Here is a 230,686-nt window from a genome sequence, read left to right on the forward strand (position 1 = left end):
CATTAAAAACCGGCGGTCTTTATTATGGCCCCACCAGCCTTCAAAACGCGGAATATCTTTTTTGTTATGATATTTTTCATTTACAAAACAACCCGAAACATTTCCCGGTCCGCTATTCATGTATTTATAACTACACCATGCTGCAAAATCTACATTCCAATCATGCAATGCTAATTTTATATTTCCGGCGGCATGCGCTAAATCCCATCCAACAAAAGCACCAATTTTATGCCCTGCTTCGGTAATGGTTTTCATATTAAAAACCTGCCCGGTATAATAATTTACGCCTCCAATTAAAATCAAAGCACACTCCTCTCCTACTTCTTCAATTTTCGCAAGAATATCTTCTGTTCTAAAATTATGTTCACCATCCCGCTTTTTTAGTTCAACAATAGCATCCTCAGGATTTAAACCATGGAAACGAACCTGACTCGCAATCATATATTGATCGCTAGGGAAGGCCTTTTCTTCACAAATGATTTTATAACGCTTTGTTGTTGGACGATAAAAAGACACCATCATTAAGTGCAAGTTTACCGTAAGCGTATTCATCACTGTAATTTCTGTTGGCTTTGCGCCTACCACTTTGGATAATTGATTTGCAAAACGCTCATGATAATCCCACCAGGGCTTTTTGGCTCGAAAATGTCCTTCTACAGCCAGATTACCCCAATCGTTCATTATTTCATTTACATAACTTTGTGCCAATTTTGGCTGTAACCCTAAAGAATTGCCGGTAAAATAGATCGCATTTTTATTATTGATCTGCGGAAAAATAAATTCATTGCGATATTTTGCTAAAGGATCTTTAGTATCTAATTGCTGAGCAAATAAACGGGAATTTTCAAATTGCATGTGGATTGTAATTTTTGCTAAAATACAACTTAGGCTTTAGAATGCCAGTATGAGATAAGTGAAGCTTTTCTAAAGATCTGAAATCAAAATTTGATAAAATACCAAGCCGTTTATTTTAGTATTTTTGCTGAAAAATTTTTTATGGACTTTTTACCTCAGGATATTATTGAGTATTGTGAAAATCATTCTGAAAAAGAACCTGAATATTTAGCAAAACTAAATAGGGAAACACATCAAAAAATTTTACAACCACGGATGCTAAGCGGGCATTACCAGGGTAGATTATTAAGTTTAATCTCAAAACTGGTAAATCCGAAGTATATTCTTGAGATTGGCACCTACACTGGATATTCTGCACTTTGTCTTGCAGAAGGGCTTCAACCTAAAGGACAACTTCATACCATTGATATCAACGAGGAGCTTTTCGATTTTCAGCAAAAGTATTTTAAGGAATCTGCATTTAAAGATCAGATCATTCAGCATTTGGGGGATGCCACTCAAATAATCCCGCAATTGGATATGAAATTTGACCTTGTTTTTATCGATGCCGATAAGCCAAATTATCCTACCTATTTTGAGATCATTATCGAAAAAATGAATCCCGGCGGATTAATATTATCCGACAATGTTTTATGGAGTGGCAAAGTTCTGGAAGAAGTAAAAAAAGAAGATATTTCTACTAATGCGCTTGTAAAATACAACAAAATGCTTGCTGAAGATGAGCGAATTGAAACGGTGATTTTACCACTTCGTGACGGATTAACATTAAGCAGGGTCAAAAATCAGTAAAACCGACTTTCGTATTTAAGATAGATTTTATAGAAAATCCAGGCCATTAATACACCTACCAATCCTCCCACAAAGAGATCACTTGGGTAATGAACACCTACGAATATACGGCTTAGGGACAGCATAAAAGCCCAAATATAAAGCACCCAGATCCATTTATAGGTTTTACGAAGAACCAACACTACAAAGGTGACCAAAACAAATGCTGAGGAGGTGTGTCCTGAGAAAAAACTAAAGTTTGTGGGTTCCTGAAGAATTCTTATGATTTCGTTGATTTCCGGATTATTATTAGGTCTTAACCTATCTACTATATTTTTTGTCCAAAATGTAAGGCCAAAAGTTACTGCCCAGGAAACTAATAAAAATATAGACGCATAAATCGCTTTCTTTTTGCGAAAAGCGAGAAAAAATAAAACAAAGAAGAGAATATAAAGCGGTATCCAATGCCGAATCTGAGTAAACCAAATCCAAAAATTATCGTAATCTTCGATACCTAAACCATTGAGATACACAAAAAGTTCCCTATCCCACTGCTTCAGTTGTTCGAACATTCAGAAATTAAAATTTAAAATTTACGTTTTACAGAACCGGTAATTTCATCGATATCTTCTTTTACCTTATCAATTTCACCTTTTACATCTTTAGTGATGCTTTTGGTATCGATACCTTGTTTATCTGCGCTTTTAGTGATCTCATTTTTAATATCATCTGAGGCATTTCTAAGCATTCTCATGCCTTTACCCATCCCACGTGCGATTTCCGGAATCTTATCTGCTCCAAAAACCATCACTAAGATAAAGATGATAAAACCAATCTCTGCGCCACTAATAAAAAACGGAAGTGTAGTCACCATAATAATAACAAATATAGATACAAATATCAGCATAAAAAAAGCCGACCCGTTAAAGTCGGCTTAAAAATTTATCAACTTTTTTAGACTATCCGTCCGTATTGTTTTTAAATTGTTCAAACTCATTAGGAGTTTCTTCTTTTGGCCAGCTGTTATTACTTAAATCAACATCTGCTGTTTCTAAATCGGGATCTACCACTACCTTCGTGATTTCTTTATTAGAAGCAATAGTTTTAGTTACGGTATTATCGTTCTTCATCCAAACCTGTACAGGATATTTTTTCATTTCAGTAGAACCATCATCATAAGTAAATTCTACAATCAAAGGCATTACTAATCCACCTGGTTTATTAAATGTTACCTGATAAAAGTATTTAGGCACTTTTAAGTTATTTCTTTCTTCAGAAGAAAAATTATCCATTACATACTCGTTGAGTTTTTTAGAATTTTCAAGTATAGATTTTCCTTTCATACTTTTTTCAAATTCTTTATCACCTTCTTCTACAACATAAATAGCGTCTACTTCATCTGGATTTGCGCCATAACGTTCTAAAAGTTCACGGCCTTTTTCAGTTTGTTTATCGGTTACGTAATATTTTTTCACATCTTCTACACCTATATCTGTATAATCTGTAGTGTAAAACCAACCTCTCCAAAACCAATCTAAATCTACTGCAGAAGCATCTTCCATTGTTCTAAAGAAGTCCTCTGGAGTTGGGTGTTTAAACATCCATCGTTGTGCATAGGTATGGAATGCATGATCAAAAAGCTCACGCCCCATTACCGTTTCCCTTAGGATATTAAGAGCTGTTGCCGGCTTACCATAGGCATTATTCCCTAATTGATAAACTTCCTCTGGATTTGCCATAATCGGAGCAATAAAATCTTGATTTCCCCTCATGTAAGGAACTATATTTGCTGGGATACCACGACGTGAAGGATAAGTATCGTAACCTTCTATAGCTTCTGGATAGCGTTCTCCAAATTCCTGCTCGGCAAGATATTGTACAAAAGTATTAATCCCTTCGTCCATCCATCCCCATTGGCGTTCGTCACTATTAACGATCATAGGAAAAAAGTTGTGACCAACCTCATGTATGATTACTCCCATCATTCCAAATTTCACACGATCACTATATTCTCCATTTTCATCTGGACGACCATAGTTCCAGCAAATCATGGGATATTCCATCCCCTGATTTTTAGCATGTACAGAAACGGCTTTATGATAAGGATAAATAAAGGTATGATCTGAGTAACTTTGCAAGGTAGAAGCTACTACCCTCGTTGACCATTTTTCCCAAAGTGGATTTCCTTCCTTTGGATAAATAGATACCGCCATAACATCACTGTCATCGTTCATTTTAACCGCCATCATATCCAGGATAAATCTTCTTGACGTTGCAAAAGCAAAATCCCTAACCATTTCGGCTTTGTATTCCCAGGTTTTTGTTTTTCTCTCAAAGTCTTTAGAAGCTTCTACTGCCTCTTCCTGAGTTCTGATAACTACCGGTTCATCATAAGATTTTTGCGCTTTTTTATAGCGCTTCATCATATCTTTTGTATACACATCATCACGGTTTTGAAGCACTCCGGTAGCTTCCATAACGTGATCTGCAGGAACCGTAATACTCACCTCATAGTCTCCAAAAGGAAGAGCAAACTCACCGCTTCCCCAAAATTGCATATTCTGCCATCCTTCAACATCGTTGTAAACAGCCATTCTGGGAAAAAACTGAGCGATCTCATAAGCCCTATGCCCGTCTTCAAACTGCTCGTAGCCGGATCTTGCTCTATCTACAATATGATTATTGATATTATACCACCATTTTACACTAAATGTAAAACTCTCTCCTGCCTCTAAAGGTTCAGGAAGATCAATACGCATCATGGTATTATTAATGGTATAAGAAAGTTTATCACCACCCGCTTTTACTTCTTCTATATTAAAACCTCCATCAAATGGTTCTTTTAAATATTGATCGGCAAAACGAGATGCCGTAGAAGCAGGAGACATTCCACTTGATCCTTTCTCTAAGGCCGGAGCGTCTTTCTTACGAATGTTTTGATCTAACTGCATCCATAAATACTCCAATTTATTTTTTGAATTATTGTGGTAAGTTATCGTCTCTTCACCGCTAAGCCTGGTGTTTTCATCATCTAAGACGATATCCATCTTATAATCGGCTTCATTTTGATAATACGCCTCTCCAGGAGCTCCAGAGGCCGTACGGTACATACTTGGATCTCTAAATTCCTGATATAATTGTCTAAATTTGTTTTGATTAGTATGTCCTTGCGGTTTTTGGGATTCTTGTTGTTGCTCCTGGGCGTTCACTCCCGCTATAACAAACATTAAAAACGCAGTACATAATAGTTTGACTGTCTTCATGTAGGATCGATTTATTAAATATTGTTAAAAATAAATAATTTATTACCGGTTTTAGAACCAATCACCGAAATTTAACACATTGGTTTCAGCATCTCTGCGAAGCATAAGGCTTTTTACCTCTTTTCCTATTTTAACATTGACCACATTTTTTTGATCATCGAACATATCGGTAAGTACCGCATTTGTGATGCTTATTTCTTTAAAGGGTTCAAGATTTTCAGCTTCAATAAATAAGATAAGCTGGTCTTTATCATACTTTTTACCAAGATAATTTAGGGATACCGGCTTGCCGTCTACCGATATTTTAAGTTTGGCGGATAAATATTTCTGAATTAATGGATTTACCGGGCCGGCTTCAGCTTCTTTAGATAAGGTGATGGTTTCTCCGTATCGTTTTTCTAAAACATTTTTAAAGTCGTCTATAAACACTTTTGAAACAATTTGAAGATCTTTTTTCTCCTTTTTATACTCAATCTCTGTAACACTTAAATAAAATTTATGTGCAATAGTTTTAAAAGAAAGACTTGCAAAAACAACCAATATTAGAAGAGCGGCTTTTTTCATTTTAAAAATTTATTTCAGAAATAACAAATACTAGTCCAAAATACGAAGTTCAGCAATTTAAAGGACTTTTTAGGAGACGAGGTGATAATTATCGATTCTGATTTTCTAGTTCTGGCACATCCCCTTTACGACTTATGGTTTTAAAAGCTTCAGCTTCGGCTTTAAAATAATCGATAAGTTTTAAAGTTTCATCTTTAGCGACTAATTGCTGAAGTTGTGAATCGCTTTTACGCGTGCAGTAAAACATAAAATTGATAATTTCCCACTCTTCCAGGCCAAAATCTTCAGTAAATATCGATTTTGGTATTGTCTCTAATAATTGCTGCGCCTCAGCCTGTAATTCGTAATTTCCCTGGGCTTTTTTTAGATATTTTAAATCGCCATTTATCATCCCGATAAGCATTCCTAAACCTCCCCCGTAAGAGCCCATTTTTCGTTGCGCCATGCTTAGTTTTTTTCGCGGCGGTGGTATAAACATTAGCGGTTTTACCTTCATGTGTTTAATATCACTTTCCAGATCACCAATAAGTTTTACATTACTTAAATAAACATTCTCTAGTTGATTGATTTCTTCGGTTAAAGTGACTTCCAGGAAGCCTTCATTTAAAATTTCTCTTGTAATAAGAATGTATTCTTTTTGAAATTGCACTGAAGAAAATAAAATACTGTCGTTCTCTCTCACCAAAATACCAAATCGGCCATCGGGCTCGTTTACGGTCCCTGTTTCTGCCGTAATATTTACAATATTTATAAAGGTTTCTCCTATGGAATCGTTAGTGATTTTCCCTAAAAGCTCTTCACGCTCCTGAGAAAATCCTAAGGAAATATTGAAAAAAATTATCACCAAAAATATCCAATATCGCATTACTAACTTTTTCTTTGCTTCCACGATTTTACTTTATGCTGAAAAAACTCAAAAAGAGGTCCTTTGCTTTCCTGATCTACGTACAAATTGAATAGTTCATCCTCTGCACAGAAATAGATAAACAACATTAATTCGTCCTCCTGAATTCCCATTTTAAGAATATTATCTGGCGCAATTAATTCCAAAGCCTTTTCTACACGATCATCAAAAACCATATTCGCCTTTATCTTTTTTACTTTTTGCCGTTCTCCTGTAATGGTATTTAAAAGAAGGTTAGACGGATCACCACCTGTGGCCGCTAATTTTCTGTCGATTAAGGAAGGAATATCCTGTTTTAATTGCGGGGCATTTAATTGGTATTTATCATAAAAATCGATCTTGGTAAAATCCTTTTCCAAATTTCCAATCAGATTTGAATCGAAGAGATAGACTTCGTCTAACTGATTAACGCCAGGCAATAAAAAGACTTCTAAAAACTTTGCATTCAAAATAGCCTTAGTGATCACAACTTCTTTCTTTTGATACTGAACTGATGAAAATTGCAACGTATCATTTTCTTTTACCTTAACAACAAAATGGCCGTCTGGATCGTTGGTCGTACCAACATATGAACTTATATTGATGATGTTTATAAAAGTATATTCTAAACTATCGGCCAGGATTTTACCTTCCAGTTCTACCGGTTGCTGGGCTTTTAAGATCATACTTAAAAACAAAAAAATAACTACGAAAAAAGGTTTTTGCACTAAATTTTGTTTTAATGAACAGAATCGATTTGGATCTCTGTGCGTTGCTGCGTTAATAATTTAAGGAACTTAACCGATTCTCGCTTATAAAACTCCAACAGCTGAAGCTTATCGGGATCGTTGCGCAATTCTTTAAATTCAGATTGAACAAGGCAATAATTTATAAAAAGATATAATTGTTCTTCGGTCAAATGGCATTTATCGAGTAGAAAGCTTCTTCTTAAATCTAACTCAGTTTCCAATATATTCTGATCTAACACACGCTCATTTAAGCTTTTAAGCATTTTTGTTCTTCCACTTAATCCATTGATAATAGGATCTAACGGAACTATACCAAATAAAGCACTATACCATTTTAAACGCATACCACCAGGGCCTGTAGTCGCGGTATACAATAATTTTTCTTCTTGCCGAAGCGGCATTTTTAAAGACATAGGTGCCTTTAGCGCATATTTATCGTAAATAGGCATCGATTTGATATCTGCAGCTAAATTCCCTGAGAGATTGGGCAATTTAACTTCATCTAATTGATTGATGGCCGCCTGAAGATGAACTGTAAAAAAAGCTTGTTCGTAAGTCGAAGAAGTTACTACCACTTCTTTCTTTTTATACTGGACTGAAGAAAATAAGATGGTATCCATCACGGAAGCCGAAATCATAAAACTTCCAGATTTATCACTGGTGGTTCCTCTACCTGAGGATATATTTATGATATTAATTAAGCTCCCATCTAAAGAATCAGCTACAATTTTTCCTTCAATCACCTTAGATTGTGAAAAACTGATAGCTGGCATAACTAAAATAAACGAAAAGAAAATTTTAATTCGCAAAGGATCATTGATTGATGAAAACTAACTACGAAAACTTACCCCAGCCTAGCATTCTCCAAAACAACATCCAGTAAATCTCCAAATACTATAACTTTAAATGTCTAAAAAAATTATACCGAAATCAACAAATATTAATCTAAAGTTTCTACGCTCGCATCCAAATGCGCTTGGTAAGCTTTGCGTTGCTCGATTAAAAACTGAATGATATCAAGTTCGTTTTCTTCAGAAAGCATTTGCCCGTTTAATCCATTATCGGCAGCGAAAAATATAAAATCATTTACCTGATTAGCTTCCAGATCTAATGTTTCTTTAAAGAAATCATTACTATACATTTGCTTGATTTCATCATCTAGCTGTGCATAAGGTATTGCTCTGTAATCTTCTTTTTCTTTACCGTATTTTCCTGTTACCAGCTTGAAAACATTGATCAGGTTTAGACCGTTTACCATGTATGTTTGACTGGACAACTGTGCCTGATTCCGAACAGGATAAGACTCCGGTGATTTTACCTTAGGAGTTTCTAGCATTGAAACATTCATATTTGGGATTTGTGCAGGAGTAACTTTTATTCGGTTTACATCTACGTTTATTGAGCCCGATAATGTTCCGGCAGAAACCCGTACTTCAGGAAGTTTGTTTAGTGCTATATTAATAGAAACATTCAGCATTTTAGAAGCTAAAATATCTTTAGTAATTCTTACGGAAAACTGCTCAAATTGAAGTGAAGAAAAAACAATTCGGTCATTTAAACGGGCATTAATCTTAAATTCTCCTTTTTCATTAGAAATTGTCCCTTTACTATTGGCCTCATTAAAGATTGTAATGCCATCCGGATCATCTCCCTCGGGCACTGTTATTTGACCATCGAGTTGCACGTTAGCATTTTGAGCAAAACCAGTTGCTGAAACAAATAAAAAAAGGAAAAAGAGTGTACGGTACATAGCAATAATTTATAGCATTAAAATAACGATTCTTAACCTAAAATTAGCTATATACACAGCGTAAACTTTTGTTAAAAGTCAGTTTTCTAGCTACTTTTACCAAAAAATAATGAAAATGATGAAAGCGATATTAGCAAGTACTTCTACGCTGCACGGCGAGGGCTATCTGGAATACTTAATACCACATCTCACTGATCTTTATGGAAATGACAAGGAGGTTTTATTTATACCTTACGCAAGACCGGGTGGTATTTCTCATGATGAGTACACACTAAAAGCGAAAGAAGCTTTCAAAAAAGCTAACCTTAGTCTAAGGGGAATCCATGAATTTGAAGATGCGGTTAAAGCAATACAAAATGCTGAAGGAATCTTTACCGGTGGCGGCAATACTTTCTTGCTGGTAAGTGAATTGTACAGAAATGGATTGATCGATATTCTAAAGAATGTAATACTAAACGGCACTCCTTATTTAGGAACCAGTGCCGGCACAAATATTGGTGGACTCACCATGGGCACTACAAACGACATGCCTATAGTTCTTCCTAAATCTTTTAAAACTTTAGGCTTAATTCCTTTTAATATCAATCCGCATTATTTAGATCCCGATGTAAATTCTACGCATAAGGGAGAAACAAGAGAAACACGTATTAAAGAGTTTCATCATTTTAACAGCCAGCCTGTTGTAGGTTTACGAGAGGGCAGCTGGCTGGAACTAAATAAAAATGAAGTAATTTTAAGAGGAACTCCTTCTGCCAGAATATTTAAATGCAATAAAGATGCCTACGAAGCGGCAACAGGAACCAATTTAACCAATCTTAACTGATGATAGATTATCACGAAATACTAAACACCATTCAGGAAGAAATGAGTTATCGCGATGTAAAGGGAAAAGTTGCATCATACATTCCTGAACTTGCCCGAGTGGATCCTAAAAAATTCGGAATGCATTTATATCGGAATGAAAACGAATTTTATGGATTTGGTGATCACGAAGAGAAGTTTTCGATACAATCTATCAGTAAGGTCTTTACACTTTCCTTAGCTATAAAAAACTTAGGTACCAAGGTTTGGGAACGCGTTCATGTAGAACCATCAGGCAATCCTTTTAATTCGTTAATGCAATTGGAGCAAGATCGTGGTATTCCCAGAAATCCATTTATAAATTCTGGTGCTTTGGTGATTTCAGATATTCTTGTTGATGTTTTAGATAATCCTAAAAAAGAATTGCTGGAATTTGTTAGGAAAATCACCGGAGAAGAGGATATTGATTATGATGAAAGTGTTGCGCAATCAGAGCTTTCATCAGGATACAGAAATATAGCTTTAGTGAATTATATGAAAGCTTTAGGCAATATTAAATGTGATGTAGAGGAAATTATTGATTTTTATTTCTATTCCTGTTCTATAGCCATGTCCTGCAAATCTTTGGCTAAAGCATTTATGCTCTATGCTAATAAAGGCGAAATTCTACATTCTGGCGAACAAATATTAAACCCAAGCACGGTAAAGCGTTTAAATGCGCTAATGCAAACCTGCGGATTTTATGATGAATCCGGCGAGTTTAGTTTTGAAGTTGGCCTACCCGGAAAAAGTGGTGTTGGTGGTGGTATTGCTGCTATTCATCCTCAACAATATTCAGTAGCAGTCTGGAGTCCTGTTTTAAATAAGAAAGGAAATTCTGAATTAGGAATGAAAGCGCTGGAAAGACTTACGACCCTAACAGGCTTATCTGTATTTTAAAACAGAAATCACTGGAAATATGAAAAGCTCCTTCAATCTACATGAAGGAGCTTTATTTTTTACTAAAAGCCGAACAATAAAAAAATGCTCCCTAAAGTAGAGAGCATTCCTCTATAAATTGAACACTTATAAACTCTAAATTAAAGTGCAGCTACGTGCTTAGCGAGCTTAGACTTTAAGTTAGAAGCCTTATTGGTGTGTATAATGTTCTTTTTAGCCAACTTATCAATCATAGAAACTACAGAAGGATAAAGAGTCTCTGCCTCTTTCTTATCTTCAGTGTCACGCAATTTTTTAATAGCGTTTCTTGTTGTTTTATGTTGATAGCGATTTCTAAGCCTTTTAGCCTCGTTGCTACGGATTCTCTTTAACGCTGACTTATGATTTGCCATTACAGATAATTTAATTAATTCTTTAAAAGTAGTCCGTAGGGGAATCGAACCCCTGTTACCAGGATGAAAACCTGGCGTCCTAACCCCTAGACGAACGGACCAAATATTATTAAAATTTCATGCCAATTAAGGCTTCTCGACAACACAAACTACTTGTGTTTTTAGTAGTCCGTAGGGGAATCGAACCCCTGTTACCAGGATGAAAACCTGGCGTCCTAACCCCTAGACGAACGGACCAACAATTTTTTGTTTCAATTGCGGATGCAAAAATACAACTATTTTTGAATGCCACAAGAGTTCACGAAAAAAAATTGAAAAAAATTAATACGCCTTCGCAAATAGCACTCTACCGCTAGATGGTTTACCTGTTAAAACACAGATTCCCTCCTCTTCTTTACGATCAAATGGAACACATCTAATAGTAGCTTTAGTTAATTCTTTAATTCTATTTTCGGTTTCTGACGTACCGTCCCAATGCGCCGATATAAAACCTCCCTTTTTCTTTAAAATGGCTTTAAACTCATCAAAACTATCTACTTTAGTAATATGCTCATCTCTAAAGTTCTTGGCTTTATGATATAAAGTTTCCTGGATTTCCTCCATTAAAGCCACTACTTTTTCTACTACGCCATCCATTTCAACAAACTCTTTGGTAAGCGTATCCCTTCTGGCAAGTTCTACCGTTCCCTTTTCGATATCTTTTGGACCAATAGCTAATCGAACCGGCACACCTTGCAGCTCATACTGGGCAAACTTCCATCCAGGTTTGTGCGTATCCCTATTATCAAATTTTACTGAAATACCCTTAGCCCTTAAATCTTTTACCAAGCCGTTAGCTACATCAGAAATTTGGTCTAATTGCTCTTCGCTCTTATATATAGGAACGATCACTACTTGAATTGGCGCTAATTTTGGAGGCAACACCAAACCTTTATCATCGCTATGCGTCATTACAAGCGCTCCCATTAAGCGAGTGGAAACACCCCATGACGTTGCCCAAACATGCTCTAAGCCTCCTTCTTTGGTTGCAAACTTTACATCAAAAGCTTTTGCAAAATTCTGACCTAAAAAATGAGAAGTTCCCGCTTGTAAAGCTTTACCATCTTGCATTAAAGCCTCAATACAATAGGTTTCTTCTGCCCCCGCAAAACGTTCATTCTCCGTTTTCGCCCCTTTTATAACCGGTGTAGCCATAAAATTCTCTACAAATTCGGCATAAATATCATTCATCTGCATGGTTTCAGCCAAGGCTTCCTGTCTGGTTGCATGGGCAGTATGGCCTTCTTGCCATAAAAACTCAGAGGTTCTAAGAAACAATCTTGTTCTCATTTCCCAACGTACTACGTTTGCCCATTGATTAATAAGAATTGGCAAATCCCTGTACGATTGTATCCAGTTTTTATAAGTATTCCAAATAACTGCTTCAGAGGTGGGTCTTACCACCAGCTCTTCCTCTAATTTTGCTGCAGGGTCCACAATAAGTTTTCCCTTATTTTCCTCATCGGTTTTTAGTCGGTAATGGGTTACTACCGCACATTCTTTTGCAAAACCTTCTGCATTTTTCTCTTCAGCTTCAAAAAGGCTTTTAGGCACAAACAGCGGAAAATAGGCATTTTGATGCCCGGTTTCTTTAAACATTCTATCTAATTCGGCCTGCATCTTTTCCCATATGGCGTAACCATAAGGCTTGATAACCATACACCCTCTAACTGCTGAATTCTCAGCAAGATCGGCTTTTACGACAAGCTCGTTGTACCATTTAGAATAGTCTTGTTCTCTGCTAGTTAAATTCTTACCCATTATTGTTTTTTGGCATAAATATTGTATTTTAAAGAAACACAATATAGACTTATTTTGTTAGCGCAAAACTAACTAAATTTGTAATGTTCAACAATTAAAAAACAAGCTAATGATACGCAATGATAATTTACTTCACAGAACTTCATTTTTAATAACACCTGTGTTATTGCTATTATTAGCATCATGTGGTTCTTACCAATATTCAGGGTACAACGATGGTATCTATGGTGAATCTTCCAGAACTGTAGATCGTCCACGTACCGGTTATGAGAGACCTCAAAATGCTAATGAGCAGCGAGAGGAAAAACTTAAAGAAGCTAACTCTTACTACAAAAATGCGTTCGCACAGCAGTCTGCAATGTTAGAAAACGCGATGCAGCAAGATGTAGTATTTACAGATATTGATTCTTACTCCTCTAATTCGGGATATCCTGAAGATGAAGAAATGTATAACGAAGAAGGAACAATGGCCTACAACGGCTCCTACGCTCCTTGGGGTCAGGGTGATCCAGACGACACTACCATAAACATCTACAACTACGGAGGCGCATGGGGTAGAGGATTTTACAACCCATACTTTGCAATGGGATACGGATGGGGCGGCTTTGGCTGGGGCGGCTGGAACGGTTTCTATGATCCTTATTTTGCAAACCCATACTGGGGTAGCTGGGGTATAGGCTGGGGCGCTCCCCTCTACGGTGCTGGATGGGCTTATGGCTATGGCTGGGGTGGATTTTCCCCATGGTATTACGGAAGATGGAACCGTGGTTATTACGGTGGTTATTATGCTAATAATTACCATAATTATTATCAGCCAACATATTCCTACACCAATTCTCGACGTAATTCCAGAAGTTCTTATTCTAATGTATCCAGCCGTAGAAATGACGCTACTACAAGAGCAAGAAGTAACTCTTCATATTCCAGAAGAATTAGAGATATAAGAAATATAGATAGTAATTCGAGAAGCAGCCGATCTACATCTACACGAAATCGTGTTACCGATAGAGAAAATACTAATGTTTACTCACGATCTAACAGGAGAAGTTCAACTACTTATAGCAGAAGTAACAACTCCGGTTCCAGATCATCCATAGGCAGATCTTCAGATAATTCTACTTATCAGCCCAGCAGATCGAGATCGACAACACCAACGCGATCTTCTGTTAGAACATCTTCTCCTTCAAGAAGTTCTGGCTCTGTAGGAAGAAGTTCTTCTGGAAGTAGCAGATCATCCGGAGGCAGTAGATCATCTGGAGGAGGCAGTTCCCGCGGTGGCCGAGGAGGAAGAGGCTAGAATAAACTTATATATAAATACCTTACAGCGAAACACTGTAAGGTATTTTATTGCCTAAAATTGAATATAACACCTAATTATGAAAAAGATTTTAACTTTCACTTTACTGGCAATCATTACATTCTGTGATTTGAAAGCTCAGGATATAACCGATGCCTTCAGGTATTCTCATACCGATCTAAAGGGTACGGCCAGGTTTCAGGCTATGAGTGGTGCCTTTGGTGCCCTTGGCGGCGATATTTCAGCCATTAGTATTAATCCTGCCAGCTCAGCAGTATTTATAAATAGTGCAGCAACATTAACCTTTAGTGATATATCCAAAGAAAATACTACTACTTACTTCTCTGGTATTAATAATGCAGAGCACAGTGATTTTAATTTAAATCAGGCCGGTATAGCATTAATATTTAACTCTAATGGTGATAGCGAGTTTACTAAATTTAGTTTTGGTGTTAATTATGCTGAAGAAAATAATTTTGATGATTCCTTTAAAGCTGCAGGATTAAGTAATAATTCAATTGATCAATATTTTGTAAGTTATGCCCAAGGGGTTTCTCTAGATCTTCTAATCCCATATGATGATGAAAGCATCGACGACCTTTATGCCTATCTTGGAGAAAACGAAGGATATGGCGCTCAACAAGCACTCTTAGGATATCAGGGATTTATCATTAATCCAGAAAGTGATGATATTGAAAATACTAAATACTACTCGTCACTATCTCCCGGACAATTTCAAAATAGTTATAATTATATTTCTACAGGGCTTAACGGTAAAATCTCTTTTAACTTCGCTGCTGAATTTCAAAAAAAATTATACCTGGGGATTAACTTAAATAGCCATTTCATTAATTATGACCGTACTACCAGATATTTTGAAAGCAACGCAAATACAGGTAGTGAAACAAATGAAATTTCATTTGTAAATTCACTAAGTACTGATGGGGATGGCTTTTCTGCTCAGATTGGTGGAATTTATAAGATCACCGATCAGTTTAGAATAGGAGCTACTTACGACACCCCAACCTGGTACAATATTAGAGAAGAGGCTTCTCAATCTTTAAGAACGTATAGTGATGTATACGATGAAAGCGTTATTGTAAATCCAGATGTTATTAATGTTTATCCTGAATACAAACTTAGAACCCCTGGGAAAATAACCGGAAGTGCTGCACTTGTGCTTGGTGGACAAGGCTTAATTAGCCTGGATTACAGCTATAAAGATTACGGAAACACTGAATTTCAGCCTACTGATGATGCAGATTTCATCATACAAAACAATATTATCGCTGAAAACTTAAAAGGAGCATCCAGCATTAAGGTTGGAGGAGAGTACAGAATTGATAACTGGAGCTTAAGGGGAGGGTACCGTTACGAGGAAAGTCCATACAAAGACGGGGTTACTATGAGCGATTTAGATGGATACTCTGCAGGAATTGGTTATAGTTTTGGTGCCTTTAAAATCGACGCAGCTTATACTAACACCCAGTATTCTGAGAGCAGGTCCCTTTATCAGGTTGGTTTAACAAATACTGCGGCTATCGACAGGGAATTTTCTAGCCTCGTGTTTTCGCTAAGCTTTGGATTATAATAGCAGCCAGATAGTTTTTAACCATAACATTAAACAGCAAATAATATTTTTCTACGATTGGTAAAAATCTAAGAAAATCATAGCCTTAATAAGGAATTAAAAATCTCGATTTATCGAGTAAATCTCGCGATTTACAGAAAAGCCTAATAACTGAAAAATTTCAATTCATTAGGCTTTTTTATTTTATTAAACTAAAATGAGCACTAAAATTGTGCCTACTACTTGTTTTAAAGTTCACATATTCCAAATTGAACCAATAATCATCTTCAGGCAAAAGTTTACCATTCACAAGCCCATCCCAACCTTCTCCATCCGGGTCTATATTCTTTAAAAAAACACCATTACGATCAAAAACCCTAATCTTAAGCACCTTATAATCCGCATCCTGCGTTACTGACCAACGATCGTTATAACCATCTCCATTAGGAGTAAAGAAAAAATCATAGCCTACAACTGTAAACTCTTTTACAACAACTCCTCCACAACCGCCTGCTTCCCGAATTTGTAATTCATGAACTCCTCGCTGGATATTACGAAAAACAGGATCGGATGTATAGGCCCCATTATCCAGGCTGTACTCAAATTCCGAGGAATGCCCAATATTGCGTGACGCATTAATTTCTACAGTCCAGCTATTTTCAAAATCACCCTTTAAAATGTCTACTTTTACCGAATTCGGTTCAGACACGTAACTAACAGTAGTGGAAAAACGAACTTCACAACCTGTAAATTTTTCAGTCAACACCAACGTGTAATTGGGATTAGCAGACTCTTCATATAAATATAAATCGTATTCCGAAGATATTAACTCCTCTCCATTGTACCAGGAATACTCATAACTTTTGCCAAAATCTTTTCCCAGTACAAGCTCATCATTAAATAATCCGTAAGCATCCACGCAAATTCTATAGTTTTCCTCCAAAGGTGCTTCGGGAAGCGTCCGAATATCTAAATGAATTGCAGCAATATCTGATATGCAACCTGATTCAAGATTTACTATACGGGCCAAAATTGTCTCTCTACTTACGCTATAATTTTCAGGATCCGGAATTTTATTGTTATTAAGAGCACCTTCTTCTGTCTCAAAATATTCTACTTTGTAAAATTCTGGAGAGGCATTAAGTGATAATAGTTCAGTTTGTTTTATGGTTAAATCAATAAGGCTATCCTGTTCACAAACAAATATGGCTTCCACAGGCTGCTTAATTACAGGGCGATCATAAAAAGCCACCTCCACATTATCTTCTATAGTGTTATCCCCATCAGCATTCTGGATTAAAACTCGGTAGGTACCACTTACGGTAACCTTTAACTGTGCTTTATTTTCAGCCTCTAATTGAACAAAATCATCGTTATTTTCGTCAAAGACAAACCACTGATAGCTTATTGCTCCTTGTTCCTCTGCATTAAGTATAGTTTCATTTTCCCCACAAACTACTTTATCTGCTCCCAAAATTCCGTTTAGAATAGCACAATTTGTAGAACCTGCATTGCTACCATTATTGGTTTGCTTCAAATTTATAAAACCAGGAAGTTCACTGTAGTTGGTTAGCAAAAAAACATAGACCTCACCTTTTTTAGCATTATTGATCGCAGCCACTTCTACAGCATCTTCGGAATATGAACAATCCACATGATTTTTTTCAGACAGTAACTCGTTGTTACAATAATCCTCTGAAGCGTTAAATGGCCCCCAAATTACGAAATCAACATCTAAAGCTTCTCCGCTCCCATCTTCATTTTCGCTTTGAGAAATCAAAAACTCTAAATCTCCCGAATCTTCTATTTGCAAATAAAACCAGGAAGGATACCTGGGAAACTCTACGCACCCATAATCCGGACCGCTTTCCCCGGCCACCACCTCGCTATTCAGCCTATTCGAATTTTCAAAAACAAGCTCTTCATTACCCGCACAAAAAGGACGAATATCTGCACAACGGGAACCTTGTGCAAAAAGAGTGGTAACCAGCAAAAAAAGGGATACAAAAAGACCTGTTTTCAACGTGTTTGCGCGCATTGCGCGCAAATTATAAAATTATATAATGCAAAAATCCATTAATAGACAAGAGGCAGGAAAATCAGTATTAAAAGTATTAAATGTGTATCTTTGCAAGCTAAATGAATACTTTACGACTTATAGCGTAAAACGGCATGAAAATAGACAAAGTTTTGAATGAAATTGACGAAATGGGTGATGCACACGCCGGAAGTAGTGCAGAAACACCTATAAGAAAAGATGCTTTTGAAGTTAGTGATACTGATAAGATTGCACTAATTAGAGAAGATGTTGAACGTATTATGCAAACACTTGGATTAGATCTTACCGACGATAGTCTAAAGGGCACGCCTCAACGTGTAGCAAAAATGTTTGTAAATGAGATTTTCTCTGGGCTGGATCCAAAAAGAAAACCAAAAGCATCGGTTTTTGACAATAAATACAAATATGGTGAGATGCTTGTAGAGAAGAATATTACAGTTTATTCTACCTGCGAACATCACCTTCTACCAATTGTTGGAAAAGCACATGTAGCGTATATTTCTAATGGTACCGTTGTAGGTTTATCCAAAATGAACAGAATAGTAGATTATTACGCCAAAAGACCACAGGTACAGGAACGAATGACCATGCAAATTGTACAGGAACTTCAGCAAGTGTTGGGAACTGAAGATGTAGCATGCGTTGTTGATGCCAAACACCTTTGCGTAAATAGCCGTGGAATAAGAGATATAGAAAGCAGTACCGTAACCAGTGAATTTGGCGGTGCTTTTAAACAAAAAGAAGTTCGTAGAGAATTTTTGGACTATATTAAGCTAGATACTACATTTTAATTAACTTGCTTTCTTAAAACTACGCTCTTTATGGCGCTTTTCGAAGAACAACAGCTAAAAATTTACAATTCAATTTCTGGAGAGAAAGAAGTATTCAAACCTATAAACGATAGCTACGTTGGAATGTATGTTTGCGGTCCAACCGTATATAGCAACGTTCATTTAGGAAATTGTCGCACTTTTATTTCTTTCGACCTGGTGTTTAGATACCTAAAGCATCTGGGATATAAAGTGAGATATGTTCGAAATATTACCGACGCCGGCCATTTGGAAAATGATGCCGAAACCGGAGAAGACAGAATTGCTAAAAAAGCAAGACTTGAACAGATTGAGCCTATGGAAGTGGTGCAAAAATACACCGTAGATTTTCACAATATCCTGGAGAAATTCAACAATCTTCCCCCTAGTATAGAACCTACAGCGACAGGACATATTGTAGAGCAGATAGAAATCATTAAAACGATTATCGATAGAGGATTTGCTTACGAAGCTAATGGTTCTGTTTATTTTGATGTTTTAAAATATAACGAAGAAAAGCACTATGGTAAATTAAGCGGTAGGGCAATCGAAGATATGATTGCAAATACAAGAGAGCTTGCCGCACAAAGTGATAAAAGAAATCCGCAGGATTTTGCACTTTGGAAAAAAGCAGAACCACAACATATTATGCGCTGGCCCTCACCATGGAGTGATGGTTTCCCGGGATGGCATTTAGAATGTACCGTAATGAGCACCAAATACCTTGGAGAAGAATTTGATATTCATGGCGGGGGAATGGACTTAAAATTCCCACATCACGAATGTGAAATTGCCCAGGGCGAAGCTGCTACCGGTAAAGATCCAGTTCACTACTGGATGCACGCCAACATGCTTACCCTTAACGGGAAGAAAATGGCTAAAAGCACCGGCAACAATATTCTCCCTGAAGAGCTTTTTAGCGGAAAAAATGAAGTAATTGGTAAAGCTTTTTCTCCTAACGTAGCACGTTTTTTTATGCTACAGGCACATTATCGCAGTATTTTAGATTTCTCTAAAGAAGCACTAAGCGCAAGTGAAAAAGGCTTCAACAGGCTAATAGAAGCCTACGCATCTATAGATGATCTACCTGAATCTTCTGCTAGCACCATTAATCTTGCTGAGTGGAAGCAATCTTGCTACGACGCCATGAACGATGATTTTAACAGTCCTATATTAATTGCAAAATTATTTGACGCTGTAAAATGGATAAACGCTATAAAAGAAGAAAGCTTAAAGATATCTGCAGAAGATAAATTAGAGTTGAAGCAGGTGCTTCACGATTTCTTATTTGATATTTTAGGCTTACGCGACGGCGAGAAAAGTTTAGATAATAATTCAGATAAACTTTCGGGAGCAGTAGAGCTTCTTATAAAACTTAGAGCGGAAGCAAGAAATAACCGTGATTTCGCTACAAGTGACAAAATTCGAGATCAATTACAGGAAATGGGGATCCAGCTAAAAGATGGTAAAGACGGAACCACTTTTTCCATCAATTAAAAACAAACAATCAATAAATGGATAACTATGCTTAAAAAAATGCTTATTTATCCATTTATTATTTTGGTAAAATGCTACCAGAATTTTATTTCTCCTCTTACACCCGCTACCTGCAGGTATACCCCCACCTGTTCTAATTACACGATTGCGGCATTACAAAAACACGGACTTTTTAAAGGTGGATGGTTAGCTTTAAAACGAATATTTAGTTGTCATCCCTGGGGTGGTAGCGGTTATGATCCTGTGCCTTAGCATTTTTTCAGTATAAGTGTAAATAAGATATCAGCCAATAGAAGTGATTAAGCTTCATTTTATAGGCGAAGTTTTTGCAAATATGTATCTTTACAGCTCAACCGAAATTCAAAATAATGCTTATTGACGCCATGAGATGGAGCCCTTCCGAAGGGATAGATTTAGGGATCCTAACAATACACTATTATAGCCTAATGTTTCTAATTGCCTTTGGTCTAGGCTGGTATATCATGAAGGCCATCTATACCCGGGAACGTATTCCTCTAGAAAAATTAGACTCTCTTTTTATCTATACTGTACTTGCTACGCTCATAGGAGCACGTCTTGGTCATGTTATATTTTATGATTGGGATTATTTCCAACACCATTTATTAGAAATATTCTTACCAGTAAAGTTTGAACCAGAATTTCAATTTACCGGTTTTAGAGGGCTTGCCAGTCATGGTGCAGCAATAGGGATAATCACCGCTATGTATCTTTACCGTAAGCGTGTTCTGGACAAGCCGGTTTTATGGATTTTAGATCGTATTGTTATTCCCGTTGCCTGCGGTGGTATATTCGTGAGAATAGGAAATTTTATGAATTCTGAAATCATCGGTAAACCCACTAATAGCGATTACGGAGTGATTTTTGAAAATCTAGGCGAATCTTTCCCCAGGCACCCCGCACAGCTTTACGAAAGCTTTTGCTACTTGCTAATCTTTCTTCTACTCTATTTTCTTTATTGGAAAACCAATAAAAGATTCAAGGTTGGATATATTTTTGGCTTATTTTTAGTGCTGCTTTGGACGGTAAGATTCTTTGTGGAATTTGTAAAAGAAGCTCAGGTAGAAGAACGCGCCACGTGGCTTTTAAACACAGGACAATGGCTTAGCATCCCATTTATTATTGCAGGATTTTATTTTATGTATCGCCCGCAGGCAAAACAACAAAACACAGCGCAATAGTGATAAATAAACTTTTATATTTTGGATTAACGGTGATTATACTTTTTTGTAGTTCCTGTAAAAATGATGAAGGAAAAGAAATTGAAGTTCAAAATATCGAATTTCGGGATGATGCAGATTTATACCTAATAAATAAGGCAGATGACACCATTAAAACCCTTGATATCGAAATAGCAGATGATGACTATTCCAGGGCAACAGGACTAATGTATCGTGAATCGATGGAAGAAACCCAGGGAATGCTTTTTGTTTACCAAAGGGAATCGATACATAATTTCTATATGAAAAACACCTATATACCATTAGATCTTATCTTTTTTGATTCCGATAGCACTATAGTTAGCTTCCAAAAAGATGCAAAACCTTTAGATGAAAGTCTTTTGCCATCACAGGTACCCGCCCAGTTTATATTAGAAATAAATGCTGGTCTATCTGAACGCTGGGGTTTAAAAACAGGAGATCGCTTTAGCGTTCAGCAATAAGTTTTTACAAAGTATTAAATCATAGCTTTAACGCTGAAAATAAGGGTTAAAACGTCCTAAAACCGGGTGTTTTAACCCTTTTTGTTTCTGAATTCATAACTTTTCAAGAGCTTTATAATATCGATATCTATTCGTTAGGTCCTACAATTGTAGCATGACGATTTACACAATCTTTCTCAAGAATTCAAATTCAATCCTAACAGGCTTTTCTTCAATTATTTACAGACAGCATCTACCTGAGTCGTTAATCACTTCCTTTAAATTAAGACGTAAATAGCTGGTTGACTCTAATTATTGGTCTTTAGGAAATTAATTTAAGCAGATACGATTGGGTATTATGCACTAAAAGATAAAATCATTTCAACACTAAAAACATCAAGATGGGAAGCTTTGGTTTTGCCTAATTTAATTTACCGGTAATAATAGTTGCACTCATTTCCATATTTCTAGTTTTTTTTGCCTGAACTATATTTACTTTTAAAACATCACTAAGACTTAGAGGTGATTCTCCCAAAATGATTAAAAATTAACTGAAGTGCTTTTATAAAACCATGAATACACTTAATACGTCTTACGTAATCCATCCCGTTACAAAATTTTCGACTGGATGATGTTGCTCAAAAAATGTCTATACTAGCAACCTGAAACCACGCTAAAAAAACGCTATTTTCATTGCTTTAATCTCTTTAGTTGCCAAAAGCAAAATACAAAATTTAGGATAGTTATAGCAGGCTCTATTTCTATATAGTAAATATAGCTACCAGCGAACTTTCTTCAATTGCCACAGCGGTTTGCAAGGGCTGGTAATATCCCTTATAGCTTCAAGTTCTTTCTCATCAGTTCTCCTTAAGAGTTTAATTACTTCCAAAAGTATGCTAAAAATATTTACGATGAATAAAGAAGGCTACTTAGACAGCTCTTACAAGATAAAAAATAGTGCAATAAAAAAGCCTCGCAGATTAACTCTGCGAGGCTTTTTTATTTAAAAGTTTCGATTAATTAAGCCGTAGCTTCTTCTTCAACCTTTTCTTCTTTATCCTGAATAGATGATTTCTTTTTCACACTATCAAACATTACAGGTGTTGCAATAAAGATAGAAGAGTAAGTACCAACTACCACACCAACGATAAGCGCAAACATAAATCCTCTAATGCTTTCTCCTCCAAATATAAAGATAGCAAGTAACACCACTAAAGTAGTTAAAGAGGTATTTAATGTACGGCTTAATGTACTATTTAAAGCAGCATTTACCGTTTTACCTAACTTCCAAGTGGTATGCTCATTAACGTATTCCCTAATCCTGTCAAAAACAACCACGGTATCATTCAGCGAGTAACCAATTACAGTTAAGATCGCAGCAATAAACGCCTGGTTAATTTCTAAACTAAAAGGCATAAACTTATAAAGCAATGAGAATACTCCAAGAACGATCAACACATCATGGAATACCGCTACAACCGCCCCTAAACTAAACTGCCATTTTCTAAATCTTAATAAAATATAAAGGAAAACTACAATTAAAGAACCTAAAACTGCCCAGAAAGATGCTGCTTTAATATCTTCTGCAATGGTAGGCCCTACTTTCATAGATTCCATAATACCTACAGTTTTGTCTGAAGAACCATTAATAAACTCATCTTCACTAAGATCTCCTGGAAGATAGGGCTGAAGACTTTCAAAAAGACCTTCCTGAATTTCTTCATCTATAGCAGTACCTTCTTCCTCAATTTTATAATTTGTAGTAATCTTTAACTGATTATTTGGACCAAAAGTTTTCGCTTCAGCATTTCCGAATCGTTCTTCCAATATGTTTTGTACTTCAGTCGGGCTAACATCCTGATCGAATCTCACTGTGTATGTACGCCCCCCAACAAAATCAACACCAAGGTTTAATTGCTGGGTCAATAAAGATCCTAAACTTATTACGATTAATATTCCAGAAATAATATAGGCAACTTTTCTTTTTCCAAGAAAATCAGTATTCATTCCTTTGAAAAGGTTCTTGGTAATTCCTGTAGCAAATTCTAATGACTTTCCATTTTTACCGTAACCATCGATAAATAATCGAGTAATAAAGATCGCTGTAAATAAAGAGGTAGCAATACCTATTAATAAAGTAGTCGCAAAACCTTTAATTGGTCCAGTTCCTAAAATCAAAAGGATAAAACCTGTAAGGCCGGTAGTAATATTTGCATCTAAAATAGAAGAAAGTGCATTACTAAATCCATCTTTAATAGATTCTGCCTGAGATTTCCCTTTAGCAAGCTCTTCCTTAATCCTTTCAAAGATTAATACGTTTGCATCTACAGACATCCCTATAGTTAATACAATACCAGCAATACCAGGTAATGTAAGTACGGCACCAAGACCTGCCAGGATTCCGAAGATAAACAAGATATTTACAATTAAGGCAACATCTGCAAAAAGACCAGCTTTACCGTAATAGAAAATCATCCAGAGAAGTACTAGCACTAGCGCAATACCAAATGACAGCATACCGCTATCGATAGCTTCCTGTCCTAATGAAGGACCAACGATTTCACTTGAAATAATCTCTGCTGAAGCTGGAAGTTTACCCGCCCTTAATACATTGGCTAAATCTTTTCCTTCTTCAATACTGAAATCTCCGGTAATTTCACTTCTCCCTCCAGAAATCGCTCCAGTAGAAACACCAGGAGCAGAATACACCACGTTATCTAAAACAATAGCGATTTGAGTTTGATTATTCGACGCATAGCCCGTCATTTCTTCCCAAATCTTAGCTCCGGTACCATCCATTTGCATAGAAACGGCAACACGACCTACCTGATCGTAAGTTTGCTGTGCATCGGTAATCACACTACCACTTAATGGTGGTTGATTTTCTCTATTTGATTTTAATGCGTATAATCCCGTAGCATTCGTTTCGTCATCTGGAACTCCCCATACAAATCTGGCGTAACGTTGTTCAGCAGGAAGAAGATTTCTAACCTGAGGCATTGATAAATAACTATTTACCTTTGCCGTATCCTGAACATTAAAGTAGGCTAAAACAGGACCTCCTTGTGCACCAGGGCCGATTACTAAATCAAATAAAGGATTATTGGTTTGTACGGCAGTACTATCTTCAGCATCCGCAAGTAAATCATCAATATCACTATCGGTTTGTTTAGTTGTATCTATAACCTCGGTCGCTTTCTCCTCTTCAGAAACCACATTCTTTAACACCTGATTTGCCTGCGCTAAGAAACCACCGAACTCAGTATTTTTAAATACATGCCAAAATTCTAATTGTGCTGTACTTTGTAATAAATTCTGAATACGATTCACATCCTTTGCTCCAGGAAGCTCTACCAGAATTCTTCCTGAATTCCCTAAACGCTGAATATTTGGTTGAGTAACACCGAATTTATCGATACGCTTACGTAAAACTTCGAACGCAGAAGTAATAGACTCGTCTACCTTTCTTCTAATAATAGGCTTAACCTGGTCATTAGACATATCATAAGTGATATCATCGCTTAAAGTTTTATTGGCGAAGATATCTGGAGACGCTAATTTAGCATCAGGAATAGCATCAAATTTCTCGAAGAAAATATCGATATAATCATCCTGACTGGTTACTGATTCTTCTCTAGCTTCAGTAAGTGCTTTATTAAAAGCAGGATCTTTAGAATCATTCGCCAGGCCTCTAATAATATCTTCTACAGAAATTTGCAGGATAACGTTTATCCCACCTTTAAGGTCAAGACCTTTATTTAATTCCTTATCCTTTGCAGTATTATAAGTAATCCCGGCTATAATATCCTTATTCCCAATGGAATCAAGATATTTCTGCTCGGCCTGATCTCTTAAATCCGAATAATTCTCTACACTCGCGTCAATTTTCTGAGCGGCAAATTCTTCTGCTTCACTTTCAACATTATTGGTAATGTATGTAAACGATAACTGGTAAATACACACTAAACCAAATAAAATTGCAAAAACTTTAATAAGTCCTTTATTCTGCATTATTCCTCAAATTATAATTATATAGGTCTTTTTTAAAAACGGACAAATATAGCGTTTCAATAATGAAATCCCAATAAATTCTTTTTGAAAATTTTAACTTTTAAACATAAAAAAAAGCCACATAATTTGTGGCTTTTTGATTTATCATCAAGCATTATATGATTACAGCTCTAATAAGCCGTTAGTCTTTTTAACACCTTCTGCACTCTCTTTAATTTTAGCTTTTTCCGCATCATCCAGCTGAATCTCCACAATTTTTTCTAATCCATCTTTACCGATAATAGCAGGCACTCCTATAGATATATCATTTAAACCATACTCTCCTTCTAAGAAGGCTGAACATGGAAAAATTTTCTTTTGATCGCAAGCAATAGCCTGAACTAATGCAGAAACTGCTGCACCCGGCGCATACCAAGCGCTTGTACCTAATAGTTTGGTTAAAGTCGCTCCACCAACTTTAGTGTCTTCTGACACCTGATTTAAACGCTCTTCTGAAAGAAAAGCTGAAACAGGAACACTATTACGAGTAGCTAGCCTTGTAAGAGGCACCATACCGGTATCACTGTGTCCACCAATTACCATCCCATCTACATCAGAAATTGGAGCTTCTAAGGCCTCTGCCAATCTATATTTAAAACGAGCACTATCTAATGCTCCTCCCATTCCGATGATTTTATTTTTTGGAAGCCCGGTAGTTTTATGTACCAAATACGTCATCGTATCCATTGGGTTACTCACAACGATTAATGTAACATCTGGCGAATGCTTGATAAGGTTACTTGCAACTTCTTTTACAATACCTGCATTAATCCCGATAAGCTCTTCACGAGTCATACCTGGTTTTCTTGGGATACCACTGGTAATTACAGCTACATCACTACCTGCTGTTTTAGAGTAGTCATTTGTACTACCTGTAATTTTAGTATCAAAACTATTTAAAGAAGCAGTTTGCATAAGATCCATAGCTTTACCTTCCGCATATCCTTCTTTAATATCTAATAAAACAACTTCTGAAGCGAAGTTTTTAATGGCAACGTATTCAGCGCAGCTAGCACCTACTGCACCAGCTCCTACTACTGTAACTTTCATTTTATGAATTTATCGATTAATACTATCCCAAAAATACGAATTATGAAAATGCTTTACTAATAAAGACCAGTTAAATACTTGGAGACTATAGGCTAAAATTATTTTTTCTGAGTTCATGCCCCAAAAAAAGGATTTATTTAAAATAACAAAGCCCCGAAATTTTCCGGGGCTTTGTTCAATGTGATAAAATATTATTTCAATTAAGCATCGATATTAGCATATTTGGCATTTTTCTCGATAAACTCTCTACGTGGTGGAACTTCGTCTCCCATTAGCATAGAGAAAATACGATCTGCTTCTCCACTATTATCAATTGTTACCTGTCGTAATTTTCTACGCTCAGGATCCATAGTGGTATCCCAAAGTTGTTCGGCATTCATTTCTCCCAGACCTTTATAGCGTTGAATCTGGATTCCCCCACTGTATTCGTCAGCAATTTCATCACGCTCCTTTTCATTCCATGCGTAACGCTTTTTGCTTCCTTTTTTCACTAAATAAAGTGGTGGTGTTGCGATATAAATATGTCCCTGCTCAATCAACTCTTTCATATATCTAAAGAAGAAGGTTAGAATCAAGGTTTCGATATGGCTACCATCAACATCTGCATCACACATAATTACGATTTTATGATAACGCAATTTGGACAGGTTAAGCGCCTTACTATCTTCCTCGGTTCCAATTGTAACTCCTAAAGCAGTATAGATATTCTTAATCTCTTCATTATCAAAAACCCGATGTGACATGGCTTTTTCCACATTCAGTATTTTACCCCTAAGCGGTAAAATTGCCTGAAAATTACGGTCACGGCCCTGTTTCGCCGTTCCACCTGCCGAATCCCCCTCTACAAGAAACACTTCACACTTTTTAGGATCCTGCTCTGAACAGTCGGATAATTTTCCAGGTAACCCCCCGATACTCATGGCTGTTTTACGTTGCACCATTTCACGGGCTTTTTTCGCAGCGTTACGTGCCTGAGCAGCAAGAATTACTTTTTGAACAATGGTTTTGGCATCATTAGGATTCTCTTCGAGATAATTCTCAAGCATTTCTGAAACTGCCTGAGATACCGCTGAAGTTACCTCACGGTTACCTAATTTAGTTTTGGTTTGTCCTTCAAACTGAGGTTCTGCAACTTTTACTGAAATAATAGCAGTTAACCCCTCTCTAAAATCATCTCCTGTAACTTCAAATTTCACCTTTTCAAGTAAACCTGAAGCATCAGCATATTTTTTTAAAGTTGTAGTTAACCCCCTTCTAAACCCAGAAAGGTGTGTTCCTCCCTCATGGGTATTAATATTGTTTACATACGAATGAAGGTTCTCGTTAAAGGTGTCGTTATAAACCAGTGCTACTTCAACAGGAATTCCGTTCTTTTCACCTTCCATGCTAATCACATCAGCAATAATCGGTTCTCTTGTTCCGTCCAGAAAACGAATAAATTCCTTTAGACCTTCCTCAGAATGAAATTCTTCTGAAAGAAATTCTCCTTTTTCGTCTTTTTCTCTTTTATCGGTAAGAACAATTCTTATCCCTTTATTAAGAAAAGCCAACTCTCGCATACGTTTCGCCAGAGTCTCGTAACTATATTCTAAAGTTTGCTGAAAAATTGAGGGATCAGGCTTAAAGGTAACTATAGTACCGCTAAGCTCTGTTTCCCCAACAGGTTTTACCGGGTACATAGGTTTCCCTATTTCATATTCCTGCTCCCAAATCTGGCCATCTCTATAAACTGTAGCTTTTAAGTGTGTAGATAATGCATTCACACAACTAACGCCTACTCCGTGAAGACCACCTGAAACTTTGTAAGAATCTTTATCAAATTTTCCTCCTGCACCAATTTTAGTCATTACAACTTCTAATGCAGAAACTCCTTCCTTTTTATGTAGATCGATAGGGATACCTCGACCATTATCCTCTACAGTTATCGAATTGTCTTCGTTTATATCAACTTTTATAGCATCACAGTGCCCTGCCAATGCCTCATCGATTGAGTTATCAACAACTTCATACACCAAATGGTGCAAACCTCTTACACCAGTATCTCCAATATACATCGAAGGTCGCATGCGAACATGTTCCATCCCTTCTAACGCCTGTATACTATCCGCCGAATACTTTTTCTCTTTGGCTTCTTCGCTCATACTATATCAATTAAGTTCTTCTCTTTTATGAATAACGAACAAATATAACAAAACGTTAATTTCTTTATACCTCTACCTGACAACAAAGCCTTTAAGTTATCAACAATTTGTGCAAAAAAAGCCCATGACACTATTGGGAAATCCCAGGCGTCACGGGCATAACAAACCACACGTTTACTTGAATATTTTTAAAACTTCACAGTGAATTGAACTAAACTAACTTAGAGTACGCCTCGGAGCATTTAATCCCGAATCGAGTAAACTAAGATTCAAACAAATTTATAAGCACAAACTTAAAATTCGGGAACGAATATCTACAATTACTTACAATTATTAAACCATAAAGAACATTTTAATTACATTTAAAAATTTAATCTACGCAATTAGAAAATCACGTAAACATATTTTCTGGTAATTCCCAAATTGAGTTTACCAATGTAACTTCTGTAAATTTTAACAGGTTATAAACAGCCTAATTCCCAGCAGCTATTATATTTACTCAAAACATAAATGATAAAAGTCTTATGAAAAAATTACTGATACTGACTATTTTAGGTTTTGGCCTTAGCTTGCCTTCTAGCCTTATAGCCCAAACACAAGGACCTAACTTTGCCAAGATGGACGTTAGTCCTATGGACATTGCCCTTTATCGCAATGATAATAATGAACCTGTTGCAAGGGTAATCTATAGCCGACCTCAAAGAAGAGACCGGGAAGTTTTTGGAAAACTGGTTCCTTACGGTGAAGTTTGGAGAACAGGAGCAAACGAAGCTACTGAAATCACCTTCTATAAAGATGTAATGATTGCTAGTGCAAAAGTAAAGGCAGGAACTTACACGTTATATTCAATTCCTAACGAAAAAGAATGGACAATAATTCTTAACAAGAAAACACTTACCTGGGGAGCTTACGAATATAGTGACGAACTGGATTTAGTAAGAATCAATGTTCCTGTTAGACAAATGCAAAATCCTATCGATGCACTTTCTATGGCCTTTGAAAAAGAAGGTAACAATACTGCAAATATACTTATTGGATGGGATAAATATTATGTAAAAGTTCCTATTGAAGTTGCAAAATAGTAGCAATAGTACCTAATCAAAAAACATGGTACAAGCCTCTGCCGGCAGTATCATCTCTTTTAAAAGTGCTAATAAATTAAAAAAGGCGCTCTGTTTAAACAGAGCGCCTTTTATTTAAGGTATATTAAGATATTTATGTGTTTGTAAGGACACTTTCCACTTTGGGTTTCGCATTACATAATCTACGATAAGCGGAATCATTTTTTCACGGTTACTCCATTCTGGTTGTAAATATAAAATACAGTGTTCCCCCACCTGAGCCGCCTGCTCTTCAGCAAACTTGAAATCATGCTTATTGAAAATAATTACTTTTAATTCGTTAGCTACTGGATAAATCTCTGGTTCCGGTAATTTTATCTTTTTAGGCGATAAACAAATCCAGTCCCAAATCCCTGTAAGAGGGTAAGCACCAGAAGTTTCTATATGAATTTGGCAGCCTTGCTTTTTAAGACTATCAGTAAGCGTAGTCATATCCCATGTTAAGGGCTCACCACCGGTTATTACAATAGTCTTACTGTATTTCAATGCATTTTCCACAATCTCACCCACATGTGTTGGTGGATGCAAACCGGCATTCCAGCTTTCCTTAACATCGCACCAATGGCAACCCACATCACAGCCCCCTATTCTTATAAAATAAGCAGCAGTACCTTTATGATATCCTTCTCCTTGTATAGTATAAAACTCTTCCATTAAAGGAAGCATAATACCTCTATCTACCAGCTCCTGTGTCTCTTCTGTAATCATAGCCTGCAAAGATATGTAATCTTTCACTTTATGATGCATGCCTTTTCGATAAATCTAAATCACTGCTATATCGCTCCTTTTAGATCAAGATACTGTGTTGCCTTCCTAACTTTCTTCATAAAATTTACCCCCGGGTCTATCTTATTTGTCCTATAATTCTCGTCCTTTTCTAACCATAGATTTGAATTTTCAAAAGTTTTATACTCATAATGCCCAATAAGATATTCTATCGTTTCATATTTTGCTTTCAAATATTCAACCAGCCAGATATTCGATTTTAATTGCGCTTTAGTTAAAGGCTTTTTTGCACCTCCTACATTTTCTACTCCTATAGCAACATGATTCAATCCAATAACATGTCTTGCCATCCAGGTCTCTGGCATCAATCTATAAATTTGACCATCTCTATCAATCAAAAATTGAATAGAAACATTTAACGTACTTGCATCTTTAATCTCAGTTCTCGCGTTCGGTAGATGTACATCGTCAAACGCATCAAAGGATTTTTTAAAGGAAGGAATGGCCGTCCAGTGCAAAACAATCATTCTAGGTGTAATAATTGGCTCTTTTTGCGCTATACCATAATGTTGCTCTAAATATTCTAAACTTAATTGCTTTCTCTCTTCTGTAAATTGAATTGGTTTATCAATAATTTCTTGCGAAAAAAGTATTGATTTTACAACAATATTAAACAGCAGAAAAATTATAATTGATCTATTGATCCCACCAAACTCGCCCATAAATTAAGTCTTCTCCGTTAAACTGCCTATTTACCGCCTCCTCATAGTTATCAGAATTATTGAAAGATTCATTATCAGGGTAACTTAAACGTAATGGGATTTCAGCTCCATTAGGAGTCGTAAAACCAGTTGGAAATCCTGTTCTCCGCCATTCAGACCAGGATTCGTAACCATGCATGTATAAATGGACCCATCTTTGGTTGGCTATACTTTCTATAGCGTTGTTCACGTCAAAGGCAACTTCTGGCTGGCTTAAGAATGAATCTACACCTTCACTACTTCCCGTCCACTGTAAAAATGACTGCTCTATAGCCATATTATAATTCTCTTCAGCACTTTCTCCAACCCAACCACGTGAAGCGGCTTCAGCAATTGCAAAATAAACCTGAGCAGCAGTGACAAGATAAACAGGAGCGTCCTGAGCATAAATAGCTGAACCTAAAAGAGAATATTCTTCTGTCCCTATCGCCTCTTCTTCCCCATATCTAAGCCCTACAAAATTATTATTCGCTCTTGCAGGATTTCCATACACTTCTAATCTTGGATCACCAAAAGGCAACATATGAGAAACCAGTTTCTCTGTTAACGCCCACCATTCTCTATTTTGGTTCACTACCTGTCCATACCAGTAATTCTGATTATTTGCTTCTGCCAAATGATTGTATACCAGATTATCAGCATTATCTAAAATTACTCCATCGCTCAAAGCTTCTGTGAATTCGGTTTGCCCAAGATCGGGATCCACTTCAGATAATCTTAAAGCCATAAATAACCTAATGGTATTTGCCAGCTTACGCCAGTTATCCATATTTCCATCGTATACAATATCGTTATTGATTTTTCCAGCCATCATCATAGAAGTAGCTTCTTTTAGTTCTTGAAAGAGATCTAAATAAATTGATTGCTGAGTATCATAAACTGGTGTAAAATTTTCTGATCCCATCAAAGCTTCTTTATAGGGTACATCACCCCAACGATCTGTAATATTCCAGTAAAAATAAGCTCTAAGAATTTTGGCTACTGCCACCTGATTATCCACTGGCCCTTCCGTAGAACTTAAATTCTCCTGATTATTTAAAACGGTTTGTAAATTTTCCAAAGGCCCCTGATAATAAGAATAAAAACTTGTACTTTCTTGTGGATACAAAGAAGTTCCTACATACTGTGTTTCTGCGAGATATTGAGCGAAAAACTCACCTCTGGGCGATGAGGATAGGCCAGGCAAATAAAGCTCTGCATTAGCTATTAACTGGGTACCTGAAGCCTGGCTGGGAAGATTAGGATTTATATTAATATCCTCGTCGAAATTATCACAACTCTGAAAAACCAAAGCCAGTAATAAAATACTATATATTTTTTTCATCATTTTTATTTTGCTTAAAACGTAATATTAAGATTGATTCCATAAGATCTAACGGTAGCCAACTGTCCCGACTCATACCAACTAATCGATTGTGATCCGGTAGAAATTGCCGAGGGATCAATACCGTCTGGCGCATTTTGCCAAATCATTGCAGGGTTACGCGCTATAAAAGCCACATTTACAGCCTCAAAAGGAAGCACCTCCATTATTTTTGCTCCAAAAGTATAGCCTAATCTTAATTCGCTTAATTTAATGTATGAAGCATCATATAACCACTCTTCATAAATCCTTCGACCTAACACATTCCTATAGTAAGAACGTGCATCTACAAAATTTTCTACTTGTTCTCCAGTTTCTGCTGAAATACCAGCTACTCGCACTCCTCCTCCATCTTCTAATGCATCTCTAACATTCATTCCGTTTTCATTGATTGCTACTGTTAAAGGATCCTGTCCCGTCCTTACCCCTAACATTTTAGATCGACTAAAAAACTGTCCGCCTCCCTGAAAATCGATCATTGCATTTAAGCTTAAGTTTTTCCATCTAAAAGTATTCTGAAAACCACCGGTAAAATCGGGCAAAACCGTTCCAAAATCATGAGTAGCATCAGTGTACAAAGGCATCCCATTATCATCGATCAAGATATCGCCAGTCGCTTCATCTCTTTGGTAAGCCTGCCCTACAAGACTCCCAAAAGGTTTGCCCTCATAAGAGTTCAGATAACTGGTCACACTAGAATAGGTTGTAGCACCATAAGTATAAACATCGATACCTGGAGCAAGCTCGACTACTTCACTTTTATTTCGGCTTATATTAAAAATCGCATCCCAGCTAAAATCATTGGTCTGAATTGGTTTTCCTGATAAGCTGATCTCTACACCATCATTTTCTATCAACCCTGCATTGATAGTACTCGATTCATAACCGCTAGCTCCAGAGACATCTAAGCTTATTATCTGATTTTTATTACGCTGCTTATAATATGTAAAGTTCAATCCCAGTCTATTTCCAAAAAAGCGCAGATCCAACCCTGTTTCATAAGAATGAGAGAATGAAGGTTCTATATCTGGATTATTTAAATTATCTGGAACATATAGCGTATTTATCCCATCATAAACAGTTCCTACTCCATAAGCCACTGTAGTTCTATAGGGACTTAGATCTGATCCAGCCTGGGCATAACTTGCTCGAAACTTACCAAATGACAGGATATCCAAATTTATTAGCTCACTAAATACCAAACTACCAGAAATTGAAGGATACCAGTACGAATTATTATCTTCTGGCAGAGCCGAAGAATTATCATTTCGAATAGAGGCATCCAGAAAATAAGTATCCAAATAACCTAAAGAAACCATAGCAAAAAGGCTACGTATTTGTTTCTCCAACTTGTACGATGTCGTAGATGGACGATCTATAGAAGCATCAATATTATAAAATCCAGGGGCAGAAAGCCCACCAACAGTTGCCTGCGATAGATACGAATAATTTCTATTAAATATATTCCCTCCCAGGGTTCCATCTATAGAAATAGTGCCAAACTTCTTATTGTATTGTGCCAGTAACTCATAATTCCATTCTTTATTTTGGTATTTTCCAACAGAGTAGGAAGGCACTCCAGTACCGCCAAATGCAGTACGATTTTCGATATTCTGAGTATACATATCAGACCGAATCGCTCCTCTTATCTCCAGTTCCGGCAAAATATTATAACTTAAAGTTACATCCCCAAAAAACCGATCTCTACTATCGTTCGACAAGTTCTCGTAGGCATTAAAATAAGGGTTATTCCAGTATAAAGGATTAAAATTCGTGATTTCACCGGTCTCTGAATCCGGTCTTCTTAAATTCCAGTGCAATATCGTACCATCATCATACCTATAATCTTTTAACCTATCCATATCAAGATTTCTTTGAAACCACTGGTTAAGATATGCTACTCCGTATTCTGAACCCTGCCCTGGTCTCTGCGCTTCATTTCTGGCATAATTAATAGTAGTAGAAACTGTTAGATTTTCCGCCAAATCCAAACTTGCATTTACCCCGAGGTTATTCCTATTAAGCTCTGTATTGGGTTCTACCCCTTCAATTCGGGTATCATTAAGACTTAAACGATATGTCGAATTTTCATTTCCTCCAGATACGGTTACTCCATTATTTAAGTTCACTCCCGTTTCATAATAATTTTCAACATTATCTGGGTGCGGTACAAATGGCGTTAACTGCCCATAAGTAGGATCTTGTGGATAAAAACTAAATACCTGGCGTACCGGCGTACCATCCATTCTAGGCCCCCAACTTTCATCTACGCTAAGGTCTACATAAGGATCGCCATTAGATAAAGTTCTAAATGACTGACTAGATCCTCCTCCATACATATTTTGCTTGGGAAGAAAATTACCTGCAAATTCAAACATCAAAGAAGAGTTTACCTGCACCCTAACTTCTTTTGGTCCTTTTTTACCTTTTTTGGTAGTAATCATAATCACACCGTATTGCCCCCTAATACCATACAACGCCGAAGCTGCAGGACCTTTTAAAACATTTACAGATGCTATATCACTAGGGTTTATATCCTGAGCAAGGTTCCCATAATCTGCTCCTGAACTCCCAGAGAAATTACTGTTTGAAATTGGTGTACCGTCGATAACAATTAATGGTTCATCTCCACCATTAATAGAATTTACACCTCTGATCTTAATTTTGTGGGTTCCTCCCATACTTGCCCCCGAGGAACCGGTTACCTGAACACCAGCTACCCTTCCCGATAATGTCCCCAATACATTTTGCTGATTTGTAATATTCAGATCTTCCCCTTCTACTTCTTGCGTGGCATAACCCAAAGACTTTTTATCTCTTGAAATTCCTAATGCCGTCACCACAACTTCATCAAGACTTTCGGTATCCTGAACCAAGCTTACATTTAATTCCTCCTGTCCACTAATTTCAATCTCCTGACTTACGAAACCAATTGCAGAAAATACCAATATAGCATTTGGCGTAACCTCTAAACTATATTTACCTTGCATGTCTGTAACGGTCCCATTATTGGTACCTTTTATAATAACATTTACTCCAGGTAAAGGCATATTATCCTCTGAGACTTTTACAGTTCCAGAAATAATTCGATTTTGTGCAAAAAAGGGAGTCGTTATCATAATGCTCATAAGAGCGAAAAGAATTAATTTTTTCTCCATTCCTTTTGTGTTAAATTTTAAAATTACAAAAAGAAATATACGTACTTTATGATTTTATTCACATTTATTATCAACAATAAAAACATTTTTAACAAAAAATGTTTTTAAAGCTAAAAAAAAATAACATTGCCATTTTAAACCGTTAAGATTCTAAAAAATGCAAATTAAAATAAAACTCATCTTTCTCTTACTCTCCATTTCCTGTCTTAGCTGCGCCTCTTTAAAAAACACAAAAAATATTAATCAGATTTTTGACCACTCGCCTGCTTTTAAACAAGGTTTTACAGGACTCGTAATTTATGATCCAGGAAGTAACAAGATCTTATTCGATAAAAACGGCAATAAATACTTCACCCCGGCCTCAAACACAAAATTATTCACCTTTTACACAGCACTTAAAATTATAGGTGATTCTGTGCCAAGCTTAAAATATGCAACTCACGGAGACAGTCTTATTTTTAAAGGAACAGGCGACCCTGCTTTTCTTTATGCCGAATTTGATGCTAAAAATACACTTGATTTTTTACGAAATTCCGATAAAAAGCTGTTCTTACTTTCCCCTGGCTTTACTGAAAAAAAATTTGGTCCCGGTTGGGCATGGGATGATTATAATGATTATTATTCGGCAGAAAGAAATGCCTTCCCACTATATGGAAATGTAGTTGAATTTCGGTTTCAAAATGGTCAAAATTTACCCAATAGCTATCCGGTGATCTTTAAAGATTCAATTTCTACCGAAACAATTAAAGACTTAGGAATGGGTGTTTACAGGGATATCGACAGTAACGTCTTCAGGTTAAAAAACATAAAAAGAAAGGAAGATGCTACCCGTGCTGTACCTTTTATTACATCTGAATTTACTTCTGCTAAATTATTAAGCGATACACTGCAAAAAGAAGTTATGCTTTTGCGGCAAAAACCGAAAAACTTAGCGTTAGATCGTATTATATACAATACCTCTTCAGACAGTTTATATAAAAAAATGCTTCAGGATAGTGATAATTTTATTGCAGAACAGCTTTTACTCGTTGCAGCAGGAGAAATTTCAGACACTTTAAAAACAGCTATTGCAATAGATTATGCTCAGAAAAATTTATTAAGCGATCTTCCTGACAAAATAAACTGGCATGACGGCTCTGGCCTAACTCGCTACAATCTTTTTACTCCACGCAGTATTGTGAAGTTAATTTCAAAAATCACTGATGAAATTGGGGAAGAAAAATTTAAAGCCTTATTACCGGCAAGTGGTGAATCCGGCACGCTTAAAAATTCCTATAAAGCAATTAAACCTTATATTTACGCTAAAACGGGGACACTTAGAAACAATCACTCACTAAGCGGACTTTTAATCACCAAAAGCGGAAAAACCTTATATTTTAGTTTTATGAACAGCAACTACATCGTTCCTAATTCGAAGCTTAAACAAGCAATGGAAGAAGTTTTAACCACTGTTCGTGATCAATATTAATACTTGAAATACTCATCATGCAAAGACGTAAATTTCTACAAAATATTGGACTAAGCAGTCTTGCTATTCCTTTAAGTTCCTATGCGACCACAAGTTTCTATAGAAATTATGAATCTAAAGATATCATTAAACCTAAGGCTTTAAAAGTAGGAGATACTATAGGAATTGTGAGTCCGGCAAGTGCTATTTTTGAAACCGAACCTTATCAAATCGCCAAAGAATCTTTTGAAGCGATGGGACTAAAAGTAAAGTTTGGCGAATTTGTCAAAAATAGATATGGTCACCTGGCAGGTACCGACAAAGAACGGGCGGGTGAATTAAATGCCATGTTTAAAGATAAATCTATAGATGCGATTATTGCTTTACGCGGTGGCTCTGGTTCTGCCCGAATTCTGGAACTTTTGGACTACCAGGCCATTAAAGAGAATCCAAAAATCTTTATTGGCTATAGTGATATTACCGCTTTACATTTGGCTATTTTCGAAAAAACAGGTTTAGTAACTTTTCACGCTCCGGTGGCAGTTTCTACCTGGAACACTTTTAGCGTTTCCCATCTAAAGGCTATTTTATTCAACAAAGAAAGTCCGCTATTGGAGAATCCAAAATCACTTGGCGATAATCTTACGCAGATCGCCAATCGAACACGTACTATAACACCGGGAACTGGAAAAGGTAGACTATTAGGAGGCAACCTTTCTGTGTTAACAGGGATTATGGGCAGCAAATATTTCCCTGACGACTGGAATAACAAAATTTTATACATCGAAGATGTTGGCGAAAAAGTATATGCTGTAGATCGAATGATGACGCAACTACAACTTGGCGGAGTTTTTAAGCAAATTACAGGTTTTATTTTTGGGAAATGTACAGAATGTGACCCTGGAGGAAGTGGCTATGGAAGCTTAACTCTGGAAGAGGTACTGGACCATTACATTAAACCTTTGGGCATTCCGGCTTTTAGCGGAGCCATGATCGGACATATCGATGATAACAGCACGATCCCTAATGGAATTGAAGCTAAAATAGATGCTAGCGCGGGAACAATTCAATTATTGGAAGCCGCCGTAATCTAATTGCATACTAAAAAAATCTTTGCCCGCCATTACAAGGTATTGTTTACTTTTATAAAAATTTAAGAAATCTAAACCGATTGAAATCCGAAAAATTTAGCAGGTATTTTATATTCAAGAAATACCAAAATTTAAGTTTTTCCGTTAATCCAGATACGCCAAATTCAACAAATAGAAAAGTAATTAAATTAACTATGAAGAAACACTTACTGGCAATTTTCACTTTAACTGCCATATTCCTAAGTTCTTGCCAAAAAGATGAAAACAATCCCTTTTTAATTACCGCCACGCAGGTTGGAAAATTAAAAAAAGATATCAAAATCAATCAGTTAGATTCGTTATATCACGAAGATTCCCTGGTAAAAGAAACCAGTGGTCCAATGCAATTAAGAGCAACGAATGAGGTTAAGGTTTTCGAAAAAGGAGGCGATCCTTTGCTCATCCTTGAACCTGCACAGGAATTCGATAGCACAAGCACTATTGGTTATATACGAGTTTTGGACCCACGATTTAAAACCAAGGCGGGTTTAAATACCGCAAGTACTTTTAAAGATATTGTAGAAAATTATCAAATCTCAAGAATTGAGAACACGATTAGTTCAGCCGTGGTATTTCTAGACGAAATCAACGCCTACATCACCATTGATAAGAAAGAATTACCATCCAGTTTACGTTATGATACCGATACAAAAATCAGATCTTCACAAATTCCAGATGATGCTAAATTTAAATATTTTATGATCTACTGGGACTAAGATATCAATCATGCAAAAATTAAAGATTCTCATATTCTGTAATATATTTATCGCTTTTAGTTGTAACACTCCTCCAGACTATGAGAATCTCCCTTTAAAAGACAAAAACGGAAATTACCAGGCCGTAGTCGAAATACCTTCTGGCACTAACCTAAAACTGGAGTTTGATCATTCATCAAAGAAGTTTATTCCCGATCAACGAAACGGAATCGACAGGATTATAGAATTTCTCCCTTATCCCGGCAATTACGGTTTTATTCCTTCAACCTATTCAGATCCTGAAAAAGGTGGTGATGGGGATGCCTTGGATGTGCTTATTTTAGGACAATCTGTAAAAACAGGAGAGATTATCCCCATAAAACCAATAGCAGTTTTAAAATTACTGGATGAAGGAGAGCAGGATGATAAGATTATCGCCGTACCTGCGCTAAAAAAAGATCAAATCTTTAAAGCTGAGTCTTATAAAGTTTTCCTAAACAATTATCCCGAAGCTAAAGAAATTATTGAGCTTTGGTTTTTAAGCTACGATAAAGATAATAGCCTGAAAATAAAAGGTTGGGAAGATGAAAATGAAGCTATAAACCAAATTAAAAAATGGTCTATTCCATCTACATAGAATTTTCTAAAAAGCCTTACAATTTGTTAATTACAAACTGAATATCAGTTAATTATATAAATTAGTGCAACAATTAAATAAAATCGACAATTATGATTAAGATTTTTGCACTTATATTAACCGTAGGAGGCGCTATTGCGCTAGTGATGGGAATATTAGGTATCTTTGGTAGCCTTGCGTTAGCATTAAGCCCGTGGGCTTTGAGCATTATTGGGTTTATCTTTTTTTTAGCGGGTATTAGCCTTCTTAAATATAGAAAAGACACAGATGTGATTCAGGCAGAGAATAAAAAAGATTTATAATCCGCAGCGATTTAATACAAAAAGAAAGGAGGCAAATTGCCTCCTTTCTTTGTATATAATAAATGATTGGTTATTTAGTCCACATTATCATGTAAAAACGAATTATTTCTTCTAAACTGAAGATCGTTATTTTCGTCTTGCCCTAAACTTGTTCTGGACATTTTATTCTCACCGTAATTTGTGCTATCCAGATTAATCCCAGCTCTTTTATAAGCAGGTTGTTTTTCAATTTCCTCTATCTGCGAAGCATTACCTCTAAACTTATAATTAAATTCCTTCATTTTAGCGCGACGCTCTGCAGCACGTTCTACCACATGCTCTGGAATTGGATTATTAAAAGGATTTTCATCCTGCTCCTCTTGCTTTTTTGGTGTTGGCTGTACCGTACGCTTCTCAAAAGCAATAGTTTCATCTTTAGGTGCTTCGCTCTCTTGTTTCTTTGCAGGCTTAGAGTTTTCTAATTGCTGCTCGAATTCCATATAATCATCCAGGCTATATCTTTTTACCGTTCCGTTAGAAGCATTCTCAGTGGCTGGAATAACTTCTACCGGCTCGTTTACTTCGATATTCTTTACCTCGTAACTGGGCTCTTCGGCATCTTCAGTATTCAGCACATGCCTTTTTACCGTTTCCTGCTTAGGTGTTTGTTCTACCTCTGGCTTAGGAATTTCAGCTTTTGGTTGCTCCCGCTTTTCTTCTTCCTGATTTATCGGAAAATCAAAAGTGAACATAAATTGTTCTTCATCGTTCTCATCATCCTTTACTTCCACTTCATCAACTTCTGCATTGGTATCATTGATCACAAAATCTTCCGGGTTTACCTCATCATAAAACACATCCATGTTATATGCTGAAGGTGGAGTATAAAGATCTGGATCTTTAGCAGGTGTTGGCTGCACCTGTTTTACCTCAGTAATTTTAGCCTCTTGCTGAACTTGTTTTTGGACTACCTGCTGGGGACTTTTAGGTGTGGGAGCTTCAACTTCATCCAAATTTTCATCTAAGGTATGAACGATCTTTTTTGGCTGTTCCGGTTCTTTCTTTTCCTCTGGTAAAGGAAGTTCGGTAAACGAACCTGCATGAGAACGATTAGAAGGGAATTCATGCTCCGCTTTCTGCTCGTCTTCCAGCGTATGGATAATTTTTTTGGTTTCAGTATTGGTGATTTCATCCTGCTGCTCTACATTGAAACCAGTCGCAATGATCGTAACAGAAATCGCTCCTTCTAAGGCTTCATCTTCACCAACCCCCATAATGATATTGGCACTGTGACCAGCTTCTGCCTGAATATGATCGTTAATTTCACCAATCTCATCAATAGTAATTTCTTCGGAACCGGAAACAATTAATAGCAATACATTTTGAGCACCGGTAATCTTGTTATCATTTAATAATGGCGAATCTAAAGCTTTGGCAATAGCATCCTGAGCTCTATTTGCCCCTGACGCCGACGCAGATCCCATAATCGCCGTACCACTATTACTCAATACAGTTTTAGCATCCCTAAGGTCAATGTTTTGAGTATAGTGATGGGTTATAACTTCAGCAATACCACGGGAAGCAGTTGCTAAAACTTCATCGGCTTTAGAAAAACCGGCTTTAAAACCTAAGTTTCCATAAACTTCACGAAGCTTATTATTATTAATCACAATTAAAGAATCTACATGAGAACGAAGTTTTTCGACACCTCTTTGAGCCTGCTCATTTCTCATTCTACCTTCAAACTGAAAAGGAATAGTTACGATACCTACCGTAAGAATATCCATTTCTTTAGCCTGTTTTGCGATTACCGGAGCGGCACCAGTACCGGTACCTCCTCCCATACCTGCGGTAATAAATACCATTTTGGTATTTACATCAAGCATGTTTTTAATCTCATCAAAACTCTCTACTGCGGCCTGTTCTCCAATTTCAGGATTTGCTCCCGCTCCAAGTCCTTCGGTTAGGCTAACTCCCAACTGGATCTTATTAGGAACAGTACTGTTTTCCAATGCCTGCGCATCGGTATTACAGATTACAAAATCTACTCCTTTAATCCCTAATTGGAACATGTGGTTAATAGCATTACTACCGCCACCACCTACACCAATAACTTTGATGACGTTCGATTGATTCTTAGGTAAATCGAATGAAATGTCTCCGAATTCTGTATTGCTCATAAATTCAATTTTACTGGTTCTCTATTGTGCTATGTATTACTCTGCGTTATCTAAAAAATCTTTGAACTTTTCTGCCCATTTATCGAAAATACTTTTTCGGGGCTTAGGCTGTTCTACCTGTACTTGCGATTCTTCTCGCTCTGGTTCTGCTTCTTCAGCTACTGTTACCGGCTCCGGCTCTTTCTCCTTAAGAACGGCTTCTTCCTGAAAACTACTTTTGCTGGTTTCTAAACTATTCATTACCAATCCTACTGCCGTTGCATACATCGGACTGGTAGTTTCACTATCATTATTTCCTGCCAGGTGCTCATTAGGAAAACCTATTCTGGTATCCATTCCGGTGATATACTCCACTAGTTGCTTAAGATGCTTTAACTGTGCACCTCCGCCGGTTAACACAAGACCACCAATCAGTTTTTTCTTCTGATCTTCGTGTCCGTAATTTTTTATTTCTAAATACACCTGTTCGATAATCTCTACCACACGCGCGTGAATGATTTTCGAAAGGTTTTTAAGCGTAATTTCTTTGGGTTCCCTTCCTCTTAATCCCGGAATAGAAACGATCTCGTTATCCTTATTCTCTCCGGGCCAGGCTGATCCAAATTTTATTTTTAGCAATTCTGCCTGCTTCTCAATAATCGAGCAACCTTCTTTGATATCTTCAGTAATTACGTTCCCTCCAAAAGGAATTACCGCAGTATGCCTGATAATACCATCTTTAAAAATTGCAAGATCAGTAGTTCCGCCACCTATATCTATAAGTGCCACCCCTGCTTCTTTTTCTTCCTGACTAAGGACTGCATTTGCTGATGCCAAGGGCTCCAGGGTAACGGCTGAAAGATCTAAACCAGCACTTTTTACACAGCGACCAATATTTCTTATAGAAGAAACCTGGCCAACTACAACGTGAAAATTGGCTTCAAGGCGACCACCATACATCCCGATAGGCTCTTTAATTTCAGCCTGCCCATCTACTTTATATTCCTGCGGAAGTACGTGAATAATCTCTTCCCCGGGTAACATTACCAGTTTATGTACCTGATTGCATAAGCTATGAATATCTTCAGCATCGATGACCTCTTCAGGGTTTGGCCTGGTGATATAATCACTATGCTGTAAACTTCTAATATGCTGCCCCGCAATTCCTACCACTACATCTTTAATCTTTTGACCAGAGTCTGCTTCAGCTTCCTGAATCGCCTGCTGTATAGATTGAATAGTTTGTGTAATATTATTTACCACACCACGGTGCACACCAAGGCTTCTGGACTTCCCAATCCCAACGATCTCTACTTTACCATACTCATTCTTCTTGCCAATCATGGCAACAATCTTTGTCGTCCCTATATCTAATCCTACTGCAATATCCTTTTGCTCCATATCTTACTTTTTAGTGCATACAACCTGATTACCAAACTGTAGATTCACTCTTTTATAGGTATCTAACTTTTTATCTTTTAATGCCTTTTTATAAAATGCTTTGAAATTATTGAATTTTAAAGCTATGTTTTTAATCTCTCCAAAATAAACTACAAAATCTGCTTTTCGCAGTTTCAGCTCATATCGTCCGTTTTCCAAACGTTGGATAGTAGTAATATGCTTACTTAAGAAACTATCATTTTTTATATAGCTTACCAACGGATAAGCCGTTAAAATATTCGATTCATCAAAACCTAACATAAGAGGCACTCTTGCTGAAAAATTTTCTGATAACGGCATTACCTCCCCGTTTTTATCCAGGTAAAATGAAGTATTTCCTACAGCTCTTCCAATAGGTTTACGCTGCGTAACAATTGCTGAAAGTTTCCCATCTAACCTTAAGAAAACCTCGGCATTCTCTATCATATCGTGACTATTGAGCAGTGTTTCTACCTTATTCAAATCTAAAGTTTCCTGCCCCAAGTTTGCGTTGGCCTCTTCATTTTGTATCAACAACTTATTAACCGCATCTACAGTAACATACAGGTTTTCGTTATCTGTAAAATGAACTTCAGAACCTGTTAATTTTCGTTGACTGTGCCTTTTTTCAGCAAAGCCATATAAAAAAGCCATTAAAGCCAGCAAAAGCACAAATTTTATGTAACCTAATTTAGATTTCATCTTCCAGGGCTCTTTTTACGGTTTCAACTTCATTTCCTATATCTCCGGCGCCAAGCATTAAAACAACCTTAGCTTTAGACGTAATGATTTTAGCCGATAATTCTTCTCGCTTTACCAATTGCTTATTAGGATTATTTATTTTCTCTAATAACCATTGGGAATCTACTCCTTCTATTGGCTTTTCTCTGGCCGGATAGATATCCATAAGCATTACCTCATCAAATTGTGATAATTTTTCAGCAAAGTCATCTACAAAATCTCTGGTTCTGCTAAATAAATGTGGCTGAAAAACCACCAAATTCTTCATTTTAGGATACATTTCCCTTACCGCTTCAAAAACGGCTTTAATCTCGGCCGGATGGTGCGCATAATCATCAATTAAAACTTTTTGATCTGTCTTAATTTTATACGAAAAACGTCTTCTTATTCCTTTAAAGCTTTGTAACGCATCCCTCAACTGTTCTGCTGGGCTACCATACTCCAGCGCCATAGCCAGTGCGGTTACAGCGTTAAGAACATTATGCCTACCGGGGAGGTGTAGCGTAAATCCTTCAATAATTTCTGTAGGCGTCTTAAGATCAAAATGATAATTTCCACCTAGTATTTTTATGTTGATTGCTGAAAAATCTGCATCATCTTCAATTCCAATTGTTTTTCCTTCAAGTGGAAGTCCGTTTTTAACGAAAAGTATTCCATCTTTGGGAAGCAAGGCTGCAAAAGCTTTAAATGAAGCCTGCAAATGTTCGTTCACACCATAGATATCCAAATGATCAGCATCCATAGAATTTATGGCAGCGATATTTGGCGAAAGATGAAGAAAGGAGCGATCAAACTCATCAGCTTCAGCCACTATCACCTCATCGCCTTTCAAAATTAAATTACTCTGTATATCTTCACTCACTCCACCAAGAAATGCCGTTACCGGAGCATTGGTTTCTTTTAGTAAATGACCTAAGATTGCGGTTGTTGTGGTTTTACCGTGTGTACCCGCAACAGCAAGTGTAAAGCGATTACTGCTAATCAAGCCCAGTACCTCAGCACGCTTTTTCAGGATAAACTGCTCTTCAATAAAATATTGAAGTTGCAAATTCTCTTTAGGAACTGCAGGAGTATATACCACCAGTGTCTTTTCTGAATCTTTGAATTGCTTAGGAATTTCACTAATATCATCCTTAAAAGTCACTAAAATACCTTCAGCCTCCAGTTCCTTGGTAAGCACTGATGCTGTTTTATCGTAACCGGCAACATATTTACCCTGGGATTTAAAAAAACGCGCCAACGCACTCATCCCAATACCGCCAATACCGATAAAATAATAGTTTTGTATGTGACTTAAATTATTCAAATTAGGCTTTTCTGATAATTAGCTTTTCAATTTCATCTACAATACTGGACGTTGCGTTTGGCAAAGCCATTTTCTTAATATTTCTACTTAATTCTTTTTGCTTACTTTGATTCTCAAGCAAATCGAAAAAAGCACTTTCAAATTTTTCTTCCAGCTGAGTTTCTGCTATGGTGATAGCCGCTTCATTCTTTGTAACCGCCATCGCGTTTTTAGTCTGATGATCTTCAGCTACATTAGGGGACGGAATAAAAATTACCGGTTTTCCCACGATGCACAATTCTGAAACACTACCCGCTCCTGCTCTGGAAATAATCACATCTGCCGCAGCATAGGCCAGATCCATTCTATTTAAAAACTGATGTACCTGAACAGTACCTTCAGTATAAGATTTATAGTCCTCATAATATAATTTTCCACATTGCCAGATTAACTGAATATCTTCTTTTTTTAATTTATCAGCATACTCAGCGATTAACTGATTCACCCTTCTTGCCCCCAAACTTCCTCCAAGTACTAATACTGTTTTTTTGTCTGCATCCAACTTAAAGAACTGCTGGGCTTCTTCTCTTTTAGTATCAATATTGAGCAAGTCCTGTCGTACCGGGTTTCCGGTTTTTTTCACCTTTTCCTGCGGAAAAAATCGCTTAACTTCATCATAGGCCGCACAAATGATATTAGCTTTTTTTGCCAGGATCTTATTGGTAATTCCTGGAAATGAATTTTGCTCCTGAAGCAAAGTTGGTATTTTCTGTTTATTAGCTACATGCAGTAAAGGACCACTGGCAAATCCACCTGTACCCACCGCAACATTTGGTTTAAAGTCCTTAATAATCCTTTGGGACTTCCTAATACTGCTTATTAATTTAAATGGAAACATCAGATTTTTAAGCGTAAGCTTTCGCTGCAAACCACTTATCCAAAGACCTTCGATCTCGTAACCGGCTTGTGGCACTTTCTCCATCTCCATTTTATCCTGTGCTCCAACAAATTTGATCTGCGCATCGGGATAGCGGCGCTTTACCTCATCGGCAATAGCGATAGCCGGGTAAATATGACCACCCGTTCCTCCACCGGATAATATGATGCGTAAATCTTTACTCATATTGCTTCACTTAAAATATCCAAAGGATTTTCGTCCTCCGCATTTCTTTCAGCTTCCTCAGTTTCTTTTTCTTCTTCTCTTTTTGCACTTACACTAAGAATAATTCCCAATGAAAGGCAGGTCATCCAGATTGAGGTCCCCCCACTACTCACTAGCGGAAGTGTTTGCCCCGTTACCGGAAATAATTCTACCGCAACTGCCATATTCACCAATGCCTGGAAAATAATGGGAATACCTACCCCCATTACTAATAGTTTTCCAAATACGGTATTAGCCTTAGTGGCCACGATAATAATCCTGAACAAAATCATCAAATACGCCAGCATGACTCCAAGAGCACCAATAAGCCCCATTTCTTCGACAATTATCGCATAGATAAAATCCGAAGAAGATTGTGGCAAAAAGTTTCGCTGTACGCTTTTTCCAATCCCAGTACCCGCAATACCACCTCTGGCAATGGCTATCTTTGCTCTTTCAATTTGATAATCGGCTTCGGTATCTTCGTCGTTCGTAAAATTTTCTATCCTACTTGTCCAGGTATCTACCCTGTTTGGTAAAACACCGGGAAACGCCTTAGCCGCTAAAACAAAAATCCCGAATAAAATCACTCCCGCAAACACAATTGCTAACAGGTATTTTACCGGATAACCACCTAAAAACATGAGTACCAAAACCATAGCAAAAATGATCGCAGTAGTGGAAAAATTGGCCGGCAAAATTAACATTAATACTGAACCTACAGGCACCCAAAGCGGTAAAATTGTTTCTTTAAAAGTGATTTTCTTCTCGGTAATTTTAGACATATACCTTGCGACATAAATCATTAAAACCACCGCTGCAAACGTAGAAGACTGAAAGGTAACCCCTAAGACGGGAATCCTTATCCATCTACTGGCATTTGCCCCGTCGATAACCGTTCCCTGCGCCATGGTGTAAATCAATAATACAATGACCACCGGCAACATTAAAATCGATAAGCCCCTATAATAATGGTATGGCACTTTATGTGCTGCGAACAACACACAAAAGCCCAGTAGTAAATGAAAAAAATGAACGATCAAATATTTAAAAGTACTTCCATCTCCATACAGGTACGCGATGTTACTACTGGCGCTGTAAACCGGCAAAAATGAAAATATCGCCAGTAGCCCGGCAGTAGCCCAGATTACCTTATCTCCTTTAATATTTGCAAAAATGTTTCCCATTCCGCTTTTTCAGTTTAACTAACTGATCCTACTATTCTATAAATTTCTAACCGCTTCTTTAAACTGCCTTCCGCGATCTTCATAATTCTCAAAAAGATCGAAACTTGCACAGGCAGGAGAAAGCAACACCGTATCTCCTTTTTCAGATAGTCTATATGCCATTTTAACCGCTTCACTCATACTTTGGGTTTCTATCAAGGTTTCTACACAATTCCCAAAAGAATTCATGATCTTGGTATTATCTACCCCAAGGCAGATAATTGCTTTTACTTTTTCGTTCACCAGGGGTAAAAGTTCGTCATACACATTCCCTTTATCAACCCCGCCTAAAATCCAAACGGTTTGACCTTCCATACTTTCTAAAGCATAGTAGGTAGCATTTACGTTAGTTGCTTTAGAATCGTTGATATACTGAACATTATTAATTTTAAGTACTTTCTCCAAGCGGTGCTCCACTCCCTGAAAACTCTCCATGCTTTCACGGATTGTATTCTTCCTTATTTTTAAAAGCTTTGCCACAGTAGCAGCCGCCATTGCATTTTTTGTATTGTGTTTCCCTTGTAATGTTAAATCTGAAGTAGCCATAGTAAGCTCTGTATTTTCTGTCTTTATAATAATTGTATCGTTTTCTAAATAAGCGCCATTCTCCAGCTTTCTCTCCAGCGAAAATGGCAATAACTGCGCTTCAATTTTGTTGGTTTTTAGCCAGTTTGTGATAACCTCATCATCTGCGTCATAAATAAAATAATCGTCCTTAGTTTGGTTCTTCGTAATCCTGAACTTAGCTTCAATATAATTTTCAAACTTATACTCATATCGATCTAAATGATCTGGAGTAATATTGGTTAATACCGCTATATGTGGCCTAAATTTTTCAATTCCGTCTAATTGAAAGCTACTCAGCTCTAACACATAGTAACCTGCATTAGTTTCGGCCACCTGTTTTGCAAAGCTATCTCCTACATTACCGGCCATTCCCACCTGCAAACCACCATCCTTTAATATATGATGGGTTAATTTTGTGGTCGTTGTTTTCCCATTACTCCCGGTGATCCCCACAATCACAGCACTGGTATATTGGGCAGCAAATTCTATTTCAGAAATTACCGGAATTCCTTTTGCTCTAAGCGCTTTAATCATGGGCACCGTATCTGGAATACCCGGACTTTTCATTACCACATCGGCATCAAAAATCTGCGATTCGGTATGCTTTTCTTCCTCCCAGTCTATTTCAAGATGTTCAAGAACATTTTTATATTTCTCTTTTATTTTTCCTTTATCTGAAAGCCAAATCTTATAGCCTTCTTTTTTAGCCAAAATAGCAGTACCCACACCACTTTCTCCCCCACCAAGTATGACAATCTTCTTCTTCAATGTTATCGAAGTTTAAGTGTCACAATGGTTAGAATAGCCAGGAAAATACCTACTACCCAAAAGCGAACAACAATTTTACTTTCATGATGTCCTTTCTTTTGGTAATGGTGATGCAAAGGAGACATCAGGAAAATCCTTCGTCCTTCGCCAAATCTTTTTTTGGTGTATTTAAACCAGGCTACCTGAAGCATTACCGATAGATTTTCTACCAGAAAAATTCCGCATAAAATAGGGATCAATAATTCTTTTCTAGTAGCAATAGCCAGTACAGCGATAATTCCACCAATCGTTAAGCTTCCAGTGTCTCCCATAAAAACCTGAGCCGGATAAGTATTATACCACAAGAAACCAACCAAGGCTCCGGCGAATGCCGTAATATATATGGTCATTTCCCCAGAATTTGGGATATACATGATATTCAGATAATCTGAAAAAATGATATTACCAGAAACCCATGCAAAAATGCCCAATGTCAGTACAATGATTGCGGAAGACCCTGCAGCTAAACCGTCAATTCCATCGGTTAAATTAGCGCCGTTAGAAACTGCCGTTACAATAAATATCACAATAGGGATGAAAATAACCCAGGCGTATTTCGCCAAATCCGGATTTATCCATGAAATAATTCTAGAATAATCGAACTCATTATTTTTAACAAAAGGAATAGTGGTCGTAAGTGTTTTTTGCTCTGGTCCCATTTCTGGCAATTTGTTAGTTCCCAGCATCATTTCCTGAGAGATTACTTCTTTAGGGTTTGCCTTTTCTTTAACGGTAATACCGTCATTGAAATACATAATGCACCCCACGATCAATCCCAAACCTATCTGCCCTATAATTTTAAATTTACCAGGTAATCCTTCTTTATCCTTTTTAAACGTCTTTATATAATCATCCAGAAAACCAATGGCTCCCATCCAAAGCGTGGTAATGATTAATAAAATCACGTAAATGTTCTCTAATTTAGCGAGAAGCAACACGGGGATAAGAGTAGAAATAATAATGATAATACCACCCATGGTTGGTGTACCAGCTTTTTCACTTTGCCCCTGTAAACCCAGTTCTCTTACACTTTCTCCAATTTGTTTGGTTTGCAAATAGTTGATAATTCTTTTACCGTAGATAGTAGAAATTAACAGTGACAAAAGTATAGCCATTGCCGAGCGGAATGAAAGATATTCAAACAGCTGAGCTCCTGGGAACTGATATTTATCTTCTAAAAATTGAAATAAATAATAAAGCATATTCTAATATTCTGCCTTTTGGCATTACTTTTTTAGCTGTTTTAAAAATTCACTCACTATCTTATAATCGTCAAAATCATGTTTTTGACCGTTCACTTCCTGATAGGTTTCATGACCTTTCCCTGCGATTAATATGATATCATTGGCTTGTGCCATTTGGCAAGCGGTTTTAATGGCTTGTTTTCTATTGCTTATTGAAACTGTTTTATTAAAATTCTGAGGCTCCACCCCTTTTTCTATCTCTTCAATAATAGCATCTGCATCTTCAGTTCTTGGATTATCACTGGTAAAAATCACTTTGGAACTTAATGCCGAAGCAATATGCCCCATTTTTGGTCTTTTAGTACGATCCCTGTCACCTCCACAGCCTACAACCGTAATCAGTTCTTCATTTTTGGTTCTAATTGCATTAATGGTGTCCAGTACATTTTTTAATGCATCTGGTGTATGCGCATAGTCCACTATTGCCGTAATTTTTTCTTCGGGAGAGATAAAGTACTGGAAACGACCATTAACAGAATGGAGTTCACTGATGAATTTCAGGTTTTCTAAAGTTTCTAATCCTAATAATTCCGCAGCGGCGTAAATCGCCAAAATATTATAAGCATTAAAACTCCCTATTAGTCTTGACCAAACTTCCTGATCGTTGATTTTAAGTAATAATCCGGTAAATTGATTTTCGAGGATTTGTGCTTTATAGTCCGCGTAATTCTTTAACCCGTAGGTATACTGCTTAGCTTTGGTATTTTGAAGCATAACCTCTCCATTCTTATCATCTACATTTGTTAACGCAAATGCTGATGCCGGTAACTCGTCAAAGAACCGCTTTTTCACATCGCGATATTCCGCAAAACTGGAATGATAGTCTAAATGATCATGACTAAGATTGGTAAAAATCCCTCCGGCAAAGACTAAGCCCGTGGTACGATGCTGGTCAATCCCATGAGAACTTACTTCCATAAAGCAATATTCCACACCTTCTTCGTTCATTTCAGCTAAATAATGATTGATGGTTAACGAATCTGGTGTTGTTCTCTCGGCATCATAAAATGTCTCGCCCACCATTACTTTTACTGTAGAAAGTAAGCCTACTTTAAAACCTGCTTTGGTAAATAAATCATACAATAAAGTGGCGATAGTCGTTTTCCCATTGGTACCGGTAACGCCAACCAATTTTAGTTTATCTGAAGGATTTTCATAGAAATTGGCTGCCATATAGGCCAGCGCTTCCTTAGAATTTGCTACCTGTACATAAGTAACGCCATTTACAATATCATTTGGAAGCTTTTCGCAAATAATTACCAAAGCTCCCTGGTTAATGGCTTTTTCTATAAAATCATGTCCGTTGGAAACGCTACCCGTAATTGCTACAAAAACATCATTCATTTCAACTTTTCTCGAGTCAAAATGAATATTCTTGATCGCAACTGCGGTATTTCCTACCACAGATTCCATACTTACCTTATATAATATATCCTTAAGTATTATCAACTTAATTTCAGATTTACTTTTTGGTTACTTTTTATTTTTTGTCCAGCGGTGATCGACTGACTTTTAACAATCCCATCACCATTAACCTGCACTTTTAAACCTAGATTCTCTAAAAGCGGAATAGCATCCATTGCCGGCATCCCTTTTACATTGGGCATAAGTACTTTTTCGTTCTGAACCTTGGTATAATATTTTTCAAAATCCTTTTCTACCGCTTCGCTTTCTACTTCTAAAGAAGGAAGCTCATCCATAATTGGCGTATCGGTATAAATTTTTTGCGCTATTCTTTTAAAAACCGGTGCTGCTACGGTGTTCCCGTAATAGCCCTTGCTTCGATTTGGTTTATGTATCACGACAATACAGGAGTATTTTGGATTATCGGCAGGAAAATAACCGGCGAAAGAAGCAATATATCTTCCCGGCTCTATCCAGTATTCGGTTTGGCAGGTACCGGTTTTTCCCGCCATCGAAAAATTTGGTGTGTAGATATTAGCGGCTGTACCGCGTTTTACGGTATTTTTCATCATTTCCCGCACTTTCTTTGCCGTCTCTGGAGAACAGATAGCGGGATTCATCACCTCACGCTCCATTTTCACAATGGTTTTATCCCACTCTTTTACTTCTTTTATAAAACGGGGCTTTACCATTTCGCCATCATTGGCTATCGCATTATAAAAAGTTAAGGTTTGTAACGGAGTAACCGCTACACCATAACCAAACGCCATCCAGGGAAGACTTAAACCATTCCATCCCTTATCATCGGGATGTGGAATTCGAGGAGTTCCTTCCCCTTTTATTTCTAAACCAATTTTTCGGGTCACCCCCATATCGTCAAGCCGGTCTACAAATTTGCCGGGATTATTTTTATATCCTTCAGAAATCATTTTTGTGAAAGCCGTATTTGAAGAAACCTCGAAAGCTCTTGCCGCAGAAATTTTACCATAACCTCCATGATGCGAATCCCGCACTGCTCTCCCGTAAAAACGAACCACACCATTCTCTGTATCCACAATCTGGCTCGTATCGATCACTCCATCTTCAAGGGCAGCCACCATCGCCATTAACTTAAATGTAGAACCAGGCTCGTGTGCTTCGTACACCGCATAGTTTCTTTTTTCGTAATATGTACCTTCGTCTGTACGACCAAGATTGGACATCGCTTTGATCTCGCCGGTTGCGGTTTCCATAACGATCACGGTACCATGCTCAGCTTCAAAATCTTCAAGCTGCTTTAACAAAGCATGATGGGCAATATCCTGAATATTCACATCGATGGTAGAAATTACGTCATAGCCATCTCTAGGTTCCACTTCATTATTATCACTAATAGGCTTCCATTGTCCTTTAGCTATTTTTTGCTTTAAACGATGACCATCCGTCCCTCTTAAATAAGGTCCAAAAGCCCCCTCGAGACCTACTCTTGTAAAATACCCTTCCTCATCCTGACGCTCGTAACCCACGGTACGCTCGGCCATTTTACCCAAAGGATGTTCCCTTACCGTCCGTTGCTCCACAATGAGTCCGCCCTTATAGGCTCCCAAATTAAAAATCGGAAAGGTCTTGATCTTCATATATTCAGAATATCCAAGACCGCGGGTGATTAATACGTATCGTTGATTGTGTGCTCTGGCAGTTCTTAATTTATGTACGTAATAAGAAGAGGTATTTCCCAGCATCTTAGCTAACTCTTTAGAAAGCGGTAGCACATTCTCTTCAAAAACTTTATCTGAAACTGTTACCGCATCAAACCTAATATCATATTTAGGTACTGAAGCTGCTAAAAGGCTTCCATTAGAATCATAAAGATTACCACGGTTTGCAGGAATGGTAAAGTTACGATATACACGTTCTTCAGAAAGCTGCTTATAATGCTCCCCTTCTACAAACTGGATATCCATTAGCTTCACAACAACAGCTATTGCAAAGATGAACATACATCCTGCAACGAAATATAATCTGTTTAATATGCCTTTTTCAGTGGTTGCCATACTGCTTAACTACTCGCTAACTTTTACTCTTAATTTATAAGGTGGATTATCTGAAGGGCCAATACCAATTTTCTTCATTTCACTGGTAACGGTAGATTCCATTTTGATTTTCATCAAATTAGAACGTCCTTCTAAAAATTCACTTCGTAATTCTAAAACCTCTTCATGCAATCGTGCAATTTGATGAACTTTACGCTCGGCGCTATGTGAACTGGCGATCATGATAATGGCCAAAACAGTACAGAATACGATAAAACGCCAGTTTTTAAAGGCGTCTTCATTAATTAAAAAATTGGCTTTAAGAATATTGTAAAAACCCTTTTTCATAAATCATTACCGGTTTTTATAGCTTCTTCGCTATTCTTAATTTCGCACTTCGTGCTCTGTTATTTTCACTAATTTCTTGTTTTGAAGGCACAATTAACCCTCCTACTTTTTTAAAAGGCACTGAGATGTTTCCGTAGAAATCTTTTTCTGGCTCTCCTTCAAAAAGCCCGCTTCTTATATATCTTTTTACCAAACGATCTTCTAAAGAGTGGTATGAGATCAAACTAATTCTCCCATTTTTCTCCACTAGGTCTTCCGTTTGAAGTAAAAATTCTTTTAGCACTTCTATCTCCTGATTTACCTCTATACGAATCGCCTGATAGATCTGTGCTAAAATTTTATTTTCTTTCCCTTTAAATAAATGAGGCTTTAAAAGTTCATTTAAATCCTCGCTATTTTCAATTGGTTTGTTTTTACGTTCACTAACAATAATCCTTGCTAGTTTTGGAGCATTTTTTAAATCAGCATATTGATAAAACAAGCTTTTTAATTGCTCTTCGTCATATTCATTAATAACCTGATAAGCGCTAAGCGAATTGCTTTGGTCCATACGCATATCCAACTTTGCATTAAAGCGCGTCGAAAAACCACGTTCAGCTTCATTAAATTGATGAGAGGAAACTCCAAAATCACCTAAAATCCCGTCTACTTTTTTTACACCGTAAAACCTCAAAAATCGCTTTAGAAACCTAAAGTTCTCATTGATGAGTGTAAAACGAGGATCCTCTATTTTGTTTTGCAAAGCATCGGTATCCTGATCGAAAGCAAAAAGCTTCCCATGCTCGCCAAGCCTTTTTAAAATTTCCCTGGAGTGACCACCGCCACCAAAAGTAACATCTACATACACGCCATCGGGTTTGATATTCAAACCGTCTACAGACTCTTTTAATAATACCGGATTATGATACTCCATCAACATCGAAATCGTCATTTCCCATTACCTCTTCTGCCAAATCTGCAAAATCATCGCTTGCAGCCTCGATTGCTTCTTCGTACTTATCTTTATCCCAAATTTCTACAATATTAATTGCCGAAGACAATACGATTTCTTTCGTAATACCAGCAAAACCAATAAGGTCTTTTGGGATAAGCAACCTGCCATTCCCATCTACCTCTACGGTTTTTACGCCAGCTGTGAACCGTCGGATAAAGTCGTTGTTTTTCTTTTTAAAGCGATTAAGTTTGTTCATTCGTTGCATCAGTTTATTCCACTCTTCCATGGGATACAACTCTAAACAATGCTGAAAGACAGCTCTTTTAATCACAAAACCTTCCTGAAGCATAGGCATAAGTTGTTTTTTAAGGGCTGAAGGCACCATTAGCCTACCCTTAGTGTCCACTTTACACTCATATGTTCCAATAAGATTTACCACAAATTTGCTTTACAAAGTCAAATATATTGAAAATATTACCACTTTTTACCACATCTTACCACTTTGTTGATAAGTTTTCACAGCGTATTTCACTGAAACACTATTAAATAGCGCTATTCTCTTCGGTTCCAAGAGTTTATTTTATCCGCTTAAATTTGTGTTAAAATTCCCACTTCTTAATTGCTTTAATAAATATTATCTAAAAGCGGGAATCACTTTGCTATTACGTAAAAATGATTATACTTGTAATGAAATCGCTATATTTGCGATTGCTAACCGCAAAGGGTATCAATGAAAAATAATTTAAGGAAAGAGGGAAAATTCACATATTTAGAGATAGGCGAAGGAACTCCGATAGTTATTTTACACGGACTTATGGGTGGCCTTAGTAATTTTGACGGAGTGGTAGATTATTTCCCTTCTAAAGGATACAAAGTTTTAATCCCAGAACTTCCGCTTTATTCTATGTCCCTTCTTAAAACAAGTGTTGGAACTTTCGCAAAATATTTAAAGGAGTTTGTAGATTTTAAGGATTTAAACAAAGTTATTCTGTTAGGAAATTCCCTGGGTGGGCATATCGCTCTTTTAACCACTAAACTTTATCCTGAAATTGTAAAAGGTCTTGTAATTACTGGAAGCTCTGGTCTTTACGAAAATGCCATGGGCGAAAGTTATCCACGTCGTGGTGATTACGATTTCATTAAGAAGAAGGCTCAAAATGTATTTTACGATCCTGCTGTGGCAACCAAAGAAATTGTAGATGATGTTTACGAAACTGTGAGCGATCGCAATAAACTGGTAAAGACACTGGCCATTGCTAAAAGTGCTATTAGGCATAATATGGCAAAAGATTTACCAAAAATGACAACACCTACCTGCATTATCTGGGGAAAAAACGATAATGTTACTCCACCGGAAGTCGCGGAAGATTTTCATAGACTATTACCAGACTCTGATCTGTATTGGGTAGATAAATGTGGACATGCAGCTATGATGGAACACCCAGATCTTTTTAACGAGTTATTATGTGACTGGTTAACGAAAAGAAATTTCTAAAAATTAAATCATGAAGATTAACACTGCTGAATTTGTAGTTAGCAACTCGAAAGTTGCTAAGTGCCCCAACAGCCCATTACCGGAATATGCTTTTATTGGCCGTAGTAATGTGGGGAAATCTTCATTAATCAATATGCTTACCGGCCGGAAGAATCTGGCAAAAACCTCGGCAAAACCGGGGAAAACCCAGCTTATCAATCATTTTTTGATCAATAAAAACTGGCACCTCGTTGATCTACCGGGGTATGGGTATGCAAAAGTTTCTAAATCTGCGAAAAAGGTTTTTCAGAAATTTATCACTAATTATTTCGAAGAACGCAAACAACTGGTCTGCGCTTTTGTATTGATTGACAGTCGCCATAAACCACAACCAATAGATATGGAATTCATGCAATGGCTAGGCGAACACGCGATCCCGTTTTGTATGATTTTCACCAAGGCCGATAAGCTAAAGCCTAAAGAACTTGAAAAAAATATCCTAAATTATCAGGAAGAAATGCTTCAGGTTTGGGAACAAATGCCACACTTTTTTGTAACCTCGTCTACCGCTAAAACAGGTAGCGACGACATTCTGGAATTTATTGAAAACCTGAATAATGAGGTTACCGAGTAAGCTTTACAATTCTTTTTAGCGATTACTGAAAAAGAATATCACAAAATCCCTACACAGAAATTTTACTAATAACTATCCTTGATGTTTAAATATCTAGGGGTTTAATTATTCTATAATGAATAACTCTTTCTATGTATTCGCTTTTATTGTTATAATACTGCAATCTTGTGCAACTCCCAAGATCACCAGAAGTTATCTCGATGAAAATGGGACAACTATTTCAAAAGAGAAATTTTACAATGAGTGGCGTTATAATGACAATAAGGGAAGATGGGATACACAAAATGGAAATACTATTAAAGCACAATTATCTTTAAAACCTAAAATAGAAACCCTTAAAGGTGATTACCAGTTACTCTCGGTTATCCTTGAAGAATTAAGCCATAAAAGATATCCTGGAAATACCACTTTTTTAATTTCCTACTACTATAAAGACGACCATTGTACTCTAGAAAGCAATAGCAATAATAACAATTGGGGAAAATATAGAGTAAGAGAATTAAAAAAACACTTAGCTCCTCAAAAAAGAGCTCTAGAAAAAAAGTATAAAAATGTCGAGACCTTAGTTATTACTCAGGAAGGTATAAATTTTGAAAGTATAAAAAAACTCGATTATTTATATTCCGATACAAACAATCGAATTTTCAAAAACCTCTTTAGACAGCCCAACCTTTGTGGCAGCTATGCTATTATTAAACCAAACGGTCTTATTTTGATATATAATGGTGAATCTAGATTAGATATTACAGCCAGATTTTTAGAACCAGACATTTGGAATAAACACTTCAAATAATCAAACTCGATTTTCGATAATTTCAATCAATTTTTCTACGGAAGAAATTTTAGCAAATTCTTTCGCAGAAATTAAAACCTCTAGTTCCTCATTTTCCGCAAAAAGTACTACTGGGAATTCAAATCTTAGTAAATATTTTGAAGCAAAAGTTTTAAGAAACTCATCCTTGTGATAAAACTCCATATCGATATTCGATGATATTCGATAGTTTTTCCAGACCTTACTTTCACCGGCCAGGCCATGAGTTACCGCACAAAGCTTACAGGAATAAGTATCTGGATTTAGCACTTTACGAGCAGTATCTAAAACCGAATTCCATATACCCGAATTTGCATTGTAAACAAAGATGAGTTTCTTATTCAAAATTTATTTTTTGGCGATATCTAATTTCTCAGCGAAATAGTCACAAAAATCGCCCATAGTATCAGCCATTTTATCATCCTGAGTTGCTCGATAGTAGGTTTCCTTCATAGAAACTAAAGTTTGATGAAAGAATTTTTTCATTTCATCTACCGGCATTTCTTTTGTCCAAAGGTCGATTCTTAAAGTTTCCTGAGACTTGCTATCCCAAACAGAAAGCATTAAAGCTTTTGCTTCTTCTTTATAAATATTTCCATCTTCGGCACTCCAATAAATTTCTTCAGGAACCTTATTTTCATCGGTTACCACTTCAATATTTATATCAGATTTTTTAAAAGCTGCCATTATTTCTTTGGTTTATAGTTTGCGTTATTAAAAATTGTTTCGGCATCGGCCTGTAGCATTTGTTCAATAGAAACCTCATTTCTACCCATATACGATTTCACCATCTGCCAGCCAATATACTGTCCCAGTCTGTCGGGAGTTTCGGCATCTAATGACAAATAAAATTTAGAAAATGGTGCGGGATATAAAAACCGGGGAGCTAAATTAGAATCGGTATCAAAAATAAGCTCATTATCCACAAAATATCGCCAGATCATTTCTTCATTTGCTTCGGCAAATTGCCACTGTTCTTTTGTATATCCAATTTTTCGCCAATTAGATAACTTAGGAAGCCATATATCTTTAAGATAAAGTAATTTTCCATAGTAGATCATATTCGCTAAAAAAGTCCTTGATTTTGCACGCGGCACATATTTTTCAGCTATACTATTGGCTGCATCCGGCACAATTTGGTCTTTGGTAAAGTTCCGTTTAAAATATTCTACTATCCCAATATAAAATTTGTGATCTTCACCCAGATAGGTATCCAACGAAACAAAAAGATAATCTCCGGTATAAATTGTTTTATTTTTATAATCAACCTCTGAAGTTACCGTAATCACATCAGGCACTTCAAAATCTGGAAAGTAAAATTTTATATGCTGAAAAAGAGCATAAAACTCATCTTCAGATTCACTAAAATCGGGATATTTTTTTTCGACTTCCCTGTTAATCTCAAGTTGAATGGTATCTTTCATTTTATGAATCCATACGCTATCAGGAAACTGTTCTGGAAACAGGTAGGGAAATTCTTCTTTTAACCGTGGCAGTTGCTTTGGCGAAGCTTCAGCAAAAAGCTTATCGAATCTTATAGTTTTAAAATCTACGTTTACTTTCGCTATTTCCTCCTCTCGTTTTGATGCAGAATTGCACGAAATCAGGCTAAGAAATAAAAAAAAGGCAAATAAAATTCTCTTCATCATAAGCTTTTATCAAAAATCACGGGTTTTAGCTTTTGCCCTTTCATTAGTAATGTTTAAGTATTAGATTTGTGTGCAAAGGTATTATTTACAAACTAATTCACCCAAAATTATGCAAACCACAAAAGTAATCGATCACATTGTAAACTGGTTAAAAGACTATGCTAAAAACGCCAAAATGAACGGATTTGTTGTTGGTGTTAGTGGCGGAATAGATTCGGCTGTGACTTCGACACTTTGTGCAAAAACGGGAATGAACGTTTTAGTACTGGAAATGCCTATCCATCAGGATCCTTCGCATGTTAGCCGCGCCCAAAAACATATCGCCTCTCTAAAAGAGCGATTTTCTAACGTAAGCAGTGAGCGTGTAGACCTTACACCGGTTTTTGATAATTTTAGAGACGCTTTGCCCAACGTTGAAGAATCGGCCAATGTAGATCTGAGTCTAGCAAATTCAAGAGCCCGCTTAAGAATGACCACCTTATACTATTTTGCCGGGTTACACAAATACCTAGTTGGTGGCACAGGGAATAAGGTAGAAGATTTTGGGGTTGGCTTTTACACTAAATACGGTGATGGTGGTGTGGATCTTAGCCCAATTGCCGATCTCATGAAAAGTGAAGTATACGCTCTGGGAAAAGAGTTACATGTTATCGAAGATATTATGCTTGCTGCGCCTAGCGACGGTCTATTTGGTGATAGCCGTAGTGACGAAATGCAACTGGGTGCCAGTTATGATGAGTTGGAATGGGCAATGAAAATGCAGGATTCTGGAAAAACCAAAGAAGATTTTGAAGGGAGAGCGCAAGAAGTTTACGCTACCTATATCCGCTTAAATACAGCAAATTCCCATAAAATGAATCCAATCCCGGTATGCGAAATACCTGTTCATCTTAAAAACTAAGCGCTTTATCGAAATTGCGATGAATACAGGCGGTTTATTGACATTATCTCTTAATTTTAGGTTAAAGTATTACTTTAAACAAAGCATAACCATCCCTAAATGAGTACTGTTTTAATCGCGGATCAACATCCTGTAATTGCTGAAAGTATTAAATATATCCTGGAAACCAACGATTTTATAAACGTTATTGGCCAGGTTCTTACCGGCAAAGAATTATTTAAATATCTTGAAAACAGGGCGCCCGATGTATTAATGATCGAGATTGATCTGCCGCAATTGAATGGGATCCATGCGCTACGGCAAATAAAGCAACAATATCCTCATATTAAAATCCTGGTATTTAGTTGTCACCCTGAAGAAATGTACGCACTAAGTGCCATTAAAGCGGGCGCTGCCGGATATATTTCGAAAACAAACCCGGCAGATATTGTGTATAAAGCAATAAAGCAGGTGACCCGTGGCGGAATTTACTTAAACGAAGAAATCACCCAAAAGTTAAATAGCGGCATTTCTAATGGACAAAATCAGATTTCCAGATTTAAGAAGCTTTCTTCCCGGGAGACCGAGGTTTTAAATCTTCTTAGTAGCGGTAAACGAAACAAAGATATCGCTGAAGCTCTTAGTATTAATGAAAAAACGGTAAGCACTTATAAAGCAAGATTGCTAAAAAAATTAGATGCCGATAGCGTTGCAGAGCTTATTACTCAATCCCGACTATTACAAATAAACACGGTTATTTAACTGGTTACCCTGTTTAGTTTTTCTTCGATAGTTTTACGAAGCTGAATATAATCCATAATTTCTTCCAGCTTTTCTGAATTATCAACCTCAGCATTCAGCTCGGTAATCGAACTTTGCAGTTCTTTTATTTTACTCATTAATAAATGACGCCTAAAATTCAGTATGGTTTCCGAAACCAAACGATCGATTTGCTCATTTTTAGATTTCACAGGAATATCCTGACGCATCCAGTCACTTAGCTGATATTGCTCCTCGGCCATTAAAATATCGGTAACAATAGCCGATTTTTCTGGTGGGATTTCACTAACAAACTTCTCGATAATCAGCTTCTCCTCGCGGTTATAATATTCGATCAAATGCTCATAAATCGCTCTAAAATCAGGATTAGCTAAAGCCACCTCATCTTCCTGTAAGTCTAAATAGATCTTTCGCGATACCTTTCGTTCTACATGGGCGCTTTTTAAAACCGGCTCTCCAGATTCATCGGCTTCCAGAAACATTTCTTCGAATTCCCGTTTTTCATTCCCATAGAGTAATAACGCGCTTACAATACCTCTTTCCAATACATGTAATTCATCTACCCGCCTTATGGTTTGTTGCTCTTGGTTTGGTTGATTATCCCTTACAACCTTAAAGCTCTTTTGGTCTTTTTTCGCCGCTCTCTTTTGATCTTGTTCTCCTTTTTTAGTGAGCTGTGCCAAGGTCGAAAACAATACATCTTCTGAAATGTCCATAATCCTTGAACATTCCTGGAGATACACTTCCTGCTGGATAGTATCAGGAATTTTAGCAATACTACTTACCATATCACGAATAAGAGCTGCCTTTTTCACCGGATCGTTCTTCGCATCTTTCATTAATAAAGATGCCTTAAAACTTATAAAATCGGTTGCATTTTCTGCCAAAAATTCCTTAAGCTGGTCTTCTGATTTTTGTCGGGCAAAACTATCGGGATCCTCACCTTCGGGAAAGGTGCAAACTTTCACATTCATCCCCTGCTCCAGGATCAAATCGATACCGCGCAATGAAGCTCTTATTCCTGCGGCATCACCATCAAAAAGTACGGTGATATTTTTGGTCAAACGACTTATTAACCGAATTTGCTCGGTGGTCAACGCAGTTCCTGAAGAAGACACCACATTCTCTACCCCGCTTTGATGAAACTGGATCACATCAGTATATCCTTCTACCAGGTAGCAATTATCTTCTTTTGCAATGGCCTGTTTGGCATAAGAAATTCCGTAGAGAACCTTACTTTTATGATAAATCTCACTTTCCGGTGAGTTTAGGTATTTTGCTGCTTTTTTATCTGAAGTTAAAATTCGGCCTCCAAAGCCCAAAACCCTGCCCGACATCGAATGAATGGGAAACATCACTCTGCCTTTAAAACGATCGAATTGCCTTTCCCCTTTTACGATAGACAAGCCAGTTTTCTCCAGATAATCGAGCTTATAACCTTCAGCCAAAGCTTCTTTGGTAAAAGCATCCCAATCGTCTAAACAATAGCCAAGCTCAAATTTTTTAATGGTTTCATTGGTAAAACCACGTTCTTTAAAATAACTAAGTCCGATCGCCTGACCGGCATCGGTTTTATGAAGGATCTTCTGAAAATATTTATTGGCAAATTCAGAAACCAGATACATACTTTCACGCTCATTGGCCTGCTCTTTTTGCTCGTCGGTTTGCTGCGTTTCCTCAATTTCGATCCCGTATTTTTTTGCCAGGTATTTAATAGCTTCTGGATAGGTATAATGTTCATGCTCCATTAAAAAAGCCACAACATTACCTCCTTTTCCACTAGAAAAATCTTTCCAAATCTGCTTTACCGGCGATACCATAAAACTAGGTGTACGCTCATCGGTAAACGGACTCAATCCTTTAAAATTTGTGCCCGACTTTTTAAGCTGAACAAAATCCTGAATCACCTCCTCTACCCGGGCGGTTTCGAAAACACTGTCTATGGTACTTTTAGAAATCAAATTTGGATAATTTTTGAAGGTTTTCTTATTTTCAGAAAACAAAAAAGACCTCATCGCATAAGCAACAAGGTCTGCAAAAATACAAATTATATAGTGACTAGTCTACATCAAATCTTAAGCCTAAAGAGAAATTATTAAGCTCTGTATTTGGACTGGAAAATATTGGATTTAAATCGTATTTAGCATAAAGTGCTGTACCTCCAAAACTTAAGTAACCGCTTAAGCCATATACAAGATCATTAGTATTAAAACTGCTTTTATTCTTTTTCTTCTGGTCGTCACCATCATTAAATTTTAGTTTTTGGCGTTCACCAATATTGAATCCACCATATCCCCCAAAGCCAATTTTGAATTTACCCTCAGTAGAATATTTACGATAACCATTGGCTTCTCCTCTTGAGGAAGGCCCGATTTCGAAATGAATAGGCATTACAAGATTATCCATTCTAAATTTTGATTTATCTAAATCGTATTCAAATTCTTCTAATCTTGTGATGTCTCCATCTTGTACAAAGTAGCGATTATCTGTAGGTTTTAATCCGTTTAACTGGAAAGAAAATCCATACTTTACTCTTAACCAATTTGAGTTTTCAAAAACTCTGGTCGTCCAAGCCAGACCAATTTCAAAAAATCGACTTCCTGCTAATTTAAAATCCGAGTCATTTATTGATTGTCCATCCTCCAATGCATTATTAAAACCAAAGGCTAATACTAAATCACTTTTAGTTCTTTTAGTATCTGGATCTTGTAATTCTGTATCATTTATTCGTTTTTTTATATTTAAATCGGCTATTTTTCCATTTTCAGCAAATTCCATTGTCATTAAATAACTACCGTGATATGATGTTGTATCTTCCTGCTCTCTTAGTAAAAGTTCAGCGTTATTTTCTGCAATAGCGATTCGATTTTTAATATTTTCTGCTGCACGCTTTGCTGCTTTTTTCTTTTTTTCTTCGCCTTCTTCTTTAGACAGCTTTCCTTCTCTAACTAAATTATCAATATATCTTATCTCTTTCTCTAAATTATGCTTCTCTTCTTTTGTTGCATTTTCAATGGCTTCTTTTCGGGTTTTTTCTATATTCTCAATTTTCTCTTGTTCTGTGATTTTTTGTTTTTGTGCGTTAACTGTATTAATTGTAAATACCGATAATAAAAAGGCAACATAAATGATAATTGTTTTCATAATAAGTATTAGTTTTTAGTGTCTTGGAGCAACTGCTCTAAAACCGATTGATGAATGACCCGTTTTGGGCGATGATATTTACTGTATTATTTAGTCGAGCGCTACTGCATTTTTAGCTTTAGAATAGCCTTCTTTTAGCAATTGAAAGATCTTATCTCTAAAGGATTTTTCGATTTCCTTTTCGGCTTCAGCTAGTAGGGCTTCTGCACTATATTGATTGCTATATTCTTTTTGATAATTCTCTTGCAAATCGCTTGCCGCAGCCAGCAACAAGGCATTAACCTCAGCATCAGTAATAGAATCTTCGGCATTTGTTTCCAGAGAGCGCAGTACTTCTTCAATTTTATGCTGAATTAAACTCTCATTCTGTGCGATATAATCTTTTTCGGTTTCCGTAGGATTTATAAAATTAGGGTTGATTTTATCGATTTTCGCCATTGATTTTTCAGATGCTTCTGTATTCGCTTCCTTTACCTCTACTTCCGCCAATCCTGTTTTATTATGTACCGAAATACCTTTTTTAAGCTGATTTTGGATAATTTCAGGCTCAGTTTTTTCAGTTTCTTCTTTAATTTCTTCCTTCACTTCTTCCGCAGCAATAGCCGAATTTTTATTTTTTTCTTCGGAAAGAATTCCTGAGTTTTTAGCTGGTTTTGTAATTTCTTCTGAAGTTTTTTCAGTAGGTGTCTCTACAATTTGTTCTTCTATAGTTCCATTTTCAGACTTCAGCATAAAACCTCCTACAGAAATGGCAATTACCAGCAAAGCTGCAATCCCCAACCACCATTTTTTATTCGTTTTTTGTTGATTTTCGTTTTCGTCTAATCGCGCATTAAGCTTTTCCCAACTTCCTGCGGACGGAGAAATACGACGCTCTTCCAACTGCTCCTTTATATGCTCTTCAAATTTAATTGGCGCCATAACCTGTTTCTTTATTCGTTAATTTTTCCTGTAATAATTTTCTCGCTTTAAAAAGCTGAGATTTGGAAGTTCCTTCTGTAATATTCAACATTTCAGCAATTTCCTGATGTTTATACCCTTCTACCGCATACAACACAAAAACCATTTTATAACCTTCAGGCAAATCGTCAATTAACCGCTGAATGTGCGCTACGCTTAATTCTTCATCAATATTATTCGCGCTTTCTGCGTATTTGCTAAATCCATCTTCCTGAAATTCGAGATTCTTTTTCTTCCGAAGAAAACTTATCGCTTCCCTAATCATAATCCTACGAACCCAACCTTCAAAACTTCCCTCAAACTTAAAATCCTTTAAATGGGTAAAGACTTTAAAAAAAGCGCTTAACATCACATCTTCGGCATCGTGTAAATCTCTAATATACTGCCGGCAAACGCTAAGCATTTTCCCCGAATGAATCTCATACAGCTTTTGTTGCGCTTCGCGATTGTTTTGCGCAGCACGTTTTATAAGCTGAGATTCGTTTTTAAAGAGTTGAATTACTTTCACCTGATGATTTTAATAATTGGTGTTTTTTGTTGATCGCTATCTTATCAAAAGACCTTCTATTTACATAGACGCAGAAAAGTTACAAAAGGTTGCCCGGGTTTTAATTTTTTTTGAAAGTTTTTAAATATGGGCATCAATTCTTAATCTTGTATCTTTGCGAAACACTTGTTTTATAATGGCTGAAGAGAATTTAACCCGTATAAATAAATTTTTAAGCGAAGCTGGATATTGTTCCAGAAGAGCTGCAGATAAACTTATCGACCAGGGGCGTGTAACCATAAATGGTGTTGTGCCTGAAATGGGTACAAAGATCGCTCCCGGAGACGAAGTTAAAGTGGATGGTGAATTAATTGCCACAGAAGAAAAAGAGAAGCCAAATGTGTATATCGCATTTAATAAACCTATAGGGATTGTTTGTACAACCGATACAAAACGGGAGAAAAACAATATTATCGATTATATTAATTATCCTGAACGTATTTTCCCTATTGGTCGTTTAGATAAGCCCAGTGAAGGCTTGATTTTTTTAACTAGTGATGGCGATATCGTCAATAAAATTTTACGTGCCCGTAACAACCACGAAAAGGAATATATTGTAAAGGTGAATAAACCTCTTCAGCCCGACTTCGTAAAAAAAATGAGCAAGGGTATACCCATTTTGGACACGGTGACCAGAGAATGTTTTGTAGAGCAAACCGGTGAAAACGAGTTCAGAATAATCTTAACGCAAGGGCTTAACCGCCAAATTAGACGCATGTGCGAATATTTAGGCTATGCAGTAACCAAACTTAAGCGTATTAGGATTATGAATGTTCCTTTAGATATTCCTGTTGGAAAATGGCGCCATCTCACCAAGGCAGAACTTAAGGAAATCGACCGTTTAGTAAATACTTCTTCTAAAACCGAGGAAGCTTCGCAGCTTTCCGAAAACAATGACAATAAAATAGCGAAACCAAAAGGAATTAAACCTAAAAATCCAAATAAGCACAAAAGACCTCGCAAAAAATCTTAACAGAGAATTAGCGAAAAACCTGATTTGAATCGCGTTTATCTTCCTATTTTTAATAGAAAAATATGGCGAAACGTGTAAAAAATCAGGAACAGTACGAAGCCTTAAGGGATCAGGGGTATAGTAAAGAAAAGTCGGCCAGAATTGCTAATACTGAAAATTCTGGAAAAAAAGGTGGCGCAGCTGAGAAATATGAAGACCGTACTAAAGAAGATCTATACCAACAGGCTAAAAAAGTAGGTATAGAAGGACGCTCTAAAATGACGAAAAACGAACTGATAAAAGCATTAAGAAATAACTAATATGAAAGTACAACCATTTCATCTGGCCATACCTGTTTATGATTTAAAATCCTGTAGAAAATTTTATGGGGAAACTTTAGGCTGTGGTGAAGGCCGTAGCAGTGATCACTGGGTAGATTTTAATTTTTTTGGACATCAGCTCGTTATACATTATAAACCAAAAGAAGAAATTGCCGGAGAACACAGCAATCCGGTAGATGGCAAAGATGTACCTGTACCACATTTTGGGGTGGTATTAGAATGGAAGGTATTTCAGGAATTTTCGAAATTATTAGCCTCTAAAAATATCGATTTTATAATCGAACCTTATATTAGGTTTGAAGGTCAGGTTGGTGAGCAAGCCACTATGTTTTTTAAAGATCCCTGCGGGAATGCACTTGAATTTAAATCTTTTAAAAACATGGATCAGCTTTTCGCAAGCTAACCTAGAAAAACAACAACTACTAATCAAATCTATATATGAATAAATTAAGACCAGCTCTGGTACGGCAGATTTTTGTCTTATTGCTTATTCTTTTTTTAGGAATTTTAATCTTCCGTGAACTGGTTCCCTATTTAACCGGGATATTAGGAGCTATAACGCTATACGTGTTAATGGCCAGTTGGATGGAAAAACTACTTAAAAAAGGTTGGAAGCCATCTGTTGCTGCCGGTGTACTCATGTTTGGTTCGTTTATAGGTATACTTATTCCTGTAAGCGGAATTATTATCATGCTTACTTCAAAAATTGGAAAAGCAGTGAATAATTCTGAAATGGTGGTTTCGGCAATAAAAAAACAGTTACAGCATCTGGAAGAATATGTAGGTTACGACATCACTGGCGCGATAGATACCTCTGCAATATCTGGCTGGGTATCAGAAAAACTCCAGAATTTGGCAGGAGGAACTTTTAATGTGTTTGTGGCAGTAGGTTTAATGTATTTTATGCTCTATTTTATGCTGATAAACCGGGAGAAAATGAAGACGGCACTTATAGACTATATTCCTCTTGGAAAAGCAAATTTAAGTACTATCGCTAAAGAGAGTAATTTACTGGTAAAATCTAATGCTCTTGGGATTCCTTTAGTAGCTTTTGTACAAGGTTTAATTGCACTTATTGGATATCTTGTTTTAGGGGTTCCAGATCCGTTTTTTTGGTTTGGTATCACCGCAATTGGCTCTATGATTCCTTTTATTGGCACGGCCATAGGTATTGCCCCAACCACCATACTTTTATTTGCCGATGGACAAAACTGGCAAGGTGTGGCCCTTCTTATCTATGGTATTGTAGTAGTAGGATCTACAGATAATTTAATTAGAATAATGGTTTTAGATCGATTGGCCAAAGTACACACCTTAATAACGTTGGTGGGAGTGATTGTAGGAGTGCAAATATTTGGCTTTATAGGATTAATATTTGGTCCTTTACTGGTGTCGTTATTTTTACTAATTCTGAAGATCTATAAAAAAGAGTATGGTAACGAAAATGATCGATTATAAATCAAGGACCACCAAATAGAGCTGATTCTAACAACACGAAATTTAAAAAAAGACCTGGAAATTAACCCCTTTATAAAAAATTAAAACTAACTTATAACAACTAAAAATATGTTCAGCAAAAAGAAAAAAGAAGTTAACGAAGAGTACTTTAAAGAAGGAGTGGTAAGTGTTGACGAAGGCGATGTAGAACTTGCTGCTGAATCGCAGGAAGAAGTAGCTGATAAGATCATCAATTCTGGTATGCTTAAAAAATATACCGAAATTGGTAAATTAATGTATGCGATGCTTAACGATTATAGAAAAGGAATTTATAAAGACATCCCATGGTTTACCATTGCGGCGATAGCCTTTTCTTTTTTATATATTCTAAATCCTTTAGATGTTGTTCCGGATTTTATCCCGGGATTAGGATACATTGATGATTTTGCTATCATAACCTTTGCTATTCGGTTTATAGAATCCGATATTCATAAATATTTAGATTATAAACTGGAAGAAACTAAATAGTTAAAAAAAATTAGTACATAAAAAAGCCCGCAATTTGCGAGGCTTTTTTTATATAATTTAGAAGTAATCTTATTTCTCTTTTTTTCTTAAACGGTGGCGCTCCCTTGCCAGTAAGGTATTTTTTAGCAACATAGAAACCGTCATTGGCCCTACTCCGCCAGGAACCGGAGTGATATAGGAAGCTCGTTTACTTACATTTTCAAAATCTACATCCCCCTTAATAATGTATCCTTTTTCAGTACTATCATCTGGAACCCTTGTAATCCCTACATCGATAATCACAGCATCGTCTTTAATCATTTCTCCTTTTAAGAAATCCGGAATACCTACAGCGATGATAATAATATCAGCCTGAGAAGTAATTTGAGTAATATTCTTGGTAAACTCATGGGTTAGGGTTACTGTCGAATTCCCAGGGAAACCACTTCTTCCCATCAAGATACTCATTGGGCGGCCTACGATATAACTTCTACCAATCACCACGGTATGTTTTCCTTTAGTTGGAATATCGTAACGTTCCAATAGTTCTAAGATCCCAAAAGGTGTTGCCGGAATAAAAGTCGTCATATCCAACGCCATTTTACCAAAGTTGGTTGGATGAAACCCATCCACATCTTTATCTGGATCTACTGCATTTAAAACTTTTTGCGTATCGATTTGAGGGGGTAATGGCAATTGAACGATAAAGCCATCAATATCATCATTTTGGTTAAGCTCCTCAATCTTATCTAAAAGTTCGATTTCACTAATCGTCGAAGACATTCTAAAAAGAGAAGATTCAAAACCTACTCTTTCACAGGCTTTCACTTTACTGTTTACGTACGTTTTACTTGCTCCATCATTACCAACGATGATAGCCGCAAGATGTGGCACTTTTTCACCACGTTGCTTCATTTTTTCGACTTCAGTAGCAATCTCATTTTTGATATCGTTACTTACTTTTTTACCGTCTAAAATTGTCATTATTATATTATAAGCCCCTCCCGACCTCCCCGAGGGGTAGGAGGTTTAAGTTACATATTAAAACTCCCCTTTGGGGTTGGGGGAACAACTAACGCATTCCTTTCATCATGTTCATCATCTGGCGACCACCGCCACCCTGCATCATCTTCATCATTTTACCCATCTGGTTGAATTGCTTCAATAACTGATTCACTTCCTGAACTGAAGTCCCTGAACCTTTTGCAATTCTTTTCTTTCTACTGGAGTTGATGATTTTTGGCGTACTTCTTTCATCTGGCGTCATGGAGTGAATAATCGCTTCAATTCCCTTAAAGGCATCATCATCGATATCAACATCCTTAAGCATCTTACCTGCGCCAGGAATCATTCCAAGAAGATCTTTCATAGATCCCATTTTCTTGATCTGCTGAAGTTGTTTTAAGAAATCATCAAAACCAAAAGCATTTTTAGCGATTTTCTTTTGAAGTTTTCTCGCTTCTTCTTCATCATATTGTTCTTGCGCACGCTCCACAAGAGACACCACATCTCCCATCCCTAAAATTCTATCGGCCATACGAGAAGGATAGAACACATCGATTGCGTCCATTTTCTCACCGGTACCAATAAATTTTATAGGCTTATTTACTACAGATTTAATTGAAATTGCCGCACCACCACGAGTATCACCGTCTAATTTGGTAAGTATTACCCCATCAAAATCCAAACGATCGTTGAAAGCTTTTGCCGTATTTACCGCATCCTGACCAGTCATCGAATCGACCACGAATAAAGTTTCGTGAGGTTCGATAGCAGTGTGAATGTTTGAAATTTCGGTCATCATCGCTTCATCTACAGCAAGACGACCCGCGGTATCGATAATCACCACATTGTGTCCGTTTTCTTTAGCATGCGCTATTGCAGCTTTAGAGATCGCCACAGGATCCTGATTACCTTCATCACTAAAAACCTCAACCCCAAGCTGCTCTCCTACCACATGCAACTGATTGATCGCTGCAGGACGGTACACGTCACAGGCTACTAAAAGCGGCTTTTTGGTTTTTTTATTTTTAAGATAGTTAGCTAGTTTACCAGAAAAGGTAGTTTTACCACTACCCTGTAAACCCGACATTAAAATTACCGAAGGATCACCGCTAAGATTCACACCGGCTGCCTCACCCCCCATAAGATCGGTAAGTTCATCTTTTACCAGTTTCACCATTAACTGTCCTGGCTTTAAAGCTGTTAAAACGTCCTGTCCTAAAGCTTTTTCCTTTACAGTATTGGTAAATTCCTTGGCAATTTTATAGTTAACATCGGCATCAACAAGGGCGCGACGCACCTCTTTAAGGGTTTCTGCAACGTTAACTTCGGTTATTTGTCCATGCCCTTTTAAGACATGTAAGGCACTATCTAACTTATCACTTAAATTATCAAACATATGCTTTCCTGTAGTTTAAGATTTCCGTCATTGTGATAACGGGTTTGCAAATTTAATGATTTGGTAGTGAAGTGAAAAGTTTTTTATCCTGACTAATTACTTTTCAATTAATTTTATGCCGAAGTTTTAAATAACTATCAAAAACAAGGGCTGAAATTGTACAATTTCAGCCCTTGTTTTTTAGTTCTATTTTAAAATTTCAGTCTACATTCTATCGGGTACCTGGATGCCTAGTAATCCAAACGAACTTTTAATGATATTGGCTACCATTTTAGAAAGCTGTGTTCTTAATTGTCTTTCCATATCCTTTTCGGCTCCAAGAATAGATACATTTTGGTAAAAGGAATTAAATTCTTTTACTAAATCGTAGGTATAATTGGCAATTAGCGCCGGACTATGATTTTCGGCTGCTAACTGGATGGTTTCCGGATACAGCTGAATTTGTTTTATAAGTTCTTTTTCTTTATTCTGAAGTTCGTACTCGCTTACCAGTTGAGATTCGTATTCAAAATCAGCTTTTCTTAATATCGACTGAATCCTGGCGTGGGTATACTGAATAAACGGACCAGTATTCCCCTGAAAATCTACCGATTCCTCTGGGTTAAATAAGATTCGTTTTTTAGGATCTACTTTTAAAATATAGTATTTAAGCGCTCCTAAACCAATCATTTTATAGAGCTCTTCTTTCTCTTCTTCACTTAAGCCGTCTAGCTTTCCTAATTCTTCAGAAATAGTTCTGGCCGTTTCCGTCATTTCCTGAATAAGATCATCAGCATCCACCACAGTTCCTTCCCTACTTTTCATTTTTCCGCTAGGTAGATCTACCATCCCGTAGCTTAAATGATATAAATAATCTGCCCAGGCAAAACCTAGTTTTTTAAGAATTAAGAATAACACTTTAAAGTGGTAGTCCTGCTCATTCCCAACGGTGTACACCATTCCGTTTATGGCAAAATCTTCTACTCGTTGTATAGCGGTACCTATATCCTGGGTCATATAAACTGCGGTACCATCACTACGCAATACGATCTTTTCATCCAAACCTTCATCGGTAAGATCGATCCAAACGCTACCGTCTTCTTTTCGGTAAAAAACGCCATCTTCCAAACCTTGGTTCACCACATCTTTACCTAAAAGATAGGTATCACTTTCGTAATAATTTTTATCGAAATCTACGCCAAGGGCGCTATAAGTTTCTTCAAAACCATCGTAAACCCACTGATTCATGGTTTTCCAAAGTTTTACTACTTCTGCATCACCAGCTTCCCATTTACGAAGCATTTCTTTAGCTTCTACTAAAATTGGAGCTTCAGCTTTTGCTTCTTTTTCAGATTTACCTTCGGCTATTAACTTTTCGATTTCAGCTTTATACTCCTGATCGAACTTCACATAATAATTACCAACCAGCTTATCCCCTTTTAAACCCGTAGATTCTGGTGTTTCTCCATTTCCGAAGCGTTGCCATGCGAGCATCGATTTACAGATATGGATACCACGGTCATTAATAATCTGGGTTTTGTAGACTTCATTACCGGCAGCTTCTAAAATTTCGGCTACAGAAAAGCCTAATAAATTATTTCGAATATGCCCAAGATGGAGTGGTTTATTGGTGTTTGGCGAAGAATATTCTACCATGATTTTTCTGGGATCTTCAAGCTCTTTTACAAAACCATAATCGGGATCGTTTTTAATCTCGTTGAAGAAATCAAGGTAATAGGCATCGTTTAGCAGGATATTCAAAAATCCCTTTACAACATTAAAACGGCTAACGATGGTTACATTTTCCTGAAGATATTTTCCAATATCTTCCCCTAGTTTCACGGGATTTGTTTTTACCTGCCTTAACATAGGGAAGCAAACTATGGTAACATCACCTTCAAAGTCTTTTCTTGTTGGCTGAAATTCTACCGTTTCTAAAGTTACATCGTAAATATTTTGCACTGCTTCTTTTACGTAGCCAGTCAGCATTTCCTGAATATTCATCATTTCTAGTTTTTCACTCACTTCGTGAGATTAAAATTTTTTAAATCCTGAAAAGTTTAATACTTGTTTACATCGATAAAATTGAAATTTATCAATAATCAGTAAGCATTACAGGACAACCAAAGTAGTTTATTAAAAACGCTGCAAAGATAACAGAAATTGAACTTTAAGCTAAAGCTTGCATAGTAAATCCTTATATTTCAATCAAAGCCCAATGTTTATTCCTTAACTCAAAGAAGTTTCTTATCTTAAAAGAAAAAAATGCTCCTGAATGTTTCTTATAACAATCCCGACATCAAAGAAAAAATAGATCGTGAAGTTGGCAAAACACTTACGCTGGCAGATCGTTTTAAACTTAAAGGCAGTGGCTCGCCAAGGCTCATTATCACCTCTGTAAGCATCGATATTCATAACCTGCTTATTTTAGATAATAACCGAAATACCTGCAACATCGAAATTCGACCTGGCGGAATCATCGTCAGGTTTCGATCTATTTTAGAAACTTTTGCATTGGTAATTCCATTTTGGAAATTAAAAATCTATAAAGGTAAAGCTGAAGAATACTCGATTTACCGGGACCATTATTTTATTAAAGTAGAAGCTAAAGACGACAATGTGCACAAATTTTTTAAAAAGCTTATCGCTTATAAAGAAGATAATGCCCCCACCCGTATTGATGATCTTTGAAAACTAGATGGTTCTCATTTTGAGATTTTAAACTAATCGTTAATTAAATTATTACTTATTGATTATTGAAACTGGCTTAACATTGTATAGCTTGACATTGCTTTTTGGTAATCTAAGCCTAATTTTTATTTAATTTCCAGTGACTGCACTTAGCGCATATTTGCCGAAAAAATTATGGATTTGTTTATCTATGTTTTTGCAGCTTTATTTTCGGTGATCAATCCGCTTGGCACAATCCCAATTTTTGTTGGTTTAACAAAAGAGGATACTGCAAAAGAACGCTCTAAAACTTCGCTTTTAACCGCTATTAATATTTTTGTCATTCTTACCATCTGCTTTTTTAGTGGTCGGTATATTCTACAATTCTTTGGGATCAGTATCGAATCATTACGCATTGCCGGGGGATTAATTATTGTAACTTCCGGTTTTGCTTTGCTTACTGGTTCTTTTTCAAAACATAAAGGAATGAACGAACGAGTAAAGGATGATGCGCAACAACGAGAAGGAATATCTTTAACTCCGCTTGCGATCCCAATGCTGGCAGGACCGGGATCGATTTCACTTTTAATAGGCCTGTACGAAGATTATAGCTTAACTTCAGAAAAATTGATCACGATATTAGCCATTTTTGCTGTATGTCTGTCTACTTTTTTAATGCTTAAAAGCGCTCATTATATCGCTAAATTCTTAGGCGCTTCAGGGATAAACGCCATTTCAAGAATTATTGGATTTATTGTGATCGCGATCGGGATAGAATATATCAGCTCCTCTGTAATGACGGTTTTAGGGATTACCTTCAGTCACCAGTAATATTGTTTAACGTTTACCAAAAGCCAGACCGGCAATAAGCGCCAACAATCCAAAACCCATCATGGCATAGGATTGGGTATTATCGCCTTGTGCTTCAACAGTAATGGGACCGGCTTCTAAAGAAACTTCTGGGGTAATTAAGGTATATAAACCATATCCTATTAATCCTATGCCTATTACTAAAAGTGAGATTTTCAGCACGTTATTCATTTTATAAAGTTTTATTAATCCTAAGGTAAGGTAGTAATTAATATGCTAATTTGAGAATATAACATTTAAAAGAAAACTGCTATATGCGAATCTTACTTACCGGTGCCAATGGCTATATAGGAATGCGATTACTCCCTGAACTTTTAGAACAGGGTCACGAAGTAGTTTGCGCTGTTCGCAATAAAAATAGGTTTTCGAGTAAAGAATTAATCAATCAGGTAGAGATTGTTGAAATTGATTTTTTAGACCTACCTGAAACTCCTGAGAAAATAAAGAATATCGATATTGCCTATTATCTAATCCATTCGATGAGTGGTAACACCAAAAATTTTGATAGCCAGGAAGCTGAAGCTGCTAAAAACTTTAATAAGCTAATGGGCCAGACCAGCGTAAAACAGGTGATTTACCTGAGCGGGATGGTGAATCAGGATAAACTTTCTAAACATTTAAAATCACGTAAAGCGGTTGAGGACACTTTATATAAAGGTAATTTCCACCTAACCGTTTTACGCGCTGCAATTATTGTAGGTTCTGGTAGTTCTTCTTTTGAAATTATAAGAGATCTGTGTGAAAAATTACCCGTTATGATCACACCGCAATGGGTTCGCACCAAATGCCAGCCTACCGCTATTAGAGATGTAATAAAGTTCCTAACCGGTGTTATTGGTCACGAAGAATGCTATGACCAGTCTTTTGATATTGGAGGTCCGGATATTCTGAGTTATAAGGAAATGATGGAGAAATACGCTGAAATTCGCGGCCTAAAGATCTGGATTTTTAGCGTGCCAGTAATGTCCCCCAAACTTTCTTCCTACTGGTTATATTTTGTGACCTCAACATCGTACAAGCTGGCTCAAAACCTGGTGGATAGTATGGAGGTTGAAGTCATCGCACGAGATGATAAATTAGCAAAAATCCTAAACATCGAGACCATTTCTTATAAGGAAGCGATAGAAATGGCGTTTTATAAAATTGAACAAAACCAGGTCATCTCGAGTTGGAAAGATTCATTAAGTAGTGGACGATTTAAAAAGGAACTCAATAAATATATAAAAGTCCCTATCTACGGTTGCCTGCTGGATAAACAACAAAAGAAAACGGAAAATCCCGAAGAAGCTTTAAAAAGAATTTGGTCTATTGGCGGACTTAACGGCTGGTACTACGGAAACTGGCTCTGGAAAATAAGGGGCTTCATGGATAAAATCGCCGGTGGCGTTGGTTTACGTCGTGGCCGCACACATCCTACAGAACTTGCGCCGGGTGATTCCCTGGATTTTTGGCGGGTGCTTTTAGCCGATAAGGAAGAAAAACGTTTATTGCTTTTTGCTGAAATGAAAGTTCCCGGGGAAGCCTGGCTGGAGTTTTGTATCGATGAAGATAACGTGGTCCATCAAACCGCTACTTTTAGACCTAAAGGCCTTATGGGAAGATTATACTGGTATTCTATGTATCCATTTCATTATTTTATATTTGAGGGCATGATTACAAAAATCGCCAACGCCAAACCCAAAAAACAACTCGCTAATTAATTTAAGAAAGCTCCATACCGATATTAAAAACAATCCGCTTTTTTATAGCGCAGCATTGATTTTATTTATTTTTTCTGTAATTATTTTTTCTTTTACTACTGAATTTTATGCTTTCATCGACACGGCATCCATATGGGTAAGAGAAATTTTTGGTGAATTTTATTTATGGCTGGGATTAGCCTGTGTACTCTTTCTGCTTATTATCGCTTTTTCTAAATACGGAAGGATACGTTTAGGAAATTCCCCGCCACAATTTGACAGGCTTTCCTGGATCGCGATGCTTTACAGCGCCGGGATGGGAGCAGGTATTTTACTTAGGGCCGTGCAGGAACCGGTTTTTATGTATCAAAATCCGCCATTAAAAACAGCTTATCCAAACGATATTATCGCTTTAGAGTTCACCTTTTATCAATGGGGATTTACCGCATGGGCGTTCTACGGAATATTTGCACTTTTTATTGGCTATTCTTTATTTGTTCGAAAAAACAATATGCTGCTTGGTACCAGTTTACCACAACTGAAAAAAATAAAGGCAATCCCGCAAAGTATCGATCTTTTAACGATTTTGACCACAGTTTTTGGTCTGGTTGCCGCAATTGGACTGGGAACCACGCAAATTGAAGGCGGTATTAGTCATCTTTCAGATCGAGAGCCGGGCACACTTTGGATAGTGATCAGTCTCGTTTTTCTTATTTGTTTACTGGCCTTTATTTCGGCATACTCTGGAGTAGAAAAGGGGATTAAACGAATCTCTAACTGGAATATTTATATCACCATCGCTTTACTGATCTTTGTTTTTATACAAGCCGATATTATTGAAGTTCTAAAGTCTTTTTCTACTGCTACCTGGTTTTATATAAAAGACTTTTTCCAACTGAGTTTAGCGATGGGAGACTTTAACCCGGGAAAACAATTTTTAACCGACTGGACCTATTATTATTGGGCATTTTGGCTAGCCTGGGCACCATTTACTGGTATTTTTATTGCCAGAATTTCTCAAGGCCGAAGTATACGTGAAATGATATTGGGTGTTTTAATCTTGCCTTCTTTAGGGAGCTTTCTATGGTTTAGTGTTTTTGGCACATCGTCATTTGAGATTATAGAAAACATGGCTGCTTACAATGGGGAATTTAGCGATGTATTCACTTCGGTTTTTAAATTCTTCGAATCTTTTCCGCTTTCTAACTTTACAAATATTGTGACCGTTTTATTACTGATCAGCTTTTTGGTCACTTCAGTAGATTCTGCGATTTATGTGCTAAGCATGTTTAGCGATAAGGGCAATGAAAACCCTAAAAAGAAATACCGCCTTGTTTGGGCGGCATTAATTCTTATTTTTTCTGAAGCGATTATTCTTTTAGGAAACGTAAAACCAGAAAGCGATGTGCTAGACGCCATGCAAAAATTCCTAATCATCGGTTCTCTTCCCTTCGCTATTTTTACAGCACTAATGATGCTCCTATTTGTTATCGAAATTAGAAAGAAATATTAAGCTTTAGGCAAAAAAACCTCTGCAAGCATACATCGGGCGCTACCGCCACCACAGGTCTCGATCACATTAAGATCACTGCTCAAAATTTCTGAATGCTTCTCTATTTTCGCTACCTGATCTGGTGTTAAACTTTGGTGCGCTCGCTCGCTCATCACCAAATATTTCTTATCAAAAGCACCCCGAACTTGTAGCATATTACCTGCAAACTCGTGCATTTGCTCTTCAGAAATCACAATTAGTTCTTTTTTATCCTGCTTTAAATGCTTTAGCACATTTTTGCGTTCTTTAGCATCATCGATACTATCCAAACAGATTACCGCAAACTCCTCAGCCACACACATCATGACATTGGTATGGTAAATTTGCTTTCGTTTCCCTTCTACAGTTTGGTAAGCATTAAAAATAACCGGAGTAAATTCAAAGTCCTCACAAAATTCTATTAAAAGATCTTCATCGGCTCTTGGAGATAAGGCGCAATATGCTTTTTCGTTTTCACGATCTAAGATTAAGCTTCCGGTTCCTTCCAGAAAAATATCATCATCTTCTGCAGAGGTATAATCTACAATATTGGTGATTTTAAAGCCTTCTTCCTCAAGATTCGCAAAATAATCTAAACGACGCTCTTTTCTTCGGTTTTCAGCAAACATTGGATACAATGCAATTTCTCCATTTTCATGAAAGGACACCCAATTATTAGGGAAAATTGAATCTGGTGTATTATCATCAGCCACATCATCTACAACCACAACTTTCACCCCTACGCTTTTAAGTTTTTTTACAAACGAATCAAATTCTGCCTGAGCGTCTTTATTTACGTCTTTGCCTTTTAGATTTTTCTGAAAATAATTGTTTACCGCCGTTTCTTCATTCATTCTAAATGCTACCGGGCGTACCATTAAAACGGTATCTGTTATCTGATTCATATTAATCTCTAATTAATGGTAAGGTTGAACAACGCAATAAACCTTCTTGTTTTGCTATTTGTGAATACGGAACTTCCTCGACGGTAATCCCGTAAGAGCGCAGCCAATTATTTAAACGAGTAAATTTTTCTTCGGAAATCACTACATCTTCAGAAATAGAAAATATGTTTGAGTTCATATCGTACATTTCGTCTTTGGTGATTTCAAAAACATTTTTTTCTCCAAAAAGATGTACTAACCACTGATATTCCTTGGAATCTAAAAATCCACCTTTGTATATAATTGCCTTGTCTTTTCCTACCGGTTGAAAACAACAATCCAGGTGCAGTGCATTTTCTTTAGGATCTTGATTACTTTTCTTAAGGTTGAAAGGCACTACTTTTTTATTAGGAAATAACTGTTGAAGCGCATTTACTGCATGAACATTCGTTCTTGCTGTAATATAATTTGAATAATCTTCACCCGTATACGTTCCCACCAGAATATAATCTCCAAATGGCATAACATCCCCTCCTTCTATATGAGCGTCTTCAGGAAGTTTTATGATTTTATCAGGATCAATCTGATCAACAACATGCTGTATGGCCTTTATTTCTTTTTCCCGATCTGGCAATATATTGGCTTTAACAAATTTATCCTCGATAACAAATGCAATATCCCTAGTAAAAATCTGGTTATAATTTTCTATAACCTGAGGTCTAAAAACTTCTACTTCATACTTCTTTAAAACAGCAGCTACGGCTTCCATTTCTCTCACCATATCTTCTTCTTGCGGGTATGTACCTGCTTTAATATGTTCTATAGATTTTGGATCGTAAGCTTCATTCAGTTTTGGCGGCCCACCATTACTTTTAGCGGTACCTAAAACAACTGCTCTTAGCCTGGAAGTTTCGTTATTAATCTTTAAGTGCATCACTAAAAATTTTTTCAAATATAAAAAAAGCCCCATTTAATAATGGAGCTTTTTAAATGATTTATAATTAAGAAAAGTTTATCTTTCACTTACTGGTTTAAACTCCCTAAGGTTTTCACCCACATAAATCTGGCGTGGTCTTCCAATAGGTTCCTTTTTAAGTCTCATTTCTCTCCACTGTGCAATCCATCCGGGAAGACGACCTAAAGCAAACATTACCGTAAACATTTCTACTGGTATACCTAAAGCTCTATAAATAATTCCTGAATAAAAGTCTACATTAGGGTATAACTTTCTTTTCACAAAATAATCATCCTCTAAAGCTTCTTTCTCAAGACCTTTGGCGATATCTAAAACCGGATCTTCAATTCCTAATCCACCAAGAACTTCATCAGCAGACTTTTTAATAATCTTAGCACGTGGATCGAAGTTTTTGTATACACGGTGACCAAAGCCCATTAAGCGGAAAGGATCCTCTTTATCCTTTGCTTTTTGCATAAACTTATGCGTATCGCCACCATCTTCTTTAATTCCTTCAAGCATTTCAATCACCGCCTGATTAGCGCCACCATGAAGAGGCCCCCATAGTGCAGAAATCCCAGCTGAAATTGAAGCAAACAGACCTGCATGAGAAGAACCTACCATTCTTACTGTAGACGCTGAACAGTTTTGTTCATGATCTGCATGAAGAATTAGTAGTTTATCTAAAGCCTCTATAACAGACTTGTCTACGCTATATTTTTTACCAGGTTTTTCAAACATCATTTTATGTAGGTTTTCTACATAACCTAATGAATCATCTCCATAGTTAAGTGGAAGACTATTTTTCTTTCGTAATGTCCAGGACACAAGCACTGGAAATTTACCAAGAATCTTCACTATAGCTTTATACATATCTTCTTCAGAATCTACGTTTACTGAAGAGGGATTAAAAGCAATTAAGGCACTGGTTAAAGAGGAAAGTACGCCCATTGGATGAGCTGATTTTGGAAAACCGTCCAAAATCTTCTTCATTTCTTCATCTACCTCAGACTGATCCTTAATATCCCCATAGAATTTATCTAACTGTGCTTTATTAGGTAATTCACCGAAAATTAAAAGATAAGCTACTTCAAGAAAATCTGCTTTTTCAGCAAGTTCTTCGATTGCGTAACCTCTATATCTTAATATTCCTTTTTCACCGTCTAAAAAAGTGATGGCACTTTCACAACTACCTGTGTTTTTGTAACCACGGTCTAAAGTTATCATTCCAGCTTCAGATCGAAGGGTTTTAATATTAATACCCAGTTCACCTTCGGTTCCCTCTGTTACTGGAAACTCATATTTTTTTCCCTGATATTCTAATATAGCTTTATCTGACATTGTGTTGAATTACAAAATTTAAATTAATCGTTTGCGAATTTAATAAAATCTAAGCTTCTATTCAATTAAAACCAAGCAATTATACTATTATTAACAGGGGTTTCAAGAGATTTTGGCTATTTATATATAAGAATCTTTTATGCTGGTAATTTGTATAATGATTTGTAATAATCATCAACTGATTTCTCCCATGTAAAGCGTTCCTTTTTTGCATTTTTTTCGATTAGTCGCCATTTGGTTTTATCTTCAAAAAACATATTTAAAACATGCTTAAATGAATCTACCATATTCCTTACTTTTTTATCGTAACTATTACCATCAAACACAAAACCGGTTTCCAAGTGCCTTACGGTATCTATTAAACCTCCTGTATGGTGCACTAAACAGGGATGACCATTACGCATAGCAAGCATTTGGCTAATACCGCAAGGCTCAAACAAACTGGGCATAAAATAAAGGTTTGTTTCCAGATAAATACTATCGATTACATCCTCGCTCTGTCCATTTATGAATAAAAAGTTTTTCTTTTCGTGGCTTATTTTTCTTAATAGCTCTTCGTACTCTGGTGCTCCTGTACCTAGCAGAATAAAAATCCCATTCACCTCTGCCAATAAATCCAGAATTTCTAAAAAAGCTTCTGGTGAACGTTTAAAGAAATAAAACTTTTGTTCGGTAAGTCTGGCTACACTAGAGCACACAAAATCCGGTTTTCTTTTCAAATAGGGCATTACTTTCTCTCCTGTATGTGCTAAAAAATCAGACTTATATTTTTTAGATTCCTGTTGTAACCATTCAAATATTGCTGAAGCTATATTGAAATAAAGATTATTTTTTCGAGCTCTTCGAATATTTCTATAATTACAACCGTTGAGGATCCCAATAAATCTTCCCTCACGATCTGCCTGATTTAAATCTTCCTCCAAACCTTCCCCTCCAATAAATTCTGGTGGATTACTGGGATAAAGCACATCATTCTTATAACTAGGAGAAACCGTATGAACTGCATCGGAAAAACGAATCCCTAATGCCATCATGTTTATACAATCCTGATAACGACGATCTTTAAGCTCATCGTAATTAAAATCCACATCGGGGAAAAAATTACGCACAGAAGAATAATTATTTTCAAATGGGCGAATTCCCTGAATGGCCAGATTATGTATGCTATAGATCACACGAATATTTTTAAGGCAGGCATATTCTTTATGATATCGTCTTAAAAATAAAACCATACTGGCATGCCAATCATGCAGATGAATAACATCCAGATCACCAAAAATATTAGTTTTAACCGCCTGAGCTACAGCAGTACAAAAAATAAAATATTTTATCGCATCTGTATAAAAAGGCTCATTTAGGTCATTATGATAAATATGGGCTATATCACCAGCCTGGATCTCGGGATGGTGTATTACGTAATGAGTAATCCCAGAAAAATCTTTTTTGGGCTTAACTTCATAAATTTCTGCAACATACTCTAGGCCTCGAAGGCTAAAAGATAAATCAGAAATAAATTTTGCATTTTGATGTAGTCTGGAATAAGAAGGAACTACTACATGAACAGTATCTCCTTTTTGAGAAATCTGCCTGGGTACATCACGTATTACGTCACCCATGCCTCCTGCTTTGCAATGGGGAATAGCATCATTCTCTGAAGCTACAAATAGGAAATTATGCATGAAAATCTGGTTAGGATTAGGTTAGAACATTTAATAGACAAAAGTTAATTATTAATCTTCAAACATTTAATTAAAGGAATATTAAATTAAAATAAAAAAGCCTTTCAAATTAATGAAAGGCTCTATAATATATAATTATGTAAATAAATTCTTATTTCACTTTAAAAGCTTTATCTTTTGGAAAATAAGCAACACTTCCTAATTCTTCTTCAATTCTAATTAACTGATTGTATTTTGCCATACGATCACTTCTTGAAGCAGAACCGGTTTTTATTTGCCCTGTATTTAAGGCTACTGCCAAATCTGCGATAGTATTATCTTCTGTTTCACCAGAACGGTGGGACATTACTGAGGTATAACCAGCGTTGTGGGCCATATTTACAGCAGCAATTGTTTCGGTTAATGTACCAATCTGATTTACTTTAATTAGGATTGAATTTGCAATCCCTTCTTTGATACCTCTTGATAAACGCTCTACGTTAGTTACATAAAGATCATCCCCTACTAACTGCACTTTATCTCCAATCTTATCAGTAAGTGCTTTCCATCCATCCCAGTCATTTTCATCCATACCGTCTTCTATAGAAATGATTGGATATTTAGAAGCTAATTCAGCAAGATATTGAGCTTGTTCTTCACTAGTACGAACCACACCTTTATCTCCTTCGAATTTAGCGTAGTTATATTTACCATCCTCATAGAATTCAGCAGCTGCACAATCTAAAGCGATCATCACTTCATCTCCACCTTTGTAACCAGCTTTTTCAATAGCCTTCAAAATTGTCTCCAAGGCATCTTCAGTTCCGTCTAAAGTTGGAGCAAATCCTCCTTCGTCACCTACAGCAGTACTTAAGCCTCTGTCATGTAATACTTTCTTAAGATTATGGAAAATTTCGGTTCCCATTTTTATTGCTTCAGAAAAACTTGCCGCTTTAACCGGCATAATCATAAATTCCTGAAAAGCGATAGGAGCATCACTGTGAGACCCCCCGTTAATAATGTTCATCATTGGCACAGGAAGTGTATTAGCACTCACACCGCCAACATAACGATACAATGGAAGACCAAGTTCGTTAGCAGCCGCCTTTGCAACCGCAAGAGAAACACCTAAAATTGCATTAGCTCCCAGTTTGGATTTATTCGAAGTACCATCTAAATCGATCATTGCCTGGTCGATTAAATTTTGTTCAAAAACTGAATATCCTAAAAGTTGTTCTGCAATTTTAGAATTTACATTTTCAACAGCGGTAAGAACACCTTTACCCATAAAGTCTTTTCCACCATCGCGAAGTTCTACAGCCTCATGCTCGCCTGTAGAAGCTCCAGAAGGAACAGCTGCCCTTCCTAATATTCCGTTTTCTGTGATTACATCTACTTCAACTGTTGGGTTACCTCTGGAGTCAAAAATTTGACGTGCATGAATATTTACTATAGCACTCATAGTCTGTATTATAATTTAATTAATTGATTAGTCTGCAAGATACAAATACAGCGATAAAAAAACGAGGAATAATTTATAATATAACAAGTATTTTACCTAAAACGTTTTCGATAAAACAAGATTCTTTATCTTCTAGTAGCAATCTCTTAACTTTAGAAAAAAAGAGTAGATTCTGCTTACTTATTTCTCGGATACTCCTAAGAGTTATTAGAAACAAATATTTAAAAAATCAAAAAGAGGTTGCGAGATTTAATAAAATGGAAAATCATTCACCCCTTCGAAGCATGCCTTTAAGATATATACTAAAGAATAATTATTATATCAACGTTATAAGATATAAATATGTACTGAAAGAAAAAAGCCGGAATTATTCCGGCTTGTAAGTAAAATAGCTCGTGGCATATCCATAAGACATTTACATTTGTTCGATTCTTTTTATTTAGAAGCATCTCTAAAGCTATCGGAAAGCAGCATTAAATCTAAATTATTAGCCAAATTAAACTTTTACCTGCTTAATACGATCGATAAATTCATCGAACAAATAACTGGCATCGTGTGGGCCAGGACTGGCTTCTGGATGGTACTGCACAGAAAAACAGTTTTTATTCGTCATTTGCAGTCCGCCTACAGTATCATCATTTAAACAAATATGGGTGATCTCTACATCCGGATGAGCTTCTGTAGCAGCCTTATCTACAGCAAAACCGTGATTTTGTGAAGTAATCTCCCCTTTACCTGTTTTTAAATTCTTAACAGGATGATTAATCCCTCTATGCCCATGATGCATTTTATAGGTAGGGATTCCATTTGCCAAAGCAATAATTTGATGGCCAAGACAAATTCCAAATAATGGATGATCTTTCTCTATAATATCTTTAGCCAATTGAATAGCTCCTTTTAGCGGTTGCGGATCTCCGGGTCCGTTTGATAAGAAAAAGCCATCTGGATTCCATTCACTCATCTCTTCATAACTGGCATCATAAGGAAATACTTTTACGTAAACATCGCGTTGAGCCAGATTTCTTAGAATATTTCTTTTAATACCTACATCTAAAGCAGCGACTTTATAGGTAGCATTTTCATTACCAAAATAATAGGCTTCTTTAGTAGAAACTTTAGATGCCAGCTCAAGGCCATTCATATCAGGTACTTCAGCTAATTGAGCTTTTAATCCTGCAATATTATCCACATCTGTAGAAATAATTGCGTTCATTGCTCCATTTTCACGAATATATGTCACTAAAGCGCGTGTATCCACATCAGAAATAGCAAACAAATTATTGTCCTCTAGGAATGCTTCCAAGGTTTGATCTGCTGCTGGTCTTGATTGGTCATAACTAAAATTTTTGCAAATTAAACCGGCAATTTTGGCTCCATCAGATTCATTTTCTTCTTCACTTGTTCCATAATTACCAATGTGCGCATTAGTTGTTACCATTAACTGGCCAAAATACGATGGATCTGTAAAAATCTCCTGATAACCAGTCATTCCGGTATTAAAACACACTTCACCAACAGCACTACCCTCTTTGGTTCCCACCAATTTGCCATGAAAAATGGTTCCGTCTGCTAATAAAATGATAGCTTTTTTTCTTGTTTGATATTTCATACTAAAAAAATAATACGACCTAAATTTAAGGAATATTAAAAATGTATACTTATTAGATATAAAAAAAGGACAAACCCGGTGAGTTTATCCTTTTAAAAATTATTGATAGTAAAGAATCATTTACTCTTCTTTTTTATCGTCTTTTTCTTCCTGCTTCTTTTCTTCAGCTTTAGGAGCCTCAGCAGTTTCAGCATTAGTCTTTTTACCCGCTCTACGAGTTGATTTCTTTTTAGCAGGCTTATTAACGTTATATGTTTCGTTAAAGTCTACTAGCTCTATCATCGCCATATCAGCGTTATCCCCTAAACGATTACCCAATTTGATAATACGGGTATACCCCCCCGGACGATCTCCTACTTTAGGAGCTACTTCACGAAATAATTCACTTACAGCATACTTATCACGAAGTTTACTGAAAACGATTCTTCTATTATGTGTAGTATCTTCTTTAGACTTAGTTACCAATGGCTCGATAAAAACTTTTAAAGCTTTTGCTTTAGCCACAGTAGTGTTAATGCGTTTATGCTCAATTAGTGAAGACCCCATATTTGCCAACATCGACTTACGATGAGCGGTCTTTCTACCTAAATGATTTATTTTCTTTCCGTGTCTCATTACTATTCTTTTTAGAGTAATTCACAAAAGTGAATTAGTCCTTATCTAATTTATATTTTGAAAGATCCATACCAAAGTTTAATCCTTTGTTACTTACCAGCTCTTCAAGCTCTGTTAATGATTTCTTACCGAAGTTACGGAACTTCATAAGATCATTTTTATTGTAAGAAACAAGATCACCTAAGGTATCAACTTCAGCCGCTTTTAAACAATTTAATGCTCTTACCGAAAGATCCATATCCACTAATTTAGTTTTTAGCAGCTGTCTCATGTGAAGAGATTCTTCATCATAAGTTTCGGTTTGAGCTATTTCATCAGCCTCTAACGTAATACGCTCATCAGAGAACAACATGAAATGGTGAATTAACGTCTTGGCAGCTTCAGTTAACGCATCTTTAGGATGAATAGAACCATCACTAATAATTTCGAAAACAAGTTTTTCGTAATCAGTTTTTTGTTCTACACGATAATTTTCGATACTATATTTCACATTCTTAATTGGAGTGTAAATAGAATCGGTAAAAATAGTGCCTAAAGGAGCATTGGCCTTTTTATTTTCTTCTGCCGGAACATAACCTCTACCCTTTTCAATAGTAATCTCCATATTGATATTAACTTTGCTATCAAGATGGCATATTACTAATTCAGGATTAAGTACCTGAAAACCAGAAATAAATTTCTGGAAATGACCAGCGGTTAATTCTTCTTCACCAGAAACAGAAATTGTAACGGCTTCGTTATCTATTTCATCAATTTGCCTTTTGAATCTAACTTGCTTTAGATTCAATATTATTTCTGTAACATCTTCCACAACTCCAGGAATTGTTGAGAATTCGTGATCAACGCCTTCGATACGAACCGAAGTGATCGCGAATCCCTCTAAAGATGATAACAGCACTCTTCTTAAAGCGTTACCAACGGTTAACCCATATCCAGGCTCCAAAGGACGAAATTCAAATTTCCCTTCGAAATCTGTAGAGTCAATCATTATAACTTTATCGGGCTTCTGAAAATTTAGTATTGCCATATTACGACTTCTGTGAATTATTATTTCGAATATAATTCGACGATGAATTGTTCATTTATGTTTTCTGGAATCTGAACTCTTCCAGGTACAGAAACAAAAGTTCCTTGTTTTGTTTCATTATTCCAAGTAATCCATTCATAAACATTGCTATTATTAGCTAACGAATCCTGAACTACCTGTAGAGATTTAGATTTCTCTCTTACTCCAACAACATCACCAGCTTTCAATTGGTAAGAAGGAATATTTACTAACTCTCCATTTACGGTTATATGTCTGTGAGAAACAAGCTGTCTAGCCGCTCTTCTTGATGGAGCAACACCTAATCTAAAGACAACGTTATCTAACCTTGATTCACAAAGCTGAAGTAAAACCTCACCGGTAATCCCTTGAGATCTTGTAGCTTTTTCAAACATGTTTCTAAACTGACGCTCTAATATACCATACGTATATTTTGCTTTTTGCTTTTCCATTAACTGGATAGCATACTCAGATTTCTTACCTCTACGACGGTTATTACCATGCTGTCCTGGAGGATAATTTCTTTTTTCGAAAGATTTGTCATCTCCGAATATAGCCTCGCCAAATTTACGAGCTATTTTAGTCTTAGGACCAGTATATCTTGCCATTTAAAAATGATTTATAGAGAGGGATTATGAATTAAGGCATACGTCCTTCGATAATCGTAATTTCCTCTCTTAATTATATAATTAATTATACTCTACGTCTTTTAGGAGGACGACATCCATTATGTGGAAGTGGAGTAACATCAACGATTTCAGTTACTTCGATACCACTATTATGGATAGATCTGATAGCTGATTCTCTACCATTACCAGGCCCCTTAACATAAACTTTAACTTTACGAAGACCAGCTTCATGAGCTACTTTAGAAGCATCTTCAGATGCCAATTGAGCAGCATAAGGAGTATTTTTCTTAGATCCTCTAAATCCCATTTTACCGGCTGATGACCAAGAAATAACATCTCCTTTTTTATTTGTCAAAGAAATGATAATATTATTAAAAGAAGCAGTAACATGAGCTTCTCCAATAGACTCAACGTTTACTTTACGTTTCTTTTGAGCAGTTTTTGTTGACTTTGCCATATTACTTATTATTTAGTTGCTTTTTTCTTATTAGCAACAGTTTTTCTTCTTCCTTTTCTAGTTCTAGAGTTGTTTTTAGTTCTCTGACCTCTTAAAGGTAATCCAGATCTATGACGAATACCTCTGTAACATCCAATATCCATTAGACGTTTGATACTCATTTGAACTTCAGTACGTAATTCTCCTTCGATTGTGTAGTTACCTACCGCTTCACGGATACGACCAATTTCATCATCGTTCCAATCTGAAACTTTCTTACTTTCATCAACTTTAGCTTCAGCAAGTATTTCCTGAGCCCTGCTTTTGCCAATTCCGAAGATATAGGTCAATGCTATAACTCCTCGCTTTTGTTTAGGTATATCTACCCCTGCAATTCTTGCCATAATTAGCCTTGTCTTTGTTTAAATCTAGGATTCTTTTTGTTAATCACGTAAAGGCGCCCTTTTCTGCGAACTATCTTGCAGTCGGCACTTCTTTTCTTTATTGATGCTCTAACTTTCATCTTTCTAAATTTTTATAACGCCAGATGCAAAAATAAAATTTACATAAGGCTTATTTGCCTAATAATTTTTTCAGTGTGCAAAAGTAAGGAAAAAATTATTAATAGCTTAATTTACTTCTTAGTATCTGTAAGTTATGCGCGCCTTACTTAAATCATAAGGGCTCATTTCCAATTTCACCTTATCGCCGGGTAGTAATTTAATATAATGCATACGCATTTTACCCGAGATATGAGCAGTCACAACGTGACCGTTTTCTAACTCTACACGAAACATTGCATTAGACAATGCTTCGATAATCGTTCCATCTTGTTCAATTGCTGGTTGCTTTGCCATAATTAAGCTACTGCTTTTCTATTTTTACCTGTTTTCATTAATCCGTCATAGTGTCTATTCAACAAATAAGAATTTACCTGCTGCATAGTATCGATTGCAACTCCAACTAAAATTAATAGAGAGGTACCTCCAAAAAACAGTGCCCATCCTTGTTGAACACCTAACAACTTCACAATTATCGCAGGAAAAATGGCAATAATTGCTAAAAATACAGATCCAGGAAGTGTAATTTGTGACATGATTCGATCTAAATACTCTGCAGTCTCAGAACCTGGGCGAATACCCGGTATAAATCCTCCACTACGTTTAAGATCATCTGCCATTTTATTTGTTGGTACTGTAATCGCAGTATAGAAATAAGTAAATACAATAATCAATAATGCGAAAACTAAATTATACCAAAAACCAAATATATCACTAAATGCAGCAGTCACACCTTGCGCTGCATCAGAATCTGAAAGACCGGCCAAAGCTACTGGGATAAACATAATAGCCTGAGCAAATATAATTGGCATTACACCTGAAGCATTAAGCTTAAGAGGTATATATTGTCTTGAACCAAATACATTTTTCTCATAGCCACCAGTAGCAGACCTTCTGGCATACTGTACAGGTATTTGGCGAACAGCCATTACCAACATTACAGCAGCTAGAATAATCGCAAACCAAATAGCCAACTCGATCAATACCATAATAAGTCCGCCACTACCATCAAACCTAGAGACAAATTCCTGAAGGAATGCTTTAGGTAGATTGGCAATAATACCTACCATAATTAATAGAGAAATACCATTACCAATTCCTTTATCTGTAATCTTCTCTCCAAGCCACATAGCGAAAATCGTTCCTGTAGTAAGGATAATCACAGAAGAAACAATAAAGGATAAACTATCTCCTAATAAAAAAGCATTTTGTGGCAAGGTATTAAACAGATTATAAATATAACCTGGTCCCTGAACTAAGGTAATTGCTATGGTTAACCATCTGGTAATTTGGTTTATCTTTTTACGACCACTCTCCCCTTCTTTTTGAAGCTTTTGCAAATAAGGAATTGCAATCCCCATAAGCTGAACAACAATAGAAGCTGAGATGTATGGCATAATACCTAGCGCAAAAATAGAGGCATTAGAAAAAGCACCTCCTGTGAAAGCGTTAAGTAAACCTAATAAACCGCTATCTGTCTGATTAGCTAAGTTCGCTAACTGACTGGCATCTATCCCAGGAAGTACAACCTGAGTTCCAAAACGATAAACTAAAAGTAAACCGAGGGAAACTAAAATACGGTTTTTTAGTTCCTCGATTTTCCATATATTTTTTATAGTATTGATGAATTTCATTTGGCTATCTATTATAAAGTAACAACTTCACCTCCTGCAGCTTCAATAGCTTCCTTGCCTGAGGCCGTAAATTTATGAACAGATACTTTTAATTTAGCCTTTAATTCACCTCTACCTAAGATTTTAACTAGCTCATTCTTTCCAGCTAAACCGTTCTCCACAAGTACACTTAGGTCTACCGTATCTTTAACTTTACCATTATCTACTAATGTTTGTAAAGTATCTAAGTTAATACCCTGGTATTCTTTACGGTTTCTGTTGTTAAAACCAAATTTTGGCACACGGCGTTGAAGTGGCATTTGCCCTCCTTCAAAACCTATCTTCTTAGAGTAACCAGAACGTGATTTAGCCCCTTTGTGACCACGAGTAGCGGTACCACCTTTACCGGATCCTTCTCCACGGCCAACACGTTTATTGTTACTTTTAACTGAACCTTTTGCAGGTTTTAAGTTACTTAAATCCATGTAAACCTATTATTTTGTTTCTTCTACAGAAACTAAGTGTTTAACTTTATTTATCATACCAAGGATGTTTGGTGTATCCTGGTGCTCTACAGTATGTCCTATTTTTCTAAGACCTAGTGCTTCTAAAACTCTTTTTTGATTCTGAGTTCTATTAATTGCACTTTTTACTTTAGTTACCTTTATTTTTGCCATCTTATCCCTGATTTTATCCTTTGAAAAGTTTTTCCAACGTGATACCTCTTTGCTTAGCCACGGTATCTGCACTTCTTAATTGTAATAGTGCATCAAAAGTAGCCTTCACAACATTATGAGGGTTAGAAGAACCTTGATTCTTAGAAAGTACATCATGTACTCCTACAGACTCCAGTACGGCACGAATCGCACCACCGGCAATAATCCCTGTACCAGTTGCAGCAGGTAATAGTAAAACTCTTGCTCCACCATATTTACCTTTTTGCTCGTGTGGTAAAGTTCCTTTATGTAAAGGAATACGTACCAAATTCTTTTTTGCATCTTCAACGGCTTTTGAAATAGCATCGGCAACCTCTTTTGATTTACCTAAACCTTGTCCAACAACACCATTTTCGTCACCAACTACTACAATTGCAGAGAAACCAAATGCTCTACCACCTTTAGTAACCTTAGTAACACGTTGCACTCCTACCAAACGATCTTTAAGTTCAAGACCTCCTGGTTTTACATGTTCTACGTTTTTATAATCTTGATACATATCTTCTTAGAATTTTAGTCCTCCTTCACGAGCACCTTCTGCTAATGATTTAACTCTACCGTGATACAAGTACCCCCCTCTATCGAAAGAAATAGTTTCAACTCCGGCTTTTTTCGCTCTATCTGCTAAATTTTTACCTACTAACTCAGCAATATCACTTTTAGTACCTGAAGCATCTTTTACTTCCTTATCTCTAGAAGAAGCTGCAGCTAAAGTTTTACCAGCTACATCGTCTATAATCTGAGCATAAATTTCTTTATTACTTCTATATACAGACAATCTTGGACGGCTTTCAGTTCCGCTAATATTCTTTCGAATACGCTTTCTTATCTTTAATCTTCTTTTTTCTTTTGAAAATGCCATAACTAAACTTTATTAAGCTGATTTACCTGCTTTTCTTCTAATTATTTCTCCTTTAAATTTAATACCTTTTCCTTTATAAGGTTCTGGTACTCTGAAAGAACGAATCTTTGCAGCAACTTGTCCTAAAAGCTGTTTGTCATGAGAAGTAAGTTTAACAACCGGATTTTTCCCTTTTTCTGATATTGTTTCAACTTTAACCTCTGGAGCTAAATCTATAACAATATTATGGGAGTACCCAACAGCTAAATCTAATTTTTGTCCCTGATTGGAAGCTCTATAACCAACACCTACTAATTCTAACTCTTTAGTAAATCCATTAGTTACTCCTTCAATCATATTATTTACTAACGCACGATATAAACCATGCTTAGCTTTTTGATCACTTTTCTCAGAAGAACGCTCAAAAGATATTACATTATCTTCTACATTAACCTCAATATCGTTAATTTCTTGCTTAAGCTCTCCTAATTTTCCTTTTACCGTTACAAAACCATCTTTAAAGTCTACATTAACACCTTCTGGAATTGTAATTGGGCTTTTACCTATTCTTGACATTTCTTGTTATTTTAAGAATTAGTAAACGTAACACAATACTTCACCACCAACATTCTCTGTTCTGGCCTGCTTATCTGTCATTACTCCGTGAGAAGTACTAATGATTGCAATACCTAAACCATTTAAAATACGTGGTAATTCTCCAGCACCGGCATATTTACGTAAACCAGGTTTACTTATCCTCTGAATATCTTTTATTACAGAGTCTTTGGTATCTCTATCGTATTTAAGAGCTATTTTGATAGTACCTTGCGCGGTATTATCTTCAAACTTGTAACTTAAGATATATCCCTGATCGAATAAAATCTTAGTAATTTCTTTTTTAACGTTAGAAGCAGGAATTTCAACAACCCTGTGGTTTGCTGCTACCGCATTTCTAATACGCGTTAAAAAATCTGCAATTGGATCTGTATTCATTTATATTAATTTGCGATTATGGTTTTCCTATACTATGGAACCTATAATCAATTTATAATTTACCAACTAGCCTTTTTAACTCCTGGGATAAGACCGTTATTAGCCATTTCTCTAAACATTACACGAGAAACACCAAATTGTCTCATATACCCCTTTGGTCTACCAGTTAGCTTACAACGATTATGCAAACGTACTGGAGAAGAGTTTTTTGGTAATTTTTGTAATGCCTCATAATCGCCAGCTTCTTTTAAAGCTTTCCTTTTTTCAGCATATTTATCTACCAATTTTTGTCTCTTCACCTCACGGGCTTTCATTGATTCTTTAGCCATGTTTTAATTCTTTTTAAAAGGTAAACCTAGTTCAGTTAATAAAGATTTCGCTTCTTTATCAGTATCAGCAGTAGTAACGAAAGTAATATCCATACCTGCGATTCTATTCACAGCATCGATATCAATTTCAGGAAAAATAATTTGCTCAGTAATACCTAAGTTATAATTTCCCCTACCATCAAAACCGTTAGCTTTAATCCCATCAAAATCACGTACACGTGGAAGTGCAGAGGTAATTAATCTATCTAAAAATTCGTACATTCTATAACCGCGTAAAGTAACTTTTGCACCAATTGGCATTCCCTTACGAAGTTTAAATGTAGCAACGTCTTTCTTGGAAATAGTTGCAACTGCTTTTTGACCAGTAATAGCTGTTAACTCATCTACTGCATGATCAATTAACTTTTTATCAGCAACAGCACCTCCAACTCCTCGGCTTATAACGATTTTCTTAAGCTTAGGCACTTCCATTACATTGCTGTAACTATATTCTTCTACAAGAGATGATTTAATTTTATCATCATACTCTTTTCTAAGTCTTGGTACGTATGCCATAACTATAATACTTCATTTGATTTTTTAGAAAATCTCACCTTTTTTCCATCTTCTTCTCTATAACCTACTCTGGTTGCTTTACCATCTTTGGTCATTAAAGAAAGATTAGAAATATTTATTGGAGCTTCCTTCTTAGTAATTCCGCCCTGTGGATTAGAAGCACTGGGCTTCTCATGTTTAGAGATCGTATTAACCCCTTCCACAATCGCTTTATTCTTGTCTGGAAATACTTTTTGAACCTTACCCTGCTGACCTTTATGATCACCAGCAATAACTAGAACTGTATCTCCTGATTTTATTTTAAGCTTTGCCATTTTTTTAATGTATTAAAGCACTTCAGGTGCCAATGATACAATTTTCATGAATTGCTTATCACGAAGTTCTCTTGCTACAGGACCAAAAACACGTGTTCCACGCATCTCTCCAGCCGGGTTTAGAAGCACACACGCATTATCATCGAACCTTATATAAGATCCATCAGGTCTACGCACTTCTTTCTTGGTACGAACAACAACTGCTGTAGAAACCGCACCTTTTTTAATGTTTCCATTAGGTGTAGCCTCTTTAACGCTGACAACAATTTTGTCTCCAACAGAAGCGTATCTTTTCTTTGTACCTCCTAATACTCTAATAGCTAAAACTTCTTTAGCCCCAGTATTATCTGCTACTTTTAGTCTAGACTCTTGTTGTACCATAATTACTTCGCTCTTTCAATTATTTCTACTAATCTCCAACATTTAGATTTACTCATAGGTCTAGTTTCCATGATCCTTACAGTATCTCCTTCGTTGCAGTCGTTTTTTTCGTCGTGAGCTACGTACTTCTTAGTTTTCAATACGAACTTTCCGTACATAGGGTGTTTTACTTTCTTAACTTCAGAAACCACTATAGATTTCTGCATTTTATTACTGGTAACTACACCTATTCGCTCTTTTCTTAAATTTCTTTTTTCCATCTTTCAGCAGAATAACACTTATTGTTGTTCTCTTTTAGTTAACTCGGTAGCTAATCTCGCTATACTTCTCCTTACAGCTCTTAACTGTATTGGGTTCTCTAATGGCGAAACAGCATGAGCCATTTTTAAATCTGCATATGCCTTACGAGATTTACCAAGCTCTTCCTGCAATTCTGCAACAGACAATTCTTTTACTTCTGATTGTTTCATAATTCAAAAAAATTATTCTTGATAATCTCTAGCTACGATAAATTTAGTTCTTACCGGAAGTTTTTGTGCTGCAAGACGTAGCGCCTCTTTAGCAGTTGCCAATGGCACACCACCAATTTCAAACATAATTCTTCCAGGTTTTACAACAGCAGCCCAATACTCCACGGCACCTTTACCTTTACCCATACGAACCTCAAGAGGTTTTTTAGTGATAGGCTTATCTGGAAATATTTTAATCCAGATAGAACCTTCTCTCTTCATATAACGGGTAGCAGCAATACGCGCAGCTTCGATTTGACGAGCTGTAATGAAACTAGAATCAAGAGACTTGATCCCAAATGTTCCATTCGAAAGACGGTGACCTCTTTGAGCCACACCTTTCATACGCCCCTTCTGTTGCTTACGATATTTCGTTCTTTTAGGTTGTAACATTTTTCTTTACTTTAAAATTACTTTCTACGACGTGATTTATTATTACCACCTCGTCCGGAACTTTTACCTCCTTGTTTCTTAGCTAGACCTACTAGCGGAGATAAATCTCTTTTTCCGTAAACTTCACCTTTCATGATCCATACTTTAACACCCAATCTACCATAAGTAGTGTGTGCTTCAACTAAAGCATAATCAATATCGGCCCTAAAAGTAGACAAAGGAATCCTACCATCTTTATATGCTTCGGAACGTGCCATCTCAGCACCGTTTAAACGACCTGAAATTTCAATTTTAATTCCTTCAGCATTCATTCTCATTGCAGCCGCAATAGCCATTTTAATTGCACGACGATAAGAAATTCTGTTCTCTATTTGTCTTGCAACACTGGCCCCAACTAAATGGGCATCCAACTCTGGCCTTTTGATTTCAAAGATGTTAATTTGAACCTCTTTGTCTGTGATCTTCTTAAGCTCTTCTTTAAGCTTGTCTACCTCTTGACCACCTTTACCGATAATAATACCAGGTCTGGCAGTAGTGATAGTAACGGTCACAAGCTTAAGGGTACGCTCTATTATTACCCTGGATACACTCGCTTTAGAGAGGCGAGCATGGATGTACTTTCTAATCTTATCGTCTTCGGCTAATTTATCACCGTAGTCATTTCCTCCGTACCAGTTGGACTCCCATCCTCTAATGATACCAAGGCGATTACCGATTGGATTTGTCTTCTGTCCCATACTCTTCTTAGCTTTGTGTATTATTGTTTTCGCCAAGCACTAATGTAACGTGATTGGATCTCTTTCTAATTCTATGTGCGCGACCCTGCGGAGCAGGACGAAGTCTCTTTAGCATACTTCCTCCATCTACACGAATCTCCTTCACAAATAATTCAGCATCTTCAATACTTGCATCCTCATTCTTAGCCTGCCAGTTTGCGATAGCAGATAACAATAACTTCTCTAAGCGAGAGGAAGCCTCTTTTTGACTGAATTTTAAAATTTGAAGCGCTTTTTCTACTTTTTCACCTCTTACCAAATCCGCTACTAAACGCATTTTTCTTGGTGAAGTAGGGCAGTTATTTAACTTAGCAAAAGCTGTCTGCTTCTTAGCTTCTTTTATTTGCTCTGCTCTTTCTTTTTTACGAACTCCCATAGCTTCAATTATTTTCTTCCTTTATTTTTAGCACCTGCATGTCCTCTAAAAGAACGTGTTGGTGAAAATTCTCCTAACTTATGACCTACCATATTCTCAGTAACATAAACAGGAACAAATTGTTTACCGTTATGAACAGCAATAGTTTGCCCTACAAAATCTGGAGTAATCATTGAAGCTCTAGACCAAGTTTTGATCACCGCTTTTTTACCAGAATCTACGTTATCTGCTACTTTCTTCTCTAGTTTATAGTGAACGAAAGGTCCTTTTTTTAATGAACGTGCCATACTCTATTATTTCTTTCTACGTTCTACAATATATTTATTACTCGCCTTTGTTCTTGTACGGGTTTTAAAGCCTTTTGCAGGTAAACCTTTTCTAGAACGTGGATGACCTCCTGAAGCTCTACCTTCACCTCCACCCATTGGGTGATCGATTGGGTTCATCGCTACTGGTCTAGTTCTTGGTCTGATACCTAACCAGCGTTTTCTACCAGCCTTACCAGAAATTTGTAACTGATGATCGCTATTAGACACAGCGCCTATGGTTGCCAAACATACAGAAAGGATCCTTCTAATCTCACCAGAAGGCAACTTTACAGTTGCGTATTTCCCTTCTCTTGCTAACAATTGTGCAAAAGCACCGGCACTTCTCGCCATAACAGCTCCCTGACCAGCTCTTAATTCTATACAAGAAACTACAGTACCCAATGGAATATTTGCTAACGGCATAGCGTTACCAATTTCAGGAGCAACCGCTTCATTAGAAGCAACAATATTTTGACCTACCTGAAGTCCATTTTGAGCAATAACATACCTTTTCTCACCATCCTGATAGTTCAATAAAGCAATAAAGGCCGTTCTGTTTGGATCATATTCAATAGAAGCTACAGTTGCAGGAACACCGTGTTTATCACGTTTAAAATCTACAATTCTGTAACGTCTTTTATGACCACCGCCTTTATAGCGCATGGTCATTTTCCCTTGACTGTTTCTACCACCTGACTTTTTTAACGGAGCAAGTAAACTCTTCTCCGGCTTATCAGTAGTAATGGCGTCAAACCCATTAACTACTCTAAAACGCTGACCAGGAGTAATTGGTTTTAATTTTCTTACTGACATTTTTTAATCTTAAAGATTACTGTATAAATCAATAGTTTCACCTTCCGCCACCTGTACCATAGCTTTTTTATAAGCTTTAGTTTTACCAGTGATCATACCAGACTTAGTATATCTGGTTTTACGATCTGGACGGACGTTAATTGTACGAACAGAAGTTACTGAAACGCCATAAGCAGATTCTACTGCATCTTTGATTTCAATCTTATTCGCCTTATTACTCACCTCAAAAGAGAAACAATTTTTAAGTTCGCTCTCTGCGGTAGCTTTTTCCGTAATAATTGGTTTTATTAAGATACTCATAACGCTTATTTAACTTAAATTCGACTCTAATCCTTCTAGAGACCCTTCCATAAACACAACACTTTTTGCATTTAATATTTTGTAAGTACTTAATTCTGAAACACTTACAACTTCAGAGCCTTTTAAATTACGTGACGACAAATATACGTTTTTATTTGACTCACCCAACACTATAAGAGATTTTTTCTCCTGAATACCAATGGCTTTCAAAACTTCAATGAAGTTTTTTGTCTTTGGAGTATCGAAAGAAAAATCTTCTACAACGGTAATAGCATTATCATTTGCTTTAATAGATAAAGCAGATTTTCTTGCCAAACGTTTTAAGGCTTTATTTAATTTAAAACCATAGTTTCTTGGACGAGGACCAAATATTCTACCTCCACCTCTAAAAACAGGCGACTTAATACTACCCGCACGAGCTGTACCAGTACCTTTTTGCTTCTTAAGTTTACGAGTAGAACCTGTTATTTCAGCACGTTCCTTAGCCTTATGAGTACCCTGTCTTTGATTAGCAAGATATTGCTTAACATCAAGATATACAGCATGCTCATTTGGCTCTATTCCGAAAACAGCATCAGAAAGGCTCACCTTCCTACCTGTTTCTTTTCCTTTAATATCTAAAACTGCTACTTCCATTACTTTCTAATGATTACGTAAGAGTTTTTATGCCCTGGAACACATCCTTTAACAACTAAAAGATTTTTCTCAGCCACTACTTTTAAAACTCTAAGGTTTTCAACTTTTACTTTTTCGCCACCCATTCTTCCAGCCATACGCATACCTTTAAATACGCGTGCAGGATAAGAGGCCGCACCAATAGAACCAGGAGCCCTTAGACGGTTATGTTGACCGTGAGTAGATTGCCCTACTCCGCCAAAACCATGTCTTTTAACAACCCCCTGGAAACCTTTTCCTTTAGAAGTACCAGAAATATCAACGAATTCACCTTCTTTAAAGTGTTCTACATTAATGGTATCTCCTAATTTGTAATCTCCTTCAAATCCTTGGAATTCAACGACTTTTCGTTGCGCAGCAACTCCCGCCTTCTTAGCATGCCCTGTAGCAGCCTTGTTTGCAGTCTTTTTGTCATCGAAACCAAGTTGAAGTGCTTCGTACCCGTCAACCTCATTGGTTCTGACTTGGGTAATTACGCATGGACCAGCTTCAATAACGGTACAAGGAATATTCTTCCCATTTTCGTCGAAAATACTAGTCATGCCTATTTTTTTTCCTATTAACCCAGACATAATTATTGATTATTATTACTTATTTATAAAAAAACAGGACAGAAAAATACTTCTGTCCTGAATGTATCTTTCCCGTTTTTCCCTTGCGAAACGCTCAGGACATTTTACCCGCTAAAATTTTAAACAGGTTTCTTTAAGATCACACTTTGATCTCTACTTCAACACCACTAGGAAGCTCCAATTTCATTAAAGCATCAATGGTTTTTGAAGAAGAACTGTAGATATCAAGCAATCTTTTATAAGAACTAAGCTCAAACTGCTCTCTAGATTTCTTGTTAACGTGAGGAGACCTTAATACAGTAAATATCTTTTTATGCGTTGGAAGCGGGATTGGACCCGTTACCACAGCACCTGTAGTTTTAACTGTCTTTACAATCTTCTCAGCAGATTTATCTACTAAATTATGATCGTAGGATTTTAATTTTATTCTGATTTTTTGACTCATTACCCTAAAATTATTCGTTAGATCCTTTAGCTGCTTTAATTACTTCTTCTGAAATATTAGAAGGAGTTTCAGCATAATGTGAGAATTCCATAGTAGAAGTTGCTCTACCAGAAGAAAGTGTTCTTAATGTAGTTACATAACCAAACATCTCTGATAACGGCACATCTGCTTTCACAATTTTCGCTCCAGATCTGTCTGACATATTGTTTACCTGACCTCTTCTACGGTTAAGATCCCCAACAATATCCCCCATGTTTTCTTCTGGAGTTACTACTTCCATTTTCATAATTGGCTCAAGGATTACCGCTCCAGCTTTTTTAGCAGCAGCTTTGAATCCCATTTTCGCAGCCAATTCGAAAGATAATTGATCGGAATCAACAGGGTGAAAAGATCCGTCTTTAAGAACAACTTTTAAAGTATCTACCTGAAATCCTGCTAGAGGACCGTTTTTCATGGCTTCTTTAAAACCTTTCTCTACTGAAGGAATAAACTCTTTAGGAATACGTCCACCTTTGATTTCATCAACAAACTGAAGTCCTTTTCCTTCAAATGACTCATCTACTGGTCCCATTTCGAATACAATATCCGCAAATTTACCACGTCCACCAGATTGCTTTTTATACACCTCTCTGTGCTCTGCAGGCCTGGTAACAGTTTCCTTATATTCTACCTGAGGCTGACCTTCATTTACTTCTACCTTAAATTCACGTTTTAAACGATCTACTAAGATTTCGATATGAAGTTCTCCCATTCCTGAAATTACAGTTTGACCTGAAACTTCATCTGTTTTAACCTGGAAAGTTGGATCTTCCTCAGCCAATTTAGCTAAAGCCATACCCATCTTATCAACATCGGCCTTAGTTTTAGGCTCTACAGCAATACCAATTACAGGCTCTGGGAATGTCATAGACTCAAGAATAATTGGCTTATTAACATCTGTTAATGTATCACCAGTCTTAATATCTTTAAATCCTACAGCTGCTCCAATATCACCAGCTTCAATTTTATCTATAGGCTCTTGTTTATTAGAGTGCATTTGATATATCCTAGAGATACGTTCTTTTTTACCAGAACGAACATTAAGAACATAAGACCCAGCATCTAAAGTACCAGAATAAACTCTAAAGAACGCTAAACGTCCAACAAATGGATCTGTAGCAATTTTAAAAGCTAAAGCCGAGAATGGAGAATCTACATTAGGCTTACGGCTTTCCTCTTCACCTGTTTCAGGATTTTCTCCAACAATAGCATCTACATCTACCGGAGATGGAAGGTAACGCATTACCGCATCAAGCATCGCCTGAACTCCTTTATTTTTAAAGGCAGAACCACACATCATTGGTATGATAGACATATCACAAGTTGCAGCTTTTAAGGCAGCAATAATCTCATCTTCAGTAATAGAGTCTTCATCTTCAAAGAATTTCTCCATTAAAGCTTCATCATATTCTGCAACAGCCTCAACTAGCTCAGCTCTATATTTATTTACATCAGCCTGCAACTCTTCAGGAATATCGATAGTCTCGTAAGTCATACCCATATCCTCTTCATTCCAGATAATCGCTTTTTTAGAAATCAGGTCTACTACACCTTTAAAATCCATCTCTTCCCCAATTGGTACTTGCAATGGAACAGGATTTCCTCCTAACATCTCTCTTACCTGACGGCATACATTAAAAAAGTCGGAACCTTGACGGTCCATCTTATTAACAAAACCCAATCTAGGTACGCGGTATTTATCTGCCTGTCTCCAAACAGTTTCAGATTGCGGCTCTACTCCATCAACTGCCGAGAACAATGCCACAACACCATCAAGAACACGTAAAGAACGCTCTACTTCTACGGTAAAATCAACGTGACCAGGAGTATCAATAATATTCACAGTATACTCGTGACCGTTATAAGGCCATGTACAATGTGTGGCAGCAGAAGTAATGGTAATACCTCTTTCCTGCTCTTGCTCCATCCAGTCCATCGTAGCAGCACCGTCATGAACCTCTCCAATCTTGTGACTGATACCAGTATAATAAAGTATACGCTCTGTTGTTGTTGTTTTACCAGCATCAATATGAGCAGCAATACCTATATTTCTTGTAAATTTTAAATCTCTTTGTGCCATTTTATTTTAGAATCTAAAGTGAGAGAATGCTTTATTCGCTTCTGCCATTTTATGAGTATCTACTCTTTTCTTAACAGCAGCCCCTTCTTCCTTAGCCGCAGCTAAAACTTCTGCAGCAAGTTTCGCAGCCATTGTTTTCTCGTTTCTCTTACGAGCAAAACTAATAAGCCATTTCATCGCAGTAGAAACCTTTCTATCTGGTCTAATTTGCATTGGAATTTGAAAAGTAGCACCTCCAACCCTTCTACTCCTAACCTCTACATGAGGCATCACATTAGAAAGCGCATCTTTCCAGATTTCTAGAGCTGATTTCTCTTCATCTTGCTTTTTTTCTTCTACGATAGCAATAGCATCATAGAAAATCTTAAAGGCAACAGATTTTTTACCATCCCACATCATCATGTTTACAAAACGCGTAACAAGTTGATCATTAAACTTAGGATCTGGCAAAAGTGGTCTTTTCTTAGCCTGTCTTTTTCTCATTTCTTTACATTAAAAGTTTAATAAATTACTTCTTAGGGCGTTTTGCTCCATACTTAGATCGACGTTGAGTTCTACCCTCAACACCTGCGGTATCTAAAGCACCACGAACAATGTGATACCTTACACCTGGTAAATCTTTTACCCTTCCGCCTCTAACTAATACTATCGAGTGCTCTTGCAGATTGTGTCCTTCACCAGGTATATAGGCATTCACCTCTTTACCATTAGTCAACCTTACCCTAGCTACTTTTCTCATAGCAGAGTTTGGTTTTTTAGGAGTAGTAGTATACACACGTGTACAAACACCCCTTCTTTGAGGGCACGAATCTAAAGCAGCCGATTTACTCTTCTTAGTTATCTTGGCTCTTCCTTTTCGTACTAATTGTGAAATTGTTGGCATAATTTCTTTTACACTAATTATTAATTTAAACCACCTTCTATAAAAAAGGTGCGCAAAGGTAGAAATAAATTTCAAGTATTCAAACAGTTAGGAAGAAAAATAAAAAACACAAGTTCAATGCTTGTATTTTTCTCAGTAATTTCCAGGAAAGGTTAAAATAAGTGTTATGAAAATCCTAAAATTCCTATTCAATTTGTTAATTATAAAAAAAACACAAACTTTAACACTACAACGCTTACCCCTATAAATCAAACAGATAGACCTTAATTTTAACAAAAAAGGGAAATAACGTGCCTTTTAATAGGTTTGCTATGTTTGATTTCTTAACCATTTATTAGCACATTTGACATGGCTAATTCAAACAAATTCAAAATGAAAACAAAACTAAGTAGTATTTTAACACTACTGCTGGCATTGATTGCGCATGTTAGCTTTGCGCAGGAAAAGACCATCAGTGGTACGGTAACAGACGAAGAAGGCTTACCTCTTCCAGGTGTAACTGTGCTGATTAAGGGAACCAATACAGGTACTCAAACAGATTTTGACGGAAATTATTCTGTATCAGCAGACCAAGGAGATATTCTGGTATTTTCGTTCATAGGAATGGAAACTGCAGAATATACAGTTAAGAACATTGACACCATAGACGTCACAATGACGACTGATTCTGCCCAACTTGATGAAGTAGTAGTTACAGCACTGGGAATTTCTCGAGAAAAAAAATCATTAGGATATGCCACGCAATCAGTAGATGGTGCAGAAGTATCCGATGTCCCTACACAAAACTTCATGAATTCTCTTTCTGGTAAAGTAGCTGGATTGCGCATTAACAATTCTGGTACTGTAGGAGGATCTTCTAATGTTGTGATAAGAGGTAACTCTTCTTTAACAGGTAATAACCAAGCATTATTTGTTATTGATGGAACACCTATTAGTAATGATACTCCCAATACTTCTGGACAAAGATCTGGACAAGGAGGGTACGATTACGGAAATGCAGCATCAGATATTAACCCAAATGATATTGAATCCATCAATGTTTTAAAAGGTGCCGCCGCAACAGCACTTTATGGAGCTCGAGCTGCTAATGGTGTTATTATTATTGAAACAAAGAAAGGATCAAAAAGAAAAGGTATTGGGATCTCTATAAATTCATCCCTAACCATTAGTCATGTAAATGATAATACTTTACCAGTTTATCAAACCGAATACGGTGCAGGTTACGGACCTTACTACGACACACCTTATTTCAACAATTATGACAATCTAGATCTTCCTGGTGGTTTTGACCCCTCTATACCATTTACACCATTTACAGAAGATGCTTCTTTTGGAGCTCGCTTTGAAGGTCAGCCAGTGTACCAGTGGAATTCTATTTATCCTCAGCTAGAGGACACTTATCAACAAGCAACTCCATGGAGAGCGGCTAGAAATACACCAAATGCGATTTGGGAAAGCGGTCATACTGCGATCAATTCTGTAGCTTTATCAGGAGGTAGCGAAACTGGAAAATTTAGATTAAGTGTTACCAATTTAGATCAAGAGGGAAATCTACCTAATAGCAGCATTAAAAGAAATAACATTAAATTTAGTGGGCAACAGGACTTAACTGATAACTTTAGTGTCGGAGCAAATATCACTTATACTAAAACAGATGGAAAAGGTAGATATGGAACGGGCTACGACTCTGAAAATCCAATGCAACAATTTCGCCAGTGGTGGCAAATGAATGTAGATGTAAAAGAGCAAAAAAATGCTTACTTCAAGACAGGAGACAACATTACATGGAATCCAAATAGCCCATTAAACAGAAATCCAATATATTCTGACAACCCTTACTGGACACGTTACGAAAACTTTCAAACCGATACACGTAATAGATATTTTGGAAATCTAAATCTTAATTATGAAATTAATGATATATTCAGCGTTTTAGGGCGTTTCACATTTGACACTTATGACGAGTTACAAGAAGAAAGAAGAAATGTAGGGAGTTCAGGAGTTTCTGGATATACGCGTTACAATGGAAGATTTGCAGAGTATAACTATGATCTTATCTTAAACTTCAATACAGATATTGCTGAAGACTTAAATCTTGATGGAAACCTAGGATGGAATCTAAGAAGAAATGACAATAGTTTTATAAGAGCATCTACCAATGGCGGTCTTAGTCAGCGAGGGATATACGCTTTATCAAATACTGCGGCTCCACTTCAGGCCCCCGATGAATATGATGCAACTAGAATGCTGGATGGTGTATATGCAAGAGCTAGCTTAAGCTATCTTGATACCTATTTCATAGAAGGTACTTTACGTCGAGATCGCTCATCTACACTTCCAATTGATAATAACGTATTTTACTATCCTTCAATATCTGGAAATATAATTTTGTCCAACCTAATTGAAGCAGACTGGCTAAGTTTTGCAAAGTTACGCGCAAATTATGCCGAAGTTGGTAATGACACAGATCCTTACAGAGTTATTCAAACTTATCAGATTGAAATGCCTTTTCAAGGTACAGGAGTTGCAAACAATAATGGAACACTTAACAATCCTGATCTTAAACCTGAACGTACAAAATCTTATGAAATTGGCTTAGAAGCGAATTTCTTTAATCGTAGAATTGGTTTCGATGTTTCATATTATAATATGAAAACAGAAGATCAGATCACTCCAGTACCAGTATCTAGAGCTACTGGTTTTAGCAGAATATTATTTAATGCAGGAACCATTGAAAACAAAGGTTTTGAAGCCTCGCTTCGTCTAAATCCAATTAGATCCGAAGATTTCAACTGGAACATGAATGTTAACTGGGCTAGAAACCGAAGTGAAGTTGTAAGTTTAGCGCAAGGAATTAGAAACTTAGAACTAGCTTCTCTTCAAGGAGGTGTCTCTATTAATGCTACTCCAGGACAAGCCTATGGTGCTATTAGAGGTACTGATTATGTTTATGATGAAAACACAGGACAAAGAATAGTTGGTAGCAATGGTTATTATCTAACTACTTCAAGCTCTAACGAAATCATCGGAAACATACAACCAGATTGGACTGGAGGTGTTCAAAACACATTTCAATATAAAAATATAACGTTGAGTTTTCTTATCGACGTTCAAAAAGGTGGAGACATATTCTCTTTAGATACCTGGTATGGTTTCGCAACAGGATTATATGACAGAACAGCTGGCCTTAATGATCTTGGTAACCCATTAAGAGATCCTGTTACAGATGGAGCAGATAGCGGCGGAGCTATTTTAGAAGGAGTCACAGAAAGTGGTGAGCCTAACCAAACTCGCGCAAGCTTTACAACCTACGCGAACCCATACGGATATGCTAGGGATGCCAACAAAGGACATGTATATGACGCATCATTTGTAAAACTTAGAGAGGCAAATATCACTTATGACTTCGGGGAAAAAATAATCGAAAAATTACCTCTTACCAACGCTTCAATCTCATTAATAGGAAGAAATTTATGGATTATACATAAAAACATCCCTTATTCTGATCCAGAAGCAGGACTTAGTGCAGGTAATATTCAAGGGTATCAATCTGGAGCCTATCCCGCGATAAGAGAAATAGGTGCTAGCCTTAAACTTAACTTTTAATTAGAACCATGATGAAAAAATATATATTAACATTCATTGCTTTAGCAACGTTATGGTCTTGCCAAACAGATGAACAATATCAAAATCACAATCAAGATCCTAAAAATCCTACAGATGTAGGGGATGATTTTCTTTTCACTTCATCCGTAAAAAACCTACAGGATCAATTGGCTAGTCCTAACGTAAATTTTAACATTTTTAGATTCATTTCGCAATATTGGACGGCCACCACTTATCTGGATGAACCAAACTATAATTTAAATAACCGAGGTATTCCAGACAATCACTGGTCTCAATTATATCGTACTGTAATATTCAACATTCAAGATGCTAAAGAAAGAGTTCAGAATAATGAATATATCAGCGAAGGAGAAATAAATGCAAGAACGGCTCAATTAGAATTAATTGAAATATATACCTGGCAAATATTGGTTGATACTTTTGGAAATATCCCTTATTCAGATGCGCTTCAAGCAAGAGAGAATACTTTACCTAAATATGATGACGCTCAGGAAATCTATAACGATCTAATTTCTAGAGTTAGAGCAATTGATTTCGGAGATTCTCAAGGATACTCATCAGCTGATGTTATTTATGGTGGAGATATGAGCAAATGGGAATTATTTGCAAATTCTATTCAATTACGTTTAGGTATGAGAATTGCTGATTTTAACCCTTCCCTTTCTCAAGAAGTTACTGAAGAAGCCTATAGTAATGGAGTTTTCAGCAGCAACTCAGATAATGCTATATTAGCATACGAAGCCAACCCACCTAACACAAATCCTCTTTGGGAAGATTTAGTTCAGAGTGGACGATCAGATTATGTGACAGCAAATACGATAGTTGACATAATGAATAACCTGGAAGATCCTAGAAGAACAGCTTATTTTGATGACAACCTGAATAGTGGTGATTATATAGGGGGTACTTATGGAGCAAGTAATTCTTTCCAAAATTTCACTCACGTAGGCGAAGCTTTTAGAGAACCAACCCATCCAGGGATTCTAATGGATTATGCGGAAGTTGCATTCTTACTTTCTGATGCTGCACTAAACGGATATTCTGTTGGAAGTTCTGCACAAGAACATTATGAACAAGGGATTACAGCATCTATACTTTATTGGGGAGGAACACAATCTGAAGCGGATTCGTATCTCTCTCAAGATGATGTATCATACAATGGTTCCGAACAACAGTTAGGTACCCAATTTTGGATCGCAATGTATGATAATCCATTCCAAGGATGGAATGCATGGAGAACTTATGATGCACCAGAATTTAATTTACCTGATGATACTGGAAATGAAGTACCTTTAAGATACACATATCCAATCGATGAACAAAACCTTAATGAAGGCAATTACAATGAGGCTTCAGAAGCAATTGGAGGTGATGAGCAACAAACTAGAATTTTCTGGGACGTAGACTAATTGATATATTATAAAACTATCAGTAACAAAAACCACCCACTCCAGGGTGGTTTTTTTATTAGATAATTTCTATGCCTACAGAAATTAAAGTATTTTTGCATTATGAAAGAAGCTACAACAATTTTTGGAATAAGAGCAGTTATTGAAGCTATTGAAAGCGGAGAGAGTATTGATAAAATATTTATTCAAAAAGGGCTTTCTGGTGAGCTTTTTTCAGAATTAAAAAGAACTTTATCTAAAGGAAATTACAACATTTCTTATGTTCCGCAAGAAAAACTCTACAAACTTAGCAAAGGCAATCATCAGGGCGTTGTCGCTAAAATAAGTCCAATCGCTTTTAAAGGACTTGAAGAAACTGTAGAACCTATATTAGCTAAAAAAGAAGTTCCCTTTTTTTTACTCTTAGATCAAATAAATGATGTACGTAATTTTGGAGCGATTATCAGAACGGCAGAATGCTGCGGAGTAGATGCCATCATTATTCCAGAGAAAGGCGCGGCTCCTATAAACGCTGATACTGTAAAAACTTCAGCCGGTGCAGTATTTAATATCCCTATCTGTAAAGTCAATCATATAAAAGATGCCGTTTTTTACCTGCAGTCTAGTGGGATTCAAACCGTAGCGGCTACCGAAAAAACCGATAATTTAATTTACAATATAGACTTCAAAAAGCCTACGGCAATCATTATGGGAAATGAAGCCAAAGGAATCTCCCCATCTATCCTAAAAACGATAGACCATAAAGCTAAATTACCTATGCATGGCGAAATTGCCTCCTTAAATGTTTCTGTTGCCTGTGGTGCTTTTTTATATGAAGTAGTTCGACAACGAATCTAAATCTTCTCCCTATAATCATAAAATTGATTTCGACCTTATCTTCCAGCCCGTTTTCATAAGCTTCATCGGGTAATTCTTTCTATAAACTTCTATGCTCATCAAAATGACATACAAATCTATTAGAATTAGATATGTCTATATACGTTTTGGTATTTTTCATCATCCCATTTCTAAATAGAAAACGTCATAACAATTTATAAAAAGAATTGATTCACAATTTTTTTATACACATCTATCCCATTTATAAAGACGAAATAAGTTGAATGGTCATGGAGCACTCTTGTTAGATAATAACTGATTCGGATTTCTTAATCTATAAAAATAGATAGCTAAAAAAATCGTTCGAAAAACCACGAAAGGGTGAACTTCAAAAGACTACGGTTAATATTAAAATTGAAAAACTTTAGAAAAAAACTCCCTATCAAAAAAGCTAAAACGAATTATCATTAAACTTTTATGATATTTTTAGATAAAATTATTAAAATTTAAAAACACATTATTTTTAGGTTGTATTTATCTCCGTTTTTTCACATATGATCAACATAATATTTAATAAAAAAACAGTTATATCTAAAATAAAACAGAATTAACATAAATTTTAACATATGTAGAGACTTTATTATTGCTTTCTTAACTTTTTATTATCATTTTTGAAACGGCTAATTCAAACAATTTTTAAAAATGAAGAAAAAAACTATGATTCTACTGGTGTTTCTTTTAACACTGGTATCACAGGTAGCTCTTGCCTACCAACAAAACACCATAACCGGTACGGTTACCGATTCTGATGGCTTGCCCATCCCAGGTGTTAATGTTATCGTAAAAGGTACTGACAACGGAGTTCAAACAGATTTTGATGGAGTTTATTCTATCGACGCAACAGAGGGCGACATTTTGGTGTTCTCTTTTATTGGTTTAAAAACGGCTGAGTATCCCGTTTCAAATGTTTCTACAATAGATGTAACACTTGAAGAAGATGCATCACAACTAAGTGAAGTTGTAGTTACCGCTCTTGGTATTAAAAGAGATAAGCAAAGTTTAGGTTACGCTCAACAAACCGTTGATGGAGGTAGTCTGGTGAAATCCAGAGAGACCAATGTTAACAATGCTTTAGCGGGTAAAGTAGCAGGTGTTCAGTTTAAAGGAGCACCCAGTTCTGGTTTTGGTAACTCCAATATCCGGTTACGTGGTAACACGGGTGTCCTTTACATAGTAGACAACATAAAGGTACAGAATCCTTCAGATATTATTACAGATGATATTGCAGACATGTCTGTACTTAAAGGTGCCGCCGCTACTGCTTTATATGGGCCTCAAGGGCAAAATGGGGTAATCATTATTACAACAAAAAGTGCGAAAAATGGGCAAAGTAATATTACTATCAATCACAGTACTGCTATAGAAAGTTTATATATCTTACCTGATTACCAAAATGAATACGGTGGCGGATACTCTCAGGACTTTAACACTTTTAATTACGATCCTTCCATTCACCCATCAGATTGGGCTTCTTTTGACGGTCAACAAATGGTGGAGTATTATGCTGATGAGAGTTGGGGGCCTAAGATGGAAGGTCAAATGGTAAGACATTGGGATTCTTGGATTCCAAATACACCAGAATTCGGTAAATTAAGAGCTTTTACACCTCAGCCTGATAATGTTAGAGATTTCTTTGATACAGGAATCACAACAAACACTAATCTTACCTTTTCTAAAGGGGGAGAAGGTTACTCTGTAAGAGCATCCTTAGCTAAAATCGACAGAACTGGAATTATTCCAAACTCAGAACGAAATACCGTTCAAGGATCTATTTCAGCTACTTTAGACATTACAGAAAAGCTTGTTGCTTTTGCAAACGTAAACTATCAAGATAGAAGAACTAATAATTTCCCAAACAACGGATACGGAAATATTGCCTCTAACTTTAACCAATGGTGGCAAAGACAATTAGATATCGATCGTCTAAGAGATTATAGGCGAAATGGAGAAATTGTTTCTTGGAACATTAACGGTCCAACAAACACTTCTCCGCTATATTGGGACATGCCTTTTTTCGATACCGAAGAGAATTTAAATCCCCAGGATAAAAATTCATTCTACGGAAGATTTGGCTTAACATACGATATAACTGATGACTTAAATGCCAGTGTAGAGATCAGAAAAACGCTAAATACTTACGAGAGCTCAGACAGATTTGCTTTTGGAGGTTTAGGGACTCCTTTTTATTCCGAAAGCGAAAATACTAAAGGTACTGATGAAGTATTTGGTATTTTAAATTATGAAACCGACTTATCTGAAGATTTCGACATTAGCGCTAGTTTAGGATTTGAAATTTACGACCAAAACTACAAAAGCATTTATGCAAGTACTACAGGAGGATTAAACGCTGAAGGTTTTTATAGCCTGAACACCTCAACAGGCAGACCAGATGTTTCCAGTTATGTAGAAGATTTTGCTAGAAAATCCACTTTTGCAAAAGCTTCTATAGGTTTTAGAAATATGTTATATATAGATGGAACTGCTCGTTTTGACTGGCAATCTACCGCAGACTCAGAAGCGAATCGAGTTGAAACTTATGGTGGATCTTTAAGTTTCATATTCAGTAAGTTATTAGAAAACAATGATTTCCTTAGTTTTGGTAAATTAAGAGCTAGTATAGCTGAAGCTCCTCTTTTCCCAAATCCTTATCAGCTTTCAGAAACCTTTAGTGTTGGTACACCTTATGCTAGTTATGGTAAACTTTCTGTAAAATCACAGTTATTCAATCCAAATTTAATTGGAGGTGTTAGACAAGAATATGAATTTGGTACTGAACTTAGATTCCTAAATAGTAGGTTTGGTTTAGATGTAACTTACTTCACTAAGAAAGATTCTGAACTACCAGTTGCAGTTACCCTAGATCCTGCAACCGGATATAACTCATTCTTAACCAACTCTGGTGAGCAGACGTATAAAGGTTGGGAATTTGCTTTGAATGTAATACCTATTAAAACAGATAATTTCACTTGGGATCTTACTGCAAACTTAGCAACACTTGAAAGAACTGTAGATAAAATTGCCGATGGTACAACTACAAATGTGTTAGCTGAAACTTGGCGTGGAATTCAGCTACAAGAAAGAACGGGTGAAGAATGGGGCGCTATTTATGGTAGAGCATATCAGCGAGATGATAATGGAAATATTCTTTTATCTTCAACTGGATCACCACAATACGACACAAATCAGTACTTAGGTAACCTTCTTCCAGATTTTACTGGTGGTGCTTCAAGTTACATGACGTTTAAAAACTTTAGTTTAGGTTTAGATTTCGACTTCCAAAAAGGAGGAAAACTTTTCTCTGTAACCAGAATGTTTAATGCATACTCTGGATTAGGTGCAGAGACAATAGGAAACAATGCCTTAGGAAATCCTCAAAGAGATCCAGTAACAGGTGGGGGTGCATCGGTAGCTCTTGCAGATGCAGATACAGACTCAGGTGGTATCTTGATCGAAGGTGTAGACAGCAACACAGGGGAGCCTGTTTCATACCTAGTAGAAGCCCAAACATACTGGGGTAGATTATTTGCATTACATGAAAGATGGTTATATGATGCATCTTATTTCAAATTAAGACAAGCAAGGTTAGACTATACTATTCCTAAAAATGTGCTTGAAAATACCTTTATCAAACAGGCAAACATAGGTGTATTTGCGACCAACCTTTGGTTAATTTATACATCTGTTGATGGAATTGACGTATCCGAATTAGAGGATAACCAAGGAGCAGGAGAGTACGGATGGACAGAAGGAGGACAATCTCCTAACACAAGAACTATCGGACTAAACATTAGTCTAACATTTTAAAAATTTAAAGCATGAAAACAAGAATAAAAAAATCGATAGTTATGCTTTCAGCAGCAGTAATGTCTCTTACTGCCTGCGAAACAGCCGAATTTGGATCATTAAACGAAAACCCAAATGAACCAACAAGCGCTTCACCAAGTATTTTACTATCAAATGTCGAAGGTGCAGTTTCAAATTACGTAGCTGCCACGACTCCAAATCTATATGTTCAATACTTATCAAATGGGCAGTATGACGAAGAATCCAGATATCAAACACTAAATTGGTCATATGAATACTGGTATGGCGTTTTAACCGATTTAAATAGAATAATTGCACTCAATACAAATGAGGAAACTAAAGAAGAAGTATCTGCCAGTGATGCATCAAATGCAAACCAAATAGCTGTAGCTACTATATTAAGAGTTTATATATTTCAGGGAATGACGAACCGTTGGGGCAGACTCCCTTATACAGAAGCTTTAGGAGGATTGGGTAATCAATTTCCTGTTTATGATTCTCAGGAAGAAATCTACAAAGGGCTTTTTGCAGAACTTGATTCCGCTTTAGGAATGATTGAAGCTGGTAGTGGTCCCAATGGAGATTACTTATTTGGAGGAGATATGACAAGATGGGAACAATTTGGGCAAACTCTCAAAATGGTTATGGGCTTAAGACTTTCTGAAGCAGATCCTACATTAGGAAAAACTAAATTCAACGAAGCTCTCGGTAACGTAATCACTTCGAATACAGAAAACTTTTTTTACCCTTACTTAGGTGATGAAAATAATGATAACCCCTGGGAAGATAGGTTTTATGCTCCAAGTTTCCGTAGAGATTATTTAGTTAGTGATGTTTTTGTAAATGCTCTGATAGGATCTGGAAACTCCACCACTCCTGAAGATCCCAGACTAGCTAAAATGGCAGAACCTGCATTAAACAGCGGTACTTTTGTTGGAGCTCCTTACGGAAAATCTAACTCTGACACAGATAGTTACTCATTCATTACTCAAGATATAATTAATAATATGCAAGCTCCACTATATATGTTTACATATGCAGAGGTCTTATTTGCTAGAGCTGAAGCCGCTGCATTAGGATGGACTTCTGAAGATGCATCAAGTTTATACGAAGATGCAATAGCAGCTTCTATGGCTCAATGGAGAGTTTCTGACTCTGCTGCAAATGCTTATATCGCGTCCAATCCATATACAGGTTTGGAATCTATAGGCTATGAAAAATGGGTTGCTCTTTACTTACAGGGATATGACTCTTGGGCAGAATGGAGAAGAATGTTAGCTGCCGGTTACGAAAAAGAGCTAACCGCTCCTGAAGATCTATTGAGTAATGCAACAGACATTCCAGACAGAGATGGATATCCGGCTACAGCACAATCTGTAAACGAACAAAATTATAATGATGCGATAGAAGCCCAAGGACCAGATCTGTTAAATACAAAACTTTGGATTTTTAAATAAATTTTATTTAACAATTAAAAACCAGCCACTTAGCTGGTTTTTTTTTATTTTAGAACACATTCATCACTAATCTACGAATAATGAAAAAAATAAAAACTTTTGCAGTATACGCTATATTTATTTCTTCACTTTCTTCTCTAATGACTGCTCAAACAAGCCTGGGATCTTCTAATCTTGCCGACGGTGTAAAAGTTATGAGAAGCAATAGGAATTCTACTCCATTTTTAATGAACGAATTCAAAGTAGGCTATGGCGTTTATGAGAATGGCGAGACCACAACACCACAAAAGATAAACTATGATGCTTATGGCAATTCCCTAGTTTATAAGGATGCGGGATCGGGACAGACCCTTAAAATGTTAGATGCAAAATTTGTAGGATTTATAATTAAATCTGAAGAAGGTGATGTAATCTTTGCTAAAATTGAAGGGAATGCTTTTGACAAAGAGAAGAATGAAGAAAGGTATTATCAATTGGTTTCTCCCCCGTCCAAAGCAGTTATTATTGAGTATGAAAAAGAATTCGATGATCCTAACGCAAATGGATGGACAAGTAGCCAGAACAATACAAAAACTGGTGAGTATGACATGGATACGAAATATTACATATTAAATAAAAACAAGAAATATGAAGAAGTAAAACTTAAAGAAAAATCTTTACTGAAAGTATATAAAGACAAGAAAGATCAATTATCAAAGTACATTAAAACTAATAACATCGATATAGATTCACCTGAAGATATGGTTCCCCTTGTAGAATATTATCTATCACTATAAATACTTTTTCAGAAACAACTGTATTAAAAAGAAGAGTTTAACTACTCTTCTTTTTGATTTCATAAAAGTTATTAAATAATATACTTTCGATTTGGAATATTCGAAATACAATAGATAGCTATATTGAGAAACAGAGAAAATATTGAAAATTCAGAACGACAAAGTGATATAGCGCAGATACGACTATTATTCCAGAAAATGTTGGGTAATATAGAGACCGCAAAAACTTCAGCGGGAACCGCACTTATCCTCCCTTATCTGTAAAAGCGATCATATTAAAGATACCGTTTTTTATATTCAGTAGACAGGAATTCAAAACGTTGCCGCTACAGAAAAAACTAATGAATAATCAACAATATCGACTTTAAAAAGCCTATACTAATCATTATTGAGCTTAAGCCAAAATAGTCCCTCCATATCCTATCCTAATAAATCAGCGATCAAAAAGCTAAACATACCCTTCATCACACTGAAAATGCATCCTTAAATGTTTCTGTAGCCTGCAACCCTTTTTTCTATGAAGTAGTCCAAAACGCATTTAATCTTTCTTATTTTTTTGCTCTTTATAGATATAATTGATTTCGATCTTATCCTCCTGCTCATCTTCAGTAATTTCATCGGGTAGTTTTTCTATAAAATTCCCATGTTCATCGAAATGCCGCATAAAGTCATCCTCTTCTTCATCATAATCAGGATGCTCCCATATATATTTAGGAGGTTCTGCTATATTTTTTTTAAAAATAAACGCAAAAAATAAGCCCACAATTAACCCAGAAAGATGTCCCTCCCATGAAATTTCAGGATCGATCGGCGTAACATACCATAACAATCCCCCATAGAGAAAAACGACCATTAGCGAAAGCGCAACTAATCGATAATATTTGGAGAAAATTCCCTTAAAAAATAAAAATGAAGCCAGTAAATAAATAATTCCACTGGCCCCTATATGATAAGCAGGTCTTGCTATTAACCAGGTAATAAAGCCAGTGAATAAAAAACCATATCCTAAAACCTTCCAGCTAATACTTTTATAGAAATAAAAGAGTGCCATTGAAAGCACAAAAAGCGGTATAGTATTATTGAATAAATGTTTTATTCCACTATGAATAAAAGGTGAAAAAATAATACCCAACAAGCCACTAAGCTTTCTGGGAAAAATCCCCAAATAATTAAAATTTACCCCAAATCGAACTTCTATCCAAAAAACAATCCAGATAGCAAGGATAAACAGCACAGGATAGCCCACTACACCCGGGGTAAAATTAAAATCAGTTTTTCGATTCACACTTAAAAGATTTAAAATAATACTACAAAAAAATAACCAATATCACTTAACAGAGATTTTGTCATTCTAATTTTTACATTTGCAAAATGAATGAGCCATTAGCAGAGAGACTTCGACCAAAAACATTAGACCAGTATTTGAGTCAGACGCACCTTATTGGCGAAAAAGGTGCTTTACGCCAACAAATTAAGCGAGGTATTATCCCTTCCATGATTTTTTGGGGACCTCCAGGTGTTGGCAAGACAACTCTAGCTAATATTATTGCCAACGAATCAGATCGACCTTTTTTCACTTTAAGTGCAATTAGTAGTGGAGTAAAAGATGTACGTGAAGTTATTGAGAAGGCGAAGCGAAGCGATGGATTATTCACGACAAAAAGTCCGATTCTATTTATCGATGAGATTCACCGCTTTAGTAAATCACAACAAGACTCCCTATTAGGAGCGGTAGAAAAAGGCTGGGTTACCTTAATTGGTGCTACTACTGAAAATCCAAGTTTCGAGGTCATCTCGGCTTTGCTTTCCAGATGCCAGGTATATGTTTTAAAACCCTTTTCTAAAGAAGATCTAATCGCATTGCTAAACAGGGCAATGAAAGAAGATAAAATAATTGCTTCTAAAAATATCAAATTAAAGGAAACCGAGGCTATTTTAAGACTCAGTGGTGGTGATGCCAGAAAATTGTTAAACATCTTTGAGTTACTGGTAAACTCCAGCGATGAAGGCACTGAAATTACGAATGATATGGTTTTTGAAAAAGTACAACAAAACACTGTGCTTTACGATAAAACCGGGGAACAGCATTATGATATCATTTCAGCATTCATAAAATCCATTCGGGGTAGTGATCCTAATGGAGCGGTATATTGGTTAGCCCGAATGATTGAAGGTGGTGAAGATGTAAAATTTATCGCAAGAAGAATGCTTATTTTAGCCAGCGAAGACATTGGTAATGCTAACCCTACTGCTTTGGTTATTGCCAATAATACCTTCCAGGCTGTAAACACCATTGGTTACCCTGAAGCCCGGATTATATTAAGCCAATGTGCTACTTACCTGGCCACCTCGCCAAAGAGCAATGCGGCGTACGAAGCGATTGGTAAAGCTTTGAGCCTGGTTAAAAAAACCGGCAATTTACCAGTACCCCTGGAAATTAGAAACGCTCCAACAAAACTAATGAAAGATTTAGGCTATGGTGAAAATTACAAATATGCCCATAGCTATGAAGGCAATTTTGTTAAAGCTGAATTTTTACCGGACGAGATTCGAAATACCATTCTCTACGAACCGGGAAATAATTCCAGAGAAAACTCACAGCGCGAATTTCTTAAGAAACGTTGGTCTGGTAAATACAATTACTAATGCTGAAGTTTATATGTCGTTTTAACAGACTTACCGGCCTGACGATCAAAAATTTCCACAACAAGATCCCCGTTATCGGCGAAATAAGCCATCCCCTGTTTTGTTAGGGAGTTATAAATAAAATTATCCGATCCATCTGAATCTATGAGCATGGCAAAAGGTTCTGCCATTCCTTTTTGATAAAAACCGTAACCCGATTCGTTTTCTTCTAAAAAATAAAGAGCCTTGTCATTGGTATAAAACTTACCTTTAGTTGCTCCTATAGTAGCATCTTCTACGTCCATTTCATTTTGCTCAACGTCTTCAACTTCTTTCTCTGCTGCATTGGTCGCTTCAGTGGTACTAGAAACTGCTACTGATTCTTTTTTTGGAGTTTCGGCAACTATTGGGTCTTCGCTATATGTATAATTTAGATCCTCTAAAGAGGTAAAAGCATCTCTTAAAGCTTCATGATAAGCTTTTTTATAGTCCTTCTCTCTACTCCTACCCTCTTCCGAAGCATACACCACATTCCCATAACAATCTTTTAGCTGAAAAACCATCTTAGTAACAAACAGTCCTGAATTATTCTGAACATCAGCTTCCAGTGCCAGACAATTATTAGATTGCAGTTCTGCCGGCTTTTCTGCGCTTTTCATTACGGTTGAAAAGCCATATTTTTCTAATAAAAATTTGGTCAATGCATTAAGCTGATACTGATTTTTCTCTTTGGCAAATTCAAACTTTTCAGGTACGATTACATATTTATAATCGTTAACACTTTTTTGCCCATAAGTAATTACCGTAAAGAATATCGCGAATAAAACTAAAAGTTTTTTCATAATTATAAGTATTTAAAAATCGGTGTAAAATAACAAATATGGCTTGTATTACCTAAATTAGAGATACAGATTAATATTTTTTAAATTATTCAAACCTATAACATCATTATAGGTCGACTTATTGTAATAGTCAAAATAAATCGTCTGCAAACCAAAATCGGCAGCACCAATAATATCAGCTTCATAATTATCACCTATCATTACTGATGTTTGCGGTATTGCATTTGCTTTTCTTAAGGAGATATCAAAAATATCAGGGTGTGGCTTTTTTACTCCTGCTTCCTCAGAAGTAGTGATGGTATCAAAATAGCTTAGGATATTAGAGTTCTTCAGTTTTCTATGCTGAACTTCTTCAAATCCGTTAGTAATAATATGAAGCTTATATTTTTTAGAAAGATAATCTAATGCTTCTATTCCGCCTTCCAATAGATGATTATATTCAGAAAGATAAAGAATATAATCGTTAGCTAATTTATTTACCATTACGTCTTCAACCTGATAGGAAAGCGCCACAAAAGAATCTTTTAATCTACCGTAACGCAATTTTTCTTTAGACACCAGATTTTTTCGATAATTCTCCCAATATTCATAATTGATAGGAATATAAATTTCCAAAAACCGTGGAAGGTCCAGATCAATTTGATTCAGTTTAAAAATATATTCGAAAGTAAGCGCCGAGTTTTTATCGAAATCCCATAAGGTATGGTCCAAATCAAAAAAAACATGTGCTATATTATTCAATTTCATGAATCTGCTTTAATAGTGAATAATATCTTTTATTATTGTAATATTCAGAAAAATCCTCATTCTTAAAAATCGCCCTAAAAGTTCCGTCTACTTCTTTGACCCTTTCATGAATTTTAGCGATTTCCTTTTTCAATTCTTCAGAACCATATTTTTTTCCCACATTAGAATTAAAAATATAAGGGTGTATTTTAAGCGGACTGGTAATTTCTAAATTAATATCATAAAACAAATAAGAAAAACTAGTTCCCGCCCTAAAACCCAGATCGTCTGGATAGCCCATAGAGTAATCGTTGTCAAATTCCAATTCTGCCAGGGTATTAAAATGTTCTGGAATTCCTAAATCATAACGGGCATTTAAAACATTTTCTAATGGATAATGGATAATATTTTCTAAACGGAATTTTTCTGTCTTAAGTACTTTTAAAGTTTGTGAAGAATAATGCCCTAACAGCAAACCGATTTTAGCATAATCTGAAACATATTTTATATTAGATCGATATGGGATCCTGTTATAATTTATATTCCTATCATACAAAGTAAAGTCGGATACCTTAAACATGAAGATTGCTGAAATTGAATGCTTTTTTATAAGGGAGACTAAATCATCAAAAACATCAAAAGGATCTTTCTTTATCTTCATCCAGGATTTTACACGATCAAAAAAACGATGAAAATGTAACTTCATAAGATCATTGCCCCAACCAACCACACTTCTAATAATCCCTTTATTATTAAACACAAATCCTTGTGCTACCGCAAAAATACTTTCTACCTGAAACTGGGCATTTTTAAATTCCATCTCTGGGAATTTATCCCTTAAAACCTTTTTAAAATTCTGTGCCCAGAGATCTACAACCGGAGTTTTTAAAAAACTCTCTTTATAGGCAAGACTTTCTGAAACCGGAAATCTGCCCGCTTCATCTTTTACATGTGGCAGATATTCTTCGTAACGGGTAAGTAAATAAAAGGAGGCCGCAAAAATATCGAAAGGCAAATCACTATTTTCGCTAACGGGAAAGAAACAAACGGTATTACCCCATGGCTGTACTTTTATCTCTAATTCCCCAAAACCATGCTCTAATAAAATATCGGTATTCTGAATAAAAAATTCATTTCCCAAAGCTTGCTTGCCGTAAGACATTTTAAAACCGTCATGCGCTACAAATTCCTCGATTTTAGAAGTAAACTTTATCTGAATCCCAAGCATATTAGTACAGATATGCTTAAAGATATAGATAATTCTCGGAGTAACTTTTTGGGTGTAGACCAGTAGCATTGAGGGTAGTTTTATAAGATCGCTTCGTCTGCAAAGCTAAAATAGGACATTTCAGTTACAATTATATGATCCAGCACTTTTATATCCAGACTTTCTGAAGCAATCTTTAGTTTTTGGGTTAAATTCTTATCAGCTATACTAGGTTTTAAAGTTCCGGAAGGATGATTGTGCGCAAGGATTATAGCAACGGCTCCAAGCTCTAAAGCCTTTTTCATCGTAAGCCTTACATCTACTAATGTTCCTGTAATTCCACCTTTACTGAGTTGAAGCTTATCAATCACCTTATTGGAATTATTTAAATAAATAATCCAAAATTCCTCGTGTGGTAATTCACCAATTAAGGGCTGCATTAATTCAAAAACAGATCTGCTTGATGTGATTTTGATTCTTTCTAAGGCACTTTCTAAACGTCTTCTTCGACCAAGCTCTAAAGCAGCGATTATAGTAATTGCTTTCGCTTCTCCAATTCCTTTAAACTTACAAAGCTGGCCAACAGAAAGTTTCCCTAATTCGCTAAGATTATTTTGGGTAGCTGCTAAAATTCGTTTACTAAGCTCTACTGCGGTTTCTTTACGATTACCAGAACCTATTAAAATAGCTATTAATTCAGAGTCACTTAAAGCAAGCTTCCCCTTTTTAAGTAATTTTTCCCGAGGCCTATCGTCTATAGCCCACTTTTTAATACTCAAGCCTTTTGATTGCTCTTCCATACCATTAAAATACAATAGATTACGAGAGCAATAAAGATTTTTCACCAATTAATTTTATAATTCGTTTACCAGTCGCTCTAAATCTATTCCTCCGTAATTTCCGCTACTCATAAAAAGTAAGACTGAATTATCGAAATTCGATGTTTTAAGGTAATTTTCTAAATCTGCCGTTTCAGTAATAATTCTTAGATCGTCTCTTCCAAAAACAGATGTTATAATCGCAGAAGAAATAGGCTTCAAATTTTTATGAGTTACGGCTTCCAAAGAGTAAAAAACAATAGCTTCATCTGCTGCATCAAGTGAATTTTTATATTCAGTAATAAAATCTTGGTTCAAGCTACTAAAGGTATGAAGCTCTAAACAAGCAATTATTTTTTTACCCTGGAACTGTTCCTTTACTGCTTTCAAACTGGCGTTTACTTTAGAAGGGCTATGGGCAAAATCCTTAAAAACGATAAAATCACCAGATTCCTTAATTTTCTGAAGTCTTTTTGAAGCTCCTTTGAAGCTTGCTATAGCCTCATAAAAATCTTCCTCATCTACCCCCATATGCTGGCAAACCCATTTAGCTCCTGCAAGATTACTAAGATTATGCTTTCCAAAAATCTCTAAAGGCATATCCCCTTCTGGTGTCACCAAAATTGTCTCACCATCCTCTATGTAATATTCGGGAGTATGGTAAGGATGTTTTCGAATAGGATTAGTGCTATTTTCAACAATCTTCTTTAATTCGGGTTCCTCTTCATTATATACCAGTATACCACCATTAACTATCTTGCTTACAAAAATCCTAAACTGCTCTATATAATCTTCATAGGTAGGAAATACGTTAATATGATCCCAGGCAATACCGCTTAGCAATGCTATATTAGGTTCATAAAGATGAAATTTTGGTCGGAGATCTATAGCTGAGGATAAATATTCATCCCCTTCAATGACAATAAAATCATTATCATCATTAAGCTGAATAGTATTCTCTAATCCTTCTAATTGTGCCCCAACCATATAATCTACCTGCCGATCGTGATAATGCATTACATGCAAAATCATACTGGTAATTGTCGTTTTACCATGAGAACCACCAACTACCACTCGGGTTTTTGTCTTGCATTGCTCGAAGATAAACTCTGGATAGGAATATATTTTTATACCTAATTCCTGGGCTTTGAGAAGTTCAGGATTATCTTTCTTGGCATGCATACCAAGGATCACGGCATCGAGATCGCGAGTAATTTTTTCTGGAAACCAACCAGGATTTGATGGCAAAATCCCGGATTTTTCAAGGGCAGATTTAGACGGTTCAAAAATAGCATCATCACTTCCAGCAACTTTAAAACCTTTTTTATGTAGTGCTATGGCTAAAGCATGCATCGCACTCCCGCCAATAGCTATAAAATGAATGTTCATTATATCGATTTTCAGCAAATGTAATTATTGCTGTATTAAAAGAGAAGCTATACATTACATATCCTTAATATCTTCCTGAAGTTCTAAAGCAACCTCGGCTTCAGCATCATATTCCAAAGATTTTGTAATATATTTTTTAGCTCCTATCTTATTTCCTCGTTTTTTTGAAAGTTGTGCTAATTTAAGATAAGCTTCGGCAGGTGTTTTAAGATCCAGATAATTAAATCCTTTTACAAACTTTGCCATTAACTCATCAACTTCTGAAGAAGCCACCTGAAAGCGCACAGCCTCCTGAGCTAATTCAAAATATAGGTAGTTCCTAATTAATAAAGAGGGATCTTTCTTTGCCTCCTGTATAGCTTTATTTATAAAATCTCCAGCAGTCACAGTATTATCTTTATAAGCATAAATAAAAGTCATAGCAATGCAGTAGTCCAACCTGCTTAGCTGCTTTATTTTTTTGGCATGAGATAAGGCTTTTTCAAAATCACCTCCTAGCATCGAAGGCAATTCAAGATATAATTGTGATAAAGCTCGATGACTTTCTACATGATTAGGATCTAAACTTACCGCTTTTTCCAGATACTTTTTAATATCTGGAATTAAAAATGCAGCCTGGAACTTACTTATTTCCATAGCTTTCATCCCAAGAGCACCGCCTAGTTTAAAATTATAAAGTGCGCAATCTGGTTTTAACTCCAACAATTCCTCATAATAACTTATAGCACTATCCCATTGTTTCAGATGGCTATTAATATCCCCCAAATAGAGTTTTCCATATTCTGAATCAGCATAATTCTCTTTTAAAAAATCCTTCGCGTGAAGAATTTTATTTTCGGCTAACAAAGTTTCTACAATTTCTAATTTTTTCTGCGAAAAAGCGGAAAAACTTGCCCCTATTAAGAGAGCAAAAAATAGTCTTTTTACCTGCAATCGTTAATTTTTTTAAGAAATTGAATACAAATTTTAAGATTTTCTTCAAAAGGATTTTAACACATATCCGATTATTAGGGGAAAAATACTAATAATTAGTAAATAGCAACACTTTTACAACGTACATATTAAAAATTATTTTAATATTTGTGCTACAAATATTTTAACTTTATTATTTATTATTCGAATTTAACACCTAGCCTATGCAAAATTTTACTTTGAGGATTAGGGGGACTAAATTGTTCCTTTTGTCCTTTGTACTATTTATGGGAGGTTTATCAATGTATGGACAAACTGGATGTCCTACTACTGCAAACACTCCCTCTAATCAGAGTTTCTGTTACCTACAAACCGTAGGTGATATAAACACTGATGGAACTACCATTTACAGAACCGAAACATCTACTACGCCTATTCCTACCAATGAACTATTGGAGAATACCGTGTATTATGTTGGGAATGCTGATGGGAATTGTACTACCAGAATTGAAGTAACAGTTAATGTAGATTCTTCTCCGGCTCCCGTAAGTGGATACGGAACTACATTTTCACCTGCTTTAGGATCTCCTGCAGATTCTTATAACGTAGATGATTTAATTGCTACCCTTCAGGAAGACAACCCAGGTGATAACCTTGTTGTTTTTGCTCAACAGTATGCAGAAACTCCTTTAAGTGGGACTACCGAACTAATCGCTGAAAACTCTTATTTTGTTGGAATCGACAATGGAGGCTGTCCATCTGCAAGATTGGCAATGCGATATGATCCTATCGTAGCCGCTGCTCCAACAGGAGATGCAGCACAAACTTTTTGTGCCGGAGCGACTGTAGGTGATTTAGAGGCTCAAGGAACCAGTGAGAACACTCAGGCGATCCGTTGGTACAGCACAGCTACTTCTAATCCAAACTTAGATGATACGGTAGAATTAGTTGATGGAGAAACCTATTATGCTACTCAGATTATTAACAACGTTGACTCTCCACTTCCTCCTACAGAAAGTGAAGATCGATTAGAAGTTACTGTAACCGTTATAGCCCCTGTTAATGCTGGGGATGATAACAGCGCTGCATTATGCTCTAATGATGCCGTTCTTGATTTATCTACACTTCTTTCTACAGATGCTGATACCGATGGTACATTTACTTTAGAAGGGACAAACCTTAACGGTCAATTCGATCCTGCAAATTACGCTGCTGGAACATATACCGTGACTTACGCGGTAGAAGACGATTGTACTGCAGATGAAGCTACTTTTACAATTACACTTACAGATCAACCCGAGGCTCCTATTGTTGCGGATCAGGAATTTTGTGAAACTGAAAACCCAACTGTTGGTGATTTAGTAGTTGATGCTGGAGTTCTTATATATGATAATGCTTCGTTAACTACAGCTCTTGATCCTTCAACTGCTTTAGTGACTGGCACATATTACGCTGTTGCTACAAGTGGTCCTTGTAGTTCTGTTTCAACAGAATTTGAAGTAACTGTTTCTGAACAACCTGACGCTCCGGTAATCGCAGATCAGGAATTCTGTGAAATTGATAACGCTACCGTTGCTGACCTAGGAACTGCCGATGAAGTAGAAGTTTATGATGATGCTTCGCTAACTACAGCTCTTGATCCTACAACTGCTTTAACCAACGGTACATATTACGCTGCGGCAACTAATGGTTCTTGTATTTCAGATGCTACTCCTTTTGAAGTAACTATTACCCCTGCAGTAACACCTGAAGCTGGTGACGATATGGACATCACTTCATGTACTACTGAAACTATAGAACTTACCGATTATCTAAGTGACGATGCATTATTAACCGGTGAATTCTCTGGTGACGGTGTTACCGGAACATCTTTTTCTGTAACTACAGCTGGAACATATACCGTAACTTATACTGTAAATACCAGTAATAGTTGTGTAACGGCAGGAACTTCTGACTCGGCTACTTTTACCATCACTGTAAACGCTCCAGCGGATGCTAATGCAGGAGATGACATGGCTTTCGATGCTTGTGTAAACGAGTCTATCGACCTTTCGGCTTATCTTTCTGATGATGCTATCACTTCGGGTGAGTTCACAGGAGATATGGTGACTGATGGAATGTTCATGGCTACTGCTGCTGGAACATATACCGTAACTTATACTGTAGACGAAAATGATTCTTGTGTAAATGCAGGAACTTCAGACTCGGCTACCTTTACCATCACTGTTAACACTCCAGCTGATGCTAATGCAGGAGATGACATGGCTTTCGATGTTTGTACAAATGAAACTATTGATCTTCTTTCTTATTTAAGTGCTGATGCTAATGATTCGGGAGAATTTACTGGTAACGGTGTGACTGGAACTTCTTTCACTGCTACCACTGCTGGAACTTATACGGTAACTTATACTGTAGATGATCAAGACAACTGTATTACTTCAGGAACTTCAGATTCTGCTACCTTCACGATCACAGTAAACAATCCTGCCGATGCTAATGCAGGTGAAGATGCTGAAATTACAGCTTGTCTTAATGAAAATATAGATCTTGATGCATATCTCTCTGATGATGCAAGCACTTCTGGTGAATTCACAGGCGACATGGTTACAGATGGTATGTTCATGGCAACTGCTGCTGGAACGTATACCGTAACGTATACCGTAGACGAAAATGATACTTGTGTGAATGCAGGAACTTCTGACTCCGCCACCTTTACTATCACAGTAAATACTCCTGCCGATGCTAATGCAGGTGAAGATGCTGAAATTACAGCTTGTGTTAATGAAAATATCGACCTTACCGAATTTATAAGTGCTGATGCTAATGATTCGGGAGAATTTACTGGAGAAGGTGTTTCTGGAACTTCTTTCACTGCTGCAACTGCGGGAACTTACACGGTAACTTATTCAGTTGATGATCAAGACTACTGTGTTACTCCAGGAACTTCCGATACTGCTACTTTCACTATTAATGTAAACGAGCCGTCTGAAGCTGAAGCTGGTGACGATGCTGCTTTCACATTGTGTGCGGGAGAAAGTGTTGACCTATTTACATACTTAAGTGATGATGCTATTAATTCTGGTGAATTTACAGGAGAAATGGTATCAAATGGTATGTTTACATCAACTGAGGATGGAACATTTACAATTACATATACCGTAAACGAAGATGACACTTGTGTTACTGCCGGAACTTCAGATACAGCTACTTTCACAATTACTGTAAATGCTAATGCTAATGCAGGTGCAGATGCTTCTGAAAATGTTTGTGTAGCAGACACTACAATAGATTTAGATACATTCTTGATAGGAGCAGACGACAACGGTACCTTCTCAATGGGTGGAACTGACTTAACCGATACTAATTTTGATATTAGCACTGTTGGAGTATATGAATTCACTTATACAGTAAGTAATAATTGTGGGACAGATTCATCCAGTTTAACGATTACTGTAAATGAGATTCCTAACGCTCCTTCAGTGACAGATGCTGTATTTTGCGCTATTGAAGGGAATACCTTAGCTGACCTAAACATTACTGGTAATAACCTCACATTCTATTCAACTGCGGATGCCGATCCAGCTAATATGTTAGACGCTACAAATACCCTGGCTACTGGAACTTACTATGCAACTCAAACCAATGCCGCAGGATGTGAATCAGTAACTGCTGCAATTAATGTAACAGTTAACGATCCAGGAACTCCAACTATCGCTGCTAGTGAATTCGAAATTTGTGAGTACGACGAAAGAACTGTCGCTTATTTAACTGATGGAATTACAAGTGGTGGAGATATCACATGGTACGATGCTGCTGAAGGTGGAAGTGCGATTAGTGAAAGCGCGCTATTGGTAGACGGCATGACATACTATGCTAGTGAATACAATAGCACTACAGGTTGTGAGAGTGCTGTAAGATTAGCTTACACTGTAAACTTTACAGACTGTACAATTAGATTCCAGGAAGGTATTTCTCCAAATGGTGATGGTCTAAACGACACTTTCGATATCCAATATCTAGAAGATGAATATCCAAATTACGAGATAGAAATCTATAACAGATGGGGTAATATGGTTTACAAAGGAAATGCTAGTACTCCAAACTGGGATGGTACGCCAACTGAATCTTCTCTTGGAGATGATGTACTACCTGTGGGAGTATACTTCTACGTGATTGAATTTAATGACGGATCAACTCCTGCTAGACAAGGAAAAGTATACTTAAGCAGATAATCAGGATAAACACTAGAAAGAAATGAAAAATACAATCACAAAATATCTAATATTTATAGGCATTATCCTTTTTTCTATAAAAGGTATGTCTCAACAAGATCCAGTATTCACACAATACATGTATAACATGAGCGTAGTAAACCCTGCATATGCGACAGATGATCCTGGGATGTTAAATCTTGGGGGAATATATAGAGCTCAGTGGGTAAATGTTGACGGTGCACCTCGCACCGCCAACTTCTTCGCTCACACTCCAATTAGTGAACGAATTGAACTTGGTTTAACAGTAGTTAATGACGAAGTTGGAGATTGGATTAAAGAGAATAACATCACTGCAGATTTCGCTTATGTATTACCATTAAGCCAAAACAGTAAATTATCTCTTGGTGCTAAAGCAGGGGTTACAACCTTCGATTCTAACACAAACGGAATTAATCTTAACCATCCAATAGATGCCGCTTTTGAAAATTACAGTGAAGCATTTCCTGTATTTGGTGTTGGTGCATTCTGGTTTAGTGACAACTATTATTTAGGTGTTTCTGCTCCTAACCTATTCACTGCTACTCACCTTGAAAATTCACAAGGTATTCAGGGAATTGGCGAAGAAGAAATTCACTATTATATTACTGGGGGTTACGTATTTGATCTTAGTCAAAATGTGAAATTAAAACCAGCATTTATGGCTAGAGGGGTACAAGACTCTCCTTTATCTGTAGATGTAACAGCAAATGTTCTTTTATACAATCGCTTAGAAGCTGGTCTTGGATATAGATTCGACGAATCTGTAACAGGATTAGTGAACTTTAAGATCACTCCTCAACTTCGTGTAGGATATGCTTACGATTATACTACTACGAATTTTGGGGACTACAACGACGGTACTCATGAAATCATGGTATTGTTCGATATAGATTTATTCGGTTTAAACAAAGGATACGACAAGTCTCCTAGATTCTTCTAAAAAAGATTAATATGAAAAACATTTATAGCACATTAATAATACTTCTTGTAAGCATCGCAGCTTTCGGTCAAAAGGCCGAAATTAGGAAAGCAGACAAGCTTTTTGCTCAGCGTGCTTATGTAGATGCTGCCTCGACCTACGAAGGTGTGGTAGATAAGAACCAGGAAGTTCTTCAGAATCTTGGAGACGCCTATTTCTACACAAATCAAATGCAAAACGCAGCTGAAGTTTATGGAACTTTATTCTCCAGATATGAAGCTACAGTAGAGCCAGAATACGAATTTAGATATGCTCATTCTCTTCGTGCTACAGGCCAGGATGATGAAGCAGATAAATATTTCGCTTCTTATTACGATAAAGATGTAGATATTACTGAATTTGAAGAAAGCATTGTAGACTCTAGCAACCTTTACATCTACGAGCCAGAAATGCTTCCAGCTGAAAATGCTGCATCTTCAGATTTTGGAATCTCTTATTTTGGTGAAGACAAAATCACTTTTGCTTCAACAAGAAATACTGCTCGTCCTATCTATCCTTGGAACAAAAAACCTGCATTAGATCTATATACAGGTGAAATTTCTGAAGAAGGTGAGATCAGTAACATTGTTCTTTTCTCAGACGCTATTAATACGGACGAGCACGAAAGTTCTGCTGTATTTAACGAAGAAGGAACTGTTATGTATTTTGATAGAACTAATGAAAAGCGTTTTAAAACTGAAGAAGGCCTAAGAGTAGCTAACATCAGAATTTATAGAGCTGAACTAGTTGGTGAAGAATGGACCAATGTTGAAGCACTTCCTTTTACAAGCGAAGAGTTTTCTACAGAGCACCCCGCACTTAGCCCAGATGGTTCTACACTTTTCTTTGCTAGTGATATGCCAGGAGGACAAGGTTCTTTCGACCTTTACAAAGTGGCTATCAACGAAGATGGAACTTATGGAACTCCAGAGAACTTAGGGCCTGGAATTAACACTGAGCATAGAGAGCAGTTTCCTTTTGTAAGTGAAGACAACATTCTTTACTTCGCTTCAGATGGTCACCTAGGATTTGGTAATTTAGACGTTTACAAATCTGAAGGAAATTATACTGAAGCTGAAAACTTAGGAAGCTCTGTAAATAGTGCTTATGACGATTTCGCTTTCATCATTAACGAAGGTGAGAAAAAAGGTTTCCTAACTTCTAACAGAAGTGGTAACGATAATCTTTATTCTTTCACAAGAACTAAGTACGTTAAGAAAACAAGACAAATTGATATTCCTCACGAAAATAGAATTTACTTCGAATTCGATAAATCTAAAGTAACTGAAGAATATCAGGAAGTTCTTGATAAAGTAATCGACATCCTTAAAGGTAGCGACGCAACAGAGATCAAAATTGCTTCTCATGCTGATGCCAGAGGTACTGAAGAGTACAACCTTAAATTGTCACAAAGAAGAGCCGATGCTACCAAAGAATACTTAGTAGCTAAAGGAATTTCTTCTGAAAATATTACGACTAAAGGTTACGGTGAATCTCAACCGGTAAACGATTGTACTGAAGAGAGAGGATGTACTGAAGCTGAATATGCTAAAAACCGTAGAAGTGTAATTACATTTACTACAATGGAAGTTGTAGAAGATTAATTGCATCTCTAAGAATAAATTAAAAGCTCCGGTAATCCCGGAGCTTTTTTTATTTACAGACTTTTCGTAAATTACGTAGTACTTCCCTACTATACATCAAAGCATCAGTTATGAAAAGACTTCTAGTATTTCTAATTATTACGATTTTCAATTTAAATACCATTATCGCCCAGGATTTCTACAAAATTCAATGGAGCAAAGTTGAAGAACAGGAAATAATAGGAAACACTAAAACAGCTAATAAACTGGTAGAAGCAATTGTAAAAAAAGCTAAGGAAGAAAAAAATGACATCCAATTCATTAAAAGTCTTTTCTATCGTTCAAAATTTACAATGAATCTCGAAGAAAATTCGGCAGAAGTAATCCATGACATGATCTCTGCTGAAATAAATAACGTAGATAATGTTTCCAACTCAATCCTATTATCAATTTTAGCCGATTTTCAATCACAATATCTTCAGAAAAATGCCTACAGAATTCGCGATCGCACCAACACTGAAAATGACACTTCTAACTTTCAATTTTGGAGCGTAGAAAAATTCAATTCTGAAATAATAACAAACTATCAAAAATCGCTCAAAGAAAAAGAGGCACTAAAAAACACCAATATTGCCGATTATTCCTATTTATTGGATACGGTTGATACTCCAACAATTCCCTTCAGCAACACTTATCAGCTTCTTGCCAATCGTGCCCTGAACTACGCTAAGTCTACTAATTATTATCTGACAAAAAGCTCAGAATCGTTTAAGATCACAAAAAAGTACCTGATTCCTGCCAACAAGTTTATAGCAATTGATTTAGACTCTTCTTCACTTTTCAATAAAGACTATCTCGCTCTAAAACTTTACCAAGAACTTGAAAAATCACTCTTTCAAAATAAAGAATATGAGCTATTGGCCTATTTTAGTTTAGATCGATATAAATACATAAAATCGAAAATTCCTATTTCTGAAAGCCAATTTCTAGAAGCTATAGAAGAACTGGAAAATAGATTCAAAAATCCACTTGCAAAAGATCTAATATCGCTTGAAAAGGCGATGAGCTTAAAACGAAGAGCCAACAAGCAGGAATATCCGCTGGATAATAATAAAGCTATAGCTATTGCTAACAAAATCATAGAGCATAACTTAAATCCCCTTCTGGTAAATAATGCAAAAAATATCATTTCTGAGATCTCCAGTAAAGAACTTAGCGTTCAGGTAAATCCTTACCAAAGCCCAAATAAAAACTTCCCGATTTTTATTTCATATAATAACCTGGATTCTTTAAAATTGAAAATCTATAGTATTAGTACTGCCGACTTCGAATTTCTGGATAAGAAAAATTTTTATTCCGAAGAGCAACGTAAAAAACGCCAAAATCTTCTAAAGAAGTTAAGTTCAGGTGAGGCTGAATATTCCAATTCCATTAAACTACTCAATAAAAAACAACATTTAAAAAGAACTACAGTAACAATTGCACCACAACTTGAAATTGGTAAATATGCAATTCTCTTACTCGACAAAAATTTAGACCATTTATACGCGCTACAACCAATACAAGTAAGCCAGTTAAGCCTAATATCTAGTCAGGATGATAATATCAGCCTAAAAGTAGTTCATCGTGAAACGGGTAAACCTATTGCTAATGCCATGGTTAAAGCTACATTCTCTTCGCACAATAAAACTGATTCTAATGAAGAAACATCAGATAAAAACGGAGATTTAAGCTTCCCTTCTATTTCTGATCGTTTACGAAGTATTAAATATCATATCAAAAAAGATAAAGATGAAATTGTTCTAAACCATCGCTATTCTTATTATCAAAAAAATGATGAACCCGATAATACAGAACGTGGTTTTCTATTCACCGACCGTAGTATTTACAGACCGGGACAAACCATCTACTTTAAAGGAATATTAGTTTCTAAAAAGAACAATGTTACCCAGGTGATTGCCGACAAAAAAATATGGATCAACTTCTTAGATGCCAACGGAAATGAAATTGAAAAAAAACAGGCCAAAACCAACAATTTCGGCAGTGTTTCTGGAAGTTTTCAAATTCCAACAGGCTTAAAAACCGGACAATTTACAATTCAACTTAAAGAAGATAGCAATAATGAACCGCAATATTATATCACTAAAAGTGTCTCTGTCGAAGAATATAAAAGGCCCAAATTTAAAATAGAATTTAAACCAATCATAGAATCCTTTGCCGTAAATGATTCGGTAGTTATTGAAGGATTTGCTGAAAGTTTCTCCGGAGCTCGGTTAAGTAACGCCGGCGTGAATTATCGCATCTTAAGATTTGAAGATTATGGTTACGATTTTAGATTTCCCAGAATGAACCCTGAAGAAATCGCCAATGGAGAACTAAAAACAGATGAAAATGGAGATTTTACGATAGAATTCATAGCAAAACCGGAAACCTCACCAATACAACAAAAACACCAGGTTTTCTCGTATCGCATTGAAGTTTCGGTAACCGATATTAATGGCGAAACGCAATCTGGAGAAACTACCGTACATGCCGCAAACCATTTAAATATACTTCGGTTTTCAGGACCCGCCGATCATTACAAAGAAAACGGTATAAAATTCACGCCAAAACTCACCAATCTTAATAATGAAAAAGTTGATTTACCGGTGACTGTAGAAATCTACAAACTACAAGCGCCAGATAGAGTTCTTAACCTCGGAAATAACATGCCTTCGCCAGATACTTTAGCCATAAGCAAAGATAAATATTATCAATTATTACCTCATACTGCATTCTTAGATGAAGATGATACATCCCACTGGAAAAACGCTAAACTTTGGTATCAGGACACCAAATCCTCAAATCGAGAAATTGAGATCAAAAACCTTAAAAAATGGCCTGCCGGAAGTTACCGAATAGTCTTAAAGACAAAAGATAAAAAAGGAAATGAAATCGCTCAAGAAAGCATTATCAATCTGCAAGATAAAAAAGCTAAAGTAGCTTCAGACCATCAGCTTTTTCAATATCATATCATCAATAAGGATTTTACTGAAGATGGCTTTGTTGAAGTCTCTTTATTAACGGCAGCCAAAGAGTTATTTGTTTATCTAGAAGCCTTTATTGAAGACAAATCAATATTTCAAGAGTACGTTCATCTAAAAAAAGAAGTTGAAACTATTAAGATTCCGGCGAAAAATCATGAAGGTAAAGTATTAACATTACGATTTAGTAGTATTAAATACAACTCTTCGTTTACAACTACTAAAAGACTTACTCTTGAAACTAAAAAGCCAAAACCAAAAATCATTTTAAACACCTTTAGAGATAAGATTGAACCGGGAAGCCGCGAAAAATGGACGTTAAAAATTATCTCTAAAAATAAAAAAGATCAATTTGAAGTACTTGCCGGGATGTACGACGCTTCTTTAGATCAATTTAGAAAACACTCATGGTCAGAGAATATTAACATTGGCGGGCGATATTACCAACTTCCTAATCTAGACCTTCTCGAATTTTCCCCAGTCAATTTTAGTTTACATAATCCAGACTATTTCTATTTTTCTTATGCGCAACCTAAGCTACCCAAACTAGATTATTTTGGATTTAGCTATTCTCAGCCTTATCAGGCGAAGCGGAAATACCTAATGCAGTTACTATTTAAGGGCAAAGATTTTAAAACAGCATACACTTCTAAAGGCGGACTTATAAAAGGAAAAGTACTTTCTATTGCCGATCGAAATCCGCTACCCGGAGTCATAATTAAAATTAAAGGTTCCAATAGGGAAACAAAAACCAATTTTGATGGTGAATTTGAAATTAAAACTGAAAAAGGCGATCAATTAGACGCATCTTTTGTGGGATTTCAGGGAGCCTATTTTATAGAAAATGACGATAAGAGCCTGACTATTTTAATGGCCGAATCTATCGAAGCTCTAGAAGAAGTAGTTACTGTCGGCTATGGAAGCAATGTTAGAATACGAGGCGTAAGTAGCGTACAGGCAGAAGCAGTAGAAAGCATCCCTTTCGCTGTAGTTAATGATAGTGCTGAAATGAAATTACCAGAATCGGACCTGAAGGTTAAAGCTCGGCAAAATTTGAATGAAACTGCATTCTTTTATCCAAACTTAAAAACCGATACTGAAGGAAATATCAATTTAGAGTTTACTTCTCCCGAAGCCTTAACGCAATGGCGATTAATGTTGTTTGGCCATAATCAGCACACTGAATCTGTCTATAAAGAAGCTTACACAGTTACCCAGAAAAAGTTAATGCTTACGCCCAATGCTCCACGATTTTTAAGGGAAAAAGATAGCATCGTTATTTCGGCTAAGATTAGCAATTTGAGTGACGAATTGTTATCTGGTGATGCTCAATTAAAATTATTTAATGTAGAAGATGAATCCAGAATCGATATCGACCTCAGCAATACCAAAGCCATTAAGGAATTTACTGTAGCGAAAAATGGAAACACTCAGCTAAGCTGGAAACTTTACATTCCTGAAGGCTTTAACCTGATTCGCTATGAAGTTATTGCCAAAACCAAACAATTTGAAGATGGTGAAACCAATATACTACCCGTGCTTAAAAATAGAATGCTGGTGACTAAAACCATCCCAATTTGGCTTCAGGGACAAGAAGAAAAAGAATTCAGTTTAAAGAAAAATGATTCCGAAACCTTACAAAATCACCAAATCACTTTAGAATATACGTCCAATCCTGCCTGGACCGTACTACAAGCACTGCCCTATCTTATGGAATATCCTTACGATTGTAGTGAACAAACGTTCTCCAAGTATTTCGCAAAGGCTATTTCGGAAAAAATACTCAAAGAAAACCCGAAAATCGCAGCAGTGCTAAAAGACTGGAATAAAAATTCAGAAACCAACAAATTAGCAAAAAATGAGGAACTAAAAAGCATTCTTTTACAGGAAACTCCCTGGCTAAATGATGCTAAATCTGAAGCCGAAAACATCCAAAACCTATCAAAATTATTAGATACCAAAAACCTGCAATCTTACCTTTTAAAATTGCAGAATATGCAAAATGGTGATGGTGGCTTTCCATGGTTTAAAGAAGGCCGCTCTAATTTTTACATCACCAGCCATATCCTTGGTGGTTTTGCGTATTTGCTTCAGAACAACTCGATCGAATTAAATAAAACTTCTGAAGAAATCATCGAAAATGGACTCCGATTCTTAAAAGAGTACATGCTAAAACATTACGCAGACAAGTTTAACAACAACCTTACCGGCGCACGCTTCTCTCCTAACGAAATTCTATATCTCTACATCAAAACCATCCTGGCAGATGAATTTCACCTTGAGGAAAAAGAAGAAGAATTTATCGAGAAAATGATAGAAAATCTTAAACAAAACTGGCTTAACCTTAGCCTGCAATCTAAGGCAATGCTAGCCGTAAGTTTCCAAAATTATGATGAAGAAGCGGAAGCTGCAAAAATTGTGAACTGGTTTAAGCAAAATAGTATCAAAGACGATAAAGGAGGCATGTATTTTAAAAACAATACTACCGGAAGGTTTTGGTACCACCACCCTATCGAAACACAGGCAAAAATCATCGAAGCTTTTGCTGCTGTAAATCCAAAAGATGATGACATCGATAAACTAAAAAACTGGTTATTGCAGCACAAACGTAAAAATAGTTGGGCTACTACAAAATCGACTACGATGGCGGTAAATGCGTTTCTTTCTTATGGAAAAAACTGGCTTCAGGAAAGTAATCAACCTAATATAAGGATGAATAACGAGCCTATTCCTCTCGATTCCATTTTTTCCAATAGGAACAACTTAGGCTACCTTAAGAAAACATGGAATGATAAAAATGAACTTCAAAAAATAGCGAATTTCACCATAAAAAATAACAATAACACACCGGCCTACGGTGGCATTTACCATCAATATTTTGAAGATCTGGATAAAATTGAACGATCTAAAGGGGAAGAAATCATCATTAATAAGACGTTATTCCTGAAAGAAAATACTAGTGCTGGGCCACAGTTAAAATCCTTACCAGAAGTACTAAAAGTTGGCGAATTAGTCACCGTTCGTGTAACTATTAAAGTAAAATCTGATTTTGAATTTGTGCATTTAAAAGATATGCGCGCCAGCGGACTTGAACCTACAAGTGTGCTTTCTAGGCATCATCATAAAGATGGCTTAAACTATTACCAAAGCATCAAAGATGCGGCTACACATTTCTTCTTTGATTATTTACCAAAAGGAACGTATGTATTTGAATACGACTTAAGAGTAAACAACGCAGGAGATTTTTCTAACGGAATTACGCAAATGGAAAGTATGTATGCCCCGGAGTTCTCTAGCTTTTCTAAAGGTATAAGAATTAAAATCGAAAATTAATCTTTGGGCGGATAGCCCTCTAACGCTTTGGCAAAAACTTTATCAAACAGAGCCTGACGCTGATCTGGCTCCGCATTATAGTTGAACTTCACCTCGACTTCTGCTTTCCAGACTAAAGCATCTTTTTTAACGTCGATAAAATCGATAATAAAACGCACATAGTCTTTTGGGCCGCCAAGCGGAATTCCGCCAGAGACTCCTACTCCAACATTTCCACCCCCGCTGCCTACACCTACGCCAAGGGTATTCCTACTTTGTTCCTGAAATTTTTCAGTATACACATTGATGTACAGATCTGGATTTTCCTCAGCTAAAGCTAAATTCTCCTCACGCATAAAATGATCGATACTATTGATGATCCTCTTTTCGTCTAACTGACTCATATCAGTTCTAAAATCAGGAAATAACTTATAGGTTTTATATTGATCAAAATTAGTTTTTGCATCGTAATCGAACGTAGTTCTTGGTGTATTACAGGAACTAATGATCAAACAAAATAAAACGAGTTTAGCGACTAACTTCATATTGGATAATTTTTGACTACTTTTTAAAAGTACACAAAAATCAACCCACTTCTAAGCTCTCTAAAAAATTAGCAAAAAGAAGTTTTAAAAATCGCAAAATTAGATAATTAAAGTTACTGTTTGTCCTCTGGATCTTTATTCAGCATTTCCCAAAGCTTGTCTTTAAGCTCGGTTAACCCCTGTTGGGCCACTGAAGATATAAACAGATATGGAACCGGAAGGTTCTCGTCTAATTCAGCTTTCAATTCGGCTTTCAGTTCATCGTCTAGCATATCAGTTTTCGAAACGGCTACCAAACGATCTTTATCGAGCATCTCTGGATTATACCTACGGAGTTCATCCAGTAAAATTTCATATTCCTTCGCAACGTTCTCTGCATCTGCCGGAACCAAAAACAATAGTGTTGAATTTCGTTCAATATGCCTTAAGAAACGATAACCAAGTCCTTTTCCTTCGGCAGCTCCTTCTATAATCCCCGGAATATCGGCAACTACAAAAGATTTAAAATCACGATATTTTACAATGCCAAGATTTGGCTTTAGGGTAGTAAATTCATAATCGGCAATTTTGGGTTTTGCCGAAGTAATTACCGATAGTAAAGTAGATTTTCCGGCGTTTGGAAAACCTACTAAACCTACATCGGCTAAAACTTTAAGCTCTAGAGTAATATCTAATTCCTGACCATCGATACCCGGCTGTGAATAACGAGGAGTTTGATTTGTAGATGTTTTAAAATGCCAGTTTCCCCGGCCTCCCATACCGCCTTCGGCGATTATGATTTCCTGACCATCTTCAGTAACCTCATCAATAATCTCTTCAGTTTCGGTATCTCTAATTACCGTACCTAGCGGCACATCTACGATTTCGTCTTGCCCATCGGCGCCAGAACTTCGTTGCTTACCACCATTACCGCCATGCTCGGCACGAATGTGTCTTCTAAAGCTAAATTCAAATAACGTCCAAAGGTTTTTATTCCCACGTAAAATCACGTGACCTCCACGACCTCCATCTCCTCCATCCGGGCCACCTTTTGCCACATATTTTTCACGGTGCAAATGCGAAGATCCAGATCCTCCATTTCCCGAAGACACATGCAACTTTACGTAGTCTATAAAATTCCCTTCTCTCATTATCTAGTTTCGAATTATAAGTTATCGATTACTTTGCTGATTCTTTCGGTAATTTCTTCTATAGAACCTACCCCGTCAACACCGTAATATTTATTTTGCTTTTTATAATATTCTTTTAAGATCGCAGTTTCCTCATAATAAACCGTAATTCTGTTTCTTATTACCGCTTCGTCTGCATCATCTTTTCTCCCAGAAGTTTTCCCTCTTTCTAACAAACGCTTCACTAAAACTTCATCTTCAACCTCTAAAGCGATCATCGCTTTAACTTCAGTACCTTTTCCTTTAAGAAGTTCAGCTAAGGCATCTGCCTGGTTTTCGGTTCTTGGAAACCCGTCAAAAATAAAGCCATTAGCTTCAGCGTTTTTATCTACTTCGGCATTAAGCATATTTATAGTAACCTCATCTGGCACTAACTGGCCTTTATCGATAAAAGACTTTGCGGTTAACCCCAATTCTGTTTCATTTTTGATGTTATATCTAAAAACATCTCCGGTAGAAATATGTACTAACTGATATTTCTCTTTAAGAATATCTGCCTGTGTTCCTTTGCCCGCTCCCGGAGGGCCAAAGAGTACCAAATTTGTCATGTGTATTTATTTACGATTTACGTTTGTATACAGAAGTAAGATTACGTCCCAGACCGTCATAGTCCAATCCATAACCTACAATAAATTCATTTGGAATTTCAATTCCTGTATAATCTAATGTGAATTTTTCCCGATACATAGAAGGTTTATAAAAAAGTGTCGCTATTTTATATTCAGCAACATTCTTTTCTTTTAAAATTCGATCCAGTTCTTTAAGAGTTCCTCCTGTATCCACTATATCTTCCAGGATGACCACTTTCTTACCAGCTAAAGATTTATTTAAACCAATTAATGTCCTTACATTTCCGGTAGAATCCGTTCCTTCATAAGAACCGAGTTTCACAAAATGGATTTCACATTCCTCTTTAAACCTCTTCATTACTTCAGATGAAAACATAAAGGAACCATTAAGCACACTTAAAAAAATTGGACGTTCCCCCTTAAAATCCTCGTTTAATTTTTCAGCAATAGTTTCTATCGCCTTATTAATTTCTTCACCGCTTATGTAAGGCTCAAATACAAGATCGTGTAGTTTTATCAAAACTTTCAAATTTTAAAGACGCAAAGATAAGGAATCTCATTTACACCTCTCTACCAATTTCTATAAGAATAAATAGGGCAATCTGAGCTAAAAATTTATTTTTGCACAAACAGCACGACTATGATTAATTATTTTTCTTCAGATTTTAAACTAGGAATCCTTGGCGGAGGGCAGTTAGGAAAAATGATGCTATACGACACCCTTAAATATGATATTCAAACCTACGTTTTGGATCCCAGTAACGAAGCTCCCTGTAAAATTGCGTGTAATTATTTTGAACAGGGCGATCTTATGGATTATGATACGGTTTTAAACTTCGGAAGAAAAGTAGATGTGCTCACTTTTGAAATTGAAGGCGTAAACATAGAAGCCTTAAAAACACTGGAAGCTGAAGGGGTTAAAACCTACCCAGATGCTGCAACGCTAGAGAAAATTCAGAATAAAGCAATACAAAAGCAGTTTTATACTGAAAAACAAATTCCAACCGCTGCGTTTAAAACCTATCAAAAAATTGAAAATCTTATCGCCGATGTTGAGTCTGGCGCAAGATCTTTACCTTTTGTTTGGAAAAGTGCCACAGGTGGTTACGACGGAAAAGGAGTTTCTGTAATCAAAGTAGCCGATGCTTTAAAAGATCTACCAGATGCCGAGTGTATTGCAGAAGAAATGATTCCCTTTAAAAATGAACTTGCAGTTATTGTTGCCAGAACACCCGGTGGGGAAGTAAAAACTTATCCTGTGGTAGAAATGGAATTTCATCCAACCGCCAATCAGGTAGAATATGTAATTTGCCCTGCACGAATTGAAGATCATGTTGCTGAAAAAGCCAGAGCCGTGGCAACACAAGTTTCTGAAGCTTTTGAACATGTGGGACTTTTAGCAGTGGAAATGTTTCAGACTAAAAATGACGAAATTCTTGTAAACGAAGTAGCCCCCAGGCCTCACAATAGCGGACATTATAGTATCGAAGCAAGCTACACCAATCAATTTGAACAACATCTGCGTGCTATTTTAGATTTACCTTTAGGAAACACCGATAGTAAAGTAGGCGGAATTATGGTAAATCTTGTGGGCGATAAAGACTACGAAGGTGAAGTAATTTATCAAAACATCGATAAGATCATGAAAATGGACGGTGTTACTCCACACATCTACGGAAAAAAGATCACACGTCCTTTTCGAAAAATGGGCCATGTCACCATCGTAAACGAAAATATCGACGAAGCACGAAAAGTTGCGGAGAAAGTTAAAGAAGAAATTAAAGTAATTAGCAAAAGTTAGAAGTCACCCTGAACTCATTTCAAGGTCCCACTAGATTTTTTAACTAGGATGAGATTCCGTGTCAGTCACGGAATGACAAAAACAAGAGATACTATAAATTAAAAGTTAATCGCTGAAAATAAACAAACTATGAGCAAAGTAGGAATAATAATGGGAAGTACCAGCGACCTGCCGGTAATGCAGGAAGCAGTAGATATTTTACAAGGATTTGATATCGAAGTTGAAGTAGATATAGTTTCAGCACATCGAACTCCGGAAAAATTATTCGACTACGGAAAAAATGCTCATACCCGCGGCATTAGCGTAATTATTGCCGGTGCCGGCGGTGCTGCTCATTTACCCGGAATGATCGCTTCACTTTCTCCTTTACCGGTTATTGGTGTTCCCGTGAAATCCAGAAATTCTATCGATGGTTGGGATTCTGTGTTATCGATTTTACAAATGCCGGGCGGAGTTCCGGTAGCAACCGTTGCTCTAGATGGAGCTAAAAATGCCGGAATATTAGCCGCACAAATCATTGGTGCTGCCGATAAATGCGTTCAGGATAAAGTATTGGTGTATAAAGAAGGGCTTAAAGAAAAAGTGATCAAGGGCGCTGAAGAGGTTAAGAAGAAGTAAAGATTAGATCGCTGCGATGTTAGATGTTAGAATTGAGTATTGAGACGCTTCGCTTTTAGATTTTGAGGGATGATAAATTTATTTTGAATTTTGAATGCTTAATGTTGAATGAGATTTCGCCATTTCTTTAGAACTAATCTGTAATGAAATTTGCTAATTGCTGAAAGCTAAAGACTGCCTGCTAATTGATAACTGTTTATTGATTATTGCTAATTGACATCCTGCCAATTCGTCCGAAAAAAACGCTTCAAAATCGATAATTCTGGCAATCAATCTTTAAAACCTGAAATAAGATACCTTTTCAAGTTTATGGCTTAGGCTTTGCTCATTTTATTTTCGAAAAAATTTGAAGGTATTATGAGTACAGATAATCCGTTATTGCAAGACTTCAAATATGCTCCGTTTTCAAAAATTAAAACGGAACATTTTAAGCCTGCCATTACCGAAGCCATACAATTAGCAAAATCAGAAATCGAAACCATCGCTTCAGCTGAAACTGAACCGACTTTCGAAAACACTATAGAAGAATTAGAATTTTCGGGAGAAAAACTAGATCGCGTCACCAGTATTTTCTTCAATCTTAATTCTGCAGAAACTAATGCTGAAATTCAGAAAATAGCTCAGGAAGTTTCTCCGCTACTCTCTGAATTCAGAAATGACATTATCCTAAACGAAGATTTGTTTAAACGTGTAAAAGCGGTTTATAAGCAAAAAGATCAGCTTAATCTCACCACAGAGCAAAAGACGCTATTAGATAAAAAATACAAAGCTTTTTCTAGAAATGGTGCCAATCTTCCAAAGGAAAAACAGGAAGAATTACGGGAAATCGATAAGCAACTTTCTGCGTTAAGCCTAAATTTTGGTGAGAATGTTTTGGCAGAAACCAACAAATTTGAGCTCCAGATCATCGATGAAAAAGATCTTGACGGTTTACCGGAAAGTTTTAAAGAGGAAGCAAAAAGCGTAGCTGAATCCAGCGACAAAGAAGGCTGGATTTTCACTTTAGACTACCCTAGTTATATCCCGTTTATGAAATATGCTAAAAAACGTGAGCTTCGTAAAAAAATGTCCCTTGCTTTTGGCGCAAAAGGATTTCATGGTGATGACTTAGACAATCAGAAAAATGTACTAAAAATCGCCAAACTAAGATATCAGCGAGCGCAACTTTTAGGTTTTGACACTCATGCACATTTTGTATTACAGGAGCGAATGGCTGAAACACCAGAAAAGGTTGATAATTTCTTAAATGAACTTCTGGAAAAAGCAAAACCAGCTGCTGAAAAGGAATTTGCTGCCCTTGAAAAATTCGCCAAGGAATTAGATCAAATCGACCGACTGGAAAAATGGGATTCAGCATACTACAGTGAAAAATTGAAGCAAAATTTATTCAATTTGGATGACGAAAAGCTAAAGCCTTATTTCAAATTAGAAAATGTAATCGATGGTGTTTTTACGGTGGCAAGCAAGTTATACGGACTTCAATTTAATGAAACCAAGGAGATAGAAAAATATCATCCAGATGTAAAAACATACAATGTTACCGATGAAAACGGCAATGACGTAGCCTTATTTTATGCCGATTTTCATCCAAGACCGGGAAAACGCGGTGGCGCCTGGATGACCGAATATAAATCACAATACGTTAAAAACAAAAAAGAAGAGCGTCCCCATGTATCGATTGTTTGCAATTTCACAAAGCCTACAAAATCAGAACCTTCATTATTAACTTTTAATGAAGTAACTACGCTTTTCCACGAATTTGGTCATGCCCTTCATGGCATGTTAGCCAACACAGTGTACCCAAGTTTATCGGGACCTAATGTATATTGGGATTTTGTAGAATTACCCAGTCAGGTTCTGGAAAACTGGTGTTATGAAAAAGAGGCGCTACAATTGTTTGCTAAGCACTATAAGACCGATGAGGCCATCCCGATGGAATTAGTAGAAAAAATTAAAGAGTCCTCTAATTTCCAGGAAGGAATGCAAACCCTTCGCCAATTAAGTTTCGGAATGTTAGATTTAAGCTGGCATGCGATTAACCCTTCTGATATCGACGATGTAAAAATGCATGAAAATAAAGCTTTTGAAGCTACGAAATTATACCCCGATGTTCCAGAGAATTGCATGAGTACGGCTTTTTCTCATATTTTCCAGGGAGGATATTCAGCGGGATATTATTCGTATAAATGGGCAGAAGTCTTAGATGCCGATGCATTTGAATACTTCAAAGAACAAGGAATTTTTAGTAAAGAAGTAGCTGATAAATTCAAAAACAATATTCTTTCTATGGGAGGAACAGAGCATCCGATGACGCTTTACAAACGCTTCCGCGGAAAAGAGCCGCAACCCGATGCGCTATTAAAAAGAGCAGGATTGATCGAAAAATAGAATGTTAAGAATAGTCGTCATTCCATACTAGATCCGGATTGGCGACTTACTATCATTTTAAGGATATTCAAAGTATATAAACCTTATTCAGAGTAAATAAGTTTTCTTATTTTTGGCTGATAATCTCACGACAAAAACAATGTCAACGCATACCATAGATCCTACAAAGTGGGTAGACAAATACTCAGATTATCTCTTCAATTATACAATTGTAAGAGTAAATGATCGTGAGATTGCTAACGATCTTATTTCAGAAACTTTTCTTGCCGGTCTAAAATCGATGGAAAATTTTAAGGGTGAAGCTAGCGAAAGAACCTGGTTAATTTCGATCCTTAAAAGAAAAATTATCGATCATTACCGCAAGATGAATTCTAAGAAAGGTCAGGCTGAAGTTCATATTAATTATCGTGATGGAGAAAATGATGGCGACTGGCTGGAAGAGCAGGTAGCTGATCAATTTGACAAAACTGCCGAAGATGATATGGAAAATACCGAACTCGGGATGGCCATATTGGATTGTTTAGAAAAAATAAATGCTAAACACGCCGAAATTTTTAAGATGAAAACGATAGATGGTGTGGATACCGAAGTTATTTGTAAAGAATTCGACATCACTCCGTCTAACCTCTGGGTGATCATTCACAGAGCCAGAACGGCATTAGCTGCTTGTCTGGAACAAAATTGGTTTTAATTATGCAGGAAGAAAAGAAATATATTGATTGTGATAAGGCCGAATGCTGTTGTGATAAAGGCCAGTATAAAGAAGCTGATAATATTGAAAAAATTCAATTATTAGAACATTTGGCCGAATGCCCTCGTTGCAGAGAATACAGTGAAAAAAACACACGCCTTACTGAGCTTATCGAAAAAGCAAAACTGAAATGTTGCAGTGAAGAAGAAAAAGAGTGTTGGCGTAAAGCTATAGAAGAAGAACTTAAAAAATCACATTCAGAATAACCAAAATCAGCACCCAGAAAATGGGCGCTGCCTCTACCCAAAAAGCAGCATAAAATGGCTTTTGCTTTATTCTAGAAGCCCACAGCATCAAAACTACCACTATAGAAAATATGCTTAGACCAATTAAACTATGATGACCAATATTGGTTCTAAAAAACGAAATACTTACCGCTAGTACCATCAATACAACACCAAAAAGTTTCGTATTTTTCACCCCTAACAATTGCGGAATTGTTTTTAAAGAAGGATCATCAAATCTTAGATCCCGAATTTCGAAAGGCAACATTAAGACAACATGAATCAATATTCGTTGAAAAATTGCTAAAAATTTATCCTGAAACGAAACATCGTATTGATGAAGTAACGGCAATAGAACTCCGGTCCCTGTAGCTGTTATAGCAATAACAAAAACCTTAACACCTGCGATATTTCTTAGATTTTGGTGTCCCCTTAAAACCGGAGTCGCGTAAAGTAAGGTAAGCATACCCAAAATAGAAGATGCAAACAAGGTTTTATAATCCTGCTTTAAGGTGAACCACAAAAGTGCCACAAAACAAAAAAAAGAAAATACCTGTATTATCTTAAGATTCCCGGCTAGACTGGAATGATGTAATCTCGCGACACTGGCATATTTTACAAAATTATAGCTGGTAATGGTCCCGAAGAAGATAAAACCCAATAGATTATGGTCGATTTTAATCCCGAACTCTAAAAAAGTGACCAGCGTAAAACAAACCACCGCAATCCCGGTATGAACACTAGAGTTTATATAAAGTTCAAAAAGATTTTTAAGCCGTTTCACGGGGCTAAAATAGCGATTTAAAACTTCAGTTTAATACTGGGCTAAATCAGATTCAATTTTATTAATTTTCAACAACTTAGATCAGGTTAAAAAATCTTTAAAAGTGTATCCCCTAATCATTAAATATTTACATCGAAATTATGTAATTTCGCGGCATCAAAAACACAACTATTTTATTTAATGAGAACAGATTCTTTTGCCCTTCGCCACATTGGTCCTAAAGAAGAAAATCTTAAAGAGATGCTTCAAACTATCGGTGTTGATAGTTTAGAGCAACTTATATACGAAACTATCCCAGACGATATTCGTTTAAAACAGCCCCTAAATCTACCAAAAGCGCTTAGTGAAAATCAATACGCAGAGCATATTGGGAAATTAGCGGCTAAAAACAAGGTTTTTAAATCTTACATCGGGCTAGGTTACCACCAGGGAATTCTACCTGCGGTAATACAGCGTAATATTTTAGAAAACCCGGGATGGTATACTGCATACACCCCTTATCAAGCAGAGATTGCTCAGGGAAGATTAGAAGCTTTATTAAATTTCCAGACGATGGTAAGCGATCTTACCGGGATGGAAATCGCCAATGCGTCTCTTTTAGATGAGTCTACTGCAGCAGCAGAAGCTATGGCTTTGTTGTTTGCGGTTAGAGATCGTAAGCAAAAGAAAGATGATGTAAATAAGTTTTTTGTTTCTGAAGAGGTTTTACCACAAACCATCTCGTTAATTAAAACCCGTGCAGAATTTTTAGGTATCGATATCGTACTTGGAGACCATGCAGAATTTGATTTTTCAGCCGAATTCTTTGGAGCTTTAATACAGTATCCTGGAAAATACGGACAGGTTTTTGATTATGCAGATTTTGTAAATAATTGTAACCTGAACTCTATAAAGGTTGCGGTTGCCGCAGATATTTTAAGTTTAGTAAAACTACAGGCTCCTGGTGAGCTGGGTGTAGATGTTGTGGTAGGTACCACCCAACGTTTTGGAATTCCGTTAGGTTACGGTGGCCCACATGCTGCTTATTTTGCTACTAAAGAAGCTTACAAAAGAAACCTTCCCGGTCGTATAATTGGAGTCACCAAAGATGCAGATGGCAACCATGCCTTAAGAATGGCTTTACAGACCAGGGAACAACATATAAAACGTGATCGTGCAACTTCAAATATTTGTACCGCTCAGGTTTTACTGGCCGTAATGGCAGGAATGTATGCGGTCTATCACGGACCAAAAGGATTGCAATACATTGCAGATACCGTTCACTATTCTACGACAAGCTTAGCTTCTCAATTAGAAAAATTAGGATACAAACAGGTAAATTCAGCTTACTTCGATACACTTCAGGTGAAAGCAGATGCTGAAAAAATTAAAGCTGCTGCGGAAGCTAAAGAATACAACTTCTACTATCCAGATGAAGAAACGGTTGTTATTGCTTTAAACGAAACGACAACTACTGAAGATATAAATACAGTGGCCTCGATTTTTGCTGAAGTAGCTGGTAAAGAAACCGAAGTACTTTCAGCATTAAAAGAAATTAATGCCATTCCAGAAGGAGTTTCAAGAAAAAAAGATTTCTTAAGTCATGACGTTTTTAACGCATATCATTCAGAAACCGAATTGATGCGTTATATCAAAAAATTAGAACGTAAAGATCTTTCCTTAAATCACTCGATGATTTCTTTAGGATCCTGTACCATGAAGTTGAATGCTGCTTCAGAAATGCTACCGCTTAGCAATCCACAATGGGGTAATATACACCCGTTTGCTCCGGTAGAACAGGCAGAAGGTTACCAGATCGTTCTTAAAGAACTGGAAAATCAACTTACAGAAATTACCGGCTTTTCAGCTACTTCGTTGCAACCAAACTCTGGGGCGCAGGGAGAATATGCAGGATTAATGGTCATTAGAGCTTACCATGAATCTCGTGGTGAAGGCCATCGTAACGTATGCTTAATTCCTTCCTCTGCACATGGTACCAACCCGGCTTCTGCGGTAATGGCAGGAATGAAAGTAGTGGTAACTAAAGCTACCGAAAACGGAAATATAGATATTGATGATCTAAGAGAAAAAGCGATCGAGCATAAAGATCATCTTGCTGCTTTAATGGTTACCTATCCTTCTACACATGGGGTATTCGAATCGGCTATTCGCGAGATTACCCAGATTATTCATGACAATGGGGGGCAGGTGTATATGGATGGTGCTAATATGAACGCTCAGGTTGGTTTAACCAATCCAGGAAATATTGGAGCCGATGTTTGTCACTTAAACCTACATAAAACCTTTGCCATTCCTCATGGAGGTGGTGGTCCGGGTGTTGGCCCTATTTGTGTTGCAAAACAACTGGTACCATTTTTACCAGGTAACCCCATAATTAAAACCGGGGGAGAAAAAGCAATTGGCGCAATTTCTTCAGCACCTTGGGGATCATCTTTAGTTTGTTTAATTTCTTACGGATATATAAAAATGCTGGGAAGTGGCGGCTTACAAAAAGCTACCGAGTATGCTATCCTGAATGCAAATTATATTAAAGAACGACTTTCAGAGCATTATAAAACCTTATATTCTGGCGAACGTGGACGTGCAGCTCACGAATTGATCTTGGATTGCCGCCCATTTAAAGACAACGGTATTGAGGTTACTGATATCGCGAAACGCCTTATTGATTACGGCTTTCATGCACCAACAGTATCTTTCCCTGTAGCGGGAACGGTAATGATCGAACCAACAGAAAGCGAAAGCAAAGCAGAGTTAGATCGTTTTTGTGATGCTTTGATTTCTATTAGAAAAGAAATCGAAGAAGCAAGTGAAAATGAGCCAAACAATGTACTAAAAAACGCTCCGCATACTATAAAAATGCTTACAGCAAGCGAATGGAATTTGCCATATAGCAGAGAAAAAGCAGCTTTTCCATTAGACTATATTGCAGATAATAAATTTTGGCCTACCGTTAGAAGAGTTGATGAAGCTTTTGGTGATCGAAATTTAATGTGTACCTGTCCTCCTATAGAAGAGTATATGGAAGCATAATCAAAAAATAATAAATTGGTGAAAGGCTATCAAATGTGATAGCCTTTTTTATTTTTTCCAAAAAGCCGTTAACATTTTTTTAGCAAAATCATATATAATTCTTATCTTCACTTTATAATTGAAAACGCAAGATGAATATTAAGATCACAGGAACGGGAAGTTACATCCCCAATGTTATTACGAAAAATGCTGATTTTCATCTGCATGAATTCAAAAATCTGGATGGCACCAGGTTTCCGCATTCCAATGAAGAAACCATTAAGAAGTTTAAAGATATTACAGGTATCGAAGAGCGTCGATATTTAGATGATAATTTAAACGCATCAGATATTGCGTTTCTCGCCGCTCAAAAGGCAATTGAAGCATCAGCTATAGACATTGAAACCTTAGATTACATTATAGTAGCTACTAACTATGGGGACGTTAAAAAAGGTGCTATTCAAAGTGACACCGTACCAAGTATGGCTGCCCGTGTAAAATATCACCTACGTATTAAAAATCCAAGATGTGTGGGGTATGATATACTTTTTGGCTGCCCCGGTTGGATTGAAGCAATGATACAAGCCCAGGCATTTATTAAATGCGGGATGGCAAAAAAATGCTTGGTAATAGGAGCTGAATCATTATCGCGTGTAGTAGATAAGCATGATCGTGACAGCATGATCTTTTCTGATGGTGCCGGTGCTGCAATTTTAGAAGCCAGCGAAAATGGTGGTGGTATTTTAGCCCATGAGTCGGCTACTTATTCTTATAACGAAGCTCATTACATCTACTTTGGAAAATCCAATAGCCCACAAGCAGATCCTAATGTGCGTTACATTAAAATGAATGGCCGTAAGATCTATGAATTTGCATTGATAAACGTTCCTAAAGCCATGAAATCCTGTTTAGAGAAAAGTGGTAAAAGTATCAAAGATCTAAAAAAGGTGTTTATCCATCAGGCTAATGAAAAAATGGACGAGGCCATTCTAAAACGTTTTTATAAACTTTTTGGCGAAGAATTTCCTGAAGGCGTGATGCCTATGACCATTCAGGAGTTAGGAAATAGCAGCGTTGCCACCGTCCCAACTTTACTGGATCTGGTCATCAATAAACAAATTGATAAGCAGGAACTAAAAAAGGGAGATATTATTATGTTCGCCAGCGTGGGTGCCGGTATGAATGTGAATGCCATAGTATACGAATATTAATATGTACGAAAACACATATCCCAACAAACGATTTCAAAAAACACTCGAATTTTTAAATAAGCATATAAAAGCACCTTCCAATATCCTGGATTTAGGCGTTAAAAATCCTTTTTCTGAAATTATGCTAAATCAAGGGTATGAGGTAACCAACACTAACGGCGAAGATTTAGATGAACAATTTGAGATGATCAAAAAGAATTTTAAAGTCGTAACAGCATTTGAAATTTTTGAACATCTTTTAAACCCTTATACCATTCTAAAAAATATAGAAGCCGATAAACTGGTTGCCAGTGTTCCTTTAAATCTTTGGTTCTCTAAAGCATATCGCAGTAAAACCGATATGCGAGATCGGCATTATCACGAGTTTGAAGACTGGCAATTCGACTGGCTTTTAGAAAAATCTGGCTGGGAAATAAAAGATCGTTTAAAATGGACCAATCCTGTAAATAAAATCGGAATTCGACCAATTTTAAGACAGTTTACCCCGCGCTATTACGCGGTGTATGCCGAACGAAAATAGATTTTTTTAATGAGTTTTGAGCTTGAAAGACATTATAAAAACATTCATGCCAACGGATTAAAGTTAGTTAAAAGCGGAAGTTATTTTATAGATAAAAATATTTATAATCCTGAAGATTTGCGTCGGGGAATTACACTGCTTGCGCGTCCCGATAAAAAAGTCTCCTCACAAATTCATACTATTCTTCAGGAAATCAAAGGCATCGAACCTCTTCAGTATGCATATCCACCAGATGATTTTCACATTACGATCATGTCGATCATTTCCTGCTATTCTGGCTTCCACCTGGATAAAATTAATACTCAGGATTATATTTCAGTAATTAGAAAAAGTCTATCTACTATCCATAACTTCAGAATACATTTAAAAGGAATTTCCCTTAATCCTAGCGGAATTTTAGTAAACGGTTATCCCGAAGATGATACTCTGGAGATACTTCGTAATTCCCTTAGAGAACATTTTAAACAAACAGACTTAACTCAAAGTTTAGATAAACGCTATACCATCAAAACCGCGCATAGCACAATCTTAAGATTTCAAAATAGATTACAATATCCTGACGAATTGATTGAATTTATAGAAAAGCACCGGGACACCGAATTTGGCACTTTTCACGTTAAAAATATCGCATTAGTATTTAACGACTGGTATCAAAAAACCGAAAATACCAAATTGCTTAAAACTTTTATTCTATAAATATCCCTCACAAAATTCATAAAATGAAAATTATCAAGCTTCTCGATATTTTTTTACTTTTCAGTCAGCTTTGCGTTGGCCAATCCCGGGCAAAAAAAATAGATTCTATTAGCCATATCATCCATAGTAAAAATCCAGAAGTTGCTATAAGCATTGGATTTATAGATCATGGCAAAGAATATTTTTTTAATTATGGGACGCTTAGTAAAACTAGCTCTAAAAAAGTAAATGAAACTACAATTTACGAAATTGGCTCGATCACAAAACTATTAACTGCCAATCTAATCGCACAGGCTCAATTAGAAGGAAGGTTAGCTATTGATGACCCCATAGGCAACTATTTTCCCTCTAAATATAAGCTGCCTAAAAATATACTAGAGACCATTAAAATTTCAGATCTCGGTTCCCATCAGTCGGGCTTACCGGATTTTGATTTTCAAAAACTTATGAAAAGTACTCCAAAACAGCCATTAGCGATTACAGATAGAATACTACATGACATCTTAAATGATAGCACCTCACTAATAGATTATGGAAATTACCGTTATTCCAATATCAGTTACACTATATTGGGGCTGATCTTAGAAAAAGTTTATAACAAAGATTTTGACCAAATTTTACAAGAAAAAATAGTAAAACCGGCCAAACTAAAAAACACGCTTACCAAACTGTATCATGTAGAAAATAGAGTAACAGGCTATGATATAGAAGGGAAACAACAAGATTATTTTATCTGGAACCATTTAACGGCGCCGGCAGGACTTCTAAAATCAAACACCAAAGATATGGTGAAATTTATAAAAGTTTTAATAAGCGGTAAGAATCAAATTGCTGCGGCAACGAAACTTACCGAACGAACTTTCTATAAAAATACGAGAAGGGAAATAGGTTTAGGTCAGGAAATGGCACGAGATAATGAGGACTTATTTTTCTATAAAACCGGCGATACTTTTGCATGCTCTTCCATCCTAACTTATGATAAAAAATTTGAATGGGGAATGGTTATTTTAGTGAATCAGCATAACTCAGATTTAATACGGGATTTAATTAATACCAATTATGAAGCTGTTTTAAAACCAAATTAAATGTATAGAAAATTGTAAGTTTACATATAAAAAGATTTTTTGAGAATTTATATCGTCATCCCAGCACATAACGAGGCAGATTTTATTAGTTTAACCCTTCAGTCGTTGGTAAAACAAAGTTTTTTGCCTTCAAAAATTGTAGTGGTAAACGACCAAAGTACTGATAGTACCCCAAACATTGTTCAGAAATTTATCGAAGATCATCCTTTTATTCATCTAAAAAATACAACTTCGTCTGAAGCACACCAACCGGGAAGTAAGGTGATTAATGCTTTTAATACCGGTTTAGCCGAGCTGGACGAAAATTATGATTTGATCTGTAAGTTTGATGCCGACCTGATCTTCCCTGAAAACTACCTTAAAACCATCGTCGAAATCTTCAAAAAAGACCCAAAAATCGGCATGGCTGCAGGACATTGCACGATTAAAAAAAACGGAGAATGGATCATCGAAAACCTAACCGACAAAGATCATATTAGAGGTGCTTTAAAAGCTTATAGAAAAGGTTGCTTTAAAGAGATTGGCGAATTAAAAGCTGCAATGGGTTGGGATACTGTAGATGAACTTTTGGCTCAGTTTCATGGATGGACAATTGAAACTACCGAAAAATTACACGTAAAACATCTAAAACCTACAGGAGCAAACTACAACACTAAAGCTTCCCGCTACAAACAGGGAAAAGCTTTTTATCGTTTAGGATATGGGCTTTTAATTACAACAATTGCTTCAGCCAAATTAGCAACCTTAAAAAATGATCTTAGTTTATTCCCGGCCTATTTAAAAGGCTATTTCCAGGCCAAAAAAACTAATGAAACTTTATTGGTTTCCAAAGAAGAAGCAAAATTTATTAGAGCTTTACGATGGAAAAAAATGAAAGCTAAAGTTTTTAAATAATACATTAAAAAAAGCTCCTGAAATTCATTAATTTCAGGAGCTTTTTCACTAGTTAATCAAGATTAAAGGTTCCTTTAGACTCCGATTTTTCATTAATTATTCCGAATCTTTATCCAGCATTATTGCTAACGGGTTACCACTGGTTGCATTAGGATATTCTATCCCTAGTAATGCGGCCATTGTAGGAGCAACATCTACTATTTCTGAACGCTCGTAAGTTTCCCCATGTGGTACTCGTGCTCCAAAAAATAATAAGGGGGTATGGGTATCATAGTTAAAAACACTACCATGAGTGGAACCTCTACCGTAACCACTACCAGGATGCTCTACGATCATAATATCTCCGCTTCGCTTCTGGTTAAATCCGTTTTGTACCAAATAGCCTATTCCGTTAGAAAAATTATTAGACTGCAGTTCTGTACGTGTATATACCTTATAGACTCCGGGTTGCTGAATTAAAAAATGTTCGATCTTGGTTTCTACATCCGCTGGGTTTAAATCCTTAGTAGCCATATAATCATAATCAAGAAAGATTTGATCGTTCGAAACATTTTTTATGAGTCCTTCTCCAAACTGCTTCGTAGCAAAATCTGTAAAATCCTTTTTTAATTTTCCATAATCTAAATTTCCTGTTGGGATCTTAACAGAATTCAAGTAACCACCAACGTGACCACCAGCATGATCTGCCGTTAAGAAAATTGTATACTTACCTTCACCTACATTTTTATCTAAATAAGTTAAAAGATCTGATATATTCTTATCTAACCTCAAATATGTATCCTCTACTTCTTTAGAATTCACACCAAAGTTATGTCCAACCTTATCGGTACTGGAGAAACTAAGAGCTAGAATATCGGTATCTTCATCTTGCCCTAATTCTTCAGCTTCGATAGCGGCAAGGGCAAAATCTAAAGTAATATCATCACCATAAGGTGTTTGTGGGATAATACTATAATTTCCATTTTCTTTACTCAGCTTTTTAAGATCGTAAGGGAAAGTAGCTTTTTCTTTTCCGCGAAAACCACCTTCAAAAGTGTTTTCATCTATACCGCTTTCTACATAGGTTTCAATATCCAGCAGCGTATTCCATTCCTTTAAATAAGAAGCTGCTTTACCGGATGAATTGAATTTTTGCACCCATTTTGGTAACTCGTCCATATAATAAGTACTGCTAATAAACTTTCCATCACCACCACCAGAAAACCAGTAGGCAGCATTTGCCGTATGTCCAGCCGGTAATATAGCGCCACGATCTTTAATGGAAACACCAATGGTTTTTCCTCTAAATTGGGTATGTAACCTATTTTGATCACTTAAAGTTGTGGCTTGCATGCGATGTGGCGACATTTTACCTGCATTAGTTTTAGTACCTAATGATGCTACATCATCGTCCTGTGCACAATATACCATCTCCCCGGTAAACTTATCAAACCAGTCATTACCTATAATCCCATGATTCATTGGACTGGTACCTGTCCAAACCGAGGTATGTCCGGGACCGGTATAAGTTGGCGCATAATTGTAATGGTTATTCTTAAAATTGAATCCGTTATTAATGATTCTTTTAAAACCACCTTCTTCATACTTGTCCCAAAATTTATTCAGGTAATCGTAGCGCATTTGATCGACTACAATTCCCACCACAAGTTTGGGCTTATTTGCATTATTTTGAGGGGTTTGTGCTTTGGATGAAAAAGCAAATAGCAGCATAAACGCCGCTGAAAATATCCGTTTCATAGTAAATTATTTGAAGAACACGTCAAAAGTAATAAACTTAGCACGTTAAAGTTTAATTCTACGTTAAATACTTTCGAAGTAAAATTTAGTATTTTAGCTTTACAAAAATTGTTGAATGACCTATCTCCACTCCATCGGTGAATATTTTTTGATGCTAAAAGGCGTCTTTGGCAGGATGACCAAGCGATCGGTTTTAAAGGATCTTATTTTTAAGGAAATAGATGAGCTTATTATCGGGTCATTAGGGATTGTATGCTTTTTGTCCTTTTTTATCGGGGCTGTTGTTGCCATACAAACCGCACTAAACCTTAACAATCCTCTTATTCCCAAGAGTCTGGTGGCATTTGCAGCCAGACAATCGGTAATATTGGAGTTTTCCCCTACCTTTATTTCCATAATTATGGCGGGAAAAGTGGGCTCATTTATAACATCCAGTATTGGTTCTATGAGGGTTACTGAACAAATCGATGCACTTGAAGTAATGGGTATCAACTCTAAAAACTATCTTATTTTCCCTAAAATTATAGCGATGCTTACTTATCCGTTTGTAATTGCAATCTCTATGTTTTTAGGCATTTTAGGTGCTTATGTAGCTGCCGTATTAGGTGGATTTGTAAAACCTGATGATTTTGTAAGCGGTCTTCAGGATGATTTTGTGACTTTTCATCTTATTTACGCATTTATAAAAACCTTTTTATTTGCTTTTATTCTGGCTACGGTACCTGCTTATCATGGATATTACATGAAAGGTGGAGCCTTAGAGGTTGGTCAGGCCAGTACCACTGCTTTTGTATGGACCAGCGTGGTTTTAATTATTACGAATTACGCTACTACTCAATTATTACTTAGTTAATTATGATAGAGGTAAAAAATTTACGTAAGGCATTTAACGGTGAAGAAGTTTTAAAAGGGCTAAACTTTGTTTTTGACCGCGGAAAAACAAACCTTATTATTGGCCAATCCGGATCTGGAAAAAGTGTTTTCCTGAAAAATATGCTTGGGATTTTCACTCCAGAGGAAGGAACTATAGAATATGACGGAAAGCCTTACAGTGAGTTTACCGATGAAGAACGACGGGAACTTAGAAAAGAAATAGGAATGGTTTTTCAGGGAGGTGCGTTATTCGATTCGATGACGGTAAAGGAAAACGTAATGTTTCCCTTAAAAATGTTCACCAAAATGAAGAAAGCAGAAATGGAAGAACGCGTGGATAACGTTTTGGAACGAGTGAATCTGGTTGGCGCCGATGATAAAATGCCCTCAGAAATCAGTGGAGGAATGCAAAAACGGGTTTCTATTGCACGTGCCATTGTAAACCGCCCCAAATATCTTTTTTGTGATGAACCTAATTCTGGATTAGATCCCACTACCGCAACAGTAATCGACAATCTAATACAGAAAATCACTCACGAATTTGATATCACGACGATTATTATTACCCACGATATGAACTCGGTCTTAGAAATTGGTGAAAAAATAGCTTTTCTAAAAGATGGCCTTTTAGCCTGGACAGGCACAAAAGACGAAATCTTTAAAACCCAAGATAAAACGGTGACCGATTTTGTATATTCATCAGATCTTTTTAAGAAAGTAAGAAAGGCACAATTAAAAGGTTATTAATTAAGTGACTGTACGGTTAGCGTATCTAATTGCAAACGTACGTTTAACCATTTTTCAAACTTCTGCCTGTTGGTTTCTTTTTCTCGCGAAGACAAATTGTTTTTCCAGGTTATCGAGAATGTAGGGATGGTATCGGTACTTTTAAAATCCGTAATAATTTGATTTGAATACCCAAGATTTTCGATCTCTTCATAATTTGCCTGAGCTTCTTTACTAAGTCCGTTAAAATCAAAAAGAGAAGTTCTATAACTATTAATCCGATCTTCTAAAAGTTTGATTCGCGAATCTTTATCCTCTATAACCTCTCGATTTTTAAGATAAAGATCTTCCAGAATACCACTTCGTACCTGTGTAGAGAGTTCGTCTAAATTCCCGCCATCTTCAGCACTTTGATGCACAATCAATTTTGATTCTTTTAAGGCTTCAATTTCGATAAGCTTTGAGCGCCAGGTGGCAATCGTTGCTTCAGGCACACGTTTTCCTATCAAATAAATATTAATGGTTTTCTCATCAAAATCGGCTTCCTGCTTTAAAACTTCAGCACCCAGATATCGAACATCGTTAGATACAAAATCTTTGGCTTTAGTCTCAAAAAGAGTTTTATTAAGCAGGTTAATAAAAAGGATAATACTTGGAATCATTACAATGACTGCCACCGCAGATGCTACCTGAGCAGTTCTTCTCCTGCTTTTACTGTTCGCATAGCGCACCAGGGGAAATCCCAGTAATTTAGTCACTGCAAAAGTAGACAACGCTATAAAAACTGCATTAATCGAAAACAAATAAAATGCACCACCTGCATTTTGCCATTGTGAATTGGCCAAACCAAAACCAACGGTACAAAGTGGAGGCATTAAGGCAGTAGCGATTGCAACTCCCATAATTACACTGGCAATAGTTCCTTTTTTCGACTTTCCTACGATAAGGGCCAGACCACCAAAAATAGCTACTAATACGTCCAGTATTGTTGGATATGTCCGCGCCTCTAACTCGGGTGTAATTTCAGTAACCGGAGAAATTTTAAAATATATAAAAGCGGTGAGCACGCTTAAAACTACCATTATACCCAGGTTCTTAATGGATTTTCTAAGCGTATCTACATCATTAATAGCTACAGACATTCCCACACCTACAATCGGCCCCATTAGTGGAGAAATAAGCATGGCACCAATTACTACAGCGGTACTACTCACATTTAGACCAATAGAAGCCACAAAAATTGAAAAAATAAGAATCCAAGCATTATGACCTTTAAAAGAGATATCCTTTCTTACAGCTTCTAATGTAGATTCCCGATCACTATCGGTTCTAATATCCAAAAGGTCATTTATAAAAATCTTCGTACTCTGCAAAAATCCTTTGGCCTGCACGCGGTACTCTTCATTTTTTTCTAAATTGTCATTTTCTTTTTCCATAGCTTCAGAAAAATATAAAATATCAAGCTTTAAGAAGTTCTACTTCAGCATTAGGTTGAAATAAATAAATCTTCCCGGTGCTAACTTCAAGACATTCGTATCGCTTAATTCTTTTTGGTCCTTTTTTAAAAATTTTTCCGTTATAAATTCGAAATAAAGCCCCTGAGGGCACTTCAAAAATATAGTTTTTATCGTTAGGCTGGTCGAAACTTTTTAAAGCTATAGAAAGCCTCGCATCGGTATCACTGCTTGCGGTAGGATTTCTAAAATGGCTGGCTATAATTGGTAATAATTTGGTCGGAAAAATTTCTGGCCGAATAAATGGCAACATTAAATTCCGAAAAGTCAGCTTCCATTCTTGCCCATGAGGCTTTATCCTTCTACCATATTTTTCAAAAGCCAGCAAATGAGCGATTTCGTGCACCAGGGTGATCAAGAATCGATATTTATTAAGGTTTGCATTAACGGTAATTTGCTGTGTCCCATCTGGCATTCTACGATAATCCCCATGTCTTGTACGTCTTTCGTCTACTACTTTAAGGTGCACATTATTATCTTTAATGAGCATAAAAGCGGGCTCTACTGCATGGCTTGGCAAATATCTGGATAACACCTGATTCATTTTAAAGTCTTACGGGGTGCTATTAGAAACCTGAAGTAATTTACCGTTATAGAATTTACTTCCTGTAATACTAAAATCTTTAATGTATGTAGCCATTTCTCGCGCAGAAAGCGGCGCCTCCAATCCCGGGAATGCAGCGGCTAACATTTCGGTTTGGACAGCTCCTAAGGCCAAAACATTAAAAACAGGCCCATTTTCTTTATATTCTTCAGCAAGCAATTCCGTTAATGTAATAATGGCTGCTTTACTTGAAGAATACGCTGATAAACCGGCAAATTTTAAACTTCCCTGAACGCCCCCCATACTACTTATACTCAGAATATGAGATTTAGCAGTCATAAAAGGAAGTAATTGCTGAGTCAAACCTATCAAGCCAAAAACATTGATCTCATAAATTGCTCTAAACTCCTCTAAAGTGGTTTTCTGAAAGGGTTTATTTAAAAATGCCCCGGCATTATGGATAAGAATATCCACTTTACCGCCCCATTCTTTTTGCACAAAATCTGAAGCTTTTTTTAAATCAGACTCATTTCCCAAATCACAAGAAAAGCTATTTACATTGTCCAATTTTAGCTTAGCTACGGGCTCTTTATTTCTGGAAAGTGCCAATACGTTAAAATCCTCTTCAGCAAAAAGCTTTACCAGTTCAAAACCAATTCCCCGACTTGTGCCGGTAATAACAACATTCTTCATTTCTAATTCATTTTTATCTCTTTCTCTGGAGTATTCAGGATTTGGTGAATTCCGGGAATAATTGCTTTCACTACATTCGCCATGTGTTCGGGATTCATTTCTGAAACTTCATCTTTTACATGATGGTAGTATGGATAATTTGTGAAATCGAATGTACAAATAGTTTGCGCCGGAACATTAAATTCTGCATAAAACGGATAGTTATCACTTCTTTTAAATAAGTTCATTTGTTTGGCTCCTTCAAAGAAGCCTAAAGTGTTTTTTCCTGTATACTCATTAAATTTCTCAGCTAGATTTGTTTCCTCAAAGCCTGTTACATAAGCAAGATAATCTTTATCGGTCATTGGCACCCCTATCATTTCCAAATTGATCATGGTGTAAATATCGATACCTTCTTCTTTAAGTCTTTTTGCGCTATGGTAAGATCCTTTTAAGCCCATTTCTTCTCCGCTAAAAAGGATAAATAAAACACTACGCTTATTATCTTTAATATTGGCAAAATACTTAGCCAGTTCTACAACGGCGGTTGTTCCAGCTGCATTGTCATTCGCTCCGTTTGCAATGGTGTCTCCATCAACCTCTTTACCAACACCAATATGATCATAATGAGCCCCAATAACAACAAATTCGTCTTTAAGTTCAGGATCATTGCCTTCCAGATATCCAACAATATTAAAGGCGTCTACATCACCAATCTTAAAATAATCACGATAGGTATCATAATAAGGTTTCACCCCATTTTCCTCAAAAATTGTAGTGATAAAATCGGCCGCTTTATCAATACCTTCCGTACCGGTTTTACGTCCCATTAAGTCATCAGAAGCCAGGTATTCCAGATTCGTTTTCATTTCGTCTGCAGAAATATGTATCGCTGCGCTTTCCTGTGCATTACAAGAAAGTACTCCGGCTAAACCTAAGGCCAGAATTCCTAAATTTTTAAGTGGTTTTCTCATAAAAGCTAAAATAAAAAAATCCCGCGAGTAAACGCGGGATTCTATAATATTCTAAAATCACCAGCTTGTTAAGCAAGCATAGTAACTGGATTCTCAATATAAGTTTTAAGATCCTTTAAGAAAGCAGCACCGGTGGCACCATCTACCGTTCTATGATCACAAGCCAAGGTAAGCTTCATGGTATGACCAACAACGATCTCTCCGTTTTTCACTACAGGTTTCTCTACAATTGTTCCTACCGAAAGAATTGCTGAGTTAGGCTGATTGATAATACTTGTAAACTCAGTAATACCAAACATTCCTAAGTTAGAAACCGTAAAGGTACTTCCTTCCATTTCTTTTGGCTGAAGCTTCTTGTTACGCGCTTTACCGGCAAGATCTTTTACATTTCCGCCAATCTGCGTCATCGACATTTGATCTGCGAATTTAAGAACAGGAACAACAAGACCATCTTCTACGGCTACGGCAACACCCATATGAATATGTTTGGCTATTTTCATAGCATCTCCAGTCCATTGGCTATTTACCTGTGGGTGCTTACGAAGTGCCATTGCACTTGCTTTAATCACCATATCGTTAAATGAAACTTTCACATCTGGCATCTCGTTAATTTGCTTTCTGGATGCCATTGCATTTTCCATATCTACCTCTATAGTAAGATAGTAATGAGGAGCACTAAATTTAGATTCTCCAAGACGTTTTGCAATCGTCTTTCTCATTTGAGAATTCTTAATTTCTTCAAAACTTTCTTCACCAGCAGGCACATAAGGAGCAGCTACTGATGTTTCTGCTTCTTTCTTAGTTTCTTTTGGAGCAGGAGCCTCAGAAGGTTTGTAAGATTCGATATCTTTTTTAACGATTCTTCCATTTTCTCCGGAACCTTCTACTTTAGAAAGATCAATCCCTTTATCCTCGGCCATTTTCTTAGCTAATGGAGAAGCAAATATTCTACCACCTTCCGACGACGAATCTGAAGAAGTTGTAGTCGTTTCTTCCTTTTTCTCTTCTTTAGCTTCAGACTTTTCTTCTTTTTTAGGTGCAGCTTTTTTGCCAGTAGAATCACCAGTCACATTAGACACATCAGTCCCCTCAGGGCCAATAATTGCCAAAAGACTATCTACGGGAGCAGTTTCCCCCTCAGGAATGCCAATTTTAAGTAAAGTTCCTTCGTAGAAAGATTCAAATTCCATTGTTGCTTTATCGGTCTCGATTTCCGCAAGAATATCACCTTCAGAAACTTTATCCCCTTCTTTTTTCAACCAGGAAGCAACAGTTCCTTCTTCCATCGTGTCACTAAGGCGCGGCATTTTAACAATCTCTACACCTTCTGGGATTTCACCAGCTTCAGATGCGCTGTCATCATCCTCAGTTTCTTCTTCGGCTGCTGATTCTTCTTTAGCTTCTTCAGTAGAACCACCTTCACCATTTAACAATCCAGAGATATCTTCACCTTCTTCACCAATAATCGCTAAAAGCGTATCTACCGGAGCAGTTTCTCCTTCTTCAATCCCTATATGCAATAGTGTTCCTTCATAGAAGGATTCAAATTCCATCGTTGCCTTATCGGTTTCGATCTCCGCAAGGATATCTCCTTCAGCAACTTTGTCGCCTTTTTGTTTTAACCATTTTGCCACAACACCTTCTTCCATGGTGTCGCTTAATCGCGGCATATTAATTACTTCTGCCATAATTATTATAGTTTATGTGGTAAGAATGGGTAATCTTCCTGTTCGTAAACCACATCGTACATTACGTTCTTTTCTGGGAAAGCCGATTCTTCTGCGAATTGCTCACATTCTTTAACTTTATCCTTAACGCGCTTGTCGATTTTTTTAATATCATCCTCGGTTGCATATTTATTATCGATAATGATGCTTCTCACTTTGGTGATTGGATCTATCTTTTGATATTCTGCAACTTCATCTTTAGTTCTGTAATGTTGAGCATCACTCATAGAGTGTCCTCTATAGCGATAGGTTTTTAACTCTAAGAAAGTAGGCCCTTCCCCTTTTCGGGCACGGGTTATTGCTTCATCTAAAGCTTCAGCAACTTTCTCTGGATCCATAGCATCTACAGGTGCACATGGCATTTCGTAACCATTACCTAATTTCCAGATATCTGTACTTTTAGCAGTTCTGGCTACAGAAGTTCCCATGGCATAACCATTATTCTCAACACAGAAAACTACGGGGAGATTCCAATTTACGGCCATCGTTAAGGTTTCGTGTAATGACCCCTGACGCGTAGCTCCATCACCCATAAAAGTTAAGGTAACCGCATCTCTTTTAAAATATTTATCTGCAAAGGCAAGTCCGGCTCCTAAAGGAATTTGTCCCCCAACAATACCATGACCACCATAAAAACGATGTTCTTTAGAGAAAATGTGCATCGATCCTCCAAGACCTTGAGAAGTCCCAGTACCCTTACCGTAAAGCTCTGCCATTACTCTCTTGGGATCTACTCCCAATCCTATTGGCTGAACGTGATTACGATAAGCGGTAATCATACGATCTTTTTCAGTATCCATCGCATGTAAAGCACCTGCCAGGATAGCCTCTTGCCCATTATACAAATGTAAAAAACCTCTTACTTTTTGCTGAATATAAACTTGCGCAAGTTTATCTTCAAACTTACGCCAAAACAGCATATCCTCATACCACTTTAAATATGTGGCTTTTGTTATTTTCTTCATTTAATTAAAAATTTTTATGGCTTTACAGATAGATTACGCCAAGCGAATAACAAAAATACTATTTATAATAAGAATGTAAAACTGTTTTACTGCAAAAATCTAATAAACTAAAGATTAAATTTATCGAATATAAAAGGCAATAACTCCTTTATCGATTTCGCCCGGTATACCTTCCCTTTTTCTCCCATAAAATAAATAGGAATCCCTTTCTCCTGATTTACTTCATATTCTGAAATAGCCTGACGACAAGCTCCGCAAGGAGGTATTGGAGAAGTAATTTCTTTATGCAAGGATTTTGCAGAAATCGCTATCGCTTTTATCAACATTTGTGGATATTTTGCCCCAGCATAATAAATAGCTGTACGTTCTGCACATAATCCTGAAGGATAAGAAGCATTTTCCTGATTACTACCAATAACAACTTCATTGTTATCCATCAAAAGAGCTGCGCCAACTTTAAAAGAGGAATAGGGTGCATAGGCATGATCCCTGGCTTGGATAGCCTGTTTCATTACCTTCTGAATTTCCTGCGGTAGTTGCGATTGGTCTTCAAAAACATCTAATTCTGCTGAAAACTTTATTTTTTCCATAACACTAATTTCGGGGGAACAAATTAAACAAAAAAAGCACCAATATCATCTTACTGGTGCTTTTACTAGATTTTCTCTATTATTTTATCCGTAAATTAATTTAGATATGAATCCCCAAAATTAAAAGTGAGCCCAAAACGTAAAGTTTTATCTAAAGGGCTGGGAAATTGTGAAGTTGAGAACAAATAAGAAATATCGATGATTACAAAATTCTCATATTTAAAGCCTCCACCTACAGATACAAATTTACGATAGCCCTTCTCATTACTTTCGTTAAAGTAACCTGCCCTTAATTTAATTGCATCCCTAAAGCTATATTCGGTTCCCAATGCCCAGGTCACTTCTTTAAGCTCTTCACTCAATCCACCTGGAGCATCGGTAAAAGATTCAAAAATTCCTCCTATCGCAGTCGTGGTATTATAAACGTCATCATCTTCCTGATCTATAACCCCATCACCATTAAAATCCTGTGGTGTTGGCACTAAAAGTTTATTAAACTCTAGATACACCCCTAACCTGCTATCGGGATTCAGAATAAAATCAAAACCTCCACCAAGTCTTAAATTCGTGGGTATAAAATTTTCCTGCCCCGCATCATCATAACTCATTTTAGGACCAATATTACTTATATTGACTCCAAATCGCCAAACCCCATCAAAATTATTATAAACAATTTCATCACTTTGATAAAAGGCCGCCACATCTACCCCAAAACTTCCGGCAGCACCTAAATCCTGGCTATCACTTACTCCAAGATCAGACCTTAAATATCTCCCTGCTACGGCCATAGAAAAAGTTTCACTTAACTTTAATGAATAGGAAACATCAAAAGTTAATTCATTTGGATTTACCAATAACGGTATTTGCTCGATATTCTGACGGATTTCAATAGTCCCCAGACTAAAATAACGTAGGCTCCCGGCAAATGCACTACGATCATCTATTTTATAATAATAGCTAAGATCTCCTAAAAAAATATCACTCACGATATCACTTAAATAAGGTGTATATGATATTCCTATACCATGTTCTGAAGTTGCAAAAGCAAATTTTGCAGGATTCCATTGCTGTGAAAAGACATCTGCAGAAGTAGCGACACCCTGATCTCCCATCCCTGCCGCCCTGGCATCTGCAGCTACAAGAAGAAAAGGAACGGCAGTAGTTATCACTCTATCCCTAATATCCTGAGCCTGTAACCAACCTGAAGTAAGAATAGAGCCTAATAATAAAATCGTTGAAATTTTTTTCATCTCTTAAACTAAATGATAAACAAATATATATTAATATTATTAGAAGCTAAGTAGCTGCGTTTTAAAATTCGCTTAAAGCACCTTATCATTCGTTGAGCAGAAGAAATTTCAAGATCACCTGAATACCAAAATTCACAAAAAACAGCAAAGATTTATTTCATTAAATGACATTAAAAAAATACTAATTTTGCAGCTAACGCCATTAATTTGTGCATATTTGCCTAACTTTTTAAAAAAGTAAAGGAGTATAGCTATAGCAGCCTCTTATATATTAATATGAAGGCGGTTAGAACAAAATAAACTTGTACTTTTACCGTTAATTATTATATTGCAGAGCCTAAATTCTACCTAAAGAGAACATGAGAATGAGAAAGAAAACTGCTTTTAGAGCAATTTTTACCATCGCCCTTGGCGTTGGTCTAGTAGGATGTAACAATTCCAAAAATTACAAAAACAGCTCAAGAGCTACCGGATGGAGTATTAATTCGAAAGACGGTGGGTTTCAATACGATACAGACTACAAAGAACAGGAACCAGCACCAGGACTGGTATTTATTGAAGGAGGCACATTTACTATGGGCCAGGTTCAGGATGATGTAATGCACGACTGGAACAACACCCCTACCCAACAACACATCCAGTCTTTTTATATGGATGAAACTGAAGTAACCAATCGTATGTATCTTGAATATTTAGACTGGCTAAAAAGGGTTTTCCCTCCATCAGAACAAAACTACAGAAACATTTACTACGGGGCTTTACCAGACACTTTAGTATGGAGAAACCGACTTGGTTATAACGAAACCATGGTAAACAACTATTTACGACATCCTGCTTATGGAGAGTATCCTGTTGTTGGTGTTAGTTGGGTTCAGGCCGCGGAATTTAGTAAGTGGAGAACAGACCGTGTTAACGAAAAGCAACTGGTAGATGCCGGTTATATCTCTGAAGAGACATTATATAAAACTGATGCCGGAGCAACTTTTAGCACTGAAACTTACATCAATGCTCCAAGCCGGGTATACGGAGGGAATACCGAAATGACACAAAGTGGTAAAACATCTCAAAAATTAGCACAAAATAATACGACCACTCAAACTGACCCTCAAGGCAATACGGTGACAACCTCATCAGGCAAAAAACAATATGTACAACGTAAAGATGGAATCTTATATCCTGAATACCGTCTTCCTACCGAAGCGGAATGGGAATATGCCGCATTAGGCCTTGTAGGAATTCGCGATTATAATATCTATCGCGGCCGAAAAAAATATCCATGGGACGGAAGATACACCCGTAGCGGAGACCTTAGAAAACAAGGCGATCAACTTGCTAATTTCAAGCAGGGTGCCGGTGATTACGGCGGAATTGCAGGATGGAGTGACGATGGCGCAGATATTACAGCCCCGGTAATGAGCTACGAAGCGAATGATTTTGGATTGTATGATATGGCTGGCAATGTAGCAGAATGGGTTGCTGATGTGTACCGACCAATAGTGGACGATGAATTTAACGACTTTAACTACTACCGCGGAAATGTATATACTGAAAATGCAATTAATGAAGATGGTACCGTTCAGGTTGTTGGAGTAGATAACATTAAATATGACACCTTAAGTACAGGAAGAGTTGTTGCTAGAAATTTGCCAGGAGAGATTTTACAAAAACCTATCACAGAAGACGAAACTTACATGAGAACCAATTTCTCAAAAAGTGACAATAGGAACTTTAGAGATGGAGACAAAAGTTCAAGTAGATATTATCAGCCTTTTCAGGACACAGACAATTCCAAAAGAATGTACAACTCTCCAGATTTCGATCGTCTCGCGATAGGAGATACCACTCAGGCAAAACCTAAATACGACGATAAAGAAAGAACCACTTTAATTAGTGACGATGTTAGGGTGTATAAAGGAGGCTCTTGGAAAGATAGAGCTTATTGGCTAGATCCTGCTCAAAGAAGGTTCCTACCTCAGGATATGGCTACAGATTACATAGGATTTAGAAATGCCATGTCTAAAGTAGGAGCAAAATCAATGGACAATGTAAAAAGAGCTAGAAGCAACTAAGCAAGACTTTTAAGTTTTAAAGAAATATTCACAAAAAAGGCCCTAATTTTTAGGGCTTTTTTTATACCTTAAATTCATGAACATAGCTAAAATACATCGTCGGTTTCTTACCAGTTCAGGGGTAAGCACAGACACCAGAAACATCAAACCAAACAGCTTATTTTTTGCACTTAAGGGAGAAAATTTCAATGGAAATGAATTTGCCGAAGAAGCTTTAAACAAAGGTGCCGAAGTTGCCATCGTAGATGAAGAGGCCTATGCAAAAGACCAGGATAATTATATTTTCGTTGAAGACTGCCTTGATGCCTTACAACAACTGGCTACTTTCCACCGGCATTTTCTGGGTATTCCAGTACTCGCGATCACTGGAAGCAATGGCAAAACAACCACCAAGGAATTAATTAACGCTGTACTTACCAAGAAGTACAAAACGATTTCTACAACCGGAAACTTAAACAATCATATTGGTGTACCGCTCACTCTCTTAAGAATGGATGAAACGACGGAAGTTGGCGTAGTAGAGATGGGAGCTAACCACCAGGGAGAAATCGAATTTCTTACTGAAATTGCCCTACCGGATTACGGATATATCACAAATTTCGGAAAGGCTCATTTAGAAGGTTTTGGTGGCATAGAAGGAGTAATTAAAGGCAAAAGTGAGCTTTATACTCATCTTAAAAATCATAAAAAATTGCTTTTTCTTAATCTGGATGATGAAATACAACAAAGACAGGATAGCTATTCTCATGTTTTCACATTTGGAAGTTCGGAAAAAGCAGCCGTAAGCATAGATTATACTATTTCACAAAATGGCCCTGAATATGCTTCCTTTACTTATAATAACGACGTCTTCAATACTCAATTAACAGGACAATATAACGCTTATAATGCTGCCGCAGCTCTAACCATAGGCTTATATTTTAAAGTCCCTTTTAAAGCTATTAAAGAGGCGATTAAAGAATACTCGCCTAGCAATAATCGATCACAAATCCAGAAGACCAAAAATAACACGCTTTTACTGGATGCTTATAATGCCAATCCAACAAGCATGGGTTCTTCAATCATCAACTTTAGCAACCTTAATACTCCACTCTCTAAAACACTAATCATAGGAGACATGCTGGAACTAGGCCAATATAGTAAAGAAGAGCACCAAAGTATAGTAGAGCTTTGCAATAGTAAAGGACTTAAAAATGTTTATTTAGTAGGCAAACATTTTAAAGAAACCTCAACGCCCGAAGAATATCAGAAATTTGACAATACTACCGAGTTAAAAACTTTTTTAACCGCTAATCCCATCAACAATTCCTACATTCTTATAAAGGGCTCCAGAGGAATTGCATTAGAGAAAATCATAGAAAACCTATAGCACTCTGGTAATGATTAAAAATAAAAAAAGCTTCCTAGTTAGGAAGCTTTTTCTTTTTGTGGGCGCGAAGGGATTCGAACCCCTGACCCCTTGGGTGTAAACCAAGTGCTCTGAACCAACTGAGCTACGCGCCCTAATGAATGTTTTAGCTAAAAAAAGCTCCCTTTTTGGAAGCTTTTGAATTGGTTGTGGGCGCGAAGGGATTCGAACCCCTGACCCCTTGGGTGTAAACCAAGTGCTCTGAACCAACTGAGCTACGCGCCCCATTCATTATTGCGAGTGCAAATATAGACTAGTTTTTCTTCTACGCAAAGAAAAAAATTAAAAATTTTAAATAATTTCAGCTACCGTAAAATTACTACCTCCACAAAAGATCAAATCCTTTGTTCCTGCCGCTTTTATAGCAGCCGCATAAGCTTCTCCCACACTATTAAACACTTTTCCTAAAAGCCCAAATTCAATAGATTTTACCATTAATTTTTCCGCTTCCAATCCTCGGGGAACATCTGGTTTGCAAAAATAATACGTAGCCCTTTTTGGAAAGATAGGCAATACCTCATCAAGGTCTTTATCATTAACGACTCCAAAAACAAAATGTAAATGCTCAAAAGTTTCGTCTTCTAGTTGATTAAAAACATATTTCAGTCCGTCACTATTATGAGCGGTATCACAAATCACCTTGGGAAACTCCTGGAGAATATCCCACCTTCCCCTAAGATTTGTATTTTTACGAACATTTTTTAATCCTTCCCGAAGATGCTCTTCAGAAATTTTCCAGCCTTGAGAAATAAGCTGTCTAATAACAGCTCGCACCCCTTTAATATTCTTTTCCTGATAACTTCCCAGTAAATCAGTACTTAGATGTACAGGAGCTTTAAGTTCTTCAGCGAATACAATTGCAGCGTTTCTTTCTTCGGCGGTCTTTATAAAAACCTCTTGTGTTTCAGGATGCTTTTCAGAAATAATAACAGGAACGTTTTCTTTAATAATTCCAGCTTTCTCTCCCGCTATTTCAGGAAGTGTAGTACCCAAAAACTGCGTATGATCTTTACCTATGTTAGTAATTAAACTAACTTCAGGAATTATAATATTAGTAGAATCCAAACGACCTCCCATGCCTACTTCAACAACAGCGATATCAACTTTTTCCTTAGCAAAATACCAAAACGCCATTCCTACGCTCATCTCAAAAAAAGACAGGTTTTCTGCTTCAAAAAATGTTTTATTATTTTGAATAAAATCGATCACAGCTTCCTCGGAAATATAAGATCCGTTAATTCGAATGCGCTCCCTATAATCTTTCAAATGTGGTGAAGTATATAACCCAACATTATAGCCGGCTTCTTGTAAAACAGAAGCGATCATGTGACTACTGGAACCTTTTCCATTAGTTCCTGCTACGTGAACGCTTTTAAAATCGCGCTCTGGAAACCCAAGATGAGCTGCCAATTTTAAAGTATTGGAAAGATCTTTTTTAAATGCGGAACTCCCCACACGTTGATACATGGGTAACTGCTGAAACATCCATTCAACAGTTTGCTGATACGTCATTGATTATTCTGATAATTTGAAGTTATATACTATGGTTCCTACCTGCCGCGAAGGCGCATCAGAATCACTGTTAAACCGGGTAGCCAAAGCTGCTTTTCTGGCAGGCTCTGTTAAACAGGATGCATTATTTGTAGTACCTTTAACCCCTGGGGTTGCGGCAATAACCTGCCCCTGGCGGTTCACTTCTATACGCACCACAACGATCCCGGATTCATTACAATCCTGCACAAATTTTTCTTTATTTAAAGCACGTCGACCACCTAGACGATAATTACCATCACCATCAAGACCGGCTCCATTACCATAATAACTTTTAGCATTGGGATCACCATCTGGAGAACCTTTATCTCCGGCAGCATTATCATTACCTTCTCCTCCACTTTCTTCACCGCTACGCTCTGGTCCATTTAAAATACTACTCATCGCATCGGTAGTAGATTTATCTGGTTTTGGATCAGGTTTTTTTGCCGGCTCTTCCTTTTTAGGTTCGACCTTTTTAGGTTTCTCGGTTTCAACGGGTTTTTTCACTTCCTTTTTTTCCTCAACAACCGGAGCTTCTTCAATTTCCTGGGTAACCACTTTCTCTTCTACAACAGGTTCAGGCTCTGGTGGAGTAACTTCAGGACTTGTGTTTTTTGGAGCAGACTCTATAGGTTTGGTTGGTTGCTGATTTCCCGAACCTACTTCTGAAGTTCCAAAATTAACCGCTATACCATTTTCAGGTGGAGGGTCTAAATATGTAAAACCAAAAAAGAATAAAATAGCCAACAATAATACATGAAGCACTACTGTGATCGTAAATGATTTTTTTTCGTGATTGGTTTCTAAGAAAGCCATATTTATTCCGGTTTAACCGCTAAAACTATTTTATATCTGTTTCGATTAGCAATATCCATTACGTTTACCGCTTTTTCGATAGGTACTCCTTCTTCAGCCCGTAAAATAATGGTTGGATTTTCTATACCCGCCAATTTACTTTTTAAGGTACTTTCTAATGCCGAGCTACTTATACGCTCATCATTAATATACACCTGCAGTTCTTTAGTAATGCTTACTGAAACATTCTGCTGGTTAGTGGTCTTCCCTTTAGCCTTTGGGAGTATTAAATCCAAAGCTTCTGGGGTAATCACCGGAGAAGTTAACATGAAAAATATCAATAACAGAAATACAATATCTGTCATTGAACTCATACTAAACTCCGGGCTCACTTTATTTCTACCTCTTAAATTCATATTAAGCAGGCTCGTTTAATAAGTCTAAAAAGTCTACCGCTGTAGCTTCCATCTGGTGCACTACTTTATCTGTTTTTACCACAAGATGATTATACCCTATATAGGCTATAATTCCCACAATAAGCCCTGCGACCGTGGTTGTCATTGCAGTATAAATACCTTCTGCCAGTAACCCCATTTGTGCCTGCCCACTACTCGTAGCCAGTTCATGGAAAGCAATCACCATCCCAATTACTGTTCCCAGGAAACCAATCATAGGTGCCGCACCGGCAATAGTAGCCAGAATACTCACGTTTTTTTCTAGCTTATATACCTCTAAACGCCCTGCATTCTCGATAGCCGTATTAATATCTTCTAACGGGCTCCCAATTCTGGAAATTCCTTTCTCTGTTAATCGTGCTACAGGATTATCACTTTGGGCACATCTAATCTTTGCAGATTCGATATTCCCATTTAATACACTATCTTTAATTTGGTGCATAAAATTTTTATCTACCTGGCTTGCAGATTTTATCGCAAACAATCTTTCAAAATAGATATAGACCGCTGCAAACAATAACACAAACAAAACAAAAATAATGATCTGCCCGGCGATACCACCACTTAAAAGCAAATCGAAAATCGAAAGCGTTTTTTCTTCTGAAACCTCTGCAGCATCCTGCGCTGCCTGCGTCACGGCATCCTGCTGAATAAAATATAGCATATTAATTGATTAGGGTTTTTAATGTAACGTGATAAACGGATTAAAATTGTTGCTCAAATTTAGTAAAATAATTATCAGAATAACTCCTTATGTGTATTCATTAAGAAATTACTAACACATAAGGAGTTCTAAATATTATACCAATTGTTTCAAAGCAACCTCGAAGGCAGTTTTACTAATATTTGTCTTATCACTATTATTATTGAAGGTATTCTGAATGGCATTTTTAATAGTCATTGAGGTATCATTAAAAATAGCCTCATCGGTCATTTGCACCCTACGCTCCATAAAATACGCGAAAACACGCGCCATCCCACAATTTGATATAAAATCCGGAATAAGACTTACGCGCTCATCAATAAATTCCATAATCGGCCCAAAGAAAATTTCCTTATCGGCAAAAGGAACATTGGCACCACAAGAAATCACCTCTAATTTTTTATCAATAAGGTTTGAGATTTGTTCTCTGGTTACTAACCTTGAAGCCGCACATGGAGCAAATATTTCAGCATCAAGATTCCATATTTTTTGATTGATTTCTTCAAAAGGGATCAATTCATTTGCATTTAGCGTATTCCCTTCTTTATTCAGAAATAAATTTTTAATCTCTTCAAAAGAAAAACCATCTTCATTTATCAAACCTCCAGCCCGATCAATAATTCCTACAACTTTTGCTCCCATTTGGGAAAGATAATATGCAGCTGCAGAACCTACATTCCCAAAACCCTGGACAATAGCCTTCTTTCCTTTAATATCACCGCCATAAATTTGATAATATTGATTCACTGCTTCAGCCACACCAAATCCTGTTATCATATCTGCCACCGTATACTTCCTGGAGATATCTGGTGAATAATCCGTATTTTCAAGAACTTTAATTACCCCCTGTCGCAACTGCCCTATCCTGTTAATCTTATCAGCTTCAGTAGGTCGAAAATGACCATTAAAAACCCCTTCTTGCGGATGCCAAACTCCACAATCTTCAGTAATCGGAATTACTTCATGGATCTCGTCTACGTTTAGGTCTCCACCAGTACCGTAATAACTTTTCAGTAAAGGAGAGACCGCTTTATACCAGCGCTCTAAAACCCCTTTTTTTCTTGGGTCTTTAGGATCAAAATTAATTCCGGATTTCGCTCCGCCTATGGCAGGACCAGAAACCGTAAATTTCACTTCCATCGTTTTTGCTAAAGAAAGTACTTCATTTTTATCCAGGCCTTCTCGCATACGGGTACCGCCACCGGCTGCACCACCTCTAAGTGAGTTGATCACCGTCCAACCTTCAGCTTCTGTTTCAGGGTCATTCCAGTGAAAAACAATCTCTGGTTCTTTATTTTCGTAAACTTTTAATAATTCTTTCATCTAAATAATTATGTGTGTGATTTATTTCAAATATAAGTATTAAGTCATTTTAAAATCAAGATGGTGTATATATCCTTCCTGATGCATGATCTTTACTTGCCCCGGTAACCAGGCTTAACACATTCACCTTTCCTTCTAACTTAAGTACGCCCAACAATCCGAAGATCAGTGCCTCCTTAAAATCTATAATTCTGTTTTCAGGGATCACGAATTCACATTTAGAATATGCTTTAAACTTTTGGATTAAAAAATCATTAAAAGCACCACCGCCGGTAACCAGAACTTTTGCGTTTTCTCTGGGATCTAAAACTTTTGTTACTTGTTGGGCCACATGGATTACATACGTATGTAAAATATCCGGAATAGGGAGTTCTACAGAATTAAGTATCGGTAAAACTTCAGCTTTCACCCACTCGATACCTAATGATTTTGGAGGCTTAAGACTATAAAACTGAAGGTTATTTAATTGATGGAGTAATTCTTTATTCAGCACACCTCCTGCGGCTATTCTTCCTTTATCATCATATTCTTTACCTAGCTGTCTCGTATAGTGATTGAGGACAGTATTCACTGCGCAGATATCATAGGCCAGGATCTCATCACCTTGTTTTTCAGAAATATTTGCGAAACCTCCTAAATTTAAACAATAGCGATAATCGCTAAAAAGTATTTTATCACCAATAGGAACTAAAGGTGCTCCCTGTCCTCCAAGCGCTACATCCTGTACTCTAAAATCACAAACCACCCTTTGTTGAAGGTATTTAGAGATTTCAGGAAGGTTTCCTATTTGCAGTGTAAAGCCATTTTGTGGCTCATGCTTGATGGTATGCCCATGTGAACAGACCGCATCTAAGCGCTGAATATTATTTTCAGCCACAAATTCCAAAATCACTTCTGCCAGATATTTAGTATATTCTTTATTTAATTCCTGTAACTTATCATCTTCTAAATCGATAGCAGCATCTAATTTCTCGCGCCAGTTTTTGGAATAATCTACTGTCTGAGCTTCCAAAATTTCAAAATTATAGTTATTTTCAACTGCAAAATGAATGTAGGCTAAATCGATCCCGTCTAGGGAAGTGCCAGACATTACTCCAATCACAAAATAGTCTGATTTTTTCATATTCTCAAAATTAACTAATATTTATTGAATAATACATATTTAAAATTTATATTTGGTAACAAAAATTACTTTTTTCTAAATTTATACATAAATGAATTTCGAATTAACTGAAGAACATATCATGATTCGCGATGCTGCTCGCGATTTTGCAAAAACCGAATTATTACCCGGCGTTATTGAAAGGGATGAAAAACAAGAATTTCCCAAAGCCCAAGTTAAGAAAATGGGAGAACTTGGTTTTTTAGGAATGATGGCCTCACCAGAATATGGCGGCGGCGGGATGGATACCATTAGCTATATTTTAGCTATGGAAGAAATTTCAAAAATCGATGCCTCCGCATCGGTAATCATGTCGGTTAACAACTCCTTAGTTTGCTGGGGGCTGGATACCTATGGTAACACAGACCAAAAAGAAAAATATTTATCTAAACTAACTACCGGAGAAAAACTGGGTGCGTTTTGTCTTTCTGAGCCTGAAGCAGGAAGCGATGCTACTTCTCAACGAACTACCGCAATCGATAAAGGAGATTATTACTTATTGAATGGCACCAAAAACTGGATCACTAACGGTGGTACAGCAGATTATTACCTGGTAATTGCGCAAACCGACAGGGAGAAGAAACATAATGGTATCAATGCCTTTATCGTAGAAAAAGGATGGGAAGGTTTTGAAGTTGGCCCAAAAGAAAATAAACTGGGCATTAGAGGAAGCGACACCCATTCATTAAATTTTAATGATGTAAAAGTTCCCAAAGAAAACAGGATTGGTGAGGACGGTTTTGGATTTAAGTTTGCTATGAAAACCTTATCTGGAGGAAGAATTGGTATTGCTGCCCAGGCCTTGGGAATTGCATCCGGTGCTTTTGAACTTGCAAGGGATTATTCAAAACAACGTAAAGCATTTGGTACAGAAATTAGCAACCACCAGGCCATTGCTTTTAAATTAGCCGATATGTATACGGCTATAGAAAGCTCCAGGCATTTGGTTATGAAGGCGGCCTGGGATAAAGATCAAAAACAAAATTATGATCTAAGCGGAGCTATGGCAAAATTAAGCGCCTCTCAAACTGCCATGGACGTTACGATCGAAGCTGTTCAAATTCATGGAGGGAATGGTTTTGTAAAAGAATACCACGTAGAGCGATTAATGCGTGATGCCAAAATCACTCAAATTTATGAAGGAACTTCAGAAATACAGAAAATCGTGATTTCCAGAAGTATATTGAAAAAATAAGTTCGCAAAATACCCAAAATCAACTCGCTAAATCCTGGCGAGTTTTTTTATATTAAAATCCGATATTTTTCATTGCGAAATTCGGAAATAACCGCCTCATTTATTAAATGATTAATAAAAATTAAGACTTTATTTAGTTTTGATGAATTTAATAAGCTCTTTCTTATTATTACCTTCAAATTCTTTATTAATTTAGATATTTTTGTAGTAATAATATAAGAAAGATAGGTTATGAGACCAAAAGAGCAGGGGCTTTACTTGCCTGAATTTGAGAGAGATAATTGCGGCGCGGGATTTATTTGTAACTTAAAAGGTAAGCGCACAAACGACATCATCCATAAAGCTTTGGATATTTTAATACGATTAGAACATCGTGGAGCTGTAAGTGCTGATGGAAAAACCGGAGATGGTGCCGGAATTTTGATTGAAATTCCACACAATTTCTTTAAAAAAGTTTGTGATTTTGATTTACCTGAATTTGGAGAATATGCAGCTGGAATGGTTTTCCTTCCTCGATCTAAGAATCAATTAAATATCTGTAAAGAGATTTTTGAGGAAGAAATTATTAATCAGGGATTAAATATAATTGGCTGGAGACAAGTACCGGTCGATAAATCATGTTTAGGAAGTATTGCTTCTTTAAGCGAACCTAATGTTGAGCAAATTTTTATTGGTAAAGACGAAGATACCTGTGACGAAGTTTTTAGAGCAAAACTTTTTGCTGCTCGCAAAATTGCAGAACATAAAATCTATAGTTCTAATTTAGGAGAAGCAGAGTATTTTTACCTTCCTAGCTTATCTACAAAGACTATTATTTATAAAGGATTATTGATGCCACAGGACATCAATATTTACTATACAGATTTAAATGATCCAGATCTTGTAACTAAACTGGCTTTAGTACACCAACGTTTCTCTACCAATACTTTTCCTACCTGGGATTTAGCACAACCATTTAGATATATGTGCCATAATGGAGAGATCAACACTTTAAGAGGTAACCTTAGCCGAATGAAAGCGAGGGAAGAACTTTTTGAAAGTGAGATTTTTGGAGAAGACATCAAAAAAATCGTACCGGTTACCTTAGAAGGAAAATCAGATTCTGCTTCTATGGATATGGTTTTGGAAATGCTGTTACAAACCGGCCGTTCTTTACCTGAAGCTATTATGATGATGGTGCCTGAAGCCTGGGAGAAAAACCCTTCGATGGGCGATAGCAAAAAAGCCTTTTATGAATATAATGCCTGTATCATGGAGCCATGGGACGGCCCTGCTTCTATTCCTTTTACAGACGGGCAGTACATTGGTGCTTTGCTAGACCGTAATGGTCTAAGACCGTCGCGCTATACCGTTACAAAAGATGGTTATGTAATCATGTCTTCTGAAACCGGGGTTGTAGATGTAAAACCTGAAAATGTAGAATTACATGGGCGTCTGGAACCAGGAAAGATGTTCCTGGTAGATATGGTTGAAGGCCGAATTGTAGGCGACGAAGAAGTTAAGGAACAGATTGTATCTAAACGCCCTTACAGAAAATGGCTGAATAAAAATTTACTTCCGTTAGCTGATGTTCCTTATACCGGGAATAAAACTCCCGTAGAACCCGTAGATTTTAAAACGAGACAAAAAGTTTTTGGGTACACGATAGAAGACATCAAAACCATTATCAGCCCTATGGCTACAGGCGGAAAGGAAGCTATAGGATCTATGGGAACAGATACGCCATTAGCAGTTCTTTCAGATAAACCACAATTACTCTTTAATTACTTTAAACAGCTTTTCGCGCAGGTAACCAATCCTCCATTAGATGGAATTAGGGAAGAGATTGTAACTGATATTAGTTTATCTATTGGGGAAGACAAAAATATATTTGACATTACCCCAGAGCATGCGCAGAAGCTTAGAATCCAGAATCCGGTAATTTCTAATGAAGATCTTGATAAAATAAAATATATAGACCATCCCGATTTTCGTGCAAAATCAATCTCTATATTATACGAAATTGAAAAAGGATTAAATGGTCTTGAAGAGCGACTTGAACAAATTGTTCTGGAAATTAAAAAAGCGGTTGATGAAAATAGAAATATCATTATTCTGTCCGATAGAAATGTGAGCGATAAGCTTGCTCCTATTCCTTCGCTCTTAGCTTGCTCTTTTGTTCATCATGAACTTAAAAAACACAAAAGAAGATCCTCTTTTGGTATTGTTATCGAATCTGCAGAACCAAGGGAACCTCATCATTTCGCCTTATTATTCGGTTATGGTGCTAGTGCCATAAACCCTTACATGGTAAACGAAATCATTTACCAACTTTCTAAAGAAGGTGAAATTGAGGAACAAGAACCAGATGTAGCGATTAAAAACTTCAATAAAGCCATAGGAAAAGGAATTGTAAAAATCATGAATAAGATTGGCATTTCTACTTTACATTCTTATCGTGGTTCACAGATATTTGAAATTCTTGGTTTAAATAAAAAATTCACCAATAAATATTTCACGAATACACCTTCCAGAATTGAAGGAATCGGACTTTATGAAATTGAAAAAGAAATCCAGAAACGATATAAGCGCGCTTTTACACCGCCAGAGACCGAAACAGGTTTAGATCTTGAGATTGGTGGTGACTATCGTTGGAGAAGAAATGGGGAACGCCATATGCTCAATCCTGCTTCAGTAGCAAAGCTACAGCAAGCAGTGAAACAAAATAGTTATAAAACCTATAAGGAATACTCAAACTTCATCAACGATCAAACCAAAAACCTGATGACGATTCGAGGTATGTTTAAGTTTAAACAGCTTAATCCTATTTCTATCGATGAAGTTGAACCATGGACAGAGATCGTAAAAAGATTTAAAACTGGCGCAATGTCTTTTGGTTCGATAAGTAAAGAAGCTCATGAGAACCTTGCCATCGCGATGAACCGGTTACAGGGAAAAAGTAATAGTGGGGAAGGTGGTGAAGATGCAAATCGTTTTACCAGAGATGCTAATGGAAATTGGAGAAACAGTGCTATTAAACAGGTTGCCTCAGGTCGTTTTGGCGTATCGATAAATTACCTTTCTAACGCAAAAGAGATTCAGATTAAAATGGCGCAGGGGGCTAAGCCTGGTGAAGGTGGACAGTTACCCGGTCCAAAAGTAAATCCAGCTATAGCAAAAACAAGAAATTCTACCGCTTATGTAGGATTGATTTCTCCTCCTCCACATCACGATATTTATTCTATCGAAGATTTAGCTCAGCTAATTTTTGATTTAAAAAATGCAAATAGAGAAGCAAGAATCAACGTAAAACTTGTTTCAAAAGTTGGCGTAGGAACCATTGCTGCCGGTGTTGCAAAAGCAAAAGCTGATGTAGTGCTGGTCTCTGGTTATGATGGAGGTACAGGTGCCGCTGCTTTAACTTCGTTAAGACATGCCGGCTTACCTTGGGAACTTGGTATTGCCGAAGTACAACAAACCTTGTTACTTAACAATTTAAGGAGCAGAATTACAGTGGAATGTGACGGACAATTAAAAACAGGCCGTGACGTTGCTATTGCCTGTCTATTAGGTGCCGAAGAGTTTGGCTTCTCCACAGCTCCGTTAGTAGCTTCCGGATGTATCATGATGCGCGCCTGTCACTTAAACACCTGCCCGGTTGGAATTGCCACTCAGGATCCAGAATTAAGAAAAAACTTTAAAGGCACCCCGGAAAATGTAATTAATTTCATGTATTTCGTAGCACAGGAACTTCGTGAAATCATGGCCAGTCTTGGATTTAGAACACTTAACGAAATGGTGGGACAAAGCCAAAAATTAGATATGGATCATGCGATAGAGCATTATAAAGCTCAGGGAATAGACCTATCTAATATTCTTTACAAGCCAAATATTGATAAAGATCTTCCGCTTTATAAAACACAGGATCAAAACCATGGTTTAGACAATGTCCTTGATTTTGATATTCTTAGGAAAGCGCATCCTGCTATCTATCGTAAAGAAAAAATGAGTCTGGATTTCAATATTTCTAATATAAATAGAACTACCGGCGCTATTTTAAGTAATGAGATTTCTAAAATTCATGGTGAAGCCGGTCTTCCGGAACATACTTTAGAACTTAATTTCAAAGGTTCTGCCGGACAAAGTTTTGGGGCTTTCGCTACTCGCGGACTTACCCTGAATGTTACTGGGAATACAAATGACTACTTCGGAAAAGGGCTAAGTGGTGCTACGCTTACTGTAAAAAAACCGGAAGAAGCTACTTTTAAATCTCATGAAAATGTCATCATAGGAAATGTTGCTCTATACGGCGCTATTAATGGTGAAGCCTACATCAATGGAATTGGAGGTGAGCGTTTTTGCGTAAGAAACTCTGGTGCTAAAGCAGTAATTGAAGGTATAGGAGATCATGGATGTGAATACATGACCGGTGGTAGAGCAGTAATATTAGGTAAAATAGGACGTAATTTTGCAGCCGGTATGAGTGGCGGAATTGCATATATCTACAACCCAGATAACAATTTAGATAACAACAATTTTAATATGGAGATGATCGAATTAGAGCATGTATCTAATGACGATGCTACAGAATTAAAAGAATTAATACAAAATCACTACTATCACACCGATAGTGAAGTTGCAGGCCACATTTTAGAAAATTGGGAGGAAAACCTTTCCAAATTCATCAGGGTAATGCCTATTGAATACAAAAAAGCATTACAACGAATGGAAGAAGAAAAAAAGAAAGAAGAAAACCTGGAACTTAAAACGGCGTAATAATGGGAAAACTTAGAGGATTTTTAGAATACGAAAGAAAAGAAGAAACTACAGAAGCCGTAGAGCTAAGAGTAAAAAATTATAAAGAATTTACAAAAGAATTAGATACTGAAGAACTGAATCATCAGGGAGCTCGATGTATGGATTGCGGGATCCCATTCTGCCACAGTGGATGCCCACTTGGTAACTTAATTCCTGATTTTAACCATGCCGTTTACCAAAACGATTGGAAAAAGGCTTTACAGATTTTACATTCAACAAACAATTTTCCTGAATTTACAGGTCGCTTATGCCCTGCTCCATGCGAATCTGCATGCGTACTTGGAATCATAGAACCTCCGGTTTCTATAGAACTTATTGAGAAATATATCGTAGAACGAGGCTTTAAAGAAGGTTGGATTGTACCTAATCCACCAAAAAACCGAACTGGTAAAAAAGTGGCCGTTGTAGGTTCAGGTCCGGCGGGAATGGCTGCAGCACAACAATTAAATCGTGCTGGCCACGAGGTGACTTTGTTCGAAAGAGATGCGAAATTAGGCGGACTGCTTCGTTATGGTATCCCCGACTTTAAACTGGATAAATCTGTAATCGACCGCCGACTTAAGATCATGGAAGATGAAGGCATCACATTTAAGCCTAACACCCATGTAGGTGATAATTATGATGTAGAAGAATTAAAAGCATTTGATGCTGTAGTACTTACCGGAGGCGCTACACAACGCAGAGGATTACCTATTCCGGGAGCCGATGCTAAAGGTGTGGTTCAGGCTATGGAATTCCTTAAAAATAACAACCAGGTTGTAGATAACCTAAAAGAATTGTCTCCCGAGTTATCTGCCGAAGGGAAAAATGTAATTGTTATTGGGGGTGGTGATACAGGATCTGACTGTGTGGGTACTTCGAATCGCCATGGTGCAAAATCGGTAACGAATTTTGAGATAATGCCAATGCCATCAAACAGTAGAACCAACCAAAATCCTTGGCCTTATTGGCCATTTACACTAAAAACCAGTAGTTCTCATGAGGAGGGTGTAAATAGGAATTGGAGTATTAGCACCAAGGAATTCATTAAAGATAAAGATGGCAACTTAAAAGGCCTTAAAACTGTCGAAATTGAATGGGTTAAAGGTAAAAAAGGTGAACGTCCACAACTTAAAGAAGTGGAAGGAAGTGAAAAAGAATGGCCTTGTGAACTCGCTTTGCTTGCCTTAGGTTTTACAGGACCCGAAGCTAGTTTAAGTCAGCAATTAGGATTGGACTTAGACAATAGAACCAACATAAAAGCTGATAATGACTATCAAACTAACATCCCTCATATTTTTGCTGCCGGGGATATGCGTCGTGGTCAATCTTTGATTGTTTGGGCAATCTCAGAAGGGCGTGAAGCAGCTTATCATGCTGATAAATACCTAATGGGAGAAAGCAAACTCCCAACCAAAGGTAATGGTGATTTACCCGCTGCTTAAAATTTAAAAAATAATAATTCACAAATAAGCCACTCTGTTTTATATAGAGTGGCTTTATTTTATGGATTACAACTCTTATTTTACTAGCGTGGCTTCTAACTCAATTTTTAAGGTTTCAAAAAGACTTTTCACTTCAAATACCGTACTTGCTTGTTGAATGTGATGTTTATTGATCCATTGCTCGAAAAGATCAAAACATTCAAAAAACTCTTCAGAGGCGGTGGTATATATGTTTAAACGCACGATATTTCTACATTCATATCCTGCTTCTGCTATAATTTTCTCCAGATTTTGAATCGATTGCAAGAGTTGAGATTTCATATTGCCCGTACTCGAATTGCCATTTTCATCAATGGCTGTTTGCCCAGCTATGTAAAGCGTGGCTTCAGCCTTTTTTACTTCTACAGCTTGTACATAACTTCTTTTCTTCTGCCATTCCCAGGGATTGATTACTCGTTTTTCCATTGCATTTCATTTTTATGCTACTTTATAAGTTGCGATGATTATTAAAAATTCTTTGGCAAAGATGTAAAGTACCCGTTTCCTAAGTTGTGACATACCTCACAATTATTAGGAGGTACTAGAAGGAAAACCTACTAAGAGTTTCGCGGGAAACGCCCAAATAAGAAGCTAAAATCGTTTTGGGCACTCGCTGAAGCAATAAAGGCTGCTGTTGAAGTAATTGTTCATAGCGCTCCTGTGCATTAGCGGTAAGAAAGGATAGAATACGATTTTGGGCAGCACAATGTCCGGCGTTTGACTTCTCTAAAAAGAAATAGCTCATTTTAGGCATTTCAGTCACCAGCTTTTGATAATTTTTAAAACTTAAGGAAAATACGATGGTGTCCTCTATACATTGCAACGACATTTTAGCGGAAGTTTGCGAAAAATATGCTGAAAAATCACTTTCCCACCACTCTTCCATGGCAAATGAAACCAGGTGTGGCTTTCCGTTTTTATCGGTATAGACTAATTTCAAAAGTCCCTTGATGATAAAATAGCAATCATTCACCCGGGATCCTGCTTGAATAATTGACTCCTTTTTCTTAAACTTTTCGGTCCTAAAATGGGATAGCACATACGTAATTTCATCTTCGCTAAGCGTAATGGATTTTTCTATATGGCTTACTAATATTTGCTCCATCAATAATTTTTCTTATACAGTACAATCCAAGCAATACAAGCCTTTCTTATAACTCTTAGAAGCTATTTTGTTTCTATAATGTGAAACACCTATCTATCACTACCGTTCTTGTATTAAACCTAACTAAAAAGAGCTACTAAATTTTCAGATTGACACCGTGCTGATGCCTAAATCCTATTTTCTATACCTACCAAATGATAACATTTTTAGATATTGTTGATTAAGAAAGAAGATCGAAAAGCCTATAGCATCACTATAAGTTGTTATTATAGGATTCTATTTCGTTTAATACGATATCTATTTTATCTTTTAATGCTGCTTTCCCATCTATTGTTAAGGTTTTACAGTTCAATAATTTCATCCAGTTTTTATGGGTTTTCAAGGACCGCCCGTCACAATGTGGATTCTCATATTGGTTGGCCCATTCTAAAAATGCTTTAGAAGTTTCCTGTATAGCTTTGTCTGCGATCAGTCTTGCTCCGTAACGTTCTTCTTCTCTCCTTTTTAATCGATCCATCCTCAATTGATTTTCTAATCTAATGAAAATGGCCAAATCGAAAGAGGTTTCCCATTCTTTTCCCCAACTTACCAGGGAGCCACTTATCACCACATTTTCAAACCTATTAAAATCTGCTTTCAGATGCTTATTTCTTTCTTGTAATTCTACCTTTTCCTGAAAAGGTGGATTGGTTTTTTTCCAATAGTAATAATCAGCATCTAAATGTTTAAAATGAGTTTGCTTTTCAATCTCAATTCCCAAGGTTGTTGTTCCAGAACCGGAAGCTCCGAATATCAAAATTTTCATTCTAAATAAGGCTATTTTTGATTTGGCTAATGATGAAATACAATCAATGCTATAACCATAGTTTATTGTCCGGTTTCAAAAATAACAAAAGGAAAATTTAAAAGAGTCTTCTAAAACTAACATGAACGATGACCTGTGAATTCTTTTATAAGGTTTTATGTACTTTGTTTATATCTCGCTTTTGGTAAATATCCCGCCATATAAAATGTTCTTATGAGTTGAAAAGCTACTATTCTTTTTAAAAAAGTTTCAAATTTTTATGCTTTCCATTTTTAACTGCCTTTAAGTAAGCTTAAATTATTTGCAATTCTGTTTTGTCATAACTTGTTTATTTTTTTCAAAATGAAGAGCTAGCCCAGGTTTTAAATAGTTTTCGAACTCCCTTTAGAGTTCTTTGGCGACTAAATAAATAGTGTATATCACGTAAAAACTTAACAGCAGTAATGCTTCCCAACGATCAAGCTTTTTCCTTTTCCCAGTAAACATTGCTATGATGAGAAAAATGGTTCCTCCAATTAATATGAATAATTGCTGGTTGAAATTGGGATTGTATGCTATCGGTTTTACAAAAGAACTTATAGAAAGGATGAGCAGCAGATTAAAAATATTTGATCCAATGACATTCCCAATAGCGATGTCACTATTCTTTTTTAAAGCTGCAACAATAGAGGTCACTAATTCTGGCAGGGAAGTTCCTGCTGCAATGATGGTTAAGCCTATAATCTTTTGACTAATCCTTAAATCTGTTGCAATGGCGATACTGTTATCAACGACTAATTTTCCACCTATAATAAGTCCGGCCATCCCCAGAATAATCAATCCCCAAATTTTATAATTTGGTTGCGCTTTATAGGCTATCTCCTCCACTTTTTCGTGCTTTAATTGCGTAAAAACATAATAAATGAACAAACTAAAGCCGATTAACAAAACAATTCCATCAATCCTTGAAATTTCAGATTGCTGCTGACTAAAAAAATTATTAGCAAGCAACAATACAAGCACTGCGGAAACCAGGGAAATGGGTATTTCTTTCCACGCGGTGGAAGTTTGTACGGTAATAGGATAGATTAAACCTGCGATACCGAGGATCACAAATAAATTGAAATTATTACTTCCTATAATATTCCCAAATACAATGTCGGGCAGTCCATCAAATGAGGCAACAGAATTTATTACTAATTCGGGAGCAGAAGTTCCAAAAGCTACAATCGTCAAGCCAATAACAAGATCTGAAACTTTGTTTTTTTTGGCTAAAGCAGAAGCGCCTTCCACCAGCCAATTCGCACCAAAAATAAGGCCAGCAAAACCTAAAATAATCAATAAGGAAGCTATAAGCATTTCTATCTCGTATTCATTGTAAATCACCACGTCACATATAAAAAACTTGTTGTGCGTGATGATGATAAAACTAATCAAAAATCAATCACACCCTATTATTGATTCTCTTAAAATACTTTTGAAATTCTTATTTTTGAAAAGCTATATTTTCAGCTTTAAAACTAGAACAAATCACTTATCAACGTTTGTGGCCAGTAATATTATTGATTATTTTTCTGCTGTCTTTTAGTGAAAGGATTGTCTGAAGGAGAAAGTTGAGTCTTGGCCTTGAAAAGTTTGCTGAATGATTGTGAATGTTCAAAACCTAATTCATAAGCAATTTCGCGGATAGCTTGGTTAGAAGTCGATAATCTTTGTTTGGCTTCGCTAATCAATTTATCGTGAATATGTTGTTGTGTGCTCTGACCTGTTAATGATTTCAATAAGTTACTCAAATAGTTGGCGAGATGTTCAGTGTATCAGAAATATATTGAACGGTAGGTATGCCTTTAGTGATTAAATCGTCACTCTTAAAGTAGTGATTCAGCGTATGCTCCAAAGCATCTAAAATTCTATGATTGGCAATCTTACGGGTGATAAACTGCCTTTGGTAAAACCTTTCAGCGTAATTTAATAGGGTCTCCATTTGAGAAATAATAATGCGTTGACTAAATTTATCAATATTGTTATGGTATTCTTGTTTGATGTTTTCAATAATGCCATTGATGATCCGTTCCTCTTTATCTGATAGAAACAGGGCTTCATTTACGGTATAATTAAAATAATCATACTGCTTTATAGTTTTTGATAAAGGAGTATTCCAAAAAAATCGGGATGAATAAGTAACAACCATCCTTGCATTCTTTTAAGTTCGTCTTGGGAATACTCTATCTTTAAAACCTGATTGGGCGCGATAAAATACATTAAACCTTCATCAAAATCATATTCGCTTTGGCCATAACTGAACTTACCATTAAAATTCCTTTTTAAAGAGATTGAATAGTAATCCAACACCATATTGATGGGGTCGCTGTGATGCGTTTTCCCTTAAACATCTCTTTTTTTTCGTTGCAACCATGGGGCGCAATCAAGATTGTGTCCACAGACACACATCTTGAATTAGCACGTAATTTGTAATCTTGTATTTAATTTTTAAACATGTCCACTAATCAAACAACCATATTTAATACATCAATTAGATGTTATGAATTTTGGCTAATTCAGTTAATCGTTTCATTCCTTCAACACGTACAGCTTTTAAAAATTTAAATGCCAAATCGGAAGCATAATATCCGTCCTCTATGGTGATATGATGAAGCGATTTATAATTTAAATTGTATTGCGCATGGCATAATAGATTATAAACTCGTTGAGATCGAAAGGAATGTTTAGGAAGAACAATTTTTATACTCTTACTAAAGTTCTGGCATAGATGAATCATATAATCTAAATCAAATACGGGTGGCTTATATTCCCAATAAACCCAAAGTAGCGCTGCACAGGTTTGTGAAATAGCTTGATTCGCTAAAAGAAGTTTTGCGGGTTCGCTATAGGTATCTTCACTCACATCCAATTTACTATTAAAGTATTCTGCTTTACTCATTCTAGACTTCCAACGCTCTTGTATTCGTTGATACATTACAGGATGGCTATTATATCCGGTAAGAAAAAGAGGACTTTCTTGAAAAATTCTATTATTCTCATTTAAAACTAAACCTAAGAAATTGTCTCCTTCAGTCAATCGGTTTTTAATCTCATTCAAGGTATAATGAATGCTAAAAAGCTTTACTTGTTGCTTCATTTTGGTAAATACCTTACCCATAAAATCCTTTGGATCGTTGATATAAGATTTACTTACAATGAGAAGTGTAATTTCCCAATTTTTATTTTTAGTTGTATTTTTCATATCATTGAAGTAATAATAAGTTTTATGTTCATTAGTTCGTATGCCTATCCAATACATTGAATGAACATCTGTAATAGATTTAATTACAGTTATTAGTTTCTTTAGAATAGCTTCTGGTAAATTGGCTGAGTTCATAATTTAAGATTTAGGTGGATAATGAGGATTTCCATAATTTGGGCTAACGCAAATTCTATAACTTTGGGTGGATGCAAATTGGTGAGCATAGATCAAAAGATGTTAAAGTGAAACTTCAGTGATGGTCAATGAGCCTTCAAGTTTTAAAAAGAAGTGACCGTAGCGAACCAGAACGACCAGTAAAAAACAACCCAAAACTTGTTTTTTACTGCAAAGAGTGAGGAGTGCAATTTTTAAAAAGAATGTTTATCTTTGAGATTATGAGCACAGCAACAAAAACCAGTCATATCGGTAGAAAGATCAGCCGAATCAGAGAACTTCGAGGAATGAAGCAAGAAGCCCTTGCCGCAGAATTAGGAATCAGTCAGCAGAGTGTATCCAGCTTAGAACAAAGCGAGCATATTGAAGATGAAAAGTTGGAGAAAGTGGCTAAGGTATTAGGAGTGAGTAAAGAAGCAATTAAGAATTTTTCTGAGGAAAAAGCAATTAATTTTTTCAACAGTATATATGAAAATAATTTCACTAATAGTCAGGGTACTACTTTTGGAAATAATTTAGGAACATTTAATCCTATAGATAAGATAGTAGAACTTTATCAAGAAAAAGAAAAACTCTACGAAAGAATATTGCAAGCAGAAAAGGATAAAGTGGCTTATTTAGAAAAATTATTAGATAAGAAATAGTGAAGAAGAAAATAGTTAAGATTTGAAAAAGTGTCGATAACTGGATTAATCTTCGAGTAAATCGGCACTTTTTTCATATACAATAACATTTAACGTAAAAAAGGCTAGATTATAGCTAGCCTTTGTTTCTTAGGGGAAGGAACGAACTTAGTTATGAAACTAGAGGAACATTCCAAACCCCTTTCTTTATCTTTGGTATTTTCAATCTTATTTGAAAAACAAATATACTAAAATCTATTCTAAAATGCAGAAATTAAATTTTAACTATCAGCCTAATGATTTGCAACGAATTTTTGTAGAAAAAGGACTAGAATTACTTTATAAAGATACAATTGATAGCTATAGATTACGATTACATAACCCTAAATCCATAATAGAAGAATTAGTTAATAATTGTATCTCTGCTAGGAATGGTCATCTAACTAACAATGAGTATACAATCAATACAGCTTCTGAAACAAGGAAAATTTTAGAGAAAAAAGAAGATGCTTTAAATTTTCAAACAATAAGTAGAGAATATTACTTAGAACTTTTAAAATCAGTAAAAAAGCAGCATTATAACGTAGTTATTCAAGCTTCAAATTTAATTCTTAAAGAGAATAGAAATTATCAGGAATTACTAATTCAAAAATTAGAAGAATATTTCCAAAATTATGACCCAGAAAAAGATTTGTTTGAATCTGATATAAAACATTTTCTTTTAATTGTTCATTATTTAATAATTGAATACATAAATCTAGGATACACAAAACAATATTTATATCACTACTTTAGAACGATATTTGTGTATACTGGTGATAACTTATTAACCTTTAATAATAGATTTGAAATATGGAAAAATCTCTGTATTAAGGAGAAAGAAAAATTTACAGTTATTGTAGAAATATTGGGAGAATCATTTCAACACAAGACACTTCAAAGTATAAATTCCAATTATACGCCTGTAAATGCCAGATTTAGAAATTTAATACCTGAATCAACTTCTGAGAAAGTTAGGAATTATTTAGAAGAAAAAAAGAATAGTAATCTTATAGCTCTAGAACTAAAAGCTCTTGATCATTTTAAATCAATAGAATTAGCACGATCAATAATAGCATCAGATCTGGATATTTATCATTTAGGCTATAATAATCAATTATTTCGCATTGATGATAACGGAGCGATTATTGGCAGCATACAACCCGAAAAAGCATCTACTGTTCCAATAAACTACCAACTTGATGGATATATTCGTAGTAGTAAGAAAGTTTTTAATAAATCACTAGAAAAAATCAAACTACTTAAAATTAACAATGTAAGTGAGGAATCAATAGATAAAATAATCTCAGCAGTTCGTTATTTAAGGACTGGATCTGAATCTCCAGAATTAGAAACAAAACTTTTAAATTATTGGATTGGTCTTGAATACATTTTCACCCTGTTTAATAGTCAAGAAAAGACGATTGATGTAATGCGAAGATATTTACCTACTTGCCACGGGGTTATTTATATTAAAAGAAATTTGTATGATTTTCATAAAGCTCTTAAAAGAATTGGAATTTCTCACCAAATCGAAGAATATAATGATAACATGCAATATCTAACCAAGTTTCGAACATATGATGAAATTAAAGGTGCAAGCACAAATCAACTTATAAAATTTAGGTCTTCATTTTATCAAAAGCTGGTAAGTGATCCAAGCAATATTAATAGATCACTAGAAAAACATCAGGAAAATCTCATCTGGAATATTACTAGGCTCTATAAGATTAGAAATGAAATTGTTCATAATGCTGCGGTAACTGATAATATTTCTGTTAATGTTTCTCACTTGAAATATTATCTAACTTTTATACTTAATTCGCTTATGGATTTTATGTCCAACTCACCTATAGATATTGACGGAGATCAAAAAATAACAATAGAAGATTATTTTATCTCACAGACTATTATTTTTGGAGCCTTAAAAGGTCAAAAAGTGAATGAGTATCTTAAAGTCAATAATCCTATGGAGTCATTATCTTAATTATAATAACTAACAAATCAATTTAATCCTTAATATAGAATATTAAAGAAAAATTGAAATTTCTGTTTTTTCGAAAAATGTAAGTTTATTTATAAATTTGTTATAAACTGTATTAATTACAGACAGTATGAAAGAATGCCTTCTATGCAACAACGAAGCTGATAAAAAGGATCTTCTTATTATATCTCATTTTCTAATAAAACGAATTGATAATGAAGAAAGATCTAGCGAAAGAGACAAGGAATCAGTTAGGATTTCAAATAACGGAAGATGTAACTGAATCATATTTTGGAAAAGCTATTCTACCCGAAAATTGGAAGAATTATATGGAGAAGTAACAGATGAACTTATAGCAAATAACAAATTTGGTGGCTATATAGCTGATTTCTTACATGAAAAATTAAAGAAAAATTTAAGTAATGAACACAGAACTTTCACCTGATGCAATAGCACACATGAACAATATTATTAGCACTTTAAATTTGAAAAGTCAAGTTCACTCACCTCCAGCCAACAAAAATGATTTAAAGTTAGCTTTTGCTCAATTAAAAAATTGGGATATTATTAAAGTTAAAGGTGTAGGTAATAATGCAAACTTTTATATAACATCCACTAATTTTAATGAAGCCAGATTAAAAGGAATTGTAAAATTTATTAAAGATAAAAATTCCGAACTTAATCCGTCATGGTTAAAAAGACAGTGGGATTATTGGAGTAATAATAATTTAATAGCTGGATTTATTGGGGGAATTATTAGTGGTACGCTAACTTATATAGTAATTGAATATTTTATAAAATAAATATATGTCTGATTTAAATAAATTAGCAAATGAACATATTAACAGAATGACTGATGCCCAGAAATCAGTTTATGAGCAAGAATGCTTGAGATTGGAAAAACATTTTGGATTCTTTAGATGGTTGTTACTTACCACTTTTGCATTCTCAACAGTTATTATTGGTTTCACTGACTTTTTGAAGCTACAGATCTACTTACAAATTATCCATATAATTTGTTATGGATTGACATGCTATTTAATAGTAAGAATAGCAGGTTATATTCAAACGGAACCAAATAGATTTAGAATTCTTGCTGTAGGGTACAATAAGGCTATAATGGAAATCATGAAAGGATATAATGTAGATTATTTGTATCATAAAGATTTAAATAGCGAAGAGTATAAAATGGAAAAACACATTTATAAATATTTTTATATTTTAATATCATTATATTTTTTTCGATTTGTACTACCCTTTTTAGAAACCTTTTTACCTTGCTAAAACAGGATAAAAATTTATAGAAAAAATCAATTTTAACTATAGCTGTTTATAAAGATAATAATCAGAAGTTAGACATGAAATAAAATGCGTAATTTTGAATTTGTAAAACGTTGATTCAGGAATATTTATAATATAACTCAAAATGAGGGGTATTTTTAATTAATAGTACTGGACAACAACTTTTGAACCTTGAACTTTTAAACTTTAAACTTATATGATTTCTGCATTATAGCCTATCCAAACATCATTACCGATATTAATATTCCCTTTTTTCGGATAGTTTTTTCCGTCCATGGCGTTTTCCCAACCTTTCCCAAAAATAGCAAAAGGATAAGTAGATAATGAATCTGTCAAATGATTTGCGCCATTCATTATGAATTTAACATCAGAAGCAATCATACAGAATTTCCCAATTATTAATTTGTCATCAACAAAATTGAAATGGTATTTTACATTTTTCTCAAAGTTTTCTATGTTTTCAAAATCATCATAATATGTATAGTCGCCAACAATGATATTGGGGTTCTTCACAACATTTTTTAAGAAACAAAGTCTGTCGTAATTCTCAAGTGGAAATTTTATATCTTTATCTGGCCCTATCATTTATTTTAATCTGTTTAATTTCGGGTGGTCTTAAATAACGCATAGCGTAATTTTATATAGAAAGTTGTTTATGTTTAGCAACACCCGTTTCTCTCCTCCTCTGAAAATCTCTAAAACGTATTAGGTTTTGCCATGAAATGCTTTAAGGAAAGTTCCTCTCGTGGTTCAACACCCTTACTTAAAATTAGTTTTATAATTCCCAAAATTGAATGTTCCCTAAAAGATCTATGGTGACCAATTGGTTTTGATCGCTATTCATTGTCATTCCGCTTATACTGCCTTTGTGTTTGGTATAGGTTGCGGCTAAACTTCCTGATGACTTATTCCATTTACGTATTGATTTATCTAATCCATAGGTATAGATAAATTTAGGGCTTGCCAAGCCTGAAAGTACTTCTAAACTTAAGGGAACGTTGACGATGCTGTCTTTTCGATCTTTTCCGGAGATATGGATGGGCCAGTCTGGATGTTTTTCCTTATAAAGGACGCTATCTACTTCAGCATTGTAAAAAGCAAACTCCTTACCGCCTATAAGTACTACATTTTTCTCAGCATCTACATCGGCTATATGGCCACTACTGTTCAAAGAAGCCATGTCATTTGTTTTATAATTCCAGCGAATGATTTTACTCTTTCCGTCAAAATAAATATCCCCGTTATCGGCTATGTATTTTGGACGCATTTGTTGTAATTCTGTTGGGGTCTCCAAGAGTTTATAATCATTTTTAAGATCCCATATATAATGATTTCCTTTATAGTCGAATGTTCCCAGAAGTCCGCTTTGCTCATTATAGCAAAGTTGAGATGCCCAGGTCTGTTGAATAGGTAAGGTTCCCGTGACTGCACCGGTTGATGCATTGATGATGACCACTCCAGAATTTAAAGTTGCAGCATAGAGTTCATCACTTTGGGCATTATAAACCAGGCTGTATATTTCATCATCAATACTTGCGATTTGTTTTCTGTTTTCTTTATTATTGATGAGCTCATATATTTTTCCGCTATAGGTGGAAACAAAAACAGTATCACGGTTTGATTTGTAAAGGACATCGGTATAGGTAACCGGATTGATACTAGTGAATTTATTTTTCTTTATGGTGATTTTTTGTTCACAGTTGGTGAAAAATAGAACTGTAAGAATGAGTACGGTAATTTTATAAAATTTCATTGCATTAATTGCTTTCTATTAGACTTTGTTTTTTTCCGTTGTCTGAAACATCCAACCAGGTTCCGTCATCAGAAGCGCCAAGATTAATCTGGTTTCCATTTTTACCCCACATTTTTAGCGTGGATGCTCCTTGAGGCTCGGCCATAAATAAAACACGTTGGGAAATTTTGGAATCCAGGGTTAAAAATATATTTCCATAAGAATCGTCGGTGACATAACCTCCACGTTCCTGACCTTCGTGATCGTAAAGCATCACACCGGAAACACCGGAATTGTCTCCTCTATAAAACCGATACCCAAAGGATTGTGGCGGTGGTAGGTGTGTACCTATAATCACGCGTTCCACCCCAGTGGAATCAGTTAGCACAAGGCCCCTCACTTTTAAAACTTCATTGGAGAGATCTATTTCTACATTATTGTTTTTTACAATATAGACCACCAGACCGGCCGTAACAAATAGGTTGAGAACTAATAGAGATTTTAATACCGTATTTTTCATTGCTTGAGTTTTTCAATCTTAAAAAAACTAAAATAACAAGTACTGGTGAAGTAAACAAAGGGATTACAAAGGTTATTGCTAGTGCTACTCCATAAGGAATAAAGTTATCCCTATTTACGCTTTTTGTTAATTTTTCTGATTTTTGAAGCTTTGCTAAGCTTTATAAGAAAACCGCTTCTCCTGATGATTATGAAAGCGGTTTTTATGCTGAAATTAAGTGACTGGATTTGAAAAGGGTTATATAGGTTTTATTCTACATTAAGAAAGAATCGTTCTTTTGATTTTCCTACGGCTCCGATTCTTTTATAAAATTTTATAGCTCTTTTATTGAATTCTGGTGTTTGCCATTGGATCATTGCACAACCTAGTTTTTGGGCTTCTTCTTTAATCTTGTCCATTATTTTTTCCCCAATACCAAAGCCTCTTGATTCTTCTGTCATAAACAGGCAATCCATATAGATATAATTCGTAGCATCCCAGGTTGAAAATTGCTTCATATAGGCAGTATAACCTATAAGGCGACCTTCTTTCTCTACCACCAGGCAGTATAGACTTGGATGATCTGAGAACAGATGTTTATTCAATAATTCTTCTTTTTGTTGAACATCATAGTCGGCCTTTTCATAATCTGCGTGAAGCTTGCATAAATTCACTAATTGCAATAAATCCTTTTTTTGTACAAAACGTATTTTTGGTTCATTCATCATAGCTCTATACTAATCGTATCGTTTAAATATTCTTTAAAATGGGGGTTGGGTATTTGTTTTAGCACATTCTTGATCCACGAGATCCTTTCGTGATTAATTATTTCTAATTCCCAAATACAGGGAGCGAGTCCGTCACCGGATATTTTTTCAAATTCATTGGGTTTTTCGGGATTCGTCATAAATATATGAGTATTCAGCATATTTTTCCCGACCCACCAATTAATCAATGAAAATATGCCTTCTGTCCCGGCGTGTAAAATCAAAAATGCGATCTTATCGTTCGTAGCATCGAAACTGTTTTCTTGTTGAAACCAGCTGGGAAGTTGGCTAATAACACTTTTATAGAAAAGCGGATGGTCAAATGCTCCATTCTTGGAAATGGTATATACTTTTACTTGCCAAGTACCTATTTCTACTATTTCTTTAAATTTAATTTTTCTTGTTTTATAATTTTCCATTTCAATGTTCAGTTTTACAGAAAGTCCGATTTCTAATTATCGCCATTTAGTGTGGCGCTAACTATGAATCTATAAAATACATTTCATTTTTTATACCCCATATGGCATTAAGAAATTAAAATCGGCCCGGTTGAATGATTTTGTAAGTAGAACAAAGCAAAATTATATCGAGAACTTAATTTTAGCTTCAAGTCGTATTATCGATATTAAAATAATAACCAATTTTTACGCGAAGTGGCAGACTTGAAGCTACCATAATAAAATGCATTAGGGTTGATCTCTTTTACTTTTCTGAATACTATCTACAGATCTAACGTAACTAAGTTTCCATTTTTTTAGATGAGTAACTCGTGTAAATGCTACCGTTATTTTAAGTATTTTTATCCTATCTAAATTGTTTGGGTTTTTGGCCTTTACCCGCAAGTTCTGCCAGCTCGTTGATTCGTTTTTGTCTTGTTTCTTGCCTTTTAGCGGAAATGATCCAATACAGTAGCATTTTTTTATTGGACTTGCTAAGCCCATCAAAATATTCTAAAGCGTTTTTATAACCGGCCAGGGCTTGTTTTAAATCCTCCGGGAGGATAAGTGCTTCTACCTGATCTAAAATAGTCCAGGAACCGTTTTGTTTTGCTCTTTCTACTGCTTTAAAACCTGCCTTGGTCATTTGGTTAGTTGAGATTAATTTTTCAATTTTCTCTTTATTGATTTTACTCCAGGTGCTATTGGGTTTTCGTTGGCAAAAGTATTGCTTATAGCTTTCTTTGTCTATGCTTTCGACTTTGCTATCTATCCAGCCAAAACATAGGGCTTCGTCTACGGCATCACTCCAGGAAATGGTTTTTCTGTCCGATTGTTTTTTATAAAAAACCAACCAAACAGCATCTTTACGGTGATGGTTGTTAAATAGCCATTCACGCCAATGCTGTTTATTCTTTGGATAAAATAATTCGAGTTCTTGTTTGTTCACTTTTCTTATTTTTCATTGCGGTCATTATGTGGGAGAACACTATGACCGCTGTTCTATTTACTGGTTGGCTATTGTTAAGCTAAAGAATAAAAAATCGGTTGAAGGGATTTCTGTAAAACCTAATTGGTGGGCCATGCTAATAATTTGTCCGCGGTGATAGGTCCCGTGATTAAACAAATGTTGCAGATATTCGGCAACTGAAATATTGGCTTCAAACCAAGGTGTTTTGATATAGCTATTTTGGATTAGTGCTTCATCTGATAACTGATTTACTTTTTCAACAATGACCGCTGAACGGTGAAGTACCCCCTCAAATACTTCCTGAGAATTCAGGTCTTGCACCCCATAACGGTTAACGGCATCCTGATTTTTAAAAAGATGAGCACACCACATTTCCTCAATCGCCCAAATATGATTTAAAGTGGGGAGCACTCCTTTAAAACTTGAGGGCACTTCTTTTTGGAGTTCTGCTTCGGGTTGATTGCTTAACCAGTTTACCAATTGCCGGTTAGCACTTAAATTGTAAGCGGAATAATCTGTGATCATTTTTTTAAGATTCATTTTATGCTTTTTTAAATTAATACTGGTTCAAAGCTAAAATGAGTGAATGACAAGGGTATGTCAGGGGTGATTATTGATCGTGATTTTTATCAAAAAATTCTTGTAGAGTCATTTGATGGGGTTCAAATTTCTCCGTTAAGAGCTGTAATTTTTTAATTCGGTCTAAACGGAAATACCTAAATTCTTTTCGCAATCGACATTTAGCCAATAACAACCAGTTTTCTGTACTTAACAATGCAAATGGCTCTATAATGCGTGTTGTTGTTTTTCCTTCCGCATTGATGTAATCGATTTTGGTTTGCAAAAAATTGGTCAGTGCAAATTGCAGGTCAGATAAATTGCTGCTGTTTCTTTCCAGGCTTTTAATTTGCTCAAACTGTGTTCTTTCAGAAAGTAGGTTTGCTTTGTCTTTTTGGCTATAACGCAACACGGCTTTTATTTTTTCAATGGCCGCTGAATAATCTCTTATAAAAGAGGTGTCTTTATTTTTAAGGACCAGTTGCTCTGCAATGATCAACGCATTGGCCTGGGCTTCAGTAAACATCAATGGCGGAATGGTATAACCTTCCATTAGTAGATAGCCTTTACCCTCTTCTGTGATGATGGGTACGCCTGCCTGTTCTAAGGCCCGAATGTCACGATAGATAGTTCTAACGCTTACCGAAAATTTGCTCGCTAAGGCTGTGGCTGTGACTAAGCGTTTTGTTTGCAACTGGGTAAGTATGGCTGTAAGCCGTGAAAGTCTTGTGGTGTCGTTCAAGTTCATTCGATAGTTCGTAGTGCTTTTTTAAGGGCGTACTATAAGTTGCTAAAAGTATTGGGGTTATTTTCTTATAAAACTAACTAAAAATCCTCGTTCCCAATTCTGATTGGTCTTAAAATACTTATAGAAAACTATGATTGTTTTTTGAGTTTTGTTGCTTTTGCTCAGGTTATACGGTTGCGGTATTTGGTGATTTTTGAAGGATATATGTTTCATTTATTTTAGTTTCTTTAGAATAAACTGGTGCGTTACATAGGCTGTAGCTAATGAAATTAAAAGCCCTACCAATGTTCCCCAATATATCCCAACCGAAGTGTACAACAATCTTATGGCGATTATATAAGACATTACGTTTATAAATCCACTTATTAATAATGCTTTTGCTAATCCTATAGCTATCTTTGCACCACGACTCTTATGTAAAATAATGAGAGTGGAAACAAAAACTGCTGGAAAAGAGGCCAAAATCCCTCCAAATAACGGACTTAAAAATTTGGAAGCCAGAACGGCTGCACCAATAATTATCCCTGCAAAAAGGGCTCTTGCTAAAAGATTTAAACCCTTATATTCGGTTTTTTGTCCTACCACCGATAATGCACTGAATGTTTTCTCAAAGAGAATAGTACTTACTATAAGGACTACTATACAAATACCCAGCCCCCAACTAAAGTTATTAAAGTCTAAGAGGATGATAAGATAAGAGATGCCAAACCATACTAATAATGCTGCTCCCATTGATAACCACAAGCCCTTTTTGGATAGCGCTGCATAGACCAACATAAAAGGGCCGTTTGCAGCGAAGGCTAATGGAACAACAGATGTGGATGCTACGACACTTTCCACTCCCTGACTTAAGCCTATAAAAAATAATGCAATCACTACGTTGTCGATGGAATAGCTAGTTATATCGTTTCCTATAAATCCAATAAAAGTTAGTATTATTTTCTATACTAGTGTAAATTAGTACCAATTAATCTAAAACGTGTTAAGCTTGGTGTACCTATACTTAAACTGATATAATTAAATAGTAATGGGAAATAGTTTCATCAAATGGAAAACACTGGTACGATGGTGCGCTATACTTTATGGGGTTTATTCGTTTTTCTTGCTTATCGAAGTGCTGGATTTTCTATCGTTACTTCATACGAAAACTCCAAATCAAACACCTACTTATACACTTATAAACGTAGTGTATGTTATTATAGAAATGATTATCTGTTTGGTAATGACTTTTTATTATGCCGTATTGCCTTTACCCACATTTTCGAAGTCGTATAGAAAAACCTTATATGGTGGACTGTTAGTTTTGGTGTTCCGAATTGTAATGGTGTATTACTTGTACATTTATACAACTCCCGAATATAGATGGGTCCCCTACATTTATAAAACTGCTAATGCACTTAGTGATTTTATGCGAATTGTATTTTTGCCTTTACCGATTATTATGGGGGTAATCGCTTCTTGGTTTTGGTGGAAGAATAGGAAAAATCTACATCCGTAATTAGTTATAAAAAATCACGAATTATAAGTGTAGTCTTTAATGGATCACGACTTATTCCATCTTTTTATAGACTATTTTATAATCGGCTTCTGTATTGGTGCTGTAACCACTTAAAATCAAGGTCTCATTTTCAATTTTTAATTTTTCACAGCGTTGCTCTTCGGTTAAACTAAGGATGATCGTGTTCTTATCAACCTCTTTTATATTATTCACCTGGAAAGGGCATTTATTTGAAATTTCGAATGCTTTGAATGTTGGTGGCTCCACTACTCCTTCTTCTGTGAATTTAACTTCTTGTCCGCTAATTTCCATCATTCGATAAGGATATTCCGATTCTTTCCATTTCCCCTGAATATTTTTAACCACCTCATCTTTATTGAGTGGTGAAGAGAAATTTGCTTCGTCACCTGTTTGTTCGATTGCTGACTCATTTTTAGGGGATTGATGCTCATCAGACGTTTTAGTTGCATCTTTACAAGCGAAAACACATACTAAGAGTAATCCTAAAAGAAACTGTTTTTTATTCATAGCTTGGCTTATAAGTTGTTTTAAATAATAGATCCAACGAAACCATTCGACTTCACTCCACGTGAAATGTTCCAATAAAAATAGTCAAATAAAACTCCTGTAGATCACCAAAATTGTTATTGTTTTCTAAATAGAAAAGCAGGTTCATGTATAGAAACAAGTGGCAACAATTGATTGCCAAATTTTTTAATCTTTTCCAAACCATCCCATATGAGTGTTTTTAAAATTGTCTTCATATTTTAGTCCATAACCAAAAATCCGATCCATTGCAGAATGACCGAATAAGATAACACCGGCCAGGCTTAGCGGTGGTTGATTCCATAAAAACCCCAATAACAGAAGGCTAATTCCTAAAAATTTATGATGAAACAGGTTATAAATCCGAGCGCCTATTTTGGGATTTATCAGGTAGCCCAACATCGACAAATCAGGTAAGAGTAAACAGGCAGGGAACACCCACCAGGCATAATCCAGTTGATTAAACAAGAGAAGGGAAAGTAAAAACTGCCCTACTTCTTCAAGCTTTATAAGATTGCTCATTTTTATCATCCTTGCTACATTTAGTTGTTGAGATCAAAGGTCTTCAACTTAAATTCAGCAGCTCTTGATAAAAATCAAGAATTTTCATTTTGGCGTTTTCGTATTCTACTGAGTGTTTCAGCGGTCATCCCAAGCAAGGAAGCAATGTATTGCAACGGCACTTGATTAAATAATTTTTTATTTTGCTGAAAATACAACTCATATCTTTCTTCTGCGGTCATTGATAAATGAGAAAAAATCCGGTCTTCCATCATCATAAAGCACTTCATTATCAATTGTTTTTCAATCTCATTCCATTTAGGAAATTTCTGGCAAAGTTTAAGGTAATTGGTCTTGGTAATGCTTAGTAATTCGGTTTCTGTAAGGGCCTGTATGGCCCACCGATTGGGCTGATTAAAAAAGAAGCCCATTACTTCTGTGAGTAGAAAGTTTTGGGTAGAAATCCATTGGGTGATTTCCTTGCCGTCAGATAAAGTATAAACTCTAAGAATGCCAGATTTTACAAAACTCAATTTGTCACAAGTTTTATCGGTCTGGGTAAAAAATTCATTTTTCTGAAGTTTTTCTTCCTGAAAATAGGGGCGGATAAAGGCTACTTCCCGGTTTGATAATTGCCCAAAATGTTCTTTTATTAAGGTTTCGAAGTTTTTCACAATCTATTTTTTGTATGCAACGCAAGGTGAGGTTTATGTTATTTCTTTATGTTTTTTAGCCCAGTTTCAAGTTCATTAATTACTGGTTTCAACTGATAACCAATGTGTGTTAATTCATATTCAACACAGGGCGGAACTTCAGCATAAATTTTACGGGTTAAAACTCTATTTTCCTCTAATTTTTTAGTTCTAACGTAAGCATTCTTTCTGTTCTTTCTCAATGCTTTTTAGTTTTTTGAATGTTATTCTTGTTCTCCAGGCTTAAAATTATTTATTGTTTATCGTAATTTATTATAGCGGGTATTTTCGTCATTCCCTTTCGATACTTAGTTTGTGTAGAAAAATCAGCTGCTAAAATTATTTATTCAATTCAAGTAGGTTATAATTTTCCTAAGCTGAAGATCGATCGTGATCTAATCAAATTGCCTTTTAAATTGGAAAGAGAAAAAGAACTTATGTGCCAATAATTTTCCTTCTGTGCCTTCTACCCCATTCTGTCAGATTATCGATAATTGTTCCTAATTTTTTTCCATGTTTGGTAAGTTGATAATGTATGCTTACAGGGTGCGTATCTAAAACTGTTCGTGTTATCAACTGATTGATCTCTAGCTCCTTTAATTCCTTACTCAACATTTTGTTGGATATACCATCTACATCATTCAGAATATCTGAAAACCTTCTTTTGTTATAAAAACAAATGGATGATAGCACCTTTATTTTCCACTTTCCCTGTAGCACATCCATCGTGTCTTGAACGGCCATTATTTCTTCTTTGAATTCGTTTTGGTTGAATTCTTCGCATTCCATTATAAGTTACTCTGTCACTTCAAATTTAGCAGGAATTACAGTATTGGAAAAAGCAATTATTGAAAGTGAAATTAAAATAGATATTCTTTTCTTGATTTGGTTCCATTGAACAAGTAGCGCAAGTCGATTTTGATACACAATTCAACACCAATGTAAAAGGAAGTTTCTTTACGTTACAAAAATTACTCCCTCATATTAAAAATGGGGAAACAATACTATTCACATCATCAACTGTAGCAACAGCTGCGAATGTTGGATCAAGCATATATTCTACCACTAAAGGAGCTCTTAATAAAATTGCCCAAATTGCAGCAAACGAGCTATCTGACAGGAATATTAGGGTAAATATCATGAGTCCCGGACCTTTTCAAACAAAAATTCTTGACAGTGCGGTTCCTACTGAAGAAGCAAAGGACTATGTAGCTTCGGCAACAGCTTTGAAAAGGGTGGGCAATCCTGATGAAATTGCAAAAGCGGTATTATTCCTGGCTTCTGATGAAGCAAGTTTTATTACTGGTACAGAATTATTAGTTGACGGTGGCTACACCACCTTTGCAAGAAAATAAAATAGTGGATTGGCACAGATATCTATTGAAATAAAGTGTACCTGTGCTTTTTAATTAATTGCTGAATGATCTAAAAACCAATGCTATAGTTTAGTAACGCCAAAATGTAGCTGTTAATGGAATAGAGCGGTAATGTGATGAGATACATTTTATACAAAGATTTAGCTATACTATATTCAATGAAATCCCTTTACAATTGTGCCAAATAGGATAATCTTTCAACTACCCTTTAAATTATTTTTAAATAACGTAAAATACTATTTACTTTTATATGTGTATTTGTAAAATATATTTAACGTTATGCCCAGAAGCAGTATTATATTATTACCTAAGAATAAGAAGCTTTTACAAGCTGTAGGAGAAAATATTAAGTTAGCGCGCTTACGCAGGAAACTAACGATGGATCAGGTTTCTGAACGAGCTGGGATTTCCCGTCCCACACTTTCTTCCCTAGAGAAAGGAAGTCCTTCAATTTCTTTAGGTATTATTCTCCAGGTTTTATTAGTATTAGGATTGGAGAAGGATATATTGCTTTTGGCTGACGATGATATATTGGGCAGAAAAATACAGGATGCCGATCTAACCGTAAAGGAACGCGGTCCCAAAAACACCAAAAAATAATGGCATTGGGACGAAAAGAAATATTTGTATATGCACATTGGGATGGAATGGAAGCTTCATTCTTAATGGGGAGTTTATTTGCAACACCCTCTAGAGGGAAAGAAATATTTTCCTTTGAATATGATAAAGGGTGGTTACAATCGGATTATGCCCAAATCATAGATCCAGATTTAAAATTATTCGAAGGAGCCCAGTACCTGACTGATGAGAAATCCAATTTCGGTATTTTCTTGGATTCCTCACCTGATCGATGGGGTCGAGTTCTAATGATGCGTAAAGAGGCTGCTAAAGCTAGGAAAGAAGAACGCCGGCCTAACACTTTAATGGAATCGGATTACCTACTCGGAGTTTATGATAATAACAGAATGGGAGGACTTCGTTTTAAAACAACGTCCGATGGTGCATTTTTAGATGATGATGAAGCGATGGCCGAACCACCTTTTGCTGCACTTCGGGATCTTGAATTTGCCAGCTTACAACTAGAAAAAGAAGATGCCTCAGAAAATCCGGAATACCTAAAATGGCTTAATATGCTAATGGCACCAGGATCTTCTTTGGGAGGTGCAAGACCCAAGGCAAACATTCGGGATACCGAAGGAAGTTTATGGATTGCTAAATTCCCAAGTCAAAATGATCGTCAGGATATGGGCGCTTGGGAAATGCTTGCCTATCGGCTTGCCATTCAATCTGGTATTGAAATGGCACCGTCAAGGGTAGAAAAATTTTCGCATCATCAACATACATTTCTAACACAACGATTTGATCGTAACAACAATGGCACCCGAACGCACTTTGCCTCTGCAATGACCTTATTAGGATATACTGATGGAACGGACTATCAAGATGGGGTTAGTTATTTGGAGCTTGTGGAATTTTTGATGCAGAATGGGGCTAATGTTGATAACGATCTAAAAAAATTATGGAGCCGCATTGTTTTTAATATAGCCATATCAAATACCGACGATCATCTTCGCAATCACGGATTCCTTTTGAGGGATTCGGGTTGGATACTTTCGCCAGCTTATGATATCAATCCAACCCCGAACGGTACTGGCTTGAAACTTAATATTTCAGAAACCGATAATGCGTTGGATTTTGACCTTGTACGAGAAGTAGCTCCATATTTTCGGTTAAAAGAAAAAGAGGCCGATGCTATTATCAATACAATTGGTCAGAATGTAGCCCAATGGGAACAAATAGCGACGAATCTAGGTATTCCAAGAAACGAAATGGAATTAATGAAAAATGCATTTAAGTATTAAAATAGTTCATCCATACTATTTCTTGCTACAAAATAATATCATTTGAAATCAAGGGAAATGTCAAATTGAAAATGTGGTGATTCTGTACTATATGAAATAAAAAAAGGCTTCACATTTCTGTGAAGCCTTGTCATTGCTAGTAGCGGGAACTGGACTCGAACCAGTGACCTTCGGGTTATGAGTTTTCAACCCTCACCCTTCAAAAGCGCCTAAAACACCTGTTTTTCAATGATTTATGATTGGTGTAATTTTTTTTAATATTAAAAAATAAGGCTTGAAACTAATAAATGTTGTACCTATGTTGTACCCATAATTTACTATATTTATAATTCAATGTATTTATTATGGCAACCATTAGAGCAGTTTTACGTAAAAAAAAGAACTCAGAAAATAAATTTCCGATAGCAATTAGGATCACAAAAGACAGAAAAAGTACGTTTCTGGGTACCGGTCAATATATTGAAGAAAAATACTGGGATAAAACAAATAGGTGTGTGAGGAAAAAACATCCTAATGCCAATTACATCAACAATTTTATTATATCGAAAATTGCCGAAGCAAATAAGAAAGTTCTCGAAGCTGAAAGCAGTGAAGAATACCAAAACGTTAGATCCATAAAAAGGAAAATCACACAGAATAAAAAAGTCGATTTTTTTGAAATTGCAGATAAGCATCTGGAAAATTTAAAAAACAGGAATCGACATCATCAATATGATACTGAGGTAGGTCGCTTAAAAAAGCTAAAAAAATTTATAGAGAAAAACGAATTAGGTTTTAATGAGATAACTGTTTCACTTCTTAAAAAATTTGAAGCCTATTTACTTCATAATAAAAAGCGTTCACCGCGTACGGTAGTGAACTATCTGATTTTAATACGAACTATTTACAATCTTGCCATATCTGAATCTTTAGTTGACAGAGGTATGTATCCCTTCGGAAAAGGAAAAATTCAGATCAAAATTCCAGAAACCCAGAAAATTGGTTTAAACCTTAAAGAGATACAACGCCTGGAAAATGCCGCCGATCTGACAGAACCTCAGCAAAAAGCCGTGCATGTATGGCTTATCAGTTTTTATTTTGCCGGGATCAGGGTAGGTGATGTATTAAAATTAAAATGGTCAGATTTTAATGATGGAAGGTTAATGTACCGAATGAACAAAAACAGTAAATTGGTAACCCTTAAAACACCAGAAAAGGCTGAGGCTATATTCAAACAGTATCGAAAGAAAGATTCCCTACAGGATTTAATTTTTGATTATCTCAAAGACACAGACCTATCAGATACCCATAGAGTTTCTATTAGAACCCAAAGTGTAAACAGAAACCTAAACCGGCTCCTAAAAAGGGTGGCATCAAAACTAAAGATCAAGAAAAAAATGAGCATGCACATTGCGCGGCACAGCTTTGGGAATATTTCTGGGGATAAAATCCCAATTCAAATGCTGCAAAAGCTTTACCGTCATTCATCGGTGACTACCACCATAAATTATCAAGCGAATTTTATTCATAAGGAAGCTGATGATGCATTGGATAGTGTAATCAATTTTTAAATTTAGGTGATGGCAATTACCTAAATTTTTTGAAAGGTGCCGGTGACCTCAGTAGTATCTTTCCATTTCCAAGAATATCTTCTGCAAATACAGATGCGGGAGAGATTAATTTCAGGGTTATTAAAGATATATTCAGTAATGGATTAACAGAAAATCTGCTAATTATGTCCGTCAATTTTTTTAAATATTTCTGGCATTGACTCTTCATCAATTGCTTTCATATCTATTAATTTCAGAGATTTTACCATTCTCTGGGTATTGGTTTTATAATATTGAAAATGCGGTGCTTCCAAATGAGACTCGTATGCTTTTTTATCAGCATAAATTTCTAAAATCCTTATTTGGTTAGGGTTTTCCGTTTGATACATGGGGAAAATTGAAACGACCCCGGGCTCCACCCTAACAGAGGCCTCAGCTTCTTCTTTCAAAATTTCCTTATATTCCTCTATGTACTCAGGATAAATTTCTAATTCTGCTATTCTGATGAGCATTTCCTTAGAGCTGAAGGCATCTTTACTTACATTATTTTCTTTGCAAGATGAAAAACATAGTATGATTGTTAAGAAAGCAAGCTGGATTTTTAATGACTTCATAACTCCCATTTTTATTTATTATATCTCCCTTAGATTTCTATATTCTCACTGGTTAAAAACCAATTTAGAAAAAATTAAGTTTCCCAGCTTGTAATATACAGTTATTTAAAAGTCCTTTATATTTGAATTCAAGTTGAAGATAGCGGTTAAGGAGTGGCCAACACCTTGCAGATGATGGGGGCGACTTGCGGCTGATAAAGACGGCGTTATCTAATATTAATCTGCAAATAAGTCCCGTATGAGGCGGGGCTTATTTTATCCAGCGCTGAGGCGAGAGTTTCTAGCATATTATATATCTTACCAAGGTACATAAGTGAACCACCCGGAAAAGGAAATTCAGTAATTAAAACTTTACACGATTCTTTATGGTTTTTCAAGTGTTAGGCAAGATTTTATTGCTCTGGTTCTCTCGGCCTTTTTAGTGAAGACTATAATGTATATCTCCCTTCATAATTTTTGGTATGTTTGTGACCTCTGAGCTGCTATAAATAATTGATACTAAAAATTTGCATATACATTCGTCCGTACCACCAACAGGAAGGCTTACTTCCTAGTATCATTCTTTTTCATTCGCAAGTCAGTTATTTTCCACAATTGATAGTCCATTTTATACATAGATTTAAATGCTAAACATATTTCCGAAATCATTTTACTGAAATCCTCGTCAGGCTTCCATTTAACTTTGAAGTTTCCAATATCTATGTCATTATGTTTTTCTGTATGCGATAAAAAGAATTTTCTAAACATTAAGAACAATGTATCTTTGTAAGTATGAAATAATTCAGGATATTTTCTTTGCACATCGATTGAGAAAAATGAATTTTCCTCATACTCAAATCCACTGAATTTTTTTAGCTTAAAAAGTTCTAGCCAAAAAGAATCGCTCATATTTTTCAGGTTATCAGCATGAAGAAATGATGTTGTTAAGTAAATCCCTTCTAAATCAGTTGCTAAATAATAAGTGCCGCCAGTCTTTTTTGATTCAATTATTAATGATGGTCCATATAAATTCACGTACATTTTACTTGTATCAAAGTCATCTTTAAAATTTCCATATTCTATAGCCAAATCAGCAATTTCCCCAAGTATGCCAGAAGTTTCGTAAGTCAAATTTGTTAACTCTTCCTCACTTTGGTTCTCCATATCAAATAAAGAGTTCCTTTGCCGGTTCAAAACTTCAATCCAGCGGTCGAAATTCTTAAAATCACCTTTAATTATATTATTTAATCGATTATTCATTGAATATTAAATTGGTTAGGAGTAATTAATATTAGTGCGTTAATAAACTTAACATCCTGTCATTTACTGACTCAAGTTGGTTGGATTGAATGCGAATACCAAATATGCTCCGTTTACCGTTATTATAATTCCTAATAATATGGGACATTAAGTTCATCTTTTAGAGAAAGAATTTCATCTTCTATTTCTCGAATTTCTTTTCTAAGAATATTGATATTTTCCTTACGTTTATCGCATTCTTCTTCTAAGGTTGCAATTTTTTCAAGTTTAGAATTGTGATTATCAATTAAAAATTTATTCCTCTCAATTTCCTCAAATAAATATTGCTGATAACCCTCTACATAGCTACCATATTCATCCTCGGACAAATATTCCCACTTTTTACTTTTTTTTGAAATAAGATATTTCTTCAATGTCTCAAATGAAAAATTGAAATAAAAATTATCAAGGAAATCTACGAGGTCTATAGACAAAGTAGGCTTTTTGATTCGTGATAATTTTTTCTTCTTATCATCATCTATAGAGTTCGAAAAGAATGGTTCAATAAAATACTCTTTATCACCAACGGTCGCTACAATGTCAATTCTAACCTTCCCCAGCTCGGTATTATACTCCTTTTCGGTTTCTATTCCTTCTATTGCTAAATTTTTACTATCAGTTAGATTTGCTGTATCCGTCCGAGCCAGTGTTTTTAGAAGTTATGGATTCTGGTCATTTCTAGTAGAGATATATTCCCCATCATTCCCTTCCTTATCTATCCCTGCCATCTATAAAACTCTACTGGGTTTCAAAGCTCTGAATAAAGCTAAGAATACCTAAAAGGATTATTCCTTTGTTCTCCCGATCCATATTGATTAGTACTGGTCTGTTATTATATCTGAAGAGCACAGCTGTCCACAAGGATTTAGATTGGAGATTCTGCAATGTATCTGTATAAATCTTTTCTCTGGATTCTTCGGGTTCTCCTTCACTATAATCAAGCATATGCTTATTACCCCTTTGAAGCTTTTCGAACTGGGCCTGGGTCACTTTCCTTTTGGGAAGATTTTCGTTTGATCCAAAATACTCCCATATTAAAAAATAAATTTTCATTATTTCTTCCAACTCCTGCGGGGAAACATCTGCTCTGTAACCTAGAAGAACGGTTAGGAAGAAAGGTTGATGTTTAAATATTTCCTCACAAATCCTATTTACATACTGCGCATCTAAAGTGTCTATTTTTCTGATCAGACCGGCTAATTCAGAAGTTTCACTATTGTCCTTTTCATTATAAGTCACTTTCTTCATAATTATATTTTAGTATAGGATTCTTGTGGTATCTCTCAAGGGAAGCTTGCTAAGCTTTTTGATAGCCGGGCAATAACTCCTCCAGTTTTTGGATGCTATGATTAGGTATTCTTTGCAGAGTATCCTCTAACCACTGTTGGGGATTCACACCCTGCATTTTACAACTCCCAAAGAAGGAATATAACATAGCCGCATTTTGCGCAGCCTTGTGAGAGCCTGCAAACAAGAAATTTTTTCGGCCGAGAGCCAATGGACGAATAGCATTCTCAATAAGGTTGTTATCCAATTCGATCCTGCCATCTTCAAAGATCACCTCGAACTTAGGATATTGATTTATAAAATACGTCATGGCTTTCCCCATCGCACTTTTAGGTAACACCTTAAACTGTTCTTCCTGGATCCAGGTTTTGATCTGTTGCAGTAGCGGCAGCACCTTTTGTAATCTTAGTTCCTTTCGCATCTCTGCATCCCCGGCTGCTGCTTCTTTGATCGCTCGTTCCTCCCTATAAATTTCACTAAATATCGCTAGTGCTTTTTCTGCCCTTGCTTGATCCTGGTCCCGGGCATCCACAAATTTTCGCCTGGCATGCACCAGGCAACCGGCCATAGTAATATCCGGATCTAACCCGATTTTATCATATACCGTGTAACCATCGCATTGAACGTACCCTTTATACCCATCAAGGAGTTCCTTGGGACCATGTTGCCCGCGTCCTTTGCGGTAATTAAAGAGCACCAGTTTTTGCAAGGGGTCGTGATAGACCCATTGATAGCCTTGATGTGTGCTGCCTTTTTTATCACTATCCAGCACCTTTATCGGGTCGAGTAGACAAGGGGAATTTCACCCCAAGTCTCTCACAGCACCGTACGTGATAGTCTCCCATCATACGGCGCTTCCAGATTAACGGTACAATTAGTAAGGTTTTATATCTAAGACAGGTTTCCAATGCTCAAACAATTGTGGGTTAGTCTTGTACACATTTTTTAGCCATTTTCGAGCTTGCACTCTACTGCGCTTTCTGTACCTCCTAATCCATCTAACTATTTTCCTGTTTAACCAATACCATAGTCCACGGGTTGTCCATTTCGAATACTTGCAAAAATATTGATACCAGCCCCTTATCATAGGGTTGATTATCTGTGCCAGTTCTTGGATGGATCCCCGAAACTTTCTATTGACAACCTTCTTAAGTCTTCGCCTTGCTTCTTTCTTTGAGGCGTGGCTCATTACTGGAAAGTAAGTCAGTTTCCAACCATTTTTGGTTGGTCGTCTGAGGGGGCGGAACGTGTAACCGAGAAAATCAAAACTTGTATTCTTGTGACTTTCGCTGTGCACGTGATTCTTGCAATACACAATGTGAGTTTTCTCACTATTGAGTTCCAACTTACAAGCTTTCATCCGTTTAGAAACAGCCTCTCTAATGAAATATGCTTGTTTCTCTGATGTGCAATGTATGATGGCATCGTCGCAATATCGTTCGAAAGGCATATTGGAGTGATGGATTTGCATCCATTTATCGAATGCAAAGTGAAGAAATATATTGGCAAGTAGCGGACTAATGACGCCGCCTTGAGGAGTACCTTTTATTCTATCGGTGATTTCACCTTCTCTGGATACTCCTGTTTTCAACCACCTTCCAATATACATCAACACCCATTTCTCTTTTGTATACCTTTCTACTGCCTTCATCAGTAGGGTATGGTCAATGTTATCAAAGAATCCACGAATATCAAGGTCTACCACCCAACTGTAATAACCACATCTGGACACTGTTTTCTCCAGTGCCTGATGCGCACTTTTCCTGGGTCTGTATCCATAACTATTCTGATGAAAACTGCTTTCCACCTTGGGTTCTAAGTAACTTTTAATCACCTGTTGCGCAATGCGATCCGATACCGTAGGAATTCCGAGACTGCGAAAGCCTCCTGTTTTCTTGGTTATACGAACTTCCTTTACAACAGGCGGAAAATAACTGCCTGAGGTCATACGGTTCCAGATTTTATACAAATTTCCAGAGAGGTTCTCCCTAAAATTCTGTAAACTCTGTCCATCGACTCCGGCACTGCCCTTTTTGGACTTTACTTTCTTGTACGCATCCAATACCATTTTCTTGGTTATTGGATGTTGTTTTGTTTCATAATAATCAATCATCCTTCTTTCAAAGTTGTGTCTTACATAAAACTAATCTGGCTAAGCCCTTCCCTCCATCTCCATTACAGAGACTTCTGCAGTACTACGGCTTAGTCCGCCTCTGTACAGTTCATTGGTTTTCTGCCTCACGGGGTTTCCGCTTGTGCATTTCCCTTACCATCCCTGTACAAATTCCCTTGTTCCGTTAGATCGCCTATTTCAGTGTCCTGCCACCTCTGTACCGCCTGTCACTTAGTCAACTTCAGGTTACTGCCACTAAGTTTTATTCTCGGAGAAGAAACACAATTCTCCGATTTCGACAGAATCTGGCGATATCGGTACTTTAACTTAACCAGTGATTCACTTTCGTTCAGCTCACTGAAATTCACCTGACGAGTATTCTCTCGCCTTTTCCTTGTCGCTCAGCACCTCATTCTTTCGAAATAAAGCACCACAAGGTGGTTTGTAGGGTCTGTCTGTCAACCCCTACGGTGGGTCTACCACCATCAATCTAACAGCCTGCGGCATTACTTTAGGCCGCTTCAAGGCACACACTTTCATCCGCCTGGATGTACCCGTCTTCAAGGATTTTTTGCTTCAAGGTATTATAAAGAGGTTCCAACAGCTGGCAACAACTCGCCATCCAGTCACTTAAAGTACTGGAGGCCGGTTCCCACCCAAACTCTCGTTTAAAGCGCTGGATCTGACGATAGAATGGCAGGTGATCAATATATTTACTCACCAGGATATAGGCCAGTAAGCAGGCCTCGGCAATAGATTTTTCGATAGGACGCGTGGGTAGTGGTGCGATTAGTACCCCTTGCTGGTCTTTCCTGGCATATTTAGGACGAATGGTACGTCTTTTAACCAGGCTGGCCGGGGTATATTCCAGGGTTTCACTAACTTCCTCGCCAATTTTTTTCAGCGTGCTTACATCTTCTTCTGGTTCAAGAATGACTTCCCGCACCGGAAGGTGTTCCGGCAAACTACCACGTCCCGGGTGTTTTTGTTTTTCCCGGGTATAGGTGATCGTTTCTTTAGGTGCAGCTATTTGCCCCGGTTCATCTTGTTTTTCAGAAAAAAGCGATAGTTGCTGTTCCAGGATTTCTGGGATAAAACGTTCCGATTTAAAACCCTGGATCAGTTTATAGAGCTGCCCGAGTTGCACTTCCAAAGCGGAAATTTTCTCCTTAAAGAATTCATTGGACTCTCGAAGTTGCTCGTTTTCTTTTTGTAGCTCCTGGTAGGTCATCGGGTAGCTAAAATACAACCCTTGTTAAAAATATACCAGCATTTATTGGGCTTTTTTATAGCGTTTTCTCCGGGTAATATTAGTGATGGCTACCCCGTCTATGAGCATTACCAGTTGGGTGTAATCCAGCTGGAGTCCTCCCACGGATGCATCGTAATCGGGCAACTCAAAAGTACCACGCTCCAGGCGTTTATAATATAACACAAAGCCCCCGGACTGCCAGTGCAGCAACTTGACTTTATTGCGCGCTTTATTGATAAAGATATAGACCGAACCATCCTGGGGACTATGACCTAATTCTCCAAGCACCAAACCACATAGCCCGTCAAAACTCTTACGCATATCGGTACCAGGAAGATATAACTGGTAATTCAGGGAACTGCTTAAGGCAAACATTACAGGGGAATTTCAATTTCTACGCCATTACCTAAACGGATGTGCATACTCCTGGAGGATGTCGGTGTGGTAGAAGGGTCGGCCGATAAGGAAACAAAATTGCTTTTAGCGGGTTTTGTAACTTGCTCCCTGGGAAATTTCTGGATCCAATAGGATAGCTTGCCTTTGCTGATTCCATGGGCACGGGCAAAAGCGGATTGATTTTGATCTGATTCATAAAAGCTGGTGACCAGCTTACGCATTTCTGAGGTAGAAGATCGAGTCATTTTTAAGTATATTTAGACTGCTAAATTATAACCTACACGGTTCTCAGAAAAGATGCACTTAGACGGACGCATACGATTTGCTTTTAATCCTTTTTTAAATTCTCCCTGAAATGAGTAAGGTATATTTGTATCTAGTATCGCATTAAAATCGAGTTGAAATTTTTGCCTATGTTTTTCGGGAAGGTCATCAATTAAGAGTTCAGGTATATCCAATTCTCCAATTTGTTTAAAAACCTCTTTTGTTAACCAGTGTATATAAGACTCTAAATTGCCGGAGCACTCAGTATTGGGTTTATGTCTGAAATGTGGATTTCGGTGATTAATAATAGCTATAAAATTATCCTTACACACAGGACAAATTAATTTCAACCTATTATCCTTCGTAACCTTCTCTATTGGAACATTTTTTTTGTTGGCTTGGTTAAATGCAACGGGATATTTTATGCTGTATTTATACAAGTAGTACTTTTATTCTTAGAACTTATTTATTTTTCTTATAAACGGCAAGGACTACTTTTCCTAAAGGGGTGGTATAATATTTTTGTAGCTTGCTTGTTGGCTTGTCCTTAATTGTTCTTCCTAGAAGTTTATTTTCAAACAATGATTCAATATGGGTTTTAAAATTTTTTGTTTGGTTTGAAATATTCAAATTATCCTCCAAAATTTCTTCAGTTGGGTTTACATTTTCCGGAAAAAAGCCCTCCAAATTATGTTTGTTAATTAATTCCACCAATTTATTATAATCTACATCTTGGTTACCATCATAGTTACTGTCTTGGTTACCTGCAAAAACATTAAAACACGGCAAATTCAAACTTAACTAACTATTAAATATTCGAGGGGTATACATACTCCTGAATAAATTTTTTAGCAACCTATATTTATAAATTCAAAAAATACTTATCTACCCAAAGCGGCACTTCTTCAGTTTGAAAAGTAACTTTCTTGCCCTGATAAACATCGAGTATTAATTTCGAGGTATTTTCACTATTATCAAAAATAAATGACCGGTAAGAATTTTCTATTGCTTCCGGCAGTAGCTCAAGACTTCTGTAATATCGTTGTTCTGTTTTCTCGGGAGGCACATTATGACCACCGCTCTTCACACGCTCTTCAACCCTCGCTTTATTAATTTCTACATTCTCTGTACATATAAAATATAAGTAGTTCTTATAACCTAATTCCTTGGCTTTCTTAAGTGTTTCTATTTTAGAAGGATGTGACATTACCGTTTCAAATGTAATTTTTTGACCAGCCTGAATTAATTCGGTTCTTAAAAAATCCGTAAGAATTGAAGCCTCATAAGAATGTGTGGCATTATTAGGGTTAGATATTATACCATTTTGGCAATTAAGGTCTATGTTATAACCCTGGGAAGAAGCTTTCTGGAAAAGAGAATGATTTTGAAGAAATTTATTAAATTTTAGTCCGTGGGATTCACTAAGATTAAATGCCTTTAAGGACAACTGGTTCCGGTTGCGCAAGAGATACTCAATCTCATCGGCATTAAGATAAATACCCAGACTAAATTGCGAACGTATTTTATTAAAAATGGTACTTTTTCCGGAGCCATTAGGGCCTGCAAACATTCGCAATCTTTTGCTGGCCATAATAAATTAAGGTATGGTAATTGTCTTTCCTTTTTGTACTGACTTTCGAGGTGCTAAGGTTTGAATAACTTCAAAACTTCCATCCTTTTGTTTGCGAATCACTTTACCATCTTCTACTTCGATAATACTCTCTGAAATCGCTACAGCCTTATGATAAGCCTCATTTGTAGCACTAGCAGCAATCGCTCCTATAAAGGAAAGATCTCTATCATCTTCCAACACTTTAAATCTCCTATTTTTTACGCCAGGTTTTAAAGCTGCCTTTCTTAATTTGTATTTTCTATTATTTTCCATTTGCACTAAGAAACTAAGTTATAAACTTACTATTTTTCGGGGATTTATGCAAACAAACTACTTTTGTAAGCTAAAAATTCTAGTGATTTAGATTAGAAGGGATTTACTAGCTTAAGCACTTTTTCTCTGGTTTCTAAAAATTACACTTTTTACACAATACCCGTTTTTTCCGATGAACCGACTTAAGTTGGCAGTAGTTTTTTATCTCATAATTGATGGTGTGTAATCAACCTTTTCAAGGTCAAATTCCCAGTATTTTCCAAAATTTTCTTTTTTTTCGGTCAAATTTCTTAGTAAATCTCTAAATAACTTTTTTTCTTCTTTATTTCTTTCTAATTCACTTGGTAAATCCGTCATTACGAATTGTTGATATCCCTTTTTAGTGATTTTTATTTCATCTAAATGAAATGTATTTAGCATAGCTTATAAGAATCTATATCTTCCATTTCGAGTATCATAGTCATCTGAACTTACTATTACTTGTCCATTCTGTTTTCGAAAAAAGTTAAGTTTCATCGGTTTCCCATATGATAATCTAGAATTCCAAATGTTGAAGGTTTTTCTGAAGAATGATTAAATTCGCTTAATAAATAATCACATTCTTGATCTGGACTTGCAACAAAAAACTGGACAAATAGTTGAATGACTACGCTGCTAGTTTAAGGTTATACATGTCTAATTCAAATTCTCTTATAGTTCTATTTCCTAAAAAGGAATGTCTTCTTCTATTATTATACCAAGTTTCTATCCATCCAAAGATGGATAACTCCGCTTCAGATCTCAACTTATAATTGTGCCTATAAACCCATTCTACCTTTAATGATTTAAAGAACGATTCAGCAATGGCATTATCCCAGCAATTACCTTTTCTGCTCATAGATTGGTTTACTAAGCCATTGTAACTTTTAATTAATGAGGTAAACTTATGGCTGGCATATTGTATACCTCGGTCGGAATGAAAAATTAAAGACTGGGTTAAAGTAGTTTTCTTTATAGCCATATGCCAAGCCTTAATAATAGTGTCTTCTGTACTTAGATTATCGCTTAGAGCCCATCCAACAACTTTGCGGTTAAACAAATCAATAATGACAGTAAGGTATAACCAGCCCTGTTTGGTTTTGATATAGGTTATATCGCTTACCCAAACTTGATCCTGTCGGCTTACTTCAAAGTTTTGGTTTAATAAATTAGGAGCTATGGGGTAATTATGTTGACTATATGTGGTTGCTTTAAACTTACGTTTTCGTTTTGCAAACAAATAATTAGCACTCATAATACGTGCAACTCTAGGCTTTGATATTTTATAGCCTAATGTCTCTAGTTCTGTTTTTATTCTAGGTGAACCATAGCTTTGAAAGCTATCTTTAAATATAGATTTAATAAGCCCAGTTACCTTTTGATTTTCTAACCATAATTTACTTGGTCCCGATTGTAACCAATGGTAATAGCCACTTTTGCTTACTTTCAATATTTTACACATCGTCTCGACAGGAAATCTCATAAGGTGTTGTTTTATAAACCTGTATTTTTCTTGTCGCTCGCGGAGAAGATGCTGATGGCCTTTTTTAAGATGTCTCGTTCTAACTCGGCTTCTTTTAATGCCTTTTTTAATCGGGCTATCTCTTTTTCTTCATCGGTCATTTTAGGATTACCACGGCCAGGGAAACTGTTGTTACCGTAATCTTTTAACTCTCTACGCCAACGGTAAAGTACAGATGGAAATATATCCAAGTCTTCACATACTTGTTTTACATTGCCTTTAGCATAACTTAACTCGACTGCTTTTTGTTTAAATTCTAAGGTGTAATGTTTAGATTTTCTTCTCATAATTGCTAAGGTAATAACTAGCAAAAATATTCTCTCAACTTAGTGTCCGGTCTAATGTAGTAATTCCAAATTATTATGCTCACATTCAAGAAGACCATCAAATGAGTCTGAGTAATTGCCAAAACTGTAAGATATATTATTCTTTTCAGCGATTAATATGGGATCGACTTGCCCATTTGGAAAGTAGTAATCAGCAATACCACTAGCCAATTCATTAAGTTCTTCAACATCGCTACGTGAAAGGAATTCATTTTTTCTTGGCATTTCTCTTGTCCTTATTCATTTGCTGTCTATCTTTCTCAGATATTTTTTTACCATCTCTTGCCGCCATAGCTAAGTTTTTTGAAGCCTTGTTTTCAGATTTCTCAATGGATATAACCTTAGCAGAAGATTTATTTCCAGAAATAATATCTGCTATGTCAGGCCACCTTTTTGGAGTTACATACCCATCACTAAATTTTTTTTCAAATGCCTTAATTTCATCTGAATTTTTAGGTGTAGAATATCCGTGCTTTCTCAAGAGCTTTCCAATGTCTTTTTTATTAGATGTCATTTTCTATAAGTTTAGAGTTTATCCTTCAACATACTCTCGATTTTCTTTTTTGACCTTGATATGATTTGTCTGATGTTTTGCCAAGTAGTTTCAAAAGTCTTTTCCATTAGGATTATTTTTTCCTTTGTCATTCTTTTTTCATCATCATAAAGCAAAAAGTACATACGTACAATATCTGCTTTTTTACCAGAAAATTCGGCTAAACAATCATCTATCAAGTTACGTTTTTCTTCCAGCTCTTTATCCAACTGATTGAATTCCTCTTCACTTACAAACCATTTCCACTCACTGTCTTCATCATCAATAATTGTTGATTCAGTCTCTCGAACAGATTTAATTTTCTTTAATTCCTCCATCAACTTATAATGAGCAATAGTGGCTAAATACGCTTTAAAACCATCTTCTTGGGTGGAGTGTTTCTTTTTGTCATACTCCCAATCTAAAGGAGAATCCCATATCTTAATAAATACTTCTGAGGTTACTGTTAATGCAAGTTCTTCTCTTTGCAGTGTGAATCCAATATGCTGGTACGTTACATTGTAAACAAATTTTCTGAAATGCTCATATAATATTGATATTGATTTTTTGGCTTCAGAAGGAGAGTCTTCCTTCACAGCAATTTCTAATAATTGGGTTTCTATGTCCATAAACACCTTCAATATTATATGATAAGAGTGTGACAAAATTTTACGTGTCACACATTGTTCATATAACTATATAAATCAAATTATTAATACGTTCATTAGGAGATCAAATATATAGAAAACTCCAAAGGACATAAAATTAAAATTATGGCAACTAATCCACCAAAAGACAATTCCAGAAAAGGTGCTGTGAGAGACCGTTCACAGACCTACAACCCAAAAACTGATTCTTGGGTAAAACGTGATTCAAACACGGGTAGGTTTATGGATGGAAAAACCTCAAGCAACAAACCTTTTAAAGGAGTAAGAAAAGAAAAGTAAGCTTATTCCCCAGAGCTTGATGTTGGGGTAGTGTTCAATTAAACAATTCTTTTATGAATTCTATAAATTTTGCAGAAGGTAGGCTAAGTGTTTGCCATAAGAACAATTGTGTTAATGTTCGAGGCGATGTAGCTAAAGCTATAACCTTTGGACTTGCTACATTAATTGTCATTGGTAGTATAGCTAAAGTTCTTGAACAGCCCAACTAAGTAATTATGGTGGCTCTCATTAAAGTCAGCCACCATAATTATAGCATCGCCATAGTCCACAAAGCAAATTGTCGTTGACAACATCCCAAAGAAGACCATTTAAAATATAAAAACATGACTGAATCCTACAAAAAAGAAATTAATGAAATACTCGAAATTCTGGGTGAGAACTTGGATATTACAGAGAATCAATACAATGCAGCAGTAGAAAGCTACGAAGCGGTTGGTGATTGGCTATCTAAGGAAGGTTCCTTCCTTTTTCCTTACTCGCCAAGAATAATCCCTCAAGGATCTTTTATGCTCGGAACTATTATTAAGCCAATATGTGAAGATGACGACATTGATATCGACCTTGTGTGTAAACTAAACGGAAAGCCTGCCCATTGGACCCAAAAGCATTTAAAAGAAGCTGTTGGTGATAGGCTTAAAGAGCATTCTGTGTATAAAAATATGCTGGAAAGTCAAGATGGTGGCCAAAGGTGCTGGACACTTGAATATTCAGACCAAGCAAATTATCATATGGATATTCTTCCATCCATTGCCGATAAGAATTTTACAGTCTTACTTAACGAAGCTTTCAATAATCATCAACAATTGGATACAAACAAATTGGCCATCCGAATAACAGATAAAGAGAACATTTTCTACTCAATAATGACCGAGACTGAATGGTGGCTAAAAAGCAATCCTTTTGGGTATGCAAAATGGTTTTTTCAAAGAGCAATATACAGTTCAAAACGAATGTTTGCCCTGAGCGAATCCGTCGACCCAGTTCGTCCGTTTCAAAAGGAAAAAATGCCGTTACAGCGTGTAGTTCAACTTTTAAAAAGACACAGAGATATAATGTTTTCCTCAGATGAGTATGACAGTGAAAACAAACCTATTTCTATTATCATAACTACTCTTGCGAGTAGAGCTTATGATAAAGGTGAAAATATTGCCGATGCTTACATAAACATTGTTAGTAGATTGCGGAGTTATATTGAAACAAAACTAAATCCTAAAACAGGTCAACAAGAAAGATGGGTAAGCAACCCAGTTAATGAAGCAGAAAATTTTGCTGATAAATGGGCATTAGTTGCTCAAAAAGAAGAATACTTTTATGCCTGGCTTGATAAATTGGAAGAGGATTTATCTGCGATTAAGTATGGTGAAAATAAGGGACTACATATTTTAAATGAATCATTTTCGGCGCAGTACGGAAATCAGGTAGTAAAGAGAACTTTTGCTGAGTATGGCGAAAAAAATAGGATTCTACGTGAGAAAGGAAATAGAAAAATGGCAATAGGTACTGGTCTTTTAGGCAGTGTTGGTAAGCCAATTCCTAATCATAATTTTGAAGGGAATATTTAAAGATGAGAAGTCAATATTTTAAAACCAATAGCAAGAGAAAGCTTAAAGGGATACTTTCTTCAGAACAGCTAAAAAAGATTAAAATAGATTTCCCAGATTCACAATTGGTCAAAAATTCTTGGGACAGCTTTCAAATCATAATAGAGATTCAACCTACGGCTATTAGCGAAAAGTACCAAATTCTCGTTAACTACGAAAAGAATAGGTCTATTAGAGTGTTTGTGATTGAGAAGGATTTAAAAATTGCTTCAAACAGAACCAAGCTACCTCACGTCTATAATAGTAAACAACAACAGTTGTGTTTGTTTTCCCCCAGTAAAAAAGAGTGGAATGGATTTACTTATATTGTGGATACGGTAATTCCTTGGGCAAGTGAATGGCTTTATTATTACGAATTATGGCTACCAGAAGGGCAATGGTATGGTGGTGGTCATAATGAATACCCTAATGAAGATTATACAAACATTATAAGAGATGAAAAATAAAAAGTTTAAAATACTTTCCATAGATGGTGGTGGAGTAAAGGGTGTATTTCCAGCAATGTTCTTAATGCTACTTGAGGATGAACTAAAAAATCGCTCGGATGGTAAATTCCAGATTTATCAGCATTTTGATTTGATTACAGGGACTTCGACTGGTGGAATTATAGCAATTGCGTTAGCACTTGGCATTCCCGCTAAGGAAATTTATAATCTTTATTTAGATAATGCCAAAGGGATATTTGGCAAAAAGAAGTCTTTCTGGTTTGGACAAATTCGTAATTCTGCACACGAAAGAGAATTTTTAGAAAAGTTGGTGCGCAATAAATTTAAGGAAATAAATGATGGCGTAGAACCAAGGCTTGATGATTGTAAAACAGATGTTTGCATCCCCATATACGATTTGATCCAGGGCAATCCAAGTGTTCTCAAAACAAAATACCATCCCGCATTTGAGCGAGACTACCATATTCCTGCATACCAGGCTGCAATGGCAACATCTGCCGCACCCACCTATTTTAATCCTTACACATCCGAATATGTAGATTTGAAAGGGACAAAGAGAATTTTCTCAAACAAAGTAGATGGCGGTGTGATGGCAAATAATCCAACTTTGGTAGCTTTCTTAGAAGCAATTAAAGCTTTTAAAGTTGAAATGTCTCAATTGGAAATACTGTCGTTAGGTACTGGTCATAAAAAATTTACTGATGGTAATTCTCGGAAAAGATGGGGGCTTTACTACTGGATGAGAAAAGACAAACGTCAACGGCTAATAGATTTATTTATGCAAAGTCAATCACAACTCGTTGCAAATTATATCAGTCTTTTATATCAAGGAATCGATAAGTCGGAAAAGGATAATCCTAATTTTATTTACGATCGAATAGATGTTTTGCTCAACGAAGATAATTTTATTGATATGGATGAGAGTGACCCAACAAAAATTAAAAATTTTGCCGAATTAGCTTCAATTGCATTTCAGCATAATAGAAGTTCAATCTTGCAAAAACATTTTTACTAATAATAAACCTCACAACTAATCACTTTTTGCGGTAAATCAAGAATTCTGCAATAAGCTGTTTAAATATCTTTTTAGTTGTTTTAAAAACTTCTTTAAATAATTTCTTCATTGTACATTTTTTAGAGTAGTTAATAAGATTAGACTAATATGCTTCGGATGTGCTTGGATAAAAGAATTTTCATCCCGATTGCTCATAAGGCCCAATTCCAAGGAGCACCAACTGTTTCCTGAAACACTTGAAAATTAAAAAACTTCACACCCCTACTTTCAAAGCCTAAATGCTTTCTAATTTGGTTTTGTAATTGATAGACAAACCAAGTAGACTCATTTGAATTTCTAGATTCGTATTTTTCAACATACACCTAAATCCCTCTTGCAGTGGGATTATGAGAATGATTGCAGTGCAAAGAAATAAACAAATCAGCATTCAGTGCCTTTGCCAGTTTAGTACAATCGGATAAGGAAATAAGCGTATCGCTATACCGGATCAAATAAATATCCACTGGTTTTTATGACTTTTCGTTGAGCCTTAAAGCTCCAAGGTTATATCCAGTACCACATCTGTTTATTTAATGCGATTTATTCCGATGGCACCAGATTCTTTTCCCCTGTGTCCAACATCAATAACAATTCGTTTTCTGGTTGCCGGTTCTTGTCAAAATTGATGCACATATTCAGGAACAAAATCACAAAATTGATGTTTTTGTCCCCTCCTCCCCTTTCCACATTTCAAGTTATCAACACCCCATTTTCAAAATTTCATAGCATTTAGTGCTAAATGAAACCATTGAAAATCAACTAACTACAAATAATATTTTATCCACAATTTATTGATTTTCAATAATTTAAGTCATTAAATTTCTAATTTTCTCATAACGAAATCGAATCAAAAATTTAAAATTTTCCGTTATGAAAAAATCAATCTTCCTGGCAACTTTTTTATCGTTGCTTTCCACTTCACTTTTTGCGCAAATCGGCGGGATCGAAGATTCTGTGGCTGATATTTCCGATACTATAAGGAATATATTTCCAATTATACTTGGAATCATCTTTTTGGTCGGCTTTCTTTTTAATGCCGGCCACTTCTTTGGGGAAAACTCCGATCTCAAAAAGGGAATTACCCGCGTCCTGGTCTTTGTACTTATAGCAGGAGCCGTGGTAGGCATCTTCACTTATTTGATCAGCATTGTAGTTTAATTCTTAAAAGGTAAAATCATGAAGAAGTATGAACCTTATAGGAACATTCGGAAGGGTGCCGTCATCTTTGGGCTTTCCCTTCCCCTATTTGCACTAATGATGCTTTCAATTATCGCTTCCCTGTTGGTCATCATTTTTTCCTTCAGCCTGGGTATGATTATCAGCGCTATGCTCTTTAATGCATTCTTGTATATCGGGTTAAACCGTACCAGCAGGCTCCTAGAATTTATGCAGATGACAGGGGCATTTCCGAAAATGATTAGTAACAAAAAAGATTCTGGTATCGATTATGAAAAAAATTAAGCTTTCCTCCCACTGGCCAATTGCCGATATCCGAGACAATATCGTTTTTTCCGGTAATGGTAACGTTGTGATATGTTATCAGCTGGACCTCCCTGAAATCTATTCCCTCTCAGAGAAAGATTTTGAAGACCTGCACGCCACCTGGTTCCAGGCGCTTAAATCCCTACCGGTGGGTACAGTAGTGCACAAGCAGGATATTTATGAGAAAAAAGCATTCACTGCAACTGCACTTCCAAACAAAACCTTTTTGGAAAAGGCCACCCGGGATCATTTTAAAGATAGAGAGTTTATGGAACACCGCTCCTTATTATTCTTCACCCTGACCAGGAACAAAGCGTTAAACAACTCCAAATACGTAAACCCTTTTCGAAAAGTCTCCAGAGGCATCATCAGGGAACTTGATGCGAACCTGCAAAGTTTTATCAGCTCGGTAAGTGATTGTGTTTCCTTTATAGCAAACAGCCGAAAGATTTACATACAAGCATTAAAACCAGAAGAAATCACCAATCTCACTACCGAATATTTTAATGGTTTCAATGAGGGTTTCGATACCGATATCCTACTCGAAAAACAACATATTCAAACTGGGGATAATTATTTTGATGCCTTAGCTATCAATAGCGAGCTGTGCTTTGGCGAAAGGGTACAGTCGAGCAAGACCAATGAGAAATTCACATCCGATGATTTTGTATTTCACCAGGGGTTTATTGATGGGCTGGGGCTTCATTTAAAGGAAAACCATATAGTCAACCAGATCCTCTACCTAGATGATAAACACAAGTGGCGCAAGCTACTGGATAAAAAAGTAGAAGAACTTAGCAAAAGTTCCAACTTTGGATCACAAAACAAAGTCGTTCTAGGAAAGATTCAGGAAATCCTGGAAAAAATTAATAGCGATGATAACGCACGGATTATCCGGGGCCATCTTAATGTCATCTTTTGGGATCGGAATCCTCGTAATTTGGAAGGCATTGCCTCTAAAATTAAGGCGGAGTTTAAGGAACTGGATATTACCCCTTACGCTCCGCGGGGCGAAGAACGAAAGAATTACCTGCTGAACAGCTACTGCTGCTTCTCTTCCAATTTTTCCGATGAAGATCTTTATGTGACCGATTTAAAACATGCCTTGTGCCTATTTATCAATAACACCAATTACAAATCGGACCCTACCGGTATCATTTTTAATGACCGCGAGCATAACATTCCTGTGCTAAAAGATGTTTGGGATGAGGGAAAGAAACGCATTAAGGCGCGGAACTTTGCCATCTTCGCCCCTACCGGGGAAGGGAAATCCTTTTTGGCCAATAACATCCTGCGCCAGTATTTTGAAAACGGAGTACGGCTGGTGATTATCGATCTTGGAGGTTCTTATACCAAGTTCGCTAAACTCTATCCTGATAAGTACACTGTATTGCGCTACGAGAGCGGAAAGAGTTTAGGGATCAATCCTTTCTACATATCCAATCCCAATGATGTAAACCCGGAGCGGTTGGAGGATCTTTTAGTGTTCCTATTAGAACTCATTGCTGCAGATGATAAAGTTACCAAAGCACAATCCGTAGCCATTAAAAAGATCCTCCGTTACTATTACAAAAACACCACGGAAAACCATTCCCTAGATAGTTTTTACCGTTTTATCGAGCAGCGAAAAGATGAGCTGCTGGAATCCCTTAAAATCCATCCCGACTACTTCAATGTTATTAACTTTTTGCATGTGCTCTCGGAGTATGTCGGCGATGGTCTATACAGCTTCTTATTTGAAGTTAGCGAAGATCAAACTTACAAGATCGAAGATAAGCGGCTGATTGTTTTTGAACTCGATGAAGTTAAGGACAATAAAGAGATCCTCTCGGTGATGCTCAAACTAATCAAGTCGGCGATCCAGCGTACGATCTGGAAAAACAGGGCAGAAAAGGGAATCATCCTTTTTGATGAATTCGCCAAGCAACTCAAGTTTGACAATGTCCTTGAAAGCGTTGAATTCTACTACCAGGCCATCCGTAAACAGAACGGTGCCATTGGAATTATTTTACAATCCATAAATCAGCTTCCTAATAATGCGACTTCCTCAAGCATCCTGGAAAACACCCAGGTGATCTACAGCCTGAATAATGAAAAAGGTTATGAAGAACTGGCCAGGCGCTTGAGCCTGTCCAGCCACGATCTCAACCAGTTGAAATCGATCAGGAATAATTTGACCGGCAAGTGCAAGTACACCGAGATCTTCATTAAGATAGGCAAGGAAAGCAACATTTTCCGCCTGGAAGTACCACCCGAAGTCTATGCCGCCTATCTCACCGACGGCACCGAAAACGAGGTCATAATGGCCATTTATAATGAGACCAAAAATATGGAAAAGGCTATAGAGGAATTCATCAGGAAGGCCTAAATGCTCATTAACAATTAAAACAATTCGATATGAAAAATAAACACAAAACCTGGATACTCACACTTGCCCTAGCTTTATTTTCATCTGGCCACATTGTGGCCCAGGGGATGCCGGTGTATGATAACACGAACTTTGTCAGCCTGGTTAAATCTCTTGTGGAATCAGCCAAGCAAACCGCTAATCTTGTCAAGACCGTCAACTTTTTAAAGGCACAGAAAGAGAATATAGAGAAGGTCAATAGCGTGGTACAGGATTTAAAAGCCGTTCGTGAGATCGGTCGTAACAATCAGCGGCTTATTGCGGTGATGCAGGATGATCTTCGGGATATTTTGAATTCCCCTTATATCAAACCCGACGAAATAAGCAGGGTGACCGAATCCTTCAGTGCCGTGGTAGATAACTCCCTGGAGACCGCAAGCTTTATCGATGAGATTTTATCAAGTGATCATTTAAAAATGAGTGATGCCGAGCGGGCGGATGTTCTAAAGCGAAAAGAACTCGAGTCTAAAGAAATGGTGACCGATGTGCGGCTAAAAACCAAGCGTTACCGCGAGATCATTTCTTTTCGGGAAATGCAGGACAGGATCAATAATCGGGAAACAGGCTTTTGATGATGGAAGGGGTAATCATATTGGCTGTAGGTGTCGAATATATCGATGGTGTTTTCCAAACCATCCAGGAGAGCGAGTTTTCCCGCTATACTATTGTTAGCATGAAAACTTTGGCTGTACTTTTCTTTTTGGTAAACATCCTTAAAAAGTATAATGAAGGGATAGCCGATAGGCAGGGCTATACCTGGGGGCTTTCCCCCGGTGATTTGGCAAAAAACTTTGCGGTGGTTTTACTAGTTATTTTTTCAACGCAAATCCTGGGTTTTTTTGACAATATTCTTGTAGCTATTGAAAATCAATACCGCGATACAGCTCCTGCCCTATTGCCACTTCAGATGCAGGAGATCCCCATCGAAGAAGATGTCTCCCCTATGGGGGCGATGCGTAAAGCTATGGCTTTACTTTATGAGGCTCTAGTTACGCCGCTATATGGGTTTAAAACCTTTGCTTTTCTTATCAGCCTGTTTTTATGGATTTTGGATTTATTCATTTATCCCTTATTCCTTGCGGAGCGCTACTTCCTGCTTGGGATTATGCAGGCCTTTTTTCCGCTGGTACTTAGCCTGGCGGTATTTGAAAAGTTTCGCTCGATGGCCTATGGTTTTTTCCGGTTGTATGCAGCGGTATATATGCTGGTGCCTGCATTCTTCCTGGTTAATGTATTTATCAATGCTCTTTATACGGAAATCAACACCAATTTTTGGGAAAACCTATTCGGTACGGATTACGGGAGCGGTTTTTTTGCCCCTGTGGTAGAACTGGGTTCGATAGTATTTATCGTTTTTTTAAAATTCAAGCTCTACCGGCGTGCCATTTCATTTACCCTGAGACTGTTCACCACTTAATCAATAGCAACCGATATAACCACTTTAAATCATTGAAAAAAATATTCTAAAAATGAAAACACCTTATAAAAATATCTATTCGGTATTAAAGGTAAACCGCTTTATCGTGCTGGCCGTAGTGCTTTGCTCGATGTTTTGCAGTGTGTTTGCAATTTGGATGGCCATCTCCACCAGGAATAAGGCCTTGAACAGTGCCTTCGCCATCAATACCGACGGCAGTATTATTCCTTTAAAACTGGTTACCCAAAAAGAAAACTTCCGGGTAGAGGCCCTGGCCCATTTGGAGCTGTTTCACACCTACTTCTATAATATTGATGCCAGCAGCTATGAGAAAAACCTGGAAAAAGCATTATGGCTTGGCAATAGTTCGGTAGATAACCTATACAGGCAGAAAAAGGCCGAAGGGGTTTACAACCGCTTATTGCAGTACTCACTGGTTCAAAAGGTATTAACGATCGATTCGCAGCTCGAAGAAAAGGAGGAATCGTTTCATTTTAAAACCACTGTTATTTTTGAAATCAACCGCGGCAATATAGTAGACACCTATGAATTAGTAAGCTCAGGAAAACTGCTCATCGTAGATCGACACTTTCCCCATAACCCTCACGGACTTCTCATAACGGATTATTTCGAAAACAGTTTAAGAAAAGTACCCTCACAAAATTAAAATTAGAACGGATGAAAATTGAAAAGAACAAAATTGTATTCATTAGCGTCCTGGTGGTCATTGTGATTTTTCTTGTCACCTATACCTTAATGATCACTGGGGAGGAGGAAGAGCAACAGGAAAACCTCAGGCAAACGGAAATCCCAGCCCTTGAAGAAGAAAGCCAGCAAACCTATGATTCCAAACTGGAGGCTATTGATAACCTCAAAGAAGTTCGGGATAGGAATGCGCCAAGTATTTATGATGAAACGTTTTTGGATTCTTTAGGTTATTACGACACCGAGCTTTTGGAAAAAGAAAAAGAGCGCAAGATCGATAGTATTTATGAGCTGGGAAAAGCCCGGCAGGCGCAAATTGTAAACCTTACACAAACTCGGCCAACCAGACCACCGGAGAATAACGGCTCATACTCAATTAAAACAATAGCGAAGGCTGATACTGCAGAGATTCAGGAAGCGCAAAAAATAGCGGCCAAAGAAATGGAATTGGAACATCAATTATTCTTTGCTTCTGCATCTATGAAACCCGAGGTTTCTTCCAAAGAAGCTACCGATAAGGAAATTAAGGTGGTCGTCGATGGCACCCAGGTAGTCAAAGCCAACTCCAGGCTTCGGATGCGACTTTCGCAGCCTGCCAGGATTGGTGATAAACTTATTCCCAAAAGCACCCCGGTTTTTGGTTTTGTTAGTTTTCAGCCTAATCGTGTCCTGATTGAGATTGAAAATATCAATAAGCATCAAACTAGCCTAAAAGCTTTTGACCTTGAAGATGGTAGCGAAGGTATCTACATCGAGAATAATTTCCGGGCGGAAGTAACCACGGAAGTCTTGGATGATGTAATCGGTGATATTAATATCCCAAGTGTACCCCAGGTCACTGGAATAAGCAAAGTATTTCGCCGAAATAACCGCAATGTAAAAGTGACCATTCTAAATAATTACAGATTAATTCTCAAAGCCAGCAGACCTGAATCAAATTGGGGATTGGCTAACCAATAAAACAATCATTATGAAAAAGTATATTTTAACCAAGGCCGCTCTACTTGTTTTTATTATGACCAGTGCACAAACCCAGGAAAAACTGGACACTATTTACGCTAATGAGTACAAGAATGTTGCGCTATTTTTTCCAGAGGAAATTAGCCAGGGTATTACCGGTGCTGAGCATTTTGTCTTTACCTACAACCGGGAAAAGCAGCAACACTTCGGACTGCTGCAGGCCAAGCCCGGCAGAGAAAGTAATTTACTTGTTATCGGAACAAATGGTTCGGTATTCTCCTATATCCTGAAGTATAAGAAACAGCTTTCCCGGCTGAACTATTTTATCCCTGAAGCGGAAAGGATTGGAAAAGAAAAGCCAGTTGTCAAGGATTCAGTTAAGGACAAAAAACCGCAAAAGAACTTAAACAAGAAGGAAGATCATTACCGCAGATTCTGCAGCTACCTGCTGAGTAAAAAGCAACACATAGGCCGCATAAAAAAACGCAAGAACGGTATTATTTTAAGTGTTGAGAATATCGTTTATAATAAGGAGCAGCTCTATTTTGTGATCGAAATTGAGAATAGATCCAGCCTGGATTATGATCTTAATTTCTTAAACCTGGCGATTGAAACCCGCAAAAAGGGAAAGAAGAAATCCTTACAACGCTTATACCAGGATCCGGTTTTCAAGTACAACTTGCCGGCTAAGATTGGAAAAAAACAAACGGTAAGATTGGTTTATGTGATGCCAAAATTTTCCTTGTCTAAAGAAAGGAGGGCGATATTGGAACTTAATGAAAAGGATGGGGAACGTAATTTAAAACTAAAGATCTCCCATCGGTTTATTAATAATCCTAATTGATAATTTTGAAAAATTCCGACTTTAAAAGTTTAAATTTTTCTGGCTTTTGCACCCCTGCCAGTCAGTCTATAACGCTGTTTACTACTTTGTGGTTTCTCGGGAATGGTCATTTCAATCAAGCCTTCGGCAAGTGCAGGTTGCAAATAATTTTTTCTAAAATTTTCTCTATCGGAAAGTCCTAAATGATATTGCAACTCACTTCTGCTATCTTCACCATTAATCACATTTAAGAGATCCTGAACTTGCGGGGTTACTTGCGGGGTCTCTTGCAGGGTTACTTGCGGGGTTTCATTAGTAGTTTTATCAAAAACTTCTTCTGAAGCTGGAAAAACCATTCGTAAAAAGTTCTCGGAGAAACGGAAGGAATCTTTACTATAGGATTCTAATATTCTGGGGATCCCCGATCCAAGTTGTTCTACCAAATCTAGGTCTTTATAAATGCGCATTAATTCTTTGTTGCGGGGAATCGAAAAACCTTCAAAAAATTCATTTTTACTTAAGCCATCCGGTAAAGAACCTGCAGAAGTGATTTCTATCCGATCACTAAAAATTTCAAACTTTGGAGCTATTTCACGAGTGTAATCATTATGGACAAAGGCATTTATAATGGCTTCCCGCAGTGCAATGGCATTCCAAAGACGATGTTCTTTTCGTTCACTGTGGGTGATTTTGGTAATCGTTCGATTTTCCAAGTTCATTTTATCCAATACGCTCTTAGTGGCTTTTATTAAAGAGCAGTAACCATATTCATTACTTTCAACTAAATCGACCCGTGTATTCCCTTTATACTTAGCTAATTTAACAGAAACATTATTTTCATCTGCTAATAAATATGCTGCATAATTCAAGTCTCCTCCTGTCGTAGTTAGCTCTAAATTTTTTCTGAATTGTTTGTTGAGGGGCTTTTGTTTTTCCTGGTAATATATATGAAGTTGCTCAAACCTTAAATCCTGTCGGTGTGCTTTTATTTTTCCGATAGAATTTCGGGTACGTGTGGCAAAAAGTTCTTCAATGAGTTTTTGTGACATAGGCTCTGCCGCAGAACCAAGCCGTATAAAACAACCTTTTTCACTCATTCCAAATTTTTTGAGATGGTAAGGTTTTTCTGAACCGCTTGCTACGATGATTTTCAGAATATCATTCCCATCCCGTTCCTCAGTTACAATATCAAATAACCCAAGTGCAGAAGGCCGTATATTGTTCCTTACCCTATCCTTAATTTTCAATTGCACACTATCAGGATCTTTCACCCCAAAAGTTCTTCCTTCCTTATCAATCCCTATATAGATAATACCGCCTTCACGATAATTTAAAAAAGCAACAACTTCTTTCTCCAAACCATCGGAAAGCTCCCTTTTATATTCTATACGGTTGGTCTCACTCATAAAAAAGATTTTAACGCCACAAATATACTTATAATTACTGGTCAAATATAGACTTGGCCTCCTTATACACCCGCTCAAAATTAGATTCCAAATCAGCTTTGGAATAAGGTTTTTGATCTTTAGCCGAAGGCAGATCGCGCCTAATATTCTGCAATCTAAACTGTACCTTTTTATCCTTTCCATCTGCATAGGTTATAAATTCTCCCTGGTTCAGGCGAAAGAAAACATCGGCACGGATTTTTGGGATTTCCTTCTCCCCGGTTGTTACTCGGGTATCAAAATCAAGGCTATACCCGCGGTTGACACTGGTGGTAGGTTTCTTTACAATTTCAAAAAAGCGCTCGTAGTATTTGGCGGTGTCGGGGTCATTTACCTTTCCAAAGAACTGGTAGGACAGGTTGCTTAAAATAGCCTTACTAGCTTTATCCCCATACATCATATCATTTTGGATCTTATCCTGCATTACATAAATAGTAGCGATATCATAACTCCTCAGGGTTGCCGGGATCCGGTGCATATTCAACAAACGAAGGGTGGGGGCTTCTTCCATCAGTAGGAAGGAAGCTTTGGAGTTTCGCACACTCATTTGTTTAGTTATGGTATGGATAATAGTGGCTATTACCGGAGAGTAGGAAGCTTCGTATTTTGGATTGTTCACTACGGAAATAACTGCAGGGTTTTCTTCACTATTAATATTAAGCGGAACCTCATCTTTAGAAAGCACCATAAAAATCTGCTGGGTACTGATCCTTTTAAGCGCATTGGCCAGGGTACTTTTTACACCGGCCGTT

General features: G+C 36.5%; 231 protein-coding genes and 4 tRNA genes (2 of these 235 only partly in view). 82 read left to right on the top strand and 153 right to left on the bottom strand.

Annotated elements, in window-relative coordinates; translation table 11 throughout:
* Positions 1–855, bottom strand: partial view of a kynureninase gene (gene kynU, locus ZPR_RS17810; RefSeq protein WP_013073159.1) — the 5' portion only. It extends 423 nt beyond the left edge of the window; the window shows 855 of its 1,278 coding nt (coding positions 1–855); the start codon lies at positions 853–855; its stop codon lies beyond the left edge, outside the window.
* Positions 856–996: 141 nt separating this feature from the next.
* Between kynU and ZPR_RS17815 the strand changes: the two genes are divergently transcribed.
* Positions 997–1,644 carry an O-methyltransferase gene (locus tag ZPR_RS17815; protein WP_041580097.1) on the top strand — a complete coding sequence of 216 codons (648 nt, stop codon included), beginning with the start codon at positions 997–999 and terminating at the stop codon, positions 1,642–1,644.
* Here the strand turns inward: ZPR_RS17815 and ZPR_RS17820 are convergent.
* From ZPR_RS17820 to ZPR_RS17855, 8 genes are all read right to left on the bottom strand, one after another.
* Positions 1,638–2,195: a phosphatase PAP2 family protein gene (locus tag ZPR_RS17820; RefSeq protein ID WP_013073161.1), complete on the bottom strand. Its 558-nt coding sequence runs from the start codon at positions 2,193–2,195 to the stop codon at positions 1,638–1,640. The genes ZPR_RS17815 and ZPR_RS17820 overlap by 7 nt on opposite strands.
* A 14-nt stretch (positions 2,196–2,209) precedes the next feature.
* The gene (locus tag ZPR_RS17825; protein ID WP_228250378.1) at positions 2,210–2,530 is read right to left on the bottom strand and encodes a Sec-independent protein translocase subunit TatA/TatB; all 321 of its coding nucleotides are present in this window, start codon (positions 2,528–2,530) and stop codon (positions 2,210–2,212) included.
* A 52-nt stretch (positions 2,531–2,582) separates the two neighbouring features.
* The gene (locus ZPR_RS17830) at positions 2,583–4,886 is read right to left on the bottom strand and encodes a M1 family metallopeptidase (RefSeq protein WP_041579064.1); all 2,304 of its coding nucleotides are present in this window, start codon (positions 4,884–4,886) and stop codon (positions 2,583–2,585) included.
* A 51-nt stretch (positions 4,887–4,937) separates the two neighbouring features.
* Entirely contained in the window at positions 4,938–5,450 is a 513-nt protein-coding gene (locus ZPR_RS17835) for a DUF6702 family protein (protein WP_013073164.1), read from the bottom strand.
* A gap of 88 nt (positions 5,451–5,538) precedes the next feature.
* On the bottom strand, positions 5,539–6,339 hold the full coding sequence (locus ZPR_RS17840) for a hypothetical protein (RefSeq protein WP_013073165.1): 801 nt from the start codon (positions 6,337–6,339) through the stop codon (positions 5,539–5,541).
* Positions 6,318–7,061 carry a peptidase associated/transthyretin-like domain-containing protein gene (locus ZPR_RS22685; protein ID WP_013073166.1) on the bottom strand — a complete coding sequence of 248 codons (744 nt, stop codon included), beginning with the start codon at positions 7,059–7,061 and terminating at the stop codon, positions 6,318–6,320. The genes ZPR_RS17840 and ZPR_RS22685 overlap by 22 nt, the downstream gene beginning before the upstream one ends.
* Positions 7,062–7,072: 11 nt before the next feature.
* A complete protein-coding gene (locus ZPR_RS17850; RefSeq protein ID WP_041579066.1) occupies positions 7,073–7,855 on the bottom strand; it encodes a carboxypeptidase-like regulatory domain-containing protein in 783 nt (260 codons plus the stop codon).
* A 167-nt stretch (positions 7,856–8,022) separates the two neighbouring features.
* Positions 8,023–8,832 (bottom strand): peptidase associated/transthyretin-like domain-containing protein, encoded by an 810-nt coding sequence (locus tag ZPR_RS17855; protein WP_013073168.1) that lies wholly within the window; start codon positions 8,830–8,832, stop codon positions 8,023–8,025.
* Between the two features lie 115 nt (positions 8,833–8,947).
* On the opposite strand from ZPR_RS17855, the gene pepE reads away from it, so the two are divergent.
* Entirely contained in the window at positions 8,948–9,655 is a 708-nt protein-coding gene (gene pepE, locus ZPR_RS17860; RefSeq protein WP_041580099.1) for a dipeptidase PepE, read from the top strand.
* Positions 9,656–9,657: 2 nt separating this feature from the next.
* Positions 9,658–10,572 carry a glutaminase gene (locus ZPR_RS17865; protein ID WP_041580100.1) on the top strand — a complete coding sequence of 305 codons (915 nt, stop codon included), beginning with the start codon at positions 9,658–9,660 and terminating at the stop codon, positions 10,570–10,572.
* Positions 10,573–10,712: 140 nt separating this feature from the next.
* Here ZPR_RS17865 and rpsT read toward each other — a convergent pair whose 3' ends face one another.
* The 4 genes from rpsT to proS form a co-directional block, all read right to left on the bottom strand.
* Entirely contained in the window at positions 10,713–10,964 is a 252-nt protein-coding gene (gene rpsT / locus ZPR_RS17870; protein WP_041580101.1) for a 30S ribosomal protein S20, read from the bottom strand.
* Positions 10,965–10,993: 29 nt separating this feature from the next.
* Positions 10,994–11,065: transfer RNA gene (locus tag ZPR_RS17875), tRNA-Glu, on the bottom strand.
* A 64-nt stretch (positions 11,066–11,129) separates the two neighbouring features.
* A tRNA-Glu gene (locus tag ZPR_RS17880) sits at positions 11,130–11,201 on the bottom strand.
* Positions 11,202–11,285: 84 nt separating this feature from the next.
* Positions 11,286–12,764 carry a proline--tRNA ligase gene (gene proS, locus ZPR_RS17885; RefSeq protein WP_013073171.1) on the bottom strand — a complete coding sequence of 493 codons (1,479 nt, stop codon included), beginning with the start codon at positions 12,762–12,764 and terminating at the stop codon, positions 11,286–11,288.
* 109 nt (positions 12,765–12,873) lie between these two features.
* Between proS and ZPR_RS22690 the strand changes: the two genes are divergently transcribed.
* Positions 12,874–14,061, top strand: a complete 1,188-nt coding sequence (locus ZPR_RS22690; protein ID WP_013073172.1) for a hypothetical protein — start codon at positions 12,874–12,876, stop codon at positions 14,059–14,061.
* 79 nt (positions 14,062–14,140) lie between these two features.
* Entirely contained in the window at positions 14,141–15,652 is a 1,512-nt protein-coding gene (locus tag ZPR_RS17895) for an OmpP1/FadL family transporter (RefSeq protein ID WP_013073173.1), read from the top strand.
* A 178-nt stretch (positions 15,653–15,830) separates the two neighbouring features.
* Here the strand turns inward: ZPR_RS17895 and ZPR_RS17900 are convergent, their stop codons facing one another.
* On the bottom strand, positions 15,831–17,669 hold the full coding sequence (locus tag ZPR_RS17900; RefSeq protein ID WP_041579067.1) for a T9SS type B sorting domain-containing protein: 1,839 nt from the start codon (positions 17,667–17,669) through the stop codon (positions 15,831–15,833).
* A 134-nt stretch (positions 17,670–17,803) separates the two neighbouring features.
* On the opposite strand from ZPR_RS17900, the gene folE reads away from it, so the two are divergent.
* From folE to ZPR_RS17925, 5 genes are all read left to right on the top strand, one after another.
* Positions 17,804–18,481 (top strand): GTP cyclohydrolase I FolE, encoded by a 678-nt coding sequence (folE, locus tag ZPR_RS17905; protein WP_013073175.1) that lies wholly within the window; start codon positions 17,804–17,806, stop codon positions 18,479–18,481.
* Positions 18,482–18,511: 30 nt separating this feature from the next.
* Positions 18,512–19,996, top strand: a complete 1,485-nt coding sequence (cysS, locus tag ZPR_RS17910) for a cysteine--tRNA ligase (RefSeq protein WP_013073176.1) — start codon at positions 18,512–18,514, stop codon at positions 19,994–19,996.
* A gap of 27 nt (positions 19,997–20,023) precedes the next feature.
* Positions 20,024–20,248 carry a membrane protein insertion efficiency factor YidD gene (yidD, locus tag ZPR_RS17915; RefSeq protein WP_013073177.1) on the top strand — a complete coding sequence of 75 codons (225 nt, stop codon included), beginning with the start codon at positions 20,024–20,026 and terminating at the stop codon, positions 20,246–20,248.
* Positions 20,249–20,364: 116 nt separating this feature from the next.
* Positions 20,365–21,195, top strand: a complete 831-nt coding sequence (lgt, locus tag ZPR_RS17920; RefSeq protein ID WP_041579069.1) for a prolipoprotein diacylglyceryl transferase — start codon at positions 20,365–20,367, stop codon at positions 21,193–21,195.
* Positions 21,195–21,677 (top strand): DUF192 domain-containing protein, encoded by a 483-nt coding sequence (locus ZPR_RS17925; protein ID WP_013073179.1) that lies wholly within the window; start codon positions 21,195–21,197, stop codon positions 21,675–21,677. Before lgt ends, ZPR_RS17925 begins: the two co-directional genes overlap by 1 nt.
* Positions 21,678–22,676: 999 nt before the next feature.
* On the opposite strand, the gene secDF is transcribed toward ZPR_RS17925, so the two are convergent.
* The 3 genes from secDF to gyrB all read right to left on the bottom strand — a co-directional run bounded on the left by secDF (position 22,677) and on the right by gyrB (position 28,897).
* Positions 22,677–25,667: a protein translocase subunit SecDF gene (gene secDF, locus ZPR_RS17930; protein ID WP_013073181.1), complete on the bottom strand. Its 2,991-nt coding sequence runs from the start codon at positions 25,665–25,667 to the stop codon at positions 22,677–22,679.
* Positions 25,668–25,829: 162 nt separating this feature from the next.
* On the bottom strand, positions 25,830–26,756 hold the full coding sequence (gene mdh, locus ZPR_RS17935; RefSeq protein ID WP_013073182.1) for a malate dehydrogenase: 927 nt from the start codon (positions 26,754–26,756) through the stop codon (positions 25,830–25,832).
* 200 nt (positions 26,757–26,956) lie between these two features.
* On the bottom strand, positions 26,957–28,897 hold the full coding sequence (gene gyrB, locus ZPR_RS17940; RefSeq protein ID WP_013073183.1) for a DNA topoisomerase (ATP-hydrolyzing) subunit B: 1,941 nt from the start codon (positions 28,895–28,897) through the stop codon (positions 26,957–26,959).
* A gap of 524 nt (positions 28,898–29,421) precedes the next feature.
* Here gyrB and ZPR_RS17945 point away from each other — a divergent pair.
* Positions 29,422–29,979, top strand: coding sequence for a DUF2911 domain-containing protein (locus ZPR_RS17945; protein WP_013073184.1), 558 nt, complete (start codon positions 29,422–29,424; stop codon positions 29,977–29,979).
* Positions 29,980–30,093: 114 nt separating this feature from the next.
* Here the strand turns inward: ZPR_RS17945 and ZPR_RS17950 are convergent, their stop codons facing one another.
* The 4 genes from ZPR_RS17950 to ZPR_RS17965 form a co-directional block, all read right to left on the bottom strand.
* Positions 30,094–30,726 carry a 7-carboxy-7-deazaguanine synthase QueE gene (locus ZPR_RS17950; protein ID WP_041580103.1) on the bottom strand — a complete coding sequence of 211 codons (633 nt, stop codon included), beginning with the start codon at positions 30,724–30,726 and terminating at the stop codon, positions 30,094–30,096.
* A gap of 65 nt (positions 30,727–30,791) precedes the next feature.
* A complete protein-coding gene (locus ZPR_RS17955) occupies positions 30,792–31,466 on the bottom strand; it encodes a peptidoglycan recognition protein family protein (protein WP_013073186.1) in 675 nt (224 codons plus the stop codon).
* Complete coding sequence (locus tag ZPR_RS17960; protein WP_013073187.1) at positions 31,441–32,832, bottom strand: SusD/RagB family nutrient-binding outer membrane lipoprotein; 1,392 nt, start codon at positions 32,830–32,832, stop codon at positions 31,441–31,443. Before ZPR_RS17960 ends, ZPR_RS17955 begins: the two co-directional genes overlap by 26 nt.
* 11 nt (positions 32,833–32,843) lie before the next feature.
* Positions 32,844–36,026, bottom strand: a complete 3,183-nt coding sequence (locus ZPR_RS17965) for a SusC/RagA family TonB-linked outer membrane protein (RefSeq protein ID WP_013073188.1) — start codon at positions 36,024–36,026, stop codon at positions 32,844–32,846.
* Positions 36,027–36,183: 157 nt separating this feature from the next.
* Between ZPR_RS17965 and ZPR_RS17970 the strand changes: the two genes are divergently transcribed.
* From ZPR_RS17970 to ZPR_RS17990, 5 genes are all read left to right on the top strand, one after another.
* The gene (locus tag ZPR_RS17970; protein WP_013073189.1) at positions 36,184–37,494 is read left to right on the top strand and encodes a D-alanyl-D-alanine carboxypeptidase/D-alanyl-D-alanine-endopeptidase; all 1,311 of its coding nucleotides are present in this window, start codon (positions 36,184–36,186) and stop codon (positions 37,492–37,494) included.
* A gap of 17 nt (positions 37,495–37,511) precedes the next feature.
* Positions 37,512–38,567, top strand: a complete 1,056-nt coding sequence (locus ZPR_RS17975) for a S66 peptidase family protein (RefSeq protein WP_013073190.1) — start codon at positions 37,512–37,514, stop codon at positions 38,565–38,567.
* Between the two features lie 191 nt (positions 38,568–38,758).
* A complete protein-coding gene (locus tag ZPR_RS17980; protein ID WP_041580104.1) occupies positions 38,759–39,319 on the top strand; it encodes a hypothetical protein in 561 nt (186 codons plus the stop codon).
* A gap of 10 nt (positions 39,320–39,329) precedes the next feature.
* Positions 39,330–39,935 carry an inorganic diphosphatase gene (locus ZPR_RS17985; protein ID WP_013073192.1) on the top strand — a complete coding sequence of 202 codons (606 nt, stop codon included), beginning with the start codon at positions 39,330–39,332 and terminating at the stop codon, positions 39,933–39,935.
* Positions 39,936–40,027: 92 nt separating this feature from the next.
* Positions 40,028–40,237 (top strand): hypothetical protein, encoded by a 210-nt coding sequence (locus ZPR_RS17990; RefSeq protein ID WP_013073193.1) that lies wholly within the window; start codon positions 40,028–40,030, stop codon positions 40,235–40,237.
* 74 nt (positions 40,238–40,311) lie between these two features.
* Here ZPR_RS17990 and ftsZ read toward each other — a convergent pair whose 3' ends face one another.
* From ftsZ to mraZ, 13 genes are read right to left on the bottom strand one after another with little or no spacing between them, the layout of a single operon-like run.
* Positions 40,312–42,396, bottom strand: coding sequence for a cell division protein FtsZ (gene ftsZ / locus ZPR_RS17995; RefSeq protein WP_013073194.1), 2,085 nt, complete (start codon positions 42,394–42,396; stop codon positions 40,312–40,314).
* A gap of 36 nt (positions 42,397–42,432) precedes the next feature.
* Positions 42,433–43,776: a cell division protein FtsA gene (gene ftsA, locus ZPR_RS18000; RefSeq protein WP_013073195.1), complete on the bottom strand. Its 1,344-nt coding sequence runs from the start codon at positions 43,774–43,776 to the stop codon at positions 42,433–42,435.
* A gap of 3 nt (positions 43,777–43,779) precedes the next feature.
* The gene (locus ZPR_RS18005) at positions 43,780–44,496 is read right to left on the bottom strand and encodes a cell division protein FtsQ/DivIB (RefSeq protein WP_013073196.1); all 717 of its coding nucleotides are present in this window, start codon (positions 44,494–44,496) and stop codon (positions 43,780–43,782) included.
* Positions 44,486–45,841 carry a UDP-N-acetylmuramate--L-alanine ligase gene (murC, locus tag ZPR_RS18010; RefSeq protein ID WP_013073197.1) on the bottom strand — a complete coding sequence of 452 codons (1,356 nt, stop codon included), beginning with the start codon at positions 45,839–45,841 and terminating at the stop codon, positions 44,486–44,488. The genes ZPR_RS18005 and murC overlap by 11 nt, the downstream gene beginning before the upstream one ends.
* A 1-nt stretch (position 45,842) precedes the next feature.
* Complete coding sequence (gene murG, locus ZPR_RS18015; RefSeq protein ID WP_013073198.1) at positions 45,843–46,943, bottom strand: undecaprenyldiphospho-muramoylpentapeptide beta-N-acetylglucosaminyltransferase; 1,101 nt, start codon at positions 46,941–46,943, stop codon at positions 45,843–45,845.
* Positions 46,940–48,148 carry an FtsW/RodA/SpoVE family cell cycle protein gene (locus ZPR_RS18020; RefSeq protein WP_013073199.1) on the bottom strand — a complete coding sequence of 403 codons (1,209 nt, stop codon included), beginning with the start codon at positions 48,146–48,148 and terminating at the stop codon, positions 46,940–46,942. The genes murG and ZPR_RS18020 overlap by 4 nt, the downstream gene beginning before the upstream one ends.
* A 36-nt stretch (positions 48,149–48,184) precedes the next feature.
* A complete protein-coding gene (gene murD, locus ZPR_RS18025; protein ID WP_013073200.1) occupies positions 48,185–49,522 on the bottom strand; it encodes a UDP-N-acetylmuramoyl-L-alanine--D-glutamate ligase in 1,338 nt (445 codons plus the stop codon).
* A 2-nt stretch (positions 49,523–49,524) separates the two neighbouring features.
* On the bottom strand, positions 49,525–50,763 hold the full coding sequence (gene mraY, locus ZPR_RS18030; protein ID WP_013073201.1) for a phospho-N-acetylmuramoyl-pentapeptide-transferase: 1,239 nt from the start codon (positions 50,761–50,763) through the stop codon (positions 49,525–49,527).
* A gap of 24 nt (positions 50,764–50,787) precedes the next feature.
* A complete protein-coding gene (locus ZPR_RS18035; protein ID WP_041579073.1) occupies positions 50,788–52,254 on the bottom strand; it encodes a UDP-N-acetylmuramoyl-L-alanyl-D-glutamate--2,6-diaminopimelate ligase in 1,467 nt (488 codons plus the stop codon).
* Positions 52,251–54,242 (bottom strand): penicillin-binding protein, encoded by a 1,992-nt coding sequence (locus tag ZPR_RS18040; RefSeq protein ID WP_041579074.1) that lies wholly within the window; start codon positions 54,240–54,242, stop codon positions 52,251–52,253. Before ZPR_RS18040 ends, ZPR_RS18035 begins: the two co-directional genes overlap by 4 nt.
* A 9-nt stretch (positions 54,243–54,251) precedes the next feature.
* Positions 54,252–54,569 (bottom strand): FtsL-like putative cell division protein, encoded by a 318-nt coding sequence (locus tag ZPR_RS18045; RefSeq protein ID WP_013073204.1) that lies wholly within the window; start codon positions 54,567–54,569, stop codon positions 54,252–54,254.
* 16 nt (positions 54,570–54,585) lie between these two features.
* A complete protein-coding gene (gene rsmH, locus ZPR_RS18050; protein ID WP_013073205.1) occupies positions 54,586–55,482 on the bottom strand; it encodes a 16S rRNA (cytosine(1402)-N(4))-methyltransferase RsmH in 897 nt (298 codons plus the stop codon).
* Entirely contained in the window at positions 55,469–55,942 is a 474-nt protein-coding gene (gene mraZ / locus ZPR_RS18055; RefSeq protein ID WP_041579077.1) for a division/cell wall cluster transcriptional repressor MraZ, read from the bottom strand. Before mraZ ends, rsmH begins: the two co-directional genes overlap by 14 nt.
* A gap of 291 nt (positions 55,943–56,233) precedes the next feature.
* On the opposite strand from mraZ, the gene ZPR_RS18060 reads away from it, so the two are divergent.
* The 3 genes from ZPR_RS18060 to ZPR_RS18070 all read left to right on the top strand — a co-directional run bounded on the left by ZPR_RS18060 (position 56,234) and on the right by ZPR_RS18070 (position 58,404).
* Entirely contained in the window at positions 56,234–56,998 is a 765-nt protein-coding gene (locus tag ZPR_RS18060; RefSeq protein WP_013073207.1) for an alpha/beta fold hydrolase, read from the top strand.
* A gap of 10 nt (positions 56,999–57,008) precedes the next feature.
* Entirely contained in the window at positions 57,009–57,611 is a 603-nt protein-coding gene (yihA, locus tag ZPR_RS18065) for a ribosome biogenesis GTP-binding protein YihA/YsxC (RefSeq protein WP_013073208.1), read from the top strand.
* Between the two features lie 115 nt (positions 57,612–57,726).
* The gene (locus ZPR_RS18070) at positions 57,727–58,404 is read left to right on the top strand and encodes a hypothetical protein (RefSeq protein ID WP_013073209.1); all 678 of its coding nucleotides are present in this window, start codon (positions 57,727–57,729) and stop codon (positions 58,402–58,404) included.
* On the opposite strand, the gene ZPR_RS18075 is transcribed toward ZPR_RS18070, so the two are convergent.
* The 3 genes from ZPR_RS18075 to gldB are packed head-to-tail and all read right to left on the bottom strand — an operon-like array spanning position 58,405 to position 60,071.
* Complete coding sequence (locus ZPR_RS18075) at positions 58,405–58,767, bottom strand: hypothetical protein (protein ID WP_013073210.1); 363 nt, start codon at positions 58,765–58,767, stop codon at positions 58,405–58,407.
* A 3-nt stretch (positions 58,768–58,770) separates the two neighbouring features.
* Positions 58,771–59,109: a gliding motility protein GldC gene (gene gldC, locus ZPR_RS18080; protein WP_013073211.1), complete on the bottom strand. Its 339-nt coding sequence runs from the start codon at positions 59,107–59,109 to the stop codon at positions 58,771–58,773.
* Positions 59,109–60,071 (bottom strand): gliding motility lipoprotein GldB, encoded by a 963-nt coding sequence (gldB, locus tag ZPR_RS18085; RefSeq protein WP_013073212.1) that lies wholly within the window; start codon positions 60,069–60,071, stop codon positions 59,109–59,111. The genes gldC and gldB overlap by 1 nt, the downstream gene beginning before the upstream one ends.
* Positions 60,072–60,180: 109 nt before the next feature.
* On the opposite strand from gldB, the gene nadE reads away from it, so the two are divergent.
* Both nadE and ZPR_RS18095 read left to right on the top strand, forming a co-directional pair.
* Complete coding sequence (gene nadE / locus ZPR_RS18090) at positions 60,181–60,972, top strand: NAD(+) synthase (RefSeq protein ID WP_013073213.1); 792 nt, start codon at positions 60,181–60,183, stop codon at positions 60,970–60,972.
* A 99-nt stretch (positions 60,973–61,071) separates the two neighbouring features.
* Positions 61,072–61,713 carry a response regulator gene (locus ZPR_RS18095; protein ID WP_013073214.1) on the top strand — a complete coding sequence of 214 codons (642 nt, stop codon included), beginning with the start codon at positions 61,072–61,074 and terminating at the stop codon, positions 61,711–61,713.
* Here the strand turns inward: ZPR_RS18095 and dnaG are convergent.
* The 4 genes from dnaG to ZPR_RS18115 form a co-directional block, all read right to left on the bottom strand.
* Positions 61,710–63,692, bottom strand: a complete 1,983-nt coding sequence (gene dnaG, locus ZPR_RS18100) for a DNA primase (RefSeq protein ID WP_041580105.1) — start codon at positions 63,690–63,692, stop codon at positions 61,710–61,712. The two genes, ZPR_RS18095 and dnaG, sit on opposite strands and share 4 nt — an antisense overlap.
* A gap of 97 nt (positions 63,693–63,789) precedes the next feature.
* Entirely contained in the window at positions 63,790–64,875 is a 1,086-nt protein-coding gene (locus tag ZPR_RS18105; protein WP_013073216.1) for a porin family protein, read from the bottom strand.
* 90 nt (positions 64,876–64,965) lie between these two features.
* Positions 64,966–65,796: a hypothetical protein gene (locus ZPR_RS18110; RefSeq protein ID WP_013073217.1), complete on the bottom strand. Its 831-nt coding sequence runs from the start codon at positions 65,794–65,796 to the stop codon at positions 64,966–64,968.
* Positions 65,783–66,343 (bottom strand): RNA polymerase sigma factor, encoded by a 561-nt coding sequence (locus ZPR_RS18115; RefSeq protein WP_013073218.1) that lies wholly within the window; start codon positions 66,341–66,343, stop codon positions 65,783–65,785. Before ZPR_RS18115 ends, ZPR_RS18110 begins: the two co-directional genes overlap by 14 nt.
* Positions 66,344–66,518: 175 nt before the next feature.
* Here ZPR_RS18115 and rluF point away from each other — a divergent pair, with 175 nt between their 5' ends.
* The 5 genes from rluF (at position 66,519) to ZPR_RS18140 (ending at position 69,640) form a co-directional block, all read left to right on the top strand.
* Positions 66,519–67,355: a 23S rRNA pseudouridine(2604) synthase RluF gene (rluF, locus tag ZPR_RS18120; RefSeq protein WP_013073220.1), complete on the top strand. Its 837-nt coding sequence runs from the start codon at positions 66,519–66,521 to the stop codon at positions 67,353–67,355.
* A 62-nt stretch (positions 67,356–67,417) separates the two neighbouring features.
* Positions 67,418–67,654 carry a DUF7218 family protein gene (locus ZPR_RS18125; protein WP_013073221.1) on the top strand — a complete coding sequence of 79 codons (237 nt, stop codon included), beginning with the start codon at positions 67,418–67,420 and terminating at the stop codon, positions 67,652–67,654.
* A gap of 1 nt (position 67,655) precedes the next feature.
* A complete protein-coding gene (locus ZPR_RS18130; protein ID WP_013073222.1) occupies positions 67,656–68,078 on the top strand; it encodes a VOC family protein in 423 nt (140 codons plus the stop codon).
* Between the two features lie 35 nt (positions 68,079–68,113).
* Positions 68,114–69,133 (top strand): AI-2E family transporter, encoded by a 1,020-nt coding sequence (locus ZPR_RS18135; RefSeq protein ID WP_013073223.1) that lies wholly within the window; start codon positions 68,114–68,116, stop codon positions 69,131–69,133.
* Positions 69,134–69,241: 108 nt separating this feature from the next.
* Entirely contained in the window at positions 69,242–69,640 is a 399-nt protein-coding gene (locus ZPR_RS18140) for a YkvA family protein (RefSeq protein ID WP_013073224.1), read from the top strand.
* 69 nt (positions 69,641–69,709) lie between these two features.
* Here the strand turns inward: ZPR_RS18140 and ZPR_RS18145 are convergent, their stop codons facing one another.
* The 3 genes from ZPR_RS18145 to argS all read right to left on the bottom strand — a co-directional run bounded on the left by ZPR_RS18145 (position 69,710) and on the right by argS (position 74,003).
* Entirely contained in the window at positions 69,710–70,603 is an 894-nt protein-coding gene (locus ZPR_RS18145; protein WP_013073225.1) for a bifunctional 5,10-methylenetetrahydrofolate dehydrogenase/5,10-methenyltetrahydrofolate cyclohydrolase, read from the bottom strand.
* A gap of 88 nt (positions 70,604–70,691) precedes the next feature.
* Entirely contained in the window at positions 70,692–72,020 is a 1,329-nt protein-coding gene (gene ffh, locus ZPR_RS18150; protein WP_013073226.1) for a signal recognition particle protein, read from the bottom strand.
* A gap of 204 nt (positions 72,021–72,224) precedes the next feature.
* Positions 72,225–74,003 (bottom strand): arginine--tRNA ligase, encoded by a 1,779-nt coding sequence (gene argS, locus ZPR_RS18155; RefSeq protein WP_041580106.1) that lies wholly within the window; start codon positions 74,001–74,003, stop codon positions 72,225–72,227.
* Positions 74,004–74,264: 261 nt separating this feature from the next.
* On the opposite strand from argS, the gene ZPR_RS18160 reads away from it, so the two are divergent.
* Positions 74,265–74,690: a hypothetical protein gene (locus ZPR_RS18160; protein ID WP_013073228.1), complete on the top strand. Its 426-nt coding sequence runs from the start codon at positions 74,265–74,267 to the stop codon at positions 74,688–74,690.
* Positions 74,691–74,864: 174 nt separating this feature from the next.
* Positions 74,865–75,500 carry a MarC family protein gene (locus tag ZPR_RS18165; RefSeq protein ID WP_013073229.1) on the top strand — a complete coding sequence of 212 codons (636 nt, stop codon included), beginning with the start codon at positions 74,865–74,867 and terminating at the stop codon, positions 75,498–75,500.
* A gap of 6 nt (positions 75,501–75,506) precedes the next feature.
* Here ZPR_RS18165 and ZPR_RS18170 read toward each other — a convergent pair whose 3' ends face one another.
* Entirely contained in the window at positions 75,507–75,710 is a 204-nt protein-coding gene (locus tag ZPR_RS18170; protein ID WP_013073230.1) for a hypothetical protein, read from the bottom strand.
* An 83-nt stretch (positions 75,711–75,793) separates the two neighbouring features.
* Here ZPR_RS18170 and ZPR_RS18175 point away from each other — a divergent pair, with 83 nt between their 5' ends.
* Positions 75,794–77,239: an SDR family oxidoreductase gene (locus ZPR_RS18175; protein WP_013073231.1), complete on the top strand. Its 1,446-nt coding sequence runs from the start codon at positions 75,794–75,796 to the stop codon at positions 77,237–77,239.
* Between the two features lie 22 nt (positions 77,240–77,261).
* Positions 77,262–78,731 carry a BCCT family transporter gene (locus ZPR_RS18180; protein ID WP_148211767.1) on the top strand — a complete coding sequence of 490 codons (1,470 nt, stop codon included), beginning with the start codon at positions 77,262–77,264 and terminating at the stop codon, positions 78,729–78,731.
* Here the strand turns inward: ZPR_RS18180 and ctlX are convergent.
* The 38 genes from ctlX to rpsL all read right to left on the bottom strand — a co-directional run bounded on the left by ctlX (position 78,728) and on the right by rpsL (position 103,854).
* Positions 78,728–79,654 (bottom strand): citrulline utilization hydrolase CtlX, encoded by a 927-nt coding sequence (ctlX, locus tag ZPR_RS18185; RefSeq protein ID WP_013073233.1) that lies wholly within the window; start codon positions 79,652–79,654, stop codon positions 78,728–78,730. The genes ZPR_RS18180 and ctlX overlap by 4 nt on opposite strands.
* Before the next feature lies 1 nt (position 79,655).
* Positions 79,656–80,567: a dimethylarginine dimethylaminohydrolase family protein gene (locus tag ZPR_RS18190; RefSeq protein WP_394329734.1), complete on the bottom strand. Its 912-nt coding sequence runs from the start codon at positions 80,565–80,567 to the stop codon at positions 79,656–79,658.
* 78 nt (positions 80,568–80,645) lie between these two features.
* A complete protein-coding gene (locus ZPR_RS18195; protein WP_013073235.1) occupies positions 80,646–81,929 on the bottom strand; it encodes a citrate synthase in 1,284 nt (427 codons plus the stop codon).
* 137 nt (positions 81,930–82,066) lie between these two features.
* Entirely contained in the window at positions 82,067–83,608 is a 1,542-nt protein-coding gene (locus ZPR_RS18200; RefSeq protein WP_013073236.1) for a glycogen synthase, read from the bottom strand.
* 151 nt (positions 83,609–83,759) lie between these two features.
* Complete coding sequence (eno, locus tag ZPR_RS18205; RefSeq protein WP_013073237.1) at positions 83,760–85,049, bottom strand: phosphopyruvate hydratase; 1,290 nt, start codon at positions 85,047–85,049, stop codon at positions 83,760–83,762.
* Between the two features lie 496 nt (positions 85,050–85,545).
* Positions 85,546–86,658 carry a glutamine-hydrolyzing carbamoyl-phosphate synthase small subunit gene (gene carA, locus ZPR_RS18210; RefSeq protein WP_013073238.1) on the bottom strand — a complete coding sequence of 371 codons (1,113 nt, stop codon included), beginning with the start codon at positions 86,656–86,658 and terminating at the stop codon, positions 85,546–85,548.
* Positions 86,659–86,778: 120 nt separating this feature from the next.
* Entirely contained in the window at positions 86,779–87,273 is a 495-nt protein-coding gene (gene rplQ / locus ZPR_RS18215; protein ID WP_013073239.1) for a 50S ribosomal protein L17, read from the bottom strand.
* Between the two features lie 34 nt (positions 87,274–87,307).
* Positions 87,308–88,300, bottom strand: coding sequence for a DNA-directed RNA polymerase subunit alpha (locus tag ZPR_RS18220; protein WP_013073240.1), 993 nt, complete (start codon positions 88,298–88,300; stop codon positions 87,308–87,310).
* A 20-nt stretch (positions 88,301–88,320) separates the two neighbouring features.
* Positions 88,321–88,926, bottom strand: a complete 606-nt coding sequence (gene rpsD, locus ZPR_RS18225; RefSeq protein WP_013073241.1) for a 30S ribosomal protein S4 — start codon at positions 88,924–88,926, stop codon at positions 88,321–88,323.
* 85 nt (positions 88,927–89,011) lie between these two features.
* Positions 89,012–89,404 carry a 30S ribosomal protein S11 gene (gene rpsK / locus ZPR_RS18230; RefSeq protein ID WP_013073242.1) on the bottom strand — a complete coding sequence of 131 codons (393 nt, stop codon included), beginning with the start codon at positions 89,402–89,404 and terminating at the stop codon, positions 89,012–89,014.
* A gap of 8 nt (positions 89,405–89,412) precedes the next feature.
* Positions 89,413–89,787: a 30S ribosomal protein S13 gene (rpsM, locus tag ZPR_RS18235; protein WP_013073243.1), complete on the bottom strand. Its 375-nt coding sequence runs from the start codon at positions 89,785–89,787 to the stop codon at positions 89,413–89,415.
* Positions 89,788–89,789: 2 nt separating this feature from the next.
* A complete protein-coding gene (gene ykgO, locus ZPR_RS23100; protein ID WP_010519235.1) occupies positions 89,790–89,906 on the bottom strand; it encodes a type B 50S ribosomal protein L36 in 117 nt (38 codons plus the stop codon).
* 118 nt (positions 89,907–90,024) lie between these two features.
* The gene (gene infA / locus ZPR_RS18240; protein ID WP_013073244.1) at positions 90,025–90,240 is read right to left on the bottom strand and encodes a translation initiation factor IF-1; all 216 of its coding nucleotides are present in this window, start codon (positions 90,238–90,240) and stop codon (positions 90,025–90,027) included.
* Between the two features lie 2 nt (positions 90,241–90,242).
* Positions 90,243–91,577, bottom strand: coding sequence for a preprotein translocase subunit SecY (gene secY / locus ZPR_RS18245; RefSeq protein ID WP_013073245.1), 1,335 nt, complete (start codon positions 91,575–91,577; stop codon positions 90,243–90,245).
* An 11-nt stretch (positions 91,578–91,588) separates the two neighbouring features.
* Positions 91,589–92,041 (bottom strand): 50S ribosomal protein L15, encoded by a 453-nt coding sequence (rplO, locus tag ZPR_RS18250; RefSeq protein WP_013073246.1) that lies wholly within the window; start codon positions 92,039–92,041, stop codon positions 91,589–91,591.
* 9 nt (positions 92,042–92,050) lie between these two features.
* Positions 92,051–92,233 (bottom strand): 50S ribosomal protein L30, encoded by a 183-nt coding sequence (gene rpmD / locus ZPR_RS18255; RefSeq protein ID WP_013073247.1) that lies wholly within the window; start codon positions 92,231–92,233, stop codon positions 92,051–92,053.
* A gap of 13 nt (positions 92,234–92,246) precedes the next feature.
* Positions 92,247–92,771 (bottom strand): 30S ribosomal protein S5, encoded by a 525-nt coding sequence (gene rpsE / locus ZPR_RS18260; protein ID WP_013073248.1) that lies wholly within the window; start codon positions 92,769–92,771, stop codon positions 92,247–92,249.
* Positions 92,772–92,777: 6 nt separating this feature from the next.
* Entirely contained in the window at positions 92,778–93,134 is a 357-nt protein-coding gene (gene rplR, locus ZPR_RS18265; RefSeq protein WP_013073249.1) for a 50S ribosomal protein L18, read from the bottom strand.
* A gap of 12 nt (positions 93,135–93,146) precedes the next feature.
* The gene (rplF, locus tag ZPR_RS18270; protein WP_013073250.1) at positions 93,147–93,689 is read right to left on the bottom strand and encodes a 50S ribosomal protein L6; all 543 of its coding nucleotides are present in this window, start codon (positions 93,687–93,689) and stop codon (positions 93,147–93,149) included.
* Between the two features lie 18 nt (positions 93,690–93,707).
* Positions 93,708–94,106, bottom strand: coding sequence for a 30S ribosomal protein S8 (gene rpsH, locus ZPR_RS18275; protein ID WP_013073251.1), 399 nt, complete (start codon positions 94,104–94,106; stop codon positions 93,708–93,710).
* Positions 94,107–94,165: 59 nt separating this feature from the next.
* On the bottom strand, positions 94,166–94,435 hold the full coding sequence (gene rpsN, locus ZPR_RS18280) for a 30S ribosomal protein S14 (RefSeq protein WP_013073252.1): 270 nt from the start codon (positions 94,433–94,435) through the stop codon (positions 94,166–94,168).
* Between the two features lie 3 nt (positions 94,436–94,438).
* The gene (rplE, locus tag ZPR_RS18285; protein WP_013073253.1) at positions 94,439–94,990 is read right to left on the bottom strand and encodes a 50S ribosomal protein L5; all 552 of its coding nucleotides are present in this window, start codon (positions 94,988–94,990) and stop codon (positions 94,439–94,441) included.
* 2 nt (positions 94,991–94,992) lie between these two features.
* Positions 94,993–95,304, bottom strand: a complete 312-nt coding sequence (rplX, locus tag ZPR_RS18290; RefSeq protein WP_013073254.1) for a 50S ribosomal protein L24 — start codon at positions 95,302–95,304, stop codon at positions 94,993–94,995.
* A 12-nt stretch (positions 95,305–95,316) separates the two neighbouring features.
* Positions 95,317–95,685 carry a 50S ribosomal protein L14 gene (gene rplN / locus ZPR_RS18295; protein ID WP_013073255.1) on the bottom strand — a complete coding sequence of 123 codons (369 nt, stop codon included), beginning with the start codon at positions 95,683–95,685 and terminating at the stop codon, positions 95,317–95,319.
* A gap of 2 nt (positions 95,686–95,687) precedes the next feature.
* Positions 95,688–95,945 carry a 30S ribosomal protein S17 gene (gene rpsQ, locus ZPR_RS18300; RefSeq protein ID WP_013073256.1) on the bottom strand — a complete coding sequence of 86 codons (258 nt, stop codon included), beginning with the start codon at positions 95,943–95,945 and terminating at the stop codon, positions 95,688–95,690.
* 18 nt (positions 95,946–95,963) lie between these two features.
* A complete protein-coding gene (gene rpmC / locus ZPR_RS18305) occupies positions 95,964–96,155 on the bottom strand; it encodes a 50S ribosomal protein L29 (RefSeq protein ID WP_013073257.1) in 192 nt (63 codons plus the stop codon).
* 12 nt (positions 96,156–96,167) lie between these two features.
* Entirely contained in the window at positions 96,168–96,587 is a 420-nt protein-coding gene (gene rplP / locus ZPR_RS18310) for a 50S ribosomal protein L16 (protein ID WP_041579079.1), read from the bottom strand.
* Between the two features lie 17 nt (positions 96,588–96,604).
* Entirely contained in the window at positions 96,605–97,324 is a 720-nt protein-coding gene (rpsC, locus tag ZPR_RS18315) for a 30S ribosomal protein S3 (RefSeq protein ID WP_013073259.1), read from the bottom strand.
* Positions 97,325–97,331: 7 nt separating this feature from the next.
* The gene (gene rplV, locus ZPR_RS18320) at positions 97,332–97,739 is read right to left on the bottom strand and encodes a 50S ribosomal protein L22 (RefSeq protein WP_013073260.1); all 408 of its coding nucleotides are present in this window, start codon (positions 97,737–97,739) and stop codon (positions 97,332–97,334) included.
* A gap of 8 nt (positions 97,740–97,747) precedes the next feature.
* Positions 97,748–98,026, bottom strand: a complete 279-nt coding sequence (gene rpsS / locus ZPR_RS18325; RefSeq protein WP_013073261.1) for a 30S ribosomal protein S19 — start codon at positions 98,024–98,026, stop codon at positions 97,748–97,750.
* A 6-nt stretch (positions 98,027–98,032) separates the two neighbouring features.
* Positions 98,033–98,860: a 50S ribosomal protein L2 gene (gene rplB, locus ZPR_RS18330; protein ID WP_013073262.1), complete on the bottom strand. Its 828-nt coding sequence runs from the start codon at positions 98,858–98,860 to the stop codon at positions 98,033–98,035.
* Positions 98,861–98,869: 9 nt separating this feature from the next.
* Positions 98,870–99,160, bottom strand: coding sequence for a 50S ribosomal protein L23 (rplW, locus tag ZPR_RS18335; protein ID WP_013073263.1), 291 nt, complete (start codon positions 99,158–99,160; stop codon positions 98,870–98,872).
* Positions 99,161–99,169: 9 nt separating this feature from the next.
* Positions 99,170–99,796 (bottom strand): 50S ribosomal protein L4, encoded by a 627-nt coding sequence (gene rplD / locus ZPR_RS18340; protein WP_013073264.1) that lies wholly within the window; start codon positions 99,794–99,796, stop codon positions 99,170–99,172.
* Entirely contained in the window at positions 99,796–100,407 is a 612-nt protein-coding gene (rplC, locus tag ZPR_RS18345; RefSeq protein WP_013073265.1) for a 50S ribosomal protein L3, read from the bottom strand. Before rplC ends, rplD begins: the two co-directional genes overlap by 1 nt.
* 139 nt (positions 100,408–100,546) lie before the next feature.
* Positions 100,547–100,852: a 30S ribosomal protein S10 gene (gene rpsJ, locus ZPR_RS18350; RefSeq protein ID WP_013073266.1), complete on the bottom strand. Its 306-nt coding sequence runs from the start codon at positions 100,850–100,852 to the stop codon at positions 100,547–100,549.
* Between the two features lie 10 nt (positions 100,853–100,862).
* Complete coding sequence (fusA, locus tag ZPR_RS18355; RefSeq protein WP_013073267.1) at positions 100,863–102,971, bottom strand: elongation factor G; 2,109 nt, start codon at positions 102,969–102,971, stop codon at positions 100,863–100,865.
* Positions 102,972–102,977: 6 nt separating this feature from the next.
* Positions 102,978–103,454: a 30S ribosomal protein S7 gene (gene rpsG, locus ZPR_RS18360; protein ID WP_013073268.1), complete on the bottom strand. Its 477-nt coding sequence runs from the start codon at positions 103,452–103,454 to the stop codon at positions 102,978–102,980.
* A gap of 25 nt (positions 103,455–103,479) precedes the next feature.
* Positions 103,480–103,854 carry a 30S ribosomal protein S12 gene (rpsL, locus tag ZPR_RS18365; RefSeq protein WP_010230128.1) on the bottom strand — a complete coding sequence of 125 codons (375 nt, stop codon included), beginning with the start codon at positions 103,852–103,854 and terminating at the stop codon, positions 103,480–103,482.
* Between the two features lie 372 nt (positions 103,855–104,226).
* Here rpsL and ZPR_RS18370 point away from each other — a divergent pair, with 372 nt between their 5' ends.
* The 7 genes from ZPR_RS18370 (at position 104,227) to ZPR_RS23485 (ending at position 116,067) form a co-directional block, all read left to right on the top strand.
* Positions 104,227–107,460: a SusC/RagA family TonB-linked outer membrane protein gene (locus ZPR_RS18370; protein WP_041580108.1), complete on the top strand. Its 3,234-nt coding sequence runs from the start codon at positions 104,227–104,229 to the stop codon at positions 107,458–107,460.
* 11 nt (positions 107,461–107,471) lie between these two features.
* Positions 107,472–108,890 carry a SusD/RagB family nutrient-binding outer membrane lipoprotein gene (locus tag ZPR_RS18375; protein WP_041579082.1) on the top strand — a complete coding sequence of 473 codons (1,419 nt, stop codon included), beginning with the start codon at positions 107,472–107,474 and terminating at the stop codon, positions 108,888–108,890.
* Positions 108,891–108,992: 102 nt separating this feature from the next.
* Entirely contained in the window at positions 108,993–109,727 is a 735-nt protein-coding gene (gene rlmB, locus ZPR_RS18380; RefSeq protein ID WP_013073272.1) for a 23S rRNA (guanosine(2251)-2'-O)-methyltransferase RlmB, read from the top strand.
* Between the two features lie 681 nt (positions 109,728–110,408).
* A complete protein-coding gene (locus ZPR_RS18385) occupies positions 110,409–113,570 on the top strand; it encodes a SusC/RagA family TonB-linked outer membrane protein (protein WP_013073273.1) in 3,162 nt (1,053 codons plus the stop codon).
* Between the two features lie 11 nt (positions 113,571–113,581).
* Entirely contained in the window at positions 113,582–115,027 is a 1,446-nt protein-coding gene (locus ZPR_RS18390) for a SusD/RagB family nutrient-binding outer membrane lipoprotein (RefSeq protein ID WP_013073274.1), read from the top strand.
* Between the two features lie 80 nt (positions 115,028–115,107).
* Positions 115,108–115,803 carry a hypothetical protein gene (locus ZPR_RS18395; protein ID WP_013073275.1) on the top strand — a complete coding sequence of 232 codons (696 nt, stop codon included), beginning with the start codon at positions 115,108–115,110 and terminating at the stop codon, positions 115,801–115,803.
* Positions 115,804–115,926: 123 nt separating this feature from the next.
* Positions 115,927–116,067, top strand: a complete 141-nt coding sequence (locus ZPR_RS23485; RefSeq protein ID WP_013073276.1) for a hypothetical protein — start codon at positions 115,927–115,929, stop codon at positions 116,065–116,067.
* Between the two features lie 274 nt (positions 116,068–116,341).
* Here ZPR_RS23485 and ZPR_RS18400 read toward each other — a convergent pair whose 3' ends face one another.
* Positions 116,342–117,088: a rhomboid family intramembrane serine protease gene (locus tag ZPR_RS18400; protein ID WP_013073277.1), complete on the bottom strand. Its 747-nt coding sequence runs from the start codon at positions 117,086–117,088 to the stop codon at positions 116,342–116,344.
* 86 nt (positions 117,089–117,174) lie between these two features.
* Between ZPR_RS18400 and ZPR_RS18405 the strand changes: the two genes are divergently transcribed.
* A complete protein-coding gene (locus tag ZPR_RS18405; RefSeq protein WP_013073278.1) occupies positions 117,175–118,449 on the top strand; it encodes a replication-associated recombination protein A in 1,275 nt (424 codons plus the stop codon).
* Here ZPR_RS18405 and ZPR_RS22695 read toward each other — a convergent pair.
* The 6 genes from ZPR_RS22695 to ZPR_RS18435 are packed head-to-tail and all read right to left on the bottom strand — an operon-like array spanning position 118,446 to position 124,343.
* Positions 118,446–119,270 carry a hypothetical protein gene (locus ZPR_RS22695; RefSeq protein WP_013073279.1) on the bottom strand — a complete coding sequence of 275 codons (825 nt, stop codon included), beginning with the start codon at positions 119,268–119,270 and terminating at the stop codon, positions 118,446–118,448. The two genes, ZPR_RS18405 and ZPR_RS22695, sit on opposite strands and share 4 nt — an antisense overlap.
* 57 nt (positions 119,271–119,327) lie before the next feature.
* Complete coding sequence (locus tag ZPR_RS18415) at positions 119,328–120,017, bottom strand: YjjG family noncanonical pyrimidine nucleotidase (RefSeq protein ID WP_013073280.1); 690 nt, start codon at positions 120,015–120,017, stop codon at positions 119,328–119,330.
* Entirely contained in the window at positions 120,004–121,293 is a 1,290-nt protein-coding gene (locus ZPR_RS18420; RefSeq protein ID WP_041579084.1) for a polysaccharide deacetylase family protein, read from the bottom strand. The genes ZPR_RS18415 and ZPR_RS18420 overlap by 14 nt, the downstream gene beginning before the upstream one ends.
* A gap of 11 nt (positions 121,294–121,304) precedes the next feature.
* The gene (radC, locus tag ZPR_RS18425; protein ID WP_013073282.1) at positions 121,305–122,003 is read right to left on the bottom strand and encodes a RadC family protein; all 699 of its coding nucleotides are present in this window, start codon (positions 122,001–122,003) and stop codon (positions 121,305–121,307) included.
* A gap of 54 nt (positions 122,004–122,057) precedes the next feature.
* A complete protein-coding gene (locus ZPR_RS18430) occupies positions 122,058–123,410 on the bottom strand; it encodes a UDP-N-acetylmuramate--L-alanine ligase (RefSeq protein WP_013073283.1) in 1,353 nt (450 codons plus the stop codon).
* A 54-nt stretch (positions 123,411–123,464) separates the two neighbouring features.
* Positions 123,465–124,343: a tetratricopeptide repeat protein gene (locus ZPR_RS18435; protein ID WP_013073284.1), complete on the bottom strand. Its 879-nt coding sequence runs from the start codon at positions 124,341–124,343 to the stop codon at positions 123,465–123,467.
* A gap of 248 nt (positions 124,344–124,591) precedes the next feature.
* On the opposite strand from ZPR_RS18435, the gene ZPR_RS18440 reads away from it, so the two are divergent.
* The 4 genes from ZPR_RS18440 to ZPR_RS22700 all read left to right on the top strand — a co-directional run bounded on the left by ZPR_RS18440 (position 124,592) and on the right by ZPR_RS22700 (position 137,472).
* Positions 124,592–128,554, top strand: coding sequence for a T9SS type B sorting domain-containing protein (locus ZPR_RS18440; RefSeq protein ID WP_187288242.1), 3,963 nt, complete (start codon positions 124,592–124,594; stop codon positions 128,552–128,554).
* A gap of 22 nt (positions 128,555–128,576) precedes the next feature.
* Positions 128,577–129,515, top strand: coding sequence for a PorP/SprF family type IX secretion system membrane protein (locus tag ZPR_RS18445; RefSeq protein ID WP_041579086.1), 939 nt, complete (start codon positions 128,577–128,579; stop codon positions 129,513–129,515).
* Between the two features lie 11 nt (positions 129,516–129,526).
* Positions 129,527–131,137 (top strand): OmpA family protein, encoded by a 1,611-nt coding sequence (locus ZPR_RS18450; RefSeq protein WP_013073287.1) that lies wholly within the window; start codon positions 129,527–129,529, stop codon positions 131,135–131,137.
* Between the two features lie 110 nt (positions 131,138–131,247).
* Entirely contained in the window at positions 131,248–137,472 is a 6,225-nt protein-coding gene (locus tag ZPR_RS22700; RefSeq protein WP_013073288.1) for an alpha-2-macroglobulin family protein, read from the top strand.
* Here ZPR_RS22700 and ZPR_RS18460 read toward each other — a convergent pair.
* The 4 genes from ZPR_RS18460 to hpt form a co-directional block, all read right to left on the bottom strand.
* Positions 137,469–137,996 (bottom strand): DUF4136 domain-containing protein, encoded by a 528-nt coding sequence (locus ZPR_RS18460; protein ID WP_013073289.1) that lies wholly within the window; start codon positions 137,994–137,996, stop codon positions 137,469–137,471. The genes ZPR_RS22700 and ZPR_RS18460 overlap by 4 nt on opposite strands.
* A 113-nt stretch (positions 137,997–138,109) precedes the next feature.
* Complete coding sequence (obgE, locus tag ZPR_RS18465; protein WP_041579087.1) at positions 138,110–139,126, bottom strand: GTPase ObgE; 1,017 nt, start codon at positions 139,124–139,126, stop codon at positions 138,110–138,112.
* A 14-nt stretch (positions 139,127–139,140) separates the two neighbouring features.
* The gene (locus ZPR_RS18470; RefSeq protein ID WP_013073291.1) at positions 139,141–139,713 is read right to left on the bottom strand and encodes an adenylate kinase; all 573 of its coding nucleotides are present in this window, start codon (positions 139,711–139,713) and stop codon (positions 139,141–139,143) included.
* Positions 139,714–139,723: 10 nt separating this feature from the next.
* Positions 139,724–140,254 (bottom strand): hypoxanthine phosphoribosyltransferase, encoded by a 531-nt coding sequence (gene hpt / locus ZPR_RS18475; protein ID WP_041579092.1) that lies wholly within the window; start codon positions 140,252–140,254, stop codon positions 139,724–139,726.
* A 120-nt stretch (positions 140,255–140,374) separates the two neighbouring features.
* Between hpt and ZPR_RS18480 the strand changes: the two genes are divergently transcribed.
* The 5 genes from ZPR_RS18480 (at position 140,375) to ZPR_RS18500 (ending at position 145,498) form a co-directional block, all read left to right on the top strand.
* Positions 140,375–141,535 carry a 5-(carboxyamino)imidazole ribonucleotide synthase gene (locus ZPR_RS18480; RefSeq protein ID WP_013073293.1) on the top strand — a complete coding sequence of 387 codons (1,161 nt, stop codon included), beginning with the start codon at positions 140,375–140,377 and terminating at the stop codon, positions 141,533–141,535.
* 129 nt (positions 141,536–141,664) lie between these two features.
* On the top strand, positions 141,665–142,153 hold the full coding sequence (gene purE / locus ZPR_RS18485) for a 5-(carboxyamino)imidazole ribonucleotide mutase (RefSeq protein ID WP_013073294.1): 489 nt from the start codon (positions 141,665–141,667) through the stop codon (positions 142,151–142,153).
* Positions 142,154–142,510: 357 nt separating this feature from the next.
* Positions 142,511–144,541, top strand: coding sequence for a M3 family metallopeptidase (locus ZPR_RS18490; RefSeq protein ID WP_041579094.1), 2,031 nt, complete (start codon positions 142,511–142,513; stop codon positions 144,539–144,541).
* Between the two features lie 139 nt (positions 144,542–144,680).
* Positions 144,681–145,232 (top strand): sigma-70 family RNA polymerase sigma factor, encoded by a 552-nt coding sequence (locus tag ZPR_RS18495; RefSeq protein ID WP_013073297.1) that lies wholly within the window; start codon positions 144,681–144,683, stop codon positions 145,230–145,232.
* A 2-nt stretch (positions 145,233–145,234) separates the two neighbouring features.
* Positions 145,235–145,498, top strand: coding sequence for a zf-HC2 domain-containing protein (locus ZPR_RS18500; RefSeq protein WP_013073298.1), 264 nt, complete (start codon positions 145,235–145,237; stop codon positions 145,496–145,498).
* Here ZPR_RS18500 and ZPR_RS18505 read toward each other — a convergent pair.
* Complete coding sequence (locus ZPR_RS18505) at positions 145,476–146,300, bottom strand: UbiA prenyltransferase family protein (protein ID WP_013073299.1); 825 nt, start codon at positions 146,298–146,300, stop codon at positions 145,476–145,478. The genes ZPR_RS18500 and ZPR_RS18505 overlap by 23 nt on opposite strands.
* A gap of 180 nt (positions 146,301–146,480) precedes the next feature.
* Here ZPR_RS18505 and gcvP point away from each other — a divergent pair, with 180 nt between their 5' ends.
* From gcvP to ZPR_RS18535, 6 genes are all read left to right on the top strand, one after another.
* A complete protein-coding gene (gcvP, locus tag ZPR_RS18510; protein ID WP_013073300.1) occupies positions 146,481–149,330 on the top strand; it encodes an aminomethyl-transferring glycine dehydrogenase in 2,850 nt (949 codons plus the stop codon).
* Positions 149,331–149,461: 131 nt separating this feature from the next.
* Entirely contained in the window at positions 149,462–150,520 is a 1,059-nt protein-coding gene (locus ZPR_RS18515; protein ID WP_013073301.1) for a 3-oxoacyl-ACP synthase III family protein, read from the top strand.
* A gap of 1 nt (position 150,521) precedes the next feature.
* On the top strand, positions 150,522–151,040 hold the full coding sequence (locus tag ZPR_RS18520; RefSeq protein ID WP_013073302.1) for a methyltransferase: 519 nt from the start codon (positions 150,522–150,524) through the stop codon (positions 151,038–151,040).
* Positions 151,041–151,049: 9 nt separating this feature from the next.
* Entirely contained in the window at positions 151,050–151,736 is a 687-nt protein-coding gene (locus tag ZPR_RS18525) for a 2'-5' RNA ligase family protein (RefSeq protein ID WP_013073303.1), read from the top strand.
* Between the two features lie 23 nt (positions 151,737–151,759).
* A complete protein-coding gene (locus tag ZPR_RS18530; protein ID WP_013073304.1) occupies positions 151,760–152,821 on the top strand; it encodes a serine hydrolase domain-containing protein in 1,062 nt (353 codons plus the stop codon).
* Between the two features lie 39 nt (positions 152,822–152,860).
* Entirely contained in the window at positions 152,861–153,715 is an 855-nt protein-coding gene (locus ZPR_RS18535; RefSeq protein WP_041579100.1) for a glycosyltransferase family 2 protein, read from the top strand.
* Positions 153,716–153,811: 96 nt separating this feature from the next.
* On the opposite strand, the gene pafA is transcribed toward ZPR_RS18535, so the two are convergent.
* Positions 153,812–155,452 (bottom strand): alkaline phosphatase PafA, encoded by a 1,641-nt coding sequence (gene pafA / locus ZPR_RS18540; protein ID WP_041579101.1) that lies wholly within the window; start codon positions 155,450–155,452, stop codon positions 153,812–153,814.
* 115 nt (positions 155,453–155,567) lie between these two features.
* Between pafA and ZPR_RS18545 the strand changes: the two genes are divergently transcribed.
* The gene (locus tag ZPR_RS18545; RefSeq protein ID WP_041579103.1) at positions 155,568–156,305 is read left to right on the top strand and encodes an MlaE family ABC transporter permease; all 738 of its coding nucleotides are present in this window, start codon (positions 155,568–155,570) and stop codon (positions 156,303–156,305) included.
* Between the two features lie 2 nt (positions 156,306–156,307).
* Positions 156,308–157,072, top strand: coding sequence for an ABC transporter ATP-binding protein (locus ZPR_RS18550; protein ID WP_013073308.1), 765 nt, complete (start codon positions 156,308–156,310; stop codon positions 157,070–157,072).
* On the opposite strand, the gene ZPR_RS18555 is transcribed toward ZPR_RS18550, so the two are convergent.
* The 8 genes from ZPR_RS18555 to porV form a co-directional block, all read right to left on the bottom strand.
* The gene (locus tag ZPR_RS18555; RefSeq protein ID WP_013073309.1) at positions 157,069–158,487 is read right to left on the bottom strand and encodes a DUF389 domain-containing protein; all 1,419 of its coding nucleotides are present in this window, start codon (positions 158,485–158,487) and stop codon (positions 157,069–157,071) included. The two genes, ZPR_RS18550 and ZPR_RS18555, sit on opposite strands and share 4 nt — an antisense overlap.
* A 22-nt stretch (positions 158,488–158,509) precedes the next feature.
* A complete protein-coding gene (locus ZPR_RS18560) occupies positions 158,510–159,109 on the bottom strand; it encodes a SprT-like domain-containing protein (protein ID WP_013073310.1) in 600 nt (199 codons plus the stop codon).
* A gap of 9 nt (positions 159,110–159,118) precedes the next feature.
* The gene (locus ZPR_RS18565; protein ID WP_013073311.1) at positions 159,119–159,802 is read right to left on the bottom strand and encodes an SDR family NAD(P)-dependent oxidoreductase; all 684 of its coding nucleotides are present in this window, start codon (positions 159,800–159,802) and stop codon (positions 159,119–159,121) included.
* Positions 159,803–159,804: 2 nt separating this feature from the next.
* Positions 159,805–160,755, bottom strand: coding sequence for a M28 family metallopeptidase (locus ZPR_RS18570; protein ID WP_013073312.1), 951 nt, complete (start codon positions 160,753–160,755; stop codon positions 159,805–159,807).
* Between the two features lie 68 nt (positions 160,756–160,823).
* Positions 160,824–162,443, bottom strand: a complete 1,620-nt coding sequence (locus ZPR_RS18575; RefSeq protein ID WP_013073313.1) for a pyruvate dehydrogenase complex dihydrolipoamide acetyltransferase — start codon at positions 162,441–162,443, stop codon at positions 160,824–160,826.
* A 5-nt stretch (positions 162,444–162,448) separates the two neighbouring features.
* Positions 162,449–163,447, bottom strand: a complete 999-nt coding sequence (gene pdhA / locus ZPR_RS18580) for a pyruvate dehydrogenase (acetyl-transferring) E1 component subunit alpha (protein WP_013073314.1) — start codon at positions 163,445–163,447, stop codon at positions 162,449–162,451.
* Positions 163,448–163,554: 107 nt separating this feature from the next.
* Complete coding sequence (gene cdd, locus ZPR_RS18585) at positions 163,555–164,037, bottom strand: cytidine deaminase (protein WP_013073315.1); 483 nt, start codon at positions 164,035–164,037, stop codon at positions 163,555–163,557.
* 95 nt (positions 164,038–164,132) lie between these two features.
* On the bottom strand, positions 164,133–165,287 hold the full coding sequence (gene porV, locus ZPR_RS18590; protein ID WP_013073316.1) for a type IX secretion system outer membrane channel protein PorV: 1,155 nt from the start codon (positions 165,285–165,287) through the stop codon (positions 164,133–164,135).
* Positions 165,288–165,646: 359 nt separating this feature from the next.
* Between porV and gldJ the strand changes: the two genes are divergently transcribed.
* Positions 165,647–167,356 carry a gliding motility lipoprotein GldJ gene (gldJ, locus tag ZPR_RS18595; protein ID WP_013073317.1) on the top strand — a complete coding sequence of 570 codons (1,710 nt, stop codon included), beginning with the start codon at positions 165,647–165,649 and terminating at the stop codon, positions 167,354–167,356.
* A gap of 76 nt (positions 167,357–167,432) precedes the next feature.
* Positions 167,433–168,725: a UDP-N-acetylmuramoyl-tripeptide--D-alanyl-D-alanine ligase gene (locus ZPR_RS18600; protein ID WP_013073318.1), complete on the top strand. Its 1,293-nt coding sequence runs from the start codon at positions 167,433–167,435 to the stop codon at positions 168,723–168,725.
* Positions 168,726–168,784: 59 nt separating this feature from the next.
* On the opposite strand, the gene ZPR_RS18605 is transcribed toward ZPR_RS18600, so the two are convergent.
* From ZPR_RS18605 to ZPR_RS18640, 8 genes are all read right to left on the bottom strand, one after another.
* Positions 168,785–168,859, bottom strand: a tRNA-Val gene (locus ZPR_RS18605).
* 55 nt (positions 168,860–168,914) lie between these two features.
* A tRNA-Val gene (locus ZPR_RS18610) sits at positions 168,915–168,989 on the bottom strand.
* Positions 168,990–169,055: 66 nt separating this feature from the next.
* Positions 169,056–170,276 (bottom strand): bifunctional folylpolyglutamate synthase/dihydrofolate synthase, encoded by a 1,221-nt coding sequence (locus ZPR_RS18615; RefSeq protein ID WP_041579106.1) that lies wholly within the window; start codon positions 170,274–170,276, stop codon positions 169,056–169,058.
* 3 nt (positions 170,277–170,279) lie between these two features.
* Positions 170,280–171,113: a hypothetical protein gene (locus ZPR_RS18620; protein WP_013073320.1), complete on the bottom strand. Its 834-nt coding sequence runs from the start codon at positions 171,111–171,113 to the stop codon at positions 170,280–170,282.
* A gap of 2 nt (positions 171,114–171,115) precedes the next feature.
* Positions 171,116–171,508 (bottom strand): ExbD/TolR family protein, encoded by a 393-nt coding sequence (locus tag ZPR_RS18625; RefSeq protein WP_013073321.1) that lies wholly within the window; start codon positions 171,506–171,508, stop codon positions 171,116–171,118.
* A 1-nt stretch (position 171,509) separates the two neighbouring features.
* A complete protein-coding gene (locus tag ZPR_RS18630; RefSeq protein WP_013073322.1) occupies positions 171,510–172,211 on the bottom strand; it encodes a MotA/TolQ/ExbB proton channel family protein in 702 nt (233 codons plus the stop codon).
* Positions 172,212–172,346: 135 nt separating this feature from the next.
* Complete coding sequence (locus ZPR_RS18635; RefSeq protein WP_013073323.1) at positions 172,347–173,573, bottom strand: Glu/Leu/Phe/Val dehydrogenase dimerization domain-containing protein; 1,227 nt, start codon at positions 173,571–173,573, stop codon at positions 172,347–172,349.
* 55 nt (positions 173,574–173,628) lie between these two features.
* Entirely contained in the window at positions 173,629–174,696 is a 1,068-nt protein-coding gene (locus tag ZPR_RS18640) for an anhydro-N-acetylmuramic acid kinase (RefSeq protein ID WP_013073324.1), read from the bottom strand.
* A 91-nt stretch (positions 174,697–174,787) separates the two neighbouring features.
* Here ZPR_RS18640 and ZPR_RS18645 point away from each other — a divergent pair, with 91 nt between their 5' ends.
* From ZPR_RS18645 to ZPR_RS18655, 3 genes are all read left to right on the top strand, one after another.
* Complete coding sequence (locus tag ZPR_RS18645; protein ID WP_013073325.1) at positions 174,788–175,930, top strand: acyl-CoA dehydrogenase; 1,143 nt, start codon at positions 174,788–174,790, stop codon at positions 175,928–175,930.
* Positions 175,931–176,161: 231 nt separating this feature from the next.
* Positions 176,162–180,685: a glutamate synthase large subunit gene (gltB, locus tag ZPR_RS18650; protein ID WP_013073326.1), complete on the top strand. Its 4,524-nt coding sequence runs from the start codon at positions 176,162–176,164 to the stop codon at positions 180,683–180,685.
* A gap of 2 nt (positions 180,686–180,687) precedes the next feature.
* Positions 180,688–182,151: a glutamate synthase subunit beta gene (locus ZPR_RS18655; protein WP_013073327.1), complete on the top strand. Its 1,464-nt coding sequence runs from the start codon at positions 180,688–180,690 to the stop codon at positions 182,149–182,151.
* Positions 182,152–182,226: 75 nt separating this feature from the next.
* On the opposite strand, the gene ZPR_RS18660 is transcribed toward ZPR_RS18655, so the two are convergent.
* The 7 genes from ZPR_RS18660 to ZPR_RS18685 all read right to left on the bottom strand — a co-directional run bounded on the left by ZPR_RS18660 (position 182,227) and on the right by ZPR_RS18685 (position 187,458).
* Complete coding sequence (locus ZPR_RS18660) at positions 182,227–182,616, bottom strand: RidA family protein (protein ID WP_013073328.1); 390 nt, start codon at positions 182,614–182,616, stop codon at positions 182,227–182,229.
* 115 nt (positions 182,617–182,731) lie between these two features.
* A complete protein-coding gene (locus ZPR_RS18665) occupies positions 182,732–183,295 on the bottom strand; it encodes a Crp/Fnr family transcriptional regulator (RefSeq protein ID WP_013073329.1) in 564 nt (187 codons plus the stop codon).
* 253 nt (positions 183,296–183,548) lie between these two features.
* The gene (locus ZPR_RS18670) at positions 183,549–184,100 is read right to left on the bottom strand and encodes an AAA family ATPase (protein WP_013073330.1); all 552 of its coding nucleotides are present in this window, start codon (positions 184,098–184,100) and stop codon (positions 183,549–183,551) included.
* Positions 184,101–184,484: 384 nt separating this feature from the next.
* Positions 184,485–185,465, bottom strand: a complete 981-nt coding sequence (locus ZPR_RS18675) for a calcium/sodium antiporter (RefSeq protein ID WP_233421321.1) — start codon at positions 185,463–185,465, stop codon at positions 184,485–184,487.
* Positions 185,466–185,638: 173 nt separating this feature from the next.
* Positions 185,639–185,860 carry a helix-turn-helix domain-containing protein gene (locus ZPR_RS23955; RefSeq protein WP_316928296.1) on the bottom strand — a complete coding sequence of 74 codons (222 nt, stop codon included), beginning with the start codon at positions 185,858–185,860 and terminating at the stop codon, positions 185,639–185,641.
* An 8-nt stretch (positions 185,861–185,868) separates the two neighbouring features.
* Entirely contained in the window at positions 185,869–186,270 is a 402-nt protein-coding gene (locus ZPR_RS23960; RefSeq protein ID WP_049771482.1) for a hypothetical protein, read from the bottom strand.
* A gap of 342 nt (positions 186,271–186,612) precedes the next feature.
* Positions 186,613–187,458 carry a hypothetical protein gene (locus ZPR_RS18685; protein WP_041579112.1) on the bottom strand — a complete coding sequence of 282 codons (846 nt, stop codon included), beginning with the start codon at positions 187,456–187,458 and terminating at the stop codon, positions 186,613–186,615.
* Positions 187,459–187,718: 260 nt separating this feature from the next.
* On the opposite strand from ZPR_RS18685, the gene ZPR_RS18690 reads away from it, so the two are divergent.
* From ZPR_RS18690 to ZPR_RS18705, 5 genes are all read left to right on the top strand, one after another.
* Positions 187,719–188,141: a helix-turn-helix domain-containing protein gene (locus ZPR_RS18690; protein ID WP_233421322.1), complete on the top strand. Its 423-nt coding sequence runs from the start codon at positions 187,719–187,721 to the stop codon at positions 188,139–188,141.
* 244 nt (positions 188,142–188,385) lie between these two features.
* Positions 188,386–190,146, top strand: a complete 1,761-nt coding sequence (locus ZPR_RS18695; RefSeq protein ID WP_013073336.1) for a hypothetical protein — start codon at positions 188,386–188,388, stop codon at positions 190,144–190,146.
* A 212-nt stretch (positions 190,147–190,358) separates the two neighbouring features.
* Positions 190,359–190,484, top strand: a complete 126-nt coding sequence (locus ZPR_RS23900; RefSeq protein ID WP_262507656.1) for a hypothetical protein — start codon at positions 190,359–190,361, stop codon at positions 190,482–190,484.
* A gap of 81 nt (positions 190,485–190,565) precedes the next feature.
* Positions 190,566–190,946 (top strand): hypothetical protein, encoded by a 381-nt coding sequence (locus ZPR_RS18700; protein ID WP_041579116.1) that lies wholly within the window; start codon positions 190,566–190,568, stop codon positions 190,944–190,946.
* 4 nt (positions 190,947–190,950) lie between these two features.
* Complete coding sequence (locus ZPR_RS18705; RefSeq protein WP_041579117.1) at positions 190,951–191,427, top strand: hypothetical protein; 477 nt, start codon at positions 190,951–190,953, stop codon at positions 191,425–191,427.
* A gap of 210 nt (positions 191,428–191,637) precedes the next feature.
* On the opposite strand, the gene ZPR_RS18710 is transcribed toward ZPR_RS18705, so the two are convergent.
* The 9 genes from ZPR_RS18710 to ZPR_RS18750 form a co-directional block, all read right to left on the bottom strand.
* A complete protein-coding gene (locus ZPR_RS18710; protein WP_013073340.1) occupies positions 191,638–192,030 on the bottom strand; it encodes an LbetaH domain-containing protein in 393 nt (130 codons plus the stop codon).
* A 190-nt stretch (positions 192,031–192,220) separates the two neighbouring features.
* The gene (locus ZPR_RS18715) at positions 192,221–193,198 is read right to left on the bottom strand and encodes a WD40 repeat domain-containing protein (protein ID WP_013073341.1); all 978 of its coding nucleotides are present in this window, start codon (positions 193,196–193,198) and stop codon (positions 192,221–192,223) included.
* 4 nt (positions 193,199–193,202) lie between these two features.
* Complete coding sequence (locus ZPR_RS18720; protein ID WP_013073342.1) at positions 193,203–193,697, bottom strand: hypothetical protein; 495 nt, start codon at positions 193,695–193,697, stop codon at positions 193,203–193,205.
* 248 nt (positions 193,698–193,945) lie between these two features.
* Positions 193,946–194,404 carry a GNAT family N-acetyltransferase gene (locus ZPR_RS18725; RefSeq protein WP_148211769.1) on the bottom strand — a complete coding sequence of 153 codons (459 nt, stop codon included), beginning with the start codon at positions 194,402–194,404 and terminating at the stop codon, positions 193,946–193,948.
* A complete protein-coding gene (locus ZPR_RS18730) occupies positions 194,401–194,862 on the bottom strand; it encodes a hypothetical protein (RefSeq protein WP_013073345.1) in 462 nt (153 codons plus the stop codon). Before ZPR_RS18730 ends, ZPR_RS18725 begins: the two co-directional genes overlap by 4 nt.
* A 385-nt stretch (positions 194,863–195,247) precedes the next feature.
* Complete coding sequence (locus ZPR_RS18735) at positions 195,248–195,829, bottom strand: YdeI/OmpD-associated family protein (protein WP_013073346.1); 582 nt, start codon at positions 195,827–195,829, stop codon at positions 195,248–195,250.
* Positions 195,830–195,886: 57 nt separating this feature from the next.
* Entirely contained in the window at positions 195,887–196,390 is a 504-nt protein-coding gene (locus tag ZPR_RS18740) for a DinB family protein (RefSeq protein ID WP_013073347.1), read from the bottom strand.
* Positions 196,391–196,460: 70 nt separating this feature from the next.
* Complete coding sequence (locus ZPR_RS18745) at positions 196,461–197,156, bottom strand: helix-turn-helix transcriptional regulator (protein WP_013073348.1); 696 nt, start codon at positions 197,154–197,156, stop codon at positions 196,461–196,463.
* 213 nt (positions 197,157–197,369) lie between these two features.
* Entirely contained in the window at positions 197,370–198,032 is a 663-nt protein-coding gene (locus ZPR_RS18750) for a hypothetical protein (protein WP_013073350.1), read from the bottom strand.
* A gap of 151 nt (positions 198,033–198,183) precedes the next feature.
* Between ZPR_RS18750 and ZPR_RS18755 the strand changes: the two genes are divergently transcribed.
* Complete coding sequence (locus tag ZPR_RS18755) at positions 198,184–198,654, top strand: hypothetical protein (RefSeq protein WP_013073351.1); 471 nt, start codon at positions 198,184–198,186, stop codon at positions 198,652–198,654.
* 51 nt (positions 198,655–198,705) lie between these two features.
* Here the strand turns inward: ZPR_RS18755 and ZPR_RS18760 are convergent, their stop codons facing one another.
* The 5 genes from ZPR_RS18760 to ZPR_RS18775 all read right to left on the bottom strand — a co-directional run bounded on the left by ZPR_RS18760 (position 198,706) and on the right by ZPR_RS18775 (position 201,137).
* Positions 198,706–199,182, bottom strand: coding sequence for a hypothetical protein (locus ZPR_RS18760; protein WP_013073352.1), 477 nt, complete (start codon positions 199,180–199,182; stop codon positions 198,706–198,708).
* 186 nt (positions 199,183–199,368) lie between these two features.
* Positions 199,369–199,722, bottom strand: a complete 354-nt coding sequence (locus ZPR_RS18765; protein ID WP_041580112.1) for a DUF4260 domain-containing protein — start codon at positions 199,720–199,722, stop codon at positions 199,369–199,371.
* Between the two features lie 74 nt (positions 199,723–199,796).
* Positions 199,797–200,375, bottom strand: a complete 579-nt coding sequence (locus tag ZPR_RS18770; protein WP_013073354.1) for a Crp/Fnr family transcriptional regulator — start codon at positions 200,373–200,375, stop codon at positions 199,797–199,799.
* Positions 200,376–200,413: 38 nt separating this feature from the next.
* Positions 200,414–200,596 (bottom strand): winged helix-turn-helix transcriptional regulator, encoded by a 183-nt coding sequence (locus ZPR_RS23110; RefSeq protein WP_013073355.1) that lies wholly within the window; start codon positions 200,594–200,596, stop codon positions 200,414–200,416.
* Between the two features lie 232 nt (positions 200,597–200,828).
* Positions 200,829–201,137: a winged helix-turn-helix transcriptional regulator gene (locus tag ZPR_RS18775; RefSeq protein ID WP_233421323.1), complete on the bottom strand. Its 309-nt coding sequence runs from the start codon at positions 201,135–201,137 to the stop codon at positions 200,829–200,831.
* 149 nt (positions 201,138–201,286) lie between these two features.
* Between ZPR_RS18775 and ZPR_RS23115 the strand changes: the two genes are divergently transcribed.
* The 4 genes from ZPR_RS23115 (at position 201,287) to ZPR_RS18795 (ending at position 205,181) form a co-directional block, all read left to right on the top strand.
* On the top strand, positions 201,287–201,748 hold the full coding sequence (locus tag ZPR_RS23115; protein WP_233421438.1) for an SDR family NAD(P)-dependent oxidoreductase: 462 nt from the start codon (positions 201,287–201,289) through the stop codon (positions 201,746–201,748).
* Between the two features lie 300 nt (positions 201,749–202,048).
* A complete protein-coding gene (locus tag ZPR_RS18785) occupies positions 202,049–202,369 on the top strand; it encodes a helix-turn-helix domain-containing protein (RefSeq protein WP_041579121.1) in 321 nt (106 codons plus the stop codon).
* On the top strand, positions 202,369–203,631 hold the full coding sequence (locus tag ZPR_RS18790) for a type II toxin-antitoxin system HipA family toxin (RefSeq protein ID WP_013073362.1): 1,263 nt from the start codon (positions 202,369–202,371) through the stop codon (positions 203,629–203,631). The genes ZPR_RS18785 and ZPR_RS18790 overlap by 1 nt, the downstream gene beginning before the upstream one ends.
* Before the next feature lie 344 nt (positions 203,632–203,975).
* Positions 203,976–205,181: a site-specific integrase gene (locus ZPR_RS18795; RefSeq protein ID WP_013073363.1), complete on the top strand. Its 1,206-nt coding sequence runs from the start codon at positions 203,976–203,978 to the stop codon at positions 205,179–205,181.
* A gap of 158 nt (positions 205,182–205,339) precedes the next feature.
* Here ZPR_RS18795 and ZPR_RS18800 read toward each other — a convergent pair whose 3' ends face one another.
* The 17 genes from ZPR_RS18800 to ZPR_RS18890 all read right to left on the bottom strand — a co-directional run bounded on the left by ZPR_RS18800 (position 205,340) and on the right by ZPR_RS18890 (position 217,276).
* Complete coding sequence (locus ZPR_RS18800; RefSeq protein ID WP_041580114.1) at positions 205,340–205,774, bottom strand: putative quinol monooxygenase; 435 nt, start codon at positions 205,772–205,774, stop codon at positions 205,340–205,342.
* Between the two features lie 543 nt (positions 205,775–206,317).
* Positions 206,318–207,013: a hypothetical protein gene (locus tag ZPR_RS18805; RefSeq protein ID WP_013073366.1), complete on the bottom strand. Its 696-nt coding sequence runs from the start codon at positions 207,011–207,013 to the stop codon at positions 206,318–206,320.
* A gap of 131 nt (positions 207,014–207,144) precedes the next feature.
* Positions 207,145–207,426: a hypothetical protein gene (locus tag ZPR_RS18810; RefSeq protein ID WP_013073367.1), complete on the bottom strand. Its 282-nt coding sequence runs from the start codon at positions 207,424–207,426 to the stop codon at positions 207,145–207,147.
* 364 nt (positions 207,427–207,790) lie between these two features.
* Positions 207,791–208,300, bottom strand: a complete 510-nt coding sequence (locus ZPR_RS18815; protein ID WP_013073368.1) for a hypothetical protein — start codon at positions 208,298–208,300, stop codon at positions 207,791–207,793.
* Positions 208,301–208,349: 49 nt separating this feature from the next.
* Positions 208,350–209,111, bottom strand: a complete 762-nt coding sequence (tnpC, locus tag ZPR_RS18820; RefSeq protein ID WP_013073369.1) for an IS66 family transposase — start codon at positions 209,109–209,111, stop codon at positions 208,350–208,352.
* Between the two features lie 102 nt (positions 209,112–209,213).
* Positions 209,214–210,452, bottom strand: coding sequence for a group II intron reverse transcriptase/maturase (gene ltrA / locus ZPR_RS18825; RefSeq protein WP_013073370.1), 1,239 nt, complete (start codon positions 210,450–210,452; stop codon positions 209,214–209,216).
* A 511-nt stretch (positions 210,453–210,963) separates the two neighbouring features.
* Entirely contained in the window at positions 210,964–211,683 is a 720-nt protein-coding gene (locus ZPR_RS18830) for an IS66 family transposase (protein ID WP_013073371.1), read from the bottom strand.
* Positions 211,684–211,725: 42 nt separating this feature from the next.
* Positions 211,726–212,079 (bottom strand): IS66 family insertion sequence element accessory protein TnpB, encoded by a 354-nt coding sequence (gene tnpB / locus ZPR_RS18835; RefSeq protein ID WP_013073372.1) that lies wholly within the window; start codon positions 212,077–212,079, stop codon positions 211,726–211,728.
* Positions 212,079–212,345, bottom strand: coding sequence for an IS66 family insertion sequence element accessory protein TnpA (gene tnpA, locus ZPR_RS18840; RefSeq protein ID WP_013073373.1), 267 nt, complete (start codon positions 212,343–212,345; stop codon positions 212,079–212,081). Before tnpA ends, tnpB begins: the two co-directional genes overlap by 1 nt.
* Positions 212,346–212,357: 12 nt before the next feature.
* On the bottom strand, positions 212,358–212,804 hold the full coding sequence (locus ZPR_RS18845; RefSeq protein WP_041579123.1) for a competence protein CoiA family protein: 447 nt from the start codon (positions 212,802–212,804) through the stop codon (positions 212,358–212,360).
* A gap of 22 nt (positions 212,805–212,826) precedes the next feature.
* Complete coding sequence (locus tag ZPR_RS18850; protein WP_103294481.1) at positions 212,827–213,159, bottom strand: hypothetical protein; 333 nt, start codon at positions 213,157–213,159, stop codon at positions 212,827–212,829.
* 67 nt (positions 213,160–213,226) lie between these two features.
* On the bottom strand, positions 213,227–213,955 hold the full coding sequence (locus ZPR_RS18855; RefSeq protein ID WP_013073376.1) for an ATPase: 729 nt from the start codon (positions 213,953–213,955) through the stop codon (positions 213,227–213,229).
* 6 nt (positions 213,956–213,961) lie between these two features.
* Entirely contained in the window at positions 213,962–214,249 is a 288-nt protein-coding gene (locus ZPR_RS18860) for a hypothetical protein (protein ID WP_013073377.1), read from the bottom strand.
* Positions 214,250–214,450: 201 nt separating this feature from the next.
* Positions 214,451–214,669 (bottom strand): hypothetical protein, encoded by a 219-nt coding sequence (locus ZPR_RS18865; RefSeq protein ID WP_013073378.1) that lies wholly within the window; start codon positions 214,667–214,669, stop codon positions 214,451–214,453.
* A 226-nt stretch (positions 214,670–214,895) separates the two neighbouring features.
* Positions 214,896–216,100 (bottom strand): IS3 family transposase gene (locus tag ZPR_RS18870; protein ID WP_086026153.1). Its coding sequence is split into 2 segments (ribosomal slippage): positions 214,896–215,821 and positions 215,821–216,100, totalling 1,206 coding nucleotides; the frame shifts between segments, so codons are not numbered across the junction.
* Between the two features lie 223 nt (positions 216,101–216,323).
* Positions 216,324–216,629, bottom strand: a complete 306-nt coding sequence (locus ZPR_RS18885) for a hypothetical protein (protein WP_013073379.1) — start codon at positions 216,627–216,629, stop codon at positions 216,324–216,326.
* Between the two features lie 11 nt (positions 216,630–216,640).
* Positions 216,641–217,276: a sigma-70 family RNA polymerase sigma factor gene (locus ZPR_RS18890; protein ID WP_013073380.1), complete on the bottom strand. Its 636-nt coding sequence runs from the start codon at positions 217,274–217,276 to the stop codon at positions 216,641–216,643.
* A gap of 144 nt (positions 217,277–217,420) precedes the next feature.
* Between ZPR_RS18890 and ZPR_RS23490 the strand changes: the two genes are divergently transcribed.
* The 4 genes from ZPR_RS23490 to ZPR_RS18905 all read left to right on the top strand — a co-directional run bounded on the left by ZPR_RS23490 (position 217,421) and on the right by ZPR_RS18905 (position 220,656).
* The gene (locus ZPR_RS23490) at positions 217,421–217,594 is read left to right on the top strand and encodes a hypothetical protein (protein ID WP_013073381.1); all 174 of its coding nucleotides are present in this window, start codon (positions 217,421–217,423) and stop codon (positions 217,592–217,594) included.
* Between the two features lie 323 nt (positions 217,595–217,917).
* On the top strand, positions 217,918–219,156 hold the full coding sequence (locus ZPR_RS18895; protein WP_013073382.1) for a nucleotidyltransferase domain-containing protein: 1,239 nt from the start codon (positions 217,918–217,920) through the stop codon (positions 219,154–219,156).
* A gap of 2 nt (positions 219,157–219,158) precedes the next feature.
* Complete coding sequence (locus ZPR_RS18900; RefSeq protein ID WP_013073383.1) at positions 219,159–219,641, top strand: type II CBASS E2 protein; 483 nt, start codon at positions 219,159–219,161, stop codon at positions 219,639–219,641.
* A complete protein-coding gene (locus tag ZPR_RS18905; protein ID WP_013073384.1) occupies positions 219,631–220,656 on the top strand; it encodes a CBASS cGAMP-activated phospholipase in 1,026 nt (341 codons plus the stop codon). Before ZPR_RS18900 ends, ZPR_RS18905 begins: the two co-directional genes overlap by 11 nt.
* Positions 220,657–221,018: 362 nt before the next feature.
* On the opposite strand, the gene ZPR_RS23785 is transcribed toward ZPR_RS18905, so the two are convergent.
* Positions 221,019–221,159, bottom strand: a complete 141-nt coding sequence (locus ZPR_RS23785; RefSeq protein WP_229792169.1) for an N-acetylmuramoyl-L-alanine amidase family protein — start codon at positions 221,157–221,159, stop codon at positions 221,019–221,021.
* A 406-nt stretch (positions 221,160–221,565) separates the two neighbouring features.
* Here ZPR_RS23785 and ZPR_RS18915 point away from each other — a divergent pair, with 406 nt between their 5' ends.
* Genes ZPR_RS18915 through ZPR_RS18950 form a run of 8 tightly spaced genes read left to right on the top strand, consistent with a single transcriptional unit; the run spans position 221,566 to position 228,510 of the window.
* Complete coding sequence (locus ZPR_RS18915) at positions 221,566–221,853, top strand: hypothetical protein (RefSeq protein WP_013073387.1); 288 nt, start codon at positions 221,566–221,568, stop codon at positions 221,851–221,853.
* An 18-nt stretch (positions 221,854–221,871) separates the two neighbouring features.
* Positions 221,872–222,156 carry a hypothetical protein gene (locus ZPR_RS18920; protein WP_041579128.1) on the top strand — a complete coding sequence of 95 codons (285 nt, stop codon included), beginning with the start codon at positions 221,872–221,874 and terminating at the stop codon, positions 222,154–222,156.
* A complete protein-coding gene (locus tag ZPR_RS18925) occupies positions 222,143–224,545 on the top strand; it encodes a TraG family conjugative transposon ATPase (protein ID WP_013073388.1) in 2,403 nt (800 codons plus the stop codon). Before ZPR_RS18920 ends, ZPR_RS18925 begins: the two co-directional genes overlap by 14 nt.
* A gap of 29 nt (positions 224,546–224,574) precedes the next feature.
* Positions 224,575–225,156 (top strand): conjugal transfer protein, encoded by a 582-nt coding sequence (locus ZPR_RS18930; protein WP_041579130.1) that lies wholly within the window; start codon positions 224,575–224,577, stop codon positions 225,154–225,156.
* Between the two features lie 2 nt (positions 225,157–225,158).
* The gene (locus ZPR_RS18935; protein WP_041579132.1) at positions 225,159–226,001 is read left to right on the top strand and encodes a hypothetical protein; all 843 of its coding nucleotides are present in this window, start codon (positions 225,159–225,161) and stop codon (positions 225,999–226,001) included.
* Positions 226,002–226,053: 52 nt separating this feature from the next.
* Entirely contained in the window at positions 226,054–226,668 is a 615-nt protein-coding gene (locus ZPR_RS18940) for a conjugal transfer protein TraK (RefSeq protein ID WP_013073391.1), read from the top strand.
* An 11-nt stretch (positions 226,669–226,679) separates the two neighbouring features.
* Positions 226,680–227,666, top strand: a complete 987-nt coding sequence (gene traM / locus ZPR_RS18945) for a conjugative transposon protein TraM (RefSeq protein WP_013073392.1) — start codon at positions 226,680–226,682, stop codon at positions 227,664–227,666.
* Between the two features lie 10 nt (positions 227,667–227,676).
* Positions 227,677–228,510: a DUF4138 domain-containing protein gene (locus ZPR_RS18950; protein ID WP_013073393.1), complete on the top strand. Its 834-nt coding sequence runs from the start codon at positions 227,677–227,679 to the stop codon at positions 228,508–228,510.
* 29 nt (positions 228,511–228,539) lie between these two features.
* Here the strand turns inward: ZPR_RS18950 and ZPR_RS18955 are convergent, their stop codons facing one another.
* On the bottom strand, positions 228,540–229,895 hold the full coding sequence (locus tag ZPR_RS18955; protein WP_013073394.1) for a Fic family protein: 1,356 nt from the start codon (positions 229,893–229,895) through the stop codon (positions 228,540–228,542).
* 34 nt (positions 229,896–229,929) lie between these two features.
* Positions 229,930–230,686, bottom strand: the 3' portion of a protein-coding gene (locus tag ZPR_RS18960; protein ID WP_041579134.1) for a type IV secretory system conjugative DNA transfer family protein. It continues 836 nt past the right edge of the window; the window shows 757 of its 1,593 coding nt (coding positions 837–1,593); its start codon lies beyond the right edge, outside the window; it ends in the stop codon at positions 229,930–229,932.

The organism is Zunongwangia profunda SM-A87 (assembly GCF_000023465.1).
GTDB classification, from domain to species: domain Bacteria; phylum Bacteroidota; class Bacteroidia; order Flavobacteriales; family Flavobacteriaceae; genus Zunongwangia; species Zunongwangia profunda.

Excerpts from the sequence above, each read along its gene's own strand:
- ZPR_RS17815 (WP_041580097.1), top strand. The coding sequence starts at position 997 with ATGGACTTTTTACCTCAGGATATTATTGAGTATTGTGAAAATCATTCT.
- ZPR_RS17820 (WP_013073161.1), bottom strand. The coding sequence starts at position 2,195 with ATGTTCGAACAACTGAAGCAGTGGGATAGGGAACTTTTTGTGTATCTC.
- ZPR_RS17825 (WP_228250378.1), bottom strand. The coding sequence starts at position 2,530 with ATGCTGATATTTGTATCTATATTTGTTATTATTATGGTGACTACACTT.
- ZPR_RS17830 (WP_041579064.1), bottom strand. The coding sequence starts at position 4,886 with ATGAAGACAGTCAAACTATTATGTACTGCGTTTTTAATGTTTGTTATA.
- ZPR_RS17835 (WP_013073164.1), bottom strand. The coding sequence starts at position 5,450 with ATGAAAAAAGCCGCTCTTCTAATATTGGTTGTTTTTGCAAGTCTTTCT.
- ZPR_RS17850 (WP_041579066.1), bottom strand. The coding sequence starts at position 7,855 with ATGCCAGCTATCAGTTTTTCACAATCTAAGGTGATTGAAGGAAAAATT.
- ZPR_RS17855 (WP_013073168.1), bottom strand. The coding sequence starts at position 8,832 with ATGTACCGTACACTCTTTTTCCTTTTTTTATTTGTTTCAGCAACTGGT.
- pepE (WP_041580099.1), top strand. The coding sequence starts at position 8,948 with ATGATGAAAGCGATATTAGCAAGTACTTCTACGCTGCACGGCGAGGGC.
- rpsT (WP_041580101.1), bottom strand. The coding sequence starts at position 10,964 with ATGGCAAATCATAAGTCAGCGTTAAAGAGAATCCGTAGCAACGAGGCT.
- proS (WP_013073171.1), bottom strand. The coding sequence starts at position 12,764 with ATGGGTAAGAATTTAACTAGCAGAGAACAAGACTATTCTAAATGGTAC.
- ZPR_RS22690 (WP_013073172.1), top strand. The coding sequence starts at position 12,874 with ATGATACGCAATGATAATTTACTTCACAGAACTTCATTTTTAATAACA.
- ZPR_RS17895 (WP_013073173.1), top strand. The coding sequence starts at position 14,141 with ATGAAAAAGATTTTAACTTTCACTTTACTGGCAATCATTACATTCTGT.
- ZPR_RS17900 (WP_041579067.1), bottom strand. The coding sequence starts at position 17,669 with ATGCGCGCAAACACGTTGAAAACAGGTCTTTTTGTATCCCTTTTTTTG.
- folE (WP_013073175.1), top strand. The coding sequence starts at position 17,804 with ATGAAAATAGACAAAGTTTTGAATGAAATTGACGAAATGGGTGATGCA.
- cysS (WP_013073176.1), top strand. The coding sequence starts at position 18,512 with ATGGCGCTTTTCGAAGAACAACAGCTAAAAATTTACAATTCAATTTCT.
- yidD (WP_013073177.1), top strand. The coding sequence starts at position 20,024 with ATGCTTAAAAAAATGCTTATTTATCCATTTATTATTTTGGTAAAATGC.
- lgt (WP_041579069.1), top strand. The coding sequence starts at position 20,365 with ATGCTTATTGACGCCATGAGATGGAGCCCTTCCGAAGGGATAGATTTA.
- secDF (WP_013073181.1), bottom strand. The coding sequence starts at position 25,667 with ATGCAGAATAAAGGACTTATTAAAGTTTTTGCAATTTTATTTGGTTTA.
- mdh (WP_013073182.1), bottom strand. The coding sequence starts at position 26,756 with ATGAAAGTTACAGTAGTAGGAGCTGGTGCAGTAGGTGCTAGCTGCGCT.
- gyrB (WP_013073183.1), bottom strand. The coding sequence starts at position 28,897 with ATGAGCGAAGAAGCCAAAGAGAAAAAGTATTCGGCGGATAGTATACAG.
- ZPR_RS17945 (WP_013073184.1), top strand. The coding sequence starts at position 29,422 with ATGAAAAAATTACTGATACTGACTATTTTAGGTTTTGGCCTTAGCTTG.
- ZPR_RS17950 (WP_041580103.1), bottom strand. The coding sequence starts at position 30,726 with ATGATTACAGAAGAGACACAGGAGCTGGTAGATAGAGGTATTATGCTT.
- ZPR_RS17955 (WP_013073186.1), bottom strand. The coding sequence starts at position 31,466 with ATGGGCGAGTTTGGTGGGATCAATAGATCAATTATAATTTTTCTGCTG.
- ZPR_RS17960 (WP_013073187.1), bottom strand. The coding sequence starts at position 32,832 with ATGATGAAAAAAATATATAGTATTTTATTACTGGCTTTGGTTTTTCAG.
- ZPR_RS17965 (WP_013073188.1), bottom strand. The coding sequence starts at position 36,026 with ATGGAGAAAAAATTAATTCTTTTCGCTCTTATGAGCATTATGATAACG.
- ZPR_RS17970 (WP_013073189.1), top strand. The coding sequence starts at position 36,184 with ATGCAAATTAAAATAAAACTCATCTTTCTCTTACTCTCCATTTCCTGT.
- ZPR_RS17975 (WP_013073190.1), top strand. The coding sequence starts at position 37,512 with ATGCAAAGACGTAAATTTCTACAAAATATTGGACTAAGCAGTCTTGCT.
- ZPR_RS17980 (WP_041580104.1), top strand. The coding sequence starts at position 38,759 with ATGAAGAAACACTTACTGGCAATTTTCACTTTAACTGCCATATTCCTA.
- ZPR_RS17985 (WP_013073192.1), top strand. The coding sequence starts at position 39,330 with ATGCAAAAATTAAAGATTCTCATATTCTGTAATATATTTATCGCTTTT.
- ZPR_RS17990 (WP_013073193.1), top strand. The coding sequence starts at position 40,028 with ATGATTAAGATTTTTGCACTTATATTAACCGTAGGAGGCGCTATTGCG.
- ftsZ (WP_013073194.1), bottom strand. The coding sequence starts at position 42,396 with ATGAGCAATACAGAATTCGGAGACATTTCATTCGATTTACCTAAGAAT.
- ftsA (WP_013073195.1), bottom strand. The coding sequence starts at position 43,776 with ATGGAGCAAAAGGATATTGCAGTAGGATTAGATATAGGGACGACAAAG.
- ZPR_RS18005 (WP_013073196.1), bottom strand. The coding sequence starts at position 44,496 with ATGAAATCTAAATTAGGTTACATAAAATTTGTGCTTTTGCTGGCTTTA.
- murG (WP_013073198.1), bottom strand. The coding sequence starts at position 46,943 with ATGAGTAAAGATTTACGCATCATATTATCCGGTGGAGGAACGGGTGGT.
- ZPR_RS18020 (WP_013073199.1), bottom strand. The coding sequence starts at position 48,148 with ATGGGAAACATTTTTGCAAATATTAAAGGAGATAAGGTAATCTGGGCT.
- mraY (WP_013073201.1), bottom strand. The coding sequence starts at position 50,763 with ATGCTTTATTATTTATTTCAATTTTTAGAAGATAAATATCAGTTCCCA.
- ZPR_RS18040 (WP_041579074.1), bottom strand. The coding sequence starts at position 54,242 with ATGGCAACCACTGAAAAAGGCATATTAAACAGATTATATTTCGTTGCA.
- ZPR_RS18045 (WP_013073204.1), bottom strand. The coding sequence starts at position 54,569 with ATGAAAAAGGGTTTTTACAATATTCTTAAAGCCAATTTTTTAATTAAT.
- rsmH (WP_013073205.1), bottom strand. The coding sequence starts at position 55,482 with ATGGAGTATCATAATCCGGTATTATTAAAAGAGTCTGTAGACGGTTTG.
- ZPR_RS18060 (WP_013073207.1), top strand. The coding sequence starts at position 56,234 with ATGAAAAATAATTTAAGGAAAGAGGGAAAATTCACATATTTAGAGATA.
- yihA (WP_013073208.1), top strand. The coding sequence starts at position 57,009 with ATGAAGATTAACACTGCTGAATTTGTAGTTAGCAACTCGAAAGTTGCT.
- ZPR_RS18070 (WP_013073209.1), top strand. The coding sequence starts at position 57,727 with ATGAATAACTCTTTCTATGTATTCGCTTTTATTGTTATAATACTGCAA.
- gldC (WP_013073211.1), bottom strand. The coding sequence starts at position 59,109 with ATGGCAGCTTTTAAAAAATCTGATATAAATATTGAAGTGGTAACCGAT.
- gldB (WP_013073212.1), bottom strand. The coding sequence starts at position 60,071 with ATGATGAAGAGAATTTTATTTGCCTTTTTTTTATTTCTTAGCCTGATT.
- nadE (WP_013073213.1), top strand. The coding sequence starts at position 60,181 with ATGCAAACCACAAAAGTAATCGATCACATTGTAAACTGGTTAAAAGAC.
- ZPR_RS18095 (WP_013073214.1), top strand. The coding sequence starts at position 61,072 with ATGAGTACTGTTTTAATCGCGGATCAACATCCTGTAATTGCTGAAAGT.
- ZPR_RS18105 (WP_013073216.1), bottom strand. The coding sequence starts at position 64,875 with ATGAAAACAATTATCATTTATGTTGCCTTTTTATTATCGGTATTTACA.
- ZPR_RS18110 (WP_013073217.1), bottom strand. The coding sequence starts at position 65,796 with ATGGCGCCAATTAAATTTGAAGAGCATATAAAGGAGCAGTTGGAAGAG.
- rluF (WP_013073220.1), top strand. The coding sequence starts at position 66,519 with ATGGCTGAAGAGAATTTAACCCGTATAAATAAATTTTTAAGCGAAGCT.
- ZPR_RS18125 (WP_013073221.1), top strand. The coding sequence starts at position 67,418 with ATGGCGAAACGTGTAAAAAATCAGGAACAGTACGAAGCCTTAAGGGAT.
- ZPR_RS18130 (WP_013073222.1), top strand. The coding sequence starts at position 67,656 with ATGAAAGTACAACCATTTCATCTGGCCATACCTGTTTATGATTTAAAA.
- ZPR_RS18135 (WP_013073223.1), top strand. The coding sequence starts at position 68,114 with ATGAATAAATTAAGACCAGCTCTGGTACGGCAGATTTTTGTCTTATTG.
- ZPR_RS18140 (WP_013073224.1), top strand. The coding sequence starts at position 69,242 with ATGTTCAGCAAAAAGAAAAAAGAAGTTAACGAAGAGTACTTTAAAGAA.
- ZPR_RS18145 (WP_013073225.1), bottom strand. The coding sequence starts at position 70,603 with ATGACAATTTTAGACGGTAAAAAAGTAAGTAACGATATCAAAAATGAG.
- ffh (WP_013073226.1), bottom strand. The coding sequence starts at position 72,020 with ATGTTTGATAATTTAAGTGATAAGTTAGATAGTGCCTTACATGTCTTA.
- argS (WP_041580106.1), bottom strand. The coding sequence starts at position 74,003 with ATGAATATTCAGGAAATGCTGACTGGCTACGTAAAAGAAGCAGTGCAA.
- ZPR_RS18160 (WP_013073228.1), top strand. The coding sequence starts at position 74,265 with ATGCTCCTGAATGTTTCTTATAACAATCCCGACATCAAAGAAAAAATA.
- ZPR_RS18165 (WP_013073229.1), top strand. The coding sequence starts at position 74,865 with ATGGATTTGTTTATCTATGTTTTTGCAGCTTTATTTTCGGTGATCAAT.
- ZPR_RS18170 (WP_013073230.1), bottom strand. The coding sequence starts at position 75,710 with ATGAATAACGTGCTGAAAATCTCACTTTTAGTAATAGGCATAGGATTA.
- ZPR_RS18175 (WP_013073231.1), top strand. The coding sequence starts at position 75,794 with ATGCGAATCTTACTTACCGGTGCCAATGGCTATATAGGAATGCGATTA.
- ctlX (WP_013073233.1), bottom strand. The coding sequence starts at position 79,654 with ATGAATCAGATAACAGATACCGTTTTAATGGTACGCCCGGTAGCATTT.
- ZPR_RS18190 (WP_394329734.1), bottom strand. The coding sequence starts at position 80,567 with ATGCACTTAAAGATTAATAACGAAACTTCCAGGCTAAGAGCAGTTGTT.
- ZPR_RS18195 (WP_013073235.1), bottom strand. The coding sequence starts at position 81,929 with ATGTCAGATAAAGCTATATTAGAATATCAGGGAAAAAAATATGAGTTT.
- ZPR_RS18200 (WP_013073236.1), bottom strand. The coding sequence starts at position 83,608 with ATGCATAATTTCCTATTTGTAGCTTCAGAGAATGATGCTATTCCCCAT.
- eno (WP_013073237.1), bottom strand. The coding sequence starts at position 85,049 with ATGAGTGCTATAGTAAATATTCATGCACGTCAAATTTTTGACTCCAGA.
- carA (WP_013073238.1), bottom strand. The coding sequence starts at position 86,658 with ATGAAATATCAAACAAGAAAAAAAGCTATCATTTTATTAGCAGACGGA.
- rplQ (WP_013073239.1), bottom strand. The coding sequence starts at position 87,273 with ATGAGACACGGAAAGAAAATAAATCATTTAGGTAGAAAGACCGCTCAT.
- ZPR_RS18220 (WP_013073240.1), bottom strand. The coding sequence starts at position 88,300 with ATGGCAATACTAAATTTTCAGAAGCCCGATAAAGTTATAATGATTGAC.
- rpsD (WP_013073241.1), bottom strand. The coding sequence starts at position 88,926 with ATGGCAAGATATACTGGTCCTAAGACTAAAATAGCTCGTAAATTTGGC.
- rpsK (WP_013073242.1), bottom strand. The coding sequence starts at position 89,404 with ATGGCAAAGTCAACAAAAACTGCTCAAAAGAAACGTAAAGTAAACGTT.
- rpsM (WP_013073243.1), bottom strand. The coding sequence starts at position 89,787 with ATGGCAAGAATTGCAGGGGTAGATATACCTAAACAAAAGCGAGGAGTT.
- ykgO (WP_010519235.1), bottom strand. The coding sequence starts at position 89,906 with ATGAAAGTTAGAGCATCAATAAAGAAAAGAAGTGCCGACTGCAAGATA.
- infA (WP_013073244.1), bottom strand. The coding sequence starts at position 90,240 with ATGGCAAAGCAACCAGCAATTGAACAAGATGGAACGATTATCGAAGCA.
- secY (WP_013073245.1), bottom strand. The coding sequence starts at position 91,577 with ATGAAATTCATCAATACTATAAAAAATATATGGAAAATCGAGGAACTA.
- rplO (WP_013073246.1), bottom strand. The coding sequence starts at position 92,041 with ATGGATTTAAGTAACTTAAAACCTGCAAAAGGTTCAGTTAAAAGTAAC.
- rpmD (WP_013073247.1), bottom strand. The coding sequence starts at position 92,233 with ATGGCAAAAATAAAGGTAACTAAAGTAAAAAGTGCAATTAATAGAACT.
- rpsE (WP_013073248.1), bottom strand. The coding sequence starts at position 92,771 with ATGTATCAAGATTATAAAAACGTAGAACATGTAAAACCAGGAGGTCTT.
- rplR (WP_013073249.1), bottom strand. The coding sequence starts at position 93,134 with ATGGCATTTTCAAAAGAAAAAAGAAGATTAAAGATAAGAAAGCGTATT.
- rplF (WP_013073250.1), bottom strand. The coding sequence starts at position 93,689 with ATGTCAAGAATAGGTAAAAGCCCAATTACAATTCCAGAAGGTGTTAAT.
- rpsH (WP_013073251.1), bottom strand. The coding sequence starts at position 94,106 with ATGAATACAGATCCAATTGCAGATTTTTTAACGCGTATTAGAAATGCG.
- rpsN (WP_013073252.1), bottom strand. The coding sequence starts at position 94,435 with ATGGCTAAAGAATCAATGAAAGCCCGTGAGGTGAAGAGACAAAAATTG.
- rplE (WP_013073253.1), bottom strand. The coding sequence starts at position 94,990 with ATGGCATACGTACCAAGACTTAGAAAAGAGTATGATGATAAAATTAAA.
- rplX (WP_013073254.1), bottom strand. The coding sequence starts at position 95,304 with ATGGCAAAGCTTAAAATAAAATCAGGAGATACAGTTCTAGTTATTGCT.
- rplN (WP_013073255.1), bottom strand. The coding sequence starts at position 95,685 with ATGGTACAACAAGAGTCTAGACTAAAAGTAGCAGATAATACTGGGGCT.
- rpsQ (WP_013073256.1), bottom strand. The coding sequence starts at position 95,945 with ATGGAAAAAAGAAATTTAAGAAAAGAGCGAATAGGTGTAGTTACCAGT.
- rpmC (WP_013073257.1), bottom strand. The coding sequence starts at position 96,155 with ATGAAACAATCAGAAGTAAAAGAATTGTCTGTTGCAGAATTGCAGGAA.
- rplP (WP_041579079.1), bottom strand. The coding sequence starts at position 96,587 with ATGTTACAACCTAAAAGAACGAAATATCGTAAGCAACAGAAGGGGCGT.
- rpsC (WP_013073259.1), bottom strand. The coding sequence starts at position 97,324 with ATGGGACAGAAGACAAATCCAATCGGTAATCGCCTTGGTATCATTAGA.
- rplV (WP_013073260.1), bottom strand. The coding sequence starts at position 97,739 with ATGGGAGTTCGTAAAAAAGAAAGAGCAGAGCAAATAAAAGAAGCTAAG.
- rpsS (WP_013073261.1), bottom strand. The coding sequence starts at position 98,026 with ATGGCACGTTCATTAAAAAAAGGACCTTTCGTTCACTATAAACTAGAG.
- rplB (WP_013073262.1), bottom strand. The coding sequence starts at position 98,860 with ATGTCAGTAAGAAAATTAAAACCAATTACTCCTGGTCAGCGTTTTAGA.
- rplW (WP_013073263.1), bottom strand. The coding sequence starts at position 99,160 with ATGAGTATCTTAATAAAACCAATTATTACGGAAAAAGCTACCGCAGAG.
- rplD (WP_013073264.1), bottom strand. The coding sequence starts at position 99,796 with ATGGAAGTAGCAGTTTTAGATATTAAAGGAAAAGAAACAGGTAGGAAG.
- rplC (WP_013073265.1), bottom strand. The coding sequence starts at position 100,407 with ATGTCTGGGTTAATAGGAAAAAAAATAGGCATGACTAGTATTTTCGAC.
- rpsJ (WP_013073266.1), bottom strand. The coding sequence starts at position 100,852 with ATGAGTCAAAAAATCAGAATAAAATTAAAATCCTACGATCATAATTTA.
- fusA (WP_013073267.1), bottom strand. The coding sequence starts at position 102,971 with ATGGCACAAAGAGATTTAAAATTTACAAGAAATATAGGTATTGCTGCT.
- rpsG (WP_013073268.1), bottom strand. The coding sequence starts at position 103,454 with ATGAGAAAAAGACAGGCTAAGAAAAGACCACTTTTGCCAGATCCTAAG.
- rpsL (WP_010230128.1), bottom strand. The coding sequence starts at position 103,854 with ATGCCAACAATTTCACAATTAGTACGAAAAGGAAGAGCCAAGATAACT.
- ZPR_RS18370 (WP_041580108.1), top strand. The coding sequence starts at position 104,227 with ATGAAAACAAAACTAAGTAGTATTTTAACACTACTGCTGGCATTGATT.
- ZPR_RS18375 (WP_041579082.1), top strand. The coding sequence starts at position 107,472 with ATGAAAAAATATATATTAACATTCATTGCTTTAGCAACGTTATGGTCT.
- rlmB (WP_013073272.1), top strand. The coding sequence starts at position 108,993 with ATGAAAGAAGCTACAACAATTTTTGGAATAAGAGCAGTTATTGAAGCT.
- ZPR_RS18385 (WP_013073273.1), top strand. The coding sequence starts at position 110,409 with ATGAAGAAAAAAACTATGATTCTACTGGTGTTTCTTTTAACACTGGTA.
- ZPR_RS18390 (WP_013073274.1), top strand. The coding sequence starts at position 113,582 with ATGAAAACAAGAATAAAAAAATCGATAGTTATGCTTTCAGCAGCAGTA.
- ZPR_RS18395 (WP_013073275.1), top strand. The coding sequence starts at position 115,108 with ATGAAAAAAATAAAAACTTTTGCAGTATACGCTATATTTATTTCTTCA.
- ZPR_RS18405 (WP_013073278.1), top strand. The coding sequence starts at position 117,175 with ATGAATGAGCCATTAGCAGAGAGACTTCGACCAAAAACATTAGACCAG.
- ZPR_RS22695 (WP_013073279.1), bottom strand. The coding sequence starts at position 119,270 with ATGAAAAAACTTTTAGTTTTATTCGCGATATTCTTTACGGTAATTACT.
- ZPR_RS18415 (WP_013073280.1), bottom strand. The coding sequence starts at position 120,017 with ATGAAATTGAATAATATAGCACATGTTTTTTTTGATTTGGACCATACC.
- ZPR_RS18420 (WP_041579084.1), bottom strand. The coding sequence starts at position 121,293 with ATGCTACTGGTCTACACCCAAAAAGTTACTCCGAGAATTATCTATATC.
- radC (WP_013073282.1), bottom strand. The coding sequence starts at position 122,003 with ATGGAAGAGCAATCAAAAGGCTTGAGTATTAAAAAGTGGGCTATAGAC.
- ZPR_RS18430 (WP_013073283.1), bottom strand. The coding sequence starts at position 123,410 with ATGAACATTCATTTTATAGCTATTGGCGGGAGTGCGATGCATGCTTTA.
- ZPR_RS18445 (WP_041579086.1), top strand. The coding sequence starts at position 128,577 with ATGAAAAATACAATCACAAAATATCTAATATTTATAGGCATTATCCTT.
- ZPR_RS18450 (WP_013073287.1), top strand. The coding sequence starts at position 129,527 with ATGAAAAACATTTATAGCACATTAATAATACTTCTTGTAAGCATCGCA.
- ZPR_RS22700 (WP_013073288.1), top strand. The coding sequence starts at position 131,248 with ATGAAAAGACTTCTAGTATTTCTAATTATTACGATTTTCAATTTAAAT.
- ZPR_RS18460 (WP_013073289.1), bottom strand. The coding sequence starts at position 137,996 with ATGAAGTTAGTCGCTAAACTCGTTTTATTTTGTTTGATCATTAGTTCC.
- obgE (WP_041579087.1), bottom strand. The coding sequence starts at position 139,126 with ATGAGAGAAGGGAATTTTATAGACTACGTAAAGTTGCATGTGTCTTCG.
- ZPR_RS18470 (WP_013073291.1), bottom strand. The coding sequence starts at position 139,713 with ATGACAAATTTGGTACTCTTTGGCCCTCCGGGAGCGGGCAAAGGAACA.
- ZPR_RS18480 (WP_013073293.1), top strand. The coding sequence starts at position 140,375 with ATGATTAATTATTTTTCTTCAGATTTTAAACTAGGAATCCTTGGCGGA.
- purE (WP_013073294.1), top strand. The coding sequence starts at position 141,665 with ATGAGCAAAGTAGGAATAATAATGGGAAGTACCAGCGACCTGCCGGTA.
- ZPR_RS18490 (WP_041579094.1), top strand. The coding sequence starts at position 142,511 with ATGAGTACAGATAATCCGTTATTGCAAGACTTCAAATATGCTCCGTTT.
- ZPR_RS18495 (WP_013073297.1), top strand. The coding sequence starts at position 144,681 with ATGTCAACGCATACCATAGATCCTACAAAGTGGGTAGACAAATACTCA.
- ZPR_RS18500 (WP_013073298.1), top strand. The coding sequence starts at position 145,235 with ATGCAGGAAGAAAAGAAATATATTGATTGTGATAAGGCCGAATGCTGT.
- gcvP (WP_013073300.1), top strand. The coding sequence starts at position 146,481 with ATGAGAACAGATTCTTTTGCCCTTCGCCACATTGGTCCTAAAGAAGAA.
- ZPR_RS18515 (WP_013073301.1), top strand. The coding sequence starts at position 149,462 with ATGAATATTAAGATCACAGGAACGGGAAGTTACATCCCCAATGTTATT.
- ZPR_RS18520 (WP_013073302.1), top strand. The coding sequence starts at position 150,522 with ATGTACGAAAACACATATCCCAACAAACGATTTCAAAAAACACTCGAA.
- ZPR_RS18525 (WP_013073303.1), top strand. The coding sequence starts at position 151,050 with ATGAGTTTTGAGCTTGAAAGACATTATAAAAACATTCATGCCAACGGA.
- ZPR_RS18530 (WP_013073304.1), top strand. The coding sequence starts at position 151,760 with ATGAAAATTATCAAGCTTCTCGATATTTTTTTACTTTTCAGTCAGCTT.
- pafA (WP_041579101.1), bottom strand. The coding sequence starts at position 155,452 with ATGAAACGGATATTTTCAGCGGCGTTTATGCTGCTATTTGCTTTTTCA.
- ZPR_RS18545 (WP_041579103.1), top strand. The coding sequence starts at position 155,568 with ATGACCTATCTCCACTCCATCGGTGAATATTTTTTGATGCTAAAAGGC.
- ZPR_RS18550 (WP_013073308.1), top strand. The coding sequence starts at position 156,308 with ATGATAGAGGTAAAAAATTTACGTAAGGCATTTAACGGTGAAGAAGTT.
- ZPR_RS18555 (WP_013073309.1), bottom strand. The coding sequence starts at position 158,487 with ATGGAAAAAGAAAATGACAATTTAGAAAAAAATGAAGAGTACCGCGTG.
- ZPR_RS18560 (WP_013073310.1), bottom strand. The coding sequence starts at position 159,109 with ATGAATCAGGTGTTATCCAGATATTTGCCAAGCCATGCAGTAGAGCCC.
- ZPR_RS18565 (WP_013073311.1), bottom strand. The coding sequence starts at position 159,802 with ATGAAGAATGTTGTTATTACCGGCACAAGTCGGGGAATTGGTTTTGAA.
- ZPR_RS18570 (WP_013073312.1), bottom strand. The coding sequence starts at position 160,755 with ATGAGAAAACCACTTAAAAATTTAGGAATTCTGGCCTTAGGTTTAGCC.
- ZPR_RS18575 (WP_013073313.1), bottom strand. The coding sequence starts at position 162,443 with ATGGCAGAAGTAATTAATATGCCGCGATTAAGCGACACCATGGAAGAA.
- pdhA (WP_013073314.1), bottom strand. The coding sequence starts at position 163,447 with ATGAAGAAAATAACAAAAGCCACATATTTAAAGTGGTATGAGGATATG.
- cdd (WP_013073315.1), bottom strand. The coding sequence starts at position 164,037 with ATGGAAAAAATAAAGTTTTCAGCAGAATTAGATGTTTTTGAAGACCAA.
- porV (WP_013073316.1), bottom strand. The coding sequence starts at position 165,287 with ATGAAAAAAATTTCAACGATTTTATTATTAGGCTCTATTCTTACTTCA.
- gldJ (WP_013073317.1), top strand. The coding sequence starts at position 165,647 with ATGAGAATGAGAAAGAAAACTGCTTTTAGAGCAATTTTTACCATCGCC.
- ZPR_RS18600 (WP_013073318.1), top strand. The coding sequence starts at position 167,433 with ATGAACATAGCTAAAATACATCGTCGGTTTCTTACCAGTTCAGGGGTA.
- ZPR_RS18615 (WP_041579106.1), bottom strand. The coding sequence starts at position 170,276 with ATGACGTATCAGCAAACTGTTGAATGGATGTTTCAGCAGTTACCCATG.
- ZPR_RS18620 (WP_013073320.1), bottom strand. The coding sequence starts at position 171,113 with ATGGCTTTCTTAGAAACCAATCACGAAAAAAAATCATTTACGATCACA.
- ZPR_RS18625 (WP_013073321.1), bottom strand. The coding sequence starts at position 171,508 with ATGAATTTAAGAGGTAGAAATAAAGTGAGCCCGGAGTTTAGTATGAGT.
- ZPR_RS18630 (WP_013073322.1), bottom strand. The coding sequence starts at position 172,211 with ATGCTATATTTTATTCAGCAGGATGCCGTGACGCAGGCAGCGCAGGAT.
- ZPR_RS18635 (WP_013073323.1), bottom strand. The coding sequence starts at position 173,573 with ATGAAAGAATTATTAAAAGTTTACGAAAATAAAGAACCAGAGATTGTT.
- ZPR_RS18640 (WP_013073324.1), bottom strand. The coding sequence starts at position 174,696 with ATGAAAAAATCAGACTATTTTGTGATTGGAGTAATGTCTGGCACTTCC.
- ZPR_RS18645 (WP_013073325.1), top strand. The coding sequence starts at position 174,788 with ATGAATTTCGAATTAACTGAAGAACATATCATGATTCGCGATGCTGCT.
- gltB (WP_013073326.1), top strand. The coding sequence starts at position 176,162 with ATGAGACCAAAAGAGCAGGGGCTTTACTTGCCTGAATTTGAGAGAGAT.
- ZPR_RS18655 (WP_013073327.1), top strand. The coding sequence starts at position 180,688 with ATGGGAAAACTTAGAGGATTTTTAGAATACGAAAGAAAAGAAGAAACT.
- ZPR_RS18660 (WP_013073328.1), bottom strand. The coding sequence starts at position 182,616 with ATGGAAAAACGAGTAATCAATCCCTGGGAATGGCAGAAGAAAAGAAGT.
- ZPR_RS18665 (WP_013073329.1), bottom strand. The coding sequence starts at position 183,295 with ATGGAGCAAATATTAGTAAGCCATATAGAAAAATCCATTACGCTTAGC.
- ZPR_RS18670 (WP_013073330.1), bottom strand. The coding sequence starts at position 184,100 with ATGAAAATTTTGATATTCGGAGCTTCCGGTTCTGGAACAACAACCTTG.
- ZPR_RS23960 (WP_049771482.1), bottom strand. The coding sequence starts at position 186,270 with ATGGTTGTTACTTATTCATCCCGATTTTTTTGGAATACTCCTTTATCA.
- ZPR_RS18685 (WP_041579112.1), bottom strand. The coding sequence starts at position 187,458 with ATGAACTCAGCCAATTTACCAGAAGCTATTCTAAAGAAACTAATAACT.
- ZPR_RS18690 (WP_233421322.1), top strand. The coding sequence starts at position 187,719 with ATGAGCACAGCAACAAAAACCAGTCATATCGGTAGAAAGATCAGCCGA.
- ZPR_RS18695 (WP_013073336.1), top strand. The coding sequence starts at position 188,386 with ATGCAGAAATTAAATTTTAACTATCAGCCTAATGATTTGCAACGAATT.
- ZPR_RS23900 (WP_262507656.1), top strand. The coding sequence starts at position 190,359 with ATGAAGAAAGATCTAGCGAAAGAGACAAGGAATCAGTTAGGATTTCAA.
- ZPR_RS18700 (WP_041579116.1), top strand. The coding sequence starts at position 190,566 with ATGAACACAGAACTTTCACCTGATGCAATAGCACACATGAACAATATT.
- ZPR_RS18705 (WP_041579117.1), top strand. The coding sequence starts at position 190,951 with ATGTCTGATTTAAATAAATTAGCAAATGAACATATTAACAGAATGACT.
- ZPR_RS18710 (WP_013073340.1), bottom strand. The coding sequence starts at position 192,030 with ATGATAGGGCCAGATAAAGATATAAAATTTCCACTTGAGAATTACGAC.
- ZPR_RS18715 (WP_013073341.1), bottom strand. The coding sequence starts at position 193,198 with ATGAAATTTTATAAAATTACCGTACTCATTCTTACAGTTCTATTTTTC.
- ZPR_RS18720 (WP_013073342.1), bottom strand. The coding sequence starts at position 193,697 with ATGAAAAATACGGTATTAAAATCTCTATTAGTTCTCAACCTATTTGTT.
- ZPR_RS18725 (WP_148211769.1), bottom strand. The coding sequence starts at position 194,404 with ATGATGAATGAACCAAAAATACGTTTTGTACAAAAAAAGGATTTATTG.
- ZPR_RS18730 (WP_013073345.1), bottom strand. The coding sequence starts at position 194,862 with ATGGAAAATTATAAAACAAGAAAAATTAAATTTAAAGAAATAGTAGAA.
- ZPR_RS18740 (WP_013073347.1), bottom strand. The coding sequence starts at position 196,390 with ATGAATCTTAAAAAAATGATCACAGATTATTCCGCTTACAATTTAAGT.
- ZPR_RS18745 (WP_013073348.1), bottom strand. The coding sequence starts at position 197,156 with ATGAACTTGAACGACACCACAAGACTTTCACGGCTTACAGCCATACTT.
- ZPR_RS18755 (WP_013073351.1), top strand. The coding sequence starts at position 198,184 with ATGGGAAATAGTTTCATCAAATGGAAAACACTGGTACGATGGTGCGCT.
- ZPR_RS18760 (WP_013073352.1), bottom strand. The coding sequence starts at position 199,182 with ATGAATAAAAAACAGTTTCTTTTAGGATTACTCTTAGTATGTGTTTTC.
- ZPR_RS18765 (WP_041580112.1), bottom strand. The coding sequence starts at position 199,722 with ATGAGCAATCTTATAAAGCTTGAAGAAGTAGGGCAGTTTTTACTTTCC.
- ZPR_RS18775 (WP_233421323.1), bottom strand. The coding sequence starts at position 201,137 with ATGGCCGTTCAAGACACGATGGATGTGCTACAGGGAAAGTGGAAAATA.
- ZPR_RS18785 (WP_041579121.1), top strand. The coding sequence starts at position 202,049 with ATGCCCAGAAGCAGTATTATATTATTACCTAAGAATAAGAAGCTTTTA.
- ZPR_RS18790 (WP_013073362.1), top strand. The coding sequence starts at position 202,369 with ATGGCATTGGGACGAAAAGAAATATTTGTATATGCACATTGGGATGGA.
- ZPR_RS18795 (WP_013073363.1), top strand. The coding sequence starts at position 203,976 with ATGGCAACCATTAGAGCAGTTTTACGTAAAAAAAAGAACTCAGAAAAT.
- ZPR_RS18800 (WP_041580114.1), bottom strand. The coding sequence starts at position 205,774 with ATGAAGTCATTAAAAATCCAGCTTGCTTTCTTAACAATCATACTATGT.
- ZPR_RS18805 (WP_013073366.1), bottom strand. The coding sequence starts at position 207,013 with ATGAATAATCGATTAAATAATATAATTAAAGGTGATTTTAAGAATTTC.
- ZPR_RS18815 (WP_013073368.1), bottom strand. The coding sequence starts at position 208,300 with ATGAAGAAAGTGACTTATAATGAAAAGGACAATAGTGAAACTTCTGAA.
- ltrA (WP_013073370.1), bottom strand. The coding sequence starts at position 210,452 with ATGATTGATTATTATGAAACAAAACAACATCCAATAACCAAGAAAATG.
- ZPR_RS18830 (WP_013073371.1), bottom strand. The coding sequence starts at position 211,683 with ATGACCTACCAGGAGCTACAAAAAGAAAACGAGCAACTTCGAGAGTCC.
- tnpB (WP_013073372.1), bottom strand. The coding sequence starts at position 212,079 with ATGTTTGCCTTAAGCAGTTCCCTGAATTACCAGTTATATCTTCCTGGT.
- tnpA (WP_013073373.1), bottom strand. The coding sequence starts at position 212,345 with ATGACTCGATCTTCTACCTCAGAAATGCGTAAGCTGGTCACCAGCTTT.
- ZPR_RS18855 (WP_013073376.1), bottom strand. The coding sequence starts at position 213,955 with ATGGCCAGCAAAAGATTGCGAATGTTTGCAGGCCCTAATGGCTCCGGA.
- ZPR_RS18860 (WP_013073377.1), bottom strand. The coding sequence starts at position 214,249 with ATGGAAAATAATAGAAAATACAAATTAAGAAAGGCAGCTTTAAAACCT.
- ZPR_RS18865 (WP_013073378.1), bottom strand. The coding sequence starts at position 214,669 with ATGCTAAATACATTTCATTTAGATGAAATAAAAATCACTAAAAAGGGA.
- ZPR_RS18885 (WP_013073379.1), bottom strand. The coding sequence starts at position 216,629 with ATGACATCTAATAAAAAAGACATTGGAAAGCTCTTGAGAAAGCACGGA.
- ZPR_RS18890 (WP_013073380.1), bottom strand. The coding sequence starts at position 217,276 with ATGGACATAGAAACCCAATTATTAGAAATTGCTGTGAAGGAAGACTCT.
- ZPR_RS23490 (WP_013073381.1), top strand. The coding sequence starts at position 217,421 with ATGGCAACTAATCCACCAAAAGACAATTCCAGAAAAGGTGCTGTGAGA.
- ZPR_RS18895 (WP_013073382.1), top strand. The coding sequence starts at position 217,918 with ATGACTGAATCCTACAAAAAAGAAATTAATGAAATACTCGAAATTCTG.
- ZPR_RS18900 (WP_013073383.1), top strand. The coding sequence starts at position 219,159 with ATGAGAAGTCAATATTTTAAAACCAATAGCAAGAGAAAGCTTAAAGGG.
- ZPR_RS18905 (WP_013073384.1), top strand. The coding sequence starts at position 219,631 with ATGAAAAATAAAAAGTTTAAAATACTTTCCATAGATGGTGGTGGAGTA.
- ZPR_RS18915 (WP_013073387.1), top strand. The coding sequence starts at position 221,566 with ATGAAAAAATCAATCTTCCTGGCAACTTTTTTATCGTTGCTTTCCACT.
- ZPR_RS18920 (WP_041579128.1), top strand. The coding sequence starts at position 221,872 with ATGAAGAAGTATGAACCTTATAGGAACATTCGGAAGGGTGCCGTCATC.
- ZPR_RS18925 (WP_013073388.1), top strand. The coding sequence starts at position 222,143 with ATGAAAAAAATTAAGCTTTCCTCCCACTGGCCAATTGCCGATATCCGA.
- ZPR_RS18930 (WP_041579130.1), top strand. The coding sequence starts at position 224,575 with ATGAAAAATAAACACAAAACCTGGATACTCACACTTGCCCTAGCTTTA.
- ZPR_RS18935 (WP_041579132.1), top strand. The coding sequence starts at position 225,159 with ATGGAAGGGGTAATCATATTGGCTGTAGGTGTCGAATATATCGATGGT.
- ZPR_RS18940 (WP_013073391.1), top strand. The coding sequence starts at position 226,054 with ATGAAAACACCTTATAAAAATATCTATTCGGTATTAAAGGTAAACCGC.
- traM (WP_013073392.1), top strand. The coding sequence starts at position 226,680 with ATGAAAATTGAAAAGAACAAAATTGTATTCATTAGCGTCCTGGTGGTC.
- ZPR_RS18950 (WP_013073393.1), top strand. The coding sequence starts at position 227,677 with ATGAAAAAGTATATTTTAACCAAGGCCGCTCTACTTGTTTTTATTATG.
- ZPR_RS18955 (WP_013073394.1), bottom strand. The coding sequence starts at position 229,895 with ATGAGTGAGACCAACCGTATAGAATATAAAAGGGAGCTTTCCGATGGT.